Genomic DNA, 230686 nt, shown 5'->3' on the forward strand with positions numbered 1-230686 from the left:
GGTCTCCGACGGATAGTGGCCATTGCCCAGCCGGCCAACCTGCCGTCCGTGCAACTGCTGGAAAAGCTCGGCATGCAGCAGGAGCGCAAGCTCAGGCTGCCCAACGACGACGAGGAGCTGTTACTGATGGCCTGGGATTCCGATAGATCCACCAGTAGCTGAGCGGATGCAAAGCAGCCCCGCAACTGCAGGGCCACAACGATTACTGATCAGGACTGGCGATCAATCCAGACTTTGCCAGTCAATGTGCGCTGGCCTCGCCCGCCCCTTTCGGGAAGCGGATATTGGCTACCATCTCCTGCACATGCTTCGGGGCATCGCCGGTCACCTTTGCCACGCCGATGGCAACGGCAAAGTTGAGTAGCATCCCCAGTGTGCCGATCCCCTCAGGGGAGATACCGAACCACCAGCTTTCCGGCACATTCGCCGCCGGATTAATGAACTTGAAGTAGATGATGTAGGCAGCCGTAAAGGTGATACCGGCAATCATCCCTGCGATGGCCCCTTCCTTGTTCATTCGCTTGCTGAAGATCCCCAGGATAATCGCCGGGAAGAACGATGAAGCCGCAAGCCCGAAGGCGAATGCCACCACTTGCGCCACGAAACCCGGCGGATTGATACCGAGGTAACCGGCGATACAGATGGCCACTGCTGAGGCAATCCGCGCATAGCGCAGCTCCTGCTTGTCACTGATGTGGGGCATCAGGTTGCGCTTCAGCAGATCGTGGGAGATCGATGTAGAGATCACCAGCAGCAGGCCCGCGGACGTGGATAGTGCGGCTGCGATGCCGCCAGCTGCCACCAGCGCGATCACCCATGCCGGCAGGCCGGCAATTTCCGGGTTCGCCAGTACCATGATATCCCGGTCGATGGTCATCTCATTGCGCTCGTCCCCGGAGTAGAACATCCGGCCGTCATCATTCTTGTCCTCCCAGGAAATCAGGCCGGTATTTTCCCAGTTGCTGATCCAGCCCGGTGCTTCTTCGTAGGCAATACCCTCCGCATCCGGGCCGTTGATGGTGTCGATCATGTTCACGCGCGCAAAGCTGGCGATCGCCGGTGCCGTGGTATAGAGCAGCGCGATGAACAGCAGCGCCCAGCCAGCCGATTTGCGCGCATCACGTACCTTCGGCACTGTGAAAAAGCGCACGATCACGTGCGGCAGGCCTGCGGTCCCCACCATCAGTGCGGCGGTGATGAAGAACACATCAATGGTGCTCTTGGTCCCCGAGGTATATTCCGCAAAGCCCAGTTCCGTCGACAGACCATCAAGCTTGTCCAGCAGGTAAGTACCGGAGCCATCCGCTGATAGAGAGCCATCAGCCGATAGAAAGCCATCATTCAACTCGCTACCAAAACCGATCTGCGGGATCACGTGACCGGTCATCATGATGGAGATAAAAATGGCCGGCACCAGGTAGGCACAGATCAGGACGCAATACTGGGCTACCTGGGTATAGGTAATGCCCTTCATGCCACCCAGCACTGCGTAGAAAAACACGATGGCCATGCCGATGACAACGCCCGCGGTGATATCCACTTCCAGGAAGCGCGAGAAGACCACACCGACACCACGCATCTGGCCCGCCACATAGGTAAAGCAGACAAAGACTGCACAGATCACTGCAACGGTACGGGCGGTATTGGAGTAGTAGCGGTCACCGATGAACGCCGGCACGGTGAACTTGCCAAACTTGCGCAGATAGGGTGCCAGGCAAAGGGCAAGCAGCACGTAGCCGCCGGTCCAGCCCATCAGATACACAGCGCCATCGTAGCCCATGAAACTGATCAGCCCAGCCATGGAGATGAAGGACGCTGCCGACATCCAGTCCGCTGCAGTCGCCATCCCATTCGCCACCGGATTGACGCCACCACTGGCGACATAGAAGTCGTGAGTGGAGCCCGCACGGGACCAGATGGCGATACCGATGTACAGCGCGAAGGTGAGCAGGACGATGATGATGGTAAGGGTTTGAATATCCATGAGCGGCTCCTACTGCGTGAACTCTTCTTCGAGGGCTTCCTCGAATTCTTCCGGCTCTTCGTGATCCTCGTGCACGTTGTACTTGCGGTCGAGCTTGTTCATCTTGACCACGTACACGACGATCAAAGCCAGGAACACATAAATGGAGCCTTGCTGGGCGAACCAGAAGCCAAGTTTGAAGCCACCCAGGCGGATGGTATTCAGCTCCTCTACAAACAGGATGCCAGCCCCGAATGAGACCGCGAACCAGATGCTGAGCAGGGTCAGCATCATGCGCAGGTTTTCTTTCCAGTATTGATCCGCGTGTTTCTCACTTTCGAAACTCATCAATTGTCTCCCATACCAATCCGTTATTGTTATTGCTGGAGACAAATTTGACGAAAAGCCGCAGGCACTGCAAGCGACTTTTCCATATTGGGGAGGTAGGACAGGACGCAGGGTGAGATGCCCCCCAACAATGCATGCCTAAAGTTTCGACAGGGGGACAATTTTCAGCCCTGGCAGTACGAATACCGGGATTCACACGCCATGACATGACTTTCTCTTGTGGCCCCAAACATGCCGTTGACACGGTGCATCCCTGAACTATTTTCTGGTTAGCCCAGATAATCCGTTGTCACCTGCTGAACGAGACCATGCCATGATCATCGCCACCGATATGCCCGAGGTCGCCAAGTGCGTCATCAGTCACTGTGCCTATAACGCTGACGAGTCCTGTCACGCGCGGGCCATCACCATTGGGGATGGCCCTGACCCCGATTGCGACACCTATTTTGACAGCTCCAAGCATACCGAGAGCGACCGCACCGCGGGCGTCGGCGCCTGCAAGATGGAAGACTGCGCCCACAACGACGACTTCGAGTGCACTGCAGATGCCATCCAGGTAGGCCAGAACGGCAACGCCGTCAATTGCCTCACCTATTCCACTGCCCACTGAATCCGCCTCCCTCCGAGCAAAAAAAAGCGCCCGTCATGGGCGCTGATTGCTTCTCCTTACTGTTATTGTTTTCTCCCTTACTCTCCTCCCTGAGACTCGTTGCAGATGCTCTCCCTGTTATTTTGTGAACTGCCGGTGAGCCGACATCAATGAGTGACCCTGCTCACGGGTTTGCGCCGTATTTCTGGCGACAGGGTCAGAACACGATCGGCCCGGATCTCATTTTCCTCGAAGAAACCAAGGTCCAGCTCCCCGGAAACGCTGACAAAGTCACCAGCATCGATCTGCTGGTAGCCCTCATCATCGAGGGGGTTATAACCGAGACCGATGGTATCGATCCGCATCTCACGCACCCCGGTATCCAGGGTGAACTCTCGACCTTCGATCGCCTTCACCCGGCCTGTCAGGCTGACCTCCTGGCCTTCGGTACGGGGGAAGGCGAAATAGCTGCCAACATAGATGTTGTTGATGTCTTCCTCATCCAGGGCACTGGCAAAGAAAGTGCTGTTGAGGCTGTCCACATGCACACTGGCGGCCTCGATCGAGCGGATCTCGTAGAGGTCATCGTCAATGCGTCCGTATACGATCACCTCCTGCCCGTCCAGTAGGGCCTGCCCCTCCTGGTACCAGTCCCAGTCGTCCATCTCTACTGTGATGACCCCCTCGCCAAAGTCGAGCGCAAAACGATCTGCCTGCGCGCTAACCACCGTACCAGTGACACTGATCCAGCTGTCATCGGCCTTGTCGTAGGGATCCTCCGCCACCGCTGCCGAGGACAACACCAGCCCGGCAGCGCCCACAGCCATACCTCCAAGGGCAGTGCGGATGCTCTTTGCCAGATTGTGTGTCTCGTGCGGAATCATAAAACCTCCTTTTCTGATGTTTCCGGTGCGTTCATCAATAGAACTGCGACCGAAAAAATGGTTTTAAAGGGCGTATTGATTCGATCTCGGCATAGATCTGCGCTGCTCATAACCTTGAGCAATGTGGAAACTTGCGCCGAATGCCGGCGCAGCGACGTGATTTTCAACTGGCTCCGATTCCCTGCTGGCGGGCTGGACTAGGCTTGAAGGAGCGAGAAAAAGACAGCGAGGCCCCAGATGATCATCGCCACCGATATGCCGGAAGTCGCCAAATGCGCCATTTCCCAATGCGCCTATAACACCGACAGTAACTGCCATGCCCGTGCCATTACCATCGGCCATGGGGACGTTCCCGGTTGTGACACCTATTTCCAGAACAGCAAACACACCCGCAGCAATCGCTCCGCCGGGGTCGGCGCCTGCAAGGTCTCTGCCTGCAATCACAATGAGGATTTCGAGTGCTGTGCGGACAGCATTGATGTGGGTGAACAGGGTGGCGAGGTCAAGTGCATGACCTGCACCTGTCACTGATCCTGCTACAGTAAAAACGAAACAGGGCCGGGGGATTTCCACCGGCCCTGTGCTTTTGGTGTTGTGCGTCCTGCCACCAAGGGTCGCAGTTCTGCGTCAGGCTTTCACTGACATCACTGGCCTCCTCTACGCATTCCCACCGATATCAGGCTGGGAGGGTTTGAAAGTTCCTCCCGTTCCGGCAGGCGCAGCCCTGTCGGACTCCGGCGCCTCCCACACCACCGGCCCCGCCGCCGCGTGGCTCTCGATCCACGGACGGTAGCGCAGCTCCAGTAGCTTGCGCTTGATTTTCATCGTGGGTGTCAGCATCTCGTTCTGCGGCGTCCACTCCTCCGCGGTAATGTAAATGGCTTCAATCCGTTCATGGGCCTGCAGTTGGGCGTTGGCCCGCTCGAGGGTTTTCCCCAGTTGCCCGGTCACCGCCGACCTGTCCATGCTCTGAGCCAGCTCGGACAGCGCAGCCAGCATTACCGGCTGGCTCATACCGTGTCCCAGTACACAAACCTGGCCCAGCAGAGCCTCGCTGCCAAACAGGCCCTCCAGCTTGGGCGGCTGCACGAAACGGCCCTTGCTTGTCTTGAAGGTGTCGGCGATGCGCCCGGTGACATGCAGCAGCCCTTCGTCGTCGATGAAGCCGGCATCACCCGTGTGGTAGTAGCCGTCCCGCAGCACTTCGGCGGTTTTTTCCGGCTCCCGGTAATAGCCCTTCATCAGCGCGCGGCTTTTGAACAGGATCTCGCCCTCATCGGAGATCTTCACCTCACACTCCCAGAACGGCTTGCCCACGGTGCCGGGCACAGGCTTATCCCCCATATGGGTAATACAGCCATAGATAAAGTTCTCGGTCATGCCATAACCATCGGTCACCATCATGCCCAGCTGGTGATACCAGCGCAGCAGATCAGTGGAAATGGGGGAGGCTCCGGTGACCAGCATGCGCGCCTGGTCGAGGCCGAGCCCGCGCTGGATCTTGCGCTGTAGCCAGCGCCGCAGACCGGGCACCTTCAGCAGGAATTGCTGCACGGATGGTGGCAGTTTCGCATCGATCCCTTCCTTGAACTTGCCCCACAGGCGCGGCACTGAGAAAAACATGGTGGGGCGAGCCCGCTTGAGGTCTTCAAGGAAGGTATCCAGTGATTCGGGAAAATGCACCGGCGTGCCCGAATAGAGGCTGTGAAACTCAATCACGATGCGCTCGGCCGCATGCGCCAGCGGAAGGTAGGAAAAGAAGCGGTCGCGCTCATCATAACCAAACCCGCGCACCATGTTCGGCACCGCGAAACTGATGGCGGACCAGGTGTGCATCACGCCCTTGGGGTGACCGGTCGTGCCGGAGGTGTACATGATGGTGAACACCTCGTCCTCGCCAAACAGAGGGCTCTCGGCGTATGGGCGATGGGTCTCCAGCAGCTCATCCATGGTGATGTCGCAGTCGATCTCACAGCGCTGGATGGCTACCGTCGGCAATTGCCGGGCGACCTCGGTGAGTGCGCTGTTGTCATCACTGGCGCCACAGAACAGCAGCTTGCTGTCCGAGTGCTCGAGGACGTAACGCATGGAACTGGCAGACTGCCCGGGATAGAGGGGCACGCTCACCATTCCGGCGAGCATGATGCCGATGTCGACGATGATCCAGTCAGCGCAGTTCTTGGCGTGCATCGCAATGCGGTCGCCGGGCTCGAATCGCTCGCGCAGGAAACTGGCAATACGCCGCGCGCGATCCATGACCTCACTCCAGGTGTATTCCCGCCATTCGCGGTTCCACATCTGCCGCAGGTAAACCTCCCCGCCCTGTTCCCGCTCCCGCTGGTAAAGGAGTTCCAGCGGCTGCTTGCCAGCCACAAGCTGGTATTTCTGCTCTGGAGTCATGGTGGTGTGCCTCGCGTTCGCCCTGGTGATCGGTTTCCATTCGCCGCGGAACTGCTGTGAGCGCATAAACAGAGTACTCGTTCCATGAATGTGTGGACCAGCTACAGTGCGTCTTTTGGCGCAAAACCCCACTCCTGCGCGCAGTTCAGAATGACCAGTTACATCACCAGGGTCAGATCGAGAAGCACCGTTTACGCTAGCCCAGGAAGCTCTCACTATCACCGCACGCAAGATCTGCTTGCTGCACGCTCTTTCTGAAGAGACAGCGCTTCAAAACAGGCTTGAAAGCGCAAAAACGCGGTTCCGAAATATGCCTTCATTCTTTTTGGTTGTGAGGCTCAGGCGGTGGCGTTAAATTCATTCTTGACCTACCGGATCCAAACAACGGCTTCCCAATCAGCCTAATTCCGAACCACTCCGCCGCATTCAGCCACCGATCACAAACCAGCCATAGCCGGGCTTGGTAATTTCATTGCGCGTGCCCGAGGAACGGGGCATGCAAACTCAATTTGAGGAAACACAACATGTATAAGAATAAGTATTACCGGGGACTCACCCTCCCCGCAGCGATGTTGATGGCTTCGACAGCCTTTGGCCAGCAGTGCCAGAGCCCGAGCCCGGTCTGGGAAGACAATTTCGATGGCACCGCACTGGATACCAGTAAATGGGAACCCATGATCGGCGATGGCTGTAGCTACGGTATCTGTGGCTGGGGCAACAGCGAGCTTCAGTACTATCAGGCTGAAAATGCCACTGTCGCCAATGGCTTACTGACGATTACCGCGAGGAAAGAGCGTGTGCGGGGCTCGGCCTACACCTCCGCGCGCCTGCGTACCGCCAATATGCCCAATGGCGGAGAATGGACAAACGGCCGCTTTGAGGCGCGTATCAAGATCCCTGATGGCACGGGCATGTGGCCAGCATTCTGGATGCTGCCCACCGATCCGGCGGAAGGTTGGCCGATCAGTGGTGAGATCGACATTATGGAGTCCACCGGCCAGGCGGATGAGTATGTCTCTGGCACCATTCACTACGGCGAGCCCTACCCCAATAACTCCTTTACCGGTAATCGCCTGTTGAGCCAGCCAGAGCCCTGGTCCGCGGACTTTCACGTTTACGCGGTGGAGTGGGAACCCAACGAGATGCGTTGGTACGTGGACGACCAGCTGTACGCCACACTGACGCCCGACGACATCACCGATGCGTCTTACTGGACGTTTGAAAATTACCAGTACCACTTCCTGCTGAATGTGGCGGTGGGCGGCACTCTCGGCGGGGTCGTGGACGACTCCATGCTACCGCAGACCATGCAGGTGGATTACGTGCGCGTCTACGACCATGGCCAGCCGAGCCTTGTCGGTGACCGCATCGTGGATAACGGGGAAACCACCAGCTATTCCGTCACTGGCGCCATCGGTGCCAGCGCCACCTTCAACTGGAACGTGCCCGCAGACGCGACGCTGGTCTCCGGCACAGGCAGCGATACTATCAGCGTGCAGTGGGGCAACTCCGGTGGAGAGTTGACCGTCAGTGTTACCGATAGCTGTGGTAACCGTAACCTGGCCCTGCCGGTCCATGTGGGACCCAAACTGGTGCAGGAAAGTGTTCTGGACGACTTCGATGGCAACCGCAACCTGGGCTACACCGTCTTCGATGGCACCTTTGTACAGGATGCAGTCAACCCAGCTCCGGACGCCACCAACAGCTCTGCCACAGTGGCCATGTACACGCGCAACGCCACGGCCCAATATGACGTGATCATCGCTGATACGACTGCCATTCCGGACGCAGCACCGTTCCTGACCGGCGACAAGGCGTTCTACATGGATGTATTCACCAACGCGGTCCCGGGCACACAGATCCTGGTGCAACTGGAAGACAGCTCCAGTACCACTGCTACCAACTATCCCACTGGCCGGCACTCCAAGTATGCGGCTTATGTCGGCGAGGGAAGTGGCTGGCAACGGCTGAAGTTCGAGCTCGACGACCGTATCGATGGCGGCACGCCCGACAACGCGGTAGATAGCCTCGTGGTCCTGTTTGACCCCAACACCCTCAATGGTGACACCTATTACTGGGATAACTTCGATATCTACGGTCTCGAGGGCGGAACTGGCAATCAGGCCCCGACCGCCAGCACCAGCCACAGCTGTACAGACCTGAGCTGTAACTTCGACGGCAGCGCCAGTTCCGACAGTGATGGCTCCATCAGCAGCTACGCCTGGGATTTTGGTGACGGCAGCAACGGCTCCGGCGCTACTGCCAGCCATACTTATGCTGCGTCGGGCACTTACACCGTGACACTGACCGTGACGGACAATGAGGGGGCTACTGGAGAGAGTTCCTTCGATGTGACCGTCAATGACAGCGCCGCTGCCACCACCATGTACGTATCCAGTGTGGTCACCGGCACCCAGTCGGCAGGTCGCGGCCAGAAGTACGCCACCGCAACTGTGACGGTCCTGGACAACCTGGGCCGCGGCATGAGTGGCGTGACTGTGACCGGCAACTTCAGTGGCAGCATCACCGAGAGCGGCGCCAGCGCAGTCACCGATGCCAACGGCATGGCGACCGTGAGCAGCTCGGCGACTGCGGGCGGTAACCTGTCTGTTGGCTTCTGTGTCTCCGACCTGAGCGGCGGTGGCCTGAGCCATGACACCGGCGCCAGCACCGGGTTGTGCCAATAAAGGGGTATTGCGCGGAATGTTTCCGTTAATACCCGCAGCGACAATCCAGCTCTGATTTATCCAGCGGGCCCTGCTCGGTACTTGGCCGGACAGGGCCTGTTATCACCTGCTCTTAAGAAGAGCTGGTTATCGACCTTTTCATGCTGAAGCACCGGTTGTTATTGCGGGAACCAAGCTACTGTAAAAAAGCGCGGGTGGGGCAATTGAGGCAACAGCGCTCCGCGTCATGCCCGGCTGACTATATTTTTGAGCGGAAGTGTCTGTTCAGGTGGTTAATCTGGCGGGCAGGTAATTCAAGCCAGGGAGTGAAATGCAAGTCGGCGTATTGCCAGCTACATTCGTTGCGAAACCAGTAACTTTCTCCGGGGCTGGTAATTCTTCAACAACGCTATGGCAAACCGGAGAGGATTTCCAGGCTTCGGGACATCCAACCGGCTAGTAGCCTGGCTTGAGGGCCACTGTTTTCAGCTCATCCTGCACCCGCTTCCGAAACCAAGCGGGCCCGACCCAGGTGTAGATCACCAGACCCAGCCAGGCATAGCTGACCAGTGACGCCAAGTCACCATGTCCGGTGTCTTCCAGCACTTGCGAGCTTAACTGAAACAGCAGGTAACCAATTACCAGCAGCAACATGGTGCGGCTTCCACTACCGGACACAAGCCAGGAGTTGAGCCGAAACCATAGTCCAAAAAAAGGATTCTGCCGCGCCTTGATCGATGACAATAAGTAAAGGGCCCGCTCATCATTGGCGTCCTGCTGCAGGGCCCAGATGGCATGGTCATAAGCCTCATCGACCGCGCCCTGCTGGAGGAGGATCTGCCCCATCAAAACGAGTGATTCCTGATGCTGCGGCTCGGCCTCCAGGGCCAACTGCACAAAATGCCCGGCTTCCTTTCTCTTTCCACCACTGAGGTGCCAACACGCCATTTCGGCGAGGGTGTCCGCATCCTCCGGGTCCAGCTCCAGAGCGCGCTCCAGGCTTTGAAGCGCTTCTGCTCGTCGATTCAGCTGGGACAGGCTCTGCCCCAGGGCCAGGTGAGCCGCAGCAAACTCCGGGTCCAGTTCCAGCGCCCGACCGTAACTATCCACGGCTTCTCGCCATTGCATTTTCGCCGCCAAGACCAGGCCCAGAGCGTAATGTGCGAAAGGCTCTTCTGGCTCCAATGCCAGGCCGGCCTGGGCCTCATGCAGGGCTGCTACCAGCCGCCTTGCCCCAATCAAGCCGATCCCGAGATAACTGTGAACGTATCCATTGTTCGGGTCGAGAGTCAGCGCCTCCCGCAGGGATTCAATTGCCGCTCCCACATCACCGTACGAAAACTGGCGCCGCGCCTTTTCAACCAGGCGGTCAATTTCATTGCTCAGTGGATCCATTGTGCGACCCCATTCATCACGGTATTAATCACAGCCACCTGAAGCTTACCGCCTGCTAAATAGCCTAAGCCGAGGATGAGTAAAGGGAGAGCATTGATTGTCTTGCCACCAAAATACTCATACAGCTCAAATGCTGTACTCTGCCGCTGAAAGAGGTAGTAGCTGGGCAACAGCGCCACCGCAACCAACAGGATCCGCGTGTAATGATGGGACAGCCCTTCCACCAATCCGCTATTAACCAGAATGAGCATCAGGAAGAAAAGTGCAAAATAACCAACTGCACCGAGTATGACCACGACGGACTCACGCACACGGGTCGGGCTACCCAGGGCAAAACTGTTGAATACCGCCCAAATCCAGCTAAAGAAGACCCCGCCGAGAATGAAACCAAGCAGCGGCCACAGGGGGTTTACAGCCAGTCGTGACAGCAATCCCGGACGCGGCTCATCGATAATCTGATATGAGGTCAAGGCACCTCTTCCCATGCCGGTCATCGCTTACTTACCATGCTTTTTCAGGAATTCGAGCACATCATTGTACTGGCCTGACTCATTCGCGTAGCGCGCATAATTTCTCGCTGTTGTCAGCCATTCGACGGTCGTGGGCTTGACCTGCTTGAGTGCTTCCAGCAGATATTCATTACCAAGCGCCTGTTCATTTCCCGACTCGATCGAGGCATCAATAACTTCATCGATTGCGGTTTCAACCAGATTGGCCAGATCCGCACCTGAAAAGCCCGGAGTCAACCGTGCCACCCTGCTGACGTCGACAGTTTCGCCGCCGGGCCTGCCGTCCAGCAGGCCGCGCAAAATCTCAATTCGCGCTTCGGAATCCGGCGGCGGCACGAACTGAACGCGATCGAACCGACCCGGCCGCCGAAACGCCGGATCCAACGCCCAAGGCACGTTGGTTGCCGCCAGTACCAGTACGCCATGATTATCCTGGGCAAAGCCATCCAGCTCAGCGAGAAACTGGCTGACCAGCTTCGATGAGGTCGCTTCCCGTGTGTGTTCACGCTTAGTCGCGAGTGCTTCTACCTCATCAAAAAAGATCACTGCGGGGCTGTTGCGACGGGCCTGTTCGAACACTGCGTGCAACTTGCTCTCGGACTCTCCAATGTACATGTCGAGGATGTCAGAAATCACTACATTGAAAAAGGTCGCTTTGCATTCCCCAGCGGTTGCCCGTGCGAGCATGGTCTTGCCACAGCCCGGCGGCCCATACAGCAATATGCCGCCACCAACTTTTTTACGAAAACGGGAAAACAATGATGGCTTCTGGTAGGGCAAGATGATTTTTTTGTGAATCTGCTTCTTTACATCCTTAAGACCACCGATATCCAAAAACTTGATAGCCTCTTGCTCGGGCTGCAATATGCGATTCAGCTCGCTCGTATTGGTATCATCATTTGAGATAACCCGAAGCTTTGGTCCTTTTCCGGTATCGATGCTTCGGGCATTCAATTGCTTCGCCAGCTCTGCGTCCTCCAGGGTTGCATTTTCCCGGATGACATCGGCATAGAGCGACTTGGCCTCATCCAGCTTTCCCAGCGTCAAAAGCACGCGCGATCGCTCCAACGTGACCCTGGCGTCAGTGGAAATGAGGAAATCCAGTGCACGCGTTGCAGAATTATTTCTTTGCAGAACCCCTGCAGCCAGTAGCTGCTCTTGCGCAGACAACTGTTCCCCGGACAATGGTTCCAGGTAGCGCGCCGCCGCTTCGATTTCGCCTGCACTGGCCAGGGCACGCACTAATGACAGTCGCAAGGGAATGTTGTCCGGTGAAGACAACAGTGCGGCTTCCAAACCGTGGATCAGGGTTTCATCCATCTTTTGGCTCCAGCATGTCATTGGATTTATTGAGCTTATTGGCTGATTCCCGGGTGCGCAGGAATCTCCATACGGCACAGCCCAACATATAAGAGACAAATATGGCCAGGAAAATGACAAGGGCCGTGAGGGAAGACGGTGAAGTGGGGTGGCCGGTCACATAGACAAGAAATCCGGCGATGAAGATGGCATGCAGGCAATCCATGCCAGACAAATAGTTACGCATTTATTCTTCTACTGTGTGAGACAGGAGTGCAATCCACCCCCTTTTGATAAGCACACGTTGCACGAAGAATACTGCGTTTCGCGCCAGACATTCACAGAAGCCAACAATCTAGCACAGTTTATTTGAGCTGTCCTGCGGCGAAAAGTTGCTCACAAAACAGCCCGATTTTCGCGCCCCCCCCCGCTATTGAGGGTTACGCAGGGAACAATGCTTATTTACAGATAGCGAACGCAGAGCTTACCCCCCCCGATGACACCAAAAGATAAGCATACACCCCTGAAATACAGGGAGCGCAGGGGGATTAGATTGCCCAGGCAAAGGGACGGGGCCCGTCCCCGGGCCACCAAGTCAAGCTCAAATTTTTTCGAAGCTGAGGCCGAAGTCGTAGGGAAACAAGGGGTCATACTGCTCGTCGCCCACATTGATGGGGATCTGCTTGAGATCTTTCGGCCAGGTGACCGGTAGCTTGCCAGTGGGTGCGTAATCGCCGAACAAGACATCCGCCACGCCGTTGCCTTCGGTGCCCGGCAGCCATGCGGCAACAAAAGCTTCCCACTGCGGCAGTTGGTCAGCGATCAGCAGCGGGCGCCCGGAAACCAGAACTACCACGGTCGGAACACCGCTCGCCTCCACTTTATCCAGCACCGCCAGTTGCTCATCGCTGAGGGTCAGCGGCTTGCACAATTCGCACGGAGCTTCGCGATAGTCACCCATACCCTCAGCGTAGGGCTGTTCGCCCACGACAACGATGGCCACATCGTGGCCTGCGGCACCCTCGCCGTCGGCACTGTAGGTTACTGAGCCGCCGGCGACTTCCTTGATGCCCTGCAGAATCGTGGTGCCCTCGGTGATCTCACCGGCCTTGCCCTGCCACTCGATGGTCCAGCCCCCGGACTGCAGGCCGATGTCATCGGCATGGGCCCCCGCCACAAAGACTTTCGCATCCTTCGCGATCGGCAGCAGCTCGCCATCATTTTTCAGTACCACCTGGGATTCACGCACGGCCTGACGAGCCAGCGCGCGATGGTCCTGGTGACCGAGCAATTCACCCGCGCCGGGCTCGCTCGCCAGTGGCGGCATCGGGTTCTCGAACAAGCCGGCTGCAAGCTTGGTTTTCAGGATACGGCTGACGGCATCATCGATGCGCTCCATGGAGACCTCCCCCGCCTCCACCGCCGCGGTGAGGTCGGTAATGAACTGTTGCCATTTTTCCGGCTCCATCACCATATCCACACCCGCATTGATGGCACGAGCGACCCGTTCGCGATTGGTCTCTGCGGGAATTTCCTTAAGCGCTTCCCAGTCCGAGATGGTGAAACCGTCGAAACCGAACTCCCCCTTCAGGACGTCGTTGATCAACTCACCGTGCTCGTGCATCTTGGTGCCGTTGACGGTGCTGTAGGAAATCATCACGGTCCCCACACCCGCTTCCAGTGCCGGCTTATAGGGCGCGATATGGAGCTCACGCAGCTCCTCCATGGAGATCTGGGTATCACCGCGGTCCATGGCATAGTTGGCGTCTCCGGTGCCGTAGGCGGTACCACCGTCACCCACCCAGTGCTTGGCGGTGGCGACGATCTTGTTCTCTGCGATGGTGTCGCCATTCATGTGGCCGCCCTGCAGGCCATCCACCAGCGGTGCGGCGAATTCGGCTACCAGCGCCGGATCTTCACTGAAGCACTCGTAAGAACGGCCCCAGCGTTCATCGCGGGTCACACAGAGCGTGGGAGCGAATGTCCAGGACACCCCGGTCGCCGCCACTTCACGGGCAGTGGCTTCGCCAATTTTCTGTGCCAGTTGCGGATTGCGGGTAGCACCGAGGCCGATGTTGTGGGGAAAAATAGTCGCACCGACCACATTGCTGTGGCCATGTACCGCGTCACTGCCATAGATAATGGGAATTCCCATACGGGTCGACGTGGCCGCCTCCTGGTAGGCACCGATCATCTGCACCCAGTCCTCGCGGGTATTTTTGCCGGGGAAGGAGCCACCACCATTCAGGATCGATCCGAGGTGATGTTTTTTCACATCCCCGGGCGTCGCGTGACGACGCTCGGCCTGGGTCATCTGGCCAATCTTTTCGGCGAGGGTCATTTCACTCAGCAGTTGCTCTACGCGGCTATCAATATTGGGGGCGATATCCTGCGACGCCAGTTGCTCCTCACCACTGGCCACAGGCTTGCTGCCTGCCTGTTGGGACTGCTGGCCGGACTGGTCGCCGGAACAGCCAGCCAGTGCCACCAGCAGCGCCAGGGTACTGGCGCGGGCGATGGAAGTATCGTTGTTTTTCATTTTCTCTCCTCGGCTGTGCGGGCCAGGCGTGCCCTGCCCGTCCTTATTTTCAGCTTCTTAAACCACAATGCCCGGGCTGGTGCCCGGGCATTGGAAAAGGTCAGTCGATGATCACCGCTACAGGGCTCACCCCTCGCAGCGAATCGCGGCCTCGTCTGCGGCCTTCGGCACGTACTTGACGTTGGCGACTGCCAGCGATAGCTGACCTTCGGTGCTCAGTGCCAGCGCGTTGGAAACGCGGCTGAAGTCAGCACCCTTGTAGACGAAACACTGCAGGTCGATGGAAAGCTTCGACCACTTGCCGGTCTCCAGGGCTTGCAGGGCATTCTGCAACGGCAGCTCAGCAGAGCAGTCGTCGCCGCAGGCGATGCTGGCACTGACCGGCTGCTGCGGCTTGCTATCCACGCGGATATCAAAAGACAGCGCGGCGCCCTCTTTCAGGTAGCGGCTCAGGTCCTGCGGTTTTTCGGCTGCCAGCAGCACGCTGCCAGCACGGAGGCCCTTCCAGTCGATCTTGCGGGCGTCTTCCTGGGACTCCATGTCGATGGATGCCACGGTGATATTGGCATCTTCACCACTGGTGGCACGGTTACCGGTCACGGCCACCGGAGCCTGGCCGCTCTCTTCGATCTGCAACTGCCAGGGCGCGCGCGGCCGCGATACCAGCATCCACGCGTCTTCCAGGGCGCCGTCCGTGTAAGTCTCACCATCCTCTGTCAGCTGGTTGCTCACCAGGGACTCCTGCCCGGACTGCAGACCGTAGCCGAGCTGGAACAGCGGCTCATAGTCGTCGTGGTAGGGGTTGAGAACCGTCTGGTGCACGTAATGCGGCCAGCTGAATGGCAGGGTACCGGTAAAGTCGTAGCGCACCTCACCATCGGCGTCGGTGAACAGCACATCTGCAACACCAGCACCCTCGGAGCCGGGCAACCAGGCAGCAACAAACGCATCAGACGCGTTCATTTCCTTGTTCACCCACAGCGGACGGCCTGACAGGAAAACACTGACGACCGGCACTCCGGCGGCATGCAGCTTTTTCAGCAGTGCCAGGTCTGTTTTGGTGGTCTGCTGGTATTCCAGGCTTGATAGGTCACCATGCCACTCGGCATAGGGCTCCTCGCCAAATACCACGATGGCGACATCGGGCTTCTGGCCGTTGGCAAAGCTGTCTGCGCCGAATTCGCCCTGCTCATTCAGTACGGCCTCACCGCCGGAGGATTTCACCACTTCGGCGATCCCCTCGTAGATAGAGGTCGCACCGGGGAAATCTGCCCGGGTGTTACCAGTACCCTGCCAGGAAATCGTCCAGCCACCGGTCTGCTTCGACAGGTTGTCGGCACCATCACCGGCAACCAGTACATTCTGCTGAGGCTTCAGGGGCAGCAGGTTGCCATTGTTTTTCAGCAAGACGAGGGACTTGCGCACCGCCTCCCGTGCCAGCGCACGGTGGTCGTCATTGCCAAGGATGCCGTCCTTACCCGCCAGCGGACGCTCGTGCTCGAACAGCCCGGCACGGATTTTGACGCGGAGGATACGGCGCACGGCATCATCGATGCGGGCCATGGGAATTTCACCATTCTGCGCCTGCGCCAGAGTGTTTTTGTACAGTTCTTTCCAGTCCGACGGCACCATGAACATATCGAGGCCGGCATTAATGGCCGCGGCACAACTGTCCACGGTGCACCCGGGCACGAACTGGTGGCCGTTCCAGTCTCCCACCACGAAGCCGTCAAAGCCCAGGCGCTCTTTCAGCACATCAGTCAGCAGGTATTTGTGGCCGTGCAGGCGATCACCGTTCCAGCTGTTAAAGGAAGCCATTACGGTCTGCACACCTGCGGGCAGCGCACCAAAGTAGCCAGCCGCGTGCACTTCGGCGAGCTCTTTTTCCGGCACCAGGTTATCGCCGCGGTCGATACCGCGCGTGGTACCGCCGTCACCGACGAAGTGCTTGGCAGTAGCTACGAGGTTTTCACCGCGCAGAAAGTCCTCGTCTGCCTTTTCACCCTGCAGGCCTTTCACCATGGCCTCGGCATAGGCTTCCACAACAGCGGGATCTTCTGAGTAGCTCTCATAGGTGCGGCCCCAGCGATCATCGCGTACCACCGCCACGGTCGGGGCAAAGGTCCAGTCGACACCGGTCACCGCCACTTCCCGCGCGGTTGCCTCGCCGATACGACGGATCAGCTCCGGGTCGCGGGCAGCGCCCAGGCCGATGTTGTGCGGATACAGCGTGGCCCCGACGATGTTGTTGTGCCCGTGTACCGCATCACTGCCCCAGATAATGGGTATCGCAACACCGCCGTCGGAGGTGTCCATGGAAGCGGCAAAAAATGCCTCCGAGAGCGCCAGCCAGTCCTGGGGCGTGGCCAGCTTATTGTTGTCCGGGTAGCTGCCACCACCGTTCAGCACGGAGCCCAGGTGGTAATTCTTCACATCCTCCGGAGTAACGTATTTGATTTCGGCCTGGATCATCTGGCCGACTTTTTCCTCCAGGGACATCTGTGCCATCAGCTCAGTGATGCGCGCCTCGAGTCCGGGATCCTCTGCCAGTGCCGGCTTCAGTTCCGGCCAGACGGAGAGATCTCCAGTTGCCGATGTCACTTCCCCGGCATCACCACCGGTCTGCGTTGATACGGCAACGCTGGGAGCTTGCTGTTCGCCCTCGCAACCGGCGATGAGCGCACCGCACAGCAACGCAGCGAGGGTATATTTCTTGCTTAGTGGCATAGAGGTTCTCCTTATATTTATCCGTCGAGGCGCAGGAAGGCAGCTGCACCACTGAGAGCGGGGAAGGGGTGGCTGACAAGAAACACCGGCAGGTGCTCCAGGTAACCGGACATTACGCCCTTCGACCGCAGTCGCTGTTCAAAATCACTGTCGCGCAGCAGGGCTTCTATACGGGGCAGGATACCGCCACCGAGATAGACTCCGCCACGTGCGCCAATGGTAAGAGCCACGTCTCCGCAAAAACTGCCAAGCAGAGCGCAGAACACCAGGACCGCATCGCGAGCCAGAGTGCACTCGCCTGCAAGCGCCGCAGCAGAGATGGCCGCCGGGTTTTCCATTACGGCCTCAACACCGCACAGGGTGGCAAGCCCCCGATAGATATTCTGGAGTCCGCGGCCACTGAGCAGGTCCTCGGCCGAGAGGTGACTGCGCTCGCGACGCAGGACCCGGAACAAGCCAAACTCCTCTTCCGTGGCCGGCGCGATCGCCGCATGCCCGCCCTCGCCGGGGAGAGCACGCCAGCCATCACCGCTTCTCAACAACCCGCAGACACCGAGACCGGTACCGGGGCCAATCACCACTCTGGGCGCACTCCTGTCCCAGGCGCCGCTCGCGGCACCGAGGCGGTCTACACGGGTGAGATGCTGGGAATCCAGCTGCGCACAACTCAGGGCAAGAGCGGCAAAATCATTGATCACTTCGAACCGGCGATAGCCGAGCTGCTCACCTACGTGACTCTTGGAGAAGCGCCAGGACAGGTTGGTCACCGCCACCACGTCATCTTCGGTGGGGCCGGCGATGGCCACGCAGGCTTCCCGTACAGACCTCCGACGATCTCCGGGGACAGAATCCAGATAAGCGGTCAGAGCCGCTTCGATGGTCGGGTAATCGGCACACTCAAAGGTACGAATTTCATCGACCTCAATTTTTGCATTCGCGCCTCCGGATGCCAGGCCAAAGCGGGCATTCGTGCCACCGATGTCGGCAACCAGCTGCCACTCTCCCTCTTGCGGGCGCATCATTACCTGCTTATGCATGGGTTACCCAATTCCGCTGTAGATCACGTTTCCCACCGATGCTGAAGCAGGCAGGCGATACAGATAGGCGCGGGAAACGCGCTCGGGAATGTTTCCGGACACCATTATTGTTGTTGCACCTCACGCAAAACAGAGGGCCATATAAGGTGCACCGATTGCCGTGGAGCGACAAGGTCAAGTCGCCGGGATGGACTTTATTCTGGTTGAAGCGGCACCAATAGAGGGCGGGTATCAGAGCTTACTGCGCATTAATGGTGAAAAAGCACCGTAGTAGACGATATAGCAGTAACACAACAGCGGCACGAGGAATGACAGCTGAATACCTGCGTAGTCCGCCAGCATCCCCTGGAGCAGCGGCACCACAGCACCGCCAACGATCGCCATGCACAGCACACCCGAACCCTGGCTGGTATCACGCCCCAGGCCACCGAGCGCGAGGCTGAAAATGGTCGGGAACATGATCGAGTTGCACAGCCCGACAGCGAGAATCGCCCAGACAGCCTGCATGCCCGAACTCGCCATGGCCACCGCGATCAGGATCGTGGCAAAGAAACCACAGACGGCCAGCATGAGGCCCGCGCGCACGTAACGCAGTAACAACGCTCCGGCAAAGCGCCCGACCATCGCGCCAGCCCAGTAATAGGAAACGTAACGGGCGGCCACCGCCGCCTCCATCCCCGCCACCGAGCTTTCACCGAAAAAGTTGACCAGGAAGCTGCCTATGGCCACCTCGGCACCGACGTAGACAAAGATACCCACGGCACCCAGGGTCAGCCGGGGGTAGCGTAACACTGAAAAAGCGCCGCCTTTCTCCTCTACCGCCTTGTCGGCCACCTGCTGCTCATGAATGACTGGCAACCGGACCCAGGAAAAGAAAGCCACCATCACTAGTAGCACGACTGCCAGCCAGAAATATGGCACCTCGACCAAAGCGGCCTCCTGTGCACGGAATGCGGCCATGCCGGATTCCGTGGAAAGGTCCAGTCCCGAGGAAGCAGCAGAGAAGATAATCAGGCCTCCGAAGGCCGGCGCGAGGGTTGTACCCAGGGAGTTGAATGCCTGGGTCATGTTCAGGCGGCTGGGCCCGCTATCGCTGCGCCCGAGCGCAATGACAAAAGGGTTGGCAGAAACCTGCAGAATGGTGATACCGGCAGCGAGGACAAACAGGCCAAGCAGGAAAATTTCGTAGACCTGCATCCTGGCAGCTGGGATAAACACCAGACATCCAGCGCAGGCGATCAGCAAACCCAGAACCAGCCCCAGCTGATAGCCGACGCGCTTCAGTAGAGCACCCGCCGGGACCGACACAATCAGGTAGGCCGCAAAAAAACTGAACTGAACAAAGATCGCCTTGGTATAACTGAGCTCAAAGACGTTCTTGAGATGAGGGACCAGGATATCGTTGAGGCTTGTAATGAAGCCCCAGATAAAGAACAGGGAAGACAGAAGGATCAGACTGGTACGCGTACTGACGGCGGGCGCAGCACTTGCGTCGACAGCTGAATATGCCGCTTCGGTGGCCATTGGCCGCTCTGCCCCGGATACTAACTCTTTCATCAAAAATCCGCCGATCCAACCGCAGGCCCACCCACGAAAGGGGAACTCCTGTTGTCTATCCGGCCTGACCGTTGGCCATGCATGAATGATTAAACCTGCTTGGTAGGGAAACAACCTGCGCTTCGCTCGCCGCACGAGCTCCACGCAGGGTCCTGTGAGACGCCTTGTTTCACCATAACGCTACCGGAAGGTCTTATTCCGGAAAGGGCAATGTACCATAGAGCGCAACAATCCCGGGAACCCTTCTTCCCCTCGCCCGCGACGACCGGGACTGATGGCACGGCAGGGCGGATGACCGGCGGTATCTGATGGGCCTTGACCAGATCTGGCGACAGCGGCACGCCCCCCGACCAACTTGCCCGAGACAGACCGGACCAAAGGCGAGACAAGGCGGACCAGTAGTCGCCAACGGTACTGGCCGGGGATACCCCCAGCGGTTAGTATCTGCTCAGCACCGCAGCACGGAATGGCTGCGCATAAAGCGTTGATGCACTCGTACAATAACGACTTTCCATGGTACTGATTCCCCAGCAACAGCCCGGCCAGGTTGCGGCATTGAATTCGCAACGCTGGTTCTGGAAGTTACAGCTTGTCAGTTGGCTGGGTATCCTTGTGACCACCTTCCTGTCGCTGACTTTTTGGCACTCGTCGGTCGAGTGGCCTCAGTTCGAGCCAGGCAACACCCTATTTCAGTGCAGCATTGGCTTCCTCCTCTCCTTGCTGCTCAAGCCGATCTTCGACGTGGCCTGGGAAACCCCAATCGCGTTGCGCACCTTCATCTATCTAATAGCTGTCGGGGTGATCTCGGGAATCTGGACCCTGGTGCGAATGGAAACCTACATTCGCCTTACCGGAGAACACTCTCTCTGGGCAGAGTTCGGCGGCTGGTACTATGCCTCCCTGTTTGTGTTTCTGTTCTGGAGCGCTCTCTATTGCGGGGTAAAATATTTCCTTTTACTGCAAAATGAGCACGAAAAAGTACTAGAAGTGGCAGCCTTCCACGAGCGAGAGCAGATTCGCCGCCTGCATGCGGAAGCCGTCGCCAAGGAGGCGCAGCTAAAGATGCTGCGCTACCAGCTCAACCCTCACTTCCTGTTCAACACCCTCAATTCCATCAACGCCCTGATACGCTTCGAGCAGGCCGCAGAGGCCCGTGACATGGTGGTACGCCTCAGTCAGTTTCTTCGCCACTCACTGACCGAGGACCCGGTCAACAAGGTCAGCCTCGACCAGGAGATCGGGGCGGTTTTACTGTATCTGGATATCGAAAAGACTCGTTTTGCTGATCGCCTGAAGGTGAAGCTGGACATCGAGGAGCAGACGCGCAGGGCACTGGTGCCAAGCATGCTGTTACAACCCCTGGCTGAGAATGCGGTGAAATATGCCATCGCCCTCAGTGAATCTGGTGGCACAATCAGAATCCGTGCCAGGCGGGAGGGCGAGCAATTATCATTACAGATCTGTGACTCCGGTAACCCCGAGGGTCGGGCAGATCCAGATGCTAACGAACCCGTATCGACTGGTGTCGGGCTCTCCAACGTCCGCGACCGCCTCAGTACCCTCTACGCCGACGAATACAGCCTTACCCAGTCCCGCAAGGAAAGCGGCGGGATGATGATACACATCCGCTTCCCGTTCGAATCGCGTGAGACCAAAAAAAATAACACTACGACGGAGGTAATCGCATGAGCCATTTGAGAGCTGTTCTGGTGGACGATGAACCGCTGGCACTGCGACTGCTACAGTCGATGCTGGAGGAAACCTCCGGAATTGATGTCGTAGCCACCTGCCGCAACGGTCGCGAGGCCCTCAGCGCGGTCGCCCGACACACACCAGATATACTCTTTCTGGACATCCAGATGCCGGGGATGAACGGTTTTGAGGTCGTTCGTCGACTCCAGGGAGACACGATCCCGCTGGTAATCTTTGCCACTGCCTATGACCATTACGCTATCGAAGCCTTCGAGGTCCATGCGGTCGACTATGTGCTAAAGCCCCTGGAGACAGACCGCCTGGAAGTGGCAATCCAGCGCGCGCGGGAACGGCTGCTCCAACGAAATGCCGGAAGCAGCGATGAACCCAACGCTGAAAAAGGTCGATTAATGGCCTCGTTGGACTCACTGGATAGCCCGGCGGAGCGCATCGGTAATGAGGGCCCGGGGAAGCTGGCGATCAAGGATCGCGGCCGCATCATCATGCTCAACCAGGCTGATGTGGAATGGATCGATGCCGCGGGTGACTACATGTGCGTCCACGCCGGTGGCGATACCCATATCATGCGCAGCACCATGAAGGAGCTGCAGCAACAGCTGTGCAACAGCACCTTCAAGCGTGTCCACCGGTCTACTCTGGTCAATCTGGACTACATCGATCAGATCAAGGTGCTCACCAAAGGCGAATACCTTCTGACTCTGGCAAGTGGCGCCGAGGTCAAGGTCAGCCGAAACTATCGCCAGCCAATCAAGGATTACCTGGATGCCAGCCGCGGCACCGCCGCGTCCTGACCCCTTGCCGGGGCGATCCCCCGCCCCTTCCCCCCTTCGCAGTTTCTCCAGACAAAAAAACCCGGCAGTAAACTGCCGGGTCAAAACAAGGGAGAAAAGCCAACTCAGCTTTCTTTTACCCGGTGTCCGCGAACACCGTAGAAGAGAATATATAGGTAGCACAGGATCGGCAGTGCGAAAGCCAACTGGATACCGACCTGGTCGGCCAGCAGCCCCTGCAGTACCGGCACCACCGCGCCCCCGACAATCGCCAGACAGAGGATTCCGGAGCCCTGGCTGGTCAAGCCTCCGAGGCGGGCCAGCGCCAGGCTGAAAATCGTCGGGAACATGACCGAGTTACACAGGCCCACAGACAGAACTGCCCACATCGCGACACTGCCAGTGCCGAAGATGGTCAGGGCCAGCAGAGCACAGGCGCCCAACGAGCAGGCCGCCAACACCTTTCCGGCCGGCACATACTGCATCACCACCGCTCCGATAAAGCGTCCGACCATTGCCCCACCCCAGTATAAGGAGACGTAGAAGGCCGCCTGCTTTTCAGTAATACCGGCGATGCTGCCCTCGGAGAGGAAGTTCACCAGGAAGCTACCAATGGAAACTTCCGCACCGACGTAGACAAAGATCGCAATCGCACCCAACAGCAGGTGAGAGTGCTGCAAGGCGCTGCCCTTCTGGTCTGCAGTGAGATCAGAGGCGGAGTCGAGATGACTATCGATCGTCGGCAACTTCAACTTGGCAAAGATAATTGCGAGTACAGCCAGGGCCGAAGCCAGAATCAGGTAGGGCAATTCAACAGCCGAGGCATGCTCTGCCGCAGTCATCTGCTCACCGGCCACACTCGCGACCGACAGAATGAGGAAAGCACCAAAGAAAGGCGCTACCGTGGTGCCCAGCGAGTTGAATGCCTGAGTCATGGTGAGGCGGCTTGCAGCCGTGCTCTCCGAGCCCAGCGCGGTGACATAGGGGTTGGCAGACACCTGCAGCACGGTAATACCTGCCGCCAGTACGAACAGCGCGAACAGGAAAACACCGTAGACCTGCAGTCGCGCCGCCGGGATAAACAGCAGGCAGCCGACAACGGCAATCGCCAGACCAACGACGATGCCTCGCTGGTAGCCGATTCTGCCAACCAGCTTGCCCGCAGGGAGTGAAACAAGGAAGTACGCACCGAAGAAGCAGAACTGCACCAGCATGGCCTGGGCATAATTCAGGTCAAAGACCGCCTTCAGGTGTGGAATCAGGATGTCATTCAGGCAGGTAATAAACCCCCACATGAAGAACAGAGATGTCAGCGCCACCAGCGCAAACCGCTGGCCGGCCTGGTGCCCGGGCGTAGCGTCAATCGCTCCCGCCGGGATATTGGTTCCCATCGTCGCCATATTCTTGTCCTAAAACATCATCTTTATTATCGGTGTCCCCGCCGGCTGGATCTCTCACTCCAACCCCGAACCCGCAAGGTCTCAGCGTGGAGTTTTAACACAGCCCAAGCACCACATCAGGGCATTTTCGATAAGGGGGTTCAAAATGGGGGCAACCGGGACCAAGTAAAAAAGAGAGGAGAAAACACCGGGCGCGACCTGCTGGTCCGCCCGGTGTCAGGGATCGAAATCACATCATTCCTGACGCCTGACGTGACAGCAGAAGGTCCAGATATTCATTGTGGTCCTTCAGGCGAGCCAAGTCATTGTCGACCCCACCCTTGATATGACTGATGAAGTCCCGCAATTCCTGCTCAGGCATGGTATCGACGAGGGGGTGATATCGTTCAGGGAGCAGACCCTGGCCAATCATCACCTGCTGCCATGAGTCGACGAACAGCTCACCCCCCTCGCGGAAGACGTGACCAGTCTCGCGAAACATGTCGATCTTCGCGGCCAGAGTATCGGGGATACTCATGCGGCGGCAGTGGCGCCAGAACTCGGTATCGGTCCGATCAGTTACCTTATAGTGCAGGATGATAAAGTCCCGAATGCGCTCCATATCGAACTCAGCCTGACGGTTGAATTCGTCCACCTCTACCTCGCGGATTTCCGACTGGGGGAAGAATCGCAGGAACCGCACGATGTTCTGCTGGATCAGGTGGATACTGGTGGACTCCAGCGGCTCGAGGAACCCACTGGACAGGCCAACTGCCAGACAGTTCTTGTGCCACTGCTTGCGACGCCGCCCCGTCTGGAACTTGATCTGCAAAGGATCCGTCAGACACTGCCCCTCAACGTTATCCAAAAGCTGCTGACGGGCCGAATCGTCACTCTGGTAGCGACTGGCATAGACAAGCCCGTTGCCAACCCGGTGCTGCAGGGGAATGCGCCACTGCCATGCACTTTCCCGCGCGATGGACCGCGTGTAGGGGACCGGCGGTTCCACGGCTTCTGTTTGCACCGCAACCGCGCTGTCACAGGGGAGCCAATGGGACCAGGATTCGAAACCGGTGTGCAATGCCTTCTCGATCAACAGCGCGCGCATGCCTGTACAGTCGATAAAGAAGTCACCGTCCAGCTCTTGGCCGGAGTCGAGCCGCAGAGACTGGATATAGCCACTGTCCGGGTGCTGCTGCACCTGCTCGATCTTGCCTTCCACCCTCTTCACACCAAAGCCTTCACTGAACTTGCGCAGGTAGGCAGCGTAACGGGTAGCATCGATATGGAAGGCGTAATTCAGACCATTTTTGGGCAGATGGGTGAACTTGTGTGCCTCTGCGGCACGACGCTCCAGGCAGTATTCACCGAAATCCCCGGCAAAGCCCAGCTCCTTTGCACGCAACCAGAAATGCTGGAATCCACAGGCCCAGCAATCCTTACCGGTAACGCCGAAGGCATGCATATAATCCTTGCCGACATCACGCCAGTTTTCGAACTGAATGCCAAGCTTATAAGTGCCCTGGGTAGCCGCGAGAAATTCTGCCTCATCGATGCCCAGCAACCGGTGGAAGAATACCAGGGTGGGAATGGTCGCCTCACCGACACCGATAGTGCCGATGGACTCTGACTCCACCAGAGTGATATCCAGGTTTTTACCCATCAGTTTGGAAATAGCCGCTGCGGTCATCCAGCCAGCGGTGCCGCCCCCGGCGATCACGATCTTCTTGATTGGTTGACTCATAACTACCTCGTTATTGTTTTACGCCAGCAAAGTGCCAAGCCACGGACACCAATTTTCCAGGCCGCTCAGGGCATGCGCTGTAATTTCTCAATCAGTAATTTCTTCAGTCGCCCCACCATACCGCGATCAAGGCTGCTCAGGGGGCCGCGACGCTCAGCGGGGATATGGGCGGCCGCCTCTTCACGATTGACTACAAAGTGATTGAACACTTCACCCCACGCCTTGCGCTGTGCCGGTGGCAACCCCCCGATACTCATCAACGCGTGCAGCATGGCGTCGTGCGGCAGCCCGGTCCAGCCCGGGGTGCTGCGCCACCAGTAATTCACCAGCACATTGAGGTCATCCAGGCCTTCAACCTGGTGCCACCACATGCTGGGGATGTACAGTAAATCCCCGGGCACCATCTCGGCAACGGAAGCTGCTGCCAGGGCCTCGCGAAACCGTGGATAACGCTCGTAGTCCGGCGCATAGAAATCCACCATGCTGATGGCCTGTCCCCCCGGGTTGAAATCCAGTGGCCCCGGGTACAGGTTGCCAACCTGCTCCGGAGGGAACAAGGTAAAGCGCCGGCGTCCCGCCACTACGCATGCGAGGTTTTCGGGCAAGTCGAAATGGGCCGCGATTCGGGTGCGGTTCCCAAACCATATACAGACCAGGGGCTGGATGCCGGGCAGTGGAAAATCGTTTTCAGCCCGAATCCCCGGTAAGTGCTGCTCTACCGCAGTAGAGCCCACATAGCAGGTTTTATCTTGCGACCCGCCGGACTCCAGCATTCGTAGGGTCTCCAGCAGCTGGCCGGTAGTACGCGTGAAGTTGAAGCCATCCATCGCCTCGTTGTAAAAGATGCGGCCTCCGGCACTGGCCCCAGCACGAAAAACCACAAGTTGCCGCTTTTGGTCGTAGGGGGCCAGATAATCTCCCAGGCCACCCCTCTGCCCCGCTTGCACCATAGGCCAGCTCGCGGCCGCACCTTTCATCAGCAGTGGAGTGGTACGGCCGGTGACCAAATCAGCCACCTCTTCCGGTGCTACCGATTCCAGTGTCTCGACTGCGGGAATGAAGTCGGGGTAATTCATTGAACCCTCCCCGCGGACTGCCCTCTGGCTATCAGTTGCTCGATAAGCTGACGGTTGCCAGGCAGGCCCTGGCGGAACTTTTCCAGCTGCTGCTGGACTTCCATTTGCAGGGTTCGTATACGTCCTGATTGCCGATCAGCGCGAGGAGCGCGGACAAAATCGCAGGGGTGGCCCATACCGTTCAACACATAACGGTAACTGGCCGGCGGGAAAAGGGGCTGCGCCTGCGGAAAGTCCTGGCGCGCGGGCGATCGATGCTGCCAGAGAAGCAGGTTTTCCTGCAGGGATTCCGGTATCGAAACCGCTTCGCGGTGTGCCAGCCAATACTCTGAATCATTGCGTTCAGAAAGCACGTAGTGCAGCTTCAGGAATTCAACAATATTCTCCCAGTGGGAAAGCATTTGCCGGTTAAAGCGCTTCGCGGACAGATCCATATGCTGGTTCCCGGCAGGCAGTAAATCACGAATCAGGCCGGCAGACTGTTCGATCAGCGCCAGTGCAGAGGCTTCCAGGGGCTCAATAAAACCTGCTGCCATGCCAACGGCGACGCAATTACCCTTCCAGAAAACTGACCGGTGCCCGGGAACGAAACGTAGCTGCCTGATAGAAAGATCCTGTGCGTTCCGCACACCCTCCATCTCTGCGAGATAGTGGCGGAAATCCGCTTCCGCAGCCTCATCGTCGATAAAGTCACTCGCATAAACGTACCCCATGCCACGGCGAGTGGGGAGACCGATGTCCCAGATCCACCCACTCGATCGTGCAGTTGAGCGGGTGACCGATGCGACCGGCGCATCAGGCGTTTCGTAGGGCAACTGGACAGCCAGCGCCCGGTCATTGAACAGAACATGCGACTGGTCTACCCAGCTCACACCCAGGTGCTTGCCGATAATCAGACCGGCACTGCCGGAGCAGTCGACAAAAATGTCAGCCTGCAGGCGCTGGCCGTCACGAGTGAGCAGAGCAGAGATATGACCGTCGACACCATCCTCCACCTGTTCGACATCTGCCCGCAGATGGCGAACTCCGAGCTGGGACACACTGTGATCCCGCAGGCACTCACCGAACTTAGCAGCATCGAAGTGATAGCCGTAGTTAAGCACCCCGGCATAATCCGGCGTTGCAAGCTGCTTGGGAGCGAGACTGGCATCGCAAATAGCCGCCTGCGGAGTCACCGCATAGGCGTACTCCAATGATGAGGTTGAGGAGGCGAGATCGCACTCGAAGTAGCCGTGTGGCAGAGAGAAGGGATGGTAATACCGGCTTTCCTGATCGGCAGTATGCCAGCAGGAAAACAGGGACCCCTGCTTGAAGGAGGCGTCACACTCAGTGAAGAGGCGCTTTTCTGGTAAACCGATACGCCGGAGCGTCTCCCGCATTGATGGCCAGGTACCCTCGCCAACACCTACTGTTGGTACGTTCGGGGATTCCACCAGCGTGATTTCACAGCCGCCACCCTGGGCTCGGCCATGTTCTGCCGCCAGTATTGCCGCAGTCAGCCAGCCGGCAGCACCTCCGCCCAATATGAGAATGGATAATGGAGCTTGTTGCATTGCTGAGCCTCACCGCTTTAAGAACCTCCAAAAATACAATGGCGCGATTAATCGCGCCATTGTATTTGTGCCATCGGTGCCCCCAACATCAGAACACCGATGTCACTGCTTCAGTCAGGCTAACGCCTTAGAAGCTATAACGCACACCCAGGTTATACCGGGCCCCGTTCTGGAAGGCGGCAATCAACATATTCTCGTGACGACCGTGTGCACGGGTAGTCTCGTTAGTCACGTTGATACCTTCCATGAATACCGAGAAATTGTCCTGGATATCGTAGCTCGCGCTGATATCCCACTGACCGTATGCCTCGGTATAAATCGGGTTACGCTCACCGGCACCATCAAAAGAGCTGGTGAGGAACTTGTCACGCCAGTTATAGGCAACCCGCGCCTGGATGCCGTTCTTATCGTAGAAGCCCACGAGGTTGAACGAGTCACTCAGACCGAACAGTACAAACTGGTTTTCAACACCTTCGCCTTTGTTGGTATTGGTGTTGTCGTAGTTCACATCACCGTCAACAGTGGTGTAGTTCACTTGGCCACCGAAACCGGAGTCACCGAAGACATGCTGAAGGGCCACTTCAAAGCCGTGGATCTCAGCCGTCTTTTCGTTCACCGGAGTAATCAGGGTGAATACTGCCGACGGATCGCCCTCTGCGGCGTCACCAACCACCGGTGCACCATACAGTGACTCCATGTAGGCCCTCACCTGCGCCGGATCGTCAGTACCCAGAGCCGCTACAGCAGCATCATAACGAGGTCCCTGCGCAGGGTGAGCCAGATCGAACAGGGTCTGCTCTACAGACGTGGTACCGATGAAGTTCTCCACATCTTTGTTGTAGAAACCTACAGACAGGTAGCTGCTCTCCCCGTAGTACCACTCACCCGACAGGTCGAAGTTGGTGGACTCGTAGGGCAGCAGTCCCGGGTTACCCAGGTTACCGGTACCGCCGTTGAAACGCAGCAACTGGTTAATGGTGGCACCGCCCTGCAGATTGTCGTAGGTCGGGCGGGTCATGGTCTTGCTGAAGGACGCACGCGCAACCACATCTTCCGTCAGCGAAATATCGAAGTCGATATTGGGCAGCAGGTTATCGTAGGCGCCCTTGAAGTTAATCGGCTGTGAGCCATTGGCCACTGCCACAAACTCGTTGTCACCCGCCCACTCGATGCGATCGTAGATCGGCAGAGTACCGGGGTTGGTCACCTCGGTATCTTCGTAGCGCAGACCAACAGCCAGGTGCATCGGCATGGCCGCGTCTTCCCAGGCAAAGTTCACCTGCGAGTAGGCCGCCATCTGCTCTTCGTACAGCGTGCGGTCAACCTGCCAGTCACTGCTGGCACACAGTACCGTGCCACAGGGGCTGATGGTCTCGCCGTTGGCTGCCGCGATGGCAGAGATGGCATCGATCATGCCCTGGAAGTCGGCAGCGTAGTAGTACGGTGTCATGTCCGAGCTGCTGGCACTGCCAAACTCGTCCAGCGCACTGGCCATGCTCTCACGTACGAACAGGCTGTCATCATAGTCAGCCGGGCTACCGTAACCGCCCCAGGTGTCGCGCTGGGCATTAGCGAAGGCTGAGCGGTTGGCAGAATCGGTGTAACCGACACCAAAGTCGATACTCTTGACCGGTCCAGCCTCAACCTCAAAGGTACCGTCGAAGCGGGTCTGCTCGATCTCGTGTTTCATGTAGCTGTTGCGGAAGCTGGTACCGGAAGTCAGCATCTGAGCCGGGTCAAAACCCTGCCCATTGATAAAGTCGAAGCTGACGGTAGGAACGTCGGTGCTGTAGTCCACAGTGGTGGCAGCGCGGTTGTACTGCACACCGGCAATGGTGTTATTGGTGCCGCGGCCATCCTTCGCGCCGTTTTCGGCGGTGGAATTATGGTAATCAAATTCCAGGCTCAGCTTGTCGGTCGGATTCCAGGCCAGGTTCAGACCTACAGATTTGTTCTCGTTGACGGAGCCCCATGCACCGGCATTGAAGGTTACGTCAGCACCAGTGGCATCGGTGTATACGATCGGAGCAACCACGCCGCCATTCCCGGAGCCCTGTGTAAAGGAGCCAGAAACAGGAACACCGTTAAACCATGCACCCATGGCATTGGACTGCTGCTCTACGTCCTGCTCGGCGTAAGTGTAATCGAGGGTAGCCTCGAAATCGTCACGGGGAGCCCACTGCAGGGTCAACTGCGCGTTGGTGCGCTCGCGCTGCACTTCGTTGAATGCAAAGCCGACACCACGCGGTACGGAGTAAATATCCCCTTCCTGCGGAGCGTTTTCGAAGTTGGGGTTATCGGGCATGATTGAACCCCAATCGCCCTGGCCACCCGGGATGGTGTACCAACCAGACGGGGTCTCAGCACCAGCGGAGCCACTGTGGCGCTCGGAGAAAGAAGTGGCAACGGACACACCGATCGTGTCATCAGCAAACTTGGTGCTGAAGATACCGGAAAATTCCGGAGTCAGGCTGTCGCCCTCAGTGGTGGATGTATCGTGAATGGTCTTGGCACTCAGGTTGAGCACCATGTCATCCTGCTCGAGCGGGCGGGCGGTACGGATGTTGATGACGGAGCCGATACCACCACTGGTCAGCTTGGCCTGGCCAGTTTTGTAAATTTCGACACCGCTCACACCCTCTGCAGCCAGGTTGGCGAAGTCATAGGAGCGGGAAGCGGACGCTGAGGTAGCCTCGATGTTCGCTGCGGGCATCTGGCGCCCATTCAAAGTCACGACGTTGTAGTCGGGACCGAAGCCACGGACGGTTACCCGGCTGCCTTCACCGTTGCGCCGATCAATGGAGACACCGGTAATACGCTGCAGAGATTCCGCCAGGTTCGTATCCGGCATCTTGCCGATATCTTCAGCAGAGATGGCATCAACCACGCCCTGCGCATCGCGCTTGATATCCATCGCGCGATCCAAGCTAGCGCGGATACCAGTTACAGTGATCTCTTCAAGAGCAGCATCTTCCTGCGCCTGCAGAACAGCAGGAGACATCATGCTGGCACCCATCGCCAACGAGATCGTGACTGCCAGTCGATCCTTGCGGAATGTTTTGTTCTTCATCAACACTTCCCCGAGTCTTTAAGATTATTGTGTCGTGTTTATGGTTCTCTCTTAGCTGCGAAGCTCGGTTGCTCATGCGGACAAGAAACCACCTCACCCGCTGTAGCCCGGTCTCGGCACTCCTACCCGGCTACCCGGTCAACCGCCGCCGCACCATCAGGGTGCACTTCAGCGACTCTTCGCACTGTTATGGCATATTGCCGGGTTGGCCAGCTACTGCAATTGACTCTGAGGGCAAACAGGATATGGCGGATTAAAAGTGCGGCGACAGGGATTTCGGCGATTCAGGACCCCACCACCCCCGCTCCCCAGCAAACAAAAAAGGCCTGCATTCATGCAGGCCTTTGCATCGAGATCCCCTGGCTACCCGGCTTCCCTAGAGCTCCGGAACCATTCTTAACTGACTTTCTCCCCATGCGCCTGCTTGTCGGCGTGGTAGGAAGAGCGCACCAGCGGGCCGCAGGCGGCGTGCTTGAAGCCGATCTGTTCGGCGTAGCGGCGGTACTCCTCGAACTCGTCGGGGTGCACGTAGCGCTGTACCGGCAGGTGTTCCTTACTCGGCTGCAGGTACTGGCCGATGGTGAGCATGTCGATGTCGTGCTCGCGCATGTCATCCAGCACGGCGAAGATCTCTTCTTTCTCCTCACCGAGACCCACCATCAGGCCGGACTTGGTCAGCACGTCCGGGCGGCGCTTCTTGTATTCCTGCAGCAGTTTCAGGGACCACTTGTAGTTGGCGCCGGGACGGGACTCCCGGTACAGGCGCGGCACGGTTTCCAGGTTGTGGTTGAACACGTCCGGGGCCTCTGCCTCGAGGATGTCCAGTGCCACGTCCATGCGGCCGCGGAAGTCCGGTGTCAGGATTTCCACCTGCAGGTTGGGAGAGTGCTCGCGGGCGATGCGAATACAGTCGGCAAAGTGCTGGGCACCGCCATCGCGCAGGTCATCGCGGTCAACGGAGGTGATCACCACATAGCGCAGCCCCATGGCGGCGATGGCTTCGGCCAGGTGCTGCGGCTCCTGCGGATCCAGCGGGTTCGGCTTGCCGTGGCCCACATCGCAGAAGGGGCAGCGACGGGTACAGATCTCACCCATGATCATGAAGGTGGCCGTGCCGCCACTGAAGCACTCGCCCAGGTTCGGGCAGCTGGCTTCCTCGCACACGGTGGCGAGCTTCTGGGAACGCAGGATGCTCTTGATGCGGTCCACTTCTTTGGAAGCCGGCACCTTGACGCGAATCCAGTCCGGCTTGCGCAGGACCTGGTCGCTGGCGATCACCTTGACCGGGATACGCTCCACCTTGTCAGCATCGCGGAGCTTTTCGCCCTGCTGCAGGCGACGGGTGCGTTTTACCGGTACCAGATCGGGCTGGTCAGGTGTGGAATTGTCAGCCATTGGTCGTTTCCTGTTCCTGCTCGGCGCGCGCACGCGCAAAAATTGTTTCATCGACGGGATGCCATTCGGCGGCATCCAGTGACAGCGCCTTCACCAGCTCGATGACAAAAACCTCGGCCACTTCACTCCAGGAAGGCACCGGGGCGACCAGTTCCGCCATCTGCACCATCTGCATACCTGCGTAGCCGCAGGGGTTGATGCGCAGGAAAGGCCCCAGGTCCATGTCGATGTTGATGGCAATACCGTGGAAGCTGCAGCCACGGCGGACGCGAAGGCCGATGGAGGCAATCTTGTTGCCCGCCCGCGGGCCCTCGGTCAGGTAGACGCCCGGCGCGTCGGCGCGGGGGGCGGCGGCGACACCGTAACTGGCCAGCATGGCCACGGTCGCGTTCTCCAGCGCCGTGACCAGGTCTCGGACGCCGGTTTTCGCGCGACGCAGGTCCAGCAGCGGGTAGACCACCAACTGGCCGGGGCCGTGGTAGGTCACCTGGCCACCGCGGTCCACCTGCACTACCGGGATATCGCCGGTATTCAGCAGGTGTTCGGCCTTGCCGGCCTGCCCCTGGGTAAATACCGGTTCGTGCTCCACGCACCAGATCTCATCGGGGCTGTTATCGTCGCGATGGTCGGTATAGCCGGACATGGCCCGCCACACCGTCTCGTAATCGCGCCGCCCCAGGTTTCGGATGATTGCCACTCAGAGCACCATATGGATGGATGGATGGGCCTTCAGCTCTTCGAACAGGGCCTTCAGCTGGTCTTCACCGGTGGCGACGATAAAGAAGGTCACCGAGGTGAAGTTGCCGTTGCGGCTGTCCCGCAGGGTGATGCGCTCCTCGTCGAGGCCGGGCGCATGACGGCGCATAACCTCCAGCACGAATTCATGTGTGGCGTCATCAGCGTCGCGAACCACCTTGACCGGGTAGTCTTCACAGGGAAATTCGATTTTTGGGGGTTCTTGCTTGGGGTCTTGGCTCATACCGCTCTCCAGGGCCGCGCAAGTGACAGTAGCCCGGAACGGGCGGCGCAACCGGGCGGGGATTATACCGTGGTGAGCGAATAGTGGACAGTGACCACCGGGGAGAGCGGCCCGCGATACCGGCAGGCTGGCCAAAGGGATCCGGTATGAGAGGAAGGCCCCGCCGACCTGTTCGGCGGAGCCAGTGACTCTAGAGTAGAGCCGGAATCAACTAAAGAAGCCCATCACGAAGCGCTTGATGGCATCCCACAGGCGCTTGAAGAAGCCCGCTTCCTCGACCGACTCCGCGGTGACGGCCTTGACCTCGGCGACGGTCTTACCATCCAGGGTCACCACCACCTTGCCGACCGGCTGGCCTTTCTCCAGCGGGGCCTCCAGCTCGCCGTCGATGATCAGGTCGGCCTTGATATTGTCCTCACCGCCGCGGGGGATGGTGACGAACACATCTTCCTGCACCGCGATACCCACTTCAGGCTGCTTGCCGCCCCAAACGCGCTCAGTCTGCAGCACGTCATCGGAGCCGTAGACTTTATGGGTCTGGTAGTAGCGGAAGCCGTAAGCCAGCAGCTTCTGGCTCTCGGCTGCACGCTTTTCATCGCTGTCGGTGCCGAGCACAACCGAAATCAGGCGCATGCCGCGCTTCTGTGCTGAAGCCACCAGGCAGTAGCCCGCCTCTTCGGTATGGCCGGTCTTGATGCCGTCCACGGCGTTATCCCGCCACAGCAACCGGTTGCGGTTGGGCTGGTTGATACCGGCGAAACTGAAATACTTCTCGGAATAGAGGTTATAGTGCTCCGGGTGGTCCATGATGACGGCGCGCGCCAATGTGGCCAGGTCCCGGGCTGTGGTCATATGCCCCTCGGCGGGCCAGCCGGTGGCGTTCTTGAACGTGGTGTCGCGCATGCCCAGCAGCTCCGCCTGCTGGTTCATGACTTCGGCAAATACATCCTCGCTGCCAGAGACAAACTCGGCCAGGGCAATACTGGCATCGTTACCAGACTGGATGATGACCCCGCGCAGCAGGTCGATCACCGGCACTTTCTCGCCCACCTTCACGAACATCTTGGAGCCGCCCTTGCGCCAAGCCTTCTCCGAGATCAGCACCTCGTCAGTTTCCTTGATAGTGCCTTTCTCAATTTCTTCGGAGACGATATAGGCGGTCATCATTTTGGTGAGACTGGCCGGCGGTACCTGCTGGTCGGCATTCTCCTCCACCAGGACCTGCCCGGTATGGGCGTCCATCAGCAGGTAGGCAGTCGCGGCCAACTGCGGCGGGGCCGGAATCAGGGATTGATCGGTTTGGGCAGTAGCGACGCTGGACAGCAGCAACAGGCAAGCTAGTAGGCGTTTGATCATGGGTTGTTGTCTCTTTATTCCTCGTGTTCGTCGATTCCTGAGCGCAAAGTTTGGGGGCCGGCTTTGCCAACCGGCGGCTTGCCCGTCAGTCGTACACGACCATCGGGGTACCGAGACGATTCTGCTCTACTGTCTCACGCGCGGCCACAAGCGCCCGTTGCTGCGCCAGGGGCCCGATTCTCACGCGATACAGCGTTTTTGTTCCGTTGAACACCGGACTGACCGATACAGGATAGTCGACCACTGAAGCGATCTGCCCCCGCACCAGATCCGCCTGTGAAGGGTCGCTGAATGCACCGACCTGGAGAAAGGTGTTCGAAGGCAGTTTGAAACTGGCATCCTCGGCCAGGGCCTCCCTGGCGGAGACATCTTTTTGCGCCACCAGGGTCTGGGTGGCCGGCGGCAGGGATTCCGGGTCCAGCGCCACCACTTCCACCCGGGCTACGCCTTTATCGATATAGCCCAGCTTCTGGGCGGCGGTGTAGCTCAGATCGATGATACGCCCCGACACAAAGGGCCCGCGGTCATTGACCCGTACGACCACGCTGCGGCCGTTGTCCAGGTTGGTGACTTTGGCATAGCTGGGCAGTGGCAGCGTCTTGTGGGCAGCTGACATGGCGTACATATTGTAGATCTCGCCATTGGCGGTGCGCCGACCGTGAAATTTGGTGCCGTACCAGGAAGCATGCCCCTCCTCCCGGTAGCCCTTGACGCCTTTCCGCACTGTGTATTTGACACCATTGACCGTGTAGGGGGACTTGTTGCCCGCCTTGCCGATGGGCTCCCGCACCGGCGTGGGGTCCGGCGTAGCCTGCATATCCACCGGCACCGCCGGACCGCTGTCCTTCACTTCGTCCCGGATGACAGGCTTGCTGGGTTGTCCGCTACAGGCGGCCAGAAACAGAGCGGCTGCAGCGGCAGCCAGTCGCTTATTGTTTTTCAGCATGAGATCCCCCGATGGGTGGCGAAACCGCCCGCGCACCCCAACCGTTCTTATCTGGTAATTGCTTTTAAATTCGGATTTTTGATGGATGGCAGCCCGGATGGTTCCCGGGGCTGCCGACCCTGAATTATATTTTTCCCGCCAGGCGGGGCGTTCAGGAGCGCCCGCCGCGCGCCTTGACGATCTCCTGCGCGAGGTCATACACCGCCATCGCGTACAGGCGGCTGCGATTGTAACTCGTTATCACGGAGAAATTCTTGAGGCCTATCCAGAATTGCTTGCCCTGCTCCGTCTGCAGTGAAAAAACATTGGCAGTCATTTCAGGATCCACCTGGGCGGTGGTGGAAAACCCCTTCTCCTCCAGCTGTCCCACAGTCCACTGGGGCTTGAGGGAATCGTTGACGATGGTCATATCGGCATTGGGGCGCGGGGTAGCCAGCACCACCACCGGGTCCAGCGGCAACCAGCCGTGCTTGGCCAGGTAATTGGCCACGCTGCCGATGGCATCCTCGGTGTCCTCCCAGATATCCACCTTGCCATCCGCGTTGAAATCCACCGCGTAAGCGCGATAACTGGAGGGCATGAACTGGCCGAAACCCATGGCGCCGGCGTAGGAGCCCTTCAGTTCGGTCGGTTTAAAGCCCTGGTCGCGGGCCAGCAGCAGGAAGTTTTCCAGCTCCTTGGTGAAGAACTCAGAGCGACGGGGGTAGTTGAAGGCCAGGGTCGCCAGCGCATCCAGCACCCGGTAGCCACCCATGTTGCCGCCGTAACGGGTTTCGACCCCGATAATGGCGACGATCAGCTCGGCGGGCACGCCATACTTCTGCTCCGCCTCGGTCAGCGCCTTTTTGTTCTTGTCCCAGAAATCGACGCCACCGGCGATACCCTGCGGGGTCACGAACAGTTTGCGGTACTCGTACCAGGGTTTGGCTTTTTCAGCAGGACGCTGGATGGCCTTGAGAATGGAGTCCTTGCGCTTGGCCTCTCGCATCAGGGCCACCATCTCATCACGATCAAAGCCGTGCTTGGTGACCATATACTCGACGAAGGCCTGGGCCTCCGCGTTATCACCGTGGCCCGGTTCCTGCGCACAGGCGGAGAGTATGATCCCCAGCCCCATCAAAATTCCCGCGGTCCACTTCAAAACTGCCACTCCTGTTCTCATAAAGCGTCTCTACGTCCAAGTACTTCAAAGTTTTGTGCGCCACGCGGGGTCTAGTGGCTCTATTATGGGCTCTAGAAAGTCACACGGCGCTGCTCTGTGCCAATGGCCATAAGGATACCGAAACCCGCCATCAGGGTAATGGCGGAGGTCCCACCATGGCTTACCAACGGCAGGGGCACCCCCACCACCGGCAGGAGCCCGGTGACCATTCCGATATTCACAAACACATAGACAAAGAAAGTCAGCGTAATACTCCCCGCCAATAGCCGCCCGAACACATGCTGGGCCATGAAACTAATATAGATGCCTCGTGCAATGATCAGCACGTAGAGCAGGAGCAGCAGCAGCGCACCGCGCATACCCCACTCCTCCGAGAGTACTGCAATGATGAAGTCGGTGTGGCTCTCGGGCAGGAAGTCCAGCTGCGACTGGGTCCCCTGCATATACCCCTTGCCATAAACGCCGCCGGAACCGATCGCCGCCTTGGACTGGAAGATATTCCAGCCTGCACCTAGCCGGTCGGCGTCGGGATCGAACAGGGTCATGATGCGCTGCTTCTGGTAATCCCGCAGCCCCCACTGCCAGATAGGCCAGGCCGAAGCCACCAGTGCCACCGCTGCGCCGCCGATCATCTTCCAGCTGAGCCCCGCCAGGTAGAGCGCGAAGAGGCCCGAGGCGGCAATCAGGATGGAGGTACCCAGGTCCGGCTGGCGCACAATCAGCGCCGCCGGTATCGCCACGATCACCAGCGCGCCAAGAACAGTAATAAAGGACGGGGGCAGAGTGCGGCGATGGAGGAAAGCCGCCACCGACATGGGCACTGCCAGTTTCAGGGCTTCCGAGGGCTGGAAGCGGAAGCCGCCGATCTCCAGCCAGCGCTGGGCCCCCTTGGCCCCGACGCCCACAAACAGCACCGCCACCAGCATGCCGCAGCCGGCCACATACAACCACGGCGACCAGCGCCGGTACATGTCCAGCGGCACGTTGGCAGCCACGAACATGGCAACAAAAGCGATACAGAGAAATACCGCCTGACGGCGCACGTAGTGGGTCTCCCCACCTGAGGCGCTGTAGAGCACAGTCAGGCCCACACCGCAGAGGAGGATCAGCAGCGTCAGCAGCGGCACATCGATATGCCAGCGACGGGAGAAGCTGGCCGGACGGCTGAGGCTGCCACCGGTATCCGGCAGGCGATGCATGTAATCACGGCTAGCCACGGATACCTCCATTTTCTGGCTGGACTGGCCCGGGCAGGACACTGGCAGTGTCCTCGAACGGCCGCGAAAGCCAGTCGAAGAATACCTCGCGGGCCACCGGCGCGGCGACACCGCCGCCGGTTTCGCCGTTCTCCACCAGCACCGCCACAGCGATCTGCGGGTCGTCGACCGGCGCAAAGGCCACGAACAGGGCGTGGTCCCGGTGGCGCTCTTTCAACGCTTCGGAGTCGTACTCCTCGCCCTGGGCGATGCCCACCACCTGGGCAGTACCGGTCTTGCCGGCGACACGGAAGTCGAGGTCAGCACCCGCTTTTTTGCCGGTGCCGTGGGTGTCGTAAACCACCGACTCCATACCTTCGAAAATCAGGTCCCAGTGCTCCGGCCTGGCTTCGATGTGGTGCAGCACTTCCGGCGGCTGCTCCACACCGTCGATGGCCATGACCACCTGGGGCTTGTAATGGGTGCCGCGGTTGGCAATGGTGGCGGTCATGACCGCCAGCTGCAGCGGTGTGGCCAGCACGAAACCCTGGCCCAGTACGGCATTGAGGTTATCCCCGGGGAACCAGGGCATGCCCCGGGCGCCGCGCTTCCATGCCCGCGAGGGGAACAGGCCCGGCCGCTCTACCGGCAGGTCGATGCCGGTTCTGGCACCGAGCCCGAAGCGGGTGGCCATATCGTGCATGCCGTCGATGTTCCAGCGGTGTGCCATGTCATAGAAGTAGACATCACAGCTCTCGGTCAACGCCTGGATCAGATCCACTTTCTTGCCGTGACCCCAGCGCTTCCAGTCCCGGTAGAGGCGGGTATCGTTTGGCAGCTTGTACCAACCGGGATCCCTGACCTTGGTCTGGCGGTCGATCACCCCGGCCGCCAGACCCCCGAGGCCCATCAGCGGTTTGAGAGTCGAACCGGGCGGATACTGTCCCTGAATGGCGCGGTTGAACAGCGGCACGTCGATGGAGTCCCGCAGCGCCTTGTAGTCCTTGACGCTGATGCCGGTCACGAACAGGTTGGGATCGAAAGACGGCTTGCTGACGAACGCCAGCACCCCGCCGGTCTTCACGTCGATGGCCACCACCGAGCCGCGATTTTCCCCCAGAGCCTCGCTAGCCACCTGCTGCAGGCGGGCATCCAGGTGCAGGGTCAACTCGGAACCGGGCTGGGGGTCTTGCCGTTCCAGCACCCGCAGGACGCGGCCGCGAGCGTTGGTCTCCACATTCTCGAAACCGACCTCGCCCAGCAGCACATCCTCGTAGGACTTCTCCAGTCCTACCTTGCCGATACTCTGGGTACCGCGGTAGCGCCGCACGTCTTCTTCGGAGAAATCCTCCAGTTCCCGCTCACTGATCCGGCCTACATAGCCAACGCTATGGGCGAACAGGTCGGTCTGCGGGTAGTAGCGCACCAGTTCCGCCTCTACCGAGACCCCCGGCAGGCGGAATTCGTTGACGCTGATGCGGGCAATCTCTTCTTCCGTGAGCCGGTAGCGCAGAGGAACCGGCTCGAAGGGCCGGCGGCGCTGCAGGCGCTGGTGGAATTTCTTTACATCGGCGTCATCCAGCTGCACCAGCCTGCCGATGAGCTCCAGCGTGCCGTCCATGTCGCGGATCCGCTCATGGACGATGGAGAGGGTGTAACTGGGGCGGTTGTCGGCCAGCAGGGCGCCATTGCGGTCATAGATCAGGCCGCGAGTGGGCGGGACCGGGCGCACCTGAATGCGGTTTTCGTCGGACTGGGTGCGGTAGTCATCGTAATTGACCACCTGCAGGTTATAGAAACGCGCCACCAGCACGCCCAGCAGCACCACCACTGCGGCAAGCGCCACCAGCATGCGGTTGCGAAACAGCCGCTGCTCGATGAGAGGGTCTTTAAGGTGCAGGTCGTGGGCCATCAGTCACTTGGGGTGGCGCGAAAATTGACCACGAAGTGTACACTTCGGCGGCGATTTGATGAATGCAAACAGTGAAAATTAATGAGGATTCGCGAATCACGCCGCATTTACTGACCTGGTCGCGGCTCTCGGGTCATCAGACCGCACAGACACCCCGGTGTTCCATTCCCAACTGCCCCTTCCTGCTCCGGCGCGCAGGATGGGGACCAGAAGCCGATGCTCGGTCACTTATGGTAGGGATGACCCGCGAGCAGGGTCCAGGCCCGGTAGAGTTGCTCCGCCAACACCACCCGCACCAGCGGATGGGGCAGGGTCAGCGGCGACAGGGACCAGCGCTGGCGGGCCCTGGCCAGACAGTCCGGCGCCAGCCCGTCGGGTCCGCCGATCAACAGGGCGACGTTGTCCCCCTGCATCTGCCAGCCTTCGAGCTGCTGAGACAACTGCTCTGTACTCCAGGGTTTGCCCTTTACATCCAGCGCGACCACGTGATCGCGGGGAGACAGGGCCGCGAGCATCGCCTCCCCCTCCTTCTGGCGCGCCTTTTCTACCAGCGCCGGGGCATTCTTCTGGCCCCGCTGGCCGAGGGGAATCTCCACCATTTCCAGGCTGATTTCCCGGGGCAGGCGCTTGGCGTACTCGTTGTAGCCCTCCTGAACCCAGCCGGGCATGCGCCCGCCGGCGGCGAGGATTCGGATTTTCATGGGATTCTCATGGGATATTCACACGGCCGGAGCACGACCCGATCATCAACCGGCGGGGCTGCGCCCTACTCTTCCCGGTCCTCGCGGCTCGCCGGGGTCATGGACCAGAGCTTCTCGAGATCATAGAAGCTGCGTACATCGGCCTGCATCACGTGCACCACGACATCGCCGTAGTCCACCAGCACCCACTCGCCCTGCTCCATGCCCTCGACCCCGATCGGGCGGACACCGGCCTGTTTGACCTCGTCGACCACATTGTTGGCCAGGGACTTCACCTGCCGGTTGGAGGTACCGGTGCAGATGATGAGCGTGTCCATCACATCACTCAGCTCAGACACGTCCATGCAGACGATGTCCTTTCCCTTCAGGTCCTCCAGTGCCTCTGTGGCGATTTTCTTGATATCTGTCATAACACCTTGTTTAGCAGCCTTCAGCGGCTGTCCGATAGAGTTGTTTGTCTTCAATATATTGCAGGACCGCGTCCGGCAGCAGGAAACGCGGGGACTGTCCCCGCCCGATCAGCTGGCGAATACGGGTCGCGGAGATAGGGAGCAGGGTCTGCTCGCGCACCACGATCCGCCCCGCGGGGGAATCCCGCAGGCACTGCGGCTCCCCCCTGTGTTGGTTCAGCAGGTCTGCCACGTCGCCTTCCGCGGGCAAATGCCAGCCGGGCCGGGCCACCACCACCAGGTGTGCCAGCTCCAGCAATCGCTGCCAGCGGTGCCAGGTCGGCAGGGTGAGCAGGGAGTCCAGTCCCATGCAGAAACAGAGGGAGACCGATTCCCCCAGCTCCGCCCTCAGTTCTTCCAGTGTATCCACCGTAAAGGTGTCGCCGCCCCTCCGCAGCTCGCGGTCATCCAGCGCCAGCTCCGGGCAATCCCGGATTGCCAGTGCCAGCATCTCCCGGCGGTGCCGGGACGAGACCCCCGGCGTCTGCCGGTGGCGGGGCTGGTGACTGGGCAGCAGCCGCATCTCACTGAAACCCAGCGTCTCTTTCAGCTCCAGCGCCATGCGCAGGTGGCCGAAGTGCACCGGATCGAAGGTGCCGCCGAACAGGGCGATGGTTTCTCTCTCGCTATTCATCTGCTTCAAGACACTGTCTCAGCCGCCTGAGGACAGCACCAGGCTGTCAGGTGGGCTTCCAGCCGGGACCGTATGAGGCATGGATGCCGATTACGAGCGTACAGGAAAGTATTCACCGCGTGTCCCGGCTGGAAGCCCACCTGGCAGCGCCAGAATCCCGCTTAGATCCGGTATTCCGCTGCAGATCCAATGCCAGCGGCCTGAGTAGACCACCCGGCCCCTCTTCAAAGCTCAAAGCAACTATTGGCGGATATGCCCATTCCCCAGCACGATCCACTTCTGCGAGGTCAGTCCCTCCAGGCCCACCGGTCCGCGGGCGTGGATCTTGTCCGTGCTGATACCGATTTCCGCTCCCAGCCCGTATTCGAAGCCGTCTGCAAAACGCGTGGAGGCGTTCACCATCACCGAGCTGGAATCCACCTCGGCGAGGAAGCGCCGCGCGCGGCTGTAATCCTCAGTGACGATGGACTCCGTATGGCCCGAACCGTAGCGGGCGATGTGGTCCATGGCGGCATCCATATTCGCCACCACCCGGATCGCCAGCACCGGCGCCAAGTATTCCTCACTCCAGTCCGCCTCGGTGGCCTGCTCGCAGTTGGAGAGGATGCGCAGTGTACGCGCACAGCCGCGAAGCTCAACCTCTCTTTCCCGATAGGCCGCCGCCAGGCGCGGCAGGATCTCATCGGCGATGCCTTCGGCCACCAGCAGGGTCTCCATGGCGTTACAGACACCATAGCGGTGGGTCTTGGCATTGAGGGCGATATTGAAGGCCTTTTCCCGGTCGGCCCGGTCGTCCAGGTACACATGACAGACGCCATGCAGATGCTTGATCACCGGCACCCGCGCATCGCGGCTGACCCGCTCGATCAGGCCGGTGCCGCCCCGGGGCACGATTACATCCACATATTCCGGCATCGCAATCAGCGCACCGACGGCGGCGCGGTCGGTGGTGTCCACCACCTGAACCACGGTTTGCGGCAGGCCCGCCTCTTCCAGCCCCGCGGCGATGCAGGCGGCAATGGCCCCATTGGAGTGCAGTGCTTCGCTGCCGCCGCGCAGGATGGTGGCATTGCCGGATTTCAGGCACAGGCTGGCGGCATCGATGGTCACATTGGGGCGGGACTCGTAAATGATGCCCACAACGCCCAGAGGCACGCGCATCTTGCCGACCTGGATGCCGCTTGGGCGGAAATTGAGGTCGTCGATCTCGCCGACGGGATCCGGCAGCTCCGCCACCTGATTCAGGCCCTGAATCATGCTGTCGATACGCTCATCGTTGAGCTCCAGGCGATCGAGCAGCGCCGCATCCAGGCCGTTTGCCCTGCCGGCCTCCAGATCTTTCTGGTTGGCCTCCAACACCGCCTCGCGGCGCCGGTCCAGTTCGCGACCGATGGCCTTCAGTGCCCCATTCTTGGTGGCAGTATCCGCTCGCGCGATCGTGCGAGCCGCCTCACGGGCGCGACGCCCCATGGTCTCGATTTTTTCCCGGGTGGACTGGTGATCGGCGGTATCCGCGGCGCTGGTACTAGTCACGAATGCTCTCCATGCTGGGCAATTGGCCGCGCAGTATAACGCAGAGCCCCGGGCGCGTCGGGCATGGCGGGGAAATCCGGCAAGTCTGCAGCTCGCGCCCTCCCCGCATTCTCAGCAACTACTGTTTTGCCCATCGGTCGAGGCTGGCTGCGATAGTGGCCAGCCGCTCGAGCGGGTCCTCGGTAGAGAGCAGCTCGATACGAATCTTGTCGTCCAGCGGCAGCAGCTGCGCCAGCTGCCAGGAGAGTGCATCGGCGCTTTCCACCGGCTCGAAGCGCAGTGAAAGCATGGCCGCATGCTCTTTCAGTTCATCGAGTACCGCCAACAGGCCGTCACACTCCGCGGGCACCGGTCGCGACGATTCCTCCGGCAACCATTGCACCTCGGCCATCATCAGCCCATCTTCACTGCGACTGGTGCTTTCAATACGGAATCGACGCTGGCCCTGCACCATGATGTGCAGTAGGCCCTCCTCGCCCTGGCTCCAGTCGACGATCTTGACAAAGACTCCGACCGGCCAGACATCCGAACGCCCCACCTCAGCGCCGGTGCGGATCAATACGACTCCGAAGCCGCCGTCCGCCTTCAGGCTGTCCGCGACGAGCCGCAGGTAACGCTGCTCAAAAATGCGCAGCGGCAGGGAGACACCGGGAAACAGCGCAACCCGCAGCGGGAAAATGGGGATCTGGGACACAGGGCTTCTCGCATCCGGACATTACCCACAAAGATAACATCTATGACCCACCACCCCCGGCAAATCCACAGAAAAAAGGATTTTGTGCCAGCTAGTCTATGCTCAATGGAGACGATTTCCGGGAGAGTCCCATGCGCTGGCAAAAGGGTCGCAGAAGTGAAAATGTCGAGGACCGCCGTGGTCAATCCGGCGGCGGTGGGTTTGGCGGGCTGGGGAACCTGCTCGCGCTCGCACCATTCCTGCTGCGCAGTAAGAAAGGCTGGCTGATCCTCGCCGCCATTGCTGCCTTCTATTTCTTTTTCGGCAACGGCAACCTGTTCCAGAGCGCCCCACCACAAACGCAGGTTCCCGATACTGCCAGCGGCCAGCCTGCGCAGCCGAGTGATGTGGTGGCAGACTTTGTCTCCGTGGTACTCGCGGACACCGAGGACACCTGGAAAAAGGTCTTTGCCACCGCCGGCGCTCAGTATACGCCGCCAAAGCTGGTGCTCTACGACGACATGATCCGTTCCGCCTGTGGCCTGAACAGTGCGGCCGTCGGCCCGTTTTACTGCCCCGGCGACAGCAAGGTCTACCTGGATCTTGGCTTCCTCAATGAACTCAAACGTCTCGGCGCTCCCGGCGACTTCGCCTTTGCCTACGTGATTGCCCACGAAGTCGGGCACCACGTGCAGAACCTGCTCGGCACTTCACAGAAGGTGCAGCAGGCGCGTATGCAGTCGGATAAAGTCACCGCCAACCGGCTGTCCGTCATGCTGGAGCTACAGGCAGATTGCTTCGCTGGCGTCTGGGCTTTCTATGCCCATCGGGACCGGCAACTGCTGGAGCCTGGAGATATCGAGGAGGGCATCAACGCCGCGGCATCCGTCGGTGACGACCGCCTGCAGCGGCAGTCCGGCCGCGCGGTATCTCCCGATGCCTTTACCCACGGCAGCGCCGAGCAACGCGCCTACTGGTTTCGCCGCGGTTTCGAGAGCGGTGACGTCAACCAGTGCAATACCTTTGCCGCCCTCTCTGGCCAGTAAAGCGACAGCCGGCAAAGGGCAGTTGAATTTCGGGAAACCAAACCCCAGCTTTTAAATTCGCCGACCAATTCGACGGAGACAAACCATGCCAAGAGCGACAGCACGCCATATCCTGGTGGAGAGCGAAGACAAGTGTCAGGAACTGAAAAAGAAAATCGAGGATGGTGCCGACTTCGGCATCATTGCCCAGGAACACTCCAAGTGCCCGTCGGGGCGCAATGGCGGTGACCTCGGCGAGTTCAGCCAGGGTCAAATGGTGCCGGAATTCGACAAGGTGGTGTTCTCCGGGGAACTCAACAAGGTACACGGACCGATCAAGACCCAGTTCGGTTATCACCTGCTGGAGATCACCAGCCGCAGCGACTGAAACCAGCTCCCTTTTGTTCACCGACTCGCAGACGACCTGATCTGGGGTCCGGCAATACCGCACTTCGGAACAATTCCGGGTGATTCGACGGGCGCGGCAACTCTGACACAGCCGGTGGTGTTGCGCCCAGGCCCGTTACCCCGCTTACTACCCCGCCTTCGATCAGTGCGCCGACCCCATTCCGCCAAGCCCTGTAAACCAGCCGTAGGATTGCGAGTGGCGCCGAGTATTACCCCGTATTCCACCCCGGCCCGGCGTCTGGATTTTTTCGACGGCACGAATTTCATCGACTGGAGCGGAAGCGGCGCATTTTTCGACCCCACAGCCCGCAATTTTTTATCAAATTCCGACAAATGGAGACAAAATCATTCTGCGAGTACTAGCCCTGTGGGAATTTATCACTTAGACTCGAAGAGTCCTCCGTTTGGGTATCTGGAGGCTTGACCGATGTATCAAGTCTTGGATTAAAAAATGACAGCGATGTCAATTTGAGGCATCCAGGGCACAAGGAGAGAGCCTTGGCATTAGTGTCAGCTTTGACACTTGGGGTGCGCCGGGGCGTCAGGAAATCGCATAACGATAAGACCGGGAAAAACCTATGTCATCAAACGTCTTTCAGAAAAAACTTCTGGCAAGCGGAATCGCCCTGGCCCTGGCCGGAGCGGCCGCCCCTCTGGCATTCGCTCAGGAAGAAGAGAAAAAAGAAAAGCAGTCCACCCAGATCGAAGAGGTCGAGGTAGTGGGCTTCAAGGCATCCCTGGAAAGAGCCATCGACGCCAAGCGCTACGCCACCATGGTGATGGACAGCATCACCTCCGAGGATATCGGCAAGTTCCCCGACAAGAACATCGGTGATGCACTGATGCGTATTCCGGGTGTCGGCATTGAACGTCGCTTCGGCGAAGCGGACGGCGTCAGCATCCGCGGCCTGGACCCGGCCCTCAGCCTGACCTACCTCAACGGCCAGGCCATCTCCACCGCCCAGTGGTTCGAGGGCTACCGCCCGACCCGCGGCTTCCGTTCCGACATGCTGGCCGCCGAGCTGGTCTCCGCACTGGAAGTCTACAAGTCGCCGCGCGCCGACCTTCCGGAAGGCTCTGTGGGCGGTATCGTCAATATCAAGACCGCCCGCCCACTGGATCTGGCCAGCGGCACCGCCCGCGGCTCGCTGGAATACCAGTACTCCGAGAACGCCGAGCGCTGGGACCCGGCCTACTCCGGTCTCTACAGCTGGAAGTCCGACGACGAAAAGTTCGGTGTACTGGTCAGCGCCTCTCACCAGGAGCGCTTTACCACCTATGACGCCATGGAAAACTATTACGGTGCTGGCGTAGCAGGCAAGAATGTCGACCCTGCGGGCGACTTTACCAACGCCACCTGGGGTGCCGGCCACGCCATCTTCCAGCAGGAGCGTGAACGCACCGCTTACAACTTTACTGCGCAGTACCAGCCCACCGAGCAGCTGGATATCGTTGCCAACTACCTGAACTTCGAGCTGTCAGCGGACAACGTCAACTCCAACTACCTGGTGGTTCCCGGCCGTACCGACGACATCAGCAATGTCACTGCTTCCAAGGAATTCCCGGCCGGTAACGGTATCCTGAAGCACGATTCCATCCTCGGTAATGTTTCCGGCGAAGCTGGCGATGACTACTGGTTTGGCCCGGACTCCTTCTTCCGTAACACCAATCCGGAAGCGCAGGCGTTCGACCTGGACGTGACCTATACCCACGACTTGTTTGAAGCCCACGCCCAGGTTGGCCACACCGAAGCGGCTGGCGACATCATCGTCATCGGTTACTTCGGTAAGATCAACGCAGCCAATGCCGATGTTGCCGGCCTGACCGGTGATGAAGTGCTCACCCTCGACCTGACCGGCAACAAACTGGGTGTCGACTTCCAGGGCTTTGATCCGAGCAACCCGGCCAACTACCCGCTGGAAATCCGCGAGAACAACCCACACATCGAGGATTCCGACGAGGAGACCTATGCTCAGTTTGACCTGACGGTGCCCATCGACAACGGTGGTTACATCACTTCCGTGAAGACCGGCCTGAAGTACCAGGATCACACCAACGAGCGTCACCTGTACAACTTCACTGCACAGATCCCGGCCAGCCTGGCCCTGGGTAATGCCACCTATGCCGACCTCCCGGTGAACACCGGCTGCGGACAGTATGAGGAAACTGCCAAGGGCAATACGCTGACCTGCCTGCCAACCCTGGACCTGGAAGGCATTCGCAGCCTGTCCGCCAGCCTCACCCCGGGCAATACCCGTGAACGCGAGAGCCTGTCTGACTTCTATGAGATCAACGAAGACAAGCTGGCTCTCTACGCCATGGCGGAGTTCGAGTACGACAAGCTGAGCGGTAACTTCGGTGTCCGCTATGTGGACTACGAACTGGAGTCCGTTGCCAACCAGGAGGCCAATGGCGAGTGGCTGCTCGGCGTTCCGACATCCAACGATTACAGCGAGATCCTGCCGAGCCTGAACGTGGTTTATCAGCTCCAGGATGACCTGCTCCTCCGTGGCGCTGTAGCTCGCGTGATGTCTCTGCCGAACTACCAGGACCTGCGCAACACCTTCAGCTATAACAGCACCACCCTGACCGGCTCTGCTGGTAACCCGAACCTGGACCCGTGGCTGGCCAACCAGTTTGACCTGGGCGTGGAGTGGTATTTTGCTGACGGCGCCCTGGCCAGCGCTACTTACTTCCGCAAGGATATCGAGTCCTTCCTGTTCTCCATCTCTGAGCTCGAGACCCTCGACATCATTGATGAGAACACCGGCGATACCGTTACCCGCCAGCTGGAAGTATCCCGTACCCGTAACGGTGGTGAGGCCAGCGTCCAGGGTCTGGAACTGCAGCTGCAGACGGAAATTGCCTATGGCTTCGGTGTCAGCACCAACTACACCTTCACCGATGCTGAGGTTGTCGACAATAACGGCGTTTCCGGCCTGAACCTGCCGGGTAATTCCGAGGACATGTGGAACGTCACCGGTTACTGGGAAAATGACCGTTACAGCGCCCGCCTGATGGCCAACCACCGCGGCGAGTTCTTCAACGGTATCCGTATCGGCACCGCCTCCGAGACAGAAGCGTTCACATCCATCGATGTGGCCTTCTCCGCAGACGTGACCGACAACGTGACCCTGAGCCTGCAGGGCGTCAACCTGACTGGTGAGCTGTACCGTACCAAGAACTCCCAGGACAACTGGGACGGTATCTTCCAGCTGATCAACGATGGTGGTACCCGCTGGTTCATGAACGCTTCTGTGAAGTTCTAAGAAGCGCTCACCGGCCTCCTCCCGGAGGCCGGACTCCAGCCATAAAAAAAACCGGCCTCGGCCGGTTTTTTTTATGGCTGGGGGTTGTCCTCAGATACTCTGAAAACGGAAATCCTTCAGCTGATCCAGCAGGCGGCGGTTGGTTACCAGCTGTGACGGCACTTCCCTGCGCATACGCCCGATGCGGGCAAAGTTTTCCTTCGCATACTCGAGATGCGGCAGGCGCGCAGAATTGTCATATTGATAATTTCCATAGCCCATGCCATAGAGAATGAATTCATAACTCTCGCGCACGAAAGGCTCCAGGTTGCTTGGCAGGTCAAAGCGACTCGGCGGGTAGTATTGCCAGAAATCCAGATACTCTTTCAGTGACTCCGGTGCCGTCTCCGGACGGGTGTTCTCGATCCAGAAATCCGAATCCGTGCGACCGGTCAGGTAATAGTGCAACTTGATAAAGTCGACCACGCTGTTCCAGCGACCAATAAAGGAGTCGTTGTATTTCTTCTCCAGTCGCTCGAGCATCTCCCGGTTGCGCGGGAACAGTTCCCCGAGCATATTGCAGGCGGCTTCCACCAGGAAAATCGCACTCGCCTCCAGTGGCTCGAGAAACGCCGCCGCCAGCCCAACGGCAACAGAGTTCTTGTGAAAGACCTTTTCCCGGTATCCGAGTCGCATCTTGATGTACTTGGCATCGAGCTTTTCCGAGGCCGGCCCCAGATAGCACCGCAGCTGCTTCTCCGCCTCTTCATCGGAAATAAAATCGTCGCTGTAAACATGGCCGGTTCCGCGTCGTGTCTGCAGGCCGATATCCCAGATCCATCCTGCCTGCTGCGCTGTGGACAGGGTCGGGCTGGCGATGGGAGCATCAGGTCGTTCGTACGGCATCTGGATGGCGATGGCACTGTTCACGAACAGTTTGTCCTTCACCGAACGGAACGGAATACCATAGGTACGATCAATCAGCAGGCCGGTAAACCCGCTGCAGTCGACAAAGAAATCTCCTTCGATATCACCGGCCTCACGAGTGGAGAGAGAGGCAATATGTCCATCCTCATACAAATTGGCCTGCTCGATGTGAGCCGAGACATGCCGGACACCAAGCTCTTCTGTGGCGACTCTCGCCAGCATCTTCGCAAACTTGCCCGCATCCAGGTGATAAGCGTAATTCAGCAGCCCTTCGTAGGCCGGTGTCGCCATGGTCTTGGGGGCGAAATGTCCGCGGCAGGCTTCAGGTTGGACGGAAATCGCATCGGCGTATGGCAGGCCCAGTTCTGATTTCAGATGATGCCAGTAGGGGCCTGGCGAGGTCCGCCACTGCGTATGCGGCAACTCGAACGAGTGGTAGTAGGAGGCATCGGAACCATCCGCATTCAGTCGGTGCCAGTTGACGAACTGTGTCCCCTGCTTGAAAGAGACATCACATTCGCGAATGAAATCAGTCTCATCGATACCGATGCGCTTCAGGGTATTACGCATGGTGGGCCAGGTACCCTCACCGACGCCGATGGTAGGCGTATCCGGCGACTCTACCAGCGTGATGCTGATCTGAGGATCCTCCAGGATATTGAGCTGCCTGGCCAGGGAGGCCGCCACCAACCAGCCGGCCGTACCGCCGCCAACGATGACTACCTTTTTAATTGTGTCCAAAACTGCCCCCAGAGCGGCGTTGTACCAGCATCGAACTGGTGGTGTAATTTATTCTTATACGCGGGCAATACCACAATAAAGCCCAATTGAGTCGTTTAGTTTGCCACCGTTCGCCAGTAGTGGGAACCGCAGTTCCGGGGGAAGTCGAGTTGAAAAAGCCATATTCTGTATTGATTGTCGGCGGCGGCACCGCCGGCTGGATGGCCGCAAACCTGATGGCCCACCGTTGGCGCGACAGTGAGGTTGCCATCACCCTGCTGGAATCGGACACGATTGGCACCATCGGTGTCGGCGAGGGCAGTACGCCCTACCTGAAGGGCTTCTTCAAATCGCTGGGGATTGCCGAATCCGAATGGATGCCGGCCTGCAACGCCACCTACAAATGCGGCATCCGTTTTCCCCGCTGGTCCACGGTGCCCGGCTATGAGTCCTACTACCACCCGTTTTTCTCACCGCTGGACCGTGAAATTGGCCAGGTCTTTTTCCGCAATACCGGGCAGCGGCGCGGCGGGCTGGATGTACCTGCGAACCCCACTGACTTTTTCCACGCGCCTTATCTTTCATCGAACGCCCGCGCCCCGCACCCCGAAAAACCACTCCCGTTCGAACTGGATTACGGCTACCACTTCGATGCCGGACTGCTGGGACGATTCCTGCGTGACACGGCCAAAGCTGCCGGAGTGCAACATGTCATCGATACCGTTTCCGCCGTCGAGCGAAACGCCGAGCGTATCGACGCGGTAGTCACGGAAAAACACGGGCGTGTCGCAGCGGACTTGTTTGTCGACTGCTCCGGCTTCCGCGCGTTACTTCTAAGCGGTGCGCCCGGCTACCGGTTCCGCGACTTCAGCAGCACCCTGTTCAATAACGCGGCGGTCACGGTGCAAATGGAGCGCGACCAGTCCCAGCCACTGTTGTCCGAAACCATCTCGGAGGGTCTTTCCAGCGGCTGGATGTGGCGCATCCCACTGCAGAACCGGACCGGTTGCGGCTATGTGTACAGCGACCACTTTGTTGCGGCGAATGACGCGGAAGCAGAACTCCGCAAGACGCTGCGCCTGCCGGAGTCGGCGCGGGTCAATCACCTGAAGATGAAGGTGGGCCGGGTGGAACAGCACTGGCACGGCAACTGTCTTGGCGTCGGTCTGTCACAGGGATTTATTGAGCCGCTTGAGGCCACCGCACTAATGCTGGTCCAGTTCACCATCGAGCACTTTCTGGACGCGTTCCGGTTCAGCGAGCCGGAAGCCGCTGGCGAGCAGAAGAGAACCGGTTTCAACGAGCGCATCAACCAGCTCTTCGACGGCGTGCTGGACTACGTGGCCGGACACTACCGGCTCAATACCCGCGAGGATACCGCCTACTGGCGCACGGCACGGGAGGACGCGATCATCTCCGATCGGCTGCAGGCATTGCTGGATTGTTGGGACAACAACGGCGACGTGGATGGCCTGCTGGAGCAGGCCGGTGCGGAACTGGTGTATTCCAGAGCCAGCTGGTACTCGCTGCTGGCGGGTATGGGACGTTTTCCTGTCAGCCTGCGTCCGGCAGACGCGGCAGTGCAGCAGGAATGGGAGGATGTGCGGCGTTTCTGCACCGGCAACCAGGCCCGCTTCCGGCAGCATCAGGCGCAACTGGACATGCTGACCCGTACGGACCACGAGCCGGCGTAACCTTTACCCGGTCCGCCGGTCTCCTGTCTCGGCCGCGGTTTCTGGCCCCGGACCAGCCAACCCGGGTCAGGCCCCTGCGAGGCCCTCCCCTGCCAGTTCAGGCTTTCCCGGCGCCTCCGGAGTACGCAGCGGCTTGAAGATCAGCAGCAACAGCGGCAGCAGGGTCAGGGAACCCAGCAGCGCCGCTGACATCGCCAGCGCCGTCAGCAGGCCGAAGTAAATCGACGGCACGAACTTTGACAGCGCCAGGATCGAAAAGCCGGCGATGATGGTGATGGCGGTATAAAACATGGCCCGGCCGATGGTGGCATGGCTGCGGTGCATGGTCGCCAGGTAGTCGCCGTCCTTCGCAAACTCACTGCGGAAGCGGTAGAGGTAGTGGATCGCGTGGTCCACACCAATACCCACGGTAATGGCGGCGATGGTGATCGTCATCATGTCCAGCGGAATGCCAGCCAGCCCCATGCCGCCCAGTACTACAGCCGCAGCGAGCATGTTCGGGATCAGGGCAATGATCGCGATGGACAGCGAGCGGAACAGAACCAGGAACATCAGCAGGATGCCGACAAACACTGCACCCAGGGTCAGGATCTGTGACTTGAACAGGCTCTGCAACATGTTGTTGTAAAGCACCAGCAGGCCAGTCTGGCGGATGTTCTCCGGCGCTATCCCCATCTCGTCGTGGGCATAATCGTATATGCGCTGGATCAACTCGTCCCGACGCAGGTTCGGGTCCGTCTCCATGGCACGCAGGGTAATGCGGGCCTGGCTGTGCTCAAGAGAGAGGTAGGGCTCGACCAGTACATCCTCGATTTCCGGTGGCAGGCTCGTACGGGCCACGGCCAGCTCGAAATCATTCAGCGGGCCGCCATTCAGGTCTCGCGCCACCTTGTACAGGGTTGCCAGCGACTGCACTTTGCCAATTTCCGGCTGCCGCTCGAGAAAGTCGTGCAGCTGCTCGATCTTGGACAGGCCGGCCACGCTGAACCAGTAACTGGGCTCTACCGACTCGGATTCGGCAGCAAAGGGATCGTCCACGGCAAAGGGATCTTCCGCGGCAAATGCATCCTCCTCCCCGGCCGATTCCTCCGCATCCATGGCAAACGGGTCTTCCTCACCTTCGAATGCCGGGGTTTCCACCTCAGGCTTGTCGAGGATGATGTCCAGCGTCACGGTGCCACCAAGGCGACGATCAATCACCAGCATGCCCTGGTAGATCTCGGTGGAGCTGTCGAAGTAATCGATAAAGCGGTTCTCGACCTTGAGCTGAGTCGCACCGACCCCGCCCAGCACAGCAGCGACAGCGGCCACCGCCAGCACGATGGCACGACGGTGCTCGGCAAAGCGGGAAAACAGCAGCGTGAACGCGTGGGAGTTGTCTTGGCTGATGCCCTCGGTGCGCTTGGGCAGCAGCATCAGGACCGCCGGGATGATCAGGAACGACAGCACCAGCGCCAGACTCACGCCCATGGTCATCATCCAGCCGAAATCGATCACCGGGCGAATGCCACTGACCACCAGTGACGCAAATGCCACGATGGTGGTGAGCGCCGTGTACAGGCACGGCTTGGCCATAAAGCGCACGGCCTCCAGGGCGAGCTGACGCCGATCCCAGCCCGGATTCTGCGCTGCCAGTTCCCGGTATCGCACCGACAGGTGGATGGTGATGGCCAGGGTGATGATCAGCAGCAGGGCGACAAAATTGGCCGAGATCACGGTCAGGCGCCAGTCGAGCCAGCTGAGAAGCCCGAGCATGATCACAGCGGTCACGATACAGGTACTCAGCGGTAGCAGCACCCAGCGCACCTGACGGAAGATGATCAGCAGGGTGACGATGATAAACAGCAGGATGCCCGCACCGAAGACCACCAGGTCGCTCTTGATGAAGGCGATCATGTCGGCAGTGATCATGGAGACACCACCAAGGAACAGTTCCGCCTCGCTTTCATAGGACGCGAGGATGCCGCGCACTACCTCCACCCGCTCACGGGACGCCAGGTCCTGCTCGGTGCGATGCTGCAGGTATTCCGCGCTCACCTCTTCGAGACGGGCCGCTTCGGCCTCGCTCAGGCCCTCACTGTCGCGCTGGCGGCGCAGGGCATCCCGCTCCCGCACCAGCTCCAGACCGCGACGATCCAGCTCCAGGTTCATGAGCAGCGCCGTGGTCTGCCCGTCCGGGCTCAGGATCAGGTCGCGATAAATGGGGCTGGCCAGGAATTCCTGCCGGGCCTGGCTCTTGTCTGTGCCGGGTGTGGAAAGGGTACGGATGCCATCCGCCAGCTCGGAAATCTCCGGCTTGGGGCTATAGAGTAACGGCACATCGAGAATTGTCTGCACGCTCTCGACGCCCTGCACCTGGGCCAGCTCGTTGCGCAGCTGGCGCAGGGTACTCAGGGAGGCATCATCGAACAGGTCACCCTGCTTCGAGCGGTAAGTCACCACCAGGAAGTCACCGCTGGCATAGCGCTCGGAAATCTCGCGGTAGTAGTCCAGCGCCTCGTCCGCTTCCAGGGTCAGGGAGTCGGCAGAGGCATCGATCTTGAACCGCGGCAGGCCGAACGCGGCGGCGATGGTGAGCAGCGCCACGAATACCAGCACACCTTTCGGGTGACGGGTGATCAGGTTCTCGTAGGTGGTCTTGAAAGCAGACAGCATAGTGGTTCGCTAAAGTTAGGAATTCTTGTTACCGGCCCGCTGTTCCCGCGGGTGGCGGAGGTGCGGCGCCCAGGCCGCATTGGTCTCAATTCAGTTGCCAGGTCAGGGCCTGTCCAGATGCCCCAGCTCGCGGTCCGGGAACAACAGATCCCGCAGGCGGCGTTTTAGTTCCTTTGCGGATGGAAATCCACCATCGCGTTTTCGTTCCCAGAGCAAAGTGCCGTCGGCGACAATCTCGAACGCCCCGCCGGTCACCGGCTCCAGGGTGACGCCCTGCAGGTCTTCGGCGAAGGTGTGCAGCAGCTCCTGAGCCATCCAGGTCGCCCGCAACATCCAGTTGCACTGGCTGCAGTAGCGGATTGTGACCGAGGGCTTCATGGTCGCGGCATCTCACCAACCGAACCCGCCTCTCCCCAGCGGGGCAGCAGGGCCTGCTGGAGGCCCAGTTGATCCAGCAACCGTGCCACCACGAAATCCACCAGGTCTTCCACGGTGCGGGGGCGCTGGTAAAACCCGGGGCTGGCGGGCAGCACCACCGCACCCATACGGGTCAGTTTGAGCATGTTCTCCAGGTGGATCTCCGAGTAAGGCGCCTCGCGGGGCACCAGAATCAGCTGGCGCCGCTCCTTCAGGGCCACATCTGCGGCACGCTCGATCAGGTTGTTGGAGGCACCGCAGGCGATGGCAGACAGGGTGCCGCCACTCGCCGGGCAGATCACCATGCTGGCCGGGCTGCCGGTGCCGGAGGCCACCGGAGAAAACCAGTCTCGCTTTCCGAACAGCTTCAACTGCCCCGGCCTGGCGCCGAAGCGATCCGCCAGGAAGGCCTCAATCGCCTCGTCGCCGTCATTTTCCGGCAACTGGCAATCGGTCTCCGTATTGATGACCACCTGGGCCGCGTCAGAGAGCAGCAGCCACACCCGCACATCGGCCGCCAGCAGGCTCTGCAATAGCCGCAGGCCGTACTGGGCTCCCGAGGCGCCAGTCATGGCAAGGGTCACGGTGTTGGAAAATCCGGCTTCGGCCAATGTTGTCTCTACCCGGGCTTGCCCAGCCCTCAACTGAACGCCCCGACGCACTGCGGGACGTCAAAAAACTGGCGACGGCCGCGCTCAAGCGCCAGACGGGTCGCGTTTCTGTTCCAGCACCGCCAGCAGCCGCTGGTGAATGCCGCCGAAGCCGCCGTTACTCATCACCACGATATGGGTGCCCGGCCCGGCCAGATTGACCGCGGATTCTACCCCAGCCTCGATATTGTCGAAAATCTTTGCCGGCACCGTGGAGTGGTGCACCACATCACCGAGGGACCAGTTCATGCCCTCCGGCTGGTACCAGAGCACCAGGTCAGCCCCGGCACAGGCCCGGGCCAGGTGGTTCTGGTGGATACCCATACGCATGGTGTTGGAGCGCGGTTCAATCAGGGCGATGATCTTGTCCTGCCCCACCCGGGCGCGCAGGCCGTTGAGGGTGGACTCGATGGCGGTAGGATGATGGGCGAAGTCGTCATAGACGCGCACGCCCCCGACTTCGCCCAGGCACTCCATGCGCCGCTTGACGCCCTCGAAGCAGGCCAGGGCCTCGGCTGCCACTGCCGGCTCCACCCCCACATGGCGTGCCGCGGCCATGGCTGCGAGGCCGTTTCTGACGTTGTGCAGCCCGGTGTGCTGCCACTGCACGCGGGCGATCTCAGCGCCGCGGAACTGCACCGCAAACGCACCGCCATCGGCAGCCACATCCACCGCACACCAGTCACCCAGGCGCACATCGTCTTCCGCCTCGGTGGAGAATCGCTGTACCTCGGTCCAGCAGCCCTGTTCCAGCACCTGCTCAACGTTGTCCTCGGCCGCCGAAACGATCAGGCCGTTGCCGGGCACGGTGCGCACCAGGTGGTGGAACTGCCGCTGGATCGCCGCCAGATCGGGAAAGATATCCGCGTGGTCGAACTCGAGATTGTTGATGATCAGGGTCCGCGGGCGGTAGTGGACAAACTTGGATCGCTTGTCGAAGAAGGCAGTATCGTACTCGTCCGCCTCCACCACGAAGAACGGCGTCTCCCCCAGGCGGGCCGAGACGTCAAAATTGCGCGGCACGCCACCGATCAGGAAGCCGGGCTTCATCCCGGCATGCTCGAGAATCCAGGCCAGCATGCTGGCGGTGGTGGTCTTGCCGTGGGTCCCCGAAACCGCCAGCACCCAGCGGCCCCCGAGGAAGTGGTCACACAGCCACTGGGCACCGGAGGTATAGGGCAGCCCACGATCCAGTACCGCCTCGACGGCCGGATTACCCCGCGACAGGGCGTTGCCGATGATCACCAGGTCCGGGGCCGGCTCCAGCTGAGCCGGGTCGTAACCCTCGGTGAGCGCAATACCCGCCAGCTCCAACTGGGTGCTCATGGGCGGGTAGACGTTGGCGTCGCTGCCCGTGACCTTGTGGCCCTCGGCCACCGCCAGTTGCGCCAGGCTGCCCATAAAGGTGCCGCAGATACCTAAAATATGAATATGCATAGGGATTCGAATGCTCCTCTCGATAGGCGCAAGCTTATCACGGGGTGACATCCCGGGCCCGATGGAAGACTGGACTAAAAGGCAGCAGCGGGGCCGGCACGCCCACAATCTGTGCATTTACGCCCCGATTCCTATAGACTCCGCCCCCGAAATTGCCGGCCTCAGCCCCCGGGTGGTAGTAGGATCCGCCGCCAATCGCCAGCAACCAATTTGCGCGCCCCAACTGTCAGCGAGCCCCAGGGTTCGCGCCAGCGGTTGGGGCGCGACGGTTTACGGGGGCGGGACACTGCCGCGAACCGCTCTCTGATTTACAGGATGCCCATGTCGAAGAAGAACGCCTTTTACGCTCAATCCGGTGGCGTTACCGCCGTTATCAATGCCTCCGCCTGCGGTGTAATCGAAGCCGCACGTGAACACAGCGATAAGATCGGTCATGTTTACGCTGGGTTGAATGGCATTCTCGGCGCCCTGCACGAAGAGCTGATCGACGTCAGCGAGGAGAGCGTCGAGACCATCGCCGCCCTGCGCCACACCCCGTCCGGCGCCTTCGGCTCCTGCCGCTACAAGCTGAAGAGCCTGGAAGAGAACCGCGCGGAATACGAGCGCCTCATCGAGGTATTCAAGGCCCACGACATCGGTTACTTCTTTTATAACGGCGGCGGCGATTCCGCCGATACCTGCCTGAAGGTGTCCCAGCTGTCCGAGACCATGGGCTACCCGATCCAGGCGATCCACATTCCCAAGACCGTGGATAACGACCTGCCCCACACTGACAACTGCCCGGGCTTCGGTTCCGTGGCCAAGTACGTGGCGGTCTCCACCATGGAAGCGGCTCTGGATGTGGCCTCCATGTGCGCCACCTCCACCAAAGTGTTCATCCTTGAGGTGATGGGCCGTCACGCCGGCTGGATTGCCGCTGCGGGTGCCCTCGCCCAACAGCAGGAAGGCGACGCCCCCCACATCATCCTGTTCCCGGAAGTGGCCTTCGACAGGGAGAAGTTCCTGAAGAAAGTGCAGGACACCGTGGACGAGAAGGGCTACTGCGTGATCGTGGCCTCCGAGGGCGCCCAGTACGCTGACGGTACCTTCCTGGCCGACGCCGGCACCACTGACGCCTTTGGCCACAAGCAGCTGGGTGGCGTGGCGCCGACCCTGGCCAACATGATCAAGTCCGAACTGGGCCTGAAATACCACTGGGCACTGGCGGACTACCTGCAGCGCGCTGCCCGCCACATCGCTTCCGCCACCGACGTCTCCCAGGCCTATGCCGTCGGACGCGCAGCGGTGGAGATGGCCCTCGAGGGCAAGAACGCCATCATGCCCTGCATCGTCCGCGACCAGGGTCCGGAATACGGCTGGTCCGTCGGTGAGGCGCCGCTGTCAGAAGTGGCCAACGTGGAAAAGATGATGCCGAAGGAGTACATCAGCGAAGACGGCTTCGGCATCACCCAAGCCGGCCGCGACTATCTGCTGCCGCTGATTCAGGGCGAGGATTACCCACCGTTCAAGAACGGTGTGCCGCAGTATGCGAAGCTGAAGAAAGTACTGGTGGAGAAGAAGCTGGAGGAGACTTTCAAGTCCTAGCCTGCCCTCCTCTCCTGTTTCAGCCCCTCGGGAATTGTCGTTCACCGGACTGCACTTTCCGGGAAGGGGCCGATATCGGGTATCGCTTTGTGAGACCTTCACCGCCATGGATGGCGGTGCAGAGCCCCCAGGGATGGGTTCACGGCGTGTCTCACAAAGCGAGACCCGTTAGCGGCACCGCCAACCGAAATATTCAAGCGCACGGCCCCAACACCCCACCACTTTCTGTGGGTTACTGTTGCTGCCTCAACCCTCCTGCCCCACTCGCTCCGCCAGAATCTCCCCGGCGATACGAAACGATTTCAGCCGCGCGGCGTGATCGTACATGGCCCCGGTTACGATCAGCTCATCCACCCGGGTGCGCGCCAGGAAACCGTCGATCCAGGCCGCCACGCTGTCCCGACCGCCCACCGCAGTCTCTGCCAGGGCCTGGGCTATCTGCATCCGCTCCGACGGAGATCCAACTGCTTCCGGGTCGTCTACTGGCGGTTTCAGCTGCCCCGGCGTACCACGCCGCAGCGCCACAAACTGCTGTTCGATCGACGTCATCAGCCGCCGCCCCTCCGCGTCCATATCGGCCGCAAACACATTGATCGCAGCCGCTGCATAGGGCCTGTCCAGGTAGGCCGATGGCTCGAAACGCTCGCGGTAAATATGTAGCGCCTGGTCCAGCATGGCCGGGGCGAAATGGGAGGCGAAGGCAAACGGCAGCCCCAGCGCCGCCGCCAGCTGCGCACTGTAGAGACTCGATCCCAGTAGCCACACCGGTACCCGCAGACCGGCACCGGGCACCGCCCGCACCTTCTGCCCGGGCTGTTCCGGTTCCAGTAAGTGCAGCAGCTCCTGCACATCTTCGGGAAAATGATCGGCCGCGGTGGTGGGATCGCGCCGCAGCGCCATCATGGTGGCGCCGTCGGTGCCGGGCGCCCGCCCCAGGCCCAGGTCCACCCGCTCGGGATACACGGCGGCCAGTGTTCCAAACTGCTCCGCGATCACCAGCGGCGAGTGATTGGGCAACATCACGCCGCCGGCTGCCACGCGGATTTTCTCGGTGCCTGCGGCGATGTAGCCCAGCGCCACGGCCGTCGCCGCGCTGGCTACGCCGGGCATATTGTGATGCTCGGCCATCCAGAAACGTCGATAACCGAGCTTTTCCGCGTGCCGGGCCAGATCGAGGGAATTGCGCAGGGCGAGCCCCGCATCACCACCCTCGGTGATTGGGGACAGGTCGAGCAGGGAATAGGCTTGCAAGGTACCTCCACTGAACACTGCTGGAGTCAACGCGACGCGTTAGGTTACTGCTTTGGGTATTCCCGACTCAAACTGCGCGATCCGGGCAAAGCGGGAGTATCTCAAGAGGCTCCCCATACTTCCTCGAGCCGCTGGTCCCGTCCACACCGATACCGATAGTATTTGTACCGCACCGGATTGCGCTGGTAGTAATCCTGGTGATAATCCTCGGCCGGATAGAAAGTGGCCTCTGGTACTACCTGCGTCGCCACCGGTTTTCCCAGCTGCTGAGCTACCTGCTGCTTGCTCGCTTCCGCCAGCTGTTTCTCTTCTGCATTGCCGTAAAAAATGGCACTGCGATACTGGTCGCCGCGGTCACAGAACTGTCCACCCCCATCCAGGGGATCCACATTTTTCCAGAATACGTCCAGCAACTGGGCGTAACTGATCTTGTCGGCATCGTAGGTGACCTGCACTACTTCGGCATGGCCGGTGCCACCGCCGGATACCTGTTCATAGGTAGGGTTGGCCACTTTGCCACCACTGTAGCCGGAGGTGGTTTTGAGCACGCCGTCGAGCTTGTCGTAGGGTGGTTCCATACACCAGAAACAACCGCCGGCAAACACGGCGGTCTGGATATTTCCCCGGGCCTCCTGGGCATTCACCAGCACGGCCATGGATAACAGCCCCGCTATGGTGAGCAACCCCACTGCGATTAACCTGCGCATATCGACTCCTGTCCACACTTTCTCTGTCTGTCGTTATACGACGGAAAATCTTACAGGTTCAGTGCACCACTACAGGCGCGGGAAAAGAGTTCCCGATAGGCGGCGGCATCAAACGAAATCGGGTTACTGCCGGCGGAGGGATCTACCGCCGCCATCTCTCCCACCCGCTCAGCCTGGGCATCGTCGATACCGATCTCCTCGAGGGTGTGCGGAATACCGATGGTGTCCCGCAGCGCCAGCACCCAGTCCAGAACAGCATCCAGCCCGCTCCCGGGCAGATCCAGATAGCGGGCCAGCCGCACCATCGGCTCGGCAATGACTTCGCGGTTGGCCTGCAGCACGTACGGCATCAGGACCGCATTGATGGTGCCGTGGTGGGTGTCGTAGAGGGCGCCGATCGGATGGGCCAGCGCGTGCATGGCACCGAGGCCGCGCTGGAAAGCCGTGGCGCCCATGCTCGATGCCACCAGCATCTGCTGGCGCGCCTCGAGATCAGCGCCATCGGCCACTGCACGCGGCAGGTATTCCTTGACCAGGCGGATACCCTCCAGCGCGATGCCCTCGGCCATGGGATGAAAGGCGGGCGCACAGAAGGCCTCGAGATTGTGGGAAAGCGCATCCATGCCGGTGGCAGCGGTGAGGGCCGGGGGCAGACCCACCGTCAACTCCGGATCCAGGATCACGGTAGCGGGCAGCATTTTCGGGTGGAAAATGATGCGCTTGAGCTGCGCGTCCTCGTCAGTAATGACGGACGAGCGCCCCACTTCCGAACCGGTACCGGCGGTCGTCGGCACCGCTATCACGGGTACCATGCCGGACTCATCCACGCGGGTAAAATTGTCCCCCACATCTTCGAAATCCCAGATCGGTCGGCGCTGACCGACCATCAGCGCCATCGCCTTGCCGGCATCCAGTGCCGAACCGCCACCCATGGCAATGACACCGTCGTGCCAGCCAGAGCGCAGTGCCTCCACCCCGGCCGCGACGTTCTTGCCGTTGGGGTTGCCCTTGATGCTGCTGAACAGCCCCGCTTTCAGGCCATTGGCCTCGCAGAGTGTCAGCACCTTTTCCACCATCGGCAAGCCCGCCAGCCCCGGATCGGTAACCACCAGCGGGGCGTGGATACCGAGTTCCCCGCAGACCTGCGCCAACTCCCCAATGCGCCCCGGGCCGACGCGAATCGCGGTGGGATAATTCCAGTTGTTGTGAAAGCGCTGCGTATCCATAGGCTTGACCGGACGGCTCAGGGCCGCTTTTTCAGGTGAAAGGATTTTGGGCGGGTCAGGTGTTCGTACCCCACCGAAGAGAGCGTGCAACCGCGACCGGACTTTTTGACCCCGGTCCACGCGAGGGCCGGGTCGAGATAGTCGCAGCGGTTCAGGAACACCGTGCCGGTTTGCAGGCGATCGCCGATCGCTTTTGCGGCCTCAAGATCTGTGCTGTAGATGGCAGCAGTCAGGCCGAAGTCGCTGTCGTTCATCAGAGCAATCGCCTCATCGTCATCCCGTACCGGCTGCACCCCCAGTACCGGGCCAAAAGACTCTTCCCGCATGACCCGCATCTCGTGGTTCACTTCTGTCAGCAGCTGTGGCGCCAGGTAGGGGGTGCCGGGCCGGTCGGCGGGGAAAGTGACGGGATCGATATGGGCGCGGGCACCGGCGGACAGCGCCTCGTCTACCTGCCCGCGCACAAAATCCGCGGCGGCCGTGCGCACCAGCGGGCCCAGCGTCGTGTCCGGGTCGTCCGGGCGACCCAGCCGGTACTCGCCGATCAGCGCCGCCGCCCGCTCGACCACCGCATCGAACAAACGCTCGTGCACGTACAGGCGTTCGATACCACAGCAGGACTGCCCGGAATTGAAAAAGGCTCCATCCACCGCACTGGCAACGGACGCTCCCAGCTCCGCATCCTCGCGGATGTAGGCCGGATCCTTGCCGCCCAGCTCCAGCCCCACATGAATAAACCGCCCGGCAGCCACCCGTTCCACCATGGCGCCACCGGGCACCGAGCCGGTGAAAGCCACATGGTCCACTTCCGGCGCACTGATCAGACGCTCGGTATTACCGTGACTCAGGTGCAGGTACTGGAGAACCCCGGTGGGCAGCCCCGCTTCAGCAAATACTTCCACCATCCGCTCGGCGCACAGCGGTGTCTGCGCCGAGTGCTTGAGCAGCACCACATTGCCGGCCAGAAGCGAGGGCACCACGGCATTGACCGCCGTCAGGTAGGGGTAATTCCACGGGGCAATGACGAAGGAAATACCCAGCGGTTCACGGCGGATAAAGCGCTCGAACCCCTCTTTTTCCGGCAGGCGGATATCGGCCAGGGCCGCTTCGGCGATGTCCGCCATGGTATTGGCACGCTCGGCAAAGCCGAGGATCTCACCGCTGGCAAAGCGGATTGGCCGCCCCATCATCCAGGTGAGTTCAGGACCCAGCTGCTCCTTGCGCTCGGTGAATATCTCCACGGCCTTGCGCACCAGCGCGATCCGGTCCGCCACCGGCGTGTTTCGCCAGAATGGCTGCGCACGGGCGGCAGCATCCAGAACGGCTCGTATTTCCGACTCGCTGGCCAGCGGGCGCTCCACGTACAGGGAGCCATCCACCGGCGACAGGCATTGCAATGTGCTCATAGGCTGGCGCCCCGACGCCGGTCAGATAATCTCGAAGTAGCGATCCAGCTCCCAGTCGCTCACATGACGGCGATACTCCCGCTCCTCCCATTCGCGGCTCGCAGCAAAGTGATCGACGAAGGCACCACCAAAAAGTTCTCGCGCCGCATCCGAAGCCCGCAGCTTCTGGGCCGACTCCCACAGCGTTCGCGGCAGCGCCGCTTCGGGCGGCTGTTCCAGCGCATAGGCATTGCCCTCTACCGGATCCGCCGGCTCCCATTGCTGCAGTACACCGTAGAGACCGGAGCCGAGAGCTGCCGCCAGCGCCAAGTAGGGATTGGCATCGGCCGCACCGAGGCGATATTCCACCCGCTGGGACTTGTCACTGCCGGGGATGACCCGCAGCGCCGCCGTGCGGTTTTCGATACCCCAGGTGGCGTCGGTTGGTGCCCAGAATCCAGGGATCAAGCGACGGTAGCTGTTGACCGTGGGCGCCATCATGGCGAGAAACTCCGGCATGAGCCGCTGCTGACCGGCAACAAAGTGACGCTGCACCGCGCTCATATTCTGCGGGTGCTCCGGATCGAAAAAGGCCGAATGGCCGCTGTCCCGGTCGCGCAGGGACAGGTGAATATGCCCGCTCTGGCCCGGGTAATCGCCGGACCACTTGGCCATAAAGGTGGCCATCAGGCCATTGCGCTGCGCCAACACCTTGATGAACGTCTTGAACAGGGCCGCCTTGTCCGCTGCCGCCGCCGCGCCATCGACACTGATCGCCGCCTCGAGGACGCCGGGCCCGGTCTCCGTGTGCAGCCCCTCGATGGGGAAGTCCATGCGCTCCCCCAGGCTGAGGATCTGCCGATACAGTTCCGCGTGCACGGAGTTGCGGATCATGGAGTAGCCGAACCAGTCAGGCGTGAACGGCTTCAGGTCGCGGAAGCCCTTCTCGCGGGCGGTGTCCGGGGTTTCATCGAACAGGAAGAATTCGTATTCCAGCGCACCGTAGGGTTCGAAGCCGGCGGCCTGGCAGCGCTCGATCACCCGCCGCAGCGTCGCCCGCGGGCAGACCGCCTCCGCGTGCAGGTCGAACTCGGCCAGGAACAGCAGCATGCCGTCCTCGAACGGAACCTCGCGGCAGGTCTCCGGCAGGATGCGCACTGGTGCGTCCGGGTAGCCGGTATGCCAGCCGGTGTACTGGGCGTTGTCGTAGAGCTGGTCTTTCACATCCCAGCCCAGCACCACATCGCAGAAGGAGAAGCCGTGTTCCAGGGCGGAGAAGAACTTGTCACGGCTCATGTATTTGCCGCGCATGACGCCGTCGTTGTCGAACAGCCCCACTTTCACATGTGTGAGTTTGCGTTCCTCGACGATGGCACGGGCGTCGCTGGCGGTGTGGATGGATCGCGGATCGAGCATGGCCGTCGCAGCCTCTTTTGTTGTTATCGACCCGATACAGGATAGACGCGCCTCCCCGCTGCCATGCGCGCATGGGCACCAAAAGCCAACAACGAGCCGCCAAAACCCCCGTTTCTCCGGCGAAATGGCACCGGGAATGCGACTTTCCGGGGCCGGGCACAGGGTTTATAATCCGCGCTCCCAAATTTTCGATCACATCCAGTCAGGACCAGCAATGAGCTTCGACAAGATCCCCGCAGGTAAGGACCTGCCGAACGACATCAACGTCATCATCGAGATTCCGGCCAACCACGACCCGATCAAGTACGAGGTAGACAAGGACTCCGACGCGGTATTTGTAGACCGTTTCGTCGCCACCCCCATGTTCTACCCGGCCAACTACGGCTACGTGCCGCAGACCCTGTCCGAAGACGGTGACCCCCTGGACGTACTGGTTGTAGCCCCCTACCCGGTGATGGTCGGTTCCGTGATCCGCTCCCGCGTGATCGGCGTGCTGAACATGACTGACGAATCCGGCGTCGACGCCAAGCTGCTGGCCGTGCCGCACACCAAGCTGACCAAGCTGTATGACCACGTGCAGGAAATCGGCGACCTGCCGGAGCTGCTGATCAAGCAGATCGAGCACTACTTCGAGAACTACAAGGCTCTGGAAGCAGGCAAGTGGGTGAAGGTAGACGGCTGGGCGGATGCCGAGGCGGCACGCAAGGAAGTCATGGCTTCCCGCGAGCGCTACCTGAAAGAGGAAGGCTGATCTAATAACCCTCAGCCAACTCATAAAAAAACCGGCCAGTGGCCGGTTTTTTTATAGGTGCCGGTTTCGTCGTCAATACGCCGGGACCGCAGTCAGTCCAGCTGCCAGTCCGGGACCGTGACTGCCGCTGCGGGGGCACGATCACGCTCGGCGTCTTCCACCAGGTTGCCCTCGGCAGGCTTCAGACTGAGGTGGTTCACTTCTACTGCCACGGCTTCTTTTTTCTGCCGCTCGTGGTCCTTCACCAGGTTGCCCTCCATGGGCGCCAAGGACCAGGCAGGAGCCGGAACCGATGGCTCCTGATCGACCGCTGCGGGCTCTGACTGCGGCGCCGGTGCCGCTGCCTGAGAGACGTCCTGCCGGGGAATTGAGGGCCGGGCAGGCTGTTCGCCCTCCGCGCGCACTGTCGCCTGGGCACCAATTTTCGCCAGCGTTGCCTGCAATTGAAGGGCCTGGGCCTCTGCCAGGTTCTTCTTGATCGCCAGCGGACGGCCGCTGAAGAGCTTTTCGATGGTATCCGGCCCGGCCTTGAACAGGCGGGCCATATTGGCCTGCACATCGGCGACGGTGAATCCCGGCTCCAGGTCACCGCGAAAGATCACACTATAACGAAGCTCCGACATGGGCTCTCCTCTCCTTACCCCGGGGGCAGCTTTTTTATTCGGTTGTTCTGTTGCTTGCGGCTGCTTTTCACGCTGGATCGAACTGGCGCTCACCCGCGCTCATCACCTTCGCCTTCGCGTTCGGGGGCATCCAGCGTCTGGTCCATGGTGTAAGCCGGTGCGGCGGCGGTGAGGCCGCCAACCTGCCGGGCCGGCACACCCGCGACCGTGCTGTGCTCCGGTACATCCGACAGCACCAGACTGCCCGCGGCCACCTTCACGCCGGTGCCGACCCGCACCGGACCGAGAATCTTGGCCCCGGCCCCGATCATCACGCCACGGCCGATCTTCGGGTGTCGGTCGCCGCCGCCACTACCGCTACCCCCCAGGGTAACCGAGTGCAGGATCGAGACATCATCATCCACCACACAGGTCTCACCGACAACCAGGCCGGTGGCGTGGTCGATCATGATACCGCAACCAAAGCGCGCGGCCGGGTGAATATCCACCGCAAACTGCTCCGACACGCGGCTCTGGAAATAGAGCGCCAGTGTGTGCCGGCCCTGCCGCCAGAGCCAGTGGGCGATACGGTGCGACTGCAGCGCATGGAAGCCCTTGAAGTAGAGGAACGGTGTGATGTACTGGTCGCAGGCCGGGTCGCGGTCGTACCAGGCACAGATATCCGCGCGCATGCAGAGCCCGATCGCCGGGTCCTCCGCCAGTGCTGCAGCGATCACCTCCTGCAACGCAGTGGCAGTCAGGGCGTTGTGATCCAGCACCGAAGCCAGCTGGTAGGCCAGGGCATCGTTGAGGGATTTGTGCCGCAGGATCGTATTGTGGAAATAACTCGCCAGCACCGGCTCGCCCGCGGCCGCCTCGCTGGCCTCGTTCCGCATGGCATTCCAGATATCCCGTTGCTCGATATCGCCGTTGATAAGCGTTCCTCGCTCTAAGTGTTCTCTTGTGGATAGCATCGCTCAGGCACCCGGACAAAGCGTTCGAAGATCGCGTCCATGTCCTCGCAGACGGTTTCCCCGAGTGCCAGGTCACTTTTGTGCACCAGATCCCGGAGCCGCGCCGCCGTCAGAAAATCCTGCAATTCCCTGGCTGCCGGCGCATAACTCAGGTGCCAGCGTTCCGGTGCGATGCCACCGCGATCTTCCGCATAGGGCCGAAACAGCCCGTAACTCTCGCCGGCGGCAATGCGCTTGTCCAGCCAGCAGTGAAAGGGTCCGAAGATGCCCTCATCGCAGACCTCCTGCGGGGTCAGCTGCGGCTGGTAATTATCCGACATGGCTGCGCGATCAACGACATCGAAATCCGTTCCCCAGTGATGGCGGGAGCCACCGGGGAGGGCCGACCAGCGGAGAATGGCATAGACAATCTCGCGGTCAGAGAGCGCCCCGGTATCGAGCGGTTCCCCGCTGCTGTCCAGCAGCGGTCGTTCACCGCGGGCCTTGCGATTCCAGATGGTGCGCTGGCGGTCAAAATTGCGGAAGCCGGATACCACCTGCGGATCGAAACCCGCATCGCGTGCGTCGGCACTGAGACGCTGAAAGGCCACCAGGGCCTCCGGATGCATCAGCTGACCGGAGTGCGGCTCCACGATTACGTGATCATCGCTGAGGCCAAACAGCATACGTTCTATGGGTGCGGTCAACATCAGCGGGCTCCGGACTTGCCAGGGACTCGGTAATCTCTATGCTTCATTACACGGTTCAACGGCAATTACTGTAACAAATCGAGCGTGCGGGCGCCGCGCAAACCTGCCTTTTCCGGGAGCGCAAATCGATTTGAGAATGGTTTTTAATTGCGGAACCGATGCAGTTTCAGCCTTTCCTACAAGTGTGCTATGTTGGCCCGCCGGACACAGGAAGTTGCCGGGCAGAACCGGGCCACCGGTTGCCAGCTGGAAACAGGATAGGGATATCACGCATGCACCCAAGTCAGTCAGAACTGCTGCAACTCAAGAATCTCGGCCTCGCCTCAGTCAATATCCTCCATTCCGTGGGCATCCGCTCCCGCGACGACCTGCGCCGCATTGGCCCGGTCGAGGCGTTCATCAGCATCCGCAGCCGTGGAATCAATGCCTCAAGAGTCCTTCTGTACGCCCTTCAGGGGGCCCTGATGGACGTACACTGGAACGAGCTGGACCCGGACCTGAAAGCCCGCCTGGCAGACGAGGCGGACCAGCACCTGTCCGCCATGGGGCGACGCTGACCGGTACAGAAAATCCGTGCGCGCCATCTTGAAACCGCGCCGGGCGGCCCTATCTAGACTTTCTCTGATAGAACACTGCATGGAGAGTGCCGATGTTGCGCATTGGTCTGTTTCTGTTGACCAACCTGGCCGTACTGGTCCTGGTTGGAATCGTCTTCAACCTGCTGGGCGTACCGGGCATTCTGGCCGCCAACGGCGTCGACCTGAACATGTCCGCGCTGCTGCTGATGTGCGCCATTTTCGGCTTTGGTGGTGCGCTCATCTCGCTGTTCCTGTCCAAGACCATCGCCCGCATGAGCACCCGTACCCAGGTGATCACTCAGCCGCAAAACGCAGACGAGAAATGGCTGGTGGATACCGTGCGCGACCTGGCCGACAAGGCGGGTATCGGCATGCCGGACGTGGGCATCTTCCCCATGCCCCAGGCCAATGCCTTCGCCACCGGCTGGAACCGCAACAGTGCCCTGGTCGCCGTCAGTGCCGGCCTGCTGGAACGCTTCCCCCGCGAGGAGGCCCGGGCGGTCATCGGCCACGAGATCGGCCACGTGGCGAACGGCGACATGGTCACCCTGGCGCTGATTCAGGGCGTGCTGAATACTTTCGTCATGTTCTTCGCGCGCCTGGTCGGATTCTTTGTCGACCGGGTACTGCTGAAGAATGAGCAGGGACTCGGCATCGGCTACTTCATCACTTCCATCATCATGGACATGATCTTCGGCGTGCTGGCGATGATGGTGGTGGCCTGGTTCAGTCGCCGCCGCGAATACCGCGCTGACGCCGCCGGTGCGCACCTGGCGAGCCGCGACGGCATGGCCGCCGCCCTGGCACGGATCAAGGCAGAGTCCGAGGTAGGTCGCGAGGAACCGTTGCCGAGCAACATGAAGGCCTTTGGCATCTATGGCAACATGGGCGCACTGCTCGCCAGCCATCCGCCGCTGGAGGATCGCATCCTCGCCCTGCAGAATCCCCGCGGCTGATTCCGGCCCCAATCCTGGCGCCAGTGCGATTCCCCTCGCACTGGCGCTGGCCACACAGGCTGGCACCGGGTGCTTTGCACTCGCTCAGTTAACGAAGCTGACCTGTCCGAACATGAAGAAACTATCACTCCTCCTCTCCCTGCCCTTGCTCTTCATGGCCCTGCTTGTGCCCGGATTTGCTGCGGCCCAGGCGGCGCTGCTGCCGGAGTTTTCCACCGACGACGAACGCAACACCATGGAGGTGTTCAACTTCGCCAGTCCGTCGGTGGTCTACGTCACCAATGAGACTCTGGTGCGGGATCGCTGGAGCCTGCGCCTGCAGAGCGTGCCCCGCGGCGCCGGCAGCGGCTTTATCTGGGACGACCTGGGCCATGTGGTCACCAACTTCCATGTCATCGAGGGAGCCCGCAAAGTCACCATCACCCTGCAGGACCGCAGCGAATGGCCGGCAGTACTGGTGGGTACGGCACCGGAAAAAGACCTGGCGGTACTGCGCATCGAGGCGCCGCGGGAGCTATTGAAACCGCTGGTGGCGGGCAGCTCCCGCAACCTGGCAGTGGGCCGCAAAGTACTGGCCATCGGCAATCCCTTCGGCCTGGACACCACACTGACTACCGGGGTTGTGAGCGCAGTCGGCCGGGAGATTCAGGCGGCCAATAATCGCACCATCCGCAATGTCATCCAGACCGATGCGGCCATCAATCCGGGTAACTCCGGCGGGCCGCTGCTGGACAGCCGCGGCCGGCTGATCGGGGTCAATACCGCCATCTACAGCCCCAGCGGCGCGAGTGTCGGTATCGGCTTCGCCATCCCGGTGGACACGGTGAAAAAGATCGTTCCCGAACTGATCGCCCACGGGCGCCTGGTGCGACCGGTGCTGGGGATCGAATCGGCTCCGGACCAGTGGGCCAGCCGCTACGGTTTCGAGGGCGTGGCGGTGCTGCGCACGGCACCGGGCATGCCCGCAGAGCAGGCCGGGCTGCGCGGTATCTACCGTTCCCCCAACGGTGGCTGGCAGCTGGGTGACGTGATCGTGGGTATCGGGCGCCAGCCGGTGCGCAATTACGACGACCTGATGAATGCGCTGGAAAACCACCGCGCCGGGGACCGGGTCGACCTCAGCTTCCTGCGTGACGGGCAAATGCTGGAGACATCCATTACACTCGCCGCTCCGGAATAAATGCGCGCCGCCAGGCCGGCGCTGACAGACACCGATTCCCGAGCAGACGCAGTTATGAAGAGATATTTCCTTTGCCGCTATGACGAGATGACAGAGGGCCAGTCCAGGGGCTTTTCACTGGGCGATACCGCCGCCGGCACGGACAATGTGTTCGCGGTGATGAAGGACGGCGAAGTCTATGCCTACCGGAACACCTGCCCGCACCGGGGTATTAACCTCGACTGGCAGGAGAACCAGTTCCTGGATCCGGACGGCGAACTGATCCAGTGCGCCTCCCATGGCGCGCTGTTCCTGATCGAGTCCGGCGAGTGCATTGCCGGCCCCTGTGCCGGCGATGCACTGACACCAGTGCCCATCGAGCACAGCCCCGAGGGTCTGTACGTCCTGCTCGCCGAGTAAGGCTCCGCGCGACTCAGGTGCCGCCGATAAACGGCAGCGCCTTCTCCAGGCGGATTTCACCGGCACTGATGGCTGCCCGGTAGGCGACCACCTCGACACCCGCGGCAACTGCCTCATCCAGGGCCGCGGCGTAGCCGGGATCAATCTCCCGCGCCGCTTCGACGGTCTCGATGGCGGAGTGCTGGACACAGTAGAACAGCACTGCCCGCACCCCGACCTCCGCCAGTTTCTGCAGTTCCCGCAGGTGCTTGGCGCCCCGCGCACTAACCGCATCCGGGAACAGGCCGCGCACCCCCTCGGCGAGGGTTACGTTCTTGACCTCCACGTAGCAGTCACCCTGTTCCCCGCTCAGCAGCAGGTCGATGCGGCTGCTTTCCTCTCCGTAGCGGACCTCCCGGCGCAACGACTCGTAGCCCTGAAGTTCACGGACAACACCTTCGGCAATCGCCTCCTCCACCAGCGCGTTGGCGCGCCCGGTATTGACGCCGGCGAGGGCAGCTTCCGGCGTCGTCGTCACCTCCAGGGTGTGGCGGTATTTTCTTTTCGGGTTTGCGGAGTCCGAGTACCAGCAGGGCGTGGATTCCGCCCAGCAATTTTTCATGGAACCGGTATTCGGGCAGTGAATGGTCAATAATTCACCGGAGACGGTCTCGATATCGGCGAGAAAACGCTTGTAGCGGCGCAACAGGGTCCCCTGTTGCAGCGGAGGATTAAACTTCACAGATCGGCCTTAGTGGATAATTTAAGCGCCAAAACATACCAGACAACATTTTGTGGCGCGAACCGCGGAGATTTGGTAGCTTCCACGCTCTCGGTGACCAGGGGGTTTGGCGCCGAGGGAGGGAATAGCCTTCTGCGCTTCAGGCCAAAAATGGTCAGAACTTGCGCACTCCGGTTGAAACCGGTCTAGGCTAGTGTGCTGATTCACATGCTTTGAATCACATACATTGATTTTGGTGGTAGCGGCCCCATATCCGGGGGCCCGATTAGTAAAGAGAGGCAACGACTATGCCCAAAACTGCTGCGAGCACCGAATCTCTGCACGGCTTGGAGCCCTATAAAGAGAAGAAGGGCGAAGAGTACATGAATGAGAAGCAGCAGGAGCATTTCCGCAACTTGCTGTTGGCCTGGAAGGCCGAGCTGATGGCGGAAGTGGACCGCACCGTTTCCCACATGAAAGATGAGGCAGCCAACTTCCCCGACCCGGCAGACCGGGCCAGCCAGGAAGAAGAGTTCAGCCTCGAGCTGCGCACCCGCGATCGCGAGCGCAAGCTGATCAAGAAAATCGATGCGACTCTCGAGCTGATCGACAACGACGATTACGGTTACTGCGAGGCCTGCGGCGTCGAAATCGGCATCCGTCGACTGGAAGCCCGCCCCACCGCCACCCTGTGTGTCGACTGCAAGACCCTGGCGGAAATCAAAGAAAAGCAGATCTCTGGCTAACCCCAGGCAGGGAGTCACCAGCATCGGGCGATACCAGCATCGCCCGGCGCGACTCCCCGGTGCGACTCTCCGCATCGCCCATGACCTCAAAGTACACCAATCGCTATATCGGCCGCTTCGCGCCCTCCCCCACCGGGCCACTGCATTTCGGTTCTCTGGTGTGCGCCCTCGGCAGCTACCTGGACGCTGTTTCCCATGGCGGCCACTGGCTGGTGCGAATGGAAGACCTGGATCCGCCGCGGGAAGAACCCGGTGCCGCGGGTCGCATTCTCCAATCCCTCGAAGCCCATGGCCTTCACTGGCACGGACCACTGGAGTGGCAGAGCCGCCGCCATGGACTTTACGACCGGATCCTCGACGAGCTCGCCGAGCGCGGCCTTCTGTACCCGTGCCAGTGTTCGCGGGCACAGATCCGCAAACAGGGCGGCCATGCCAATGACAGCTGCCGCCACACCCCCAGAGAAGAACTGCAGGCCGACCTGCCGAGCGCCCTGCGCCTGCACTGTGCCGGTGGCGAAGAAACGTTCGACGATATCTGGCAGGGACACCAGCAACAGCAGGTCCTCGAAGACACCATCCTCAAGCGCCGCGACGGTCTTTTTGCCTACCAGCTGGCGGTGGTGGTAGACGATATCGACCAGGGGGTGACACACGTCGTGCGAGGCGCTGACCTGCTGGAAACCACCGGTGCGCAGCAGCGCCTGTTTCGGCTGCTGGGTGCTGAGCCGCCCATGTTTGGCCACCTGCCCCTGGTGATGGGGCCGGCCGGCCAGAAACTCAGCAAGCAGAATCACGCCGCGGCCATCGACGACCAGTGCCCGGCGGAGAACCTTTGCGCAGCGCTGGGCTTCCTCGGTTTCCACGTTCCACCGGAACTCGGGGGGGAGTCCCCTGCCGCCATCCTGCACTGGGCTGCCTCCCGCTGGCAGCGCCGGCAGGTAGATCGCCGGAACCGGCAATTGCAGTGATCAGGCGCTGCCGTTACCATCCCGGCGCCGCAACAACTGTTGACTGGCGCGACCTTCACCTGGAACTGTTTCACTATCGCGCTGGTGCACCGTGGAACCCGACCGGGCCCCGAGCGACCCTATGAGCAACCGCACCCTACTGATTCTGCTGTTACTGGTGGGCTATGTGTTCTCCCCCACCGTCTTCACCTGGATGATCAATCCCGATGGCGCCTGGTACCGGCCTTTTATTCTCTGGTTCGCCCTGATCCTGCTGGCGATCCTGGTGCAGATGCGGCGGAAGAACGATGAGCTTTGACATCGTCCACATTGCCCTCATCGGCGTCGCCTATATCGCCGCGCTGTTCTTTGTTGCTTTCGCCACGTCCAAGGGCTGGTTGCCGTCGCGCTGGGTGCGGCACCCGCTGGTCTTTGTGCTCTCCCTCGGCGTGTCCCTGTCCGCCTGGACTTTCTATGGCATCGTCGACCTCGCCTGGCAATACGGCTACGGGGTTCTCGCCTATTACCTGGGCACCGGCGCCATGTTCCTGTTCGCACCCGTTGCACTGGAACCCCTGGCACGACTGGCGCAGCGCTACCAGCTGACCTCTCCGGCGGACCTGCTGGTATTCCGCTATCACAGCCGCCAGGCGGGCACCCTGGCCACCCTGTTCATGCTGCTCGGCCTGCTACCGCTGATTGCACTGCAGATCCAGGCGGTGGCGGAGACCCTGGCGCTGCTGTCCCGTGACAGCGTCGCCGCGCTGGGTCTGCCCGAGGCCGGTATCAACAGCAAGAACCTGATCGCCTTCTTTTACTGTGTACTGCTGGCGGTCTTTACCAGCATGTACGGAGCCACCCGCAAACGTCGCGCCGGGCTGGCCAGCGCCATGGCGCTGGAATCCGTGGTCAAACTGGCGGCGCTGCTGGGTGTCGGCGGCTATGCGATATACGGGGTGTTCGGTGGCCTTGGCGGGCTCGACCAGTGGCTGCGGGAAAATGCCGACATGCAGCAGCTGCTTTATGCCCCCATCCAGCAGGGATCGTCCCACACCCTGCTGCTGGTGTTTATCGCCACAGCCGTGGCGATGCCGCATATTTTTTACCTGAGCATCGCCGAGCAGCCCGCCTCCCGGAACCTGCGGGTGGCGAGCTGGGGCTTCCCGCTGTTCCTGCTGCTGATGGCACTGCCGATATTCCCCATCATGTGGGCCGGCTTTGCGCTGGATGTGGCAGAGCCGGTGCAGTACTTTGCCTTGGCCGTCCCCCGCGCCAGTGGCTCGGCGCTACTGACCACCCTCGCCTTCATTGGCGGCCTCTCGGCCGCCACCGGCGCGCTGGTCATGATGACACTGGCACTGTCCACCATGGTGATGAACCACTGGCTGCTGCCGGGTACCCGCTGGCACTCGGAAGACAACATGTACCGGCAGCTGGTGTGGCTGCGCCGCGCCCTGGTGGCGGCGCTATTCCTGGCTGGATTCGCCTTCTACCTGCTGCTCAACAACCGCCTGTCACTCTCCGACCTGGCCCTGCTGGCGTTTATTGCCTCCCTGCAGTTCCTGCCTGGCATCTTCGCGGTGATCCACTGGCCACCGGGCAACCGGCGCGGTTTCATCACCGGCCTGGTGGCGGGGATGCTGGTGTGGGCCGTCGGCCTGCTGCTGCCTTCCGTCCTCGGCGCCAGCGGCTTCACCCTGCCCGGCACGGACATCAATATCCCGCTCGGCATGACCATCTGGACCCAGGTCACCACGGTATCGCTGGCCATCAACGTGCTCCTGTTCATCGGCATCTCGCTGACCACCGAAACCAGCAGCCTGGAGCAGTACGCCGCCGACCTGTGCAGTGACGACAGCCTGAGCCAGGCCCTGCGCCTGCAACTGGATGTAACCTCGGCAGCGGACTTCCGCCTGCGCCTGTCCGAGAGCCTCGGCGCAACCACCGCCAGCCAGGAGGTAAACCGCGCCCTGCGCCAGCTGAACCTGCCCGCGGACGAACGGCGCCCGCTGGCCCTGCGCCAGCTGCGCGACAAACTGGAAGCCAACCTGTCCGGACTGCTGGGGCGGGTGCTGGCGGGCCAGATCATCGACCGCCATTTCCCGTTCAAGGACAGCGGCCAGCCAGCGCACAAGGATATCCACCTGATCGAATCGCGCCTCAGCCGCTACAAGAACCAGCTGACCGGTTTGGCCGCCGAATTGAACAATCTGCGCCTGTACCACCGACAGATGCTGGAGGAACTGCCCATGGCTGCCTGTTCCCTCGGCCGTGATGGCGAGATCCTGCTGTGGAATTACGCCATGCAGGATGTCACCGGCATCGCCGCCAGCGAGGTCATCGGCTCCAAGCTGGACTATCTCGCAGAGCCCTGGCGCGGGCTGCTGACGGAATTTGCCGGATCAACGGAAGACAGCCTGTTCAAGCGTCAGGTGAGCATCGGCGGCAACAGCCACTGGCTCAACCTGCACAAGACCCGCATGAAGAGCACCCGCGGCAGCAAGGCCCGCAACGAGCGCGGCGACGCCCAGATGCTGTTGATCGAAGACATTACCGAGACACAAATCCTCGAGCAGGAGCTCATCCACAGTGAGCGCCTCGCCTCGGTGGGCCGCCTCGCAGCCGGTGTGGCCCACGAAGTGGGCAACCCGGTGACCGGCATCGCCTGCCTGGCGCAGAACCTCCACTTCGAGTCCGAATCGTCAGAGGTGCACGATACCGCTGACCAGATCCTCAGCCAGACCCAGCGCATCAGCCGTATCGTGCACTCGCTGGTGAACTTCTCCCACTCTGGCAGCCAGGAGAGTGAGCGGGCACCGGTGGACCTTTACTCCTGCGTCGAAGAAGCGGTACAGCTGCTCTCCCTGCAGCGGGACAAGACCCAGGTGACATTCACCAACGCAGTACCCGAAGACCTGATTGCCCCCGGGGACAACCAGCGCCTGATCCAGGTCTTTATCAACCTGCTCAGCAACGCCCGAGACGCCAGCCCGGATGGCGGCAACATCCAGATCGATGGCTACGTGCGGGCCGGCTGCGCCTGTGTTGCGGTCACTGACGACGGCCCCGGCATCTCGCCGCAGCACCGGGAGCGGATCCTGGAGCCATTCTTTACCACCAAGGAACCCGGCGAGGGCACCGGGCTGGGGCTGGCCATGGTCTACAGCATCGTGGAGGAACATGGCGGCCAGCTGGAGCTGGTCAGCCCAGCGAATCCGGCCACCGGTCGCGGCGCCCGCTTTATCGTGCAACTGCCAGTGTGACCCGCGGGTCTACGAGACACCATGCGAGGTTGAGGGCCGTCAGGTGACCCGGACCAGGCGTTCATCACCGCCATATGGGTTGCATCGAAACGCGTAGCAGGTAAAACTAGGCGTTCATTGAGCATTTTGTAACCAGGCGTAACACATGAGCCACATCCTGATCGTTGAAGATGAAGCCATTATCCGCACGGCGTTGCGCAAGCTGCTTGAGCGGCACCGCTACCGTGTGAGTGAGGCCGGCTCTGTGCGCGAGGCGACCAACAAGTATCGCCTCAATGATATGGACCTGATCATCTCCGACCTGCGCCTGCCCGGCGCGCCGGGCACCGACCTGCTGAAACTCGCAGGGGATGTGCCGGTTCTGATCATGACCAGTTATGCCAGCCTGCGCTCCGCTGTGGACTCCATGCGCATGGGCGCGGCGGACTACATCGCCAAGCCTTTCGATCACGACGAGATGATCGCCACCGTGCGGCGCGTGATCGGCAAGGCCGAACAGAGCCGCGCCCAGGCGCCAGCAGCTCGCGACAACGGGCGCGCTATTGCCGGTATGATCGGTGACAGCCCTGTCATGCGTGATCTGTACGCCCGCATCAACAAAGTGGCGCCCACCGATGCCACGGTGCTGGTACACGGTGAAACCGGCACCGGTAAGGAGCTGGTCGCCAGGGCCATTCACGAGCAGAGCCGGCGCGCCGGCAAGCCGCTGATCTCGGTCAACTGTGCCGCCATTCCGGAGACGCTGATCGAGGCAGAGCTGTTCGGCCACGAGAAAGGTGCCTTTACCGGTGCCCAGACTGCCCGGGAAGGCCTGGTGGCCGCCGCCGACGGTGGCACCCTGTTTCTTGACGAAATCGGCGAATTACCACTGGAAGCCCAGGCCCGCCTCCTGCGGGTGCTGCAGGAGGGGGAAGTGCGCCCGATTGGTGCAGTGGAGTCCCGCAAGGTGGATGTGCGCCTGGTGGCAGCGACCCACCGCAACCTGCGCCAGCTGGCCAGTGAACACAAGTTCCGTGAAGACCTGTATTACCGCATCAATGTGGTGCAGATGACATTGCCCCCGCTCCGTGAGCGCGGCAAGGATGTCCTGGCGATTGCAGAGCACCTGCTGCAGAAGTTCTGCGCCCGGGTCGAGCGCCCGACTCTCAAGCTGTCGCCGGAGGCTATCCAGGCGGTGACCACCTACACCTGGCCCGGCAACGTGCGTGAACTGGAAAACGCCATCCAGCGTGCCGTCATCCTCACCGACGACGACAGCAACGAGATTGACCACCGCACCCTGGATATTGACCTGGACCTGGTACCGGTCGACGAAGCAGACCCGGAGCGCCGCCCGCGCAGCCTGCACACGGATCCGCGCGAGGATCTCTCCCTGGAGGACTACTTCGCCCGCTTCGTACTGGAGCACCAGGACACCATGAGCGAGACCGAGCTGGCCAAGAAGCTCGGGGTCAGCCGCAAATGCCTGTGGGAACGCCGCCAGAAACTGGGCATACCGCGCAAGAAGAAGAGTCGCTCCACTGAGGAGGCCTGAGGCCTCCGCGCACTTCCGGCACCGCACCTCGCAGCCCAGTCATGGCGCCGGCAGCCCCTGCCGGTGCTTGCTCCCCACGCCACCAGAACCGGGCTTGAGCCCCACCAGGGTTTTCAGCCCCTCATCCCATGCAGGCTGCGAACGTAACCGCCCCACCTGTCATACCTTGCAAGAAACAACACTGTTACCTCGACAGAGGGGGAACCCAAAGTGTTACCCGGGTCTCATACCGAGTAACAACTAGCGCGCTATCCGTAACGTACGCAACTTGCTATTTGGCGCCTTACAATTCTTTAAAATTCTAACTTATTGATTTTAAAGGCTTTTTAAAAGTTGGCACGCTAAGTGCTTTATCTCTAGTGCAAACAAGAAAAACAGCCAAGAATAAAAATAAATGGCAACTTAAGCCCTAATAACATTCAACAATAAGCGGGCGCACCACAATAAGAATAAAAATGACGGCACGGTCGAAAATAAAAGCAAACAGAGACCAAGCCGAGAAGAAGAATAACAATAAAAAATAACAATAAGAGCAAGAAGACAACAAGAATAACAAGCGCGTTACAAACTGACTGATTTGTACCTGGGAGAGGGTGTTTGCTAGAAGCAAATTGAGAGCGCAAGGAAGCCGCTGCCTTCATCCAAATAAGAATAATTCCCTCCCTTCCTTCTTTCCTGCTGGCATTGCCAGGCACCACAAACTGTCAAAACCTGACTCCCGCCGAAGCTGTGGTAGAATCCGCCCTCATTGGGATCCCCACGCCACATCGCGCTGGCAGCAGTCAAGACAGACAGCCGTATGCTCAACTCCCTGATCAGTACCATCAAACGCTGGCGCAAGCCATCTGAACCGCATGGCCCCCAGATCGTGCCGCGCGGTGACCACAATATTTCCCGCAAAGAAATCAGCCGTGCCGCGCTCACCGTGATGAAGCGGCTGCAGGATGCCGGCTTCGAGGCCTATATCGTCGGTGGCGGTGTTCGCGACCTGATGCTGGGCGGGCACCCGAAAGATTTTGATGTGGCGACCAACGCCACCCCCGAAGAGGCCAAAGAGCTCTTCCGTGGTGCACGTATCGTCGGTCGCCGCTTTCGCATCCTCCATGCCAGGATCGGGCGGGAGATCATTGAAGTCACCACATTCCGCGGCCACCACAGCGAGGGCGAGGAGCACGAAGCCCAGCAGTCGGAGCACGGCATGCTGCTGCGCGACAATGTCTATGGCGACCTAGCCAGTGACGCTGCGCGCCGGGACTTCACGGTCAATGCGCTCTACTACACCACCAAGGGCTTCGAGGTCCACGACTATACCGGCGGGGTACCGGACATCCGGCAGCGCCTGATCCGCATGATCGGCGACCCGGCCACACGCTACAAGGAAGACCCGGTGCGGATGCTGCGGGCAGTCCGCTTCGCCGCCAAGCTGGATTTCGAGATCGAGAAGCACACCGCTGCGCCCCTCAAGGAACTTGCGCCGCTACTGCGTAACATTGCCCCGGCACGACTGTTCGACGAAGTCCTGAAACTGCTGATGGCCGGCCACGGAGAGCGCACCTTTGAACTGCTGCGCGAGTATCACCTGTGGGAGCACCTGTTCCCCGGCAATTCCGCCGCCCTGCAGGACCCCACAGCACTGGAGCTGACCCGCCTTGCACTGCGCAATACGGACCAGCGGATTCGGGAAGATAAACGCGTCACGCCCGCTTTCCTCTATGGCGCCCTGCTTTGGCCGGCGGTACGTGCCGAACAGCAGCACCTGCAGGATCACGGCACGCCACCGGTACCGGCCCTGGCCCAGTCGGCACAAAAGGTCGTCAGTGCCCAACTGACCCACACAGCCATCCCCAAGCGTTTCTCCATCCCCATGCGGGAAATCTGGGACATGCAGCTGCGCCTGCCACAGCGCAATGGCAATCGGGCCCAACGCCTCAGCGAACATCCCCGCTTCCGCGCCGCCTATGACTTCCTGCTGCTGCGAGAGCAGTGCGGTGAGATCGAGCCCGGCCTGGGCCAGTGGTGGACGGACTTCCAGGCAGCAGACGAGCAGGGCCGTGCGGAATTGGTGCGCAAGGTGCAGCGCAGTGGCGGCGGGGGCCGGCGCGGTCGCGGTTCCCGCGGCGGCAGACGCCGGCGCCCACGGCAGAGCCCGGAGTAAGCATCGTGACTGACGGCGTCTTCATCGGCCTCGGCAGCAACCTCGACACCCCCGAGCAACAGCTGCGCACTGCCATCGGGGCAATGGGCGAATTGCCGCATACGCGGGTCCTGCGCAGCTCCAGCTTCTATCTGAGTGCACCGGTCGGCCCCGGCGACCAACCCGACTATATCAATGCGGTCGCAGAGCTGGAGACAACCCTGGAGCCGGAGGCGCTGCTCGATGCGCTACAGACCATCGAAGCGGCGCACGGCCGAGAGCGCTCGGTGCGCTGGGGCGCCCGCACCCTCGACCTGGACATCCTACTGTTTGGGCGAGAGGTCACCGACTCTGAACGCCTTCAGGTACCGCACCCGCGTATCGGTGAGCGCAATTTCGTACTGGTGCCCCTGGCCGAGCTGGCCCCGGCGCTCACACTGCCTACCGGTGAATCCCTGCAGGAACTGCTGAAACACTGCCCACGGAACCGCCTGCAAAAACTGGGATGACTCACCGGCAGCAGGCGTGGACAATGGAAACCTTAACGCCTCCGCCGACAAACGGACGGGGCGAGCGGTAACAATAAGAGCAAGGAGTAACCGCCAGTGTCACCAGAGCACAGCGATACGCTGCTACAGGAACTGAATCTCGCAGAGCACGAGCTGCCCCGGTTTATCGCCGTCGAGGGCAACATCGGCGTGGGCAAGACCACACTGGCGAAGAAACTCGCCGCCACCTTCAATTACGACACGCTGCTGGAATTGCCGGAGGAAAACCCCTTCCTCGAGCGCTTCTACCGCGATGGCAAGAGTTCCGCGCTGCCCACACAGCTGCATTTCCTGCTGCAGCGCTCCCAGCAGATTCAGGCGTTACGGCAGGACGACCTGTTCAAGCCCGTGCGCGTTTCCGACTTTCTGATCGAGAAAGACCAGCTTTTTGCCGAGGTCACCCTCGATGCCGATGAGCTCGCCCTGTACCGTCAGGTATATCACCACCTGACGCTACGCGCGCCGAAGCCCGATCTGGTGATCTATTTGCAGGCGCCACTCAATGTGCTTCAGGAACGAATACGCAACCGCGGTATTGCCGCCGAAAAGTCGATCAGCAATGACTATCTCGCCCTGCTGAACGAGGCCTATACCAACTTCTTTCACTACTATGACGAGGCGCCGCTTCTGATCGTCAACAGCGAGGATATCGACATCGTCGACCGCCCCGAAGATTACCGGCAACTGGTGGAATACATGCTCACCATCACCAGCGGCCGCCACTACTACAACCCCGGAATCTGATCGCCATGCCGTATAAACCGAGCGAACTCAGCAAACCCGTCACCGTACAGACCCTGCGCAAGATGAAAACGGACGGTGAGAAGTTCATCACCGTCGCCCTCTACGACGCCCCTATGGCGGCGATGGCGCAGCGCACCGGTGTGGAAGCAGTTCTGGTCGGCGATTCCCTGGGTATGACGGTGCTTGGCTATGACAGCACCATCCCGGTCACCATGGAACAGATGATCTACCACGTAGAGGCGGTGGCACGGGGTAACAAAAAATCCCTGATCATGGGCGATATGCCTTTCATGACCTACGCTACGCCGGAGCAGGCGCTCACCAACGCGACCCGCATCATGCAGGCCGGCGCCCATATGGTGAAGATCGAGGGCGGCGCCTGGTTGGCGGAGACCGTAAAGATTCTTACCGACCGCGGTATCCCCGTCTGTGCCCACCTGGGGCTGACACCGCAGTCGGTACACAAACTGGGCGGCTTCCGCGTCCAGGGTCGCGATGAGGACAGTGCGGGCCAGATTCTCAGCGATGCCGCGGAGCTTGATGAGGCCGGCGCCGACCTGCTGGTACTCGAATGTGTCCCGGCACCACTGGCCAAGCGAATTACCGACAGTGTTTCCATGCCGACCATCGGCATCGGTGCGGGCCGCGACACCGACGCACAGGTGCTGGTGATCAACGATATCCTCGGCCTCACCGAGAAGCCGCCGAAGTTCTCGAAAAACTTTCTTGTCGAGGCCGGTGATATTCCCGGCGCGCTGCACAAGTACGCCGCCGATGTGAAAAATGGCCTCTTCCCCGAAGACAGCCATACGTTTTCCTGAGCCCGAGACCTGTCGAATACGAGGTACGAAATGGAATTCGACCGACTCTTCCCAGGCTGGCGTGTAGACGGCCGGGTCCACATCCCCGAGGGCTGGGCCCAGGGCCGTGCCACCTTCGGCGGCCTGATCGCTGCCATGCTGCATGAACCCATGTCTGCGCGGGTCACCGGCGAGGCCAGCCTGCGCACCATCACCTTTTCTTTCATCGCACCGGCGGAGCCGGGAGACCTCGAGATCAGCACCGCCGTGCTGCGGGCGGGCAAGTCGGTGACCCAGGTAGAGGGAAAAGCACTGCAGGCTGGTCAGCCCGTGCTGGCAGCGCTGGCCAGCTTTGGTTGCAGCCGGGAATCTTCGGCACACGCCGAACTGGCGCCGGCGCCACAGTTCCCGCCACCGGGTCAGTGCCCCGCCCTGCCGGATATCCCCGGCCTGGTGCCTGAATTTACCGGTCATTTCGACTATCGCATCGCCCGCGGCGCCATGCCTTTTTCCGGCAGCCAGATGCGTGAACTGGGGGGCTGGGTCCGCTTTCGACATGAAGAGAGCGGCGACAGTCCGGCAGACATTGGTCACCTGCTGGCGCTGATCGACGCCTGGCCACCGGCAGTGCTGCCAATGCTGTCCCGACCCGCACCTGCCAGTTCGCTGACCTGGACCATCGAGTTCATGGAGCCACTGCCGGAAAAGCCAGCCACGGAATGGTGGCAATACCTGGCGGAAGTGGAACAGGCGGCTGACGGCTACGGGGTAATCGGAGCCAGGCTCTGGGATAGCGAAGGCCGGCTCTGTGCGTTTACCCGACAAACGGTGACGGTATTTGGTTGATGGGGCTGACAACCGCACTTCCCCTGACCGGTGGTCGCTGGGCGGACTGGCGGACTACAGCCACTTGCGCCAGCGGAACACCAGAATCTGCAGCACCACGGCAACCACCAGGATGCCAGTGAACAGCAAAAAGGCATTGGGGTTGTCAGACCCCGGGATACCGCCCACGTTGATCCCCAGCAGCCCGGTCAGAAAACCCAGCGGCAGGAAGATCGCGGCCACCACCGAGAGCACGTACATGCGGCTGTTGAGCTGTTCCGAGTTGCGGCTCAGTAGCTCTTCCTGGGTAACGGCCGCCCGCTCCCGCACCGCATCGATATCCTCGATATGCCGCTGCAGGCGATCACTGACTTCGCGCAGGCGGATACGACAGCCCTCATCAAACCAGTCCACCTTCTCCACCAGCAGCCGCGACAGAGCCTCCCGCTGCGGAGCCAGGTAGCGGCGCAGGGTGATGGTCTGTTTGCGCAGTTGCGCCAGCTCTGTGCGCAGGCCCCGCGTATCCGTGCCTAGTAGCCGGTCTTCCAGTTCGTCGATCGTATTCTCGAACCCTTCCACGGTATCGCTCATACGCCAGACCAGGAGATCGGTCAGGGACACAAGCAAGTCGTCGGTCCCGTGGGGGCCCCGCCCTGCCTCCAGCGACTGCAGCAGGTCGCCCACTGACAGCAGGCGGCGCTTGCGGGTACTGATGATGCGATGTTCATCCACCCACAGGCGGATGGACACCATATCCTCCGGTTGCGACTGCGGATTCAGGTTGACCCCGCGCAGGGCAATCAACAACCCCTCGCCGAGCGGCAGCGTGCGCGGGCGGGTCTCCTCTGTCAGCAACGCCTCCGCCACCAGCGGATCCAGATCGCCCTGCTGCTCCAGCCAGTGTCTGACCGGTGCCTGGCTGTAGTCGAAATGCAGCCACAAGGCGCCCTGGGAGGGCTCCCATTGTTCGACCCCGGACCAGTCCATATAGCGCCCGCCGCCTTGACCGTCGAGGAGATAGGCATGAATCAAACCGGATTCCGCCGGTGTCTGTGCCTGATGGTTATCCTGCATCCCCGTTCCCCTCGTCACTGGTGCAATCAGTGGTTTGCGACCCAAACAGAATCAAGATCTGCTCAGCTGCAATCTGGCCGTGCGACGCTCACCGGGCGACAGATGCCAACGATTGGCAAAGGCGTTGCCGTGTTCGACACAGACAAATTCCCGGTAGTGATCGCCCACATCGGCCAGGGTGGCGGCCAGCGCCTGCCCCGGGTTCCAGGTAATGACCGTATCGCAGTTTTCACTGCTCGTTTCGATCGGGTCGGCTGTTTCTATAAGCTGACGGGAGGGCGCATTTTCGAATACCCGATCCACCTCGGCGGGAAAAGTCTGCCGGCCATCCAGTCTGGCCCGGGCCAGACCGCGGGTATTGTCCAGATACTCCCCACCCTCGAGCCCCGACACTTCGATAGCCCTCACATCGTCGACGGTGAAATAGGTATGCCATGCCCAGCCATAGTCGGCGGCAGCCGCTCCAAGGTGGTGCAGCTCCAGCTCAAGCCGCAAATCCTTGCCAAGGATCATGGTGTAGCGGCACTCGAAATCAGACGCGAACAGAGCGTCGGCGCTGTGCCGATAAGTAAATACAAGCTTCACCTCACCACCCGGCAATACCCCGGCATGTTCAAGCTGCCACGGCCGGCTGCGCACCAGACCGTGCTTGGGCCTGTTCCCGTCCGGGTGAATCCCAAACCATGGCAGGCACAATGGAATCCCGCCTCGAACGGCTTTCCCGGGCTGGAAGTCCGCCAGAGGGCTCAGCCAGAGCATCGCTTGCCCACCATGCCCCTGGAATTCCAGCAGCTGCGCGCCCTGCTCTGCAATGACAGCGCGGCAGAGCGATGTCTCGACGACGATCAGTGAAAGACCGGGCTTGCCATACAGGGCACCACTGTCGATGTGCTGGATCGCATCCGCATACACGCTTTCAGTCATTCCTTTTCTCCACCTTACTTAAATGGGCCAGTGATGCCGCATTGGCCTCCCACTGCTGGCCATCGAATGGCTCGATACGGATCCCTGCCGGCACCTTATCGAGGCAGCGCAAGTTGATACTGTAACCATCCGGGTTTGAACGGGGCACGTAGAAAGACTTCACACCACAGTGGCGACAGAAGGAATGTCTGGCCACACCGGTATTAAACGTATAACTGCTCAGGTCATCTTCTCCCTGAAGCAGGTCGAAGTTCTCCTGCGCAACGATCAGATGCTGAAAGCCGAGCATCCGGCAAATAGAACAGTTGCACTCATAGGCCACAGGCGCTGCGCCCGCGTCAGTTTCAATGGTTGCGAGGAAGCGCACGGCTCCGCAGTGGCAGCCGCCCCGGAGAGGCCATTCAGTTCGATTCATCACGCGCTTTCCCATCAGCCAGACCGAACAGGGGCCGCCCCCAGAGCAAGGTCATGACAGCCAGCGCCAACAGCAGATGGAACCAGTTCATGCGTGCCAGTCCCAGTAGTTTGGAAGGCCCGGTGCCAACCACCGTGGAGGCGATGATCACCAGTACCGGGCCCAGGGCCAGTAACAGCGCCTCCCCCCGGCCGAGACGGTGTCCGCGTAAACGCGCCAGTAATGCCACCGCCAGCCAGCCGGCAAGGCCGATGCTGGACCAGAGGGAGGTGACCGCTGCGGCCGGCATCAAACCCGACTCCATCGCGCCCAGTGCCGAGCCAACCAGCAGCACCAGCGCCACGTACGCAGGAGCACGGCTCTGCCGGCCAAAACCCGGGGCGAAATAGGTCCACAACAGCGATATCCCGATACTGGGAAAAGTGAGCAAGCCGGACAGGCGCGACAGCGCCCGGTGCAGTTCTGTCACCTGCGGATCGACGCCGTAACGGTAGGCACCGACAAATGCCGCCAGTGCGAGGCAGAGGCAACCGGCAACGACCAGCAACGCAGGTGACTGGGAGCGCTCCCGGGCCAGATACCAGTATTGATTCGCAACCAGTAGCGCTGCGAGCGCCAGCAGGACTTCCGCCAGCCAGTAACTGCTGCCCAAGGAGGCCTCCCTGTCGTCAGGATCAGTTTCTTATTGGATTGAGCACGATGATAACTGAAGTGAACAGGAGGTCACAGCCGGGGCTTTTTACGGGTTTGAGGAGACCAAAAAAAGAAATGCCCCGGAGGTCCGGGGCATTCTGTTGGGAGGCAGATTTAGCATCCGCCAATCAAGAGTCGCCCCCCTGATAGAGGGGCGAGGGCCATCAGAAGTCCATACCGACAGACAGCTGAACACGGCGCGGTGCGTAGTAGCTGCGCGGCTCACCGTAGTCAGCGGCAACCGCGTACGGCTGGATGTTGAAACCAGTCTGGTTGTCAAACAGGTTGAACAGATCCGCACGGAACTTCAGCGTGTAGTCCTGGTAAACATTCCAGTTCTGGGTGTAGCTCAGGTCCATCTGCCAGTGGCTCGGGCTGCGACGGCTGCCCGCTTTCTCGGCGTAACGGTTGGTTCCGGAGGAATAACCGTAGATGGATCCATCCCAGGTTTCCCAGGGCTGACCAGACTGATACACCAGGTAGGCACCAACGTTGGCATTCCAGTCCAGGGTGTAACGGCCGAACATCTTCAGCAGGTGCGGCTTGTCACCGGCCAGTGTACCTTCCTTGTTATCCCAGATCTGACGACCTTTACCATCCGCCACGTAAGAGGAACCAATAAAGGTGTTGGCGTCATTGGTGTAAGTGGTGTTGTCCTGGTCGAAGTTACCGGAGTAACGGCTGCGCGTGTAGGACGCGTTCAGGTAGGTGCGCTCACCTTCCCAGGAAGCCTCCATGCTGAACTCCCAGTACTTGGTGTAGGCATCATCCAGCTCGGCGATCACGTAAGTGGAACCGCTACCGATCTGATCCAGCATTTCGGACAGGTTATCGATATAGGGACCCTTGGCCGCGATATCATCCGGTACACACTGATCCAGGTCCGGGCCGTAACAACCGTATTCGCGCGACCAGTTCCAGGTGTCCTCCCAGAAGTGGGAGCCCTCGCGGTAGCGGACGTGAGAGCGCAGGCTGATGCCATTGTCGAACTCTTTAGTCGTACCCAGGGTGAGTTCGTCTACACGACGCGGATCCAGGTCATCGGCAAACAGCTTACCGGAGGAGCCTTCACGGGGCTCAGAGCTGATGAAGTTGCCATTCTGGTCCCAGTAGACGTCCAGTGTCGCACGGCTGTTGCGATCCCAGGACGCTGCACGGGCCAGGGAGCTGGCGGCCGGGTTGTACTGGGCAAAGTTGGCAAACACAGTGTCCTGGCCGTTGTATGCCCAGCTAACGCCGAGACGCGGCTGGATCATATCCTTCCAGTCCACCTTGTACATTTCGTACTTGTTGCCCGGCGCCTCTACGTAGCCCGACAGGGTATCGGCTTCACGCAGACCCTGACCATACAGGGTGTCCTGGCTGATCAGGAAGCCCACATCAAAGACGAAGTCGCCCCAGCTGATGGAGTCATTGATCTCGAAGTTCTGCGTCTCGGTGTAGGAACGAATCGAAGGTACACGGGTACCGTCTTCGGAAATCAGGCTCATCTGTTCGGTGCGGCCGATAAACCAGGCATTGTCCGGGGCGTTGGCATCTTCAGCGCCGTTGATCACGCTGATGGAGCCCCAGCCATTGGACAGGCGCGCCAGATCTTCTTCACCCTCGGACCACTGGTAACCGATGTGGAACTCGTGGGTGGTTGAGCCCCACTCCAGGGTGTGGTCCAGTGCCATCTCGAAGCTGGTGCGGTAGAAGTTCTGGACGTTGACCAGAGAGTAGGCACCAACACCACCACTGCCGATACGCTCGCCCGCGTCATTCACGTAGCCATACTGATCGATGAACGGCTGTACGAAATCGTTCCAGGCCTGATCATCGGTGCGGGTATTGGGCACATTGAAGTAGCCCATCTGGTCCAGGTTGGCCAGGTCCAGAGACTGTCCGTAAGCGGGGGTTACACCCAGCATGTTGTCCGGCAGGCTCGCAGTTTCCAGGGCGTAATCGCTGAGCTGGAAGGTGAACGTGGTGTCGTCGTTGATCAGCCAGGAGCCATCCACGGTCAGGATATCCTGCCCGGATTCAGAGCCTACGGAGACGGAATCTGCCTCGTTATAAGAAACAGAAGCACCCTCGCCCACTCGCTCGGATGTGCGGTAGCCAACGTTGAGCAGCACTTCGTCGATCGGAGCCCAGGTCAGCTTGCCGTAGTACTCGTCGCGCTCGCTCACATAGTCCTTGGCCGGACCGTAAGCGGTTTCCTTGCTCTGCTGCTCAGCACGGGGACCGTAATACGAGCCATAGAAGAACAGCTGGTCCTCGATGATCGGACCACCCATGTTGGCAGTCATCCAGCTCTGGTCCAGCTGGGAACGAGTGCCCGCCTCGGTCTCGCCACGCATTCCCTTGTTCTGGAACTTGTACTCGACACTACCGGTATATTCGTTGGTGCCGGCCTTACTCTTGGAGTTGACGGTGATACCACCAGAACGGTTGAAGCCAACCGCACGGGAACCGCCACGCTCTACGGAGAACTGCTCAACGTCCTGGCTGGACGGTTCGGCGGAGAGAGTACCGAACATCGGCAGGGTTACGTTTACACCGTCAAACTTGTAGACGTTGTCCTGACCACTACCACCGGCACTGGGGCCACGCACGGAGTTCTGGGTGTACTGGACACCGGGGGCCAGCTTGATCAGGTCACGGTAGTCCTGACCGATCGGCAGTCCTTTGATGACGTCTGCGCCGATGGCATCGGACAGAGAGGAGTTACCACCCACGGTAATCACCTGACCAGTTACCACCACCTGCTCGAGCTCACCCTGCACCTCTGGTGACAGGTTCACATCCACCACAGTCATCTGATCCAGCAGTACCTCTGCCTGTACAGTGCGGGTAGTGCCATCATCAGCAGTGAATGTCAGGTTGTAGAGACCCGGAATGAGAGCCGGCAGTTTGAATTCACCGTCAGCATCAGTGGTTGCGGTACGGGACCGCGGCATCACCTTACTGGTAGCCTTTACGGTTACGCCGGCGCCTTCGACACCTTTATCGAGGAATACCTGGCCCTCAATAGTGCCGACCTGCTGTGCCATTACGGTGGCGGAGAAGAGTGTACCTGCGGCAACGACAGCAGCACGGGTGAGCGAGCCCACGCCGGCGACTGATTTGCTCAGTTTCTTTTGTTGGAACATGAGAAAGTCTCCCAGACAGTTTTTGTATTTATCCTGCTGGAGCGAATACCTCTCGCCCCCAATACTTGGCCCAGCTAGCGTCGATGGCTGTAGTCGCCTGTACTGACATGGGTTCCCGACCCCATTGTCGAGCCTGTACCCCTCTCTCAGGCTCTGTCACCACAAGCAAAATACTTTATGTGCTGGATTATTTTTATAAGGAATATCTTATTCCTCGCCAGCATTGTGCGAAAAAAATTCCCGCGCGGCGAGAGCTAGATCATAAAAATTTCAAAAAAATATCACCGAAATACATAAATGTCAGGAGCAGCTGAACAGAAAACAACCAAAAGGTTATTTCCGGACAAGCTTTGTAACGATTTGTCGCCTTATCCCGAGGATTTTTGCGCGAGATATTCGCGCCATTCAGGCCTCTCAGGAATAATTCCGCGGTTGAAATGCATGCATGTTGATCACATACCAACCAATACGCCCATTTTCCATCCGCATTAAGCCGGTGCATTGCGCGTTAGACGACAGGAATTACGCGCCATCTCAGTGCACACGGAATAAATCCCTGATCACCGCCTGGCTACATGAGGCCAACCCGGACGATGGTATCCCCGCCACCCTCACAGTAACCATCCCCGGATATAAAAAAACCCGGCAATGCCGGGTTTTTTCGAAGCGCGGCGAATTTCGTCGCACTCCTGGATCGGGTCGGGGAAGTTACTCCTCGCCGGAGGACTTCTCTTCCGCCTGCTCGGCCTGATCCGCTTTCGCTTCCTTGATGGACAGCTTGATGCGGCCACGCTGGTCGACGTCCAGTACCTTCACGAACACCTTCTGGCCTTCGCTCAGGTAATCGGTCACCGCGTTGACCCGCTCTTCAGCGATCTGGGAGATATGCACCAGACCGTCTTTGCCCGGCAGGAAGTTCACGAATGCACCGAAGTCGACGATACGCACGACGGTACCCTCGTAGATGGCACCGATCTCGGCTTCCGCAGTGATCTCCTCGATGCGGGTTACCGCCGCTTCCAGGCTCTCACCGTCCTCACCGAAGACCTTCACAGTGCCGTCGTCCTCGATATCGATGGACGCACCGGTTTCTTCAGTAATGGAACGGATGGTCGCACCGCCCTTGCCGATCACGTCGCGGATCTTGTCCGGGTGGATCTTCAGGGTAGCGTAGCGCGGGGCGTTCTCGTTCACGGTTGCGCGGGACTCACCGATGACCTTGTTCATCTCTGCGAGGATATGCAAGCGCGCGTGCAGAGCCTGCTCCAGCGCAGTTTCCATGATCTCTTCGGTAATACCCTCGATCTTGATATCCATCTGCAGCGCGGTCACACCGGAGGCGGTACCCGCTACTTTGAAGTCCATGTCGCCGAGGTGATCTTCGTCACCCAGGATATCGGTCAGGACCGCGTATCCGTCCTCTTCCTTCACCAGGCCCATGGCGATACCGGCAACCGGCGCCTTCAGCGGCACACCGGCATCCATCAGCGCCAGGCTGGAACCACAGACGGAAGCCATGGAGCTGGAACCGTTGGATTCAGTGATCTCGGAAACCACACGCAGGGTGTACGGGAAGCTCTCCGGATCCGGCAGTACAGCGGCAATACCGCGACGCGCCAGACGGCCGTGGCCGATCTCACGACGACCGGTAGCGCCGACACGACCCGCCTCACCCACAGAGTAGGGAGGGAAGTTGTAGTGCAGCATGAAGTAGTCTTTGCGCTCACCTTCCAGGGCGTCAATGATCTGCGCATCGCGGGTCGCACCGAGGGTGGAAACGACCAGCGCCTGGGTTTCACCACGGGTAAACAGTGCGGAACCGTGGCCTTTCGGCAGCACGCCAACTTCTACGCTGATCGGGCGCACGGTCTTGGTGTCGCGACCATCAATACGGGGCTCACCACGAACCACAGCGCCACGAACGGTTTTCTTTTCCAGCTTGCCGAAGTAGCTCTTGACGGTACCTTCGTCCACTTCTTCGGTAGCCAGCGCTTCAGCGGCTTCGTTGCGCAGCTCGCTCAGGCGAGTGGTACGCTTCTGCTTGTCGGTGATCTTGTAGGCTTCAGCCACTTTGGCGCCGAACTGGCTTTCCAGGGCGGACTTCAGCTCTTCGTTGACCGCTTCCGGCTGCCAGTCCCAGGTGGGCTTGCCCGCTTCGGCTTTCAGCTCTTCACAGACTTTAACGACCGCCTGCATTTCCTGGTGGGCGAACAGTACCGCGCCCAGCATGATGTCTTCCGGCAGCTCCTTGGCCTCGGATTCCACCATCAGAACCGCGTCCTTGGTGCCGGCTACGACCATGTCCAGCTCGGAGTTCTTCAGCGCGCTGTAAGTCGGGTTCAGCAGGTAGCCGTCTTCCTGGGTGTAGCCCACGCGCGCAGCGCCGATCGGGCCACCGAACGGGATACCGGACACGGACAGTGCCGCAGAAGTGCCGATCATGCCGGCGATATCCGGATCCACATCCTTCTCGGCGGACAGCACAGTGATCATCACCTGAACTTCGTTCATGAAGCCATTGGGGAACAGCGGGCGGATCGGGCGATCGATCAGACGGGAAGTCAGGGTTTCTTTTTCGGAAGGACGGCCTTCACGCTTGAAGAAGCCGCCGGGAATTTTGCCGGCCGCATAGGCCTTTTCCTGATAATGCACGGACAGCGGGAAGAAGCCCTGATCCGGCTTGGCTTCCTTGGCACCGACAACGGTACACAGCACCACGGTTTCACCCATGGTCACCAGCGCCGCACCAGTGGCCTGGCGTGCGATACGGCCAGTCTCGATGGTGACTTGCTGATTTCCGTACTGGAAAGTTTTGCTTACTGGATTCACTAGTATTTTCCTATTTCCTCACGGTTACTGGCCCATTCCAGCAACCCCTACAGTATTCCCGCAGGCACGTTTGTACTTCTCTTGATCAACGAACCTGAGGGTGACGCCGAAGCGCCTTTACCGGCCGAAGCCGGTGATGCGGCTGGAAAGGTTTGATGACTGCGGTCGCTGCCCGACCTCTGTTCCCATCATCCGTGGCAGCGAGCCCATCACTTTCCAGGCTGCAATTAGAAGAATGCCCGCCAGAGGCGGGCATTCAGGAGTCTTAGCGACGCAGGCCGAGCTTGGCGATCAGCTGTGCGTAACGGTTCAGATCCTTTTTCTTCAGGTAGTCCAGCAGCTTGCGACGCTGGTTTACCATGCGGATCAGGCCACGACGGGAGTGGTGATCCTGCTTGTGCGCAGAGAAGTGGCTCTGCAGCTTGTTGATGTTGGCAGTCAGCAGGGCTACCTGGACTTCCGGAGAACCGGTATCGCCTTCAGACTGGCCGTGCTCTTTCAGGATGGCTGCTTTCTCATTTGCAGACAGTGCCATAACGAATTACCTCGTCGTAATATGCTTTGAAGATTCGGCTGGCCCGTGCATATTTACAGACCAGCTAACGCTTTATTTCCCGGCCGAGGACGGCCGGGACGTACCTTGCATCACACCAGTGGTGCAAGGTACGCGGAGCAATTTCGGACATGTGCCGAAATTGCGTATTGAAAAAAGGCAGGGAATGCCTTTTTCAATAATCCATGACAGCAGCCGTCCCGGCTAATTTAAATCGTCGCCCTGCCCGGAGCGGCGCAGATGCGCGGATCTGCTTGCCCCGGGCGGGCTCGCGCCGGCAGTTGCCGGCGGGCGGCAAATCCATGTGCCACCTCCCTTCGATCAACATCAGTTGACCGCATGGTCAGCTTAGCTGCCGCTTACCAGACGCCGGGGGGCGACCCGCCCGTCGTCAGTAATCTCTCCTACGCCCAGAAATTCACCACTTTCCAGGAAGAGGCGCACCATATCACCTTCTTGGCCGATACGGTAGACCTGCAAATCCATCACCGGTTGGCCCTGACGCACATAGTAACCGGAGTCCTCCGGCAGGGTCAGCTTGGGCAGCCCGGAGGCCGGGGCGTCCATCGGCAGCAGGTGATGGTCCAGCACTTCCGCCCGGTCCTCTCCGCGCTCAGCGGTCAGCTCATCCAGTGTCAGCGCGTCTGCCTCGACGAAGGGGCCTGCGGCGCTGCGGTGCAGCTTCTCCACATACGCACCGACGCCAAGGGCGGCGCCCAGGTCTTCTGCCAGGCTGCGCACGTAGGTGCCCTTGGTGCAGTGAATCTCCACTTCCGCCCGCGGTTGGCGGCCGGGAGTAAAGCTCAGCAACTCGTATTCGTAGATCTCGACCTCACGGGCCTCACGCTCCACCTCGACGCCCTGGCGCGCCAGCTTATAGAGGGGCTGGCCCTTGTGCTTGAGGGCGGAGTACATGGACGGCACCTGGCTGATCCGGCCGCGGAACTGCGCCATGGCCTCGAGCACGGCGTCCTCGGTCAGGTCAGAGGCATCGCTGGTCGCGATCACATTGCCATCGGCGTCGCCGCTGTCCGTAGCCATGCCAAAGCAGAAGGTGCTGCGGTAGCGCTTGTCCGCGTCCAGCAGGTACTGGGAGAACTTGGTCGCCTCGCCAAAACAGATCGGCAGCACGCCGGTGGCAAGGGGATCCAGTGCCCCGGTATGGCCGGCGCGGTTGGCGAAAAACAGTCGTTTGGCTTTCTGCAGGGCGTCGTTGGCAGTGATGCCGGAGGGCTTGTTGAGCAACAGCACCCCGTTCACCGGCCGGCCCCATTTCGGTCTGCGGCCCATGCTTACTCTTTGTCGTCGCCGTCGTCGCTGGACTGGTGGGAACGATCCGCCTTGACCGCCTTGTCGATCAGGGCTGACAGTTTCTGGCCGCGTACGGATGTCTCGTCATAGCGGAATTGCAGACGGGGCACGCTGCGCATCTGGATGGCACGGGCCAGCTGGCTGCGCAGGAAGCCCGCGGCACGGTTGAGCACTTCCATGGAAGTGTTGATCTTGGCCGGATCGTCTTCACCGACCAGGGTGACAAACACCTTGGCCGAAGTCAGGTCCCGGCTGACTTCCACGTCGTTGACATTGACCATGCCGACGCGGGGGTCGCGCACTTCCATCTGGATAAGCTGAGCCAGCTCACGGCGCATGGCGTCGGCTACACGGTCGGCGCGGTGGAATTCTCTTGCCATCTGTTACCTGTATCGAATGGCGGTTGGCAATCGCGCCGCGGCCGGGGGCCGCAGCGCGACGATGATTGACCCGAGTTTAGAGTTCGCGGGCAACCTTGACGATATCGTAGACCTCAATCTGGTCTCCGGGCTTGACGTCGTTGTAGTCCTTCACGCCAATACCACATTCCATGCCGTTGCGGACTTCCTGCACGTCATCCTTGAAGCGACGCAGGGACTCCAGTTCGCCCTGGTAGATCACCACGTTGTCGCGCAGAACACGGATCGGCTTGTTGCGGTACACGGTGCCCTCGGTGACCATACAGCCAGCAATGGCGCCGAACTTCGGCGAGCGGAACACGTCGCGCACTTCGGCGATACCGACGATCTCCTCGCGCACTTCCGGTTCCAGCATGCCAGACAGTGCCTGCTTCACTTCGTCCAGCAGGTTGTAGATCACGCTGTAGTAGCGGATTTCCACACTCTCAGTCTCAGCCAGCTTGCGTGCAGCGACATCAGCACGGGTGTTGAAGCCCATGACAATGGCACCGGAAGTCAGGGCCAGGTTGATGTCGTTCTCGGCAATACCGCCGACACCACTGGACACCACATTGACCGATACCTCTTCGTTGCCGATATCGGCCAGCGCGGACAGGATCGCTTCCAGGGAACCGCGCACGTCGGCCTTGATGACCACCGGCAGTACCTTGCGCTCACCGGCTTCCATATCGGCAAACATGTTCTCGAGCTTGGCCGCCTGCTGGCGCTGCATACGCTCGCGGCGCTCTTTCTCGGCGCGCTGCTCGGCCACTTCACGGGCCTTGCGCTCGTCGGCGACAACCATGAACTCGTCACCGGCATTCGGGGTGCTGTCCAGACCCAGCAACTCCACCGGAGTGGAGGGGCCAGCTTCCTTGACGCTTTTGCCCAGCTCGTTGGTCATGGCCCGCACGCGGCCGTAGCTCTGACCGGCCAGGACGATATCGCCACGCTTCAGCTCACCGCTCTGGACCAGCAGGGTTGCAACCACGCCGCGGCCTTTTTCCAGGCGCGCTTCGATCACCACGCCGCGAGCCGGCACACCGACTTCGGCCTTGAGCTCGAGCATTTCCGCCTGCAGGGAGACGGCCTCCAGCAGTTCATCGATGCCCTGGCCGGTATGGGCAGACACTTCGATGAACTGAGTGTCACCGCCCCAGTCCTCGGGGATCACTTCTTTGGCGGCCAGTTCGTTCTTCACACGATCCGGGTCAGCCGCTTCCTTATCGCACTTGTTGATCGCCACGACCAGCGGTACACCGGCGGCCTTGGCGTGCTGGATGGCTTCCTCGGTCTGCGGCATCACGCCATCGTCTGCTGCAACAACCAGGATCACCACGTCGGTGGCCTGGGCACCGCGGGCGCGCATGGCGGTAAACGCGGCGTGACCCGGGGTATCCAGGAAGGCGACCTCGCCCTGGCTGGTTTTCACACGGTAGGCCCCGATGTGCTGGGTAATACCACCAGCCTCACCTGAGGCCACCTTGGTCTCGCGGATGTAATCCAGCAGGGAGGTCTTACCGTGGTCGACGTGGCCCATCACGGTCACCACCGGCGCACGGGATACTTCCTCACCCTTCACCTGCTGCACCTGAGCTACCAGGCTCTCTTCCAGCTCGTTCTCGGAGCGCAGCACGACTTTGTGCCCCAGCTCCTCGACGATCAGGCTGGCGGTGTCGCGGTCGATACTCTGGTTGATGGTGACCATCTCGCCCATTTTCATCAGGCGCTTGATCAGCTCACCAGCCTTCATGTTCAGCTGCTTGGCCAGTTCGCCTACGGTGATGGTTTCGCCTATCTGTACTTCGTACACCTGCTTTCCTGTCGGCTTCTTGAAGCCGTGTGTGTTCTTGATTTTCAGCGTAGGACGAGACAGGGAGCGCGTACTGCGTTTTTCGGCTTCATCATCCTCAAACGCCTCCAGCGCCTGCTCATAGAGCGCGGTCTTGCTGGACTTCTTGGGGCCACCCTTGGGTGCCTTGCGCCCACGGCGCTTGCGTGGCTCTTCGTCATCTTCCTTCTCGACGGAAATCGTTTCCATCTTGCGACGCAGGGAGGGCTTCTCTGCCGCAGCCTTCTTGGCCTTCTCTTCGCGCTCCTCTTCGGCGCGCTTGCGCTCCTCTTCGAGGCGGGCCTTCTTCTCCTGAAGCTCCTTCTCGTCTTCCTCATCCTGCTTCTTGCGACGCTCCATGGCGGCAATGCGCATGGCTTCGATGTCGTCGACGTAGGTGGAGCGCGCGGGGGCAGCTGGCTGCTCTGGGGCAGCTGCTTCGTCGGCCTTTTCTTCGGCGGGCGCCTCGGCAGCAGTTGCCTCAGGTTCTTCCGCCTGCTGCGCAGCCTCGGCTGCGGCCTTGGCTTCGGCTTCCTCACGAGCGGCCCTGGCTTCGGCTTCGGCGCGAGCACGCTCGGCCTCGGCCTGCTCGGCACGGGCCTTCTCCAGCTCGGCCTGCTCGGCGAGCGCACGGTCCAGTTCAGCCTGGGTGGGCTCCGGGGCCGCGGTCTCCGAATCGGGGCGCTTCACGTAAGTCCGCTTCTTGCGCACTTCCACGTTCACGGTTTTACGGCCGGTGCCAGAGCCGGTTTTCAGCGTGGTCGTGGTCTTGCGCTTGAGGGTGATCTTGCGCGGAGCAGCACTCTTCTCCCCGTGACTGCTTTTCAGGAAGTTGAGCAGGACCTGTTTCTCTTCATCCGACACCACCGCATCTGCAGAGGTATGGGGCAAACCCGCTTCCTTCATCTGCTTGAGCAGACGCTCCTCGGTGGCACCAACCGATTTGGCGAGTTCGCTAACTGTTACTTCGGCCATTCTCTCTCCTAAAAGTCACTTGGTCGGAGGTAATTATCTATTTCATTGGCGCATCTCTGCGCTTATGCCTGTTCGCCGGCATCGTCTGCAAACCAGGGCTCGCGCGCTTTCATGATCAGCGCAGCGGCACGCTCCTGGTCGACACCGTCGATTTCCAGCAGGTCATCGACCGCCTGTTCGGCGAGGTCTTCCATGGAGGCGATTCCACGGCTGGCCAGCTGGTAGGCCAGCTGCCGATCCATGCCTTCCATGTTCAGCAGGTCTTCCTGCGGTTCTGAGGCATCCAGCTGCTCCTCGGAGGCCAGCGCCTGGGTCAGCAGGGCATCCTTGGCGCGGGCGCGGAGTTCTTCGGCGATTTCTTCGTCGAAGCCTTCGATGCCCAGCATTTCTTCCAGCGGTACGTAGGCCACTTCCTCAAGCGTGGTAAAGCCTTCGTCCACCAGCACGCCAGCGACATCTTCATCGATATCCAGGCGCTCCATAAAGGTTTCCATGATGGTGCTGGACTCGGCTTCCTGCTTGCTCTGCCACTCGTCGATACTCATCACGTTGATCTGCCACTGAGTCAGCTCGGACGCGAGGCGCACGTTCTGGCCGCTGCGGCCGATGGCCATGGCGAGGTTCTCTTCCGCCACGGCGACGTCCATGGAGCCGGCATCCTCGTCGACAACGATGGACTCAATCTCCGCCGGGGCCATGGCGTTGATGACAAACTGGGCCGGGTTATCGTCCCACAGCACGATATCGACACGCTCACCGGACAGCTCGTTGGAAACCGCCTGCACGCGCGCACCGCGCATACCCACACAGGCACCCACCGGATCGATACGACCGTCGTTGGTGGTCACGGCAATCTTGGCGCGCAGGCCCGGATCGCGGGCAGCGCCCTTGATCTCGATGACTTCTTCGGCGATTTCCGGCACTTCAATGCGGAACAGCTCGATCAGCATCTCCGGACAGGAGCGGCTAAGCATCAATTGCGGACCGCGGGCCTCCGGCTGGATCTCCAGCAGAATGGCGCGCACACGGTCACCCATGCGGAAAATTTCACGGCCGACCAGCTGGTCGCGAGGCAGCCGCGCCTCGGCATTGTTGCCCAGGTCTACGGCGATAAAGTCACGTGTCACCTTCTTGACGGTGCCGCTCACCAGATCGCCAACGCGATCGCGATACTCGTCGACCACCTTGGCGCGCTCGGCTTCACGCACCTTCTGCACGATGACCTGCTTGGCGGTCTGGGCAGCAATGCGGCCGAACTCGACGTTCTCCACCTGCTCGCGATAGACGTCGCCGGCCTTCAGGTCGGCATCCTTCTCGTGCGCCTCTTCGAGGGTGAACTGGGTACCCAGCTCTGCCAGGGTGTCGTCGTCCACGACTTCCCAGCTGCGGAAGGTCTCGTAGTCACCGGTGCGGCGATCGATGATCACCTCGATGGTGGAATCCTCGTCGTAGCGCTTCTTGGTGGCTGTTGCCAAAGCCGCCTCGATCGCCTGGAAAATAATTTCCCGGTCAACGCCCTTCTCGTTGGAAACCGCCTCGGCTACCAGCAAGATCTCTTTGTTCATGCAGCTGCCTCTTTCAAAAACGCTACTAAAGCTGTTTCAACCGCGCCTAAGCCGGCTGTCACTTGAACTGTGGAATGATGTTCGCCCGCTCGATACTGTCGATGGGCAAAAGATATTCATTTTCGTCGTCGATGCGCAGGACCACTTCCTCACCTTCCACACCGGCGAGCAGGCCGCGCCACTTGCGCTGCCCCTCCAGCGGCATGCGCAGGCGCACTTCGATCTGGTGACCGACAAAGCGCTGGTACTGGTCGAGGCGGTACAGGGGGCGGTCCATTCCCGGCGAGGACACCTCCAGGGTGTACTTGCCGGTGATCGGATCTTCCACGTCCATCACCGCACTCACCTGACGGCTGACCTTCTCGCAGTCCTCCACCGTCACGCCGTCCTCGCCGTCGATGTAGATCCGCAGCAACGCGTTGCGACCGTGGGTCTGGTATTCGATCCCCCACAGCTCACAACCCAGCGAGGCCACTACGGGCGCCAGGAGTTCTTCCAGCTGTTCGCGCTTGCTCGTCATTTCCGTCACCACAAACAAAAAATGGGCTGGGAAGCCCGCACCACGGTCCGAATGACAAACCGCGGCGCCTACTTCCGGCCCATTCGGAAACCGTATCCTGCAGATACGAAAAAGCCCCTGACAGGGGCTTCTAACGCGCACCTGCGCCTGTACGCAGATGCAGAATTTGGTAGCGGGGGCAGGATTTGAACCTACGACCTTCGGGTTATGAGCCCGACGAGCTACCAGGCTGCTCCACCCCGCATCAACTCTCTGGGTAGCGAAATCTGGTTGCCTTCGCTCCCCTGCAGTGGGTTGCCCCAACTGCTCAAGAGGCTGCGCATTCTAGGGGGCTGGTCCGATTCAGTCAAGCCATGCCTGGCATTTAATTTAACACCAGCCCCGCGACCCAGCCTTAATTATAGAAACAAACCCGCGCATCGCACGCAGTATTCGCCGGCGCCTCCCGCTCGCCAGGGCTGGATATGAGGGAGCGAAACCCGGCTAGTGTTAACAGTCATCATTTTCAGCAGGCACTCTAGCCCCTGACACCCGATTACAAGGCATGTCGCGCCACCAACTCGCTGAACTGACCGAGGAGCCGCAGGAACTGAATCGGGTAAAGGAGGCCGGACCTGAATATGGTAGCCGCGGCCGGATTGGAACTGCCGACCTTCGCCCGGCTATGCCGACCAGAGGTAAAAAGGGAGACCGACTCGTCGGGCATCTAGCTTTGAACCACTGGCGGAAGAATTTGGTAGCGGGGGCCGGATATACACCGACGACCTTCGAGCGGCTGCGCCCAACTCAGGTGGAGAGCGAGCCCGACTTGTCGGGCCCTGCCTACGGAGTCGCAGGTCTTGAATTTGGTAGCGGGGGCCGGATTTGAACCGACGACCTTCGGGTTATGAGCCCGACGAGCTACCAGGCTGCTCCACCCCGCATCAACTCTGCCAACGAGCCCTGGTAAAGCATCGCTGACTGGCGCCGGATAACCGTGCACCGAAGAGGCTGCGCATTCTAGGGATGCCGCAGTCCGAAGTCCAGAGCGCATCGCAATTTTTTCTCCCCCACTAATTCCCGATCAGTGGAAGCCCCTTAGACATTCTCACATTAGGTGAGAGGCATAAAAAAACCGCTGGAATACCAGCGGTTTTTCCCTACCGAAACCCGGAAGTTTCAGGCCGCGCAAATGCGCTGCAGCTGATAAGCGACCGGCCCGAGGGCTTCCTGCATGGCGAGCTTCAGCCCTTCCAGGTACTCCCGCTGGGTCCCCCACCAGTTCACACCTACTGAACGGCCCCGGTAGACCGTGCTCTCGGCAGACACCCGGTTGGTCACAGAGAGTACCACCACGGCAGATTTTGAGGACGCAAGCTTGTGCACGTACGCACGCTTGACCACAACCTGCAGCTCACTTTCACTCTGGGCTTCGGTAATTTCCGGGCCCACACCCTGGAGCACCTCCAATGCCAAAGAGCGAACGACCTGGTTACCGATATCGGTGAGTGGCGCCGACTTGACGCTCTCATCAGTGACCGAGATCGTGGCCGGGCACTCACGGCTCTTCGCACTGATCCCATCGTCCGCAGACAGCAGCGGCAGGGGTCCCTCTCCAATCACCGTGTTGCTCACTTTCGTGGCACAGCCGGCAGTCGCCGACAGCGCCACGAACAACAAAGCCAGCGCTCCATTTCTGCTCATCAGAACACATTGCCAAAGGTGGTATAGACAGGCGCATCACGATGCTTGGACAACAACATGCCATTTGGCTGGCGGGTTATGACCATGCCATCGTCGAGCTCTTCAAGCACTTGCGGAACCTTAGCGTGCTTGCGCTTTTCACCCTCAGCCAGTTCTGGCAGTGGGTATTCGCCAATCAGGTCCTTGATCACCATGCTGGCCAGCAGTGACGGCGCAGCCTGGACTTCCTGGCGTAACAGAGCGCCGTCATTTGCGAGCCAGACACTGCCATTGGGATTATAGCCGGGCACAGAGAGAGTCTTCTTATCGAGCTTGGACAGGGCCTTGTTCTTGTACTTCTGGTTGCGAGCCCTGGTATTTTTGCCCACATCTTCACCCGTCGGGTAACGCTCCTCGAGGGCCAGACGCTCTGCCTCTTTTTCACTCTCGGTCAGGCGACGGATGCTGCCGTTGTGTGGGTATGACTGCACGGTAGCCGTATTACTGTAGATCGGCTTGGACTTGGACTTGCCACTATTGCGGACTGCGTCCCGGTCATACAGCGCGTAAGCCGCAACGAATTCAACCACCTCGGTGCCAGGCTTGAGGCTATAGTGAGTGTCGACCATCAGGACGAGGTCTTCATCGGCACCCAGGACATATTCTTCCGGCTTTTTCCCCGACTCCAGCTGCTCCATGACCGGGTTGATCTCGGCAACCCAATCGATGCGCGCAGAGTTTTCGGCCAGCTGGTTATAAACCAAGGAACGCACGTCCAGATCCAGCAGCGCGTTGCGGAAAGGTTCCACCATCTGCTCGGCCTCCTGGGCGCGGGAATTATTCACTGAGGCGTCGACGGCAGAGCCTACCAGTGCCCCCACAAGGCCAAACTGTGCCCCGGCAGAGCTGCCACTATTGGAGGGGACAAACTCCTTGACCATTTCCTCCTGCGAGACCTGGGAAACCAATCGCATGGACTGCTTTCCCTGCACCACCTTCGAATCAAAATTTTCATAAGGTGCTAGAGAGCAAGCGGTAGTCAGCAGAGCTGCCGCCACAATTAGAATTTTTTTGAACATGAAAAGTCCCCAAATGAAGCTTATTGCTATTAATTTCGGGGAATCTTACCAGAGTGAATTTTAAAGGAAGCCGATAAAAATACAGTTAAGTCACGTAGCCCCAAACACCCAGCGCACAAACAGCGCATTACGCCTGATTGTCGGATGGCGGGCCCGGGAGCAGAAAGTATGGCTGTGAAATAGAAATGATCACAGAATCGCCAGAACGGCATCAGCCAACAGTGCCCCGCCATGTTGTGGAGGCACCGTTTAACTACTATCAATTTGCTTTCCGAATGTTCAACCCGATCGCACCATCCCTGGTGCGATCGGACCGGATTCAAAGCTTGCCGATCACGTTCAGGAAAACACCCTGGCTATCGTAGTCGAGCTGGGTCAGGTCATCAGAGAAGTCAGTGAAGTTGTAGCCGACGCCCACTTTCAGGTGACGCCCCATCTGACGGTAGAGGCCCAGCAGTGCGCCACTGCGCTGGTCCTGTGCATCGGGCAGGTCGAGCAGGCGGCCTTCGATCAGCAGATCCCACTTGTTGACGAAGTGCCAGTCGGCACGCAGTACATACAGGTTGGCGCGACTGTCAAAGAACTCAGGATCCTGGCGATCCTGACTCAGCTGGCCGAGGCGGTAGGCGTACTTGGCGCCCAGTGTCCATTGGCGGCTGATATCGTAACTGGTGTCCACCGAGAAGATATGACTCTTCTGGATGAACTCCGCCGCGGTGTTCTCGACCGTGACCTGCCCCTGAGTGGGAACGTTGTAGAAGTAGGTGTACTTCAACAGCGTATTCCAGCGATCGTTGTCCACAGGCCGGTAGGCATAGCCCATCACCGCCTCGGTGAACTTGCCGTCGTAGAACTGCCCCTGAGAGCTCTGGCTGTCGGAGTAATTGAGCTTACCCACAAGGCGCCAGTCCGGGCTGATCTGGTAGCTGGCGGTATTTTTCAGCAGCCAGGTCTTGCGCTCATTCTCCAGTACCGTGTCCTGGCCTTCCACCGGATTTTCCATGGTGTCGGTACGGTACTCGACTGCCGATGCAAGGCGGATATCACCGTCGCTGAAGCCCATATTCAGGCCAATGGCGCGGCGATCCGTCTGCGCACCGGTGCGCGGGTCTTCCAGGGTGCCGGCCTCAACGGAGGTGCCATAGTTCCAGCGCTCACTCGGCGCCAGATCCATACCCAGGGCGTGGGTCAGGCCAGTGGAGACATCACCATGGCTGTAGCGCTCCTCTCCGTAAATGCTGAGGCTGTCCGAGTAGCGGCTGCGGAAACCGCTGGCCATATTGCCCTTGCGCGCACGGACGCCAGTATCGGTGCGTTCGTTGTCGAGGGTGTAATTCAGGTAGATATTGGTGCGATCGGAAATCAGGTAGTCAGTACCCACTCGCGCCGCAGTCCCGGTATCACCACCGGACAGTTCGCTGTCCAGGGTCAGCCGTTCGCTCACACGATAGGCACCGCCGAAACCAACCCGGTTGTTTTCATCCCGGTTGCCGTCCACTTCCAGGGTGCGTTGCACGAAGCCGAAGGCACGCCAGTCCGCGCCGGAATCGTAGGCCGCCTCGACCGCCATATCGGTGCGATCCCCCTGGGTCTGGGTGACCGGCACCACCGGTGACAGGTCCTCGCGGGTATCCGCCCGTGCACCAGTGGTCACTCGCCAGCGATCATTGACCTGGTAACCCACTGCCAGATCGAGGGCGGAGGTCTGCAGGCCCTGATCCTGTTCCTTACTGTCCGCTTTCAGGCTCACGTTCACACGGCTGCCAATGGGCACACTGACACTGGCGCCAGTCTGGGTCGTATCGCCATTGACCAGTTGCCCGGGCGCGGAGAAGCCTGCCTCGCGCTCCTGGCGATAGAAAGTACCGGAACCCCGGCCACCCTCGAAGAAATCGCTCAGCTGCAGGCTGCCCTCCACCTTGGAAGCATTCGCCTTTGCCTGCGGGTCGATCGGGTCATCGGCGTTGAAACTGAATCCACCATCGAGAGAGGAAAGGCTGTCGAGATTGTTGCCCTCGCTTGTAGCGGATTCCAGCTTCAGCCAGCTGCCCGCACTTTTACGGAAGGTCAGGTCGACCCCGTTCAGTGAGCTTTCATTGCCTTCTTCATCCTGCTGCGTTCCGCTCACACCGAGTTTGACGTAGTCGCCGATCCAGTAGTGCGCCCGGCCGCCGAGCGCCAGGGTGTCCATTTCGTCAAAGCCGGGGGTATATTCGTAGCGCGTCACCAGATACTGTGGGTGGCCGCTGTAAGCACCGTCCTGGATCAGCAGGTTGTCGTTGGCGATGGCGGAGAGCGGCCGGTTCAACAGGATCCGGCCCTGAATGTAGTCCACGTCGTAGTCGATTACCGGGGTGAGGTTCTTCACTCCCAGTACCAGGCCGGAATCCTTGTCCCGTACCTCGATGCGCACGCGCTCGGAGCCCGCGAGGATATCCTGGTGGCGCATAAAGTAGAGGGAACCACCGGTACCACGGAATTCGTCGCGACCGGCAACAGTGCCCGGCTCGGCACTGAAGCCGTCGATGGCAAAGCGCTTCTCGCCGAAGCTGGTCACATCATCGGTTTCATAATGGGCCGTCGCACCGTAGAGCGCGCGGTCGATGTGGGCCAGTTCGTTGTCGGTATAGCTGGCCTTGAAGTTACCCCACAGGCCGTAATCGTCGTACTTGGACAGCTTGACGTAAAACTTACCGGACGTCGGCGCGTCTTCCACCACGGTCGAGTCGTCACCGAACGTCGGATAGTAAAGATCACTGTCCAGGCGGCGGAACAGCGCATCCGGGGTTTTCTCGAGGAAGTTGGAGAAGAGCTCATCTACCGGCCCCTCTTCCGTATCGGCGCTGGCGGAGAGTCGCCAGCCATCACCGAAACCGCCGCTGGTGTAGAAGGCCAGGCGGCCATCGTAGCTCACCGAATTGTCGTAGTGGGTCTCATCCCCGGTCACCAGTGCCGCAGGGCCATTGGTATCGTCGACACCGATGGTGAAATCCGCCATGCCAACAGTAAACCATTCATCGTTGGCAAAGCGCAGGTCGCGCAGGAACAGCTCGCCGTTGCCCTCCGGATCGAGCACGGCCACCTCGACGGTATGCAGGCCACGGGTGAAGATCTGCTCGGCTACGAAATCACCATTCTCGCTGACCGGCACCGGCTGGCCGGCGAGCCAGACGGTGTGGTCTTCGGGAATCTGCGCACCATTGACACGCACGGTGTTGCCGTCGAGGGGAATGTTCTGGCTGGCGAGGCGGTTCTCACCATAGCCGACCAGCAGTTCGCGCTCGGTGACCTCTTCGTTGGCAGGGGAGTCGAGGCGATCTACCAGCCACAGCGCCTGCGGCCGCGTCTCATCGTAGCGACCGTCTTCGTCGTAGACGCGCAGTACGTACTGCAGTTTTTTCAGCGGTGCCTCAAACTCTTCAAACTCGGCATTCCAGCTGCCATCGCCGTTTTCATCCAGTGGTACCACCGCCAGCGGTGTATCGCGCAGGGATTGCTCTTCTTCGAACAGGCGCACTTCAGCCCGCTGGATAAAATTCGGGTAATTGGAGTAGCTGCGGAACTGCACGCGGCTGTCGTCGACAACCGTTCCCGGATCATCCTGATAGCGCACGGTAGTGGGCCAGGCGCTCACGTTCAGGCGCGGCGTCATAGTCTTGTTGTCGAAGCGGAACTGGATGTTTGCCTGCTCCAGCGCCACATCCGTACAGCGCTGCAGGTCAGCGGAGTTCTTGTAGGGATCGTATTCCGGGCTGCCATCCACGGTGATACGCATCAGGTTGAGCGCGTAGGGGTTGTTGGCCAGTGCCTCGCGGTCGATCCGCTCGATCTCGAGCCGGTCCTGCTCCGACAGGATCGCCAGCTCATCGTAGACCACCTGCACTTCCACCCGCGCACCGTCCAGCTCGACAAACCCGGTGGACACCACATCGTCAGACTGTACGAAACCGCGCCCTTCGAACTCCACCTGTTCCCCGGTGAGGTTCAGGGTCTGTTGCACCTGCTCCATCGCCCGGCGTGCGCGGGCGCGCGACAGCCCGACGTCGTCACCGTAAACCATGGCTTCGCGGCGCTCCATGCGCTCGTTGTCGCTGTAGCCGACAAAGCTCAGGCGGACATTGGCCTTGTCTGCCACCTCCGCCATGATGCTGCGCATGCGAGTGAGTTCGGATGGCGGAATCACCGGATCGCCATTCTCAAAACGAATCGGGGCCAGTGGCCCGGTGGGGGACTCGTGGACGACGGTGATGGTTTCCGCTGCCGCCGTTTCAGGGCAGGCCTGCACACCATCTTGCGCGGTTTCCAGCGGATCGTCGTACCAGAACTCCACTTCCACCCGCCGGTTCAGGCTGCGCCCCTTGGCGGTATCGTTGGCGACCATGGGCATGGTGCTGCCCTTGCCGCTGTAGGTCACCATTGTCTCCGGCAGGCCGAGGCTGTCGCGCACAGCCAGCGCCACACGACGCGCCTCGGCAAGCGACAGGGACATGTGGTCGCTATACAGCCCCGCCGGCCCTTCCGGCAGTGGCAAGCTGTCGGTATGGCCGACAAAGTGCACCACCAGGTTGTTCTTGTCTGCCAGCTGTGCGCGCACCTCACGGATACGCCGGATAAACGCCTCCGGCAGGTCCACCTGGCCCGGCTGCCAGCGCAGCGGGGTCACCAGGTTTTTCAGTCGCGCCCGCTGTTCACTGCCTGCGGTGTAGGTCAGGCGGCACACGGTTTCCTGGCGACAGACCTTGACCCGGTTCAGCTGCAGGGCCTGGGCACGGGCCATCTCCGCCCGGGCATCCTGATCCAGCTCGTCATAGGTGATCTGCACCTGGACGCGGCGATTCATGGCGCGGCCCTGGCTGGTGATATTTTCCACCAGCGGCTCCTCGTCACCGCGCCCCTCGAAAGACACGGCCTCTTCCGGCAGATCCAGCGCCAGCTGGAAAAATTCCGCCACATGCCGGGCGCGGGCGCGGGTGAACTCTTGCTTGTCGAGATATTGAGCCAGTTGCTGCGGCGTCATCGCCGCGCTGTCAGTGTGGCCGATGAACTTCAGGCGCAGGTTGTGCTTGCCGGAGAGCTCCGCCAGTTTTTCCCGCAACAGCTCGACCCGGGCTTCCTCAACCCCATCATCCACCGCCTCGAACGGCATCGGATCGATGATGTTGTCCTCCACCACCGGCTCCATTGCCTCGGTGAACAAGCTCGCATCCTGCACCCACTGATTGCGGGGCTGGCCGAGCAGCATGGTTTCGGTGTTGCTGCCAACCGGCTGCTCATCGTAGTCCACCGGTGGTTCTTCCACCTCCGGTGAGAGCCCCGGTATCTGCCGCCACACTTCCCACCAGCCGGCGTCCCCTGCCTGCAGGTTCACCTCCTGGGCGATACTGGCCGAGGTCACCGACAGTGTCAGCAGGCTGATGGCAGCGCAGAGGGCCTTTGGCCGTGCGCGCAGTTTTGCTGTGGCGGCGGGCCGCGCTTTCTGAGGAATCAACATCACTTCCATCCCCCCCGGCTCGGCGGCGCTCCGCGCCGCCAGAACACCTCGGTCTCAATCGTCAGTTCATAGTCGCCGTAATCGCGCGCCCACTCATCGGCTATGCGGGCCTTCATGACCTGCAGGCGACGCTCCACCAGGTCCGGATCTTCGTTCTCGGCCAGATAGGAGAGACGCAGCACCGACGGGGCCTCCTGCAGTTTTTCCAGCAACAGCTCCGTGCGGGAATGCCACTGGGGCCGCATTTCTGTGCGCTCCGGCTCGAACACGCCCTCGGCCATGTCCAGACGTACCACCCGGTGCAGACTGGAGCCGAAGTTGACCTTGATCATCTTGCCTCGTGTGGCACGGACCACCCGCGGGTTTTCGCTGGTAAGGCGATAACCACTGGGCAGGCTGCGGTCATCCAGCTTCAGCACAAAGTTGGAACCGCGATTCTGATCCGGCACCACCGCACAGGTGATGTGGAAGCGACCGTGGGCATCGGTGGTGGCATTCAGGCCGGTGGCGGTAACCACTCGCGCCCCGGGCACCCCGCCCTCGCCGGCATCCTGGTAGCCATTCATGTTTTTATCGTCGTAGACCTTGCCGATCACATCGGTACAGTCGAACGTTGGATCCGGGATGACACGCACGGTGGCAAAGGCCTCACCGGAAACCACCTGGCCCGAAAGTCCATTGAACAGCTGTGCCCGGTTGACATACTCACCCTCGCCGACACCCGAACTGACTACCAGCAACAGCTTGGCAGTGCGGGTCTGCTGGGGATCGATGCGCAGGCCGGACCAGCGCAGTTGCAGTCCCTCTACCTCGGGCTCGATCGCAACACCGTCCACACGGGCAGATCCGGGAACGTATTTGAATCCAGCCGGGAAGAAATCCACCAACTCCAGGTCCGTCAGCGGCACACCGAGGGTATTGCTGAAGGTGATGGTGTACGGCACCAGCTGGCTGCGGGTGACGTTCAGCATCGACGACGTCTTGGTAATCGACAGCGCACCATCCAGCTGCGGGTCCACCGCGATATGGTTGTTGAACAGCTGACTCTCGCCCGGTACCCGGTTGTCATCCAGTCGCAGGCGCAGGTAGTAGTTGGTGGCCGGGCTCTGCGCATCGATATCGATCGGCGGAGCGCCAGGTGCCGGCTGGGCCTCGCAGTGCTCGGTGGTCGCCGGTACAGCGTCGCCGGCACTACCCAGGCAGGCGGCGACATCGAAGCCCGCCGTCTCGGCATTGGTCTGCGGCGGGATGATCGCAGATTCACCGGCGACATAGTTACCTCCGGGAAGCTCTACCTGGATCAGGTAGTCACTGCCCGCCGGACAACCGGCGCCGGAGAAGTTGATGTCAAACTTGTAGAAACCACCGGTCTGGGTGACCTGGCCCTGCTGTCTCGGGTCATCGAAGCAGCTGTCCGGTAGTGCCACTCCACTGGAAGCGCGCAGCATGGTCAGCGTAGCGCCGGCCACCGGACCGCGGACGACGGAGTCGTACACAACACCGTTGGGGGTCAGTGGCAGGTTCAGGTCCTGCAGGTTCGCACCGGAGCCAACATAGATTTCCGTAATCTGCTGTGGACCATTGGTGAAGTCGGAATCCGTATTACCCAGTGACGCAGTATTCACGCCCGCGCCCGGTGCAACGTATCTCAGCTCATAGCTGGCACCGCCGGTCATGTTTGTCAGCAAGCCATCGAACTGGAAGTAACCGTTCTCGTCACTCTGAGCCGTCTCGACCAGGTTGCCGTTGAAGTAGAGTTCAACCGTCCAGTTCTGCAGCAGTTGCTCGTTCGTGTCAGGCTGGGTATTCAAGTTCACATCCCGCCACAGGTAACCGGCCAGGTTGGCAATCCCCGGCGTACCGCCCACATCGATGGAAACACTGGCCTGCGTACTCGAGGGCGGATCATTCCATTCCACCATGGCGGTGTTCACTACCGTGGTGCCGATCGCGAGATCCGCTCCCAGCCGGGCCTGGAATCGCAGCGTGGCCGTATCTTCCGGCTGCAGCTCCCCGAACACTGCTGAATAGTCGGCGGAAATGACCGAGCCATTCACGGTAATGCCGTCAGACTGGCCGTTAAGCCTGGCCGAGTCGGCCACGTAAGTGAGCGCTCCATCACCAGCAACCAGCAGGTCGTCAGTGATGACTACATTGCTTGCCGGCACCGCACTGATATTGGTTACGGTGACCAGGTATTCCAGCGTTGCTCCGGCCTCTGCAGCCCCATTCACCACCGACACTTCCTTGACGATGGCCAGCTGCTGGGCATCGCCGACAACCACCTCGGTGGGCTGCGCGCCGTTGGCCGGGTTGCCATCGGCATCGGTCAGTACCAGCGGCAATTCCGCGCTATCGACGCTGCCCTGGTTGCTGATCACCGTACCGGTCGCCGTGCCGGCATCCACAGTCACGTCGAAGACGATGGTTGCAGTGCGGCCGGAACTGATGACGCCTTCGAGGGCACCTGGCAACGGCGGCGTCAGGTCTTCCGAGGAAATCGGCAGCCCGGTGGCAATGCGCGCGTCACCACCGCCATTGTCACTGACGGCGATGCCATTGAGGGTCGTCGAGCCAGCCACATAAGTGGTGTTGGCCGGGATCAGGTCTGTCAGCGACGCTTCGGTGGCATCCACACCGCCGAGGTTATCAACCACGATGGTGTAGCGCAGGGTATCACCCGGATCGACGATACCCGCACTGAGGTTGTCCACCTGAATTACAACGTCTTTCCTCGCCACCAGTAACGGGACCTCACCGACGATATCGATGGTGGGGTCATTCGCTGCGTCAGTGGCGGGATCATCCGAGGGTGCCTCTTCGAAGGCGCCACTACCGGCACCGTCCCCGCTGAGGAAACCCTGGTTGGAAATCAGCGTGCCCTCGCTGACATCATTCACTGTCACTTCGAAACTAATGACGGCCTGGTTGTCACCGCTCGTGGTGGGGTCGGCGAGCAGGACGCCCGCGTCGGCACCAGGCGAGCTAATGGTCAGCCCGGCTGATAGCGGGCTGCCGCCGTTGACATCAGTAACCGCCGCGCCATTCAGCGTGGTGGAATTGGCAACATAAGTCGTGTTGGCCGGCACCTGGTCGCGCAGCACGGCCGCGACCGCATCCTCACCACCGATATTCCGCACGGTCAGGGTGTAACGCAGGGTATCCCCCGGCAACAACATGGCAGCGTCGCCAGTCAGGTCTTCCGAGGTCTTGTCGATATCGAACAGGGGCCCGGAATCGATCAGCGTCTCGGTGGGGTCTTCGGCACCACCCAGGGCAGGGTCATCGCTGGATCCGAACACGACGCCACCGACACTCAGCTGTGCCTGATTAAGCACCACGGTGCCACTGGTAATTACCGGGACCAGGGTCCCCTCGAACTCGATTGTGAGCGTGTCGCCGGGCTGGCCCGCCGCAGCAATGGCCAGGTCGTTGACTTCGAGCAAGCCGCTGCCTCGGGTACCGCCATTGCCGAGCACACTTTCAGTTGCGCCGCTGGGCAGCGTCACGATCGCTAGCGAATCGGCCTCGAACATCGCCGTGGCGTTCAGGCGATCGAGCTCGTCAATCAGTGTGAAACCATTCAGCGGCACATCGCTGGTGTTCTGGATTTCGATGGTATAGCGCAGGCGATCACCGGGGCTGGCGGTTGCTCCAGACTCTCCGGTGGTCACATTGAACACGGTCTTGCGTGTCTCCAGCGTTGCCGCCTCGACGATAAACTCATGGTTGTCCTCGTGGTCGACAACCCCTGGCGTACCATCGGTGAGCTGACGCTGGTAAGCGAATCGCTCGGTGGAAGCAGAATCCGCGCTGAACCACTCGGTTGCACCGGCGATGTTGATCAGCGTGCTGCCGTGAATATTGTCCTCGTCCAGAGCCACCTGGTAGGTAACGCTGAGGCTCTCACCTGGCGCCAGTTCGTCGTCAGTCTGCAGTGTCATCACAAACTGACAGGTGGGGTCCCCATCGGTGAAGCTCACCGCAAAGTCTGCCGGAGCCAGGGTGACCGTGGAGCTGTCGGCCTTCTGGATGACTGCCGACTGAACCGTCGGGGCCATATCACACATGCCACCCGGAGCGGCGTTGGGCAGCCAGTCCGTAAGGGTCACATTCCAGGCACTGGCCTCACCGGTGTTAGCCACCGTCAGGACGAAGTTGTCCGGGGTGCCGACTTTCAGCGAGGCGGGGCCGGTCTTTTCTACTACCAGTTCAGGATGGACGATGGTGACAGGATTGGCATCAGCCCCGGTGGTTGTATCGTCACCAACCAGTCCGAAACCATTGTCAAAGCCATACCAGGCCCGGTTGACGAACGGCTCGGTGCGATTGCGGTTGTTGTCGGTATTCAGCACCGCGACCGTGACCAGCACTTCCGCCTGACTGCCGGCGGCAATGTCGATGCCATTGCTGCTATCGATCAACACCAGGTTGTCCGCGGTGCCGGTATTGGTCAGGGGACTACCGTTGAAGGTGGCCGAGACAAAGGCCAGGTCGACACCGGTGGCGGCCAGGTTATCGGTGATACGCACATCCTGCAGCGCCACATCTGCCGGCGTTTCCGGCACGGTAATGGTGTACGTCAGTTGTCCGCCAATGGCGACGGTGTCCTGCGAGGTCGCCTTGCTGAGCACTCCGGGCATTGCTGCCGTCAGATCAAACGTGGCGACCTCAGAGGGCCCGTACTCTTCGCGCCAGTCTGCCGGGCTGTTGACGGGTGGCTGGTCGTTGTCGAACGAGTAGTAGCGCGAAACCTGTGCGCTGTTGGTCAGCGTGACACCAGCCGGCAGGTCATTATCGCCCGTCACTTCGTAAACGATGCGCAGTGTCTCGCCCGGCTCGATCACAGCGTTATTCGCAGTGTCGAAGTCCCAGGTCACCGTGCCGGAATTCACGGCATCATCCACCGGGGTTACAGAGACGGTGGAACCGGCATTCACCAGCGTTGCGCTGACGGGGGTGACACCATTCTGGCGCAGGCCTACCGGCAGGGTATCCACCAACACCGTGTCGTAAGCCGGTGCATTGCCGTTGTTGGTGATATCCACCGTATAAGTGGCCGTCTCGCCAGCGGCGATCTCGGCATCACCTCCGACCGCAGTCACACCTGACTTGGACACAGCCAGCAAGGGCTGCAGTGCGGTGACTGTCGCGCTGGCAGTGAGCGGTGCCGCGGCGACACCGCCAACCTCGTAATTCAGGCTGACGGCGTTGGTCAGGGACTGTGAGGTCGGCTGCTGGCTGAGACTATCCCCGTTCTGCACCCGTGCCCGGTAGACGATGGTGAGGAAGTCATTGCTCGTGTCGCCATCCACCGGGTTGGTCACCTGGTCAATGGTCCAGGTCACCGTCCGCAGGTCGGCACTGACATCCGGCACAGGCATGGTTGCCGGCGGCGCACCGAAGTAGTCAGCGCTCACCATCTCCACGAAGGCCAGGCCCTGCGGCAGGCTGTCGGTGAGCACCAGGTTATTGTGGGTACCCTCGACCAGTGCCAGCTGCACTTCGTACTCGACCGTATCGCCCACGCGCAGACTGCCGTTACCGTTCCAGCTGTCACCCACAACTGCTTTGGTCAGGTCGATGTTGTAATCGACACTCAGACCACTGGTTGCACCGCTGCAGTAGCTATTCGGTGCCGTAATATTCGGGCAGCCGGCACCGGTACGCTCGCGATTGCCGCTGGTGAAGTCACCGCTCAGGGAGGTCCAGTCGGCGAGCGCGCTGTTGACGATATCCTCGGAGGTGACGATATCGACATTCACGCGGTAAGTGATCACCAACACACTGCCGGCGGGAATCACCAGCGAGCCATCACCATTATCCCGCCCCCAGGTCAGGGTATTCCCGCTCTCGGAAGGCGCACTGTTGAAGCTCGCTACAGCCGAACCATCGATGGTGGCACTGGCGGAACCATCGATATAACTCAGCTCCGCCGGCAATGTATCGGCGACATTGGTATCAAAAGCGGTGGAGGTGCCGTTGTTGGTAATGGTCAGGGTGTATTCGAGCTCATCACCACTTGCCGCCGGCTGACCAGGATCAGTGAGATTGACAACATCTTTCACCATCGCAAGGTCCGGCTCGACAATGGTGATATCCGCCGGGCTGCTGGTGCCGCCGTCGGCAGCAACACCACCTTCCAGATACGAGTAAGACGCCGTATTGCCGACCGGTGTTCCACTGGCATTGACATTCTGCGTATTGGCTACCCAGGTCGTCAGGGTAATCACCGCCTGCTGGCCGGCGGGGATAGTACCGACATCCCAGCTCAGTTCCTGGCCGTTCTGGCTGGGGGAAATACCCAGCGCCGAACCATTGAGATCAACAGAGGCGTCAACATACTGCAGGGCCGGATCGAGTATGTCAGTAACGGTAACGCCGTTCAGTTCCGCATTGACCGGTGTACCGGGCACGGTGATGGTATAGACCACTTCCTCGCCGATGGTGGCCTCTGATTTGGAAGCAGCTTTTGTGGGCAGAGAAGCCTGGAAATCATTGATCAGCCACACCGAGTCGGTTGCGGTACTCGTGTAATGCTGACCTGCGTTGGCTGGTAACGACCAATAGTCAGTCAGTCCCGCCTCATTGCTCCAGCTAGTATTGGCACTGACATCACTGCGCAGACCGATGCTGTAAGTGACGGTGACACACTGGCCTGGAGCCACCACTGCTTGCGCAGTGTCCAGAAGGGCAATACTCAAGCTGCCGCCATTACCTGCCGGCGGGGTGTAGGCGTAGTCGGTGCCCGCTGACAGAGTGATCGAGTCAATCTGCACCACCGGGTCAGAGAGCGTGGTTTCATCAAACTGCGAGGCCAGCGTATCGCTGATGACCACTCCATAGGCCGGAGCAGCCGGATCAACTGCGTTACAGCTTTGCAGAGTGAAATCCATGACAGTGCCGGCCAGACTCACCTGATAAGGATCTGCCTGTTCACCACTACCACCACTGATATCGGTGCCTGTGCCGCTTTTCAGAAGATCAGACATCAGCGGCTGGTTGACAGTGACATCCACTTGGCCAGCAATAGGATTAGCGGCCCCGACGACGTAACTCAGCTCAGCGGTATTGGTAACCACAGTGGTGTTAGTGTGTGCCAGTGTGTCCGGATCATTGGCAACAACCACGGACACCACTTCAATGACCAGCTCATCGTTGTCAGAAACTGTATCCGGCGTATTGGTAATGTCACCCAGATTCCAGACCAAAGCACCACGGTCACCCGCAGCTGGTTCCGACACTGGTGTAAAGTTTATATTGCTTCCGAACTCGTAATTGGAGCTGACCAGCTCGAGTCCAGTCGGCAAGGTATCTGTCACCGTGACGCCGGCAGTCTGACCTTCGTTCAGGCTCAGGGTCAGTGCATAGGTGACGGTGTCACCAATACGCAACTCACCGTCCACCCCAGTGCTCAGCATGCCGCCATCGTCCCAGGAGTCGGCCTGAACAGATTTGGTGAAACCGGAGTTATCGACAACGTCCAGTGGCGAGCTGCTCAACTCGACAAAGTAATCATTGAGCGCAGCAGTATCTGGCGCACCGCTGCCGGTACGCTCACCGACCATAACGTTATCAAGTGAAGTCCAGTCCGCCAGCACGCTGTTGACCAGCTGGGGAACAGCGCTATCGAGAGTGTCTACCTGCACTCGATACACAAGCGTCAGAGTCTCACCAACCGGTATATCCAGAATGTCGTCGCTATTGATCCGCCCCCAGCTCAGCTGATTCCCGTTTACGCCAGGCTCGACATTAGTTGTACTACCACTCAGGGTGATTTCTGCTGTGTTGGCCACATAGCTCACGCCACTGGGCAACGTATCGACTATGGCAACATCGTAAGCGGGTGAGGTTCCCGTGTTGGGCAGAGTGACGGTGTACTCCAGAATATCGCCGCCCTGCGCTGTCGTCCCGCCGCGAGTGATATTTTCTACAGTTTTGGTGGCCGTGCCTGCCGTAATCGACGGCTCAACCACCCGCATTTCGGCAGCGGTATCTGCGGTGCCGCCACCATCGCTCTGGGCCCCTCCCTGGGTACGGCTGTAGGTGTAGCTGGCAGTATTATTGAAAGTAACACCGTCTTGGTTGGCGAGATCATTTCTGACCTGCACTTTCAGTGTTACGACGGCCTGCTGCCCGGCTGGAATATCCAATCCAGTACCCGCTTCCTGCAGATCCAGGCTGTTGTCTGCACCGTTATCGCTGTCCAGCAACGTATAGGTGGTTCCATTGACGTCGGCCGTAGCGCTGACAAAGCTCAGGTTATCCGGGAGATTGTCGAGGATATGAACATCATAAAGGTCGGCCGATACAGCGGTAGCAGGCACGGTCAGCGTGTAGTCAAACTCCTCGCCAATCGCCACTTCCGTGTCCGCGGGACTGGCTTTATCCAATGCCGGCGGGATGACCACTGTGACCGAAGTCGGATCCTGATCGTTAATATCGGTAGGGTCTGAAACACCATTGGTAAAGGGGTCATCACTGGGATAGCGGCCAGAGCTATCGGCATCGTAGGAAATGCCACTAGCAGTCAAAAATGCCTGGTTATCGATCACCTGGCCGTTGACCAGCCCTGCACTGGCCACATCGACCTCAAACACTATCTCGAGCGTATTACCCTGATTCAGGACCGGAGCAGAGAGGCTCAAAGTATTGCCAGTAAAACCACAAGGGGATACTGGGGAACCAGCGATTTGACAGCTCACCAGACTCGGCGAAGTCAGACCGAACTGAAGGGCATCGGTGATATCAATGTTGGTGATATCTTCTTCGACGTTGAAGAGTCGCAGGGTGTAACGGAGCCTGTCGCCCGGGGCCACGGTAGCTGCGGGAAACTCCGAGGTCGTGAGATTTTCAACAGTCTTTTCAAAGTAATAACCGGTGAGAGCCACCGATACCGTAGCCACATCTTCATGTGACCCAAGGTAGTCAAAAGGAGGACCCGCTGTGATATCCGACAAATTCCTTAAGATTTCGACACTACCTGGTTCCGTATTAGGCGCGTTCCACCACTCGGTTATACCAGCAATGTTATAAAGCTCACCGCTAGCGCCGCCCGAAATATCGAAGCTGGGGTCCAGACGGGTTTCGAATGTAACGATCAAGTGCTCGCCTGGAGCAATTGGGCCGGCAGCTTCGGTTAATCTGACTTCAAAACTGCAACGATCGGCCGGATTACCAGTATTGGGGATCAAGACGGGTGGGTCGTAATCCACACCTTCCGACAGGGTCCGCAACAATCCATACCCGGAATCCCGCACTTCGACATTTACCGTACCGGTTGGGTCAAGCTCGCAGAGCCCCACTCCGGAGTTATCACTGGTATCCTCTGGCAGCTTGTCCTTGACTACAACATTCCAGGCGTCCCAGCCGCCCACGTTCTCCACATCCAGCACATAGGGAATATTTTCCAGACTCACCGCTGTAGCCGTGGTGGTCTTGGTCATGACCAGGTCCGGGGCGGCGATAGTCATGGGCTGAGACTGGCCACGCTCCCCCGGCAGCGGATTAAAGAACTGGTCCGCCACTCCATCGCCATCGGTATCAACGTTGCGGGCGAACTCCCATTCGGCGGTATTCTGGAACACTGTGCCCGGCACATTGCCAGCCACATCGTCCAGCACCACGGTAATCTCGACGATTACTTGCTCACCGGCACTGATATCCGGCAAGGTGAAATCGAGATACTTATCAGTACCGTTATTGATGACCGTGATCGGGGTATTGGAACCCTTCCAGTATGCATTGATGTCCACCAGCGTCATCTCCGCATTGGTGGCTGCAGCACTCAGGTCATCCCACACATGGATACTACCGAGAGGATTGGGGGAACCGAGCTCCGGATTCACTACCGCTTCACAGACCGGCTGGGTCGGATTGATTTCACAATAATCACTGAATACCGGCGCATACATGACCGGAATGGTGAGGGTATAAGTAAAGGGAATGCCTACCGTGGCCGTGGCTGAAGGTGAGGTTTTGTTGATTTTCTCAACCGGGACAAAGAATTCCTGACAGCTCTCGCCGACCCGGGGAAAGTCGGTACCGTTTACTGCCCAGATGGCCACGCCGTCCATGTTGCCGCAGGACATCTGGCCGGTGGAGTACACATTATCGAAGATAACGAGACTGCCTTCAGGCAGCCCCGGATAACTGATATTCCAGGTGAAAGGATTGGACGGCGTAAAGTTCCGGATCGTACAGGGGACATCGATGGCCATCTGGCCAAAGCTCGGCAGATCACTGGGGAGATTCTCACCATCGATCAGGTGCGCACCATCGGCACGCTCAGGATCCAGCGGCCATTTCGAGCAGGCATCGTAGTCAGCAGCCCATGCGGCTTGCCCCAGTACCAGTAACAACATGGCTGCAACCAGACGAAGGCATTTCACGCCCAGCGTCGAGCCAGAGCTGCGGATAAGGCTTGCGTGCCCTTCCTGTACAGATTTCAGTCCAATTACTTCCGACATCATCGTCACTTATCAGCCGCCATTCCGGTTTGGGATTCCTGCCTGCAAGTGGGCATGGATACTGAGTGCGGGCAGACACTGCCGCTGGCGGCACTTTAACGGGATGGCGGGAAATGGGCCGTGAAGCAGGTCATAAATACTCTGCTCAGGAGGGATTTTTTTGAGGGCTGCCAAGCAGTTCTCGGGGAAACTTGAGGAAGTTTCTTAAGAAAGGTCGCCCAGGGCCAAAAAAACAGCAGTTTCAGCCTGGCAGGTCGACAATCGACCCCGACCGGGGCGCCCCCCCGGTCGGTTCTGCCACACCACTCAGGCGGCGGGCAGGAAGTCGATCGGGTACAGGATCGTGATGGTCGGCACGCCGGCCTTCGGCCCGAAATTGAACCGCTTTACCCGGGCGACAATATTGCTGTTGAGTGCCGGCGAATCCATATCGGTGGACTCAACCTTTGCCATGGAGACCGCACCGTCTGGCTCGATGGTGATCTTCAGCACCATGCGCCCCTGCAGGGCCGGGTTGTTGCGCAGCTCGCGGTTGTAGATTCGGTAGAGCGCGGCCTTGTAGCGGTCGAAAACGATCTGGATCTCCTCGTCGGTCCGGGAAGGACCGACACCATCGCTGAGCGGCCGCTCCTCGCCGGCGAAATCACCCTCACTGCCGATACCGCTGGAAACCCGGGTGAATGCGACACCATCCAGCGCTGTGCCGGTGCCACCGACATTGCGGCTCAGTTCAGCAGTATTGATACCGCCACTGCCGGCCTTGGCCTGCGCCGTGATCAGGGAACGCTGGCTGCGATTTTCCCTCTTGCCCGCAGTACTGAGCTGGGTGCGCTCACCGAGGCGGTTGTCGAGATCATCCTGGATCAGGTCCTGGAAGTTGTCCTTGAATGCCAGCACCCCGGCCCGCTGCGCCCTTGTCCGCTCAGGCTTGTTCTCAGCCTTGGTCGGTTTCGGCTCCTCCTTGGCCACTTCCTGCTTCGGCTCGGGCGTTTTCTCGTCCTTCTGCTTCGGCTTCTCCGGCTCGGGGGGTGGCTTGGGCTTGGCCTTCTTCTCGATCACCAGCTTGGCCAGGCGCTCCGGAATTTCCACCACCTCGTCTTCCGGCTCCGGAACCTGCCAGAGCGGCACCAGGTAGCCAAGCATCAGGGCAAACAACAGTGAGGCAAAGAGACAGAGCCGGTAGCGACGCTCATCTTCGCCATTCTTGTGCCAGGGCATGACCGAGATACGACCATCGCTCAACTCGAGGTCACGGGTGACCTCAAACTCGTACTGGGCCTCCTCCGCTTCACGGCGGAGCATATCTGCGCGCTCATCGAGTCCGAAAAGGTCCTCTTCGCAGTCTTCGATCTGCTCATGAACGCGCCGGCGCTGCTCCTGCAGCAATTCGACGCGCGCATTGTGCTTGCCCACCGAACGATGTATGCGCTCGATCACACGTTCGGAATTATCTTCCCGGTAGCTCTCTGCCCAGAAAAGCTCTCCGGCCTTCATGTCTTCCAGCTGGCCCAGGCGCTCGGAGATCTCACTCAGCAGGTCATACTTGACCTGCTCCTCTTCCAGGGCCGCGAGTTGCGCATCGATCTGCGACTGCTCCTCCTCGAGCAGTCCGATGCGGCGGCGAACGATCTCCAGCTCGTCCTGTACGGCGCGCTGTTGTAGCTGAAAATTAGTCACAGACTTCTACTAACCCTGAGATGCTTTCTGAATGACAGCCAGCGAGACCTTGGTGTAACCGGCATCGGTACAGCTCGACATCACCTTTTTCAGCAAGCTGAATGGAATGGTGCGGTCGGCAAGAATGTTGACCTCAGGCGGTACGATTGGGGCCTCGCCGTCGGCGACCTGCCCTTCGACGCCCTCAACGCCTTCAACGCCTTCGACACTCTCGACTTCCCCGGCCCGGCTTCCCGCCTCAAGCTTCCTGTTGGCCTCCGCCAGCAGAATGGCCCTGTCCATCTCCGCCAGCATGGCCTGCTTGATGGCCTCGACCACCGTCTCTTCACTGCCCAGCACTTCGCTGGTGGCAATGATCGGCTTGGCCTCAATCAGGATCTCCTCGTCGGTCACCATGAGCGTCACTGTTTCACGCGGCCTGGATTCCACTACGGAGTCAGGGAGGGTGATGACCTTGGGTGGATCGAGGGCCTCATTACTGGACGTGTTGGTGAGCAGGAAGAACACCAGGATCGTAAACACGTCCATCAGAGAGGTCAGGTTCATCCCCGGTGTCTTGCGGCGGCGACTACGCGCCATGCGCTTCATGCGTCGGCTTTCATGTCTCACGGCGCATCTCCTAGTGATATATCCGGGAATAGCTCAACCCGCTCCACTGCCTCTGGGTCTTCGGGGTCGGCATCCTCGGGTCGCACCTCGGCACCGCGCACAGCATCCATGACACCCACCAGATGCTCGTAAGCCACCTCCGGCTCCATCAGGATGATCGAATCGGTTTTGTCCGGATAGCTGGCCTTAACCTCAAGCAAAAACTGGCGCAGCTTGTCCAGATCGTAGACCTCTTCGGTAGAACGGAGCTCAAGGGTTTCCTCTACTTCCTCCGAAACGCCGGCCTCGGCCAGTGTCTCACCATCCTCTTGCGGCTCGCCGCCATCCAGGTTGGGGAACCGGGCGATGACCTTCTCACCGTCACTGATTTCCAGCGTGTCTTTGCGCACCACGACCTCAACGGTCACGGTGGGATCGTCGGGCGCTCCGCCGCCGGCGCCGGAGGGCATGTCCAGCTCCAGAATCGTGACGCGGGAGAACACTGCAGAAACCAGCAGGAACGGCACCAGTACCACCATCAGGTTGAGGAAGGCGGTAATGTCGAGCTCCGGGGCCTCTTTACTTCTTCCGTGGCGACGCCTTCTCATCACGCGTTTTCCAGTGCTTGCTCGCCCTTTTTCGCTTCAGCAGTGGCGCCACTGGCCTCCACCTGCAACGCTTCTGCACCCTCGTCGGCTTTTGTACCGTCGACGGATTTACCGGCTTTTTGGTCAGCTTCCACGTCACGACGACGGCGAGTGGAGATCGAGATGATATTCAACGCCTTCACTGACACCATCTCCAGGCTGTCGACAATCTCACCGGTCAGGGAGTTGAGCAGTGCGTGGATGATCAGCAGGGCAATACCCACCATCAGGCCGAATGCGGTGGTATTCATCGCCACGGAAATACTGGCCGACAACAGGTCCGCCTTCTCGGCCGGGTTGGCGCTGGCAACTGCAGTAAAAGCCTCGATCAGGCCCATGATGGTCCCCAGCAGGCCGAGCAGTGTGGCGATATTGGAGAACAGGGCGACGTACGGCGTGCGCTTCTCGAGCTGCGGAATGATTTCCATCATGCTCTCTTCCATCGCAATCTCGATATCCTCACGGCGACGCACAGCACCCTGGCGGGCGAGGCCCATGGCCAGCAGCTTGCTCACACCAGAGTTGTCTTGTTTGACCAGGTTGCGGGCGCGGTCGAAATCACCGGAATTGAGTACCGGCTGCAGCTTGTCCCACATGGCGCGGTTGGTGTGGCGCTCGTACACCAGGCGGATATAACGCTCGATGGCAACCGCCGCTCCCAGTGCGAACACCACGAGAATGGGGTACATGAAGGCACCACCAGTCTGGAAAAAAGCGATCACGCTGTTGAAGAAATCCATTACTAACCCTCTTAGAAAAACTGCAGTTGCTGCGCGTCAATTAAAAATCTTTGTCCACCCGGCGTCCCGGGAGGTTGTACGTAAACGTCTCAATCCTCGGAGAGGCTCATGCGATAAAACTCCAGCTCACGGGTAAACACCTCTTTATCCAGCGGCTGCAAATCATCGTTCATCAGGCTCGAAACCAGTTCACTCTCCACACCCACTTCGGAGCTCTTCCAGGGAACGATGTACAGGGACTTGGGCGCTTCCTTGTTGCCGATGATCGAGATACCGGACAGCTCCTTGACACCGCCATCGACTTTCTTGCCAGCCTTGTCAGTAGCCCCCTCATCCTGCGCCATTGCGACTGCCGGAGGGAGGACAACAAGACCAAGAGACACAATGAAGATGCCCGACACCAACCCCATGAACGAACTGCCGATCGAAATGCTCATTGAATCCTCCGCTTCAGGCCTGCGACCCAGATCGGGACTTCCTCATCGCCCGGCTGCAACTGCAGATAACGCTCGAATTGTGCCAGAGCGCATTGCGGATCTTGCAGATAGAGATCACACAATATGCCAAAGTTTTTCATCAGCGGTGCGTATTGGGGGTTCTGCCGCTGCGCACTGATAAACAGTTCACGGGCCTCATCGAAACGCCCCTGCCGACGATAGAGCACCGCCAGCTCGTTGGCTGCAACGGGGTGATTGGGGAACACCTCGAGCGCCCGCAACAGGTTTTCCTCCGCATGCTTTTCATCGCCAGACTTGTAATACGCCATGCCGAGGTTGATATAGGGTGCAGGCAGGCGCTGCTCGCGCTGTACCACCTCCTGAAGCAGCCCGATGGCCTCCGGGTACCGCTCACCGCGCAGAAGCTCCAGCGCCCGGTCGAAGTCCCGCTCGACCGAACCCGACACCCTGACGCTGGACGGATCCACGATGCGCCCGCCCGTCTTTTGTGGTGCCCCGGAGCAGGCCGCCAGAACGGTGGCGAGCAGCACCAGCGATACCAGCCTATTCAGGATTGAGGGAACTGACTCCATGATCGACCTTTATTCTTGTCTCTATTCTGCCCCTGCCAGACGGACAGGGGCTGAAATGCCTGCTCAGCCTTTTTCCGCCGGTGCCTCGACGGCTTCCGGCTCAGGCTCCTGCCGCGGGACAATGGACGGCATATATTCGCCCACATCCTCGACCCGCGCATAGCGCGCCGGTACCAGACCCGCCAGTTTGGTGATGCTGTCTTCGACCCAGCGGTTATAAATCCCCATGCCCAACAGCTCGATATTCTTTTCGTGGACGGAGATGGCCCGCTCTTCAAACGGGAAAATCTGTTCCTCAAGCGCCAGCTCGTACTCTTCCAGCTCCAGCGGGGAGAGGTTGGTAGGCCGTTCGGAATCCCTCAAGGCTCGGCTGAAGTGGAGATAGATCTCGGCCAGGTAGAAAGTCGCCGCGGCCGTCACATCGGCCACCTGGTAATCGATCAGGCCGGTATAGGCATCGATCGCGGCCTTCATGCGGGTCCGCTTCAAGTCCAGATTCTGCTTGATCGGGGCCACCAGAGGAATCGCCGTGAAGGCGTCGAACCTGGGCTCGGCCAACAGCAGCGCCGCATTACCGGCCAGGTAGCGGGTGCGGTCCGTCCGCTGAGCTCCGCCCTCCCGTTCGATACGAACCATCCGTTCCAGCTGCGCAAGGTACTGCGACTGTGATCCGGTATCGCTGTGAAGATCAGCAATACGCTGATGAGTTTCCATGGCTGGCTCGAGCGGGCTGGGGAAGAGCTGCACATACCGCTGTAGTACCGCAAGGGCCTTGTCGCTGCGCTCGGCAGCTTTATAGAGATCCGCCGCCTGCGTCAGCGCCTCACGGCGCACATCATCGTCCTCGGATTCCCGTTCGATCCGCTCGAATTCCCCGGCAGCCAGCAACAGTTCGCCGCTTTCCTGGTAGACGACAGCAAGCTTCTTGGTGACTTCTTTGATCAGCTTGTGTTCCGGAAAATGCTGACGGAAGCCATTCAGCACGGCAGCCGCCTGCGTCCAGTTCTCCAGGATAATGAGAGCCGCTGCCGCGTCGTACTCAGCCGTGGCCAGCAACTTGGCTCCGGGTGCCGCTTTACGGATGCGCAGGAAGTGCTCCGCTGCCAGCTGATAGTTCTCTTGCTGACGAGCCAGGTCACCCTGCTGGTAGATGGATGCTGCCAGGTTGTCCACCAGGTCCCCTTTGTCCCCGGCATCCGGGGCCGTCAGGGCGAGGGCTTGGCCGTAGGCTTTTTCCGCTTCGGGATAAGTGCCAGTGTCGAAGGAGCCATGGGCTACCAGGATCCATGCCGAACGGCGGATGCCCTGCTCCGCTTGGGGGAAACGCTGCAGCAGAAGCTGCCCGCTGGCAATGGTCTGCTCATAGTCACGCAGCCCGTAGAGGTCTTCCACGGCACCGACCATGACCTGCGGCGCCTTTTCGTGTTGCTGGAAGCTTTCGGCAAACTGTAGTGAAGAGCGGATGATTTCCCGCTGAACCGGAGTACGCCTGGCTGCAGAAGCATCCGTCAGGTTTTTGCTGAGGTGCTCTCGGTAAGCGTAGACAGCAGCGTAGCCGGCCTCACCAGAGTTCTTGTGCTCCGGATAATCATACGCCGTACGCTCATACTCCTTCCCCGCACCGAGGAAGTCCTGGTTTTCCAGCAGGAGCCCGGCAAACTGGTAATTGATTTCCGGGGCGCGGGGCTGGCCAGAGAAAGACTCGAGGTAGGCGCGATACCAGTGAACCGCCTCGCCGTAGTGCTCCGCTTTTTTGTCTTTGAGGCGTTTGTCCTGGTAGGCCGCATGGTAGTGGCTGGCCAGGTCGATCAGGTTCGCCTGCAGGAAATCCACCACCTCACCATACTCATTGATATCGAACACATTCCAGTATTCGGCATCCAGGGCATAGGTATTGGCGAACGCCTTTTTGGATTCCAGAACCAGTCGGGGGAAGCCACCCTTCTGGTAGATTTCGATCACCCGGATGGAGAAATCCGGGGATACGCGGTGCAACGGATTGCGATCGACAAACGTGTCATACGCCTCTGCAGCATCCTGGTAGCGCCGCTTATCCAGGTAATATTCGCCCAGATGACTGTAAACGTGCGACTCGTATCCGCGCCCACCTTTGCGGTTGAAGTAATCGACGATAGCCTCAGCCCCTCCCAGGTAGGAGAAGCTCAGGCTGATGACCCGGAAAGTATCCTCTACATGCTTTTTCTCGACCTTGTTGGTCTGCTGGTCCAGGTCATAACCCTCGGACAGTTTGTAGTCGAGCATGGCGACATAGTCATCGAGAGCCAGCTCGTACATATCCTGTTTGAAAAGGGCCCAGCCGCGCTTGTACAGCGCGAGCTCATGGAAACTGGAGGCCGCACCGATCTCAATGACCTTACCGTAGGCCTCCTCCGCATCCAGGTATTTCTTACGGGTAAAGTAATACTCCCCGAGGCGGAAATAGGCTTCATCCAAATGGCGTGAGCCGGGATATTTGGCCACCAGCTGCCGCAAGACATTCACGGCCTCCTCCACCTGCCCCGTCTCCTCGTAGGCACGGGACAACTGGTACATGACCTGGTCGTTGCGATCATAGAGCGGGTATTTGGCCAGCAGCTCGCGGTAGAGCTGTATCGCCTCGCGGGCGTTGGCTGCCAGCACGGCCTCGGAATCCCCCGGGGTCTGCACCGGGGTCGCGTCGGCTTCGATCTCCACGGTACCACTGGCTCGCTGCTCGAAATCGCGGTCTGACTCCCGTAAACCAGCCTCCACGACTGCCGTATCCCGCCCGGTGCCGGCCGAGGTCAACGGGACGCTGTTCTGCGGTGCGGACAGCCGAGTCGAACCGGCCTGCCCGCTGCGAGAGATTGCCACATCCGCACCATCAGAGTGCTCGCCGAGCTCATCAGCTGCGACTCTCCCACGGACATTGCCATCCAGTGATGCAGCTTCCGCCTGGTGGGCCTGTTTAATTTTAAGGTCAGCAATGCGCCGCATGGCCTCGGGCGTCAGGGCACTCTCTGGTGTTTCCTGCAGGTATTGCTGGTAGCTGGCGAGGGCCTTCTCCAGGCTACCGTCGATATGCTCTTCCCTGATGTCGAGCTCGACCTTCTGCAGGCTGCCGATGATATTTGTATCACTGACTGCACAGCCCTGTAGCAGCAGGCCAAGTGCAGCGGCAGTCAAAAGTGAGTTGCCGCGACTCCCACGCGCACGGATCGCAGTGGCCAGCGGAGAAATCTGAGCGGGCTTCACTGTGCGGCCTCCTGTGATGGTGCGCTTTCGGCTGAAGAGTCCAACTCAGGTGGGCTATCCTGCGGCAGGGGCTCACCATCAACAGGCTCGGCGTCTTCCGGCCCCGACTGCCCCCCGTCGTCGATAATGACCTCTGCAGCCTTTTGCAGCGCCTCGATCTTGCGCTGATCTTCCCGCTGCTCCTGCAGCTCGTTGGCACGGTCATAACTGTCTGCAAGCGCGAAGCGCGCCTTGATCTGGTAATTCTCGAGCTGCGCACGGCGCCGGTCCAGCTCGTCGATCGCGAGGGTCTCCAGCATGTTCCCCTGCCGCGCCATGAGCATATCCAGGCGGTCCTGGCTCTGACGCAGGCGTGCGCGGAGGTTGCGAATGGTGTCGTTATAGCCGGTGTAGCTGTGGGTCGCGGCCTGGCGGCTGCGAACATAGGAATGATAGGCCTTCTGCAGCTTCTCAATTTCCACATTCAGCTGTTCCAGGTGCTTGTAAGCCTCGGTCAGGCGCGCGTCATACTCTGTAGCCAGGCGGAACTCCAGCACCCCCTCGAGGCGCTCGAGCCGCCGCAGGGATTCCTCACCCACCACCTGGTTTCTGGCCCGCAAGCGCAACTGCTTCAGTTCTGCCAGCACCTCCTGCTCTTCGGCCGTAGCCAGGTAGTCGGGGCGCCGGGTCACGAGCATCTGCTCGATCCGTGCGGCAAATTTGTCGCGCTCCTCGGTACGCATCTGAATGCGCGCATCCAGCTGGCGAAACTTCTGGTCCAGGCCGGGCAACAGCGGTTCATAGTAATCGCGGCGCTGGCCAATGATGTCCTCATAAGCCACCAGACTCTCGAGCCAGCTTTCATTACGCTCGTGTAAATCGTTCAGGTCGCGGTAATTACGCAGGAATTCCTGATAGTCATTGGAGGCCATGAGATCGAGCAGGTAATGGGTCTCCGGCGCACCCGGGATGTCCCTCAGGGTTACTACCCAGTTCTTTACCTGATCAGCCTCCTTGCGACGCAGGGCCTCCAGGAACTTGCCCTCGCGAATACTCACAATAGAGTCGGTCAGCTTGTCGATTTCGGCACCAAACTTGTCCAGGGCAAAACCGTAGTTCACGGCCGCAGTGCTGTGGACATCGAGCTTGCCATAGGCAAATGGCACAGCCAGCATCGACTCCTGCACCGCTTCATTGGTGCTCTGGCGGGACTGCAGCAGCTTCCAGGGCACCAGCGCCCTATCGTACCGACCGGCCCGGGCTTCGACCCACCCGGCACCCAGAAGCGCGCGGTTGGAGAATGGCCCTTCGAGCTGTACACGATCGAAGTAGGGGCGTGCCAGCTCCAGCTCGCCCGCATCCATCAGGTAAGTACCCAGCAGCAGGTTGGTCTTGTCGTACAAGCCCTGCTGCGCGGGATCAGCACTGCGGCGCTTGCCCAGTGCAGTGAGCTCTGCCACCCCGCGCTCGGCATCACCTGACTTCAACAGGGCAATACCGAGGTTAAACTCTACAAAGCCCTCGAGGCGGGGTTCGCCTTTGAGGTCTCGCAGCAGCGCCACCGCTTCTGCAAATCGCCCCAGCTCCATATAAACCCGCGCACGCAGGAACTGCTCTTCCGGACGCACCCGCTCCGGCACCCGCCCCTCGATCATCTCCAGGGCATGCAGGGCATTGCGGGGCTGCTGCTTATGGTAGTGAATCTTTGCCAGGCGGTAGGCGGCTTCATTCTTGACCGGCTGGGGCACGTTACCCTTGAGTACGGCCTCGATTGCACGCCCGGCCTCGAGATGCATGCGATAGGAAAGCTCCAGGTCACCCACTGAGAACTGGGCCTGGCCGAGATGCGCGGAGAAAGGATCCAGCTCCGGCTGGTCCAGCCGGCGATACTGATTTAACTCGGTATCCAGCTGCACAATGGCATCGAAGAACTGGTCCTGGTGCGCCTCGTACATGGCCGCACCGAAAAACAGGTCTTTAACCCCCTCATCCTTGCGATCCAGCGCCGCGGCGCAGGGGGCAGCCAGGGCTCCGGAAACCGCCAGGGGAAGAAGCGAGCGCAACAAAACACGAGCGGATCGACCTACCACCGCGGGCGCCACAACCAGCCTCTCAAACATGGTTACCAGTCCTTGAAGCTGATTGCGGACTCTTCTCCGGCGATTTTTATCTCGACGAACGCGGGGCCTACCCGCTTTTCAACAGTGTGGGTTGCTGTTGCCCGCAGCTCCCGGCCTGATTGCGATTTACCGAGGAAGCTCACCTGCAGAGGATGCTCTCCAGACTGCACATTAGCGGTATACAGCTTCTGCACGCCTCCTTTGCGCAGGGCCTCAAGCTCACGGAAGGTGTAGAGATGATGGGCAACCACCTCGTTGTTGAGCCTCAACTCAACGGCCTCAAGATCAAAGCGGCTGTTTTCAGGCAGGGAAACAAAGAAGGCTGCCTGCGTATTGGAGGGATAGAGCAGCTTTTCCTCGAGCTGGGTGAGCTCCGCGGTGAGCTCGATGACATCCTTCTTGGCATCCTGGATCTGCTCATCCAGGCCACGGATCTCATCTCGGCTGACTGACTGCGCAAACACAAGCGACGCCGACAGCATCAGAAAAGTTAACTGCAGAATTCGGAACATTGTTTCTACCTCTTGCCCTACTTCTAGCGGTGGACGTCGGGGAACTGCGGCAGCGTCGGCCGCTGAAAACTTGCAAAGGGGACTGTGTGAGGGTGGATTGTATTTCAATCCAGTCGGCGCCAGATGTGAGGCAGGTCATATCTCCAGAATCCCGTGCGAGGGCAGCCGGGAAGTTCACAGAGAGTTATCCGGACCGATTCGCTGGCAGTGACAGCGGAGTCACGCAAAAGCAAAATGCGGCCGCAAATCGGCCGAACGTAAGAATTTGTGCTGGCACTTAAATTTCAGGCAAAAAAAAGGCACTCTGATCAGAGTGCCTCGTGTTTGGTGCCCAGGGCGGGACTTGAACCCGCACGCACTAGGTGCACTACCCCCTCAAGATAGCGTGTCTACCAATTCCACCACCTGGGCTGAAAACTGTATTTACTGCTGCTCACCCTCTTTGGGCTCAGCATCTTCCATCTGCGGAATTTCATCCGCTGCCGGCTCGTCAGCAGCCGGCATTTCATCCAGTTCCGGCACGTCACTTTCCAGTGCCGGAAGGTCCTCTGCAGGGCCCGACTGCTCAACAGCCGCCGGAGCCTGCGGCAGATCCGCATCGACATCGCTACCAGCGCCCTGCTTGGCCAGCACGGCAAGACCAAGGCTGGTCACGAAGAATACGGTTGCCATGATAGCAGTCAGACGGGAAAAGAAATTACCACTGCCCTGGCTGCCAAATACGGTCTGGGAAGCACCTGCGCCAAAAGAGGCACCGGCTTCTGCGCCCTTGCCCTGCTGAAGCAGGATCAACCCGATGATACTCAGGGCTGTCAGGACGTGAAAAATTAAAACCAATTTTTCCATTTTCAGGAAACTCACTGTCTGGGCCAGAGCCCGTTTTCTGTATTCTCTCAGCACGCCACCTTGGTGGCAATGCATTTTGCGCCAACGCCGATCAGGCGGCGCGGCAGATTCCGGCAAACTCCCCGGCATCCAGGGAGGCTCCACCTACAAGCGCACCATCGATATCCGGTTGCGCAAACAGGGAGGCCGCATTGGCAGACTTCACACTGCCCCCGTAAAGGATCTGCGCCTGCTCACCGGCTGCGCCAAGGCGCTTGCGGATGAACTCGTGCACTTCCTGCGCCTGCTCGGGCGTGGCGGTTTTGCCGGTGCCAATCGCCCACACGGGCTCATAGGCCACTACGGCTCCATGCCAGCAGTCCTCGCCGGCCAGCTCACTCACGGCATTCAGCTGGCTGCCGATCACTTCCAGCGCCCGCGATGCCTCGCGCTCCTCGAGCGTCTCACCAACACAGAGTATTGGCATCAGCCCTGCCTGCCTGACGGCGACATACTTGCGGGCCACCAGCTCGCTGCTCTCGCCATAAAGGCTGCGACGCTCGGAGTGCCCGACAATCACGTAGCGGGCATCGAAGTCCTTCAGCATTGCGGCACTTACCTCACCGGTAAATGCACCCGCATCACGCTCGCTGACATTCTGCGCCCCCAGGGCCACCCCCTGATGTCCCACCTGTTTCAGCAGGTCTGCCACCACCGACAGATAGGGAAACGGCGGACAGAAGGCCACATCGGCACTGACCCCACTGAGGTCAAGGGCCTTGAAAAACTCTCCGGCGAACTCGCGGCTGCCGTTCATTTTCCAGTTGGCTGCTACCAGCGTTTTACGCATGTGTGCTCCTTCGAGGGGCGCAAATCTTAGCGATATTGCCGCCAACATACAACACAAAATCGAAAAGTTTCTGCCGTCCTGGCCGCGGGTATCGGGCGCCCGGCAAAGCCCGCCCCGCCAGGCGCCGCGGGCCGGTTTCAGCTGTTGCCAACACGCTCCACGACCCGGGCGATATCCCCGGCCAGCTGCTCCACCTCGCCGCGCTCAACCCCTTCCACCATCACCCGGATGAGGGGTTCTGTGCCGGAGGGACGCAGCAATACACGTCCCCGATCGCCCAGCTGGGATTCAGCCTGGGTTACCGCACCGCGCACGTCATCGTGATCGAGCACACCATCGCGGTGCGCCAGCCGCACGTTGATCATGTGCTGCGGCAGCATCTTCATCCGCCCGCGCAGCGCCTCCAGCGGTTCACCGAACTCCTCCAGCGCCCGCAGGACCTGCAGGGCCGAGATGATTCCGTCACCGGTGGTAGTCGCATCTGCACAGATGATGTGCCCGGAAGACTCACCTCCGAGACTCCAGCCATTGGCCTGCATTTTCTCCAGCACGTAGCGATCACCCACTTTGGCCCGCTCGAAGGGGATGGAGAGGTCCTTGAGAGCCAGCTCGAAACCGTAGTTACTCATCTGGGTGCCGACCACGCCACTGCAGCCACCCAGGAACTGCTGCCGGTGCAGGGCGATGAGGAACAGCAGTTCATCCCCATCCACCAGCTCACCATTGCGATCCACAAACAGGACCCGATCGCCATCGCCGTCAAAGGCGATGCCCAGGTCTGCGCCCTGCTCCACGACTGCCTGCTGCAGTTTGGCCGGCTTGGTGGAGCCGCAGTCCAGGTTGATGTTCTGCCCGTCCGGACTGGTGCCGATCGCGATCACTTCGGCTCCCAGCTCCCGGAACACCTTCGGCGCGATGTGGTAGGTGGCGCCATTGGAGCAATCGAGCACGATCTTGAGGTCGTCGAGCTCGAATCCCCAGGGAGTCGAAGCCTTGCAGAACTCGATGTAACGGGCGGCGGCATCGTCGATGCGCCAGGCCTTGCCCAGGTTTTCCGCAGTGGTCATCGGCAGCTCCAGCGCCGCCTCGATATCCAGCTCCACCTGGTCTGGCAGCTTGCTGCCGGCAGCGCTGAAGAACTTGATACCGTTATCCTGGAAGGGGTTATGGGAGGCACTGATCACAATCCCCGCCTGGGCGTGGAAGGTTCTGGTCAAGTAGGCGATCGCCGGGGTGGGCATGGGACCCAGCAGGCCGACATCGACACCGGCATTGATCAGGCCGGCCTGCAGCGCAGCCTCGAACATATAGCCGGATATCCGGGTGTCCTTACCGATCAGGATACTGGGCCGATGCCCGCCCTTGCTGGCCGCCTGCTCCGCCAGAACCTTGCCGGCGGCATAGCCCAGACGCAACATGAAGTCCGGGGTGATTACGCCCTTACCAACATGGCCGCGGATACCGTCGGTGCCGAAATACTTTCTCGCCATGACTCAATTGTTCCCTATACAACTTGTTATTTGTGTCCTGCCCACGGGCAGCTAATCCCTGTTACCGCAAACTCGCGCAGGCGGGTTCAGGCGCGATCCACCAGCTGCCAGAGCGCCAATACATCGGCCGTCGCCGCCACATCGTGTACCCGGAGGATGCGCGCTCCTCGCTGGGCCGCCAGCAGGGCCAGCGCCAGGCTCCCCGGCAGGCGCTCGTCCACTTCACGCCCCAGCAGGCGCCCGATCATTGACTTCCTCGACAACCCCGCGAGCAGCGGGATATCCGCCGGTGCCAGCTCATCCTGGCGGCGCAGGAGTTCCAGATTGTGCTCGTCCGTCTTGCCGAAGCCATAGCCGGGGTCAAAGATCACTCGCTGTCGCGGGATTCCGGCCTCTTCACAGCACTGCAACCTGTCCAGCAGGAAGGCCGACACTTCGGCAACCACATCCTCATAGCGGGGATTGGCCTGCATGGTGCCCGGCTGCCCCTGCATGTGCATCAGGCACACCGGCAGGCCACTGGCCGCCGCCGCTTCCAGCGCACCGGGGCGCTGCAGCGCGCGGACGTCATTGATCAGGCCCGCGCCGGCCTCGGCGGCCGCACGCATGACCTCCGGAGTGCTGGTATCGACAGAGATGATGACATCCAGCTCCCGGGCAATCGCCTCCACCACCGGCACCACCCGCCGGTACTCCTGCTCCCCGGTCACGGCGGCTGCGCCGGGCCGGGTGGATTCTCCGCCGATGTCGATGATGGCAGCACCCTCAGCGACCATCTGCCGAGCGCGCTCGACTGCCACATCCAGGTCCAGCTCACCCTCGCGGTAGTAACGGCCGCCATCGGAGAAAGAGTCGGGCGTCGTATTCAGCACACCCATGATCCGCGGGCGCGACAGATCCAGGACGCGGTTGCCACAGGTCAGTTTCATAGTCCCTCAAAACAAAAAACGGAAGGCCGGAAAGCCCGCTTTTGCGCCGACTTTCCAGCCTCCCGCAGTCATCCGAAAACGCTCAGTGGCCTTTCAGGGGCCCGCCAACCGGATTACCCTCATCAGACCCGGCGGACTCATCACCCTTTTCCGCCTCTTCGGAGTCGCCATTGCCGCCGGCACCCACATCCGGGTCATGCCAGTCCCGGGGAGGGCGAACCTTGCGACGCGCCATCAGGTCATCGACCTGTTCGGCGTCCAGCGTCTCGTATTCCATCAGTGCATCTTTCATCGCCTCGAGGATATCGCGGTTCTCCTCGAGTAATTTGTGTGCACGGTCGTAGCAGTCATCGATGATACGGCGCACCTCCGCGTCGATCTCGTTGGAGGTTTTGCCGGAAATCGGGTTACCCGCCCCGGGCTGACCGCTCTCGTCCTCACCGTAATGCAGCGGGCCCAGCTTCTCGGACAGGCCCCACTTGGTCACCATGTTGCGAGCGAGCTCCGTCGCCCGCTCGATGTCATTGGAGGCACCGGTGGTCACACCATCGATGCCCAGGGTCATCTCCTCAGCGATACGCCCGCCAAACAGTGAGCACAGCTGGGATTCGATGGCCCGCTTGGAAATGCTGTACTTGTCCTCTTCTGGCAGGAACTGGGTGACACCCAGTGCACGGCCGCGGGGGATGATGGTGACCTTGTGTACCGGATCGTGCTCCGGTACCAAACGACCAATGATCGCGTGGCCCGCCTCGTGATAGGCGGTGTTCACCTTCTCTTTCTCGCTCATGACCATGGATTTGCGCTCGGCGCCCATCATGATCTTGTCGCGGGCGCGCTCGAATTCGTCCATGCCGACCACACGGCGGTTGGCGCGGGCGGCAAACAGCGCGGCCTCATTGACCAGATTGGCCAGGTCGGCACCGGAGAAACCGGGGGTGCCGCGGGCGATAGTCTGCGCGGAAACCTTGTCGTCCAGCGGCACCTTGCGCATGTGCACCTTGAGGATCTGTTCACGACCGCGAATATCCGGCAGGCCGACAAAGACCTGGCGGTCGAAACGCCCCGGACGCAGTAGCGCGTGGTCGAGCACGTCCGGGCGGTTGGTGGCCGCGATTACGATGACACCCTCGTTGCCCTCGAAACCGTCCATTTCCACCAGCAGCTGGTTCAGTGTCTGCTCACGCTCGTCGTGGCCACCGCCCACACCGGCGCCACGGTGACGACCGACGGCGTCGATCTCGTCAATAAAGATGATGCACGGCGCCTGCTTCTTGGCCTGGTCGAACATGTCCCGCACCCGGGACGCGCCCACGCCGACAAACATCTCAACAAAGTCGGAACCGGAGATCGAGAAGAACGGCACCTTGGCCTCGCCAGCAATGGCCTTGGCGAGCAGTGTCTTACCGGTGCCGGGAGGACCCGCCATCAGTACACCGCGGGGAATGTTGCCGCCCAGGCGCTGGAACTTGGTCGGGTCGCGCAGGAACTCAACCAGCTCCTGCACATCCTCTTTGGCCTCATCCACGCCGGCCACATCGGCAAAGGTGGTCTTGATCTGGTCTTCACCCAGCAGGCGCGCCTTGCTCTTGCCGAATGCCATTGGGCCCGAGCGCCCGCCGGCACCACCCTGCATCTGTCGCATGAAGAACATGAAGACAGCGATGATGATCAGAATCGGGAAGCTGGCCACCAGCAGCTGCTGCCAGAGACTGGCCTCTTCCGGCTCGCGACCCACGAACTGCACATTGCTGCGCACCAGCTCGTTGGTGAGCTCGTCGTCAATGATCTGCGGCTGAATGGTCTTGAAGCGGCTGCCGTCGGCCTTCTCACCGGTAATGGTGAGGCCGTCCACGACCACGCTCTTCACCTGCCCGGACTGCACATCCTGGACAAACTGGGAATAACTGAGGGCCTCATCCCGGGTCTGCGGTTTGAAGTTCTGAAAGACCATCAGCAGCACCGCCGCGATGACCAACCACAGCACCAGATTCTTCGCCATATCGTTCAAAGGGATCACCCTCTCTGCCTTGCCAATCCTGCCGCCTGCCCCTTTGGAGACATGGCGCACGGTTTGTCCCGAACCGGGGTCCGAGACTGCAACCTTTACGGCTGCCTACTTTACTTGGATGCCGCCCGAGGACACTCAGTTCCTGCGGCTTCTGCACTTACTACCGCAGCCCACGGCCAACCCGACCATTATAGGTAGGGCCCGCCGCTCGCGCGGCTCGCTTTACGGGAGCAGCTTAAACCATCGTCGGCCACCCGGTCACCAATGACCGGGGCGGCACAAACCTGAACCGGGGTGGAAAGCGGGCTTATTCGCCCCTGAAGCCCCGCGCCACCACATAGACCTCGCGGGAACGGGGCCTGGATGCACCAGGCTTACGGGTGACGACACTGCTGTAGGAACCGCGCAAGTCGCGGATCAAGTCGTCGAATCCCTCGCCCTGGAAAACCTTGGCCACAAAAGCGCCACCGGGTTTCAGCACCTGGCGCGCCATATCCACGGCCAGCTCCACCAGGTACATGGAGGCGGGCTGGTCCACATCTCGCACCCCACTCATATTGGGGGCCATATCGGAAATCACAAGGTCCGCCCGCTCGTCACCGAGCCGTGCCAGCAACTCATTCAGCACGGATTCCTCGGTGAAGTCCCCCTGAACGAAGTCCACCCCGGCGATGGGATCCATGGGCAGGATGTCGGAAGCCAGAACGTGACCTTTGTGACCAACCAGTTCAGCAGCCACCTGGGACCACCCCCCCGGTGCAGCACCCAGGTCCACCACGGTCATACCGGGTTTGAACAGGCGATCCTTCTTCTGCAGCTCCTGAAGCTTGTAGCTGGCACGGGAGCGGTATCCCTCTTTCTGGGACTGCTTGACGTAGTGATCGTTGAAATGCTCGCGCAGCCAGCGATGGCTGCTTTTGGATCGGCCCATCAGTTACAATGCGTCCTAATAACACAACAGCTTTCGCGTGAGCGGCCCAGGGCCGCGGCCGGGCCATTGATCTGGGGGCCGGTCGCGGCCCTGGGCCGCTTACGCTATGAATATCCACAACGTGGGAACGGAGTATTGTATGCCTTTAACAGCTGACCGCAAAAAAGCACTGCGCACCGTCGGTCACGGCCTCAAGCCGGTGGTCACCGTCGCCGGCAAGGGGCTCAGTGAAGGGGTGCTCGAGGAGCTGAACCGCGCCCTCGAAGATCACGAACTGATCAAGGTCAAGTTGATGGTGGCTGACCGGGAGCTTCGCCACCAGATCATCGGGGAATTGTGCGAGAAAAGTGGCGCCGAACTGGTCCAGGAGATCGGCAAGATCGCCCTGATCTATCGCGCGGCAGAGAAGCCCAACGCCCGCCTGTCCAACCTGCTGCGCTGACGGCAAGGCTCAGCTGTCGCTGCCAGCCTCCGTAGACCTTGCTTCACGCACACAACGTGCCCGCGTCAGGGGCCAGAACGGCCCCTCTGGCAGGCGCTTGAGCCAGCACCCCTGATCCCCAACCAGCAACTGGAAACGCACCGGCACCGCCAGGCTCCGTCCGGCCAATGGGCGCTGCTGCAGATCCCGCGGCACATTCTGCTCCACCACCAGGATGCTGGTGTCGGTAAGCACTTCCTCACCTAACGTGACCGGAACACCGCCCAGCGCCTCACTCACCACCTGAGTCAGCTCAGTACGAACCGCCCCCGTGACCTCCTCCAGCACCGCCGGCTCCAATGGCCCCGGCAGCGCTTGAGCGCTACAACCTGCCAGCAGGAGCACAGACAGGTAGCGGACTTTTCCCAACAGCTGGCGGCCCGGCGCAATCATCAGCGCCAGCCCTCATATTCCAGTATCCGGTTCTCCTGCCAGGCGGGCTTGAGCACGCGTGCATCCCGTTCCTGCCCACCCGCGCGCAACCCGCCGGCATCGCTGCGGTAACTGCTGGCACTGGCCAGAGTCCCCCCACAACTGCCGGTATTGATGAAATTCAGTGCCGCCGACAGCCGCCACTCGGCCGGATCACCGAGATCGCGACTGAAGTCGTCGGCCACCCCACAGCCGACCACGCCCGTAGGACCAGTGCCGCCCGGCGTAAAACCGGCGGGATAGTCACCGAAGCCCTTGTCATTCAGGCCCTGGAACTGGATGGAGAAATACGTAGTGCCGCAGTTATCGGTGGGATAGAAACCGTAGGGTTTGCCGCAGGTGGTACCGCCCACCTGTACCACTTCCAGGTCGACCCCCCGCAGGCTGTTGATGATCGACTCACTGGCGGAGCAGGTGCTGGCTCCGGTCAGCACGAATACCCGCGGCAGGTTGAGTGCCGGCAGGGGCTGTTCACTGGGCAGGTCGCTGAAACCGAGGGTGGTATCGAAAAAAGGCATCGGCTGCAGCGGCTGGCCGGTGACCGGATTGGTTTCCGGGTACTTGTCATTGAACACCAGGGTTTCGAAGATCCGGCCCGCGGTGGGCACATCCCCGGCGATCATGTAGGCCAACTGGCTGGCGATGGCGAGCAGGCCGCCACCGTTGTAGCGCAGGTCCAGCACCAGCTCATCGATCCCCTCGGCAGCGAGCGTCTCCACCGCACTCTTCAGCTCGCTTTCCGCCGTGGCAATATGGTCGGTAAACAGCAGGTAACCCACCCGGCGGCCCATAGCCGCATCGATTACCCGCACATACTGGACGGGATCCGTGGCCAGGGCGCGGGCGGTATAGGTGACAGTCTCGCGGGAACCATTGGCATATTCGAAGGTGAAGGTGTGTTGTTCACCCACACTGTCCGGGAAAAACGCAGCGTTCAGTGTATCGACGCTGGCCTGATCGTTGGCCCAGATCACGTCGACACCATCCACCGATACCACGCGGGTGCCACGTGCCGGCAGGCCGACACTGTTCTCCCGATCCCAGTAAGCCACCGCCACATCACGGGGCGGGCGCCCATCGATGATAGCCCACTGCAGGCCATAGCCTACTGCGACCCCGGACTGGGTCTGGGACAGCCACTGGTCCGTGGGCAGGGAAAAATGGAAATTGTCTTTGGGTGCGCCGGTCTCGGTCAGCTCCTCAGTCACCAGCAGGTCGAAATATTCCAGCACCCCGTATCCGGCCGGATCCCGGTCCTCCACCTCGTCGTACCAGAGGTAGAGCTCATTGGTCCACGAGCGCAGCCAGTTTTTCTCATCCAGCGCAGTTCCGAGCACGTCATCATAGGGAAGCCCTGTGCGCGGGTTGGTACCACTGCGGGGCGCTTCACAGCTGGCGGCAAAGGTTTCCGAGGACAGGAACACGCCTTCTTGCCAGCCAGTGGAACCGCCACCGACAGGATCTGTGGCAGGCTGATTCCTGGCCGAGGAGCCCCCGCCTCCCCCACCACAAGCGCCGAGCAGGAGGGAAAGTGTAAGAACACAAAACGGACGGGAAACCGGAAGTAAACCCCTCATAGACAGGCCCTGATTTTTATTGCTTTGGGATTGCAGGAGGAGAGAGTAACAAAGGCGTCGCCGCTGCGCACCGGCGACGCCAGGGGTGAACCTGAAGATGAGAATCAGGTCCGGGTCAGGCCACGGCCTCCCGTGGGGAGCGGGTCTTGGCGCTGTCACCGAGCTTTGCCAGCACACTCTGCAGGCTCTCTTTGGCATCGCCAAACAGCATGCGGGCATTCTCCTTGTAGAACAGCGGATTGGCCACACCAGCGTAACCCGAGGCCATGGAGCGCTTCAGTATCACCACCTTGTCCGCCTTCCAAACTTCGAGCACCGGCATGCCGGCAATGGGAGACCCGGGCTTCTCCACCGCGTCAGGGTTGACCGTATCGTTGGCGCCGATCACCAGCACCATATCGGTTTCCGGGAAATCGCCATTGATTTCCTCCATCTCGAGCACAATGTCGTAGGGCACGTTGGCCTCGGCCAGCAGCACATTCATATGGCCGGGCAGGCGCCCCGCCACCGGGTGAATACCGAAGCGCACCGTCTTGCCCATTTTGCGCAGGCGGTCGGTGAGGTCACTGACCGCCTGCTGGGCGTGAGCCACCGCCATACCGAAACCCGGCACGATGATAATGCTTTTGGCCTGTTCCAGGTCTGCTGCGAGTTCGTCGAAGTTTGTTGCCAGTGCCTCGCCCTCCATCTCGCCCTCAGCCACCTCACCGCCATCAGAACCGAAACCGCCTAGAATCACACTGATGAAAGAACGGTTCATGCCCCGACACATGATGTAACTGAGGATCGCACCGGAGGAGCCCACCAGCGCACCGACGACGATGAGCAGGTCGTTGCTCAGCATGAAGCCCGTCGCTGCTGCCGCCCAGCCTGAGTAGCTGTTGAGCATGGAGATCACCACCGGCATATCCGCCCCGCCAATGGCAGCGATCAGGTGGATACCCAGCAACAGTGCAATCGAGGTCATCACCAGCAGGTTGATGACGGTACCCGCACTCAGGTCGGCGGGGATAAACAGGGCACCGAGCACGATACATCCAATCACCGCCGCCAGGTTGAGCCAGTGGCGGGCGGGCAGCATCAGCGGTTTACCCGAAATCAGCCCCTGCAACTTGCCGAAGGCCACCAGCGAACCGGTGAGGGTAATGGCACCAATAAAGATTCCCAGGTAGATCTCCGTGTTGTGCACAATGTGCTCAGCCCCGGTCAGCGACAGGCGCGGATCCAGGAAACCGCCCCAGCCGATCAGCACTGCAGCGAGGCCGACAAAACTGTGCAACAGGGCCACCATCTGCGGCATCTGCGTCATGGCTACCCGCCGCGCCAGCGCCAGGCCGATGACCGCGCCTGTCACCATCGCAATCCCGACCATCCAGTAGGCGCCGGCAGCGATGCCGGCAATGGTGGCAGTAATGGCAACCGCCATCCCCACCATGCCGTAGACATTGCCGCGCCGGGCCGTCTCATGGCTGGACAGACCACCGAGGCTCAGGATGAACATCACCGCCGAGAACAGGTAGGCCATTGCAATCATTCCGTTCATCACTTCTCTCCTGTTACCGGCGGAACATTTTCAGCATGCGGTAGGTCACGAAGAACCCACCGAAGATATTGATACTGGCGACCAGCACCGCGACGAATGCCAGCACCGTGACCAGTGCCGAGCCGGTGGAACCGACCTGCAGAAGTGCCCCGACGATGACGATGCCCGAAATCGCGTTGGTCACACTCATCAGTGGGGTATGCAGGGCATGAGTGACATTCCAGATCACCTGCCAGCCGACAAAGATGGCCAGTACGAAAACGGTAAAGTGGGCGACAAAATCCGGCGGCGCCACCCGGCCCAGCCACAACGTCAGGCCGCCAGCAATCAGCCAGAAGGCAACGATGGAGAGTGCCGATTTTTTCTTTGGTGGAGCCTCTTCCTTGACCTGCGGCTGCTCTGCTTTGGAAGCAGGCGGTTTCGGCTGGGCAGAAATTTTCGGCGCGGGGGGAGGCCAGGTGATCTCACCATTGCGCACCACGGTTGCCCCGCGGACCGCCTCATCGTCAAAGTCGATGGCAATGTTGCCGTCCTTCTCCGGGGTCAGGTCCGTCAGCAAATGCGTCAGGTTGGTGGCATACAGGCTCGACGACTGGGTGGCAGCACGGCTCGGCAGGTTGGTGTAACCGATAACGGTTACCCCGCTCTCGATCACCTTTTCATCAGCCACGGTATAGTCACAGTTGCCCCCCATCTCCGCCGCCAGGTCGACGACCACCGAGCCCTCTTTCATGCTGTCGACCATATCCGCCAGCCACAGCTTGGGCGCGGGCTTGCCGGGAATCAGCGCCGTAGTAATGACGATATCCACCTCTTTGGCCTGCTCGCGGAACAGGGCCATTTCAGCCTCGATAAACTCCTTGGACATCTCCTTGGCGTAACCACCGCTGCCCGAGCCTTCCTCCTCCATTTCCACCGTGAGGAATTCCGCTCCCATGGATTCGACCTGCTCACGCACTTCCGCCCGGGTATCAAAGGCGCGAACAATAGCCCCCATGCTTTTGGCGGTGCCGATGGCGGACAGGCCGGCGACGCCGGCGCCGATCACGAGCACCTTGGCCGGCGGAATCTTGCCGGCAGCAGTAATCTGGCCGGTAAAAAAACGACCGAAGTTATGGGCCGCCTCGATGACCGCGCGATAGCCGGCGATATTGGCCATGGAGCTGAGCGCATCCATCTTCTGTGCACGGGAGATACGGGGAATCGACTCGACTGCCAGCGCATTGATTTTCTTTTCGGCCAGTTTTTTCAACAGCGTTTCGTTCTGTGCGGGCTTGAGGAAGGCAATCAGGGTCGCGCCTTGCGGAATCAGATCGAGTTCCTCATCGGTGGGAGACTGGACTTTCAGCACCACCCCGGCGTCTTTCAGACATTGCGCCGCATCCTTGCAGATTTCGGCACCGCTATTGATATAGGCATCATCGGTAAAACTGGCCCCCTCGCCGGCACCTTTCTGCACCCGCACAGAAAAACCCAGATCCCGCAAACGACGGACGCTATCCGGCGTGGCGGCCACCCGGTTTTCCCCGACAGCCGTTTCTTTTGGAATGGCTATGATCACCGCAACACTCCTTCCTGACTCGCTATTGTTATGCTGCACCCTGCACTGAATACAGCTGGGGCTCCCTGCGGTAAGCAAAATCAGTGCGCCTACGCACGTGGATCGACTTGAGTCTATCCGCAGCGCTTATTGATTAAAAGTAAATAACCGCATAGCTGGCATAAAGAAACCTTATGAAGAATTTTGCGCCATAAAACCCGCAAAGTCGGAAAGCCGCGACGCATGGCAAAGTCCTTAGCCTCAATTCCCCAAAATGATCACGGTTGATAATCTCCCTGCCTGCACAAGCAACTGCCTTCCCTGCCCGCCCTTCCTCATTGCAGTCCACTCCCGATGTGATAGCTTTTCCCTCCACAGCTAAATTCGCCATCATCACCGAGGACTTATTATTGAACCCGATTATCTCGGTCTCCAATCTCTCCAAAACCTACAGCGGCGGATTCACTGCACTGCGGGAAGTCAATCTCGACATCCATCAGGGAGAAATCTTTGCCCTGCTCGGCCCCAACGGCGCGGGCAAGACCACATTGATCAGCATTGTCTGCGGCATCGTCAATGCCACCGCGGGCACAGTCAAAGCAGACGGTCACGATGTGGTGCAGGACTATCGCGCCGCGCGGGAAAAGATCGGACTGGTACCACAGGAGCTCTGCACAGACTCCTTCGAAAGTGTCCTGGCCACGGTCAAATTCAGTCGAGGATTGTTTGGCAAGGCCCCGGACCCCGCATATATCGAGCGGCTCCTGCGCCAGCTGTCCCTCTGGGAAAAAAGAGACAGTCGCATCATGACACTGTCCGGCGGCATGAAACGCCGACTGATGATTGCCAAGGCACTGTCTCACGAGCCGAAAATCCTGTTCCTGGACGAACCCACTGCAGGCGTCGACGTGGAGCTGCGCAAGGATATGTGGTCTATGGTCAGGCAGTTACGGGAGTCAGGGGTCACCGTCATTCTTACCACCCATTACATCGAAGAAGCCGAAGAGATGGCCGACCGGGTAGGCGTGATCAACCATGGCCGCATCATCCTGGTGGAGGAAAAGAACACCCTGATCAAGAAGATGGGCAGCAAGGAGCTGCTGTTGCAGCTATCGGAACCAATCAAAGAGATACCCGGGCCTCTCGCCGACCTGCCCCTTGAACTGACTGGTGACGGATATCAGCTGCTCTATCGGTTTGACATACAGGAGGGTGACACCGGCATCACCAACCTGTTGCGAAGACTCGACCAGGCGGCAATCGACTTCCGCGATCTGCAGACCCGAGAGAGCTCCCTGGAGGACATCTTCGTCGGGCTGGTACGCGGCGCCCGGCAAGGAATCGATGGCGACACTGGTGATGGAGAAAGGCGATGAACTGGTATGGCATCCGCGCCATCTACAAATTCGAGATGGCCCGCACCTGGCGCACCCTGATGCAGAGCATCGCCTCACCGGTGCTTTCCACATCACTGTATTTTGTCGTCTTTGGGGCTGCCATCGGCTCCCGGATGGGAGAGATCGAGGGGGTTTCCTACGGCGCTTTCATCATACCCGGCCTGATCATGTTGTCGCTTCTCAGCGAGAGCATTTCCAACGCCTCTTTCGGGATTTTCTTCCCGAAATTTTCCGGCACCATTTATGAAGTGTTGTCGGCACCGGTATCGGCCTTCGAGATTGTGACGGGATATGTGGGTGCAGCAGCTACCAAGTCACTGGTTCTCGGATTACTGATCCTGCTGACCGCACGCTTTTTTGTCGACTACCAGATACTGCATCCGTTCTGGATGCTGGGCTTCCTGGTGTTGACTGCGGTGACCTTCAGCATGTTCGGCTTCATCATCGGTATCTGGGCCGATGATTTCCAGAAACTGCAGGTCATCCCCCTGATGGTGGTCACCCCACTCACCTTCCTCGGCGGAGCCTTCTATTCCATCAATATGCTGCCGGAATTCTGGCAGAAGGTGACCCTGTTCAACCCGGTGGTATACCTGATCAGTGGCTTCCGCTGGTCTTTCTTTGGTATTGCCGACGTCAATGTCGGCGTCAGCCTGGCGATGATTTTCCTGTTCTTGCTGCTGTGCCTGGCGGGAATCTGGTGGATATTCCGCACCGGCTACCGCATCAAGACCTGAGATCCGAGAGCTACCCGGGAGGCTTACGCCTCCACAGAGTGACGATAAAACCATCAAATATTCTAATCAGGCCCAGTGGCGACAGAGCACCAGGACCGACATTTCGAAAATGCATGAATACATCCATGCAGCTCCGTCGGGCACGTCCTGTACCCGACGGTTTCGAAATCTCAACCCTGGCGCTATGTCTTACATTCGGCCTGTGAAGCTTTGTCAGCAGCCTGCGGGGAGCTAACTCCGCCTACTTCATTTACTGTCCCGCCGTCAGCGAGTCATACACGATCCCGGTCCACAGGTCCGGCTTCATGAAACCCTGACCATAGTTGTCATCGTACTCCCGGGTCGGCCTGGCAGCGATGGCCTGCTCTTTGCTCAAACCCTCATCGATCAGTAGCTGAATCTTATCCCGCAGGTGCACCAGCAGGTCCCGCTGCTCCTGCAGTTCTGCCTTGTTGCTCAGTGGCCCGTGGCCGGGAATGATCGCAGTCTTGTCATCGGCCAGTTCCAGTACGCGGTCCATGACCGCCACCAGCCCGTCGACACTGCCACCGGAGGACAGATCGATGAAGGGGTAGCTACCGTTGAAGAAGGTATCTCCCATGTGAATCACGTTGGCGTCTTTGAAGAGCACAATCGAGTCACCATCGGTGTGGGCTGGACCGGTGTACTGAACGCGCACGGTGTCGCCATTCCAGTGGAAAGTGGTGGCATCGGTAAAGGTGATCACTGGCAGTGCAGCCTCCGGCGAAGGGGGTACGGTACGGCCGAAGATCTCCATGAACTGTTCGCTGCTCATCCGCTCCCGCACATTTTCATGGGCGACCACCAACGCACCGGCCCTGCCGAAGTTTTCGTTACCACCGGTGTGATCCCCATGCCAGTGGGTGTTGATGACGAACCGCAGCGGACGATCAGTGACTTCGGTTACTGCTGCGCGGATCTTTTCCGTCAGCGGTGCATACTGGTCGTCCACCATGAAGACGCCGTCTTCACCGCTGAAGAGCGCAATGTTGCCGCCGGCACCCTGCAACATGAACAGGTTGTCACGTACGGCTTGGGTCTTGATCTCTACTTTGGCAAACCGATCCTCGGCCACAGCAGGCAGGGCCAGCAGGCAGCATAGCCAGGCGACTGATCGAAAAGGCTTTTTCATCGTTCACTCCTGTCGATGGTTCTGGTTGTTATCAGGTGCTCGTATCGGTGGACGCACTGTCGGCTGGCAACGCGCGATCACGGACTGATTTCAGCCGGTCGGTGCGATTGGTCACGATGCCATCCACACCAAGACGCAGGTAGTATTCCATGTCCTCAGTAGCGTCCACGGTCCAGACCGACACATGCAGGCCTATACGATGGGCGGCCCGGATCAGACGAGTGGAAAAGACCGGAATACCGTAATAGCGGGTGGGGAGTTGCATGGTCTGGTAGGCGGGCCGCAACCAGCGTTCCAGCCGGAGTAGCTGCGCCAGGAAGAACAGCAGCGCCTCCGGCAGTGTGGCCCCTGTCGCCACGTCCGGGCAGAGCCTGCGGAATTCCCGGATCACCCCCAGGTGGAAAGACGATACCACCAGGCTCGACACCTTGCCGACCCGGCGCACACTTTGCGCCAGGGCGACCGCGGCTGCCGGGTCCCGGTCCTTGAGTTCCAGGATCATGGGCATGTCCGGGAAGGCTGCGAAGACTTCATCGATGGTGGCAACAGGGACCGTCGTGTCGCGATACGGAAAGGTGCTGCCGTCATGTGTCCAGCGGCTGGCCATATTCAGCGACCGCAAAGATTCCAGGGTGTGCTGCCGGATCAGGCCACTGCCGTCACTGACACGATCCAGCAGCGGATCGTGATTCAGCACCAAATGGCCGTCTGCGGTCAGGTTGAGGTCGATCTCCAGTGCATCTGCACCCAGCGCGGTCATCTCCCGGAGGTAGAGCATTGTGTTACCGGGATAGAGACCCTGCCCGCGCTCATCGCCATGGGCAATGACCAGCGGCGGCGCCGGCAGCCTCAGCGCCGAGGATGGCGCCGGCCGGGCCACCGCGAAACGCCACAGTGCGAGCACCAGTACCAGGAAGAATGCCCACCAGATCATGATTTGCCGACCACCATCGCGGGCACACCCGAACGGCTGTGGCTCAACGCCCCGACTCCGCTCCCCCGGCCGCACTCTCAGCCACCTGCCGACGCCGGAAAATCACTTTGTGCTCCATCCACAGCGGCAGGAAAATCACGATGTCGTACAGGTGCACGAGCACAGCACCGCTACGCAAAACCACCGCGCCCATTACCCGCAAGGTTAGGGACACAACGCGCAGCAGCAGGACACCACAGAGGCCGAGCACTGCGCGCAGCGCGTTGAGGAAACTCTCCAGTGGAACAGCGCTGAATACCAGCGCCATCGGCAACACCAGCGCCAGACCCGCGCGTATAGTGACGGCGACCCAGCTCGCCACTGCCGTACCTTCGGGAATGGCCGGGCCCGCAGACAGCCCGGAACCACTGGCCGCCAGGATTGCCCCGAGAATACCGAGGGTGCACAACAAGCCAAACAGCAGCCAGAACAACCGCGCCCGCAGGTTGTCTGCCAGCGCACCGATGGCGGGAAACATCCTGGTGATGCGCACTGCCTCAAGGATAAAGACACCCAGGGCCAGCTGCAGTGCGACCAGTACCACTGCAGCGGATGACGCCAGCGGGAAGCCCGTCGGTTCGGCGCCGAGCAGCGCCTGCAGCGGTGTCGACAGGAGATGGGTATTCAACATCGCCGCGCCGGCGGCGATCCCCAGCATCAGTGAAGACACCAGGAACTGCCCCAGGGCGGAAAAGGCCAGCCGGCGGCTCTCCTGCTCGCCGCCGCGGAGCAACTCCTCATAGCGCTGCATATGGCCGTCCACCGCCTGCGCCCGCTGGATAACCGATTCCACATTGCGATTGACCCGGCCGAGGGCGGTGAGAATGCTGCGCCAGCCGGGCATCATGCGCTTGAGCAACTGGTGGCGCTCCCGGGCCGACTCACGGTAGGCCTCCAGCGCCTTGGACTCCGCCTTGCGCATGGAGCTGTGGATGATCTCCAGCACATCGCGCACCACCGGGTCCTCCTTGGCGGGGATTTCCGCGACGGCGCGAATGGCCTTGGGCCAGTTGGTGGGTTCCGGCGGCACCTCGGCGCTGCGGACATAATCCTCGTCGACGGCAGTGAGCTGCTCACACAGTTTCCGGTGCAATGCCGGGTAGCGGGAAAGCTCGCGCTTGACGGTAGACTCGACCCGGGTGAACTCACGGTCAATCTGCCACTCCAGGGCCTCCCGGGCACGGGCGAGCAGGACCTCGCGGTTGCGCCGCTGCAGGCGCTGCTCCGCCGCAGACACCGAACTGGCCGCCAGGCGCAGGACCTGGTGAACCACCCGCGACAACGCCAGCAGCCCCTGATGCACCGGTCCGCGGGCGGCGAAAAGGGCGAGCAGCGCGAGAAGAAACCACAGCCAGAGCGGCAGGCTTTCGAAAAGTCCGTTCACCGGCATGCCTCCTGATCGATTGAAAGACTCCCATCCTAACAGCACTGGCGGTGACATTCGCCCCCGTTACCCGCGACACCGCGGCCATTCAGCATATTGGCGGCTCTCAGTTTCGGGGCCCTTGCGGTGCCAGACAGCGATTCCGGCATGCTGACGCCCAAAGGGAAAGCTGGAGCTACGACGAGCCACCAGACGAACCACTACAGGGACGGCCGGTCTGCTCGGGTCCCGGGGGGTACACCGGGAGTCAGCCGGGAGGGCCCCTGAAAGCAAACGCGGGCTAGTCGAGACGTTTACTGAACCGCAGGATTGCCAGAGTCATCATCACCCCGATAAACACGATCAGGGCCAGAACATCGGGCCACAGCTCCGTCAGTTCCGCTCCCCGCAACATCACACCCCGTATCAGGCGGACAAAATGTGTGAGCGGCAATAGCTCCGCAATCCACTGCGCCGGTTCCGGCATACCCTCGAACGGGAACACGAAGCCGGACAGGAGGATTGAGGGAACAAAGACAAAGAATGTCATCTGCATGGCCTGGAACTGTGATTTCGCCCGGGTAGAGATCAGCAACCCGAGGGTCAGGTTGGCCAGGATGAGCAGAATCGCAGCCAGGTACACATCCAGCAGGCTGCCCCGGATCGGCACGCCGAAGAGCCACATGCCACACAGCAACACCAGACTGGTCTGGATCAGGCCAATAAAGCCATAGGGCAACACTTTCCCGGTCATCAGCTCAGCACCACTGACCGGTGTCGCAATAAGTAATTCCATATTCCCGCGCTCGTGCTCCCGCACGATGGCAATGGCGGTGAACATGACCATGGTCATGGTGAGGATGATGCCAATCAGCCCCGGTACAATATTGATCGCCGACACCCGCTGCGGATTGTAAAAGCTGACCACGGAAAAAGGGCTCTCGGGCAGCGGAACAGAATTCAACTGCCGCTCCCGGTCAACCCGCACAACCGGCATCTGGGCGAGCTGTCTGGCCGCACTCTGCACCACCGTATCACTACCATCTACCAGCACCTGTACCGCGGATTCCCCTGTCGCCAGGCGTCGCTCAAAGTCCTGCGGAATGACCACGCCAACCTGGATTTCCCCGCGACGCAACAAGTCCATTACCTGCTCTGGGGTTCGCGCATCACTGACCGGGTGGATGATATCCGTCGCCAGCATGTCCATCAGCAGCTGTCGCGAGCCGCTGGTGCCGGCCTGGTCGACAATTGCGGCTGGGAGATGGCGCAGGTTCATGTTGATGGCGTAGCCAAACAGCACCAGCTGCAGAATGGGAATCACCACTATCATTGCCAGCGTGACCCGGTCGCGGCGCACCTGGCGCAGCTCCTTGATCAGGACTGCCCACATGCGATGCCAGTTCACGACACGGCCTCGGGCTTTTGCGCCGGCTTGCTGGTCACCGCAACAAAGACATCCTCGAGGCTTGGCGCCGTCGGCTCTATTTGCGCTTCCAGCCCCGCCCCCTCGAGCGACTGTTGCCACTGCTGCAGATCCACACCTGAATCGTCACAGAGCACCCGCAGGTTCATGCCAATTTGCGCGGCACTGATGACCCCCGCGATCTGTAAAAGCTTTTGACGTACTCGGCGGGGTTCTTGCGCGTGCACCTCAAAGGTACGCCCCTCCAGACCACCGGTAAGTTCTGCCGGGCTGCCGTCGGCCACCAGGCGGCCGTGATCGAGCACAGCCAGACGGTGGCACCGCTCCGCCTCGTCCATGTAGTGCGAGGAAACCAGGATGGTCGTGCCCTCATCCGCCAGTTCGAACAACTTTTCCCAGAAATCCCGCCTCGATTCCGGATCCACCGCACTGGTAGGCTCATCGAGAAAAAGCAGCTCAGGCTGGTGAAGCACACTACCGGCGAGCGCCAACCGCTGACGCTGGCCACCACTCAAAGTACCGGCCAGCTGTCGCTGCCGCTCCTCAAGCTGATACTCCTGGAGTAACTGCTCCACCCGTTTACGGCTATTGCGACTTTCAAGCCCATGGATGGCCGCGAGAAATTCGAGGTTTTCCCGCACAGTGAGGTCGCTGAACAGGGAAAATTGCTGGGTCATATAACCGATATGGTAACGGAGCTGCTCCGCCTGCTCGGGAATGCGCAGTCCGAGCACCTCGATGTCCCCGGCAGTGGGGGTCAGCAGTCCACATAACATACGGATTGCCGTGGATTTGCCGGAGCCATTCGGACCGAGAAAGCCATAGACCTGTCGCCGCTTCACGGTAAGGTCGAGGCTGTCGACAGCACGAAGGCTGCCAAAACACTTGGTGAGCCCGCTGGCCTGGATCGCTACCTCATCACCGGGCATCGTCGCCCCCGGCTGTGGGCGCTGTGGACGGGACGACATTAGCGCTGGCGTCGGGGAACCTCGCCTGCAGTGGCAGTCCCGAGGGCAGGTCTACAGCAGCCTTATCCAGCTGGATTTCGGCCAGGAAGCTGAGCCGGGAGACGTCCTCGCCAGTCAATGCGTAGTAGGGCGTGAAGCTCGGTTCACTGCGAATCATTCTTACCCGCCCCGGGTAATCTCTATCATCCCCCTCGATTGTGACGGATGCGGCATCGCCAACCTGTATGCCAGCTCGCATGGGCTGTGGAATATAGACCCGGGCGTAGGGAGCTTCGCCGACCAGCATAGTGATCAAGGGCCCGCCAATCGGTGCCTCATCACCGAGCTTGAACGGGATGCTGTCGACAAGCCCGGGCCGTGGTGCATGCAACACCAGTTTATCCAGTAACGCTTGCTGGACTTGTTGTTCCGACCTGGCCCTTTCCAGCGCCGCCTGAGCCTGGTCGATGCGTTCCGAACGGGTGCCTCGCTCGAGCTCGAGGAGCAAAGCCTCTGCGGCAGCTACCTGGGCGCGGGCACTTTCGGCGGCGGCCCTGGCACTGTCTAGATCATCTCTGGAAACGAAGTGCTGCCTGGCCAACTCGGCAAGGCGCCGATAACGGGCTTCCGCATCCCTGAGCTGGCTGCGGACCCGCTGCAAGTCCGCCCTGGCCCGATCAATTTCCTCCGAGCGAGGCCCCTCACGCAATTCGAGCAACAGCGCTTGCTGCCGCTCCGCTTCTGCGCCCGCGGCGTCCCTACGCGCCCTGACCGAACTGTCATCGAGCACCATCAATATCTGGCCAGCGCTGACACGATCCCCTTCCCGGACTTTGATCTCGACAATTTTCTCTGCCACCGGGGCCGGTAGCGCTATCCGATCCCACTCGAGCGTTCCCAGTACGCGCGGCGGCTCTGGTTCACAGCCGGACAGGAACACCACGGTGATGACTGTCAGCGCAAGCTGCACAGGAGCGGGTAGCCTGGAGATCAGGGCCTTGACAGGCAGCGCACGCATCAAGGGCTGGCACCCTGAACAAGGAAAGGATGAGGGAGAAATCGACTGGTCGCTGCTATCCCCGCAGCATCGCTGTCACCGCCCCGTTCAGGCGGATTGAGACCGGCACATTCCCTGGCCATTGACGGGCTCGACTTTTGGGATGAATGCTCCAAATTAATGAAGATAACGGCCGGGTTCAAGTTTTGGCGTGGCGAGTATCCCCGGGCCCGAGGCAGAAATAAAAAAGGTGGCCCAATGGCCACCTTCTTATTTCCAGGAACCTGCCCGCTCAGAGGTGCTCCACGGAATCAATTTCATACTCCACCGCACCGGAAGGCGTATGCACTTCCACAACATCGCCCACTTCCTTGCCGATCAGTGCCCGGGCAATGGGTGAATTCACCGAAATCTTTTTCTGTTTCACGTCGGATTCATCGTCACCAACGATCTTGTAGGTGACTTCCTCATCCGTTTCCATATGAATGATGGTGACGGTGGTACCGAAGATCACCTTGTCACTGGGCTCGATGGCCTTTACATCGATGACCTGAGCGTGCGACAGCTTGGCCTCGATCTCCTGAATGCGGCCCTCGATAAAGCCCTGCTTTTCACGGGCGGCATGGTACTCGGCGTTCTCCTTCAGGTCCCCGTGCTCACGGGCCTCAGCGATCGCCTGCACGACAGCGGGGCGTTCGACTTTCTTCAGTTTTTCCAGTTCGGCGCGCAGTGCCTCGGCGCCTTCAACAGTCATTGGTACCCGGTTCAAGGTGGGCCTCCAGTTTTTATAACGACAGAACCAGAACCCCCGAAAGTTCGGGGGTCCGGCTGCGATTGTTGTGTTCAGAGTTGCCGACCGTGCCTGCAAAGGGGCAGCACGGTCCGGGCCAGTGCCGTTACTCCGGCAGCTTGACCACGCGCTGGTGCAAATCCTGCAGGCGGCGCACCTTCAGCGGCTCGCCCAGCTGCATGGCCAGCGCCATCGCCTTGGCTGCCGCCAGTGTGGTGGTGTAGCAAACCTGATGATTTTCTGCACTGCGACGGATATCAGCGGAATCGCGAATGGCCTGACGCCCTTCCGTCGTGTTGACCACCAGCGCGATCTCGTCGTTCTTGATCATGTCGACGATATGCGGGCGACCCTCGCTCATCTTGTTGACGGTTGTAACGGCAATGCCGTTATCTTGCAACACCTGGGCCGTGCCGCGGGTCGCCACCAGCTCGAAACCGAGGGTCGACAGGTCGCGTGCGACGGAAACCACCGCATCCTTATCGAAGTCGCGCACGGAGATGAACACCTTGCCCGACTCCGGCAGTGTATCACCGGCGGCCAGCAGGCCCTTGTCGAATGCCTCGGCAAAGGTAGCGCCAACGCCCATCACCTCACCGGTGGATTTCATTTCGGGGCCGAGGATCGGATCCACTTTCGGGAACTTGTTGAACGGGAATACTGACTCCTTGACGGAGAAGTAATCCGGCACGATCTCATCGGTGAACCCCTGCTCCGCCAGGCTGATACCGGCCTGGCAGCGGGCCGCCACCTTGGCCAGCGAAGTGCCGATGCACTTGGATACGAACGGCACGGTACGGGAGGCACGGGGGTTGACCTCGATCACGTAAATCTCGCCGTCCTGGTACGCCAGCTGGGTGTTCATCAGGCCTACCACACCCAGTTCGCGGGCCATCGCCTTCACCTGCTCGCGCATCTGGTCCTGCACGTCCGCCGGCAGGCTGTAGGGCGGCAGCGAACAGGCGGAGTCACCGGAGTGCACGCCGGCCTGTTCGATATGCTGCATGATGGCACCGATCACCACGTCCTGGCCGTCGGAAACCGCATCGATATCCACTTCGATGGCCGCGTTGAGGAAGTTGTCCAGCAGCACCGGCGCCTCTTCAGACACCTGCACCGCCTCCTTCATGTAGTTCAGCAGTTCGTCTTCCTTGTAGACGATTTCCATTGCACGGCCGCCCAGTACGTAGGAAGGGCGCACCACCAGCGGGTAACCCACTTCCTTGGCTGCCTGCACCGCTTCAGTAATGGAGCGCACAATGGCGTTCTTGGGCTGCTTGAGGCCAAGGCGCATGATCATCTGCTGGAAGCGCTCGCGGTCTTCCGCACGATCGATCTGCTCCGGCGTGGTGCCGATAATCGGCACGCCCTCGGCGGCCAGGTAACGCGCCAGGTTCAGCGGTGTCTGGCCACCGAACTGGACGATCACCCCGGTGGGCTTTTCCTTGCGCACGATTTCCAGCACATCCTCGAGAGTTACCGGCTCGAAATACAGCCGGTCGGAGGTGTCATAGTCGGTGGAAACCGTCTCCGGGTTACAGTTGACCATGATGGTCTCGTAACCGTCATCGCGCATGGCGAGTGCCGCGTGCACACAGCAGTAGTCGAATTCGATGCCCTGGCCGATGCGATTGGGACCGCCACCGAGCACCATGATCTTTTTCTTGTCGGAAGGATTGGCCTCGCACTCCTCGTCATAAGTGGAGTACATGTAAGCCGTGCTGGTGGCAAATTCTGCCGCACAGGTGTCCACCCGTTTGTAGGACGGGTACACGCCCAGCTTCTGGCGGAATTCGCGCACGGTTTTCTGGCTCACACCCAGCAGGTCCGCCAGGCGCTTGTCGGAGAAACCCTTGCGCTTCAGGTAACGCATATGCTCGGCGGTCAGCGCCGAGGTCGGCAGGGATTTGAGGGGCTCCTCGATCTTGATCAGCTCTTCGATCTGCACCAGGAACCAGGGATCGATGGCGGACAGCTCATACACTTCCTCGACGCTCATTCCCATACGGAAGGCATCGCCCACATACCAGATGCGCTCGGCACCGGCCACGGACAGCTCGCGGCGCAGGCGCTCCTTGGCCCCGTCCTCCTCCGGGTCGATCTTGCTCTCCAGGCCAAAGCTGCCCACTTCCAGGCCGCGCAGGGCCTTTTGCAGGGACTCCTGGAAAGTACGGCCGATGGCCATCACTTCACCCACGGATTTCATCTGGGTGGTCAGGCGGGCGTCTGCCTCACCGAACTTCTCGAAGGTGAAACGCGGAATCTTGGTGACCACGTAATCGATGGAGGGCTCGAAAGAGGCCGGCGTCGCACCGCCAGTGATCTCGTTCTGCAGCTCATCGAGGGTGTAACCCACTGCCAGCTTCGCAGCCACCTTGGCGATCGGGAAGCCGGTGGCCTTGGAGGCCAGCGCCGACGAGCGGGATACCCGCGGGTTCATCTCGATGACGACCATGCGGCCGGTCTTCGGGCACACACCGAACTGCACGTTGGAGCCGCCGGTCTCGACGCCAATCTCGCGCAGCACCGCGATCGAGGCGTTACGCATCAGCTGGTATTCCTTGTCGGTCAGCGTCTGCGCCGGGGCCACGGTGATGGAGTCACCGGTGTGCACCCCCATCGGGTCGAAGTTCTCGATCGAGCATACGATGATGCAGTTGTCGTTCTTATCGCGAACCACCTCCATCTCGTACTCTTTCCAGCCGAGCAGGGATTCGTCGATCAGCAGTTCATTGGTGGGCGAGAGATCGAGTCCGCGCTTGCAGATCTCCTCGAATTCCGGCCAGTTGTAGGCCACACCGCCGCCAGAGCCACCCATGGTGAAGGACGGGCGGATGATCACCGGGAAGCCGAACTCTTCCGGGACTTTCTTCGCTTCTTCCATGGAGTGCACGATCTTGGCACGCGGGGTCTCGAGACCGATGGACTTCATCGCCTTGTCGAACAGGTCGCGGTCCTCGGCCTTCTCGATGGCTTGCTTGTCGGCACCGATCAGCTCCACGCCGTATTTTTCCAGCACGCCGTGCTTGTCCAGTGCCAGGGCGCAATTCAGCGCGGTCTGGCCACCCATGGTGGGCAGGATGGCGTCCGGGCGTTCCTGCTCGATGATCTTGGCTACGGTCTTCCACTCCACCGGCTCGATGTAAGTGGCATCGGCCATGGCCGGGTCGGTCATGATGGTGGCCGGGTTGGAGTTCACCAGGATGACCCGGTACCCCTCTTCCCGCAGCGCCTTACAGGCCTGGGCACCGGAGTAATCGAACTCACAAGCCTGGCCGATCACGATGGGACCGGCGCCGATAATCAGAATGCTTTGGATGTCTGTGCGTTTTGGCATCTTTCTTCCGCTTCACGCCGGCCTGGAACCGGTCGTTTTAAAGTTGTCTCTCGGGCGTCTTGCTGTGGTGTCGCTCAGCGGCGTTCCGCCATCAGGTCGATGAACTGATCGAACAGCGGCGCCATGTCGTGCGGGCCCGGGCTCGCTTCCGGGTGCCCCTGGAAGCTGAACGCCGGCTTGTCCTTCACGCGGATGCCCTGGTTGGTCTTGTCGAACAGGGACACGTGAGTCACTTCCACATTGTCCGGCAGGGAGCCCTCGTCGATGGCAAAGCCATGGTTCTGCGCGGTAATCATCACGCGACCACTCTGCAGGCACTGCACCGGGTGATTGCCACCGTGGTGACCGAATTTCATCTTCGCAGTGCGGGCGCCCACAGCCAGGCCCAGCAGCTGGTGCCCCAGGCAGATACCGTAGATCGGCATTTCAGCGTCCAGCAGCTCACGGATAGCCGCGATGGCGTAATCGCAGGGCTCGGGATCACCCGGGCCGTTGGACAGGAAGACTCCGTCCGGCTTCATGGCCAGCACTTCAGAGGCGGGAGTTTCCGCCGCTACCACGGTGATCTCACAGCCACGGTCCACCAGCATGCGCAGGATGTTGCGCTTTACCCCGAAATCGTAGGCCACAACCTTGTAGGGCTGGGCTGCCGGCGCCGGCTTGTGGCCCTCACCCAGCGCCCAGGAGCCCTCGTTCCACGGGTACGATTTCTTGGTCGAGACCACTTTTGCCAGATCCATACCCTTGAGGCCGGCGAATTCCCGCGCCTTGGCCAGCGCCGCGTCGCGATCGATATCCTCACCGGCAACGATGCAGCCACTCTGGGCACCGCCGTCGCGCAGCAACCGGGTCAGGCGGCGGGTGTCGATATCGGCAATGCCGACAATGTTGCGCGCCTTGAGGTATTCCTCCAGTGACTGCTCGTTGCGGAAGCTGCTGGCCACCAGCGGCAGATCCCGGATTACCAGGCCCGCCGCCCAGATTTCCCCGCACTCCTCGTCCTCGGCATTGGTGCCGGTATTACCAATATGCGGATAAGTCAGGGTGACGATCTGACGGGCATAGGAGGGATCGGTCAGGATCTCCTGATAACCGGTCATCGATGTGTTGAACACCACTTCACCGGTGGAGCTGCCGTGGGCGCCAATGGCGCGCCCGTGGAATTCACTGCCGTCGGCGAGGACCAGCAGGGCCGGGGTGGTGCGGGGTATCAGGGACTCCGGCGTGGGGTCAGTTTTAATCAACGTGATCTCCAATCTTCAGGACTGCTTCCGGGCGGGACGGTTCGGGGACGCCACAGGGCTGCGCTGGCGCAGGGACTGCTCGTATCGCCCCTATAAAAAAGCGAGATGAAACTTCCGCTTCATCTCGCTTTTTGGAATTCTTCACACGCGGCTCTCACACTGTGGCCGGCACGTGCCGCCGGCGATGACGGGGCCGCCACTACACAGACAGACCTCGCTGTGGGACATGCCCAAACCGGGCGCAGATTCTACGGCAAACAGACCGCTAGCGCCAGTGCAAAAAAACGCCAATTCCGGCTCGCGCATTGCGGAAACTGCGGCCACACGGTCAGGGCCAACTCCCTTACGGCTCAGGGCGCGAGCCGGGTGAGCCGAAAAAGGCTGCTGCCGGTTTTCAGCTCAGCCCGCTCCAGCATGGTCTTGTTGAGGCGCAGGGCCACATTGGAGCCGCTGCCGGAAAACTCCACCATGCCCCCCGTCGCTGCAAATCGCGGACTGTCGCTCATGGTCAGCACCGGGAAGAATTGCAAGGCGCCAATGATCTCCAGCTGGTCCGCCCTCGGCAGGGCGAGCATCAGCAATAACTGGCAATCCCGCGCCCGCCTCAATTCCCCGTGCGCGAGCGTCTCCACAGAGGCCCGCCTCCCATCGATACTCTGGTGCTTGAGCCGGGCCCAAAGGGGCTCGCGGATCTGGTCGTCGCCGACAATGCATACCCGAAAGGGGGCTCCGGTGCCGTTGAAGGCCTCGATGGGCCACTGGATATGGTGGGCGAAATGGATGATGTAATTGACCATGACCAGGCGGCCGGCCTCTGTCTCGGACAGTCGCGGCGAGGCGCTGGCATTTCCCGCAAACAGTATCACCACCACGCAAGCGCCCACCAATGCGGCCCTGCGTAAAGAGTGAATCCCGGAATACAGCCTGCTACTTTTCATGCCAGCGAATCCGTGCGTTTCGCGATCAACGAAGTGAATCAGAGGGAAACCCTGATCCCCATTGCCGCCCATCCATGGCGGCCAGAGTCCGAATAGGCGGCGGTGGCGGGTGGGGGAGTGCTGCCACCACCGCACCCGTCACGCCCTGGAGACACGCGCAGTCGAATGCGCAGTCTCCCAACTTGAGGGTAGTCTCGGCCCCGACCCTTTGCCAAAGCCGGGCTGCCCGGCAAAGCTGCGGGCTGTCAGTCTTCCGGCGACGAACCGCCAGTATCAGTGGCCTGCAGGCTACTGCTGTTGGCGGAAATGGGCGGGCGCCACTTCAAACCTTTCTCGATGGAGACAATCATGGCGCCGGCGATATCCTTGCGGGTGGCGCTTTCGATGCCCTCCAGGCCGGGGGACGAATTCACCTCGAGCAGCAGCGGCCCTTTCTTCGAGCGGATGATATCCACACCGGCCACCTTGAGGCCCAGCACCTTGGCCGCCTTTACCGCCAGGCGCTTCTCCTCAGCGGTAACCTTGACCACCGATGCCGTGCCGCCCTGGTGGATATTGGCGCGGAACTCGCCCGGGGCCGCCTCACGCTGGATCGCTGCCACCACCTTGCCGTCGATCACGAACAGGCGCAGATCCCGCCCCTGGGCCTCGCGGATAAACTCCTGTACCAGCAGGTTGGCCTTGAGGGACTTGAAGGCATTGATCACCGACTCGGCCGCCTTGCGGGTCTCGGCCAGCACCACCCCGCGCCCCTGGGTACCTTCCAGCAGCTTCACAATCAGAGGGGCGCCACCCACCATGTCGATCAGCTCGTTGGTATCCACCGGCGAGTTGGCAAAGCCGGAGGTAGGAATATTCAGGCCGCTCTGCTGCAACAGCTGCAGGGAGAACAGTTTGTCCCGTGACTGGCTGATAGCCGCGGAGCCATTGAGAGCGAAGACTCCCAGGCTCTCGAAGTGCCGTGTGAGCGCGCAGCCGTAGAACGTCTGGCTGGGGCGGATGCGGGGAATGACCGCATCCAGGTTATTGAGGATGCGCCCATCGCGGTAATGGACTTCCGGATCCGAGGGATCCAGTTTCATATAGCACTGGCGGATATCCAGGAAGCTCATGCGATGGCCGCGTTCGGCGCCCGCCTCCATGATGCGCTGGTTGCTGTACAAATCCGGGTTGGAGGCCAGCAGGCCGATGCGCAGGCCGGTGCCGGCGATATGGTGCTCGTCCCGGTAGTACTCCTCCAGCTCACTGGGGCGAACGTCACCGAGACAGAAACTCTCGGAAGGGTCCACCAACATGCGCCCGAGCATCGCTTCGCGCCCCAGCAGCATCCGGTAGCCCATGCTGTCACGGTTGGTGAGGGTCAGCTCAATATCCCAGACGCTGCCGCCAATGGAGAGGGATGTGCGGATCACCGGACGCTTTTCCGCTTCGCCGGAAGAACTGCGCACCATGCGCTTGTCCAGCAGCTTCGCCTCACAGCGCACCGAGGGCCGCCGCAAGTGCTGCAGCGGGTGCGCCTCGAAGCTCACCCAGGGCTCGCCATCCCGTTTGAATGTCTGGATGTTGTAGGCGTGCAGGCTGGAGGTCTTGGCTCCGGAATCCACCCGCGCTTTGATGGCAGGAATTCCCAGAGCGGGGAAGCTGCACCACTCCTCACTGCCGACAATCAATTTTTTTTCCAAACTCACTGACTCCTTGAACTGGAAAACGCTGCGCACTGTGCAGCAGAAAGCATACTGTTGAGATTACAGACCCAGCACATCGCGCATATCGTAGTGGCCGGGAGCGCGCTGGTCGGCACCCTCGCCTGCCAGCCACAGTGCCGCACGCACGGCGCCGCGGGCAAAAGAAAGGCGGCTGCTGGCGCGGTGGCTGATTTCCACCCGCTCACCGTCAGCGAGGAACATCACCGTGTGATCGCCCACCACATCGCCGCCGCGCACAGTGGCAAAACCGATGGTGTCCCGGTCCCGGGCACCGGTCTGCCCTTCACGACCGTACACGGCCACCTGCGACAGATCGCGCCCCAGGGTATCGGCAACCACTTCACCCATGCTCAGTGCAGTACCGGAAGGGGCGTCCACTTTATGGCGATGGTGGGCCTCGACGATTTCGATATCCGCATCCTGCCCCATGACCCGCGCAGCGGTTTCCAACAGATTGAAACAGAGATTCACACCGGTGGAAAAATTGCTGGCCAGGCAGAGGGGGATCTGTTCTGCCGCCTGCAGCAGCTGCGCTTTTTCTCCGCTGCTGAAACCGGTGGTGCCGATGACGATCGGCTTGCCATGTCCGGCACAGAAAGTGGCGTTGGCCAGTGTGGCCACAGGGGCAGAAAAATCGATCAGCACATCGAAGTCCGCGCCCTCCAACCCGCCGACGATCGGCAGCCCGCAATTGCCAAGGCCGGCCACCTCGCCGGCATCGGCACCGACCAGGCTGGATTCCGGCCGTACCACGGCAGCGGAGAGTTGCGCCCGATCCGACTGCGCCAGCGCCTCAGCCAATGCTCTTCCCATCCGGCCACCAAACCCGGTGACTGCAACCTTCACTGCCATGGGACCTCCCCTCCTTGCATAAAGCGGCGGATTCTACCGCGCAGCACCGGTACCTGTCCCTGCGCTAGCGAAAAGATAACAGAGCCGCACCGTCCAACCACGGGATCGGGCAATAGATGGCGGCTATTTTCTCCAACGGCTCGGCGATCACGTTTCCCGCCCTAACCACAGGCCTGGCTTCGGAACCTCCTGGAGATTGGATAATGCCGCCTCACACAGTCTCACAGGTAATAAGCGCACGGGCGATCCTGCCGCCCAGTTGGGCGCTGCTCACGTCATCCGGCTTTCCTTTACCGGCTGTGTACGCGACGAAGGGCCGGGGCCGGACTTCTGAAAAAAATATGACGATATCACCGACGGGGTGAGCCTGCGCCTGGAACTGACGCCGGGGCAGGAAGAGAACGCACTGCCGATCCTGGAGCGGAATTTCCAGCGCCAGAAAGAAATGCTGAAGCCCTGTGGTTGCCTTACTGGACGCTTGCCACACCTTTGTCAGCAGTAAGTGGAGGAGATCAATGCCAGGATGCTCGCCATCTGCGCCGGGACCGGGTTGCGTTGGTACCGTTACTGACACCGGGCCAGCTCGAGCCCCTGAAGGAAATCCAGCGGGAGCATCATCGGGAGTTTCGCCGACGACTGGAGAAAAAGGGCGGGGCCGCTCTGGAGGAGCATACAGATGGCGAAGTAAGGGAGAGGGTTGACGGCGCTGCCGGGGCTGCGCCGCAAACGAATCACAGCTTCATATCACCGAAGAAGTTTTTCACCCCTTCAAACCAGCCGGTCTGGCGGGGAGAATTTTTCTTTTCACTCAGGGTACCGGCAAATTCCTGCAGCAGCTCCTTCTGCTTGCCCGTCAGGTTGACCGGGGTCTCGACCACGACCCGGCAAAGCAGGTCACCGGGCGCACCACCGCGCACCGGAGTCACGCCCTTGCCGCGCAGGCGGAACAGCTTGCCGGTCTGGGACTCGGCCGGGATCTTCAATTTTACCTTGCCATCCAGGGTCGGCACTTCCAGCTCGCCGCCGAGGGCCGCAGTGACAAAGCTGATCGGCACCTCGCAGTAAAGGTTGCGCCCGTCGCGCTGGAACAGCTCGTGCTCCTTCACCACCACCTGGACATACAGATCTCCGGGCGGTCCGCCATCCGGCCCCGCCTCGCCCTCGCCAGACAGGCGAATGCGGTCACCGGTATCCACACCCGGCGGCACTTTCACGGACAGGGTCTTGGTCTCCTCCACACGCCCGGCGCCGTGACAGCTACTGCAGGGATCGCTGATGATAGTGCCGCGCCCGCGACAGTTGGGACAGGTCTGCTGGACGGAGAAAAAGCCCTGCTGTATGCGCACCTGGCCGACACCGCCACAGGTGCCACAGGTTTGCGGCTTGGAACCGGGCTTGGCCCCAGAACCGTCACAGGTGCCACAGCCAACCAGAGTGGGCACACGGATCTTGACGGTGGTGCCGCGCACTGCGTCCTCCAGGTCCAGTTCCAGGTCGTAACGCAGGTCAGAACCCCGTGCCGGGCCGCCCCGACGGCCACCACCGCCGCCAAAGATGTCGCCGAACACGTCGCCGAAAATATCGGAGAAACCGCCGAAGCCACCGGCTCCGCCGCCCATCTGTCCCTCGACGCCCTCGTGGCCGAACTGGTCGTAAGCGGCTTTCTTCTGCGGATCGGACAGCACCTCGTAGGCCTCGTTGGCCTCCTTGAACTTGGCCTCCGCCTCTTTGTCATCGGGATTGCGGTCCGGGTGATATTTCATCGCCACCCGGCGGTAGGCTTTTTTCAGCTCTTTCTCGTCCGCACTTTTGCTGACACCGAGAATTTCGTAGTAATCGCGCTTCGACATAAATCTGTTTCTCTGGACCGGCCAGCTTGCCGGTCAGGCTGTCTTTGTTCTCTTTCTCCCGAACCCAAACACGCCGCTCTCCCGTCGGCGATATCGCCCACTACCGGTTCACCGGCCGCAAACGACAGGGGCGCGGCGGCCCCTTTCGGTAAACCGCCGCGCCCCGCGAAGGACTTTCAGCCCGCTGGTTCGCGGCTTACTTGTCCTCTTTCTTGTCGTCCTTCACTTCTTCGAACTCAGCATCCACGGCGTCGTCGCCACCGGACTGCTGGCCCTGCTCGCCGCCGGCTGCGCCCTCGGCACCCTGCGCCGCCTGCGCCTGCTCGGCGTACATCTTCTGGGCCACCGGGCCGGAGGCCTCGGTCAGCTTGGTGGTGGCCGCTTCCATGGCCGCCTTGTCGTTGCCCTTCACGGCTTCTTCCGCCTCAGACAGCGCCGCCTCGATCGCAGACTTCTCATCGGCGGTGACTTTGTCACCGGCCTCCTCGAGGGTCTTCTTGGTAGCAGAAATCAGGCTGTCGAGGGTGTTGCGCGCTGTGACCAGCTCCTCGAACTGCTTGTCTGCCTCGGCATTGGCCTCGGCATCCTGCACCATCTTTTCGATCTCTTCATCGGACAGGCCGGAGGAGGCCTTGATCACGATGGACTGCTCCTTGCCGGTGGCTTTGTCCTTGGCGTGTACATGCAGGATGCCGTTGGCATCGATATCGAAGGTCACTTCGATCTGCGGCATGCCGCGCGGTGCCGGCGGGATATCCGCCAGGTCGAAGCGGCCCAGGGACTTGTTCTGTGCCGCCTGCTTGCGCTCACCCTGCACCACATGGATGGTCACGGCCCCCTGGTTGTCCTCGGCGGTGGAGAATACCTGCGACTTCTTGGTCGGAATAGTGGTGTTCTTGTCGATCAGCGGCGTGGCCACACCACCCATGGTCTCGATACCCAGGGTCAGGGGGGTCACATCCAGCAGCAGCACGTCCTTCACGTCGCCAGACAGCACTGCACCCTGAATCGCAGCGCCCATGGCTACGGCTTCGTCCGGGTTCACGTCCTTGCGCGGCTCCTTGCCGAAGAACTCGGTCACTTTCTGCTGCACCAGCGGCATGCGGGTCTGGCCGCCGACCAGGATCACCTCGTCCACACCGGAAGCGGACAGGTCCGCGTCGGCGAGGGCGGTCTTGACCGGCTCCAGGGAGCGGGTCACCAGGTCTTCCACCAGGCTCTCCAGCTTGGCGCGGGTCAGCTTCACCACCAGGTGCTTGGGACCGGTGGCGTCTGCTGTGATGTACGGCAGGTTCACCTCGGTCTGCTGGCTGGAGGACAGCTCGATCTTGGCCTTCTCGGCCTCATCCTTCAGGCGCTGCATGGCCAGGGGATCGCCCTTGAGGTCGATGCCCTGCTCTTTCTTGAACTGCTCGGCCAGGTAGTCGATCAGGCGCAGGTCGAAATCCTCACCACCGAGGAAGGTGTCACCGTTGGTGGACAGCACCTCAAACTGCTTCTCACCGTCGACGTCGGCAATCTCGATGATGGAGATATCAAAGGTACCGCCACCCAGGTCGTAGACTGCGATGGTGCGGTCACCGCCCTTCTTGTCCATGCCGTAAGCCAGCGCAGCCGCAGTCGGCTCGTTGATGATGCGCTTTACGTCCAGGCCGGCGATACGGCCGGCATCCTTGGTGGCCTGGCGCTGGGAGTCGTTGAAGTAGGCCGGCACGGTGATGACCGCGGCATCGACCTTATCACCGAGGAAGTCCTCAGCGGTCTTTTTCATCTTCTTCAGCACTTCGGCGGAGATCTGCGGCGGCGCCTTCTTGTCGCCCCTCACTTCCACCCAGGCATCGCCGTTGTCGGCTTCGATGATCTGGTAGGGCACCATCTTGATGTCCTTCTGCACCACGTCATCCTTGAACTTGCGGCCGATCAGGCGCTTGACCGCGTACAGGGTGTTCTGCGGGTTGGTCACCGCCTGGCGCTTTGCAGACTGGCCCACCAGGATCTCGTTGTCATCGGTGAAGGCAACGATGGACGGCGTGGTGCGGTTACCCTCGGCGTTCTCGATCACGCGCGCCTTATCGCCTTCCAGAACCGCCACACAGCTGTTGGTGGTACCCAGGTCGATGCCGATAATTTTTCCCATCAGTAAGTCCTCTAGTCTCTGCGCGCGGCCCTGTGCCGGGGCCTGTGCGCGTTTGTATTCGGTGTTGCCAGCTATATTGGTGCCGGCCTTACGATTTCAAGGGGCTTTCTTCAGCTCCGCCCCAAATTCCCTTATGGGGCTTTGCTGACAACGACCATCGCCGGGCGCACCAGCCGGCCGTGCAGGCGGTAACCTTTCTGGAACACTTCCAGCACGGTGTTGGGCTCCACGTCGCCGTTCGGCACCTGGGTCATGGCCTGATGCAGCTCCGGGTCAAAGGGCTCGCCGGTCGGGTCCACCGCCTCGACACCGTTCTTGGCCAGGCTGTCCAGGAAAGATTTGCGGGTAAGTTCGATGCCCTCGATGACGGCCTTGTTGGCCTCGTCACCACTGTCGATGCTGGCCAGTGCGCGCTCCAGGTTATCCACTACCGGCAGCAGGTCCTGCAGCAGCTTTTCGGTCGCATACTTGCGTGCACGGTCGATATCCTGCTCCGCCCGCCGCCGGGCATTCTGGGCCTCGGCCTGGGCGCGCAATACCGTATCCCTCTGGATGCCGATCTGCTCCTGCAGGCTGATGACTTGTGCTTTCAATGCCTCGGCACTGTGGGCCTCTTCGTGCAGGGCCTCCTCGGCCTCGTGCTGCTCCTCGGAGGAGGGGACTTCCATCTCCACCTCGGGCCTGTGCTCTTCAGGCTCGCTGTGCTGGTCGCTCAGGGCTTCGTGGTGCTCGGCCCCGCTGTCCATATTCTGCTTTTCTTCGCTGCGCTCTCTGGCCACTGCTGTACTCCGTCGCGTCGGGTGTCAAATAAATCGCGTGGTGTTCGGTCCGTTCCTCGCCGCCGGACGCCTGTCCCACGGCAAATCTCGGCAAGTGCAGGGCTATATGGGGCCTAAGCCCTATTCTTCAAGTGGATTTTCACGTGAGAGTAATGTCCCGCTGCCCCTCTGGCGAACAGGCATCCATTACTGTATAAATAACCACTGATTCACCCAGTGCCGGACCCGCCCCGGCGACCCAATAAGAACGGCCAAAGAAGCGATTCCTATGTTGCTGCACCTGTCGATCAGTCAGTTCACCCTGGTGGACCAGCTGGAGCTGGAATTCGGCCCGGGCACCAGCGCCCTGACCGGTGAGACCGGCGCCGGCAAGTCCATCACGCTCGACGCCCTGGGCCTGGCCCTCGGCGACCGCGGCAGTGCCGACCTGGTCCGGGCCGGCGCCAACCGCGCCGACATCCACGCCACCTTTGATATCGCTGACCACCCGGAAGCGTCCGCCTGGCTGGAAGAGCAGGAGATGGACGCCGGCCGCGAAGTGATCCTGCGCCGCACCATCAGCGCCGACGGGCGCTCCCGCGCCTATATCAATGGGCAGCCGGTGACCCTGCTGCAGCTGCGCGCCCTGGGCGAGCAGCTGATCGATATCCACAGCCAGCACGAACACCAGTCGCTGCTGAAAAAGGAAACCCATCGCCGCCTTCTCGATGAGTACGCCGAAGCGCAGGCGCTGGCGGCGGAAACCCGCATCCATTTCAAGACCTGGCAGGACCGCTACCGCCGCTACCGCGCCCTGGCAGAGAGTGTCGAGGAGACCGAAGCCCGCCGGGAACTGCTGCAGTACCAGCTGGAAGAGCTGGAACAACTGGACCTGAAACCGGATGAAATAGAGTCCCTCGAGAGCGAGCAGCGCCAGCTGGCCAACGCCGGCGAGATCCTCAGTGGCAGCTATCAGCTGGCCGCAATGCTGTCCGGTGGCGAGGGCGATATCGCCGAACAACTGCACCGGGCACTGCAACTGCTCACAGCCATGCCGGAACAGTCCCCCGCACTGGCCGAGGTGGGTCAGATGCTCGACAGTGCGCGCATCCAGGTCGACGAGGCTGCCGGCACCCTGTCCCGCCATATCGACGGTTTCGAAATGGACCCCGAGCGGCTCGCCGAGGTGGAGGAGCGCCTCAGCGCCATCTACCAGACTGCACGCAAGCACCGGGTCCAGCCCGAACAACTGCCGGAACTGCAGGCACAGCTGCAGGCGGAACTGGACGAGATCGGCGCACCGGATGCCCTCGACAAGATGGCGGCTGAGTGCGAGACCCTGGAATCCAGCTATCGGGAGGTGGCCGCGCGCCTCAGCCAGTTACGGGCGAAGGCGGCCCTGCAGCTCGCGGAAGCCGTCAACAGGCAGCTGGCCGCGCTGGCCATGCCCCACGCGCGCATCGAGCTGGCCCTGCAGCCACTGGAGAAACCCGCTGCCAGTGGCCTGGAGGAAGTGGAGATCCTGATCGCCACCAACCCCGGCCAACCGCCGCGGGCTCTGGGCAAGATTGCCTCGGGTGGCGAACTGTCACGAGTCAGCCTGGCCATTCAGGTAGTGACCGCGCAGACCTCCCGCACCCCCACCCTGGTGTTCGATGAGGTGGACGTGGGTATCGGCGGCGCCACCGGCGATGTGGTCGGACGCCTGCTGCGGCAGCTCGGAGAGTCCCGCGACGGCCGCACTGGCCAGGTCATCTGTGTGACCCACCTGGCACAGGTGGCGGCACGGGCGCACCGCCAGTACCTGGTGGAGAAGCATGCCGACGGCGACAGCGCATTTGTGTCCCTGCGGGAACTGGAAGACGCTGAACGCCGTGTGGAAATTGCCCGCATGCTGGGGGGCGAACCCACCGAGCAGTCCCTCGCCCATGCCGGTGAGATGCTGGAGCGGGCCTGAAAATCTGACCAGAGGGCCACGCAAAGCATGGGTCGACGGCCTAAAATGACCGATATCGGCGCAGCAAGTCACCTTATACTGCGCCGCCTGAGGTTATTCGGGCCCGACTCATGCAAAGAACCATATTCAACACCCCACTGATCACCCCCCTGTTGCGCCAGGGCGCCCGCCTGCTGCTCAAGCTGCACGGCTGGCGCGTCGTCAACGACGAAAATGCGCAACAACTGAAGAAATATGTCCTGCTGGGTGCACCGCACACCACCAACTGGGACGGCTACTACTTCATCCTCGTTGCGCTGAAGCTGAAACTGGTGCCGCAGTGGATGGGAAAGGACAACCTGTTCAAATTCCCCCTCGGCGGCATCATGCGCTGGTTCGGCGGCATTGCCGTTGACCGCAGCAAGGCCAACAACCTGGTGGAGGGCACCATCAACGCTTTCAATCGCAATGAATCGCTGATTGTGGCGGTGCCACCGGAGGGCACCCGCGGCCATGCCGAGCGCTGGAAAACCGGCTTCTACCACATTGCCCGGGGCGCCGGGGTACCGGTGGTGTGCGGCTTCATCAACTTCCCCAAGAAGGAAGTAGGGCTCGGCCCGGTATTCCAGATGGGGGAAGACCTGGAGGCCGAACTGAAACGCTTCCGGGATTTCTATGCCGACAAGATCGGCAAGTACCCGGAGCTTTACACGCCGCCGATCTGACCCACCCGGCATACCGGATTGACATCAAAAAGCGCGCATAAAAAAAAGACGGGCCCCGGCCCGTCTTTTTTGTTTTTACCTGCGGTGAAATCGATCAGCCCAGTTCGGCCATCACTTCATCAGGGATATCCGCATTGGTGTAGACGTTCTGGACGTCGTCCAGGTCCTCGAGCATGTCCACCAACGCCAGTACTTTTTCCGCGCCGTCCCTGTCCATGGGCACAGTGGTGGCGGGAATCATGGCGATTTCGGCATTGTCCGGCTTGAATCCCGCCGCGGTCAGCGCGTCCTTGACCGCCATATACTCCTGGAATTCGGTGGTGACTTCGATACTGCCGTCATCGTTGGTCTCGATATCCTCGGCACCAGCCTCCAGGGCCGCCTCCATCAGGGTGTCTTCATCCACGCCCGGCTCGTAATACATCTGCCCCTTGCGCGAGAACAGATAGGCCACGGAGCCGTCGGTACCCAGGTTGCCGCCGCGCTTGGTAAAAGCGTGCCGGACCTCGGCCACGGTACGGTTGCGGTTGTCAGTCAGGCACTCCACCAGCACGGCCACACCACCCGCGCCATAACCTTCGTAGGTCACCGCCTCGTAGTTATCACCCTCAGCGTTACCGGCACCGCGGGCAATAGCCTTCTCGATGGTGTCCTTTTTCATATTGGCCGCAAGCGCCTTGTCGATGGTGGCGCGCAGCGTCGGGTTGTCTTCCGGGTTGGGACCCGATTTCGCGGCCACGGTCAGCTCGCGGATGATCTTGGTAAATACCTTGCCGCGCTTGGCATCCTGGGCCGCCTTGCGGTGTTTGATATTGGCCCATTTACTGTGTCCGGCCATCAGAACTCTCCGGTTGAATCAGTTATGGCTTGAGTGACTGGCGCCTCCAGAAGGCTGGCGGCGCAGTGACATTCAGCTGACCTGCTCTTCTTTGAGGCGCAGGCGAATATTCAGCTCGCGCAGCTGGCGGGAGTCCACGGTGCCGGGGGCATCGGTCATCACGCAGGCGGCGCTCTGGGTTTTCGGGAAGGCGATGACATCGCGAATCGAATCGCTGCCGGTCATCAACATCACCAGGCGGTCGAGGCCAAATGCCAGGCCGCCATGGGGCGGCGCACCATACTTGAGCGCATCGAGCAGGAAGCCGAATTTTTCCCGCTGCTCGTCGGCATCGATGCCGAGAATGCGGAACACGACCTGCTGCATGGCCTGGTCGTGGATGCGCACGGAACCGCCGCCGAGCTCGGTGCCGTTCAGCACCATATCGTAGGCGCGTGACAGGGCGCCCAACGGATTCTGTTCCAGCTCTTCAGGCGAGCAGGAAGGGGCCGTGAACGGATGGTGCAGCGCGGTGAGGCTGCCATCGTCGTCTTCCTCGAACATCGGGAAAGCCACAACCCACAGCGGCGCCCATTCGCTGGTATACAGGTTCAGGTCCTCACCCAGCTTGCAGCGCAGCGCGCCCAGGGACTCGGAAACCACCTTGTGGGAATCCGCCCCGAAGAAGATCAGGTCGCCGGTCTCGGCTTCCAGGCGCTCGAGAATCGCCGCGCGCACTTCCAGCGGCAGGAACTTCACGATCGGTGACTGCAGCCCGTTTTCCAGGTCGGAACGGTCGTTGACCTTGATATAGGCCAGGCCCTTGGCACCGTAGATGCCGACAAACTTGCCGTAGTCATCGATCTGCTTGCGGGTGAGCTTGTCGTTGCCGCCGGTTACCTTGATGGCGGCCACGCGCCCTTTCGGGTCATTGGCCGGACCGGAGAACACCTTGAAGTCCACCTCGGTCATCAGGTCCTTGATCTCCACCAGCTCCAGCGGGATTCGCAGGTCAGGCTTGTCAGAACCGTAGCGCAGCATCGCCTGGTAATGGGACATGCGCGGGAACTCGCCCAGGTCCACGTCCAGTAGCTCCTGGAACAGGCTGCGCACCATGCCCTCGGTAATGGACATGATGTCCTCTTCATCGAGGAAGGAGGTCTCGATATCGATCTGGGTGAATTCCGGCTGGCGATCCGCCCGCAGGTCTTCATCACGGAAACACTTGGCAATCTGGTAGTAGCGGTCGAAGCCGGACACCATCAACAGCTGCTTGAACAGCTGCGGCGACTGCGGGAGCGCGAAGAACTTGCCGTCGTGGGTGCGGCTCGGCACCAGGTAATCGCGGGCGCCCTCGGGTGTGGCGCGGGTCAGGATCGGGGTTTCGATATCCAGGAACCCCATGCCGTCCAGGTAGTTGCGGATGGCGGTGGTCAGCTTCGAGCGGAAACGCAGGTTGCGCTGCATCTCATCGCGACGCAGGTCCAGGTAGCGGTACTTGAGCCGCACGTCCTCGCCCACGTTGGTATGTTCATCCAGCTGGAAAGGCGGCGTCTCGGCGACATTGAGAATCTCCAGCTCATTGCCGTAAACCTCCACCTCACCGGTATCCATGTTCGGGTTGACGGTGGCCTCGGAGCGGGCGCGCACCCGGCCCTTGACCTTCAGCACATACTCGGTGCGCACGCGGTCGGCCTGTTCGAAATGCTCAGCGGCGTCGGGGTCAAAGACCACCTGCACGATACCGTCGCGGTCGCGCAGGTCGATGAAGATGACTCCGCCGTGGTCGCGGCGGCGGTCCACCCAGCCGCACAGGGTTACTTCGCGGCCGATGTCCGCAGAACGAAGGGCGCCACAGTAGTCGCTGCGCATGGATAACATTCCCGTTGTCTTGTGTTGTCTCTGGGCCGGTGAACGCCGGCCCGGTTTGAATGCCGCCGGGACTCAGCCCGCTGCGGCGGTGCCCCCGGACGGCTTGTCCGAGCTGGACTGGGCCTTGGCCCCGTCACCGGCCAGGTTTTTCTTGCTGCCGGTTTTGAAATCGGTCTCGTACCAGCCGCCGCCCTTGAGGCGGAAACCGGCAGCCGAGATCTTCTTCTGCAGGTCGGCCTTCTGGCAGGCCGGACAATCGGTCAGTGGTGCATCACTGATGCGCTGCAGAGCCTCCAGTTGGTGACCACAGGCTCTGCACTGGTATTCATAGATCGGCATGGATCGGTACCTGGTGCTTTGAGGGGCGCAGATTATACATGAGCGCTCTGGCGGGAAGAAGCTGGCCCGCGCGCTGCGGAGGAGTCATTGCCTGAACCCCGGAAAAGAGCACGAAGATTCTCCCCGGCCTGTCATATCGTGAAAAAAAGCACTATTTTTCCCGGTTTTTCTCGTGCGAGAGAAAAAAAACTGGATATACTCACCCCATACCCACACGGCTTTTGACCCCTGCCGGGGCGGAACCGGTGAGGTAAAGAACACATTTTCACCGGATAGACACCACCAATAGAGAAGGAAGCTACCATGGCCGCACGCAAGAAAGCCGCAGCTAAGAAAGCCCCCGCCAAGAAGACGGCAGCCAAAAAGGCTCCCGCCAAGAAGACCGCAGCCAAGGCTGCAGCGAAGCCGCGCAAGGTCACTGCGATCAAGGAGAAGTACACCAAGACGCAGATCCTGAACGAGATCGCCGAGAACACCGAGCTGAGCCGCAAACAGGTCCAGTCCGTCCTCGACGAGCTGTCCAACGTGATCGAGGGTCACATCAAGAAGCGCGCAGTCGGTGAGTTCGCCCTGCCCGGCCTGATGAAGATCACCACCGTGAAGAAGCCGGCCAAGAAGGCCCGCAAGGGGATCAACCCCTTCACCGGCGAAGAGACCGTGTTCAAGGCCAAGCCCGCCAGCATCCAGGTAAAGGTACGGCCGCTGAAGAAGCTGAAGGAAATGGCCGAAAACTGATTCCGGCAATCTCCCCAGCACGAAAACCCCGCCCCGGCGGGGTTTTCTGTTTCTGGCCGGGCACTTCCGGCTCCCCGGCCCTACCATCTCGCAGCCCCACCAGCGTAAAATGTGCGGCCCCATCAACAAGACAAACCGAAGAGTCCTATGCGCGCATCCCGCTACCTGATTGCCACCCAGAAAGAAACACCGAACGATGCCGTGGTCATCAGCCACCAGCTGATGCTGCGCGCCGGCATGATCCGGCGGCTGGCCTCCGGCCTCTATACCTGGCTCCCCACCGGGCTGCGGGTGCTGCGCAAGGTGGAGCGCATCGTGCGCGAGGAAATGGACCGGGCTGGCGCCCTGGAAGTACTGATGCCGGTAGTGCAGCCGGCCGAGCTGTGGGAGGAATCCGGCCGCTGGCAGCAGTATGGTCCGGAACTGCTGCGGATCGAGGATCGCCACCAGAACCCCTTCTGCCTGGGCCCCACCCATGAAGAGGTCATCACCGACCTGATCCGCAACGAGATCAACAGCTACAAGCAACTGCCGGCCAATTTCTATCAGATCCAGACCAAGTTCCGCGACGAGATTCGCCCCCGCTTCGGCGTGATGCGCGCGCGGGAGTTCACCATGAAGGATGCCTACTCCTTCCATCTGGATGGGGACTCGCTGCAGGAGACCTACGATGTGATGCACGATGCCTACTGCCGCATCTTCGATCGCATCGGCCTGGACTACCGCCCGGTACTGGCGGACACCGGCTCCATCGGTGGATCCAGCTCCCACGAGTTCCACGTACTGGCCGCCAGCGGTGAGGACGACATCGCCTTCTCTACCGAGAGCCGCTACGCCGCCAACGTGGAGCTGGCAGAAGCCGTGGCTCCCGCCGGTGAGCGCGCAACTCCCGCAAAGGCGATGGAGGAAGTACACACACCGGGCCAGAAAACCATTGCCGACGTCAGCGCCTTCCTGAAGTCTGACCCGGCCCACTCCGTAAAAACCCTGATCGTGCTCGGCGAGGCCGAAGAGGGAGAGCAGGCTCCGCTGGTGGCACTAGTGCTGCGCGGCGACCACGAGCTGAACGAGCTCAAGGCGGAAAAACTCGAGGGCGTGGCCAGCCCGCTGGCATTCGCTCCGGAAGCCCGTATCGCCCAAGAACTGGGCTGCGGTATCGGCTCTCTTGGACCGGTCAACCTGAAGATCGAAACCATTGTCGACCGCGCGGCCGCCCAACTGGCGGACTTTACCTGCGGAGCCAACAAGGACGACTACCACCTGACCGGGGTCAACTGGGGCCGCGATGCGGAGCCCGGACGCGTGGAGGATATCCGCAACGTGGTCGCCGGTGATCCGAGCCCGGACGGCCAGGGCACCCTGGAGATCAAGCGCGGCATCGAGGTCGGCCATATCTTCCAGCTGGGCGACAAGTACAGCCGGGCCATGAATGCCACGGTGCTGGACGAGAACGGCAAGGAACAGGTGATGGCCATGGGCTGTTACGGGATCGGGGTCTCCCGCATCGTTGCCGCCGCCATCGAACAGAACCACGATGATGCCGGCATCATCTGGCCGGAGGCGATCGCCCCGTTCCAGCTGGCAATCGTGCCGATCAACATGCACAAGAGCGACCTGGTCCGCGAGAAATGCGAGCACCTCTACGACGCCCTGCGTACCGAGGGTATCGATGTGCTGCTGATGGACGAGCCGAAGGCCCGCCTTGGCGCCATGCTGGCGGATGTTGAGCTGATGGGTGTTCCGCACCGGATCGTGGTCGGTGACCGCGGTCTGGAACGCGGCGTGGTGGAGTACAAGGGCCGCCGCGATGCCGAGAGCCAGGATTTCGCCGAGTCCCAGCTGCTGGAAATCCTGCTGGAGAAACTCGCCGGCTGAGCCCGCTGGCGCTGTGCGGGCGATGGGGTAAGATAACCCGGAGCCCGCTTTGCCACAGACCGTGAAGAAAATGATAAGAATCTGCTTAACCCTGCTGCTCGCGCTCGCCTGGGCCCCGGCACAAGCGCAGATGCAGATCCCCCAGATTGATCCGGAGCAGCGCCGCGCCCTGCGTGCGGCCATCCACCAGGCCCACAGCTTTTCCGACCGCTTCGATGCGGAAGTCTGGCTGATGGCCAAGTCCCAGCCCCTTGCCCGCTATATCAAGGATCCCGACGAGCGTATGCGCGTGCTGAAGGCCGTGCACCGGGAGGCCACATTGGCAGGGCTGCAGCCGGAGATCGTGCTCGCCGTCATCCAGATCGAGAGCGCCTTCGACCCCTATGCCGTCAGCCGCGTCGGCGCCCAGGGCATGATGCAGGTAATGCCGTTCTGGAAAAACGAGATCGGCAGCCCGGACGACAACCTGATCGACATGGACACCAACCTGCGCTACGGCTGCACCATCCTCAAGCACTATATCGGCAAGGCCAAGGGCAACCTGGCCAACGCCCTGGCTTATTACAACGGCAGTTACGGCCGCCATACCTACAGCAGCAAGGTGCTGGACGCCTGGGCGGACCGGTGGAGGTAAGCGGTGCATAGCAGCTATGTGTTTTTCACCGGCAGTGCCTGCGGCCTCCTGCTACTCGCGGCCGCGAGGCTGCTGATCAGCTATCGCCACCAGCCGGCCGGGCGCTGGCTGATCCTGATGCTGGCAGGGGTGCTCTGTTATCTGCTGTGGCCGCTGCTGTCGCTGGAGCACCCACTGGCCCGACTGCTGTTCGACCTGCCCACCATCCTGGTGCCGGCCGCGTTCTGGCTGTTCGCCCACCAGCTCTGCAGCGAGGGAGACGCCTTCCCGCGCTGGGGATGGCCCCTGATCGCACTGTCGGTTGCAGTGCCAGTAGCGGCCAACCACCTGGAATTTGCCACCGCGCCGGCGCTGCACGAGTCCCTCTACGTGCTGGCGCAACCGCTCAAGCTCGGGCTGATCGCAGCGGGCATGCTGGAGTTGTTCCGCCACTTCCAGTCCGACCTGGTGGAAGCCCGGCGCCGCCTGCGTGCGGCTCTGCTGATCACCGTGGGTGGTTACATGCTGGTCGTGGTGAGCGCAGAGTTCCTGTTCACCTACTGGCCGATACCTACCGGTATTCCCACCCTGCACGCCCTGCTTGCCACCCTGCTGTCCTTTGCCGCCTGCCTGTGGTTGCTGGCGCTCTCACCGGAAGCCCTCGGGGAATCCCTGCCGCCGGCGCCAGAGGCGCGCGAACCCGAAGCGGAGGAAGCCCCGGCACAACCGCCCCCCAGCCTCGACGGACCGCAGCGTCAGCTGCTGCAACAATTACAGTCCCACATGGAGAATGGTGGCTACCGCCATACCGGCCTCACCATCCGTGAACTGGCCGAACAGCTGGGTGCCCGCGAGCATGTACTGCGCAGCCTGATCAACCGCCACTTGGGTTACCGCAATTTCAACGAGTACCTGAACGAGTTCCGTATCGACGAGGCCAGTGCCCGCCTGGCGGACCCGCAGCAGGCGCACCTGCCGATACTGACCATCGCTCTGGATATTGGCTACCGTTCGCTGAGCCCCTTCAATGCCGCCTTCAAGCGGCGCCACCAGTGCACCCCCACGGAATTCCGACGCGGGCAGCTGCCGGCCTGATCCCACCAGTTTTCAGAATCCGTCAGCTGTTTTGCGGATTCCGGAAGCACTTTCCTTGCGTTTGATCCAGACTGGACCCACGGATTTGAAGCTAGCGTCGGGCACCTGCCGGCGGACAGCAGCCAATAACAAGAACACGAGGGACAAACCATGGAATTCCTGCTGGAGATGGGCCAGGACTGGGTGCGGCACTTTCAGAGCGACCTGTTCCGCTACCTGCTGGCCACCACCACCGTCAGCCTGCTGGTGGGTGTTGTGTTCCGACGCTGGATGGACCGCCGGCGCATCCAGAAACGCCGTGCCGGCTGGCGCGATATCCGCCGTGAGGTCAGTTTCTCCATGCTCACCTTGGGGGTCTTCTCCACCATCGGCCTGATCACCGGAGTCCTGTATGACTGGGGCTGGCTACAGCTGTACCGGGACTGGGGCGACTATCCCCTGTGGTGGAATATCGCCAGCCTGCCGGTGGTGATTCTGGTCCACGATGCCTACTTCTACTGGACCCACCGCACCATGCACCACCCGAAGCTATTCCGGCACTTCCACCGCCTGCATCACCTGTCCCGGACCCCCACCCCCTGGGCTGCTTACAGTTTCTCCGTGGGCGAAGCCGCCCTGATGGCCATCTTCTCCCCGCTGATCACCATCCTGCTGCCGCTGCATGTGCTGGTGTGGCTGTCCTTTATCTTCGTGATGATCTTCCGCAATGCCATGCTCCACGCCGGCTGTGAATTCCATCCCCGCGGCTGGGTGGACGGGCCTCTCGACGTCCTGACAACCACCACCCACCACGACCTGCACCACCAGAAATTCCAGGGCAACTACGGCTTCTATTTCACCTTCTGGGATCGATTGATGGGGACCGAATTCAAGAACTACAAAGAGGAGTTTCGCAGGGCGGCATCTGGAGGCACCGGGACAAATAGCGAAGAACAGGGCCTACAATCGATGACCTGAATACAGCAAAAGACTGACAGACGGTACCGCGGGAACCTGGGAAATCCAGAAAGGAAGACAAACAGCAGAAGGAATCCCGCGCCAACTGGGTCTGAAAGTGAGAATTCCCCAGCAGCCTCTAATCGAAATGTATCTATTATGGTGACTCGCCCGCTGCCGAAGCCGAAAGAATCCTCACCCCGGCAGTGAAGCCGGCATGCTCTGTGCTCCTGGCGAATCCTCCCATGGAATTTCAAAGGAATGGCAAGGAGTCACTATGGAGTGGGAATTTCTGTCTGAGCTGGCCCAGCCATGGCTGACACAGTACGAAAGGATGCTCTTTCGCTATGTTCTGGCGGCCACCCTGGTGAGTCTGTTTGTCTCCCTCTTGTTTCGCGGCTGGATGAACAAGCGCCGGCTGCAAAAACGACGCGCCACCTGGCGAGACATCCGTCGGGAAGTGAGTTTCTCGCTACTCACCATGGGAATTGGCGCCACCATCGGCCTCGGCACGATAGCCCTCAACCGCGCCGGTTACCTGCATCTCTATTGGGAGTGGACTGACTATCCACTCTGGTGGAACATCATCAGTCTGCCCGTCCTCATTCTCCTGCATGACACTTACTTCTACTGGGTGCACCGGGCCATACACCATCCCAGACTATTCCGGCACTTCCATCGGGTACACCACCTGTCTCTCAGCCCCACTCCCTGGGCGGCCTACAGTTTCTCCGTCGGTGAGGGTTTGCTGATGGTGCTATTCACCCCCCTGTCGCTGGTCTTGTTGCCGATCCATATCTGGATCGGGATCGCTTTCAGTTTCATCCAGATCTTCCGCAACACCATGCTGCACGCCAGCTGTGAATTCCACCCTCGAGGCTGGGTCGACGGCCCGCTGGATTTCCTGACCACCACAACCCACCACAACCTGCACCACCAGAAATTCCAGGGTAACTACGGTTTCTACTTCACCTTCTGGGATCGGCTGATGGGCACAGAGTTTAAGAATTACAAAGACGAATTCCGCCGGGTCACGGCTGGCGCAGTGGAGAACGATGAAGGAGCAAAAGGCGCTGAGGTGACACCCTGAAACCGTATTGCGGCTGATCGGCAAAAAACCGCAACCTTTGCGCGGCCCGTGTCACGGTGCCGCGCTTTTTTATTTAGGCCGGAGCATGGCCCTGTTTCCGTTCCTGAAGGTAACAGGCCGTGCCCCAGAGGATAAGCAGGACCTCGGTAGCGAAGAAGAGCCCGTTGCGCCAGTCAAACCCGCTGTGCGCCAGCATGCCCACCAGCCGCCCGCCGCCAAAGCCGGCATAGGCCATCACGATGAGCAGGAAGGCAACCCGGCGATGGCGCCGGAACACCACGGCAAGGCCGATCGCCACACCGATCATCACCATCAACCCCCCGAAAGTCGCGAGGAACTCCGGCATGGCTGCCGGTGCGTCCAGGGAGAAATCGATCGTGTTGGTAAATGCGACGGGATTGGCAAACGCTGACACACCGATGATGGCGAAGATCAGCGCATTCAGAACCAGATAAACTGTCCCACTGTGTCTCACTGCCAGCTCTCCCAATCCATTGATTTGACGGCTTTTCCCAAGCCCACTCTTCCTTCGCAGTGTAGAGCAGCCACAACCATAGGCCTGGAGGTTGAGAATTACGCTTCCTCCGGCACTTTGGATGCCAACCTCGCACACTCCCGCTTCTGCACAACTAACATTCAAGCAGCTTAAACCGTGATCAGGCCAGGGGCATTGGCCATTGCATTCATTATTTGCTCTTCGCGGTCTTTCGAAGCGCCCTTACCTGGCAGAATCATTTCTGGAGAACCCAATGGAATCGCGCATGCGCAACTTCACACCCGTCCTGCTAGCCCTGATGGCTGCACTTACTGCCTGTGGCGGTGACCGGGAGCCGGCAGAAGGGGCACAGTCGGGCAGCTCAGGAGAACAGATCATCGGGGAAGAGTTCGGTTCCCGGGACGCCCCGGTGGATGATACGGACAACGAATCCAATCCCTATGCGGCTTCAGAGTCGGGTAATGAAGGCAACAGAGATACCGCTGGGGCCTCTGGCACTGGCGCCAGGGGTGACTATCCGACGACTGCCTATTTTGGCGACACACACGTGCATACCGGCTGGTCCGCCGACGCCGGCATGGACGGCGCCACCCTCACACCCGACGATGCTTACCGCTTCGCCCTGGGGCAGGAAGTGGAGTCCAACAGCGGACTCAAGGCAAAGCTGCACCGCCCCTATGACTGGTTCATGGTCACCGATCATTCCGACGGCATGGGGGTCATCAATGAAATCGTCGCCGGCAATCCGGAGATGCTGAAAAACGACACCATCAAGAAATGGAGTGAAGCACTCAACTCTGGTGACCCAAAGCAAGCCAGCGCCGCCAAGAGTGAGCTGATCACCATGCAGTCCGAGGAGCGACTACCCAAGGAAGTCATGGACCCCAAGTGGATGAAGTCCGCCTGGGAAAAGACCATCGAAGCGGCGGAAAAGTATTACAAGCCCGGCGAGTTCTCTACCTTTATTGCCTTCGAGTGGACCGTCAATGCCGACGGAGGCAATAACCTGCACCGCAATGTGATCTTTCGCGATGGCGCCGACCGCATTGGTGACCTGCTACCCCTGACCACCTTTGAGACCCAGGACCCGATGAAACTGTGGCAGTGGATGCAGGCCTACGAGCAGAAAACTGGCGGACAGGTGCTGGCGATTCCCCACAATGGCAATCTGTCCAATGGGCGCATGTTCGAGGAACAGCAGTTCGACGGCTCGCCCATGACCAGCGAATGGGCGCAAATGCGGGCGAAGTATGAGCCCCTGCTTGAGGTGACCCAGATCAAGGGCCAGAGTGAGTCTCACCCGAGCCTGTCGCCTGAGGACGAATTCGCCAACTGGGACCTGTGGGATCGCGGCAATCTGATCCTGGTGCCCAAGCCGGAGGGTGCCATCAAGACTGAGTACTGGCGCGAGGCACTGAAGTCCGGGATGCGGCTGCAGGACAAACTGGGCACCAACCCGTTCCAGTATGGCGCCAACGCTGCCACCGATACCCATACCGGTCTTTCCACCGCTGAAGAGGACAACTTCTTTGGCAAGTTCAAGACCCTGGAGCCTTCCAACAAGACCCGCTGGAACTACCCGCTGATCGAGGGCAAGAGTGGTGACTTCACCGGCTGGGAGCAGGCAGCTTCGGGCATCATGGGCGTGTGGGCGAAGGAAAACACCCGCGAAGCTATCTGGGATGCGATGAAGCGCAAGGAGACCTTTGCCACCACCGGTCCGCGGATGACCCTGCGCTTCTTCGGGGGCTTTGATTTTAGCGAGCTGGACGCCAGGGGTGACATTGCGGCTGTCGGCTACAAAAAAGGTGTACCGATGGGTAGCTCGCTGAGCGCAGCCAAGGAAGGGCAGCCGATAACCTTCCTGGTAGCCGCCATGAAGGATCCCGAGGGTGCCAACCTGGACCGGGTGCAGATCATCAAGGGTTGGGTAGACGGCAATGGCAAGGCGCACGAGAAAATCTACAACGTGACCTGGTCTGGCGATCGAACTAAAGATGGTGAGGGGGAAATCCAGAAAGTCGGCAATTCCGTCAACCTGGAAACCGCTGAATACAGCAACGATATCGGCGCTGCGCAGCTGGTGGGCCACTTCGTGGATGAGGAATTCAACCCCGACCATAAAGCTGTCTATTACGTGCGGGTACTGGAAATACCAACGCCTCGCTGGACCCTTTACGACAAAGTGCGTTTCGACGTGGAAATGGACAAGGACGTTCCGCTGACCCACCAGGAGCGCGGTTTTTCCTCGCCAATCTGGTATACACCCTGAAAGCAAACGGTTGGACAGCAAACCCTGGAGCGGAGGCTTTAACCAATGAGGGGATCAAAACTTTTTTCGCGGATCGTCCTCTCCCGCAAACACGAAAATGTTTGCCCTGGCGTTCTGGGACTGACACTGCTGACCCTATCCTCAGCGGCTTTGAGTACAGAGGGTGGCATCGGTTATTACGTGCCCGGCACGGTAGCAACGCTGATCGATCGCGCACCGCTACAGGCCGGGGTGGTGGTGGAGCCCATCTATCTTAACTACAGCGGTGATTTCAGTATCAGCGCCGATATCCCCATTGCCGGGCTCGTCGCAACCGGCGTTGATGTCGACCTGGATGCGGTGGTTGTCGGCGGGATTTATACCTTTGAGACACCAGTGCTCGGGGGAAAATACAGTGCAGGATTATTTACATCCTGGGCAGATGTCACCGTAACCGGCACCATAGAAAGCGACCTTGGCAATTTCCGTCGTCGCGATTCCACCTCGGGCCTGAGCGATACTAGCCTGGTTCCAGCCATGCTTGCCTGGCAGTGCGAAAACTGGCAATACAATGCCCTGCTGACTGTCTATGCCCCGACCGGGGACTATGACGTAGGGCGGCTCGCCAACCCCGGACTCAACTACTGGGCGGTGGACCCCACCTTTTCCGTTGCCTATAGCAACCAGGAATCCGGTTTCAATGCCTCCCTGTTTGCCGGGCTGACCTATAACTGGGAAAATCCGGATACCGATTACAAGAGTGGCTCGCTCTTTCACCTGGATGGCAGCCTGCAGCAGATGCTTCCTGCGGGCGAAGGCTTCGTCACCCTTGGACTCAACGCTTTCTGGCTGAATCAGATCAGTGATGATGACAATCCTGGACCAGGCCTTTTTATTCAGGAATTCAGGCAGCGGTCCTCGGGCATCGGCCCTGTAGTCGGTTATGTGCTGCCCATGGGAAAGGAAAACCTGCTGGTGGAATTCAGGTGGCTTCCTGAGCTGGACACCAAGAACACGCCAGAAGGTGATTACTTCTGGCTCAAACTGGTCTATCAGTTTGATATCTAACCTCGCAGACACGATATGACAGCGGGAGGCTGTTTGCAGGCATTGCGAAGGCCGCAAGCACTTATCCCTCTGCTAGATTGATAGCCAGTATCGCTCCCTAATCGAGTGAGATTCGGTCTCTCTCGGTGCGGAATACAAAATCACAGGGCAGTCACATTGGCATTTGATTTCGGGAATCAATAAAAAAGCCGCTCCCTCCGCTCGCCTACAGGTATACCCTGAGGCGACTCCACGGATAGGATAAGAGATAACACAGGGAACAGGATTTTAACCATGAGCCACTCGGTTTTGCGCGAACCTTTGCTGCACTTTACCCTGATCGGTGCGCTGCTGTTCGGTATCAGCACCTTCTTCACCGACGACGATACCAGGCGAGACGAAATTGTCGTGACGCAGAGCCGCATCGACCACCTGGCCGCAGTGTTCGAACGGCGCTGGCAACGGCCGCCCACCGAACAGGAACTGAGCGGGCTGGTGGACAACTTCGTACGCGAGGAAGTCCTCTACCGGGAGGCCATCAATCTGGGACTGGATCGGGACGATACAGTGATCCGCCGGCGCCTGCGCATGAAAATGGAATTCCTGGCCAGGGACCTGATCGATGCCATCGAGCCCGGAGAGCAAGTCCTGCGTGACTATTTTTCCGCAAATGCCGAGCGCTACCGGCAACCGGCGCAGATCAACCTCCGCCAGATCTATTTCAACCGCGGTGCGCACGATAACCCCGAGGCAGCCATCGAGACCGCAAGAGCACTGTTGTCGGAAGGGGTGTCCGCGAGTGAGCTCGGTGACAGCAGCCTGCTGCAGAGGCACCTTGAGGGGCAAACCACAGATCAGCTGGACCGCCTGTTCGGCGAGGGGTTTGCCAGCCAGCTCGAAACACTGCCCCGCGGCGAGTGGGCCGGACCGGTCGAGTCGGCCTATGGCCTGCACCTGGTGCTGCTGGAGTCGGTGAGAAGCGAGCAGCCGGCGGACTTCGAAGACGTGGCCTCTATCGTGCTGCGCGACTGGCAGAGCGAGGAACAGAAAAAAATCCTGGAAGCGCAGTACGACAGCTATCGCAGCGCCTATGAACTGCGGGTTGAGGGCAAACTGGAGCGGGCCAGTGAGGAGGTGGCCCTGCAATGAACCGCCTGTCGCCACTCCATATCACCCTTATTTTTGCAGTACTCAGCCTGCTGCTGGCCTTTCAGGCCAAGTCCCATGAGTTGCGGCCGGCCTACCTGCAGATCCAGCAGACTGCGGAAGAGGTTTTCTCGGTGTCCTGGCGGGTACCGGCCCGGGGCGACCTGCGCCTGTCCATGAATGTGCGGTTCGGCGACAGCGTGTCTGCCGTGACACCGCCCCGGGGCACGTTTGCCAATGGGTTTTACACCGAAACCTGGCAGGTGAGCCACAGTGCCGCGCTGGCCGACGTCCCTGTGGCGATCGACGGCCTCGAGCAAACGATGACGGACGCACTGGTACATATCCGCTGGCAGGATGGCCGCGAGCAGGTGACGAGACTGCTTCCGGACAGGACAAAACTGGTCATCGATGCGAAAGGGAGCAGCGGACAGATAGCCGGCACCTACTTCGTGCTCGGCGTCGAACATATCCTGCTCGGCATCGACCACCTACTGTTCGTGCTGGCACTGGTTCTGCTGGTCAGTGGCGTGCAGCAACTGGTGTGGACCATCACCGCCTTTACAGTGGCCCACAGCCTGACGCTGGCCGCTGCAGTGCTCGGGTGGGTATCGGTACCCCAGGCACCGGTGGAGGCTGTCATCGCGCTGAGCATCGTATTCGTGGCCAGCGAGATCCTGCAAAAACATCGCGGGCGCTCGACCCTGGCCATCCGCAAGCCGTGGCTAGTGGCATTCGGCTTCGGCTTACTGCACGGGCTGGGTTTTGCCGGTGCCCTGTCGGAGATCGGTGTACCGCAGCATGCCATCCCCCTCTCTCTGGCGCTGTTCAATATCGGTGTGGAGGCGGGCCAGCTGGCCTTTATCGGCGCCCTCGCCCTCCTCTGGTGGCTGCTGCAGCAAGTGCCCCCATCGCCATGGTGGGGCGCCCGCCACAACGGTGCTGATACCGCCGTGGTCGCCTGGCCGATTGCTTACCTGGTCGGTGGGCTGGCAGCCTGGTGGTTGATCGACCGCAGCCTTTCGATGGTACTGACCTGAGAAAACAGGCGGGAGAGCGGTCCGGGCGGGCCATCATCCGCCCGGGAGGAAGACAGTGTTCAATCCTGGAACAGCAGTTCCAGTGGGTAGCCGCCAAAAGGCTTGGTTTTCTCGATCACCAGGTGGGAAGTCATGCGCGAGATCGCGGCTTCTTCGTTGGCCAGCAGCTGCTCGGAAACCTGGTTGAAGTCTGCCGCGTCCGGGCAGACGAAGCGCAACATGTAATCGAACTCGCCGGACATTTTCACGCACGAGACGATCTGTGGAATCTCATTGATGGCACGGCGAAAGCTTTCACTGGTGCGGGCGTCCTGACGCTTCAGGGCGACGTTCACGTAAAACTCGGCATGGCGCACCTTGTCCAGGTTCACCTCCGCGTGGAACTCGCGAATGTAACGCTCGCTGGTCAGACGCTTTACCCGCGCCAGACAGGCGCTCTCCGAGAGACCGATCTGCTCGCTCAGATTGAGGTTGCTGATGCGAGCGTTGGTCTGCAGGGCCTGCAGTATCTTCAGGTTATGCCGGTCGATTTTCACGGTGCTGTTTCTTCTACTACAGAAAAAGGCAAGGATAACGGCAATCGACGGATGTCGAAACAGGGGCCCGCGGCTCTTTGACGGCGGGCCCCTCTGCTGCCAACCCGAAAAGGGGTAACCCCGATCAGCCAGCCTGGCGATTGTCGCTGGTGACGAAGTGTTCGATGCGGTCCAGTGCTCGACGCAGGTCTGCCTCGTCGGCGGCCAGGGTGAGCCGCACATGGTTCACTGCACTCGGGCCGAAGGGGGCACCCGGCAGTACGGACACACGTTCGGCATCCAGCAGAGCGGAGGCGAAGGCTTCACCGGATTCCGCCACCCGGGATACATCCACCATCACGAACATGCCTGCGTCCGGAGCGTAGCAGCTCAGGCCGGGCATATTGCCGATGCGTTCTACGATCAGCTCGCGGCGCTTTTCATAGGCGGAGCGCATCTGCTCCACGAAGTAACCGTCGAACTCCAGCGCGAACGCCGCCGCTTCCTGGATGAACTGTGGGCAGCCGAACATGGTTGCCCCGGCCCACTGGGCCAGGCGTTCCACCAGTGCCCCCTGGGCGACGGCCCAGCCGAGGCGCCAGCCGCTCATGGCGTGGGACTTGCTCAGGCCATCGATCACCACCACGTTGTCCAGGTGCTCCGCCGCCGTGCGCAGGGAAGTGTGACGGCGGGCGAAAGTGATCATGGAGTACATTTCGTCGCTGACCAGCCACACATTGCGCTCGCGGCAATAGGCCGCCAGTTCCCGCAGCTGCTCCGGAGTGGCCATGGCGCCGGTAGGATTCACCGGAGTGTTGATCATCACCACGCGGGTGTCTTTGCCGATCGCGGACTTGATGGACTCCACATCAAAGGCGAAGTTGTTGTCCGCCGGGCAGGCCACCCGCTTCACCTCCAGGCGCAGCGCATCACAGATGGGCACGTAGCCGATGTACATCGGCTCCGGGATGACGATTTCCTCACCCGGATTCAGCAGGCAGGCCAGTACCGAGTAGATGGCATTGGTGCCGCCGGGGAAGACCACCACGTCATCGGGGCTGCAGGGATGGGGGGATACCTTGCTCTCGATGGTGGCGATGGCGCGGCGCAAAACCGGCTCGCCGGCGTCGGGGGAATAATGGGTACGGCCAACGCCCAGGCGCGCACGGGTGTAGTCGAGGATGGGCTCGGGAGTATCGAAGTTGGGGTCGCCCACACACAGGAAGATCACGTCCTCACCCTTGTCGGCCAGCTCGTGGGCACGCGTGCTGACCGCCCAGACATCGGCGTCGGCTCGGTTGAGGGCATCACTCGGCAGGCTGAACTTTGGCTTGAACATCTTCACTATCCAGTTGTTATCGATACTGCGTAACTTAACAACCGCGCGGGTAATTAATGCCCGATCTCAGCGTGAATTTCGCATTCCCGTGGCATTTTCTTTAGCCATACCGCAGAAAATTCTGCGCCACCGGCAAGCCGACCAGCCCCGCCGGCACGGTCGCGCCGGTGGGCCACTCGCCCGGCGAAATCAGAACCGGTAACTGAAATTCAGTCCCCCCAGGGTATCCTCCGGGCGCATCAACAAGGTGCCGCTCACCTGCAACTGATCGGTGAGATTGAGCCCCACCATGGCACCGCCACCATTCTGGAAGTAGCCGGAGTTACGACTGTCGTAGGCCGCCAGGTTGGCATTGTTGCCGCGTATGGACTTGATACCGATATTCACATCCTGCACGTCATCACCGTCATTGGCTTCCACCCAGACTTCACCGAACCAGCGCCATTCCGCCTCTTCCGGGGCGTTATAGAAGAAACCCGCGCGATAGCGCCAGTATTCCCGGTTGATGCCGCCTACCCGCAATCCGAAAGGATCGACGGTCTCGCCATTGATGGCGCTGATATAGGTCAGGTCGTGGTTGGCCCGCTCGGTAAAGCGGTCGGAATCCACGTCGGTCCAGGCCAGGGACACGAACGGGCCGATCTGGCAGGGCAGCGCCGGCGCGGTGTCGAAACCGCCGCGCACAAACACACTGCTGGCGTCGCCCTCGGTGCTGGCCTGGATCTGGGTCGTATAGGGTCCGATATGAATGTGGCGGTTCACATCGTCGTAATCGATGTCGCTGTAGGTAAGACCACCGTCCACAAACCAGCGCTCATCATGCCAGCGGGCCAGCCAGCTGAAGTTGAGGTTATCCGCTTCCAGTGACCAGTCCCGTGGCCGGTAATCAGAGCTGCTGTAGGACATCGCCAGCGCCCACTCAAAGTTATCGGTGGCGTTGAAGCTGAGACCGAAGAACGCATCCCAGGCACTGTCGTTGTAATTGGGCGCCGGACCGCCGCCCAGCTCGGTGGTGTTCCAGGCCGCACTGAAAAAGACCGTGGTAGTGGGCTCGCGGAAGCGCTGGGACAACAGGTGCTGGTCGATATTGGACTGGTGCGCGCGGGTGTTCTGATAGCCCAGGTCCGGTAGCAGGGCAAAGCCCACCGGTGCGCTCAGTACCGAGTAGTAGTAATCCCCCAGCGCTTCCTGTGTTGCCAGGGTCGGGTGGACACCGTCATTGAAATACAAGCGGTCTGCGTTCGGGGCACTGCCCACCTCGCTGAACACCGGATCCGGGTTGGCGCAGGTGCCCGCGGCATAGCAGGTCGCCGCCTGGTCGATATCGGCAAAACCGAACAAAGCTGGTCTCTCCAGCGCCAGCGTCCCGAAGCCCTCGGTGTCCAGAATCAATACATTGCCGACAAACAGCATCTGGCCGCGCAATTCCTCATTGAACAGGGCTGTGCCGCTGTTGGCCGCTGAAACCGCCGCTGGCCCCAGGTCGTTCATCAACGGTGTATTACCCACGCGTGGCGCGTTCGAAACCACCACATATTTTGCCCCGGCAGCACGCAGTTCCTCGGCAGCGGTCACGAGGAAAGTGGCGGCGCGCTCCATGGACGCGGGACTGATGGTACCGGCGATGGTGTTGGCAATGATGTCGTTGCCACCGCCCTGGAGAAAATACAGGGTGTCGCTGGTCACGCTGTTGCGCTGCAGGAACCCCTGCCCCAGTGCGTTGGGCACTCCGGTGAGGCCGATACCGTTATTGGGGTCGTCCACCAGCGCTTGAAGCGCCGCGGGGTCGCCGAAGCTGGAGACCGCGGCGATCAGTTCCGCCGGCGGCAGGAAGGGACTCTCCCCCGCCGCCGGATCACAGATACCATCTTCACCGCAGCGGCTGGAGTCCGGCAGGATGGTGGTGAGCCTGTTGTGATCGGCCAATGTCGTATCGGGAAAGAGACTGCGGAAGCGCTGCGGGCCCACCACGTCCAGTAGAACATCCGCCGTCCGATTACCCCCCACTGCCCAGTTGCTGCCATTGGTCAGCACTGAACCGGTAATCTGCGCCACCAGCTCTTCCACGCTGCCCGCCGCGGGATAGCAGGGCACCGCGCCACCAAAATCGGGACCGAGCCCGAAGCAGGACGGCGTCAGCGGTTCGAGCCCAAAGCGCTGGGCGGTAAAGCTGATGGCCGGCTGGCGAGGGGTTTCACCGTCGGGATCGTCACTGGTAAAAATACCCGCATTGCCGCTGTCGGAGAGAGAGTCCCCGAAGACGACGACATTGCGGTAAAGCCCGGTGGTGACACTCTCGTCAGCGAAACTCGCCGACGCGCCAGCCAGCGCCACCGCCAGGCTGATGGCTCTTGCCGTGAACGCCATAATGCACTCCTTTGCACAGGTCGCGATGGGGCAAGTATAGACACCGACCGAAACGCAATTTTCGCTGTCACTAGCGGCGGCAACAGCATCCTGCAAGGAATAACAAACACGCCGACGGCACACCCGTCACTTCAGGTCGGCAAAGACCTCAATGGCTTTCTTGCGGGTTTCCTTGACGTCACAAATGGGCGGCGGATACCCCTCCATTGGCGGTGGGCTGTGCACTTCTTTGTCGCTGAGCTTTTTTAGCTGCGGCAGAAAATGACGAATAAATTCGCCATGGCGATCAAATTTCTCGGACTGGCTGTAGGGATTGAAAACACGAAAATACGGCACGGCGTCGGTGCCGGTGGACGCAGCCCATTGCCAACCGCCGTTGTTGGAGGCGAAATCGCCATCGATCAGCTGGTTCATGAAATAGCGTTCGCCCCAGCGCCAGTCGATCAGCAGGTTCTTGGTCAGGAAGGAGGCCACCACCATGCGCAGGCGGTTGTGCATCCATCCGGTCTGCTCCAGCTGCAGCATCGCGGCATCGACGATGGGCACTCCGGTCTTGCCCTTGCACCAGCGACGAAACGCCAGCTCGTCACCGGACCAGGGCACGCCCTCGGTTTCCGACTTGAACGGCTTGTGTTTGCACAGGCGGGGATAAGCCACGATCAGATGGGTGTAGAACTCCCGCCAGATCAGTTCGCCGAGCCAGCAGTCGACCCCCTCACTGCCGCCCTTCCAGCGCCCGCGGTTGCACTCGAGCGCCATGTGGGCACACTGGCGCACCGAAAGGGCGCCGGCATTCAGGTAGGGCGACAGGCGCGATGTACCATCGATCCCCGGGTAATCCCGCTCTTCTTCGTAGGCGTCGATCTGCTCCTCAAAGGCGTCGAGCCTTTTCAGAGCGGCCTTCTCGCCCGGCTCCCAGCCGAGCAGTTTGCCATCCTGATCAGCGACCGCGCTGTATCCCGCCACGGTTTTCGGAATCGTCTGGCGGAGGTTCTCCTCACCCTTGATCTGCAACCAGCTGGGCCAGTCCACGGTGTCGCGCTTGCGTGGTGCGGGCAACGGCGAGAAGTCACCGCCGCCACACTGCTCGATAAATGCACGCTTGAAGGGCGTGAAGACCTTGTAGGCATCGCCGCTATTGGTCTTGATCGCGCCCGGGGAGACCAGCGTGCGGTCGGTGCTGTACTCGATGGGAATCCCGATCTCTTTCAGGGCCTTGCGCACCCCCTCGTCCCGGTGCTGCTCGTTGACCGGATACTCCGCATTGGCGAATACCGCCGCCACCTCGAGTTTGCCGGCGATCTGTGCCATGGCCTCGGGCACCTGCTCGAAGCGTTTCAGTTCGAGGAAATAAAGCGGGATATTGCGCTCGGCAAGCGCCGCCTGCAATTCGCGCAGGCAGGCGAGGCGGAAGGCTACCAGGTTGTCACCCTCGTCATGGCTCTGCCAGGTCTCCGGACAGGCGATGAAAACACCCGCGACCGAATGGCAGGCCTGCACAGCCCGATGCAACGCCGTGTTGTCATGGACGCGGAGGTCCGTGCGGAACCAGACCAGTCCGCGCTCGTGCTCGAACCTGTCACTCATGAGAATTGCTCCCGCAGTTGTGCCAGTACCTCACCCGTGCTGCCATTCAGCAACCCGGTCTGGCCATGCTGTGCAAGCCTGCGCAGGTCCCGTTGCTGCAGTTCGACAAAGCCGCCGGCGAACCAGAGCGGCACCCGCAGCCCCTTGCGCGCCCGTTCCAGCCCGCTGCCAAGGATGGCCATCGGCAGTGCATGATGGCTGTAACAGACCACGCCATCGAGGTGCAGATTCTTCTCGGCAAAGGCCAGCTCGCCGAGCTCCGCCTCGGGTGCAAGCCCGAAAACCTCGAACCCCATATCCGTCAGCGCCGCTTCGAACAGCTGGGCAAACACCCCCTGCTCGCTCCCGGGGAAAGTGAGCAGCAACAGCCGCCCCAGGGACGGGCCACGCTTGCGACCGCGCCGCCCGGCGCGCAGGTTCACTGCCAGCAGTTCGCCCAGCTGGCGCCAGAACAGGGCCTGGCCGATGCTGTTACCGTAGCGATGCTGGCGGCTCAATTTGCGGTGCAGTGGCGCCAGCCAGCGATCCAGCAGCAGTGGCAGGGGGTAGGCGGAAAGCAGCTGCTCCAGATGGCGCTCCAGTTCAGCCGTTTTCAGGTGTTCCACCAGCGACTGGGTATCCGCCACCAGCTGTGTCCAGCTGTCCTCCGCCGGTGCGGGCTCATCCGGTTTTTCCAGTAGCGGCCTGACCTTGCCAATGGCGACACCGCGGGCCAGCCAGGACTGGATATCCCGGATCCTGACCACATCGCACTCGCTGTAGAGCCGGTGGCCCTTGCCGGTGCGCCCCGGAATCAACAGGCCGTAACGGCGCTCCCAGGCGCGCAGGGTCACCGGGTTCACCCCGGTGCGCTGGGCCACCTCTCCGATGGTCAGGCTGGGCGCGGCCGCCGGGGCTTCGGCGCGGTTGTCTGTGGGCTTCTCTGTCACTGCCGGTGTCGGTGTTTCTGTATCAGACACGGTATCTCTTCTCCGGGGAACATCTGCTGCGGACTAGTGAAAGTCGCACAGCCCCATCTCGGCTGGCTCCGCGGCCAGCAGCATCTGGTTGTGAATGAAACTGTGGGGGGTACGGGGCAGGTAATGACGCAGCAGCGTCAATACTGCCGAGGCCGGCTTCAGTCCCCGCCGGTACTCGTCAATCAGCTGGGTGAGCTCCGCCTTTTCCTCTTTACTCAGATAGCCCTTCAGGTGCCCCTGACTGTGCATCAGGGCATTGGTCTTGTCCTTGCGGCTGGCCATGTGGGACAGGATCTCCATCATCCGCCCGCGCACCTCCAGCGCCAGCTCCCCCTGTTCGCGCCCTTTCGAGTTGGCCAGCACCTGGCCCAGGTCGCGGGTCTTCTGCTGGTGATGGGCCAGCAGCAGGTACTTGTAGGCGGTGAAGAACTCGATCAGGCGGGCCGGTTGCGGATCTTCCTCGACGTAACGGAACCAGGCATCGTAGGCAAACACCCGGGTCAGAAAATTCTCGCGAATATCGTTGTTGTTGAGCCGCCCCACTTCCTCCATGGGCATGTCCGGGAAGCGATCCCGCAGGCGCTCGGCGTAGACACCCATACCGTCGCTGTCGTGGCCGTGCCCGTTGGGCAGGTAGCGGCGGATCCCCTTGAGGCCACAGCTGGGGGAGTTCTGCATAAAGATGTACCCACGCACCCCCTGCAGCTCCGGCACGACACTGTCGGCGTAATTCCGCAGGGGCTCGGTGACATCGAGTGTCGGGTCATCCACCCCCAGCACCCGTATCTCCGCCTCCGGGGACGGATCGCTCTTCACCAGCCGGATGGGCTGCCGCGGCACGCCCATGCCGATGGCGACCTCCGGGCAAAGCGGCACATACTCGAACACCCGCCCGAGCAATTCAGTACAGACCTTGCTGTGTTTGTGGCCGCCGTTATAGCGCACGGCGTCACCCATGGCGCACTGACTGATGCCCACGGGGATCTTGCCGGTCAGCAACTCGATTTTCATCGCACTTGTACACCCTGAAAAACCTGTACAAGTTTTATAACCCCGAATCCCGAGTTGTACAAGAATAAATTTTGTATAGGTAAGAGCCCCCTCCCTCTTGCCAGCGTTGCCAATGGTCTTCTGTAGCACCGGTGCGCCACTGGAATGTCCCCGAGGAGACAGTGACCCGGGCCGCGCTTGCGCCACGATGCCCCACCGCTACAATGCCAGACCTCCTGAGAGTCACGGACAAATCCATGATCCCAGCACTACGTGAAGTCGATCCGGTTCAGGCCTTGTACCTGCAGTTCCTGCAGGCCCTGCGTGACGCGGGTTTTCGCGGCGACCTGAGCCCCACCTATGCAAACCGCACGGTGCTGGCCACAGATAACTCCATTTACCAGGTGCTGCCGCAGGCGGTGGTCTACCCCCGCGACAACCATGACCTGCAGCTGCTGGCGCAACTCGCGGATAGGGAAGAGTTCCACCAGGTAGTGCTGTCGCCCCGCGGTGGCGGCACCGGCACCAATGGTCAGTCCCTGACCGACGGCCTGGTGGTGGACATTTCCCGGCATATGAACCGGATTCTCGAGATCAATGCAGAGGAGCGCTGGGTGCGGGTGCAGGCTGGCGTGGTGAAAGACCAGCTCAACGCCGCGCTCAAGCCGCACGGGCTCTTCTTTGCCCCGGAACTTTCCACCAGCAATCGCGCCACCATCGGCGGCATGATCAACACCGACGCCTCCGGCCAGGGATCCTGCGTCTACGGCAAGACCCGCGACCACGTGCTGGAACTGTCCACCGTGCTGCTCGGCGGAGAGCTGTGGCACTCCGCGCCGGTCAGCGACGACAAACTGGCCCAAATCGCTGAGCGAGATGGTCGCGCCGGCCGTGTGCACCGGGTCTGTGACGAGATTGCCCGGGACAAGGCCGAGCTGATCGAACAACGCTTCCCCAAGCTCAACCGCTGCCTGACCGGCTATGACCTGGCCCATCTGCGTGAAGGTGACGGAAGGAACGCAGGGAACGCCGCGCAATTCAACCTGAACAGTGTGCTCTGCGGCTCCGAAGGCACCCTCGGCTTTATCGCCGAGGCCAGGCTCAATGTGTTGCCAATCCCCAAATGCGTCGCACTAGTGAACCTCAAATACGACAACTTCCAGGATGCCCTGCGGGACGCCAAGGACCTGATGGCCGCCGGCCCCACGTCTATCGAGACGGTGGACAGCAAGGTACTGCAGCTGGCCATGGCGGATATCGTCTGGCACAGCGTCAGTGAGTTTTTCCCCGCCGATGAGCGCCCGGTGCGCGGCATCAACCTGGTGGAGTACACGGCAGATTCCGAGCAGGTTCTGGAAGAGGCCCTGCGTGGCTTTACCGACCTGATCGACAGCGCCGTCGGCCAGCCGGGCAAGAGCTTCGGCTACTCCATTGCCCGCGGGCACGACGAGGTCAACCGCATCTGGGCCATGCGCAAGCGGGCGGTTGGCCTGCTGGGCAATGCCGAGGGGGAAAAGCGTCCCATCCCGTTCGTGGAAGACACCTGCGTACCGCCGGAGCATCTGGCGGACTTCATCGCCGAGTTCCGCGCGGTGCTCGATGAGGCAGGTCTGGAATACGGCATGTTCGGCCATGTCGACGCCGGCGTTCTGCACGTGCGCCCGGCCATCGATATGAAGGATCCGGCGCAGGCGGCCATGATCCGGCCCATTACCGACAAGGTGGTGGCGCTGACGCAGAAGTACAAAGGCCTGCTGTGGGGCGAACACGGCAAGGGGGTACGCTCGGAATACGCGCCGGAATTCTTCGGCGAGCTGTACGCTGAACTGCAAAAGGTCAAGGCGGCCTTCGACCCCCGCAACCAGCTGAACCCCGGCAAGATCGCCACCCCCAGTCGCGCCTCCGGGCTACTCAAGGTGGATGCTGTGCCCACCCGTGGCGAGCGGGACCGGCAGATCCCGGTGCAGGTCTGGGACGGTTACAGCGAGGGGGTGCACTGCAATGGTAACGGTGCCTGTTTCAACTGGGACCCGGATTCCGCCATGTGCCCCTCCTACAAGGCCACCCGGGAGCGGATCCATTCCCCGAAGGGGCGCGCCTCGCTGATGCGGGAGTGGCTGCGACTGCTCAGCGCCCAGGGCGTGGACGCGGTGGAAGCCAGCCGCAAATTCCGCGAGCGTTCCTTCTTTGTGGGCCTGCCCGGCCGGATCAAGAATTCTCTCGCCCGGGCGCGGGGCGAATACGACTTCAACCACGAAGTGAACGAGGCCATGCAGGGCTGCCTCGGCTGCAAGTCCTGCGTCGGCCAGTGTCCCATCAAGGTGGACGTGCCGGAGTTTCGCGCCAAGTTCCTGGAGCTTTACTACAGCCGCTACCTGCGGCCACTGAAGGATTACTTTGTTGGCGCCCTTGAGTTCATCGTGCCACACCTGTCGCGGGCGCCGCAGCTGTACAACTGGCCGCTGAAGTTTGCGCCGACACGCTGGCTCCTCGAGCGGGGGCTCGGGCTGGCGGACAGCCCGGCACTGTCGCGCAAAAGCCTGCGCGAAGAGATGGAGGAGATGGGGGTTCCCCTGGCCCGCCCCGCCACCATCGCGGCCCTGGGTCCGGGACAGCGCAATCGCGCGGTCATCATCGTGCAGGATGCATTCACCAGCTACTTCGATGCCCAGGTGGTGGCGGACGCACTGCGACTGCTGAAACAGCTGGATTTCTATCCGCTGGTGGCGCCCTTCCGCGCCAACGGCAAGCCCCTGCACGTGCACGGCTTCCTCGGGCCGTTCCGCCGTGTGGCCCAGGCCAACAGCGAGCTGCTGCAGGAACTGGCCGCCAGCGGGATCCCCCTGGTGGGCATCGACCCCTCAATGACCCTCACCTACCGCTCCGAATACCGCAAGGTGCTCGGTGACGGCGCCCCGGCGGTGCAACTGCTGCAGGAGTGGCTCGTGAGCCAGCGCGATCACCTGGAACGACAGCGGCCGCGGGTCAGCGCCGGCAGCTTCCGCCTGCTGCCCCACTGCAGCGAGCAGACTAACGCCACTGCCTCGCTGAAAGACTGGCAGGCCGTGTTTGCGGCCCTGGGGCTGGAATTGCACACCGAGAGCCTCGGCTGCTGCGGCATGGCCGGTACTTATGGGCACGAGACCGCCAACAAGGAGACGTCCCGCACCATCTTCCAGCAGTCCTGGGCCCCGCGGCTGAATGGCGACAACCAGTCACTACTCGCCAGCGGCTACTCCTGCCGCTGCCAGAGCAAACGCTTTGCGGGTGTAACCCTGCGCCATCCGCTGCAGGGATTGCTGGCACAAATGGCCGATTCGCGGTTTACTGAGTGATGTGTGCCGGGGTGCGGGACAACTGCCCCCCGCCGCATCACCGGCCAGGCCCGGGCGAGCCCCGGGCCAAACCGCTCTGGAAATAATGAGTACCGCGTTGACTGCCATGCCGAACCTCCTCAAGCCCCTGCTTCTCTGTGCCGCCATGCTCGCGCCCGCTGCACTTGCGGCGGAGTCTGCCCCCGATCTGGTGGCAGAGGCAGAGGCCCTTGCTATGGAGGGTGATTACGATGCCGCCCTGCCCCTCTACGAGCAGGCCATCGCCGCCCTCTCGGAAGAGCCAGGTGAGCAGAACAACCTCCGCTACCGCTACGGCATTGTGCTCAGCGCCCTCGGCGGCGAGCTGCGGCCAGACCTCTACCCACTGGCCCGGGCACAATTTGAATCCGTCCTCGATTTCCTCGACAGCGGGGAAACCCTGGCCCACTCACCAGCGCGGGTGCGGTCGGCGCTGGCCCACACCTACCACCAGCAGGCCGCGACGGTGGAAGGCAGCAAGCAGAACGACCTGCTGCGCAACGCCTATTTCCTCTACCGGGATGCTGTTGCCGATCTGGCCGAACTGGAGGAGTGGCACAACCTCGCCATCACCTACTTCAACCTGGGGCAGGTCTGCGAGTGGCAGGGCAACCTGACGGAGGCCGTCGACTGGCTGGAAAAAGCCGTGGCCCTGGATCAGCAGCACGGCTTTGCAGACCTGGAAGAGGACCGGGCCTATCTGCTGGCCCTGCGCGAGCAGCTCAACCCGCCGGCCCGGGCCACCACCACCGCGCTCTGAACCGTCCCGATCTCCCCGAAGACATCGCTGACAAGCGGCGATGACACCGCTGACATCCTCTGATCTCCCAGAAATCTCGGATTTTTCATCCGCGCCGCCCGCACTCACATGCATTTGACCTGGCAGTCGCAAATAATCGGGGGAGAATTTTTTACTTTTGGGACAATGCTTAGAAACCGGATTTCCAGCACAACATCGGCTTTATTAGGAAGACATCGCTGTCATTATCCCCCGATGGTACCGGACTCCATTTCTCCAGTGACCGGACCCGGCTGATCATTTATTAACCAAAACCGTGTTTGAAAGAATCATATTCCCCATCGGCACGGTTATGCGAGATGGCTTGCCATTCTGTGGCTGAAAAACGTGTTCCTGATCGAACCTGAGTCTAAGGGACAGAAAAATTTGATAAGCCGGACATGGCCCGTAATATAGCGACCACTGTTCAAAGAGTGATCAGTTATAGCCAAAAGGACTTGGAACTTCGCAAGCACTTTTTGGCTTGTGACCGTTTGAATCTCGGAGGTATCGGGACATGTTGAAACAGACTCTGCGCAACTGGGTATTTTTTGTAACGGCCGTTCTTGCAGGCTCCCTGAGCCTCAGCGCGTCTGCTGCAGTAGAAAAGACCATGACTGTGGACGCGACTGCCTATAACTCCGTACCCGGCCAGACCGACGACGACCCCTGGGTAGCGGCCTGGAACAACCGCCTGCGCCCCGGTGACAAGGTCATCGCCGTGTCCCGCGACCTGGAAAAGCATGGCCTGACCAACGGCGCCAAGGTAAAGATTGAAGGTCTGCCCGGCACTTACACCGTGCGCGACCGCATGAACAAGCGATTCAAGAACCGCATTGATGTGTGGATGGAAAAAGACATCAAGAAAGCCCGTCAGTGGGGCAAGAAAAAGCTGAAGATCGTCTACAAGCCGGTCAAGTAATCGTCGAAATCAAGGGAACAACCCTAAAAACCGCGGCTGACCGCGGTCTGAATGCCCCGCCTCCGAGCGGGGCTTTTTTTGTCCTGCACCCGTGCGCTACCCTCTAGGGCTCGATCTCGGCGTCGATGCCGGGCAGTTCCACACACTCTTCATGCCCCAGGTGAAAGAGCTCCGGCCGGTACTGTGTACTGTAGTGGTGCTCGAGTCCCTTTTCGCCAAAAAGGATCACATAGGTATCGTGGTTCCATCCCGCGGGCCCGCGATACTCACTGAGCCACAGCAGTGCCGTCTGGCCCTCATAACAGCGGCCGTAAAAAAAGCGTGTCTTCTCCACCACTGCCTTGCTCTGGTAGTCGCGGTACTGGCCTGGATAGGTGTAGCGGGCCGCGGGCTCGGTTATCCGCTCCACAAAGCCACTGCGCGGGGAAATCTTGCGCACATAGAGCGCCGTGTTTTCATCGCAGGCAATGCAGTGGCGACCAGCAATGAGGGCAAAGCCCCGCATTTCCGCCAGCAGGCGGGCCTCTGCCAGTCCTGTCTCCAGCTTTCGCTGGTCCAGCAGGGTGACCGGCACCGACTGTGCCGTTGATAGTGGCAATGACAACACAAGGACAGCCGAAACCTGAACGGCAACACGGGGAAGCAAACAGGGAAGATGGGAGAGTGGGATCATGGATCGCGGAACCGCTCGCTGACGCCAGGTGGTGCCGCCGAAAACACAACTCCTGGTGTTCCCGGACGGCACCGCGATTGGGTCGTGTGCTGTCACACTGTCGCGATTCCCTTCACTTTTTAACCATAGCAGGAATTCGCAGGAGCGCCCGGCCGTTCAGCGCAAACCTGAGGCGACCGCGGGAAGTGGAGGAAGCCAATAAGGCAGATAGAACCGGGGATGAAAGGAAATGGGAGACCAGCCCCGGGGCCACCCGGGGCAATCAGGGAATGCCGGTGAAATGGAGTCTGGAGAGAGCCACAAGACCTGGGAAACGGGGCTTTGCCCCTGCTACCAGCTCTCGTCCTCTTCCTCCTCGACCGGGCCGACGAAGGTCATGATGCCCTCATCACGCAATGCCTCGAGGGCCTCTTCCAAGGCCTCCTCCTCCGTGTCGAAGGGATCCTCCCATACGGTGGAGTTCTCGTCCTCGTCGACAATCTCCAGCAGCCAACCGCCTTCACCGTCCTCATAGATATCGATATGGACGGTGGTATCCCCCTCCTGATAGGTCCGGCTCAGGGGAGACTCTTTGGGAACAAACTCTTCTTCCATGGGAACAGCCTCGCTGTGGGCAGGGGATAAAATTGACGCAACTTTGACAACTTGCGGCCCACTGGTCAATAACAAGTCACTGTCCAATAAATGTACGACAAATCCTCTCCGCTAGGATAAAATGCGCGGCGATTTTCGCCCCCGGCCTCCCGGCCGGGAGACTGTTTGCCCCGGATTTACGCTCCGGCCCGCAAGAGGTAGAACCATGAAACCGATCGTAGTCTGTGCGCTGTACAAGTTTGTCTCCCTGGACGACTTCGAATCCCTGCGCGACCCACTCCTGAACGTGATGCTCGAACACCAGGTCCGCGGCACCCTGCTGCTGGCCAGAGAGGGCATCAACGGTACCGTTGCCGGCTCCCGGGAGGGCATCGATACGCTGCTCACCCACCTGAAATCTGACCGGCGCCTGGCGGAGCTGGATTACAAGGAATCCCACACCGATGAGATGCCCTTCCTGCGCAGCAAGGTAAAACTGAAGCGCGAAATCGTCACCATGGGCGTGGAGGGCATCGACCCCCGTCGCACCGTGGGGACCTACATCAAGCCACAGGACTGGAATGCGCTAATCAGCGACCCGGAAGTGCTGGTGATCGATACCCGCAACGACTACGAATACCAGGTCGGCACCTTCGAGAATGCCGTCAACCCGAAGACCGATTCCTTCCGCGAGTTCCCCGACTACGTAAAGGAGCACCTGGACCCGCAGAAGCACAAAAAAGTGGCCATGTTCTGCACCGGCGGTATCCGCTGCGAGAAGTCCACTGCATTCCTGAAAGAACAGGGCTTCAACGAGGTCTACCACCTGCAGGGCGGCATCCTCAAATACCTCGAGGAAGTGCCGAAGGAAGAAACCCTGTGGAAAGGCGAATGTTTCGTATTCGACGATCGGGTGACCGTGAACCACGATCTCGAGCGCGGCAACTACCAGCAGTGCAACGCCTGTCGCATGCCGGTCACCGAGGAGGAAATGCAGTCGCCGCAATTCGAGCAGGGCGTCAGCTGCCCGCACTGTTACGACAAGGTGTCAGAGGCCGACCGCGCCCGTTACCGCGAGCGGGAGAAGCAGATCCAGCTGGCCAGGCAGCGTGGAGAACAACACATCGGCCAGGACGCCCGGGAAATCACTGCTGCCCGCCGCCGTGAGAAGTACGAACAGCGGCGCCAGCAGGCCGAACTGGATCGGGCACGGGCCTAGGGCTGATCCCGACGGGAATGGGTCGAATCCCGGCCCACTCCCAGCCCAGCTGACAGAAAGCGCCCTCCGGGGCGCTTTCTGTCGTTTATGTCCACATGTATTGCTCCGCATTCCTGCCACAAACGCCCCTCCTGCCCGTCGCAAGCTGTTGCGCCCAGCTGCACAGTGTTAACGTGCCCTCCAGATCGGATACTCAAATAACTTCAATTAACCGATCGCAGTCCCAGCCTGCCCTTCTGCCTTCGCGCAGAACATTCACTAGTACACGCTAGATGCAACCGGTTTCACCCTGGCACGCAGCCAGTGAAATCCTCTTGAAGCCACCCCTCCAGTCTAATGGAGGCACCCGTGGCCCGGCTGAATGGAGATGACTATGCACATGATAAGAAGCACTTTCTCTGCCCTGTGTTTAACCCTGCTGCTGGCACCGGCACACAATGCGCTGGCCGAGCCGAAAAAAAGTGAGCCACAGACCATCGATATCACCACCCGTGAATACACCATCGAAGGGCCGGAAAAGCTCGACCTGGGTTGGCACCGCTTCCGCTTCCGCAACCTCGGCGGCCAGGCCCACTTCGTCGCCTTTTACAAACTGGTCGAAGGCAAAACGATCGAGGACCAGCTCAGGGAGGTCGTGCCGGTATTCGATCCGCTGATGGAGGGCCTGCGCAGCGGTGAACTGACCAAGGCGGACATTGGCCCTTTCATACAGGAGCACATGCCCGCGTGGGGAATGCAGATGACCTGGGCGGGCGGTCCTGGCCTGATGGCACCGGGCAAGACGTCCTATGCCACCATCGAACTGAAGGAGCCGGGCATCTACCTGATGGAGTGTTACGTCAAGGCACCGGACGGCCAGTGGCATACGGCCATGGGCATGCTGCAACAAGTGGAAGTAACCGATAACCAGGGCGGCATTGCCGAGCCCACAGCAGGCAGCCAGGTTTCCGTGCGCAACACGGGCATCGAGGCCCCGGCCAAGATCCCGGCCGGCCGCCAGACGATCCGCGTCAATTTCCTCGAGAATCCCCCCGGCCCCTTCCCCTATGACCTGCACCTGGCCAGGCTGCAAAGCGACACGGATATCGACAAGGTTGCCTACTGGATGGACTGGAGCAATGTGGGCGGACTGAGGGCACCGGCTCCGGTTGAATTCGTCGGGGGCATGGAGCAATTGCCGGCCGGCAACCATGGCTACGTCACTGTCGACCTGGAGCCTGGGCGTTACCTGTGGATCTCCAAAAGTAACGCCAGCGAGATGAACGCTACCTTCCTGGTCGAATGACCATGCGTGGGAGCACGGGCTCCAGAGCGAAGCTCAATGAGGTCGGCGCCGGCCATCGCACACGGCTTGGACGGTGCCCCTTTGCTGCCCCCGGGGATAAATCCACAATCAATTACCTGTCCCTCTACGAGGGGCAGGTAAGTGGGCGCTCACGCATTCGCTGGCTGTGCGTGACTGGGTGTCGATTTCCCCACCAACATCGGCACTCCCCCGGACTCAACCGATCTCGATTTCAGGCCCACCGCCCTCTTCGGCCTTGAGCCAGATTTCTGCCGCTGCCCGGCGGGCGATCTCCCGGTAGCTGTATGCCACCTCGCCGTCCGGCTCGGCAACCACACTGGGCAGGCCGCGGTCGGTGCCCTCGCGGATCGCCATGTCCAGCGGCAGCTGCCCGAGCAGGCCGGTGTCGTAGTCGGCGGCAATCTTCTCGCCACCACCGCTGCCGAAGACCGGCTCGGTGTGGCCGCACTGGCTGCAGGTGTGCAGTGACATATTTTCGACGATACCCAGTACCGGCACCGACACCTTGCGGAACATCTCCACGCCCTTGACGGCATCCAGCAACGCCAGGTCCTGGGGTGTGGTCACGATCACCGCGCCGGCCAGATGGGTCTTCTGCGCCAGGGTCAGCTGGATATCCCCGGTGCCCGGGGGCATATCCACGATCAGGTAGTCCAGCTCCTCGCCTTCGCCACACCACAGGGTCTGGGTGAGGATCTGATTTAAGGCGCCGCTGGCCATGGGTCCGCGCCAGACCGCTGGAGTGTCCTCGGTCAGCAGATAGCCGAGGGACATGGTCTTGAGGCCGTGGGCCTCCACCGGCACGAAGAACTTGTGCTCTTTCACTTCGGGCCGCACACCCTCGGTACCCAGCATGGAAGGCAGGCTGGGACCGTAAATATCTGCGTCCAGCATCCCCACCCGGGCGCCCTCGGCCGCCAGTGCCAGCGCCAGGTTCACGGCGGTAGTGGACTTGCCCACCCCGCCCTTGCCGGACGCCACGGCGACGATATTCTTCACACCGCGCAGGTGCTCCGGCACCTCGCCACCCTCGGTGGCGGGAATCTCGCTGAACAGCTCAAGCTGCAGGTGCGCCCCGCCCAGGGGGCCGCCGCGCAGGGTGGGCATGCAGGCCTCCTGTACCCGCTCGCGCCAGTCCTCCTCCTGGCTCGCGCAGGGGTAGCCCAGGGTGATGCCGACGAACACCGTGTCGTCCTCGTAGCCCACCTCGATATCGGCATCCAGTTCGTCCAGTATCCGCCCCGTGGCCGGGTCGTGCAGGCTGCCCAGGCACTCTGCCAACCGCTCCAGCTCCGCCTGCGCACCCTCCGGCAGGTCGCCGTGGTCATGCTCGTGTTCGCTCACGTCACCATCCCCTGTTCCGCTGTCAGTCAAAATTTGCCCGCATTGTGCGGGATGCCCCGCGCCAGTGCCAGCACCGCCCCGGCGGGTGCCGTGCAGGCCGCATATCTGCTATATTCGCCGGTCTTTTCAGGGGCCGCCCGCGGCGGCCGCAAACCGTCTGTCATGGAAAAATCGATGTCCGAATCGCGCTCCCAAGCCCGCAAAATCCTCGTGACCAGCGCCCTGCCGTACGCCAATGGCTCACTGCACCTGGGTCACATCCTGGAATATATCCAGACCGACATCTGGGCCCGCTTCCAGCGGGCCCGCGGCCACCATTGCCTGTACATGTGTGCCGACGATGCCCACGGCACTGCCATCATGCTGAAGGCCGAGCAACTGGGCCTAACGCCGGAGCAGCACATCGCCAACATGCAGGCGGAGCACGAGCGCGACTTTGCCGACTTCCTCATCGGTGTGGACAACTATCATTCGACACACTCCGATGAAAACCGCGAGCTGTCGGCGATGATCTACAAGCGGCTGCGGGATAACGGCCATATCGCCTCGCGCACCATCACCCAGGCCTTCGACCCCGAAAAGGAGCTGTTCCTCGCCGACCGGTACATCAAGGGTACCTGCCCGCGCTGTAAAACGCCGGACCAGTATGGCGACAACTGCGAGGCCTGCGGCGCCACCTACAGTCCTACCGAACTGATCGACCCGGTGTCCGCCATCTCCGGCGCCACGCCAATCGAGAAGGAATCCGAGCACTTCTTCTTCACCCTGCCGGAGTTCACCGACTTCCTGAAGCAGTGGACCCGCTCCGGCACCCTGCAGGGTGAAGTGGCCAACAAGCTGTCCGAGTGGCTGGATGAGGGACTACAGGAGTGGGATATCTCCCGCGATGCGCCCTACTTCGGTTTCGAGATTCCCGATGCCCCGGGCAAGTACTTCTATGTCTGGCTGGACGCGCCGATCGGCTACATGGCCAGCCTGAAGAATTACTGCGACAAGAACGGTCTGGACTGGCAGGACTACTGGAACAAAGACAGCGACGCCGAGGTTTACCACTTTATCGGTAAGGACATCGTCAACTTCCACGCCCTGTTCTGGCCGGCGATGCTCGACTCCGCTGACTTCCGCACCCCGACCAAGGTATGCGTGCATGGTTTCCTGACCGTCAACGGCAAGAAGATGTCCAAGTCCCGCGGCACTTTCATCAATGCGCGCAACTACCTGGACCACCTGCACCCGGAATACCTGCGCTACTACTTCGCTGCCAAGCTGACCGGTGGCGTGGATGACCTGGATCTGAACCTGGAAGACTTCATCGCCAAGGTGAATTCAGACCTGGTGGGCAAGGTGGTCAACATCGCCTCCCGCACCGCCAAGTTCGTCAGCAAGTCCGGCGGGGTGCTCGCCAGCGAGCTGGCCGACGAAGCCCTGTGGAATCAGTTTGTCGAGGCCGCTCCGCGCATCAGTGAATTCTATGAGAGCCGCGAATACGCCCGCGCCATGCGCGAAATCATGGCCCTGGCCGACGCCGCCAATGCCTGGATCGCCGACAAGGCGCCCTGGTCCCTGGCCAAGGAGGAAGGTAAGGAGGCGGAAGTGCTGGCGATCTGCTCCCAGGGGGTGAACATGTTCCGCGCCCTGATCACCTGGCTGGCGCCGGTGCTGCCGGAAACTGCCGTGAAGGCAGAGGAGTTCCTGGGCACCCAGCTGGACTGGCACGCAGCCACCACGCCCCTGTCCGGCCACACCATCAACAAGTTCAAGCCGCTGATGCAGCGGGTCGAGCAAACCCAGGTGGATGCGATCCTGGAAGCGGCCAAGGAGTCCCTGGCCCAGCTGCAGGCGGAAGCGGCCAAGCCCGCGACCGGCCCGCTCGCTGACGACCCGATTGCTGACGAGATCCAGTTCGATGATTTTGCCAGGGTCGACCTGCGCATCGCCCTGATCGCCAATGCCGAACATGTCGAGGGGGCCGGCAAGCTGCTGAAGCTGACCCTGGATCTCGGCGGCGAGACCCGCCAGGTATTCGCGGGCATCAAGAGCGCCTACAACCCGGAAGACCTGATCGGCAAACACACCGTCATGGTCGCCAACCTGGCCCCGCGCAAGATGCGCTTCGGTGTCTCCGAGGGCATGGTGCTGGCGGCGGGGCCGGGCGGCAAGGACCTGTGGATTCTGGAACCCCATGCCGGCGCCCAGCCGGGTATGCGGGTGATGTAGTTTCTCTGCAGATTTTTTTAGCCGACCACCTATCGCTGGGCAGCACCCTCGGACCAGCGCCAGGCCGAAACGGAAGGCAAAGTGCAGGGACGGGGATTTCGAACCATCGGCGACAGGACGTCGCCGATGGAGCGTACAGGGACGTATTCACAGCGTTTCGAAATCCCCGTCCCTGTACTTTGCCGCCACTACACTGTCTAGACACAAATCTGTCGCTTTCCTGCAGGCTGGTTCGGAACATCAAGTTCGCCTCCTAACCTTTCGCTTGCCGATCGACCAAGAGCGAACCGAAAAGTACGAATAAGAATGAGGCACACACGATGCGCGGTGTTTTTCTCGATGCCCTGACCATGAAACTGGAAGAGCTGGACACGACTGCACTGAAAAGCTGCCTAGAGCAGTGGGAATTTTTCCAAACCACCGCACCGGAGCAGGTGGCCGAGCGCATCGCGGGTGCGGATGTGGTGATTACCAACAAGGTGGTGTTGGAACGTGCGCTGATCGAGAGTGCCGATAATCTCAAACTGATCTGTGTCTGCGCCACCGGCACCAACAATATCGACCTGGAAGCCGCCGCCGAGCGCAATATTCCCGTGCGCAATGTACAGGGTTATGCCGGCGCTTCGGTGCCCCAGCATGCGCTGGCGTTGATCCTTGCCCTGGCCACCCGCCTGCACCAGTACGACCGCGATGTGAAAGAGGGCCGCTGGAGCGCATCGCCGGTATTCTGCATGCTGGATTACCCGGTGATGGAACTGGCCGGCAAGAATCTGGGCATCATCGGCTATGGCGACCTGGGCCGCAGGACCGCCGAGCTGGGCAGGGCGCTTGGCATGCATGTGCTGGTGGCAGAATCTTTCAGCGGCGAAAAGAAACCGGGCCGCATACCGATGAACCAGCTGCTGGCCGAGGCGGACGTGATCAGCCTGCACTGCCCGCTGTCACCGCAGACCGACAAACTGGTGAACCGGGAGTTTCTCGCGGCAATGAAGCCCGGTGCGCTGCTGGTCAACACCGCCCGCGGCGGTTTAGTGGACGAACCCGCCCTCGCCGACGCGCTTCGCAGCGGGCACCTGGGCGGTGCCGGGCTCGATGTCCTCAGTGTAGAGCCACCCCCGGCGGATCATCCCCTTCTGGATGCTGACATCCCCAACCTGATCATCACCCCACACAGTGCCTGGATCAGCCGTGAGAGTCGCCAGCGGCTGCTGAATGGCGTCGTCGCCAATATAAAGGACGTGATGGCCACTCACTGAAGATCCGTTTCCGGCAGCACCTCCCCGGCCGCCGGGTCGCGAGCCTGGGCTCGGTTGCATTGCCAGCCCCACCCCACCTGTTTTTCTGCGAATTCCCGTGCCCGGTCCTCACAGAACCCGGCTTGATACTGTGATCGCCACAAAGTCTGGGTGCCGGAAGGTTTGGTGTAGCGCACTTCGCAGGGCAACCCCGCCGGTGGGTTGACTTGAATTACCTCGATCGTGCGTTCAGTGTTACCCAGCGTGCAGACATAGCGTTCCTGGGCGACGGTTGATGCTGCCCAGAGCAAGATCAGGGAGCCGAGGGAGAGGAATATCTTCATGGCGCTCCTTCCTCAAACGTCAGGACAAGCTCGAGCGTCAGACTGCGGCAGTCGCATCGGGCTGACCTCCACACACAGAGCTTCTCTAAATTCATCTAGGCACTCTAGTGTGGCTTGAGGAAACCCACCCACTGCTGACGGCAATGGACCTTTCGGTCAGACTCGCATCCATTGTCCGATGGCTCTGACTGATCGGACAGCCGATCAACCGACAGCCCGGACCGTACAACATGGTTGTTCGTGGGATCAGCCCGGAGCGACTATAGGATTGCCCCACAGTCAAAAACTGTGGAGGTGATTTTATGGCAAGTGCAAAACCGTCATCCAACTCGTCCAGCCGGGAAAAGCTGCATCAGGCGTACAACCTCGCCGGCGAGGCAGCGGCAGACACGGCATCACACATCAAGGAGCGGGCCGCCAACACGGCCTCCAATGTCAAGGAACGCGCGCGCTCCTCTGTCGAGCGAGGCAAACACCGTGCAACTGACATGGAACACCGCCTGGAAGAATCCATTCAGCGGCACCCGCTGGTCAGCGTCGGCTGTGCCTTTGCCGCCGGTTGGCTGATCTCAAAGATTCTCAAGTAGAGAAGCCGGTAGCACATATAACTCGCATTTAGCCGGCAAGAGGTCTACCCAGACGCGACAGCAGCACATAGGTACCCGATGAAGGACGAGCAAAAGCCCGGAAGAGAGAAAGCGAATCCTGAACCGGCCGCGCAACGACGCGGCCGGCATTCGTATGCCGAGGCCGATCAACCATCGCCAGGAAAGTCTGATGGAGAATCTGCAGAGCAAGAGGCCTCAACTCTGGCCCGCGCAGAGGCTGCACTGACGCTGGTGACACACTGGACCGGCAATCTGCAGACACTGATGCGCCTCGAATTCGAACGCACACTGGCTGCCGGCAAGCGCATCGTTGCCCTGAGCCTGGTCCTACTGCCACTTGCCATCACTTTCCTGCTCAGCACCTGCGCCGGGCTCGGGCTTCTTGCCTATTACTTTTCCCAGTCCATCTATATCGGTTTTATGGCCTTTTTCCTCGCCCAGCTCGCCATTCTTGTTGTCATCCTGTTGTACCAGAACCGACTCCGCTCCCTGTTGGGTTTCACACAAACCCGGGAGCAGGTCATGGAGGCAATCGACGATGTCCGTCAGACATTTAAATAGGCAAATAGAGGACTGCGCCCGGGAAATGGCCCGCCAGCGCCGGGGGGCCCTGGCACTGGTCAGCCAGGAGCAGCAGGCCGTACGCGAACAGGTGGAGGGTATACCCATGCCCGTCCTGCTGGGCATTGCCTTCATCAGTGGCTTTCTTACCGAGCGATTATTTCACTACCCCAACACATCGCAACTGATTCGGCTGGCCATCGCCTACCGGGCACTGTAGGCACTGGTGTGATTCATTCGCTGTAAAGGTTCAGGCGCAGCCTCTCCATCGGAGCCCAAATGCAGGAAAGCCCGGTCATCGGACCGGGCTTTCCTGCAACTCACTGATGATGTGCGTCAGTTTTGCTCCATGGCCACCAGAGCTTTTTCCATCTCCTCCAGGCGACGGTCGACCGTGGTGTAATCACGGTCTTTGCCCCATTCCCGGGAAGCCGCTTTCGCGTAGGCTTTCTTCGCTCCTGCGATATCGCCGTTCAGGCGCTTGTGGAAACCGATACTGCGGTAGACACCTTTCATCGCCGACTTTTCCGCCTTTTCGGTAGGGAAGTCCAGTGCAGCCACCGTGCGAATGTATTGCTCCTCCGAGAGTTTACCGGAGTAGTACAGGACTTCACTCTCCAGGAAAGCGGCCCAGATAGACTGGTTTGCTGCCTGCCAGTCACTGTCAGCGATGATTTTACGAATTTCCTCCAGCCGCTTACCGGCCACATCCTCTTTACCTAGCTCCCGCAGTGCGCTGTATCGCCAGAGCATGACCTCCGCATACCGAAGCGATTTTGGATCGCCCATATCCGCATTTTCGATTTCGGCGAGAAACTTTTTATACTCACCATTATCATAAAGCTTTACGAGGTACTCTTTATCGGTCACCGCGACGGTCATCGGCACTTCGTGAATATCAACGGTGCCAATCTCTACTTTTCCTGGCCCCGCGAGACCGGCTCCCAGAGCGAGGAAACTGGCCTCTTCAGGCACCTGTAATACCATCTCTTTACTCTGCCAATCACTGGTGCCGCGAATGGGCTCCACCCAGGTGCTATCCCAGGCCAGCGTCTTACGCTCATTCTCAAGCTGTTTTTGGGCATTGAAAAAAACAATGACCGACTGTTTGACATCAGTCGGCTTGAAGTCGACTTTCAGCCTGACCCTCTTGCCGAGAAAAGGTGTCGCGTCTATGCGTTTTACAACCAACCCATGCTGATCCATTCCTGCTTTATCGGACCGAATGACCAAAGTTTTATCATCTATTGCGCCGGCACGGGTAAATACGCCCTTTGCATTGGCATCATAAATCCACTGGGAATACTCCTGCTTCCCGTCAAAAGGCACCATTCCTACTTCTTTGTTTTCAGCTGCAGCGGTAGCTGCACCGCAAAGCATCGCACTAACAATTACCGCAGATTTCAGAATATTCATATATTCCTCCCTGGTTTTGCCGCGCTGACTCCGTGTCAGGCAGTATCGGGAGACTACATAAGCAAAAATATTCCAACAAGCTTTAGGCGGCCATATGAAAGGCCGTGTAATAGTGCAGGGAACAGCACGCCAGAAAACCCGGTGCAGTCGTGATTCACCTGACCCAAGTACTCCGCCGCTGTTTTGCTGACAATCTCCCACTTCTCCACTTTTCGTATCATCGGGCGCCAACAGGGAATCCATTGAAGTTTTGGCATGGCTTGTCGCACCGCCTCTCTGTCACTCACTACACTCCGCTCTGCAGTGGTATGACGACCACCGGGGCAATACCGGACAGCCCACCATTTACCCGCCGCACGTTACCCTGAGGTTTTCAGATGGAAGCACCAATCGTCAGAGAGCTTACCGGCAATGCCGCGAGGCAGGATGCTGCGCTTTCCCGCGCACTTCCGCAGGTGGGCAGGGATACGGATTCAGCCCGCAGGATTCTGGAATCCTGGGCAGCGATGCGCAATCGAGATCTACCCACTTCCGTTGATGCCGATCCTGACTTCTACCTGCCATTCCTCAATGCCCGTGAGGGCGAAAACACACCCCATGCAGTGCTGTGGAGCCAGGGTGACCAGTCCATCGGCATCCTGCTAGGCCGCCGCAGTCTCGGCCGCCCGCGACTGTCCATCGGCCCGGTGAAGATCCCCATGCCCAGGCTCCGCAGCCTGGACGTTACCTACGGGGGCCTCGAAGCCGCAACGGAAGAAGTCGCGCGATTGCAGGCGGATTACCTGCTGGCGTTGTTGCAGAGCGGTGCGGTGGACTGTATTTCCGTGCACCACCTGCCGCTGGAGAGCCACATAGGAAAAGTCCTTATGGCCGGGCTGCGGGGAGCCGGGGACGGCAAACCCATTATCAGCGGACAGTGGTTCGCCGAACTGACCGACAGTGATAGACAGCCGCTGGTGACCAATTCGGCCAAGACCCGCAGCTCATTCCGGCGCAAGGATCGCAAACTGGAAAAGTCCTTCGACGGGACAGTGGATATTTGCGAGTACCGGCAGCTCGAGGAAGTGGGCGCCTTTATTGAGTCCGCTGCCAACATCGGTGAGCAGAGCTACCAGGGCAATATCGGGGTGGGAGTGCGGGATAGCCGCCACTGGCATGCGGTCCTCGGCATCCTCGCCGGCAACGGCTATCTGCGTGGATACCTGCTCAAAGTGGGCAATGCTCCGATCGCCTATGCGGTGGGTCCACGGGTCGGTAACACTTTCACCCTGATGGCCACCTCGTTCCTGCCAGAGCATCGCCAGCTGGCCCCGGGAGCCTACCTGATTCGCCGGATGATCGAGCGGCTCCAGGCCGAAGGGGTGCGCTGGCTGGATTTTGGCTTCGGCGATGCGCCCTACAAGGAACTGCACGGCACCTGGCGAAGGGAGACCGCAAACCTGCACCTGTACGGGCACACCCCTGCTGCCCGTGTTGCGCGGGCACTGGACACTGCGGTGAAGTGGAGTGATCGCTCCATTCGCCGGTTGCTGCACGACAGTGGACTTTACGACCGGGCGCGTAAACTCCTGCAACGGGGCGCCGAGCGTCTGCGCTGACCCGCTTGCAGCTGCGGGCCCGTCACTACCAGACCAAAAGCTCATGGCTTTCCGGTCACGGCGGGGTGGATTACAGTAGATGCACGAGGCACCCGCTGTTCCGGAAACCGCCATGACCCAATCAACCAACCCCACCGCGAGACACCCTCACTCGCCCCCCGCGCCATCGGCCAGTCCGCTGTCACCGGATGAGGCTGCGGCACGACTGGCGACGTTTGTCCGCCAGCACCCGCGACTGATGATCCTGACCGGTGCCGGCGTCAGCACCGACTCCGGCATCCCCGATTACCGTGACGAGGACGGTGCCTGGAAGCGAAAACAGCCGGTGCAGCATCAGGATTTCATGAACAACCTGGATACCCGTCGGCGCTACTGGGGTCGCAGCCTGGTGGGCTGGCCGGTGATCCGCAGGTCCAGACCCAACCCGGCCCACCACCATCTGGCGGAGCTCGAACGACGTGAGCTGGCCGAGCTGCTGGTGACCCAGAATGTGGACCGGCTGCACCAGCGCGCTGGCAGCCGGCGGGTCATCGACCTGCACGGCCGCGCCGACCAAATACGCTGTATGACCTGCGATTACCGCTGCGACCGCCAGCTGGTGCATGATCACTGTTTCGAGTTGAACCCCGCGTTCCGCAAGTTCCAGGCAAGTGTGGCCCCGGATGGGGATGCCGACCTGGAGGTAGACTTCAGCGGTTTCCGCGTCTTCGACTGCCCACAGTGCGGCGGCATCCTCAAACCGGACGTGGTGTTCTTTGGTGACAATGTGCCATCGGCAAGAGTACAGACGGCGCTGGAAGGGCTTCGTGCCAGTGAAGGACTCCTGGTAGTGGGGTCGTCCCTGATGGTCTATTCCGGGTTCCGCTTCTGCCGCTACGCTCGGGAATGGAACAAACCCATCGCAGCCCTCAACCTGGGCCGCACCCGGGCCGACGAACTCCTCGACCTCAAGCTTCACGCCCGCATCGGCGAGACCCTGGCCCAGACCCTGGCCCTACTGTAAAAACACGCGGGCTGGGTGTCCGTCACTTCAACTGGCCGGCAAGAAGCGTCCGAAACCGCACTCTCTGCCGAGCTGCGGCTGTAGTTCCCCACCCTGAACCGCCAGGCGACCGTTGATCAATACATGGCTGACGATGCCGGGATTGCGGTTGACCAGGCGCTGCAGGCCAAAGTTTTCCATCTCGGCCCAGTGCACCTGCTCCAGGTCCTGTGCCAGCCCGTTGGGATCGATGACGACCAAATCTGCACGATCACCCTCACGGATCCTGCCCGCGTCGATACCGAACCAGTCAGCCTGATCCCCGGTCAGACGCCAGACAGCCTGTTCCATGGACATGATCGGCTTTCCTTCATCAATCGACTCCTGCACCAGTTTCAGCAACCGCAGGGGCAGGTTGTAGAACGCCATATTGCGGATATGGGCACCGGCGTCGCTGAAGGTGATCAGTGCATGGCGGTCGCGCACCATTTTACGCAATACCTTTTTCCGGTGGTTGGCCACCGTGGTATACCAGCGCAGGCGCGTGCCGTACTTCACCACCAGGTCGAGGAACAGGTCCACCACGTGGATGCCGCGCTCCGCGGCAATCTCGGCGAAGTTCCTGCCCACCAGCGAATCATCCGGGCAGCCAATAATCTGCGCGTCGCCGAAGTCCCGCTGCCAGACCCGCGGACTGAGTTTTTCCCCGTAAAAGCGCCGAAATTCACGCCGATACTGCTCGTCCTGTAGCAGCTGGTTGCGCTCGACGGCATCCTTCAGGTCCAGCGCCATTTCCCCGGCACCGAACTCCTCGAAGAACACCACATCGATTCCATCGGCATAGACGGTGAATGGCGTCGGCAGCACCTGCCAGCGGAAACTGCCGCGCAACGCGTTGGTGACCCGGGAGGTCAGCCTGGTAAGCAGGTTCAGGTAGGCACTGCCTTTCAGGTCCATCTGACTGATCAGAGTGGTCTTCAGCGGGCGCCGCAGCCAGCCTATACATTCGCGCATGTACTGGGTGATCTGCAGTGGCCTGGCGGCATCTGGCGCCCCCTGGTGCACCCGGTTATAGCGACGCACCAGTCTGTTCAGGCGGGACACTTCGCTCCAGTGGGCGTAGGTGCTGGGCAGGCTTCGGGACCAGGCGCGCTCGCCATCCACCTTGTCCCATTTCAGGCACATGGTGGAAAGACCGAGGAAACCGCACTCCAGGGCCTCCTTTAGCAGTGCTTCCATGGCCTGCAGTTCCTGTTCGGAGGGCTGGTCACTGCGATCCGTGGCGCGCGCCAGCCCCATCACACCGGCGCGCAGATCACTGTGGCCGAGCAGGCTGATGACATTGGGGCCGAGAGGTAATGTGGCGAGATGATCGATCCACTGGCGCGGACTGTGCCAGGTCTTTTTCTCGCGCAGGATCGGCAGCACCTTTTCCCTTGGCACTGTCTCCACCCGGGTGAAAATATCCGAGGCATCCTCCGCCGCACTGCATACCATGCTGAGGGAGCAGCTCCCGACCAGCACCGTGGTCACGCCATGACGGACCGACTCGGAGAGGCTGGGGCTCACCAGCAACTCCGCATCGTAATGGGTGTGGGTATCGAGAAAGCCCGGCATGATCCACTGGCCGCGCGCGTCGATGACCTTTTCCGCTTCATGGTGATCGATCGCCTCTTCGGTCACCCGTGCGATGCGACCGTCGCTGATGGCGATATTCCTGACCGACGATGGCCCCCCGGTGCCATCAAAGTAGCGACCGCCCTCCAGCAGGATATCGTATTGCGCCATGGGCCTGTCCCCCTGTTATTTTCCTTTGGCGGAGCCGTTCGAGGCCGATAGTGTCACTGATTTGGTGGTAGCAGAACAGTACTTTACTGCCATCCTGCCTCGGTCAAACGGCGACACCATCGGAAACAGGATCACATGGAGACTATCGGCTGGCGTGCTTGCTGACTCTTAAACGGTCGCCGGCAGGCAAGACACCCCTGGCGTCAGATAGCAGCAAGTTCAGCGACAGCACTGCAGTCCACGCCACAACAAAAAAATATTGGCAGGTTTATCGGCCCGGCAGGAACACTTTCACCCAGAATCTATCAAAAGCGAAAATTGCGACCCAGCAGGAGCCCCTGTATTCGCGCTGGTTTCTGTCCCAGAAGTCGAATGAGCGCTGAACCAGCCCCAGCTGTATCGTTATCAGCTAAAGCCAAGCCTGAAATCCCCGATAGTTCCGGATCTGTCATGGAAAGTCTTTCAGCGACGAGTCCAAACGCCAGCGCAGAGCGCAGTCCCCTTCTGCCGGGGCTTACGCATGCCCCCCGCCTTGCAATGACAACCGAGGGTGCCCGATCCCTTCTCCATGCCTGGGAGAATACAGACCACGGTGGGACACCGCGAAAAGCCGCTGCAGCTGCAGACTTCTACCTGCCATTTCTCCCCGAAATCGACAGAAACAGCACACCGTATGTCGCGTTGTGGGAGAAAGGAGGCGTGCCAGACGGAATCCTGATTGGCCGCCTCGGCAACAGGCGCCCCCTGGTGCGCATTGGCAAGTGGCAGTTTCCCATGCCCAGGCTGCGGACATTGAACATCACCGAGGGAGGACTGGAAGCACGAAGCAGCGAGACCGCGGAACGGCAAGCCGAATACCTGCGCCGACTCCTTGCCGATGGAGATCTTGACTGTATTTCTGTTTTTCGCATCCCCGGGGATACTGAAATCGGCGGCATCCTGGCAAGCGGTCTCAGGAGCCCCGGTGATGGGAACCCCGAGACCATTGGACGCTGGTTTACAGAATTGAACGATCGCAACGGGAGACCGATAGTCTCCTACTCATCCAAGGCCCTCAGGAACTTCCGCCGCAAGGACCGCAAACTGGTCAGCGCCTTTGATGGCGCTGTTGATGTCATTGAGCTTCGCGGTCCAGGGCAGATCAACGGTTTCATCAGTACCGCTGCCAAAATTTGCGCGGCCAGCTATCAGCAATGTATCGGCGTCGGTATACAGGACAACGGTTGGTGGAACAGGATGCTGGGCATTCATGCCGAAAACGGCAACCTCCGCTGTTACCTGCTGGAGGCTGGGGGGGAGCCGATTGCGTATCTGGCCGGACCGGTCGTCGGCGGCACATTTACCATGATGGCCACCTCATTCCTGCCAAAATTCCGGACCCTGGCACCGGGTTGCTATCTACTCCGGCGCGTGATCGAGCGGCTGCAACTGGAAGGCGTGCGCTGGATTGACTATGGGGTAGGCGACTACCGCTACAAAAAACTGCACGGTACCTGGCGCCGGGATGTGGCGACCCTGAACCTCTATGCACCGTCGCCAATTGGCAAAGCGGCGCAGTTTCTGGATACCATCGTCAAGAGACTCAACCGCGCCCTCTACCGAACCCTCGAGCATCGCGGCTGGCTGGAGCGTATCAGGCACCAGCGCCGACAGCTTGGCCAACGCCGCAAAAGCTCTTGAAGCACACCCTCCCTCCTCTCTGACCTCTGAGGTTCATGGCTCGACTGAGACCTCGTGTGAGCGCGCATACAACTACCCCGGGTGCGGTTAATCGTTCATATATTGCTGCCATGAGGTGTAAATGTTGGCAGACAGAGCTACACGAGCTGAAGCACATTTACCAAAATCTGTCCGGCACCAGTCCCAGCCTGATGCAAGGGACACGCAACTGACATCGTGCCAGCCTCACATCCTTTACCGGACCTCTGATGGAAACAACTACGCCGACCCGATCGAGAACGACCACCGCAGTAAAACCTGCCGCCAAGAAAGCGGGACAGGGCCCACTTGTCGAGCTGACTATGAGCGGTGCACAGGCGCTTCTGGACGCCTGGGAACAGGTGGATCACGACGGTGCACCGCGATCTGCCGCAGCCGCTGCCAATTTCTACCTGGATTTTTTGCCGGAAATTCCCGGAGACAATACGCCGCATATTGCATTGTGGGAAAGGGACGGGACACCCGACGGTATCCTGGTGGGGCGTCTGGGAGTCAGGCGTCCCGTGGTACGCATCGGCAAGTGGCAATTTCCGATGCCGCGGCTGCGCACGCTGAATATCACCGAGGGAGGACTCGAGGCGCGGACCACTGCCACCGCTCAGCGCCAGGCTGAATATTTACGCCAGCTGCTCGAGGGCGGCACCATCGACTGTATTTCTGTTTTCCGCGTGCCACTTGACAGCGAACCGGGTCGCATTCTGGCGCAGGGCCTGAGGAAAGCCGGTGATGGCAACCCCGAGCTCATCGGTCACTGGTACACCGAGCTCACTGATCGACAGGGATGCCCGGTGCAGCCCAACTCCGCCAAGACCCGCAGTGCTTTCCGCCGCAAGGATCGCAAACTGTTGCAAACATTCAACGGCAGGGTTGAGGTGCGGGAACTGCGTAGCCGCGACCAGCTTGCCGATTTCATCAGGATCTCCGCCCGGATCGGCGAGGCGAGCTATCAGCAGGGTATCGGCGTCGGTGTGCAGGATAACGCCTGGTGGGCAAGGATTCTGGGCATTCATGCCGACAATGGCAGTCTTCGAGGCTACCTTCTGGAGGCTGATGGAGAAAACATCGCCTACCTGGTTGGCACCCTGATCAGTGGCACTTTCACACTCATAGCCACCTCTTTCCTGCCGCAGTATCGCGCGGTGGGCCCGGGCGCCTTTATGCTTCGCAGGGTGATCGAACGATTACAACAGGACGGGGTGCGCTGGCTCGACTACGGCGTTGGTGATTACAGCTACAAGGAGTTGCATGGCACCTGGAGACGGGAAAATGCCACATTGAACCTCTACGGGACATCACCCGCCGCCAGACTGGCCAGCATCCTGGATACCACGGGCAAGAAAATCAACCGCGCCCTGTACCGCGTGCTGAAGGCTGGCGGCATGCTGGAGCGCCTGAAGCGCCTTCGCCGGCACCTGGCTGAGCGCTCCGGCTCGTCGCAACCGGATCAGCCGCCGCAGCAATAGCGCCATTCAACGCTTCAGCCCTCTTCAGACCCGCCCAGCTTGTCCTGTGTGCGAGTCTGAAAATCACTCGCATTGTGGCGCTCGTGTAACTGCGAACTGGGCTCCCCCCAGGTTCGGTTGACCATGCGCCCACGCTGCACTGCCGGCCGCTCGGCAATCTCATCGGCCCAGCGGATCACATGTTTGTAGGTGTAGGCCTCAATGAACTCGGCGGCATCATAGACCTTGCCTTTCACCAGCGCCCCGTACCAGGGCCAGATAGCCATATCGGCAATGGTGTACTCACTTCCGGCAACAAACTGGTGCTCCGCCAGCTGGCGATCCAGCACATCCAGTTGCCGTTTGATCTCCATGGTGTAACGGTTGATGGGGTACTCATACTTTTCCGGTGCGTAGGCATAGAAATGCCCGAAGCCTCCGCCCAGGAGTGGCGCGGCCCCCATCTGCCAGAACAGCCAGTTCAGAGTTTCGGTACGCTGCTCCGGGGTATGGGGCAGGAAGGCACCGAATTTTTCCGCCAGATAGAGCAGGATGGAACCGGATTCGAATACCCGGATAGGCGGGTGGGTGCTGCGATCCACCATCGCCGGGATCTTGGAATTGGGATTGACCTTGACGAAGCCGCTGCCAAACTGCTCGCCCTCGGTGATGTCGATCAGGTAGGCGTCGTACTCGGCGCCCTCGTGGCCGAGTGCCAGCAGCTCCTCGAGCATCACCGTGACCTTGACCCCATTGGGCGTGGCGAGGGAGTAGAGCTGCAGCGGATGCTTGCCCACCGGCAGGTCCTTTTCATGAGTCGGACCGGCAACGGGCCGGTTGATATTGGCAAACTTGCCTCCGCTCTCTTTGTCCCACTTCCAGACTCTCGGCGGTGTGTAGGTGTCGTCTGACATGAAATAACTCCAAAGTCGGCAACTGTTGGACGTGCTACGTCGGGCACCAGGGAATGGGTCAGTGTAATTTGAAAGGCTGAGCCATGCACAGTCGAGCAGATCGGAATCGCGCGAAGCAGCCGCAACCCCCGACGTCAGCTGCCTGCGAGCGGCATTACAGCCAGGCTGCTGTTCCAGCTAATCCGCAGCAGCAGCATTTTCCAGCCCGATCCCTGCCGCCACACCATCAACAGCCTATGCCCCCCGCTACGCAACATCCTGCGAACGCCGCCCCCACCATCCCACCAGATACTCCCTGACGACATCCAACCATTCCAGCATTACAGTCCCGGTTGGCACCGGCCTGGCATCCCCGTGGATCTTTTTCTTATCCGCTTCCCTTAATCCCGACACCCACCCTCAATTGACATGCACAATCTGTTCGCGGACATCAGACCTCTCTTTTTTTCCTTCACTGCAGTCACCGGGCATCCATGCCTGACAATGGCAACACTTAATTGTCTGCCAGGTCGTCCGTCCGCGCATTGAAACTGTTAATCAAACTCTTTCTATTATCGAGCCATATCCCCCATGTGAAACTCAAAAATTCTGCCTGTAATGGCCTGTAATTTCGTGAAGTATTGAGCACCGACCCGGTATCGATTAAAAAGCTCCCTCACTCGTGCCACGACCAGAAAACTCAGGAATTATTCATGCACTATTTCGAGGGACTGAATCGTGTTCCGGGGCTGCCCAATGGGCGCGCGGCCTACAGTGACCGTATGGCTTATTTAGGCGCCGAGCTGTCCCGACTGGTGTACGAGCCCTTCACTCCCGATGCCAGCCTCACGGCTCTGCTCCATCGGCTCGGCAGAGCGGGCAGCGACAGTGAGCGCAAACAGCTGCTGGGGGAATGGAGTGCGAGACTGCAGAGTAACCACTGCGGCCTGGAGAGCGGCATTCGCCGGACGCTGCTCGAACAGCGTTTTGAGCCCATCAGTTTTTACGATGTAAGCGAGACGCAGGCGTTACTGGCGCAGATGGACCTGGCCGGCCAACCGGTACTGTTATTGTGTTTTCGCGGTACCGAGATGAACGCCTGGGATATCGTCACCGACCTGAAATTTTCCCTCGAGCCCTACAGCGCACAGGGCCGGGTGCACCGAGGTTTTCGCGAGGCTTTCGAGCGAGTGCGGGAGACCATTGAGGCCGACCTCCGCCAGCACAGTAATAAACCGCTGTTTATTTTCGGTCACAGTCTCGGTGGCGCGCTGGCCCTGATCGCGACCCGCGAATTCAATCATCGCGGCAACGGCGCCACCTATACCTACGGCGCCCCCCGCACCGGCGACCGGGACTATTTCAGTCCGGTGAAGACGCCGATCTACCGCCTGGAAATCGGCGGTGACCCGGTGCCACTGGTGCCGTTCGGGCACGGGCTGAGCCCCATCCTCACACTGCTGCGCTTGATCCCCCTCAATGGGACCCTGCAGCTGGCACGCTGGCTGCGTCGCCGCCTGCTGGGATACAGCCATACCGGCTTCCGGGTCTTCATCCGCCACGCGCCCAATGAGCCGGACGAACACGGCCTCGGCTTCCGGGCCATGCAGGTTTCCTTCTCAGGCAATATCTTCTGGCGTGTGCAGCATTGCTGGAGGGCCTGGCTGAGTACCTTCCCTACCCCGAGTGATATTGCCGCCTTTCATTCGATCCGGCTCTACAGCGAAATGCTGCGCGCACATATGTTGCGGCGCAATCTCCGCGACCTGCTGCCGGAGCCCGGGACGCCGCCAACGCAGTATCCGGCCGCACGCAGGGCCGGCGCCGCGGCTCAGGAGTCCGAGCCCGCCTGAAAGCTGTCGCGACCAGCCCATCACAAGGGCCCGTGTTGAACCGCCCCGGTCAGTCGCCGATAATAGCGCCCCGCCCGGACAGGCCCTGTCGGGCCGGGGTGCTAGGCTGTTTCAGGCACCCGTTCCAGGCGCTATTTTTCAGGCAGTGGGGGCCCGCGCGGTGGCGCCGCCAAGCCGCAGGGCCCAAACCGGATCACCTATGACCGAATTCGCCGTCATCCTGCTCAGCACCATCCTCGTCAACAACTATGTGTTGGTGCAGTTCCTCGGCCTGTGCCCGTTCATGGGAGTCTCCAACAAGCTGGAGACAGCGGTCGGCATGGCTGGCGCAACCACCTTCGTGCTGACCCTCGCCTCCATCTGCTCCTACCTGGTCAACACCTACCTGCTGGAGCCCAACGGCATCGAGTACCTGCGCACCATCTCCTTCATCATGGTGATTGCCGTGGTGGTGCAGTTCGCGCGTATGTTCATCGAGAAGACCAGTCCGCTGATGCACCGGGTGCTGGGCGTCTTCCTGCCCCTGATCACCACCAACTGCGCGGTGCTCGGCGTGGCCCTGCAGAACACCATCAAAGCCCACAACTTTGTGCAGTCAACGCTCTATGGTTTCGGCGCCGCCGTGGGCTTTTCCCTCGTGTTGATCCTGTTTTCCGCCATCCGCGAGCGGCTGTTCGCGGCCGATGTGCCCACCCCGTTCCGCGGCGCTGCCATCGGCATGATCACCGCGGGCCTGATGTCCCTGGCCTTTATGGGCTTCAGCGGGCTGGTATAGGGAGGCCGCAATGCTGGAATGGTTCTCTGCAATTTCGACCCCACTGCTGGTCCTCGGCGGCATGGCGCTGGCGTTTGGCGCGCTGCTGGGCTTTGCCGCGGTGCGTTTTCGCGTCGAGGGCGACCCGCTGGTGGAACAGGTGGACGCACTGCTGCCCCAGACCCAGTGCGGCCAGTGCGGCTACCCCGGCTGCCGCCCGTATGCCGAGGCCATCGTCAACGGTGACCAGATCAACAAATGCCCGCCGGGCGGGCAGGCCACCATCAACGAACTGGCCAACCTGCTGGATATGGAGCCCATGCCACTGGATGCCGAGCACGGCGTCGAGGACGTGAAGAAAGTGGCGTTTATCCGCGAGGCGGAGTGCATCGGCTGCACCAAGTGCATCCAGGCCTGCCCGGTGGATGCCATCGTCGGTGCGGCCAAATATATGCACACCGTGATCGTGGACGAGTGCACCGGCTGTGACCTCTGCGTCGAGCCCTGTCCGGTGGACTGCATCGATATGGTGCCGCTGGAAACCTCCCTGCAGGACTGGCACCCGGAAATTCCCGAGGACGGTGTCAAGCTGATCGCCAGCGACCGGCCACAGCGCGGCACTCTGTCCAGTGACGGCTCCCGTGGCGACAAGAATAAGAGGGACGCAGCTTGAGCCCTGAACAGGAAACCAGAACACGGCAGGATCGGCGCCACAGCGCCGAAGAGCGCCGCGCCGCCCGCGAGGCGCAGCTGATCGCCAGCGAGCAACAGCGCGCACTCAAGCCGAACGACTTCCCCGGCGGCATTCACCCGCCGGAGAACAAACACCAGTCCACCGGCGAACCGATCGGCAGCATTCCGCTGGCCGACGATCTGTTCGTGCCACTGGTACAGCATGTAGGCACCACCGCGCTGCCGCTGGTAAAGCTGGGCGAGCGGGTGCTCAAAGGCCAGAAGATCGGTGAGGCAGACGGTCTGATCAGCTGCGCCGTACACGCGCCCAGCTCGGGCACCGTGGTCGCCCTGGAACCCGTCCCCGTCCCCCACCCCTCCGGCATGCCGGTGGACGGGGTCGTCATCCGCACCGATGGCAAGGAGGAGTGGTGCGATCTGCAGCCCTGTGAGGACTTCCGCAAGGTGGCTCCGGTGGACCTGCTCGAGAAGATCCGCGAATGCGGTATCGCCGGCCTCGGCGGCGCCGGCTTCCCCGCTGCAGTCAAGCTCGATCCCCACGGCGGCACCGAGATCGATACTCTGATCATCAACGGTACCGAGTGCGAGCCGTACATCACCGCCGACGATATGACCATGCGCGAGCGCGCGTCGGAAATTATTGCCGGTGTGGAAATCCTCGCCTATATCCTCGACGAACCGGAGCGCGTATTGATCGGCATCGAGGACAACAAGCCGGAAGCCATCGAGGCCATGCGCAAGGCCGCCGAGGGCACCCGCTTCGATATCGTCGTCTACCCGACCAAATATCCGTCCGGTGGTGAAAAGCAGCTGATCCAGATCCTCACCGGCCGCGAAGTGCCCAACAAAGGCCTGCCCGCCAATGTCGGCATTATCTGCCACAACACCGGTACTGCCCGCGCCGTCTACCGTGCAGTGCGCTATGGCGAGCCGCTGATCAGCCGTGTGACCACGGTGGTGGGGGAGGCCCTCGAGCGCCAACGCAATATCGATGTACCCCTCGGCACCCCCATCCGTCATATCCTGAAACACCACGGCGCGCACCGCGGGCTGATGCAACGCATCATCCACGGCGGGCCGATGATGGGCTTCACCCTCGAGGATGACAGCGCACCGGTGATCAAGACCACCACCTGCATCCTGGTGCCCACCAAAGAGGAACTGCCCCCGCCACCACCGGCACAGCCCTGCATTCGCTGTGGTTTCTGCGCCGAGGTCTGCCCGGCCTCCCTGCTGCCGCAACAACTGTACTGGTATGCCCGCGCCGAGGACCGGGAGAAGCTGCAGGCCTACAACCTGTTCGACTGTATCGAGTGTGGCGCCTGCTCCTATGTCTGCCCCAGCAGCATTCCGCTGGTGCAGTACTACCGGGCCGCCAAGGGCGATATCCGCATCGCCGAAGAGGAAAAGGAAAAGTCGGATCGCGCCCGCGAGCGCTTCGAGTTCCGCAAGCTGCGTCTGGAAAAAGCCGAGAAAGAAAAGGAAGAAAAGCGCAAGGCCCGCCGCGAAGCCGCCGAGCAGGCCCGCAGGCAGCGGGAGCAGGAGTCAGACAGCCCGGAGGCCCAGGCCGCCAAGCAGGAAGCCGATGTGGTCGCCGCCGCGCTGGCACGGGTCAAGGCCAAGCAGGCGTCCCCGGAGCAGCAGCTGGCCCGCGCCCAGCGTTCCCTGACCAGCGCCGAACACCGCGTCGAGCGGATGGAGAAAAAGCTCGCGGACGCTCCAGCCGAGCAGCGCGACCAGTTGGCGGCTCAACTGAAGGCGGCGCAGCTCAAGGTAGAGGAAGCGCGGCAGAAACTGGCCAAAGCCGAGGCGGCCGCCAACACCAGCGGCTCACCACCATCGGCGGTGGAAGATGCCGCCGACGTGCAGAGCGGTACCGCAGCGCCGGTGCCGGGGCCGGTGTCAGAAGAGAGAAAGGACAAGGCAAAGCAGGCCATCGAACGGGCCAGGGCTGCTGCGGCCGCCCGCGCCAGTATGAGTGACGCCGACAAGCTCGCGGCGGAGATTGAAGCGATGAAGGCTCGGGTCGCCAAGTCCGAGGCGCGGTTGCAGAAAGCGCGCGACGAGAATGATCCGAATGTGGATGCGTTCGCCACCGCGCTGGAAAAGATGCGGAACAAGCTGGAAGAAAAGATGCGCGAGCAGAACAACGGCGGTGGGGCAGACTGATGAGCCTGATGCGCATGTCCTCCCCCCACGCCCGCGCCGGTGACCGCACCGCCCGGGTGATGCTGCAGGTGGCACTGGCCGCCATTCCCGGCGTGCTGGCGCTGGTGGTGTATTTCGGTATCGGCGTGCTGATCAATATCGCGCTCTGCACCGTCACCGCCCTGCTGTGTGAAGCCGGCGTCATGAAGCTGCGCGGGCGCCCCGTGGCCTTCTACCTGAAAGACTACAGCGCCTTCATTACTGCCCTGCTGCTGGGCATCGCCCTGCCCCCATACTGTGCCTGGTGGCTGCCGGTGGTGGGCAGCGCCGCCGCGATCATCCTCTCCAAGCAGCTCTATGGCGGCATCGGCTACAACCCGTTCAATCCCGCCATGGTGGGCTACGTGGTGCTGCTGATCAGCTTCCCAGTGGAAATGACTCGCTGGGTAGGGCCCGGAGAACTGATCATGGGCTCGCCCAGCATCAGCGAGGCCTTTGCGCTGGTATTCGGCAATTACAGCATCGATGGTTTTACCCGTGCCACGCCACTGGAAATCGTGCGCCTGAACCAGTCGGTGCTGCTTTCACAGCTCTACGAGACGGAGCCGATGCTCGCCCGCGGCAATCTCGCCGGTTTCGGCTGGGAGGCGGTCAACGCCGGCTTCCTGTTGGGCGGCCTCTACCTGCTGTACCGGGGCATCATCACCTGGCATGCGCCGGTGGGCATGCTGGCAACCATACTGCTCTTGTCACTGATGTTTTACGACAGCGGCAGCAGCCTGAGTGAGGGCTCACCCATTCTGCACCTGTTCTCCGGCGCTACGATGCTCGGGGCCTTCTTCATCATTACCGACCCGGTCAGTGGTGCCACCAGCAACAGGGGGCGACTGATCTTCGGTATCGGCGTGGGCCTGATCACCTACGTCATCCGCGCCTGGGGCAGCTACCCCGATGCAGTGGCGTTTGCCGTGCTGCTGATGAACTTCGCTGCGCCGACGATCGACAATTACACCCTGCCGCGCACCTACGGCCACAAGGCACCGCGCAAGGCCACCGACGTGGAGGAGCAGTGATGCTGAAACGCTCCGTCGCCACCAACGCCGTGGTACTGGCCCTGTTTGCCCTGGTCACCGCCGGTACCCTGGCCGTAACGCAGATCACCACCAAGGAACCCATCGAGCGGGCCATCCGCAAAGCGCAGGCCCGCGCCCTGCTGGAAATCATTCCCCTGGATCGCCACAGCAACGACCTGCTGGTGGACACCTACCCGATCCCGAAGAGCTACTGGAACCAGCTGGGGCTGAAGGTGGGCGGTGATATCAATCTGGCCCGCGAGGAAGACGGCACCATCGCCGCAGTCATCATCCCGAGCGTGACCTACGAAGGTTACGGCGGGCCCATCTCCCTGCTGGTCGGTGTCAACCGGGACGGCACCATCGCCGGTGTGCGGGTCACCGAGCACACGGAGACCCCCGGCCTGGGTGACAAGATCGAGATCAAGAAGAGTGACTGGATCACCACCTTCAACGGCAAATCCCTGCAGGACCCGCAGCCGGCGCAGTGGAAAGTGCAGAAAGACGGTGGTGTCTTCGACCAGTTCTCCGGCGCCACCATCACGCCGCGGGCCATCGTCAACCAGGTAAAGACCGTACTCGAGTTTGTCGCCTCCCACAGAGAGCCGCTGTTCTCCGCCCCGGTATCGAAGCGTGCGGTGGAAGTGGAGCAACCTGAGACCGACAACCAGACACAGGAGCAGCAGTAATGGCCACCCCCAGTTACGGTGAGATCACCCGCAACGGACTGTGGGGCAACAACCCGGCCCTGGTGCAGCTGCTGGGCCTCTGCCCGCTGCTGGCGGTAACCGGGACGGTGGTCAACGCCATCGGACTGGGCCTCGCCACCATCGCCGTGCTCACCTGTTCCAATCTCGCGGTGTCACTGGTGCGGCACCAGATGCCGGATACGGTCCGGCTGCCGGCCTCGGTGATGATCATCGCCACTTTCGTCACCTGCACCGAGCTGCTGATGAAAGCGTTCACCTATGAGCTGTACCTGGTGCTGGGTATCTTTATCCCCCTGATCGTCACCAACTGCGCAATCCTGGGCCGCGCCGATGCCTTTGCCAGCAAAAACCCTGTGCTGCCGTCGCTGGTGGACGGCTTCACCATGGGGCTCGGCTTTACCGCGGTGCTGATTACCATCGGCGCGGTGCGGGAGATACTCGGCCAGGGCACCCTGTTTGCGGATATGGACCTGCTGCTGGGCCCGATGGCAGCCGACTGGGGCATCAACGTGCTGGGCGCTGACTACCCGGGCTTCCTGGTTGCAGTGCTGCCCCCGGGGGCATTCCTGGTGACGGGTATGCTGATAGCGGCCAAGAATGCCATCGACGCGAGCATCGAGCGCCGCCGCAGCCAGCAGGTCAAGGTGGTCGCAGGCGCCAAGCGGGTACGCACCACCGGCAAGATCACCTGACCCAAAGCGGCCGCGCCACTGTCAGGGCTTTTGCGCTTGTAGCTGGGCATCGCTGTAATGGCGTGTAATGGATTTGGCGCGTTTCTCTGCCGGGCTCACCTAGCCATACGGTCCCATTCCGCTAGAATAAATCCCCCCTCGTGCAAGGCACAGGAGTGCCATCTGCCGGTGCCGCAATGGCTCAACCAATCCTTACCAACAATAAAAAAACAGGGACCCCCTCATGACTATCGAGACTGCAATGCCAGACCTCGTCTACCAGGGCCGCCCCGCCCAGCGCGCTGACAGCAGGCAGCGGCGCAAGGCCATCCTGGAGGCCACCCTGCGCCTGATCGTGCGGGAGGGCATTCGCGGTATCCGCCACCGGGCCGTGGCCCGCGAGGCCTCGGTGCCCCTGGCCGCGACCACCTACTATTTCAAGGACCTCAACGACCTCATCAGCGACGCCTTCACCTACTTCGTGGAACAGGGCCTGGAGCACACCCGGCGGCTGCGGGAAGACAGCTTTGCCGCCGCCCGGGGCCTGACCGAGGAGGAGCGCAACTCCGATGCCGGCCGCAAGCTGCTGACCCAGCAGCTGACCCGGTTCATTCTCTCCCACGTGCGCTCCCAGGCCGGCAACCGGGACTTCCGCCTGATCGAGCTGGCCTTCCGCAATGAGGCACTGCGCAACGAGCAGCTGACCCGCGCGATCCGCATGGCTCAGCAGGCCGCCGAGAGCATGATCCGGGAGTTCTTCGAATTGCTCGGGCTCGCAGACTCCCAGGCCGCGGCACAGATCACCCACGGCACCATACTGCACCTCGAATACCAGATCCTGTGCGGCGCGGTGGCCATCGACTCGCCACTGCTGGAGCGCACCGTTACCATGATGATCCGGGGCCTGATCCCCTCCACGACGGGCGCGCACCAGCCGCTCATCGAGGCCTGAAGACCACAGTCCGGACCCGTCAGTGCTGGCGGGTTCATCACTCCCCTCAGCTACTCGCCCGCTCCCTGTCAGCCAACGCTCCCGCCATCCGGCTGCGGGGCTAGGCTGAAAAGGTAATTTTGCGCGAAAGCCGCTTCATGCCGTGAACGTCACAGACAAGTACCATTCTCAGCTATTGCCCCTCGTTCTGGTGTCGCTACTGGTGCTGGCGCTGGGCGCCTGTGAGCGGTCTGGTGCCCCTCCCGGGCCTGAGTCCGGAGCGCGGGCCAGTGAGGAAGCATCTGCAGGTAGGCCAACTGGGCCCGCGATCGGTACCGCCGGCGGACGGGAAGTCACGCCGCTGGAACTGTTTGATAATTACACCGAGACCGGCGACCTGCCGGCGATCAGGCAGCGTGGCAAGCTGCGCCTGCTGGTGGACCCGAGCCGCACCGCCGTCCTGCCACGCCAGACCACCCAGCAGGATGTGGAGATCGAACAGGTCCGGCGCATGGCCCGGGAGCTGGGGCTGGAACTGGTGATTCTGCAGGTCGACAGCTTCGACAAGCTGATCGAGCGGCTCGAGGCCGGCGCAGGCGACCTGATTGCAAACAACCTGCTGGTGACCGAGGAGTGGCAGCAACAGGTCGACTTCTCCGAGCCCACCGCGGAGACGAAAGTCGTGCTGGTTTCCGCCGCCGGCACTCCGGACGTCCGTGACGGACAGAAACTGGACGGCCGCACACTGGTGGTGACCCGGGGCACTGCCTTCGAGACGATGGCCGGCGAGTTTGCCCGGCAGCACCCGGGACTCGCGGTGGAAGTCCGCGACACCAACTACATCGACCTGTTAATAGACGTGGCCGACGGCAAGGCCGACTTCACCATCGTCGACCAGCCGGCTCTGGAGCTGGTACAGCAGTTCCGCGACGACCTCAAAGCCAATGTCGCATTTCCGGGAGAGCACCAGCTGGCGTGGGCAATCCGCAAGGGCTCGCCGGAGCTGCTGCAGGCCATCAACGAACAGGTACGACTGCTGCGCCCAATCCGCCCCGGAGGCCGCTCCACGGGTGACCTGGACACCATCCGCAAGCGCGGGGTGCTGCGCGCTGTGACCCGCAACCACCCGGGCACCTACTTCATGTGGCGAGGCCAGATCCTCGGCTTTGAATTCAACCTGCTGGAAAACTTCGCCACTACCCTCGGCGTGCGCCTCGACATCATCGTGGCCGACAGCCGGGAGGATTTCGTGCGATTGTTACGGGACGGCGATGCCGATATTTCTGCCAGCCTGCTGGCGATCAGAATAGACCGCCAGGAGGACGACATGGCCTTCTCTATCCCCTATCTGGAGAGCCCGTCGGGCATCGTCGCCAGGCCCGAAGACAAGCTTTCCAACCTCCAGGAGCTAGCCGGACGCACCATCTGCGTGCGGCCCGGCAGCAGCCAGTTCGAGGCAGCCCAGGAACTCAGGCGGCAGGTGCCCAACCTGAAACTGCAGGAGATCCCCGGCACCCTGGACATCCAGCAGGTCATTGAACAGGTGGCGAACCGGAATTGTGATCTCACCATCGCTGACGAGATTTCCGTCAGGCTGGAACAGGCCTGGCAGGGAGACATCGAATTTGCCCTGCCACTACCCGGGGATACCAACCGTTACGCCTGGATGCTACGCAAATCGAATCCGGAATTACTGGCCGCCATCAATGATTTCTTTGCCGAGCCCAGTACCGATGACAAGCTGCCGGAGCTCATTGAACGCTACTTCAACTCTCCGCAGCAGACCCCACCGGACACAAGGGAGCTCAACCGAAATGGGGAGAGCATCCGTGATGACCCTACGGTGCGCCGCTACGTGGAGAAATAGGCACCCGACTGGTTACCGATCGTCGCGCAGAGGTGCCGGGAGAGTCACTTCCGCCCCGGGCCATGACTACGGTGCGCTGGAGCACGAACAGTCCGCCAGTCGCCAGCGCGCTTCTCAGGTGGCGGTCGCGAACTACCGGCCTGCGACTAGACTTGAATGTATTCGTCAGTCCTAGCAGTTCCGGGAGCCCCAATGCCGCAATGCCTGCGAATCGTCACCAGCCTCCTCTTCCTCTGCCTGCTGACAGCCAGTGGCTGCGGGCGCGAGGGCAATGACGCACCCGCTGCCGACGAGCCCATCAAGCAGCATGCGGATGGAACGGACTCCGGCGCCGAGCGCCAGCGTACCGACCGCAAAGACACCCCCCGCAAGGAAGCCCCCGAAGATCCGAAATCAAGCAAGGCCCCTGGCGAGAAGGAACAACCGGCCGTCGCAGAACCCGTCCCTGATGATGCCAATCGCGAAACCACAGCAGACAGCGAAGAGGCGGGCGTCAAAGAGGAAGATGCAGACACCGAAGAGGCTGAAGACGAGCAAACTGCGGAGGAAGACGAAGCCCGTGACAAGTTTGCCGGCCACGTTGCGGGCCTGGAGGACCCCCGCCCCGAAGCCGCCTGGGCTCCGGATACCACCGGCGAATACCCCATCGGCGCCTTCAACAATTACATCGAGAAAGGCGATCTCGACGCGATCAAAAAACGCGGCAAGTTACGCATCCTGGTAGACATTGCCAATACGGACTCCCTTCACAGGGCCGCCACCCTGCAGGATATCCAGATCGAGCGCGCCAAGCGCAAGGCCAAGTATCTCGGTCTGGAGCCGGTAGTGCTGTATGTGGACAAGTATGAGCAGTTGATCCCGTTGCTCATCGAAGGCAAGGGAGACATCATCGCCAACCATATGGTAATCACGGAAAGTCGGCTGAAACAGATCGATTTCTCCATCCCAGTGGGCAAGACGCGCTACCTGCTTCTGTCCCGCAAGGAGACCCCGGATGTGAAGGAAGGGGAATCCATGAAGGGCAAGACCGTATATGTGACCAAAGGCACACATATGGAAGAGATTGCCAAGCAGAGGGCACCAGACTTCCCCGGTGTGAAGATCAAGGCCGTCGACACTAACTACATCACGCTCGCTGAAGAAGTCTCACGTGGCAAGATCGATTTCACCATAATCCCGGACACCGCCTTCGACCTGATCTCCCAGTACCGGGACAACCTGAAAGACAACTTCACGGGGGATGTGGAGCGGCCGACGGCCTGGGGGATCCGCAGGAACTCACCCCAGCTCAAAGAGGAGCTGGACAGGGCCGTACGCCATTTCGAGCTCACCAAACTCGACGACAGATTCCTCGGCGATCTCGACGGCATCAAGGAGCGCGGCGTACTCCGCGCCGTCTCCCGCAACCATCCCGGCACCTACTTCATGTGGAAGGGACGCGTGATGGGGTACGAGTACGAGATGCTGCAGAAATTCGCCAAGAAACTGGATGTCCGCCTGGAGGTTATCGTCGCGCCTACCCACAAGGAGCTGTTTTCCATGGTGCGGGATGGCAAGGCGGATGTCGCCGCCAAGCTACTATCTGCCACAAGAGCCCGTGATGAGGCCGGCTTGGATTTCGGTCCCACCTATATGAAAGAGTCCGTCTCCATTGTCGGGCGTCCCGACGACAAAATCGAATCACTGAAAGATCTGCGCGGCCGGACACTGCATTTGTTGCGCTCCAGCAGTCAGTTTGAATTGGTCATGGAGCTACTGAAAGAACACCCCGAATACGGGAACCTGGGTGTCGATATCGAACTGGTGCCCGAGGAGCTCACCATTCCGCAGATACTGGACCGTGTCGCCGACGGCGAATACGATCTGACCATCGCCGACGATGCCACAGTGCGCCTGGAGCACCACTGGCGTGACGATATCGTCAATCTCTACGACCTCCAGATCGAGGACAACAATTACGCCTGGATGGTGCGGGAGCAAAGCCCCCAGTTACTCGAAGCCATTACCGAATTTTTCAATGACCCGAAGATTGCCAAATTGCGGGATACGCTGTACCACAAATATTTCGACGAACCCAAGCGCACCCGGGATGAGATCAAGAGTCTGAGCGAAAAAGGGCAGATCTCCCCTTACGATCACCTGGTAAAAAAATATGCCGAACAGTACGACTTTGACTGGCGTCTGATCGTCGCGCAGATGTTTCAGGAGAGCACCTTCAACCCCAAGGCCAAGTCCTGGGTCGGCGCCCGCGGCCTGATGCAGGTGATGCCGGATACCGGCAAGCAGGTGGGCGAGCACAAAAACCTGTTTGACCCGGAAACCAGTGTTCGGGCAGGAATGAAATACCTGGAGTGGCTACACCGCAAGTTCGAGGACAAGGGCATCAGCCCGGAAAACATGATGTGGTTCACCCTCGCCTCTTACAACGCCGGCCTGGGCCACGTTTACGATGCCCAGGACTTGGCCGAGGAAAAGGGCTGGGACCGCAAAGTCTGGTTCGACAATGTGGAAAAGGCCATGCTGTTGCTGTCCGAGAAGAAATACTATTCCAAGGCCCGCTACGGCTATGCCCGTGGGCGCGAGCCCTATGACTATGTGCGCAAGATCTCCCAGCGCTTCCGCACTTATGCCGCGCTGCTGGAAGCCTACCAGCGGCAGCAGGAGGTCGGGCGGATCACCTGCTCCAGCCTGCCGCCCTGGCTCGCCGCCAATCTGGCCGGCTGCCAGCAACTCTCCGCCCAGGCCCTGGCCCGGCACTAACCACAAAAAAAGCCGGCGGGTTGCCCCGCCGGCTTTTTCATTCATCGGTCAACGCACCAAAGCACGTTGTTCAGCTGCAGCTGCCAGGCATGCTCGCCACCCACTCCCGCAGCAGCGCTGTCCCCTCTTCGTGCTCGAGACTGCGACCCAGCTCGGGCATCATCGCCCCCGGGTTGGTGGTCTCGACGCGGAAGTTGAGGATGGACTTCTCCGGCTCTCCGGGCACGATGGCAAATAGGCGGTTGCCACTGCCGGTACCCGCCGCCACCGGCGGCTTGCACAGACCCAGCTTGCGTCGATCCTGTTCCAGGTAATGCAGCATCAGACCGGAGGTATCCGCCGCGCCGGACGGGTTGTGGCAGTGGCCACAGTTGATGTCCAAGTAGCTGCGGGCGCGCTCCTCCAGGGACGCACTGGCATCCTTGAAGTGCACATTTCTCGGGATCGCCTCGAACTCGGGCAGGCCACTCAGGTAACCGATCTGCTGCCAGTGCAACAACTGGTTCTCGCTGCCGCCGGCATAGGCGTAGTCCTTGTTCAGGTGTCGTGCACGGGGACCCAGCGGCTGGATCGCCTTCGCCGTGTGGTTATCCGCATGGCAGCCGGCACACTGGTTGGCATCGGGCACAACGTAGGTAAAGCTGGTGGGCTCACCACTTTCACTGGCCAGCTGCAGACGGGTCGCGTCACCGGCAATTTCCAGCACGGCCTCGGTCTGCTCGGCATTCCAGACATACGGCAGGGCTTGCCAGCCGTCGGCACGTTTGACCAGCACGCGGGTTTCAATCAGGCGGACATTGTCCAGGTCCAGCGCCTCGCCGCGCTTGCCGGCAACGTAATCGCGGCTGTAGTCATCAGTGCGCAGCACCGCCGCCTGCATACCACCGTTTTCCTTCGGGTAGTAGAAAGTCTTGGTGATGACCGTACCCACGGGGTAGTCGAAGTTTTCATCTCCGTACTGGGCAGCAGTGCCCGCAGGCATCCAGACCGTGCGCAGTTTGTGCGCGTAGTCGGTAAACAGGGCCGTATTCAGGTCGTAGGGGATGACGCCGTCATTGAGTGACAGCTCCCCATCGATGGCCTCGACCACATGCCATTCGCTGAGTTTTTCCGGTACAGCATCACGCCCGAAGACAGTGACCTGCTCTCTCGGTGCATCGCAGCCGCCAAGGGCGGCCGCGAACAATGGGGCCAGCACCGCGCCCCATAGTTTCTTACGCATCTTCAGCCTCGAGCTTTGCCATCTTGCTGTCATCAGCGGCAGGCTTGTCAAAATCCAGCACGATCTGCGGCAGTTTTTCCAGCGTGCACTGGTGCGCGGCGATATCAGTGGAAATGTTCTTGAAATCGTTTGAGGCATCGATGTTGATGATGCCGGCATCGCCGTTGTCGATGCAGAGTTTCAGGGATTCCGGCAACTTGCCATCTACGAGCTTCTCCTCGTTGACGACACCATCCCACAGAATATCGGGCAGGCTGCCGCTGAGTCCGAACTTGGCCAGCTTGAGGGCCTTCAGCTCCAGGTGATCGGGAGATTCCCCGCCGCCGGAGAACTGGTTGCCGTAGATGTAGATACCTTCCGGATACGGGTCAAAGGCTTCCTGAGTGGACTTGTCCGAGTAATAGCCAGCGGTGTAGTAGCTGCTGACGATCACGTTGGCCGTGTCGTTATCGGAGATTTCGTTGTTGAAGATCTCTACATAGTCATTGGAGTTGATCACGATACCGGAGCCGGCGGGTACCGCTGCCACCGGCGTGCCTTCATGGCCGAAGTTCTCGGTATTGTTGGCAAACACCTTGTTGTCGTAGACACGGGTGCTGTGACCCGGCTGTGGCAGGTTCGGCATGTTGAAGACGAGAATACCGCCGGTGTTGTTGGTGGCCACGTTGTCGTAAACGTCCGCACCGATGGTGTTCTCGATCTCGATGCCGGCCACGTTGTACTCGGCGCGGTTGTTGCGCACGATCACATTGCGGGACTGTCCCACGTAGATGCCCGCATCGGAAGCGCCGATCGCTACCGTGCCCTCGACCAGGGTGTTCTTGGTCTGTACCGGGTAGATACCGTAGGCACCATTCTCGGTGGCCGGGCCGTTGGTCCACTCCACACGAATATTGCGGATGATGATGTTTTCACCCTCGTTCACCTTCAGCGCATCACCGATGGTGTCCTCGATGGCCAGGTCCTCGATGGTGAAGTCGCTGGCGTTGACCAGCAGGCCTTCGGCGCCCTGGATCTGGTCCTTGAAGGAGAGGATGGTCTTGTCCATGCCCGCGCCGCGAATGGTCACACCGTCCACGTTCAGGGACAGGCTGCGGTTGATCGGGAAGGTGCCCTCGGGCAGCTCGATCACATCGCCGGGCTTGGCGGAAATCAGTTGTTTCAGCAGGTTCTTCTGGAAGTCGGCGGCCTCTGCCTGTTCAGCAACACCGGCCTGCTTGTCAGCTTCCTGAGAACAGCCCGTGGCCAACAGGGCTGCCAGTACCACACCCAGGTACGCAGAGTTTTTCATGAGGTTGTCCTTTATTCGAGTTATCTATCGCGTA

Annotated in this window: 178 protein-coding genes, 3 tRNA genes and 1 pseudogene (1 of these 182 cut by a window edge); 65 read left to right on the forward strand and 117 right to left on the reverse strand. The window is 60.6% G+C overall.

The features are described from left to right. A protein-coding gene (locus LVD12_RS05730; RefSeq protein WP_237066354.1) for a GNAT family N-acetyltransferase crosses the window boundary here: on the forward strand, positions 1-162 show its final stretch. 405 nt of this gene lie to the left of the window's left edge; only the last 162 of its 567 coding nucleotides appear in the window; its start codon lies off the left edge, out of view; it ends in the stop codon at positions 160-162. 79 nt (positions 163-241) lie between these two features. On the opposite strand, the gene LVD12_RS05735 is transcribed toward LVD12_RS05730, so the two are convergent. Beyond that, a complete protein-coding gene (locus LVD12_RS05735) occupies positions 242-1984 on the reverse strand; it encodes a sodium:solute symporter family protein (protein WP_237066356.1) in 1743 nt (580 codons plus the stop codon). Between the two features lie 9 nt (positions 1985-1993). Continuing rightward, positions 1994-2311 (reverse strand): DUF4212 domain-containing protein, encoded by a 318-nt coding sequence (locus tag LVD12_RS05740; protein ID WP_237066358.1) that lies wholly within the window; start codon positions 2309-2311, stop codon positions 1994-1996. Between the two features lie 313 nt (positions 2312-2624). Here LVD12_RS05740 and LVD12_RS05745 point away from each other — a divergent pair, with 313 nt between their 5' ends. Continuing rightward, positions 2625-2921, forward strand: coding sequence for a DUF1540 domain-containing protein (locus tag LVD12_RS05745; RefSeq protein ID WP_237066359.1), 297 nt, complete (start codon positions 2625-2627; stop codon positions 2919-2921). Between the two features lie 146 nt (positions 2922-3067). Here the strand turns inward: LVD12_RS05745 and LVD12_RS05750 are convergent, their stop codons facing one another. Further along, entirely contained in the window at positions 3068-3784 is a 717-nt protein-coding gene (locus tag LVD12_RS05750) for a single stranded DNA-binding domain-containing protein (protein ID WP_237066361.1), read from the reverse strand. 237 nt (positions 3785-4021) lie between these two features. Between LVD12_RS05750 and LVD12_RS05755 the strand changes: the two genes are divergently transcribed. Next, a complete protein-coding gene (locus LVD12_RS05755) occupies positions 4022-4315 on the forward strand; it encodes a DUF1540 domain-containing protein (RefSeq protein WP_237066363.1) in 294 nt (97 codons plus the stop codon). Between the two features lie 126 nt (positions 4316-4441). Here the strand turns inward: LVD12_RS05755 and LVD12_RS05760 are convergent, their stop codons facing one another. After that, on the reverse strand, positions 4442-6250 hold the full coding sequence (locus tag LVD12_RS05760; protein ID WP_237066366.1) for an AMP-binding protein: 1809 nt from the start codon (positions 6248-6250) through the stop codon (positions 4442-4444). Between the two features lie 458 nt (positions 6251-6708). On the opposite strand from LVD12_RS05760, the gene LVD12_RS05765 reads away from it, so the two are divergent. Continuing rightward, positions 6709-8871: a PKD domain-containing protein gene (locus LVD12_RS05765; protein WP_237066368.1), complete on the forward strand. Its 2163-nt coding sequence runs from the start codon at positions 6709-6711 to the stop codon at positions 8869-8871. Between the two features lie 435 nt (positions 8872-9306). Here LVD12_RS05765 and LVD12_RS05770 read toward each other — a convergent pair whose 3' ends face one another. The 8 genes from LVD12_RS05770 to LVD12_RS05805 all read right to left on the reverse strand — a co-directional run bounded on the left by LVD12_RS05770 (position 9307) and on the right by LVD12_RS05805 (position 19913). Beyond that, entirely contained in the window at positions 9307-10245 is a 939-nt protein-coding gene (locus tag LVD12_RS05770) for a tetratricopeptide repeat protein (protein ID WP_237066370.1), read from the reverse strand. Continuing rightward, entirely contained in the window at positions 10233-10715 is a 483-nt protein-coding gene (locus LVD12_RS05775) for a hypothetical protein (RefSeq protein WP_237066372.1), read from the reverse strand. Before LVD12_RS05775 ends, LVD12_RS05770 begins: the two co-directional genes overlap by 13 nt. Before the next feature lie 27 nt (positions 10716-10742). Beyond that, entirely contained in the window at positions 10743-12074 is a 1332-nt protein-coding gene (locus LVD12_RS05780) for an ATP-binding protein (protein ID WP_237066373.1), read from the reverse strand. Continuing rightward, positions 12067-12300 carry a hypothetical protein gene (locus LVD12_RS05785; RefSeq protein WP_237066375.1) on the reverse strand — a complete coding sequence of 78 codons (234 nt, stop codon included), beginning with the start codon at positions 12298-12300 and terminating at the stop codon, positions 12067-12069. Before LVD12_RS05785 ends, LVD12_RS05780 begins: the two co-directional genes overlap by 8 nt. A gap of 354 nt (positions 12301-12654) precedes the next feature. After that, a complete protein-coding gene (locus LVD12_RS05790; RefSeq protein WP_237066377.1) occupies positions 12655-14592 on the reverse strand; it encodes a glycoside hydrolase family 3 protein in 1938 nt (645 codons plus the stop codon). Between the two features lie 126 nt (positions 14593-14718). Continuing rightward, entirely contained in the window at positions 14719-17319 is a 2601-nt protein-coding gene (locus LVD12_RS05795; protein WP_237066380.1) for a glycoside hydrolase family 3 protein, read from the reverse strand. A gap of 17 nt (positions 17320-17336) precedes the next feature. After that, a complete protein-coding gene (gene glk / locus LVD12_RS05800) occupies positions 17337-18356 on the reverse strand; it encodes a glucokinase (RefSeq protein ID WP_237066382.1) in 1020 nt (339 codons plus the stop codon). A 231-nt stretch (positions 18357-18587) separates the two neighbouring features. Further along, positions 18588-19913 carry a sugar MFS transporter gene (locus LVD12_RS05805; RefSeq protein WP_237066385.1) on the reverse strand — a complete coding sequence of 442 codons (1326 nt, stop codon included), beginning with the start codon at positions 19911-19913 and terminating at the stop codon, positions 18588-18590. Positions 19914-20426: 513 nt separating this feature from the next. Here LVD12_RS05805 and LVD12_RS05810 point away from each other — a divergent pair. After that, complete coding sequence (locus tag LVD12_RS05810; protein WP_237066388.1) at positions 20427-21602, forward strand: sensor histidine kinase; 1176 nt, start codon at positions 20427-20429, stop codon at positions 21600-21602. Further along, positions 21599-22417 carry a LytR/AlgR family response regulator transcription factor gene (locus LVD12_RS05815; protein WP_237066390.1) on the forward strand — a complete coding sequence of 273 codons (819 nt, stop codon included), beginning with the start codon at positions 21599-21601 and terminating at the stop codon, positions 22415-22417. The genes LVD12_RS05810 and LVD12_RS05815 overlap by 4 nt, the downstream gene beginning before the upstream one ends. Positions 22418-22521: 104 nt before the next feature. Here the strand turns inward: LVD12_RS05815 and LVD12_RS05820 are convergent, their stop codons facing one another. From LVD12_RS05820 to LVD12_RS05910, 18 genes are all read right to left on the reverse strand, one after another. Further along, positions 22522-23796 carry a sugar MFS transporter gene (locus LVD12_RS05820; protein ID WP_237066392.1) on the reverse strand — a complete coding sequence of 425 codons (1275 nt, stop codon included), beginning with the start codon at positions 23794-23796 and terminating at the stop codon, positions 22522-22524. 229 nt (positions 23797-24025) lie between these two features. Then, positions 24026-25519 (reverse strand): tryptophan halogenase family protein, encoded by a 1494-nt coding sequence (locus tag LVD12_RS05825; protein ID WP_237066393.1) that lies wholly within the window; start codon positions 25517-25519, stop codon positions 24026-24028. A gap of 65 nt (positions 25520-25584) precedes the next feature. Next, a complete protein-coding gene (locus LVD12_RS05830; RefSeq protein ID WP_237066396.1) occupies positions 25585-26595 on the reverse strand; it encodes a cupin-like domain-containing protein in 1011 nt (336 codons plus the stop codon). Then, on the reverse strand, positions 26592-28148 hold the full coding sequence (locus LVD12_RS05835) for a tryptophan halogenase family protein (RefSeq protein ID WP_237066398.1): 1557 nt from the start codon (positions 28146-28148) through the stop codon (positions 26592-26594). The genes LVD12_RS05830 and LVD12_RS05835 overlap by 4 nt, the downstream gene beginning before the upstream one ends. 127 nt (positions 28149-28275) lie before the next feature. After that, on the reverse strand, positions 28276-31218 hold the full coding sequence (locus tag LVD12_RS05840) for a TonB-dependent receptor (protein ID WP_237066400.1): 2943 nt from the start codon (positions 31216-31218) through the stop codon (positions 28276-28278). 396 nt (positions 31219-31614) lie between these two features. Next, positions 31615-32613, reverse strand: coding sequence for a lipoyl synthase (gene lipA / locus LVD12_RS05845; protein WP_237066402.1), 999 nt, complete (start codon positions 32611-32613; stop codon positions 31615-31617). Continuing rightward, complete coding sequence (gene lipB / locus LVD12_RS05850) at positions 32606-33256, reverse strand: lipoyl(octanoyl) transferase LipB (protein ID WP_237066833.1); 651 nt, start codon at positions 33254-33256, stop codon at positions 32606-32608. The genes lipA and lipB overlap by 8 nt, the downstream gene beginning before the upstream one ends. A gap of 54 nt (positions 33257-33310) precedes the next feature. Continuing rightward, entirely contained in the window at positions 33311-33592 is a 282-nt protein-coding gene (locus LVD12_RS05855; RefSeq protein WP_237066404.1) for an HP0495 family protein, read from the reverse strand. Between the two features lie 207 nt (positions 33593-33799). Next, on the reverse strand, positions 33800-34948 hold the full coding sequence (locus LVD12_RS05860; RefSeq protein ID WP_237066406.1) for a D-alanyl-D-alanine carboxypeptidase family protein: 1149 nt from the start codon (positions 34946-34948) through the stop codon (positions 33800-33802). 85 nt (positions 34949-35033) lie between these two features. Beyond that, positions 35034-35894 carry a septal ring lytic transglycosylase RlpA family protein gene (locus LVD12_RS16165; protein WP_305080508.1) on the reverse strand — a complete coding sequence of 287 codons (861 nt, stop codon included), beginning with the start codon at positions 35892-35894 and terminating at the stop codon, positions 35034-35036. A gap of 151 nt (positions 35895-36045) precedes the next feature. Next, a complete protein-coding gene (mltB, locus tag LVD12_RS05875; protein ID WP_237066408.1) occupies positions 36046-37044 on the reverse strand; it encodes a lytic murein transglycosylase B in 999 nt (332 codons plus the stop codon). 83 nt (positions 37045-37127) lie between these two features. Continuing rightward, the gene (gene rodA, locus LVD12_RS05880) at positions 37128-38273 is read right to left on the reverse strand and encodes a rod shape-determining protein RodA (protein ID WP_237066410.1); all 1146 of its coding nucleotides are present in this window, start codon (positions 38271-38273) and stop codon (positions 37128-37130) included. Next, entirely contained in the window at positions 38266-40164 is a 1899-nt protein-coding gene (gene mrdA, locus LVD12_RS05885) for a penicillin-binding protein 2 (protein WP_237066412.1), read from the reverse strand. Before mrdA ends, rodA begins: the two co-directional genes overlap by 8 nt. A gap of 224 nt (positions 40165-40388) precedes the next feature. Further along, complete coding sequence (gene rlmH, locus LVD12_RS05890) at positions 40389-40865, reverse strand: 23S rRNA (pseudouridine(1915)-N(3))-methyltransferase RlmH (protein ID WP_237066414.1); 477 nt, start codon at positions 40863-40865, stop codon at positions 40389-40391. Between the two features lie 65 nt (positions 40866-40930). Further along, entirely contained in the window at positions 40931-41275 is a 345-nt protein-coding gene (gene rsfS, locus LVD12_RS05895) for a ribosome silencing factor (protein ID WP_237066416.1), read from the reverse strand. Positions 41276-41285: 10 nt separating this feature from the next. Next, a complete protein-coding gene (nadD, locus tag LVD12_RS05900) occupies positions 41286-41948 on the reverse strand; it encodes a nicotinate-nucleotide adenylyltransferase (protein WP_237066418.1) in 663 nt (220 codons plus the stop codon). A gap of 240 nt (positions 41949-42188) precedes the next feature. Next, positions 42189-43481: a glutamate-5-semialdehyde dehydrogenase gene (locus LVD12_RS05905; RefSeq protein WP_369413366.1), complete on the reverse strand. Its 1293-nt coding sequence runs from the start codon at positions 43479-43481 to the stop codon at positions 42189-42191. 118 nt (positions 43482-43599) lie between these two features. Next, positions 43600-44175 carry an LON peptidase substrate-binding domain-containing protein gene (locus tag LVD12_RS05910; protein ID WP_237066420.1) on the reverse strand — a complete coding sequence of 192 codons (576 nt, stop codon included), beginning with the start codon at positions 44173-44175 and terminating at the stop codon, positions 43600-43602. A 131-nt stretch (positions 44176-44306) separates the two neighbouring features. Here LVD12_RS05910 and ypfJ point away from each other — a divergent pair, with 131 nt between their 5' ends. From ypfJ to LVD12_RS05925, 3 genes are all read left to right on the forward strand, one after another. After that, positions 44307-45200, forward strand: a complete 894-nt coding sequence (gene ypfJ / locus LVD12_RS05915; RefSeq protein WP_237066422.1) for a KPN_02809 family neutral zinc metallopeptidase — start codon at positions 44307-44309, stop codon at positions 45198-45200. Positions 45201-45285: 85 nt separating this feature from the next. Further along, complete coding sequence (locus LVD12_RS05920; RefSeq protein WP_237066424.1) at positions 45286-45567, forward strand: peptidylprolyl isomerase; 282 nt, start codon at positions 45286-45288, stop codon at positions 45565-45567. 598 nt (positions 45568-46165) lie between these two features. Then, positions 46166-48856: a TonB-dependent receptor gene (locus tag LVD12_RS05925; protein WP_237066426.1), complete on the forward strand. Its 2691-nt coding sequence runs from the start codon at positions 46166-46168 to the stop codon at positions 48854-48856. 90 nt (positions 48857-48946) lie between these two features. Here the strand turns inward: LVD12_RS05925 and LVD12_RS05930 are convergent, their stop codons facing one another. After that, complete coding sequence (locus LVD12_RS05930) at positions 48947-50503, reverse strand: tryptophan halogenase family protein (protein ID WP_237066428.1); 1557 nt, start codon at positions 50501-50503, stop codon at positions 48947-48949. A 149-nt stretch (positions 50504-50652) separates the two neighbouring features. On the opposite strand from LVD12_RS05930, the gene LVD12_RS05935 reads away from it, so the two are divergent. Beyond that, the gene (locus LVD12_RS05935) at positions 50653-52176 is read left to right on the forward strand and encodes a tryptophan halogenase family protein (protein WP_237066430.1); all 1524 of its coding nucleotides are present in this window, start codon (positions 50653-50655) and stop codon (positions 52174-52176) included. Positions 52177-52242: 66 nt separating this feature from the next. Here LVD12_RS05935 and LVD12_RS05940 read toward each other — a convergent pair whose 3' ends face one another. The 4 genes from LVD12_RS05940 to mpl all read right to left on the reverse strand — a co-directional run bounded on the left by LVD12_RS05940 (position 52243) and on the right by mpl (position 57335). Next, the gene (locus tag LVD12_RS05940; RefSeq protein WP_237066432.1) at positions 52243-54831 is read right to left on the reverse strand and encodes an efflux RND transporter permease subunit; all 2589 of its coding nucleotides are present in this window, start codon (positions 54829-54831) and stop codon (positions 52243-52245) included. Between the two features lie 102 nt (positions 54832-54933). Beyond that, positions 54934-55209, reverse strand: a complete 276-nt coding sequence (locus tag LVD12_RS05945; RefSeq protein WP_237066434.1) for an Rdx family protein — start codon at positions 55207-55209, stop codon at positions 54934-54936. Then, positions 55206-55820 (reverse strand): flavin prenyltransferase UbiX, encoded by a 615-nt coding sequence (locus LVD12_RS05950; protein ID WP_237066839.1) that lies wholly within the window; start codon positions 55818-55820, stop codon positions 55206-55208. Before LVD12_RS05950 ends, LVD12_RS05945 begins: the two co-directional genes overlap by 4 nt. A gap of 123 nt (positions 55821-55943) precedes the next feature. Continuing rightward, a complete protein-coding gene (mpl, locus tag LVD12_RS05955) occupies positions 55944-57335 on the reverse strand; it encodes a UDP-N-acetylmuramate:L-alanyl-gamma-D-glutamyl-meso-diaminopimelate ligase (protein ID WP_237066436.1) in 1392 nt (463 codons plus the stop codon). Positions 57336-57656: 321 nt separating this feature from the next. On the opposite strand from mpl, the gene LVD12_RS05960 reads away from it, so the two are divergent. Next, a complete protein-coding gene (locus LVD12_RS05960) occupies positions 57657-58919 on the forward strand; it encodes a 6-phosphofructokinase (RefSeq protein ID WP_237066438.1) in 1263 nt (420 codons plus the stop codon). Between the two features lie 246 nt (positions 58920-59165). On the opposite strand, the gene LVD12_RS05965 is transcribed toward LVD12_RS05960, so the two are convergent. The 5 genes from LVD12_RS05965 to LVD12_RS05985 all read right to left on the reverse strand — a co-directional run bounded on the left by LVD12_RS05965 (position 59166) and on the right by LVD12_RS05985 (position 64904). After that, positions 59166-60170 carry an LLM class flavin-dependent oxidoreductase gene (locus tag LVD12_RS05965; protein ID WP_369413367.1) on the reverse strand — a complete coding sequence of 335 codons (1005 nt, stop codon included), beginning with the start codon at positions 60168-60170 and terminating at the stop codon, positions 59166-59168. A 101-nt stretch (positions 60171-60271) separates the two neighbouring features. Further along, on the reverse strand, positions 60272-60877 hold the full coding sequence (gene msrA, locus LVD12_RS05970) for a peptide-methionine (S)-S-oxide reductase MsrA (protein WP_237066440.1): 606 nt from the start codon (positions 60875-60877) through the stop codon (positions 60272-60274). 50 nt (positions 60878-60927) lie between these two features. After that, positions 60928-62103 (reverse strand): iron-containing alcohol dehydrogenase, encoded by a 1176-nt coding sequence (locus LVD12_RS05975; RefSeq protein WP_237066442.1) that lies wholly within the window; start codon positions 62101-62103, stop codon positions 60928-60930. A gap of 17 nt (positions 62104-62120) precedes the next feature. Further along, positions 62121-63509 carry an aldehyde dehydrogenase family protein gene (locus tag LVD12_RS05980; protein WP_237066444.1) on the reverse strand — a complete coding sequence of 463 codons (1389 nt, stop codon included), beginning with the start codon at positions 63507-63509 and terminating at the stop codon, positions 62121-62123. 21 nt (positions 63510-63530) lie between these two features. Further along, the gene (locus tag LVD12_RS05985; protein ID WP_237066447.1) at positions 63531-64904 is read right to left on the reverse strand and encodes a glutamine synthetase family protein; all 1374 of its coding nucleotides are present in this window, start codon (positions 64902-64904) and stop codon (positions 63531-63533) included. Between the two features lie 214 nt (positions 64905-65118). Here LVD12_RS05985 and ppa point away from each other — a divergent pair, with 214 nt between their 5' ends. Continuing rightward, positions 65119-65655: an inorganic diphosphatase gene (gene ppa, locus LVD12_RS05990; protein WP_237066448.1), complete on the forward strand. Its 537-nt coding sequence runs from the start codon at positions 65119-65121 to the stop codon at positions 65653-65655. A 92-nt stretch (positions 65656-65747) separates the two neighbouring features. Here the strand turns inward: ppa and LVD12_RS05995 are convergent, their stop codons facing one another. The 3 genes from LVD12_RS05995 to LVD12_RS06005 form a co-directional block, all read right to left on the reverse strand. Further along, the gene (locus LVD12_RS05995) at positions 65748-66278 is read right to left on the reverse strand and encodes a hypothetical protein (protein WP_237066450.1); all 531 of its coding nucleotides are present in this window, start codon (positions 66276-66278) and stop codon (positions 65748-65750) included. An 89-nt stretch (positions 66279-66367) separates the two neighbouring features. Then, entirely contained in the window at positions 66368-67231 is an 864-nt protein-coding gene (cysE, locus tag LVD12_RS06000; RefSeq protein ID WP_439651327.1) for a serine O-acetyltransferase, read from the reverse strand. Continuing rightward, positions 67207-67920, reverse strand: coding sequence for a M15 family metallopeptidase (locus tag LVD12_RS06005; protein WP_237066452.1), 714 nt, complete (start codon positions 67918-67920; stop codon positions 67207-67209). Before LVD12_RS06005 ends, cysE begins: the two co-directional genes overlap by 25 nt. Before the next feature lie 272 nt (positions 67921-68192). Between LVD12_RS06005 and LVD12_RS06010 the strand changes: the two genes are divergently transcribed. The 4 genes from LVD12_RS06010 (at position 68193) to LVD12_RS06025 (ending at position 71033) form a co-directional block, all read left to right on the forward strand. Beyond that, positions 68193-68477 (forward strand): TfoX/Sxy family protein, encoded by a 285-nt coding sequence (locus tag LVD12_RS06010; protein ID WP_237066454.1) that lies wholly within the window; start codon positions 68193-68195, stop codon positions 68475-68477. A 92-nt stretch (positions 68478-68569) separates the two neighbouring features. After that, entirely contained in the window at positions 68570-69454 is an 885-nt protein-coding gene (gene htpX / locus LVD12_RS06015) for a protease HtpX (RefSeq protein ID WP_237066456.1), read from the forward strand. Between the two features lie 154 nt (positions 69455-69608). Further along, entirely contained in the window at positions 69609-70634 is a 1026-nt protein-coding gene (locus LVD12_RS06020; RefSeq protein WP_237066845.1) for a S1C family serine protease, read from the forward strand. 54 nt (positions 70635-70688) lie between these two features. Then, complete coding sequence (locus LVD12_RS06025) at positions 70689-71033, forward strand: Rieske (2Fe-2S) protein (protein ID WP_237066458.1); 345 nt, start codon at positions 70689-70691, stop codon at positions 71031-71033. A 13-nt stretch (positions 71034-71046) separates the two neighbouring features. On the opposite strand, the gene sfsA is transcribed toward LVD12_RS06025, so the two are convergent. After that, complete coding sequence (gene sfsA, locus LVD12_RS06030) at positions 71047-71754, reverse strand: DNA/RNA nuclease SfsA (RefSeq protein ID WP_237066461.1); 708 nt, start codon at positions 71752-71754, stop codon at positions 71047-71049. A gap of 287 nt (positions 71755-72041) precedes the next feature. Here sfsA and dksA point away from each other — a divergent pair, with 287 nt between their 5' ends. The 10 genes from dksA to LVD12_RS06080 all read left to right on the forward strand — a co-directional run bounded on the left by dksA (position 72042) and on the right by LVD12_RS06080 (position 83295). Then, on the forward strand, positions 72042-72479 hold the full coding sequence (dksA, locus tag LVD12_RS06035; protein ID WP_237066463.1) for an RNA polymerase-binding protein DksA: 438 nt from the start codon (positions 72042-72044) through the stop codon (positions 72477-72479). A gap of 80 nt (positions 72480-72559) precedes the next feature. Continuing rightward, positions 72560-73447, forward strand: coding sequence for a tRNA glutamyl-Q(34) synthetase GluQRS (gene gluQRS, locus LVD12_RS06040; protein WP_237066465.1), 888 nt, complete (start codon positions 72560-72562; stop codon positions 73445-73447). Between the two features lie 121 nt (positions 73448-73568). Further along, positions 73569-73745: a hypothetical protein gene (locus LVD12_RS06045; RefSeq protein ID WP_237066467.1), complete on the forward strand. Its 177-nt coding sequence runs from the start codon at positions 73569-73571 to the stop codon at positions 73743-73745. Beyond that, the gene (locus LVD12_RS06050) at positions 73735-76689 is read left to right on the forward strand and encodes an ATP-binding protein (protein WP_237066469.1); all 2955 of its coding nucleotides are present in this window, start codon (positions 73735-73737) and stop codon (positions 76687-76689) included. Before LVD12_RS06045 ends, LVD12_RS06050 begins: the two co-directional genes overlap by 11 nt. A gap of 145 nt (positions 76690-76834) precedes the next feature. Then, entirely contained in the window at positions 76835-78223 is a 1389-nt protein-coding gene (locus tag LVD12_RS06055; protein WP_237066471.1) for a sigma-54-dependent transcriptional regulator, read from the forward strand. 799 nt (positions 78224-79022) lie between these two features. Beyond that, positions 79023-80378 carry a polynucleotide adenylyltransferase PcnB gene (gene pcnB / locus LVD12_RS06060; RefSeq protein WP_237066473.1) on the forward strand — a complete coding sequence of 452 codons (1356 nt, stop codon included), beginning with the start codon at positions 79023-79025 and terminating at the stop codon, positions 80376-80378. A 5-nt stretch (positions 80379-80383) separates the two neighbouring features. Next, positions 80384-80866, forward strand: coding sequence for a 2-amino-4-hydroxy-6-hydroxymethyldihydropteridine diphosphokinase (gene folK, locus LVD12_RS06065; protein WP_237066475.1), 483 nt, complete (start codon positions 80384-80386; stop codon positions 80864-80866). A gap of 96 nt (positions 80867-80962) precedes the next feature. Further along, on the forward strand, positions 80963-81649 hold the full coding sequence (locus LVD12_RS06070) for a deoxynucleoside kinase (RefSeq protein WP_237066477.1): 687 nt from the start codon (positions 80963-80965) through the stop codon (positions 81647-81649). A gap of 5 nt (positions 81650-81654) precedes the next feature. After that, entirely contained in the window at positions 81655-82470 is an 816-nt protein-coding gene (gene panB, locus LVD12_RS06075; RefSeq protein WP_237066479.1) for a 3-methyl-2-oxobutanoate hydroxymethyltransferase, read from the forward strand. 30 nt (positions 82471-82500) lie between these two features. Next, positions 82501-83295, forward strand: coding sequence for an acyl-CoA thioesterase (locus tag LVD12_RS06080; RefSeq protein ID WP_237066481.1), 795 nt, complete (start codon positions 82501-82503; stop codon positions 83293-83295). A gap of 54 nt (positions 83296-83349) precedes the next feature. Here the strand turns inward: LVD12_RS06080 and zntB are convergent, their stop codons facing one another. The 34 genes from zntB to rlmE all read right to left on the reverse strand — a co-directional run bounded on the left by zntB (position 83350) and on the right by rlmE (position 135760). After that, on the reverse strand, positions 83350-84348 hold the full coding sequence (zntB, locus tag LVD12_RS06085; protein ID WP_237066483.1) for a zinc transporter ZntB: 999 nt from the start codon (positions 84346-84348) through the stop codon (positions 83350-83352). 51 nt (positions 84349-84399) lie between these two features. Beyond that, entirely contained in the window at positions 84400-85272 is an 873-nt protein-coding gene (locus LVD12_RS06090) for a D-hexose-6-phosphate mutarotase (protein WP_237066485.1), read from the reverse strand. Then, positions 85265-85687: a GFA family protein gene (locus tag LVD12_RS06095; protein ID WP_237066487.1), complete on the reverse strand. Its 423-nt coding sequence runs from the start codon at positions 85685-85687 to the stop codon at positions 85265-85267. Before LVD12_RS06095 ends, LVD12_RS06090 begins: the two co-directional genes overlap by 8 nt. After that, positions 85674-86339: a hypothetical protein gene (locus LVD12_RS06100; RefSeq protein WP_237066489.1), complete on the reverse strand. Its 666-nt coding sequence runs from the start codon at positions 86337-86339 to the stop codon at positions 85674-85676. The genes LVD12_RS06095 and LVD12_RS06100 overlap by 14 nt, the downstream gene beginning before the upstream one ends. Before the next feature lie 205 nt (positions 86340-86544). Beyond that, positions 86545-89514 carry a carboxypeptidase regulatory-like domain-containing protein gene (locus LVD12_RS06105; RefSeq protein ID WP_237066492.1) on the reverse strand — a complete coding sequence of 990 codons (2970 nt, stop codon included), beginning with the start codon at positions 89512-89514 and terminating at the stop codon, positions 86545-86547. A 708-nt stretch (positions 89515-90222) separates the two neighbouring features. Beyond that, on the reverse strand, positions 90223-92343 hold the full coding sequence (gene pnp / locus LVD12_RS06110; RefSeq protein WP_237066494.1) for a polyribonucleotide nucleotidyltransferase: 2121 nt from the start codon (positions 92341-92343) through the stop codon (positions 90223-90225). Positions 92344-92608: 265 nt separating this feature from the next. Next, positions 92609-92878 carry a 30S ribosomal protein S15 gene (rpsO, locus tag LVD12_RS06115; protein WP_237066496.1) on the reverse strand — a complete coding sequence of 90 codons (270 nt, stop codon included), beginning with the start codon at positions 92876-92878 and terminating at the stop codon, positions 92609-92611. A 366-nt stretch (positions 92879-93244) separates the two neighbouring features. Continuing rightward, a complete protein-coding gene (gene truB / locus LVD12_RS06120; RefSeq protein WP_237066498.1) occupies positions 93245-94186 on the reverse strand; it encodes a tRNA pseudouridine(55) synthase TruB in 942 nt (313 codons plus the stop codon). A 2-nt stretch (positions 94187-94188) separates the two neighbouring features. Further along, positions 94189-94587, reverse strand: a complete 399-nt coding sequence (gene rbfA / locus LVD12_RS06125; RefSeq protein ID WP_237066500.1) for a 30S ribosome-binding factor RbfA — start codon at positions 94585-94587, stop codon at positions 94189-94191. Between the two features lie 76 nt (positions 94588-94663). Then, a complete protein-coding gene (gene infB / locus LVD12_RS06130; protein WP_237066502.1) occupies positions 94664-97411 on the reverse strand; it encodes a translation initiation factor IF-2 in 2748 nt (915 codons plus the stop codon). A gap of 62 nt (positions 97412-97473) precedes the next feature. Beyond that, positions 97474-98976, reverse strand: a complete 1503-nt coding sequence (nusA, locus tag LVD12_RS06135) for a transcription termination factor NusA (protein ID WP_237066504.1) — start codon at positions 98974-98976, stop codon at positions 97474-97476. A gap of 58 nt (positions 98977-99034) precedes the next feature. Beyond that, complete coding sequence (rimP, locus tag LVD12_RS06140; protein ID WP_237066506.1) at positions 99035-99496, reverse strand: ribosome maturation factor RimP; 462 nt, start codon at positions 99494-99496, stop codon at positions 99035-99037. 167 nt (positions 99497-99663) lie between these two features. Beyond that, positions 99664-99740: transfer RNA gene (locus LVD12_RS06145), tRNA-Met, on the reverse strand. A 602-nt stretch (positions 99741-100342) separates the two neighbouring features. After that, a tRNA-Met gene (locus LVD12_RS06150) sits at positions 100343-100419 on the reverse strand. 235 nt (positions 100420-100654) lie between these two features. Continuing rightward, entirely contained in the window at positions 100655-101179 is a 525-nt protein-coding gene (locus LVD12_RS06155) for a hypothetical protein (RefSeq protein WP_237066508.1), read from the reverse strand. Beyond that, positions 101179-102132, reverse strand: coding sequence for a hypothetical protein (locus LVD12_RS06160; RefSeq protein ID WP_237066511.1), 954 nt, complete (start codon positions 102130-102132; stop codon positions 101179-101181). The genes LVD12_RS06155 and LVD12_RS06160 overlap by 1 nt, the downstream gene beginning before the upstream one ends. Before the next feature lie 424 nt (positions 102133-102556). Next, complete coding sequence (locus LVD12_RS06165) at positions 102557-107728, reverse strand: OmpA family protein (protein ID WP_237066847.1); 5172 nt, start codon at positions 107726-107728, stop codon at positions 102557-102559. Next, a complete protein-coding gene (locus LVD12_RS06170) occupies positions 107728-118197 on the reverse strand; it encodes an isopeptide-forming domain-containing fimbrial protein (RefSeq protein ID WP_237066513.1) in 10470 nt (3489 codons plus the stop codon). Before LVD12_RS06170 ends, LVD12_RS06165 begins: the two co-directional genes overlap by 1 nt. A 306-nt stretch (positions 118198-118503) precedes the next feature. Beyond that, the gene (locus tag LVD12_RS06175; RefSeq protein WP_237066515.1) at positions 118504-119874 is read right to left on the reverse strand and encodes an AgmX/PglI C-terminal domain-containing protein; all 1371 of its coding nucleotides are present in this window, start codon (positions 119872-119874) and stop codon (positions 118504-118506) included. Positions 119875-119883: 9 nt separating this feature from the next. Beyond that, on the reverse strand, positions 119884-120483 hold the full coding sequence (locus LVD12_RS06180; RefSeq protein ID WP_237066517.1) for an ExbD/TolR family protein: 600 nt from the start codon (positions 120481-120483) through the stop codon (positions 119884-119886). Next, positions 120480-121070 carry an ExbD/TolR family protein gene (locus tag LVD12_RS06185; RefSeq protein WP_237066849.1) on the reverse strand — a complete coding sequence of 197 codons (591 nt, stop codon included), beginning with the start codon at positions 121068-121070 and terminating at the stop codon, positions 120480-120482. Before LVD12_RS06185 ends, LVD12_RS06180 begins: the two co-directional genes overlap by 4 nt. Beyond that, positions 121070-121849, reverse strand: a complete 780-nt coding sequence (locus LVD12_RS06190) for a MotA/TolQ/ExbB proton channel family protein (RefSeq protein ID WP_237066518.1) — start codon at positions 121847-121849, stop codon at positions 121070-121072. The genes LVD12_RS06185 and LVD12_RS06190 overlap by 1 nt, the downstream gene beginning before the upstream one ends. An 89-nt stretch (positions 121850-121938) precedes the next feature. Continuing rightward, positions 121939-122286: a hypothetical protein gene (locus LVD12_RS06195; protein WP_237066520.1), complete on the reverse strand. Its 348-nt coding sequence runs from the start codon at positions 122284-122286 to the stop codon at positions 121939-121941. After that, complete coding sequence (locus LVD12_RS06200; RefSeq protein WP_237066521.1) at positions 122283-122879, reverse strand: tetratricopeptide repeat protein; 597 nt, start codon at positions 122877-122879, stop codon at positions 122283-122285. The genes LVD12_RS06195 and LVD12_RS06200 overlap by 4 nt, the downstream gene beginning before the upstream one ends. A gap of 63 nt (positions 122880-122942) precedes the next feature. Then, a complete protein-coding gene (locus tag LVD12_RS06205) occupies positions 122943-126113 on the reverse strand; it encodes a tetratricopeptide repeat protein (RefSeq protein WP_237066522.1) in 3171 nt (1056 codons plus the stop codon). Next, positions 126110-128212, reverse strand: coding sequence for a tetratricopeptide repeat protein (locus LVD12_RS06210; RefSeq protein ID WP_237066523.1), 2103 nt, complete (start codon positions 128210-128212; stop codon positions 126110-126112). Before LVD12_RS06210 ends, LVD12_RS06205 begins: the two co-directional genes overlap by 4 nt. A gap of 2 nt (positions 128213-128214) precedes the next feature. Then, positions 128215-128724, reverse strand: coding sequence for a hypothetical protein (locus tag LVD12_RS06215; RefSeq protein ID WP_237066524.1), 510 nt, complete (start codon positions 128722-128724; stop codon positions 128215-128217). Positions 128725-129049: 325 nt separating this feature from the next. Beyond that, positions 129050-129135: transfer RNA gene (locus LVD12_RS06220), tRNA-Leu, on the reverse strand. A 12-nt stretch (positions 129136-129147) separates the two neighbouring features. Further along, entirely contained in the window at positions 129148-129570 is a 423-nt protein-coding gene (secG, locus tag LVD12_RS06225; RefSeq protein WP_237066851.1) for a preprotein translocase subunit SecG, read from the reverse strand. A gap of 91 nt (positions 129571-129661) precedes the next feature. Then, the gene (gene tpiA, locus LVD12_RS06230; RefSeq protein WP_237066526.1) at positions 129662-130399 is read right to left on the reverse strand and encodes a triose-phosphate isomerase; all 738 of its coding nucleotides are present in this window, start codon (positions 130397-130399) and stop codon (positions 129662-129664) included. A gap of 137 nt (positions 130400-130536) precedes the next feature. Next, positions 130537-131889, reverse strand: coding sequence for a phosphoglucosamine mutase (gene glmM, locus LVD12_RS06235; RefSeq protein ID WP_237066527.1), 1353 nt, complete (start codon positions 131887-131889; stop codon positions 130537-130539). Positions 131890-131975: 86 nt separating this feature from the next. Further along, a complete protein-coding gene (gene folP / locus LVD12_RS06240; RefSeq protein ID WP_237066528.1) occupies positions 131976-132818 on the reverse strand; it encodes a dihydropteroate synthase in 843 nt (280 codons plus the stop codon). Between the two features lie 82 nt (positions 132819-132900). Further along, positions 132901-134820 (reverse strand): ATP-dependent zinc metalloprotease FtsH, encoded by a 1920-nt coding sequence (gene ftsH / locus LVD12_RS06245; RefSeq protein ID WP_237066529.1) that lies wholly within the window; start codon positions 134818-134820, stop codon positions 132901-132903. Positions 134821-135136: 316 nt separating this feature from the next. Further along, complete coding sequence (gene rlmE / locus LVD12_RS06250) at positions 135137-135760, reverse strand: 23S rRNA (uridine(2552)-2'-O)-methyltransferase RlmE (protein WP_237066530.1); 624 nt, start codon at positions 135758-135760, stop codon at positions 135137-135139. Between the two features lie 139 nt (positions 135761-135899). On the opposite strand from rlmE, the gene LVD12_RS06255 reads away from it, so the two are divergent. After that, entirely contained in the window at positions 135900-136202 is a 303-nt protein-coding gene (locus LVD12_RS06255) for a YhbY family RNA-binding protein (RefSeq protein WP_237066531.1), read from the forward strand. Positions 136203-136211: 9 nt separating this feature from the next. Here the strand turns inward: LVD12_RS06255 and LVD12_RS06260 are convergent, their stop codons facing one another. The 4 genes from LVD12_RS06260 to LVD12_RS06275 form a co-directional block, all read right to left on the reverse strand. After that, positions 136212-136634, reverse strand: a complete 423-nt coding sequence (locus tag LVD12_RS06260) for a hypothetical protein (protein ID WP_237066533.1) — start codon at positions 136632-136634, stop codon at positions 136212-136214. Continuing rightward, positions 136634-138097, reverse strand: coding sequence for a S41 family peptidase (locus LVD12_RS06265; protein WP_237066535.1), 1464 nt, complete (start codon positions 138095-138097; stop codon positions 136634-136636). The genes LVD12_RS06260 and LVD12_RS06265 overlap by 1 nt, the downstream gene beginning before the upstream one ends. Before the next feature lie 268 nt (positions 138098-138365). Next, positions 138366-139793, reverse strand: a complete 1428-nt coding sequence (pntB, locus tag LVD12_RS06270) for a Re/Si-specific NAD(P)(+) transhydrogenase subunit beta (protein WP_237066537.1) — start codon at positions 139791-139793, stop codon at positions 138366-138368. A gap of 13 nt (positions 139794-139806) precedes the next feature. Continuing rightward, positions 139807-141354, reverse strand: a complete 1548-nt coding sequence (locus tag LVD12_RS06275; protein ID WP_439651329.1) for a Re/Si-specific NAD(P)(+) transhydrogenase subunit alpha — start codon at positions 141352-141354, stop codon at positions 139807-139809. Between the two features lie 389 nt (positions 141355-141743). Here LVD12_RS06275 and LVD12_RS06280 point away from each other — a divergent pair, with 389 nt between their 5' ends. Continuing rightward, entirely contained in the window at positions 141744-142709 is a 966-nt protein-coding gene (locus LVD12_RS06280; protein ID WP_237066539.1) for an ABC transporter ATP-binding protein, read from the forward strand. Next, positions 142706-143467: an ABC transporter permease gene (locus LVD12_RS06285; protein ID WP_237066540.1), complete on the forward strand. Its 762-nt coding sequence runs from the start codon at positions 142706-142708 to the stop codon at positions 143465-143467. Before LVD12_RS06280 ends, LVD12_RS06285 begins: the two co-directional genes overlap by 4 nt. Positions 143468-143717: 250 nt before the next feature. Here LVD12_RS06285 and LVD12_RS06290 read toward each other — a convergent pair whose 3' ends face one another. From LVD12_RS06290 to grpE, 16 genes and pseudogenes are all read right to left on the reverse strand, one after another. Beyond that, entirely contained in the window at positions 143718-144620 is a 903-nt protein-coding gene (locus LVD12_RS06290; protein ID WP_237066542.1) for an MBL fold metallo-hydrolase, read from the reverse strand. A 31-nt stretch (positions 144621-144651) separates the two neighbouring features. After that, a complete protein-coding gene (locus tag LVD12_RS06295) occupies positions 144652-145554 on the reverse strand; it encodes a glycerophosphodiester phosphodiesterase family protein (RefSeq protein ID WP_237066545.1) in 903 nt (300 codons plus the stop codon). Positions 145555-145597: 43 nt separating this feature from the next. Next, the gene (locus LVD12_RS06300) at positions 145598-146977 is read right to left on the reverse strand and encodes a hypothetical protein (protein WP_237066547.1); all 1380 of its coding nucleotides are present in this window, start codon (positions 146975-146977) and stop codon (positions 145598-145600) included. Between the two features lie 280 nt (positions 146978-147257). Next, positions 147258-148364, reverse strand: coding sequence for an ABC transporter permease (locus LVD12_RS06305; RefSeq protein WP_237066549.1), 1107 nt, complete (start codon positions 148362-148364; stop codon positions 147258-147260). Next, positions 148361-149311 (reverse strand): ABC transporter ATP-binding protein, encoded by a 951-nt coding sequence (locus tag LVD12_RS06310; protein WP_237066551.1) that lies wholly within the window; start codon positions 149309-149311, stop codon positions 148361-148363. Before LVD12_RS06310 ends, LVD12_RS06305 begins: the two co-directional genes overlap by 4 nt. Further along, a complete protein-coding gene (locus tag LVD12_RS06315; RefSeq protein ID WP_237066553.1) occupies positions 149301-150347 on the reverse strand; it encodes an HlyD family secretion protein in 1047 nt (348 codons plus the stop codon). The genes LVD12_RS06310 and LVD12_RS06315 overlap by 11 nt, the downstream gene beginning before the upstream one ends. Before the next feature lie 271 nt (positions 150348-150618). Then, positions 150619-151095, reverse strand: coding sequence for a transcription elongation factor GreA (gene greA / locus LVD12_RS06320; RefSeq protein WP_237066555.1), 477 nt, complete (start codon positions 151093-151095; stop codon positions 150619-150621). A gap of 127 nt (positions 151096-151222) precedes the next feature. Then, the gene (gene carB / locus LVD12_RS06325; protein ID WP_237066557.1) at positions 151223-154453 is read right to left on the reverse strand and encodes a carbamoyl-phosphate synthase large subunit; all 3231 of its coding nucleotides are present in this window, start codon (positions 154451-154453) and stop codon (positions 151223-151225) included. A gap of 74 nt (positions 154454-154527) precedes the next feature. Continuing rightward, positions 154528-155697, reverse strand: coding sequence for a glutamine-hydrolyzing carbamoyl-phosphate synthase small subunit (gene carA / locus LVD12_RS06330; protein ID WP_237066559.1), 1170 nt, complete (start codon positions 155695-155697; stop codon positions 154528-154530). A gap of 350 nt (positions 155698-156047) precedes the next feature. Next, positions 156048-156635 carry a YfiR family protein gene (locus LVD12_RS06335; protein WP_237066561.1) on the reverse strand — a complete coding sequence of 196 codons (588 nt, stop codon included), beginning with the start codon at positions 156633-156635 and terminating at the stop codon, positions 156048-156050. A 245-nt stretch (positions 156636-156880) separates the two neighbouring features. Next, the gene (gene rimK / locus LVD12_RS06340) at positions 156881-157831 is read right to left on the reverse strand and encodes a 30S ribosomal protein S6--L-glutamate ligase (RefSeq protein ID WP_237066855.1); all 951 of its coding nucleotides are present in this window, start codon (positions 157829-157831) and stop codon (positions 156881-156883) included. 84 nt (positions 157832-157915) lie between these two features. Next, positions 157916-158353, reverse strand: a pseudogene (locus LVD12_RS06345) (ATP-dependent zinc protease family protein); the annotation flags it as partial. A 27-nt stretch (positions 158354-158380) separates the two neighbouring features. Beyond that, positions 158381-159193, reverse strand: coding sequence for a 4-hydroxy-tetrahydrodipicolinate reductase (gene dapB / locus LVD12_RS06350; protein WP_237066563.1), 813 nt, complete (start codon positions 159191-159193; stop codon positions 158381-158383). A 731-nt stretch (positions 159194-159924) separates the two neighbouring features. Further along, positions 159925-161043 carry a molecular chaperone DnaJ gene (dnaJ, locus tag LVD12_RS06355; RefSeq protein ID WP_237066565.1) on the reverse strand — a complete coding sequence of 373 codons (1119 nt, stop codon included), beginning with the start codon at positions 161041-161043 and terminating at the stop codon, positions 159925-159927. A 196-nt stretch (positions 161044-161239) separates the two neighbouring features. Further along, complete coding sequence (gene dnaK, locus LVD12_RS06360; RefSeq protein ID WP_237066567.1) at positions 161240-163180, reverse strand: molecular chaperone DnaK; 1941 nt, start codon at positions 163178-163180, stop codon at positions 161240-161242. A gap of 131 nt (positions 163181-163311) precedes the next feature. Beyond that, on the reverse strand, positions 163312-163959 hold the full coding sequence (gene grpE / locus LVD12_RS06365) for a nucleotide exchange factor GrpE (protein WP_237066569.1): 648 nt from the start codon (positions 163957-163959) through the stop codon (positions 163312-163314). A 268-nt stretch (positions 163960-164227) separates the two neighbouring features. Here grpE and recN point away from each other — a divergent pair, with 268 nt between their 5' ends. Continuing rightward, on the forward strand, positions 164228-165895 hold the full coding sequence (gene recN / locus LVD12_RS06370) for a DNA repair protein RecN (RefSeq protein WP_237066571.1): 1668 nt from the start codon (positions 164228-164230) through the stop codon (positions 165893-165895). A gap of 110 nt (positions 165896-166005) precedes the next feature. After that, on the forward strand, positions 166006-166599 hold the full coding sequence (locus LVD12_RS06375) for a lysophospholipid acyltransferase family protein (protein WP_237066573.1): 594 nt from the start codon (positions 166006-166008) through the stop codon (positions 166597-166599). Between the two features lie 94 nt (positions 166600-166693). On the opposite strand, the gene LVD12_RS06380 is transcribed toward LVD12_RS06375, so the two are convergent. The 3 genes from LVD12_RS06380 to LVD12_RS06390 form a co-directional block, all read right to left on the reverse strand. Further along, a complete protein-coding gene (locus LVD12_RS06380; RefSeq protein WP_237066575.1) occupies positions 166694-167437 on the reverse strand; it encodes a YebC/PmpR family DNA-binding transcriptional regulator in 744 nt (247 codons plus the stop codon). 72 nt (positions 167438-167509) lie between these two features. Further along, on the reverse strand, positions 167510-169288 hold the full coding sequence (gene aspS / locus LVD12_RS06385) for an aspartate--tRNA ligase (protein WP_237066577.1): 1779 nt from the start codon (positions 169286-169288) through the stop codon (positions 167510-167512). 72 nt (positions 169289-169360) lie between these two features. Then, complete coding sequence (locus tag LVD12_RS06390; RefSeq protein ID WP_237066579.1) at positions 169361-169627, reverse strand: FmdB family zinc ribbon protein; 267 nt, start codon at positions 169625-169627, stop codon at positions 169361-169363. Between the two features lie 303 nt (positions 169628-169930). Here LVD12_RS06390 and LVD12_RS06395 point away from each other — a divergent pair, with 303 nt between their 5' ends. The 6 genes from LVD12_RS06395 (at position 169931) to LVD12_RS06420 (ending at position 175971) form a co-directional block, all read left to right on the forward strand. Further along, positions 169931-170362: an HU family DNA-binding protein gene (locus LVD12_RS06395; protein ID WP_237066581.1), complete on the forward strand. Its 432-nt coding sequence runs from the start codon at positions 169931-169933 to the stop codon at positions 170360-170362. A 147-nt stretch (positions 170363-170509) separates the two neighbouring features. Next, positions 170510-172237: a proline--tRNA ligase gene (locus tag LVD12_RS06400; RefSeq protein ID WP_237066583.1), complete on the forward strand. Its 1728-nt coding sequence runs from the start codon at positions 170510-170512 to the stop codon at positions 172235-172237. Positions 172238-172307: 70 nt separating this feature from the next. Further along, a complete protein-coding gene (locus LVD12_RS06405; protein ID WP_439651330.1) occupies positions 172308-172871 on the forward strand; it encodes a lytic transglycosylase domain-containing protein in 564 nt (187 codons plus the stop codon). 3 nt (positions 172872-172874) lie between these two features. Then, positions 172875-173945 (forward strand): helix-turn-helix transcriptional regulator, encoded by a 1071-nt coding sequence (locus tag LVD12_RS06410; RefSeq protein WP_237066585.1) that lies wholly within the window; start codon positions 172875-172877, stop codon positions 173943-173945. Between the two features lie 150 nt (positions 173946-174095). After that, positions 174096-174902, forward strand: a complete 807-nt coding sequence (locus LVD12_RS06415; protein WP_237066587.1) for a sterol desaturase family protein — start codon at positions 174096-174098, stop codon at positions 174900-174902. 256 nt (positions 174903-175158) lie between these two features. After that, positions 175159-175971 carry a sterol desaturase family protein gene (locus LVD12_RS06420; protein ID WP_237066589.1) on the forward strand — a complete coding sequence of 271 codons (813 nt, stop codon included), beginning with the start codon at positions 175159-175161 and terminating at the stop codon, positions 175969-175971. Between the two features lie 73 nt (positions 175972-176044). Here the strand turns inward: LVD12_RS06420 and LVD12_RS06425 are convergent, their stop codons facing one another. Next, positions 176045-176446: a DUF4345 family protein gene (locus LVD12_RS06425; RefSeq protein ID WP_237066591.1), complete on the reverse strand. Its 402-nt coding sequence runs from the start codon at positions 176444-176446 to the stop codon at positions 176045-176047. Between the two features lie 274 nt (positions 176447-176720). Between LVD12_RS06425 and LVD12_RS06430 the strand changes: the two genes are divergently transcribed. The 4 genes from LVD12_RS06430 to LVD12_RS06445 all read left to right on the forward strand — a co-directional run bounded on the left by LVD12_RS06430 (position 176721) and on the right by LVD12_RS06445 (position 181951). Further along, the gene (locus LVD12_RS06430) at positions 176721-178739 is read left to right on the forward strand and encodes a DUF3604 domain-containing protein (RefSeq protein WP_237066593.1); all 2019 of its coding nucleotides are present in this window, start codon (positions 176721-176723) and stop codon (positions 178737-178739) included. Positions 178740-178889: 150 nt separating this feature from the next. Continuing rightward, positions 178890-179786 (forward strand): SphA family protein, encoded by an 897-nt coding sequence (locus LVD12_RS06435; RefSeq protein WP_237066594.1) that lies wholly within the window; start codon positions 178890-178892, stop codon positions 179784-179786. 273 nt (positions 179787-180059) lie between these two features. Further along, complete coding sequence (locus tag LVD12_RS06440; RefSeq protein ID WP_237066596.1) at positions 180060-180914, forward strand: peptidylprolyl isomerase; 855 nt, start codon at positions 180060-180062, stop codon at positions 180912-180914. Next, complete coding sequence (locus tag LVD12_RS06445; protein WP_237066598.1) at positions 180911-181951, forward strand: HupE/UreJ family protein; 1041 nt, start codon at positions 180911-180913, stop codon at positions 181949-181951. The genes LVD12_RS06440 and LVD12_RS06445 overlap by 4 nt, the downstream gene beginning before the upstream one ends. A 59-nt stretch (positions 181952-182010) precedes the next feature. Here the strand turns inward: LVD12_RS06445 and LVD12_RS06450 are convergent, their stop codons facing one another. The 6 genes from LVD12_RS06450 to LVD12_RS06475 all read right to left on the reverse strand — a co-directional run bounded on the left by LVD12_RS06450 (position 182011) and on the right by LVD12_RS06475 (position 189729). Beyond that, complete coding sequence (locus LVD12_RS06450) at positions 182011-182487, reverse strand: Lrp/AsnC family transcriptional regulator (RefSeq protein WP_237066600.1); 477 nt, start codon at positions 182485-182487, stop codon at positions 182011-182013. A gap of 124 nt (positions 182488-182611) precedes the next feature. Next, a complete protein-coding gene (locus tag LVD12_RS06455; protein ID WP_237066602.1) occupies positions 182612-183805 on the reverse strand; it encodes a pyridoxal phosphate-dependent aminotransferase in 1194 nt (397 codons plus the stop codon). 189 nt (positions 183806-183994) lie between these two features. Further along, entirely contained in the window at positions 183995-186172 is a 2178-nt protein-coding gene (locus LVD12_RS06460) for an autotransporter outer membrane beta-barrel domain-containing protein (RefSeq protein WP_237066604.1), read from the reverse strand. A 126-nt stretch (positions 186173-186298) separates the two neighbouring features. Next, positions 186299-187759: a deoxyribodipyrimidine photo-lyase gene (gene phrB / locus LVD12_RS06465; protein ID WP_237066607.1), complete on the reverse strand. Its 1461-nt coding sequence runs from the start codon at positions 187757-187759 to the stop codon at positions 186299-186301. After that, positions 187756-188718 carry a MerR family transcriptional regulator gene (locus LVD12_RS06470; protein ID WP_237066609.1) on the reverse strand — a complete coding sequence of 321 codons (963 nt, stop codon included), beginning with the start codon at positions 188716-188718 and terminating at the stop codon, positions 187756-187758. The genes phrB and LVD12_RS06470 overlap by 4 nt, the downstream gene beginning before the upstream one ends. Positions 188719-188751: 33 nt before the next feature. Beyond that, entirely contained in the window at positions 188752-189729 is a 978-nt protein-coding gene (locus LVD12_RS06475; RefSeq protein WP_237066611.1) for a YbgA family protein, read from the reverse strand. Between the two features lie 236 nt (positions 189730-189965). Between LVD12_RS06475 and ydiJ the strand changes: the two genes are divergently transcribed. From ydiJ to LVD12_RS06490, 3 genes are all read left to right on the forward strand, one after another. Further along, positions 189966-193043 carry a D-2-hydroxyglutarate dehydrogenase YdiJ gene (gene ydiJ / locus LVD12_RS06480; RefSeq protein WP_237066613.1) on the forward strand — a complete coding sequence of 1026 codons (3078 nt, stop codon included), beginning with the start codon at positions 189966-189968 and terminating at the stop codon, positions 193041-193043. A gap of 85 nt (positions 193044-193128) precedes the next feature. Then, the gene (locus LVD12_RS06485; RefSeq protein ID WP_237066616.1) at positions 193129-193821 is read left to right on the forward strand and encodes a tetratricopeptide repeat protein; all 693 of its coding nucleotides are present in this window, start codon (positions 193129-193131) and stop codon (positions 193819-193821) included. 535 nt (positions 193822-194356) lie between these two features. Continuing rightward, positions 194357-194761, forward strand: a complete 405-nt coding sequence (locus LVD12_RS06490) for a 3D domain-containing protein (RefSeq protein ID WP_237066618.1) — start codon at positions 194357-194359, stop codon at positions 194759-194761. A gap of 103 nt (positions 194762-194864) precedes the next feature. Here LVD12_RS06490 and LVD12_RS06495 read toward each other — a convergent pair whose 3' ends face one another. Continuing rightward, positions 194865-195359 carry a hypothetical protein gene (locus LVD12_RS06495; RefSeq protein ID WP_237066621.1) on the reverse strand — a complete coding sequence of 165 codons (495 nt, stop codon included), beginning with the start codon at positions 195357-195359 and terminating at the stop codon, positions 194865-194867. A gap of 405 nt (positions 195360-195764) precedes the next feature. Further along, positions 195765-196028 (reverse strand): baseplate wedge protein 53, encoded by a 264-nt coding sequence (locus LVD12_RS06500; protein WP_237066623.1) that lies wholly within the window; start codon positions 196026-196028, stop codon positions 195765-195767. A 205-nt stretch (positions 196029-196233) separates the two neighbouring features. Between LVD12_RS06500 and trhO the strand changes: the two genes are divergently transcribed. After that, entirely contained in the window at positions 196234-197226 is a 993-nt protein-coding gene (trhO, locus tag LVD12_RS06505) for an oxygen-dependent tRNA uridine(34) hydroxylase TrhO (protein ID WP_237066625.1), read from the forward strand. Between the two features lie 373 nt (positions 197227-197599). Next, positions 197600-198511 (forward strand): DUF1579 domain-containing protein, encoded by a 912-nt coding sequence (locus LVD12_RS06510; protein ID WP_237066628.1) that lies wholly within the window; start codon positions 197600-197602, stop codon positions 198509-198511. 216 nt (positions 198512-198727) lie between these two features. On the opposite strand, the gene apbC is transcribed toward LVD12_RS06510, so the two are convergent. Continuing rightward, positions 198728-199876 carry an iron-sulfur cluster carrier protein ApbC gene (gene apbC, locus LVD12_RS06515; protein ID WP_237066630.1) on the reverse strand — a complete coding sequence of 383 codons (1149 nt, stop codon included), beginning with the start codon at positions 199874-199876 and terminating at the stop codon, positions 198728-198730. 174 nt (positions 199877-200050) lie between these two features. Between apbC and metG the strand changes: the two genes are divergently transcribed. Continuing rightward, positions 200051-202093: a methionine--tRNA ligase gene (gene metG, locus LVD12_RS06520; protein ID WP_237066631.1), complete on the forward strand. Its 2043-nt coding sequence runs from the start codon at positions 200051-200053 to the stop codon at positions 202091-202093. A gap of 320 nt (positions 202094-202413) precedes the next feature. Next, a complete protein-coding gene (locus LVD12_RS06525) occupies positions 202414-203349 on the forward strand; it encodes a D-2-hydroxyacid dehydrogenase (RefSeq protein WP_237066633.1) in 936 nt (311 codons plus the stop codon). On the opposite strand, the gene LVD12_RS06530 is transcribed toward LVD12_RS06525, so the two are convergent. Further along, complete coding sequence (locus LVD12_RS06530) at positions 203343-203672, reverse strand: hypothetical protein (protein ID WP_237066635.1); 330 nt, start codon at positions 203670-203672, stop codon at positions 203343-203345. The two genes, LVD12_RS06525 and LVD12_RS06530, sit on opposite strands and share 7 nt — an antisense overlap. A 302-nt stretch (positions 203673-203974) precedes the next feature. Between LVD12_RS06530 and LVD12_RS06535 the strand changes: the two genes are divergently transcribed. From LVD12_RS06535 to LVD12_RS06545, 3 genes are all read left to right on the forward strand, one after another. Beyond that, complete coding sequence (locus LVD12_RS06535; RefSeq protein WP_237066637.1) at positions 203975-204259, forward strand: hypothetical protein; 285 nt, start codon at positions 203975-203977, stop codon at positions 204257-204259. A 78-nt stretch (positions 204260-204337) separates the two neighbouring features. Then, positions 204338-204841: a DUF502 domain-containing protein gene (locus LVD12_RS06540; protein ID WP_237066640.1), complete on the forward strand. Its 504-nt coding sequence runs from the start codon at positions 204338-204340 to the stop codon at positions 204839-204841. 25 nt (positions 204842-204866) lie between these two features. After that, a complete protein-coding gene (locus tag LVD12_RS06545) occupies positions 204867-205061 on the forward strand; it encodes a hypothetical protein (RefSeq protein ID WP_237066642.1) in 195 nt (64 codons plus the stop codon). Positions 205062-205177: 116 nt separating this feature from the next. Here LVD12_RS06545 and LVD12_RS06550 read toward each other — a convergent pair whose 3' ends face one another. Continuing rightward, a complete protein-coding gene (locus LVD12_RS06550; protein ID WP_237066644.1) occupies positions 205178-206257 on the reverse strand; it encodes a hypothetical protein in 1080 nt (359 codons plus the stop codon). 377 nt (positions 206258-206634) lie between these two features. On the opposite strand from LVD12_RS06550, the gene LVD12_RS06555 reads away from it, so the two are divergent. Together LVD12_RS06555 and LVD12_RS06560 are read left to right on the forward strand one after the other, a co-directional pair. Continuing rightward, complete coding sequence (locus tag LVD12_RS06555) at positions 206635-207855, forward strand: GNAT family N-acetyltransferase (protein WP_237066646.1); 1221 nt, start codon at positions 206635-206637, stop codon at positions 207853-207855. 112 nt (positions 207856-207967) lie between these two features. Next, positions 207968-208858 (forward strand): NAD-dependent protein deacetylase, encoded by an 891-nt coding sequence (locus LVD12_RS06560; RefSeq protein ID WP_237066648.1) that lies wholly within the window; start codon positions 207968-207970, stop codon positions 208856-208858. Between the two features lie 27 nt (positions 208859-208885). Here the strand turns inward: LVD12_RS06560 and LVD12_RS06565 are convergent, their stop codons facing one another. Further along, positions 208886-210625, reverse strand: coding sequence for an N-acyl-D-amino-acid deacylase family protein (locus tag LVD12_RS06565; RefSeq protein ID WP_237066650.1), 1740 nt, complete (start codon positions 210623-210625; stop codon positions 208886-208888). Positions 210626-210997: 372 nt separating this feature from the next. Here LVD12_RS06565 and LVD12_RS06570 point away from each other — a divergent pair, with 372 nt between their 5' ends. Then, positions 210998-212305 (forward strand): GNAT family N-acetyltransferase, encoded by a 1308-nt coding sequence (locus LVD12_RS06570; RefSeq protein WP_237066651.1) that lies wholly within the window; start codon positions 210998-211000, stop codon positions 212303-212305. Positions 212306-212646: 341 nt separating this feature from the next. Then, a complete protein-coding gene (locus tag LVD12_RS06575; protein ID WP_237066653.1) occupies positions 212647-213807 on the forward strand; it encodes a GNAT family N-acetyltransferase in 1161 nt (386 codons plus the stop codon). A gap of 14 nt (positions 213808-213821) precedes the next feature. On the opposite strand, the gene yghU is transcribed toward LVD12_RS06575, so the two are convergent. Beyond that, a complete protein-coding gene (gene yghU / locus LVD12_RS06580; protein ID WP_237066656.1) occupies positions 213822-214700 on the reverse strand; it encodes a glutathione-dependent disulfide-bond oxidoreductase in 879 nt (292 codons plus the stop codon). Between the two features lie 692 nt (positions 214701-215392). Between yghU and LVD12_RS06585 the strand changes: the two genes are divergently transcribed. The 10 genes from LVD12_RS06585 (at position 215393) to LVD12_RS06630 (ending at position 228139) form a co-directional block, all read left to right on the forward strand. Continuing rightward, the gene (locus LVD12_RS06585; protein ID WP_237066658.1) at positions 215393-216532 is read left to right on the forward strand and encodes a lipase family protein; all 1140 of its coding nucleotides are present in this window, start codon (positions 215393-215395) and stop codon (positions 216530-216532) included. A 199-nt stretch (positions 216533-216731) separates the two neighbouring features. Beyond that, on the forward strand, positions 216732-217307 hold the full coding sequence (gene rsxA, locus LVD12_RS06590) for an electron transport complex subunit RsxA (protein ID WP_067085429.1): 576 nt from the start codon (positions 216732-216734) through the stop codon (positions 217305-217307). Between the two features lie 10 nt (positions 217308-217317). Continuing rightward, positions 217318-217959, forward strand: a complete 642-nt coding sequence (rsxB, locus tag LVD12_RS06595) for an electron transport complex subunit RsxB (RefSeq protein ID WP_237066660.1) — start codon at positions 217318-217320, stop codon at positions 217957-217959. 77 nt (positions 217960-218036) lie between these two features. Beyond that, positions 218037-220148 carry an electron transport complex subunit RsxC gene (rsxC, locus tag LVD12_RS06600; RefSeq protein ID WP_439651332.1) on the forward strand — a complete coding sequence of 704 codons (2112 nt, stop codon included), beginning with the start codon at positions 218037-218039 and terminating at the stop codon, positions 220146-220148. After that, on the forward strand, positions 220148-221200 hold the full coding sequence (rsxD, locus tag LVD12_RS06605) for an electron transport complex subunit RsxD (protein ID WP_237066664.1): 1053 nt from the start codon (positions 220148-220150) through the stop codon (positions 221198-221200). Before rsxC ends, rsxD begins: the two co-directional genes overlap by 1 nt. After that, positions 221200-221889, forward strand: coding sequence for an electron transport complex subunit RsxG (rsxG, locus tag LVD12_RS06610; RefSeq protein ID WP_237066666.1), 690 nt, complete (start codon positions 221200-221202; stop codon positions 221887-221889). The genes rsxD and rsxG overlap by 1 nt, the downstream gene beginning before the upstream one ends. After that, complete coding sequence (locus LVD12_RS06615) at positions 221889-222602, forward strand: electron transport complex subunit E (protein WP_237066668.1); 714 nt, start codon at positions 221889-221891, stop codon at positions 222600-222602. Before rsxG ends, LVD12_RS06615 begins: the two co-directional genes overlap by 1 nt. Before the next feature lie 223 nt (positions 222603-222825). Next, positions 222826-223533: a TetR/AcrR family transcriptional regulator gene (locus LVD12_RS06620; protein ID WP_237066670.1), complete on the forward strand. Its 708-nt coding sequence runs from the start codon at positions 222826-222828 to the stop codon at positions 223531-223533. Positions 223534-223675: 142 nt separating this feature from the next. Further along, positions 223676-225379 (forward strand): transporter substrate-binding domain-containing protein, encoded by a 1704-nt coding sequence (locus LVD12_RS06625; protein ID WP_237066672.1) that lies wholly within the window; start codon positions 223676-223678, stop codon positions 225377-225379. Positions 225380-225571: 192 nt separating this feature from the next. Beyond that, on the forward strand, positions 225572-228139 hold the full coding sequence (locus LVD12_RS06630) for a transporter substrate-binding domain-containing protein (RefSeq protein WP_237066674.1): 2568 nt from the start codon (positions 225572-225574) through the stop codon (positions 228137-228139). Between the two features lie 70 nt (positions 228140-228209). On the opposite strand, the gene LVD12_RS06635 is transcribed toward LVD12_RS06630, so the two are convergent. After that, positions 228210-229361: an SO2930 family diheme c-type cytochrome gene (locus LVD12_RS06635; RefSeq protein ID WP_237066676.1), complete on the reverse strand. Its 1152-nt coding sequence runs from the start codon at positions 229359-229361 to the stop codon at positions 228210-228212. Beyond that, a complete protein-coding gene (locus LVD12_RS06640; RefSeq protein WP_237066678.1) occupies positions 229354-230652 on the reverse strand; it encodes a parallel beta-helix domain-containing protein in 1299 nt (432 codons plus the stop codon). Before LVD12_RS06640 ends, LVD12_RS06635 begins: the two co-directional genes overlap by 8 nt. Positions 230653-230686: the final 34 nt, after the last annotated feature.

The sequence above is a fragment of the Microbulbifer guangxiensis genome, assembly GCF_021729075.1.
GTDB lineage: Bacteria > Pseudomonadota > Gammaproteobacteria > Pseudomonadales > Cellvibrionaceae > Microbulbifer > Microbulbifer guangxiensis.

What these genes read in the sequence shown, in the direction of transcription:
- LVD12_RS06170 (WP_237066513.1), bottom strand. Translation starts at nt 118,197, where the DNA reads ATGTCGGAAGTAATTGGACTGAAATCTGTACAGGAAGGGCACGCAAGC.
- LVD12_RS05810 (WP_237066388.1), top strand. Translation starts at nt 20,427, where the DNA reads ATGGTACTGATTCCCCAGCAACAGCCCGGCCAGGTTGCGGCATTGAAT.
- LVD12_RS05735 (WP_237066356.1), bottom strand. Translation starts at nt 1,984, where the DNA reads ATGGATATTCAAACCCTTACCATCATCATCGTCCTGCTCACCTTCGCG.
- pntB (WP_237066537.1), bottom strand. Translation starts at nt 139,793, where the DNA reads ATGAACGGAATGATTGCAATGGCCTACCTGTTCTCGGCGGTGATGTTC.
- lipA (WP_237066402.1), bottom strand. Translation starts at nt 32,613, where the DNA reads ATGGCTGACAATTCCACACCTGACCAGCCCGATCTGGTACCGGTAAAA.
- recN (WP_237066571.1), top strand. Translation starts at nt 164,228, where the DNA reads ATGTTGCTGCACCTGTCGATCAGTCAGTTCACCCTGGTGGACCAGCTG.
- LVD12_RS06155 (WP_237066508.1), bottom strand. Translation starts at nt 101,179, where the DNA reads ATGAGCAGAAATGGAGCGCTGGCTTTGTTGTTCGTGGCGCTGTCGGCG.
- rpsO (WP_237066496.1), bottom strand. Translation starts at nt 92,878, where the DNA reads ATGGCACTGTCTGCAAATGAGAAAGCAGCCATCCTGAAAGAGCACGGC.
- LVD12_RS06545 (WP_237066642.1), top strand. Translation starts at nt 204,867, where the DNA reads ATGGCCCGCCAGCGCCGGGGGGCCCTGGCACTGGTCAGCCAGGAGCAG.
- truB (WP_237066498.1), bottom strand. Translation starts at nt 94,186, where the DNA reads ATGGGCCGCAGACCGAAATGGGGCCGGCCGGTGAACGGGGTGCTGTTG.
- LVD12_RS06285 (WP_237066540.1), top strand. Translation starts at nt 142,706, where the DNA reads ATGAACTGGTATGGCATCCGCGCCATCTACAAATTCGAGATGGCCCGC.
- LVD12_RS06630 (WP_237066674.1), top strand. Translation starts at nt 225,572, where the DNA reads ATGCCGCAATGCCTGCGAATCGTCACCAGCCTCCTCTTCCTCTGCCTG.
- LVD12_RS05985 (WP_237066447.1), bottom strand. Translation starts at nt 64,904, where the DNA reads ATGCTCGATCCGCGATCCATCCACACCGCCAGCGACGCCCGTGCCATC.
- LVD12_RS05820 (WP_237066392.1), bottom strand. Translation starts at nt 23,796, where the DNA reads ATGGCGACGATGGGAACCAATATCCCGGCGGGAGCGATTGACGCTACG.
- LVD12_RS06090 (WP_237066485.1), bottom strand. Translation starts at nt 85,272, where the DNA reads ATGACTGAAAGCGTGTATGCGGATGCGATCCAGCACATCGACAGTGGT.
- LVD12_RS06485 (WP_237066616.1), top strand. Translation starts at nt 193,129, where the DNA reads ATGAGTACCGCGTTGACTGCCATGCCGAACCTCCTCAAGCCCCTGCTT.
- LVD12_RS05960 (WP_237066438.1), top strand. Translation starts at nt 57,657, where the DNA reads ATGTCGAAGAAGAACGCCTTTTACGCTCAATCCGGTGGCGTTACCGCC.
- rsfS (WP_237066416.1), bottom strand. Translation starts at nt 41,275, where the DNA reads ATGACAGATATCAAGAAAATCGCCACAGAGGCACTGGAGGACCTGAAG.
- tpiA (WP_237066526.1), bottom strand. Translation starts at nt 130,399, where the DNA reads ATGCGTAAAACGCTGGTAGCAGCCAACTGGAAAATGAACGGCAGCCGC.
- LVD12_RS05755 (WP_237066363.1), top strand. Translation starts at nt 4,022, where the DNA reads ATGATCATCGCCACCGATATGCCGGAAGTCGCCAAATGCGCCATTTCC.
- LVD12_RS06010 (WP_237066454.1), top strand. Translation starts at nt 68,193, where the DNA reads ATGCACCCAAGTCAGTCAGAACTGCTGCAACTCAAGAATCTCGGCCTC.
- LVD12_RS06460 (WP_237066604.1), bottom strand. Translation starts at nt 186,172, where the DNA reads ATGGCGTTCACGGCAAGAGCCATCAGCCTGGCGGTGGCGCTGGCTGGC.
- LVD12_RS05765 (WP_237066368.1), top strand. Translation starts at nt 6,709, where the DNA reads ATGTATAAGAATAAGTATTACCGGGGACTCACCCTCCCCGCAGCGATG.
- LVD12_RS06390 (WP_237066579.1), bottom strand. Translation starts at nt 169,627, where the DNA reads ATGCCGATCTATGAATACCAGTGCAGAGCCTGTGGTCACCAACTGGAG.
- cysE (WP_439651327.1), bottom strand. Translation starts at nt 67,231, where the DNA reads ATGCTATCCACAAGAGAACACTTAGAGCGAGGAACGCTTATCAACGGC.
- LVD12_RS06440 (WP_237066596.1), top strand. Translation starts at nt 180,060, where the DNA reads ATGAGCCACTCGGTTTTGCGCGAACCTTTGCTGCACTTTACCCTGATC.
- LVD12_RS05950 (WP_237066839.1), bottom strand. Translation starts at nt 55,820, where the DNA reads ATGACTGGCGCCTCGGGAGCCCAGTACGGCCTGCGGCTATTGCAGAGC.
- LVD12_RS06445 (WP_237066598.1), top strand. Translation starts at nt 180,911, where the DNA reads ATGAACCGCCTGTCGCCACTCCATATCACCCTTATTTTTGCAGTACTC.
- LVD12_RS16165 (WP_305080508.1), bottom strand. Translation starts at nt 35,894, where the DNA reads ATGCTGAAAAACAATAAGCGACTGGCTGCCGCTGCAGCCGCTCTGTTT.
- LVD12_RS06535 (WP_237066637.1), top strand. Translation starts at nt 203,975, where the DNA reads ATGGCAAGTGCAAAACCGTCATCCAACTCGTCCAGCCGGGAAAAGCTG.
- rlmH (WP_237066414.1), bottom strand. Translation starts at nt 40,865, where the DNA reads ATGAAAATCCGAATCCTCGCCGCCGGCGGGCGCATGCCCGGCTGGGTT.
- LVD12_RS06335 (WP_237066561.1), bottom strand. Translation starts at nt 156,635, where the DNA reads ATGAAAAGTAGCAGGCTGTATTCCGGGATTCACTCTTTACGCAGGGCC.
- msrA (WP_237066440.1), bottom strand. Translation starts at nt 60,877, where the DNA reads ATGCGCAGGTTAATCGCAGTGGGGTTGCTCACCATAGCGGGGCTGTTA.
- LVD12_RS06105 (WP_237066492.1), bottom strand. Translation starts at nt 89,514, where the DNA reads ATGTTCCAACAAAAGAAACTGAGCAAATCAGTCGCCGGCGTGGGCTCG.
- rimP (WP_237066506.1), bottom strand. Translation starts at nt 99,496, where the DNA reads ATGACGAGCAAGCGCGAACAGCTGGAAGAACTCCTGGCGCCCGTAGTG.
- zntB (WP_237066483.1), bottom strand. Translation starts at nt 84,348, where the DNA reads ATGCAGGATAACCATCAGGCACAGACACCGGCGGAATCCGGTTTGATT.
- dnaJ (WP_237066565.1), bottom strand. Translation starts at nt 161,043, where the DNA reads ATGTCGAAGCGCGATTACTACGAAATTCTCGGTGTCAGCAAAAGTGCG.
- LVD12_RS06260 (WP_237066533.1), bottom strand. Translation starts at nt 136,634, where the DNA reads ATGATTGCGCCGGGCCGCCAGCTGTTGGGAAAAGTCCGCTACCTGTCT.
- LVD12_RS06575 (WP_237066653.1), top strand. Translation starts at nt 212,647, where the DNA reads ATGAGCGGTGCACAGGCGCTTCTGGACGCCTGGGAACAGGTGGATCAC.
- LVD12_RS05855 (WP_237066404.1), bottom strand. Translation starts at nt 33,592, where the DNA reads ATGAGCCAAGACCCCAAGCAAGAACCCCCAAAAATCGAATTTCCCTGT.
- LVD12_RS06195 (WP_237066520.1), bottom strand. Translation starts at nt 122,286, where the DNA reads ATGAGCATTTCGATCGGCAGTTCGTTCATGGGGTTGGTGTCGGGCATC.
- LVD12_RS06560 (WP_237066648.1), top strand. Translation starts at nt 207,968, where the DNA reads ATGACCCAATCAACCAACCCCACCGCGAGACACCCTCACTCGCCCCCC.
- LVD12_RS06430 (WP_237066593.1), top strand. Translation starts at nt 176,721, where the DNA reads ATGGAATCGCGCATGCGCAACTTCACACCCGTCCTGCTAGCCCTGATG.
- LVD12_RS06395 (WP_237066581.1), top strand. Translation starts at nt 169,931, where the DNA reads ATGGCCGCACGCAAGAAAGCCGCAGCTAAGAAAGCCCCCGCCAAGAAG.
- LVD12_RS06255 (WP_237066531.1), top strand. Translation starts at nt 135,900, where the DNA reads ATGCCTTTAACAGCTGACCGCAAAAAAGCACTGCGCACCGTCGGTCAC.
- LVD12_RS05830 (WP_237066396.1), bottom strand. Translation starts at nt 26,595, where the DNA reads ATGAATTACCCCGACTTCATTCCCGCAGTCGAGACACTGGAATCGGTA.
- LVD12_RS05785 (WP_237066375.1), bottom strand. Translation starts at nt 12,300, where the DNA reads ATGCGTAACTATTTGTCTGGCATGGATTGCCTGCATGCCATCTTCATC.
- carB (WP_237066557.1), bottom strand. Translation starts at nt 154,453, where the DNA reads ATGCCAAAACGCACAGACATCCAAAGCATTCTGATTATCGGCGCCGGT.
- LVD12_RS05925 (WP_237066426.1), top strand. Translation starts at nt 46,166, where the DNA reads ATGTCATCAAACGTCTTTCAGAAAAAACTTCTGGCAAGCGGAATCGCC.
- rsxG (WP_237066666.1), top strand. Translation starts at nt 221,200, where the DNA reads ATGCTGAAACGCTCCGTCGCCACCAACGCCGTGGTACTGGCCCTGTTT.
- metG (WP_237066631.1), top strand. Translation starts at nt 200,051, where the DNA reads ATGTCCGAATCGCGCTCCCAAGCCCGCAAAATCCTCGTGACCAGCGCC.
- LVD12_RS06415 (WP_237066587.1), top strand. Translation starts at nt 174,096, where the DNA reads ATGGAATTCCTGCTGGAGATGGGCCAGGACTGGGTGCGGCACTTTCAG.
- LVD12_RS06080 (WP_237066481.1), top strand. Translation starts at nt 82,501, where the DNA reads ATGGAATTCGACCGACTCTTCCCAGGCTGGCGTGTAGACGGCCGGGTC.
- mpl (WP_237066436.1), bottom strand. Translation starts at nt 57,335, where the DNA reads ATGCATATTCATATTTTAGGTATCTGCGGCACCTTTATGGGCAGCCTG.
- rsxD (WP_237066664.1), top strand. Translation starts at nt 220,148, where the DNA reads ATGAGCCTGATGCGCATGTCCTCCCCCCACGCCCGCGCCGGTGACCGC.
- trhO (WP_237066625.1), top strand. Translation starts at nt 196,234, where the DNA reads ATGAAACCGATCGTAGTCTGTGCGCTGTACAAGTTTGTCTCCCTGGAC.
- LVD12_RS06295 (WP_237066545.1), bottom strand. Translation starts at nt 145,554, where the DNA reads ATGATCTGGTGGGCATTCTTCCTGGTACTGGTGCTCGCACTGTGGCGT.
- LVD12_RS06490 (WP_237066618.1), top strand. Translation starts at nt 194,357, where the DNA reads ATGTTGAAACAGACTCTGCGCAACTGGGTATTTTTTGTAACGGCCGTT.
- LVD12_RS05740 (WP_237066358.1), bottom strand. Translation starts at nt 2,311, where the DNA reads ATGAGTTTCGAAAGTGAGAAACACGCGGATCAATACTGGAAAGAAAAC.
- dapB (WP_237066563.1), bottom strand. Translation starts at nt 159,193, where the DNA reads ATGGCAGTGAAGGTTGCAGTCACCGGGTTTGGTGGCCGGATGGGAAGA.
- LVD12_RS05825 (WP_237066393.1), bottom strand. Translation starts at nt 25,519, where the DNA reads ATGAGTCAACCAATCAAGAAGATCGTGATCGCCGGGGGCGGCACCGCT.
- LVD12_RS06210 (WP_237066523.1), bottom strand. Translation starts at nt 128,212, where the DNA reads ATGTTTGAGAGGCTGGTTGTGGCGCCCGCGGTGGTAGGTCGATCCGCT.
- LVD12_RS06550 (WP_237066644.1), bottom strand. Translation starts at nt 206,257, where the DNA reads ATGAATATTCTGAAATCTGCGGTAATTGTTAGTGCGATGCTTTGCGGT.
- gluQRS (WP_237066465.1), top strand. Translation starts at nt 72,560, where the DNA reads ATGACCTCAAAGTACACCAATCGCTATATCGGCCGCTTCGCGCCCTCC.
- LVD12_RS06530 (WP_237066635.1), bottom strand. Translation starts at nt 203,672, where the DNA reads ATGAAGATATTCCTCTCCCTCGGCTCCCTGATCTTGCTCTGGGCAGCA.
- LVD12_RS06510 (WP_237066628.1), top strand. Translation starts at nt 197,600, where the DNA reads ATGCACATGATAAGAAGCACTTTCTCTGCCCTGTGTTTAACCCTGCTG.
- LVD12_RS05920 (WP_237066424.1), top strand. Translation starts at nt 45,286, where the DNA reads ATGCCAAGAGCGACAGCACGCCATATCCTGGTGGAGAGCGAAGACAAG.
- LVD12_RS06540 (WP_237066640.1), top strand. Translation starts at nt 204,338, where the DNA reads ATGAAGGACGAGCAAAAGCCCGGAAGAGAGAAAGCGAATCCTGAACCG.
- LVD12_RS05975 (WP_237066442.1), bottom strand. Translation starts at nt 62,103, where the DNA reads ATGGATACGCAGCGCTTTCACAACAACTGGAATTATCCCACCGCGATT.
- LVD12_RS05760 (WP_237066366.1), bottom strand. Translation starts at nt 6,250, where the DNA reads ATGCGCTCACAGCAGTTCCGCGGCGAATGGAAACCGATCACCAGGGCG.
- infB (WP_237066502.1), bottom strand. Translation starts at nt 97,411, where the DNA reads ATGGCCGAAGTAACAGTTAGCGAACTCGCCAAATCGGTTGGTGCCACC.
- ppa (WP_237066448.1), top strand. Translation starts at nt 65,119, where the DNA reads ATGAGCTTCGACAAGATCCCCGCAGGTAAGGACCTGCCGAACGACATC.
- LVD12_RS05770 (WP_237066370.1), bottom strand. Translation starts at nt 10,245, where the DNA reads ATGGATCCACTGAGCAATGAAATTGACCGCCTGGTTGAAAAGGCGCGG.
- LVD12_RS05940 (WP_237066432.1), bottom strand. Translation starts at nt 54,831, where the DNA reads ATGCTGTCTGCTTTCAAGACCACCTACGAGAACCTGATCACCCGTCAC.
- folP (WP_237066528.1), bottom strand. Translation starts at nt 132,818, where the DNA reads ATGAAACTGACCTGTGGCAACCGCGTCCTGGATCTGTCGCGCCCGCGG.
- aspS (WP_237066577.1), bottom strand. Translation starts at nt 169,288, where the DNA reads ATGCGCAGCGACTACTGTGGCGCCCTTCGTTCTGCGGACATCGGCCGC.
- LVD12_RS05780 (WP_237066373.1), bottom strand. Translation starts at nt 12,074, where the DNA reads ATGGATGAAACCCTGATCCACGGTTTGGAAGCCGCACTGTTGTCTTCA.
- LVD12_RS06525 (WP_237066633.1), top strand. Translation starts at nt 202,414, where the DNA reads ATGCGCGGTGTTTTTCTCGATGCCCTGACCATGAAACTGGAAGAGCTG.
- LVD12_RS06160 (WP_237066511.1), bottom strand. Translation starts at nt 102,132, where the DNA reads ATGCGATTGGTTTCCCAGGTCTCGCAGGAGGAAATGGTCAAGGAGTTT.
- htpX (WP_237066456.1), top strand. Translation starts at nt 68,570, where the DNA reads ATGTTGCGCATTGGTCTGTTTCTGTTGACCAACCTGGCCGTACTGGTC.
- LVD12_RS06215 (WP_237066524.1), bottom strand. Translation starts at nt 128,724, where the DNA reads ATGTTCCGAATTCTGCAGTTAACTTTTCTGATGCTGTCGGCGTCGCTT.
- LVD12_RS06640 (WP_237066678.1), bottom strand. Translation starts at nt 230,652, where the DNA reads ATGAAAAACTCTGCGTACCTGGGTGTGGTACTGGCAGCCCTGTTGGCC.
- glk (WP_237066382.1), bottom strand. Translation starts at nt 18,356, where the DNA reads ATGCATAAGCAGGTAATGATGCGCCCGCAAGAGGGAGAGTGGCAGCTG.
- LVD12_RS05840 (WP_237066400.1), bottom strand. Translation starts at nt 31,218, where the DNA reads ATGAAGAACAAAACATTCCGCAAGGATCGACTGGCAGTCACGATCTCG.
- yghU (WP_237066656.1), bottom strand. Translation starts at nt 214,700, where the DNA reads ATGTCAGACGACACCTACACACCGCCGAGAGTCTGGAAGTGGGACAAA.
- LVD12_RS06165 (WP_237066847.1), bottom strand. Translation starts at nt 107,728, where the DNA reads ATGTTGATTCCTCAGAAAGCGCGGCCCGCCGCCACAGCAAAACTGCGC.
- LVD12_RS05745 (WP_237066359.1), top strand. Translation starts at nt 2,625, where the DNA reads ATGATCATCGCCACCGATATGCCCGAGGTCGCCAAGTGCGTCATCAGT.
- LVD12_RS05995 (WP_237066450.1), bottom strand. Translation starts at nt 66,278, where the DNA reads ATGTCGGAGCTTCGTTATAGTGTGATCTTTCGCGGTGACCTGGAGCCG.
- LVD12_RS06020 (WP_237066845.1), top strand. Translation starts at nt 69,609, where the DNA reads ATGGCCCTGCTTGTGCCCGGATTTGCTGCGGCCCAGGCGGCGCTGCTG.
- dnaK (WP_237066567.1), bottom strand. Translation starts at nt 163,180, where the DNA reads ATGGGAAAAATTATCGGCATCGACCTGGGTACCACCAACAGCTGTGTG.
- phrB (WP_237066607.1), bottom strand. Translation starts at nt 187,759, where the DNA reads ATGAGTGACAGGTTCGAGCACGAGCGCGGACTGGTCTGGTTCCGCACG.
- LVD12_RS05815 (WP_237066390.1), top strand. Translation starts at nt 21,599, where the DNA reads ATGAGCCATTTGAGAGCTGTTCTGGTGGACGATGAACCGCTGGCACTG.
- LVD12_RS05945 (WP_237066434.1), bottom strand. Translation starts at nt 55,209, where the DNA reads ATGAAGCCCTCGGTCACAATCCGCTACTGCAGCCAGTGCAACTGGATG.
- LVD12_RS06050 (WP_237066469.1), top strand. Translation starts at nt 73,735, where the DNA reads ATGAGCTTTGACATCGTCCACATTGCCCTCATCGGCGTCGCCTATATC.
- ftsH (WP_237066529.1), bottom strand. Translation starts at nt 134,820, where the DNA reads ATGGCGAAGAATCTGGTGCTGTGGTTGGTCATCGCGGCGGTGCTGCTG.
- LVD12_RS05980 (WP_237066444.1), bottom strand. Translation starts at nt 63,509, where the DNA reads ATGAGCACATTGCAATGCCTGTCGCCGGTGGATGGCTCCCTGTACGTG.
- LVD12_RS06570 (WP_237066651.1), top strand. Translation starts at nt 210,998, where the DNA reads ATGAGCGCTGAACCAGCCCCAGCTGTATCGTTATCAGCTAAAGCCAAG.
- LVD12_RS05805 (WP_237066385.1), bottom strand. Translation starts at nt 19,913, where the DNA reads ATGAAAGAGTTAGTATCCGGGGCAGAGCGGCCAATGGCCACCGAAGCG.
- LVD12_RS06420 (WP_237066589.1), top strand. Translation starts at nt 175,159, where the DNA reads ATGGAGTGGGAATTTCTGTCTGAGCTGGCCCAGCCATGGCTGACACAG.
- rbfA (WP_237066500.1), bottom strand. Translation starts at nt 94,587, where the DNA reads ATGGCAAGAGAATTCCACCGCGCCGACCGTGTAGCCGACGCCATGCGC.
- LVD12_RS06555 (WP_237066646.1), top strand. Translation starts at nt 206,635, where the DNA reads ATGGAAGCACCAATCGTCAGAGAGCTTACCGGCAATGCCGCGAGGCAG.
- LVD12_RS06565 (WP_237066650.1), bottom strand. Translation starts at nt 210,625, where the DNA reads ATGGCGCAATACGATATCCTGCTGGAGGGCGGTCGCTACTTTGATGGC.
- LVD12_RS06185 (WP_237066849.1), bottom strand. Translation starts at nt 121,070, where the DNA reads ATGAGAAGGCGTCGCCACGGAAGAAGTAAAGAGGCCCCGGAGCTCGAC.
- panB (WP_237066479.1), top strand. Translation starts at nt 81,655, where the DNA reads ATGCCGTATAAACCGAGCGAACTCAGCAAACCCGTCACCGTACAGACC.
- LVD12_RS06400 (WP_237066583.1), top strand. Translation starts at nt 170,510, where the DNA reads ATGCGCGCATCCCGCTACCTGATTGCCACCCAGAAAGAAACACCGAAC.
- LVD12_RS06455 (WP_237066602.1), bottom strand. Translation starts at nt 183,805, where the DNA reads ATGTTCAAGCCAAAGTTCAGCCTGCCGAGTGATGCCCTCAACCGAGCC.
- LVD12_RS06500 (WP_237066623.1), bottom strand. Translation starts at nt 196,028, where the DNA reads ATGGAAGAAGAGTTTGTTCCCAAAGAGTCTCCCCTGAGCCGGACCTAT.
- ydiJ (WP_237066613.1), top strand. Translation starts at nt 189,966, where the DNA reads ATGATCCCAGCACTACGTGAAGTCGATCCGGTTCAGGCCTTGTACCTG.
- LVD12_RS06375 (WP_237066573.1), top strand. Translation starts at nt 166,006, where the DNA reads ATGCAAAGAACCATATTCAACACCCCACTGATCACCCCCCTGTTGCGC.
- pcnB (WP_237066473.1), top strand. Translation starts at nt 79,023, where the DNA reads ATGCTCAACTCCCTGATCAGTACCATCAAACGCTGGCGCAAGCCATCT.
- LVD12_RS06405 (WP_439651330.1), top strand. Translation starts at nt 172,308, where the DNA reads ATGATAAGAATCTGCTTAACCCTGCTGCTCGCGCTCGCCTGGGCCCCG.
- LVD12_RS05795 (WP_237066380.1), bottom strand. Translation starts at nt 17,319, where the DNA reads ATGCCACTAAGCAAGAAATATACCCTCGCTGCGTTGCTGTGCGGTGCG.
- LVD12_RS05860 (WP_237066406.1), bottom strand. Translation starts at nt 34,948, where the DNA reads ATGATCAAACGCCTACTAGCTTGCCTGTTGCTGCTGTCCAGCGTCGCT.
- LVD12_RS06045 (WP_237066467.1), top strand. Translation starts at nt 73,569, where the DNA reads ATGAGCAACCGCACCCTACTGATTCTGCTGTTACTGGTGGGCTATGTG.
- LVD12_RS06635 (WP_237066676.1), bottom strand. Translation starts at nt 229,361, where the DNA reads ATGCGTAAGAAACTATGGGGCGCGGTGCTGGCCCCATTGTTCGCGGCC.
- rsxA (WP_067085429.1), top strand. Translation starts at nt 216,732, where the DNA reads ATGACCGAATTCGCCGTCATCCTGCTCAGCACCATCCTCGTCAACAAC.
- LVD12_RS06055 (WP_237066471.1), top strand. Translation starts at nt 76,835, where the DNA reads ATGAGCCACATCCTGATCGTTGAAGATGAAGCCATTATCCGCACGGCG.
- LVD12_RS05790 (WP_237066377.1), bottom strand. Translation starts at nt 14,592, where the DNA reads ATGAAAAACAACGATACTTCCATCGCCCGCGCCAGTACCCTGGCGCTG.
- LVD12_RS06615 (WP_237066668.1), top strand. Translation starts at nt 221,889, where the DNA reads ATGGCCACCCCCAGTTACGGTGAGATCACCCGCAACGGACTGTGGGGC.
- LVD12_RS06200 (WP_237066521.1), bottom strand. Translation starts at nt 122,879, where the DNA reads ATGGAGTCAGTTCCCTCAATCCTGAATAGGCTGGTATCGCTGGTGCTG.
- nusA (WP_237066504.1), bottom strand. Translation starts at nt 98,976, where the DNA reads ATGAACAAAGAGATCTTGCTGGTAGCCGAGGCGGTTTCCAACGAGAAG.
- dksA (WP_237066463.1), top strand. Translation starts at nt 72,042, where the DNA reads ATGCCCAAAACTGCTGCGAGCACCGAATCTCTGCACGGCTTGGAGCCC.
- secG (WP_237066851.1), bottom strand. Translation starts at nt 129,570, where the DNA reads ATGGAAAAATTGGTTTTAATTTTTCACGTCCTGACAGCCCTGAGTATC.
- LVD12_RS06315 (WP_237066553.1), bottom strand. Translation starts at nt 150,347, where the DNA reads ATGCGTGCGCTGCCTGTCAAGGCCCTGATCTCCAGGCTACCCGCTCCT.
- nadD (WP_237066418.1), bottom strand. Translation starts at nt 41,948, where the DNA reads ATGAATAGCGAGAGAGAAACCATCGCCCTGTTCGGCGGCACCTTCGAT.
- mrdA (WP_237066412.1), bottom strand. Translation starts at nt 40,164, where the DNA reads ATGGCCCACGACCTGCACCTTAAAGACCCTCTCATCGAGCAGCGGCTG.
- rlmE (WP_237066530.1), bottom strand. Translation starts at nt 135,760, where the DNA reads ATGGGCCGATCCAAAAGCAGCCATCGCTGGCTGCGCGAGCATTTCAAC.
- LVD12_RS06190 (WP_237066518.1), bottom strand. Translation starts at nt 121,849, where the DNA reads ATGGATTTCTTCAACAGCGTGATCGCTTTTTTCCAGACTGGTGGTGCC.
- rsxB (WP_237066660.1), top strand. Translation starts at nt 217,318, where the DNA reads ATGCTGGAATGGTTCTCTGCAATTTCGACCCCACTGCTGGTCCTCGGC.
- LVD12_RS06620 (WP_237066670.1), top strand. Translation starts at nt 222,826, where the DNA reads ATGACTATCGAGACTGCAATGCCAGACCTCGTCTACCAGGGCCGCCCC.
- LVD12_RS06095 (WP_237066487.1), bottom strand. Translation starts at nt 85,687, where the DNA reads ATGAATCGAACTGAATGGCCTCTCCGGGGCGGCTGCCACTGCGGAGCC.
- LVD12_RS05750 (WP_237066361.1), bottom strand. Translation starts at nt 3,784, where the DNA reads ATGATTCCGCACGAGACACACAATCTGGCAAAGAGCATCCGCACTGCC.
- LVD12_RS06475 (WP_237066611.1), bottom strand. Translation starts at nt 189,729, where the DNA reads ATGAAAATCGAGTTGCTGACCGGCAAGATCCCCGTGGGCATCAGTCAG.
- lipB (WP_237066833.1), bottom strand. Translation starts at nt 33,256, where the DNA reads ATGTCCGGCTATACCGACCATCGCGACGATAACAGCCCCGATGAGATC.
- glmM (WP_237066527.1), bottom strand. Translation starts at nt 131,889, where the DNA reads ATGGCGAGAAAGTATTTCGGCACCGACGGTATCCGCGGCCATGTTGGT.
- LVD12_RS06585 (WP_237066658.1), top strand. Translation starts at nt 215,393, where the DNA reads ATGCACTATTTCGAGGGACTGAATCGTGTTCCGGGGCTGCCCAATGGG.
- LVD12_RS06380 (WP_237066575.1), bottom strand. Translation starts at nt 167,437, where the DNA reads ATGGCCGGACACAGTAAATGGGCCAATATCAAACACCGCAAGGCGGCC.
- LVD12_RS06310 (WP_237066551.1), bottom strand. Translation starts at nt 149,311, where the DNA reads ATGCCCGGTGATGAGGTAGCGATCCAGGCCAGCGGGCTCACCAAGTGT.
- LVD12_RS06005 (WP_237066452.1), bottom strand. Translation starts at nt 67,920, where the DNA reads ATGTTGACCGCACCCATAGAACGTATGCTGTTTGGCCTCAGCGATGAT.
- LVD12_RS06290 (WP_237066542.1), bottom strand. Translation starts at nt 144,620, where the DNA reads ATGAAAAAGCCTTTTCGATCAGTCGCCTGGCTATGCTGCCTGCTGGCC.
- LVD12_RS06025 (WP_237066458.1), top strand. Translation starts at nt 70,689, where the DNA reads ATGAAGAGATATTTCCTTTGCCGCTATGACGAGATGACAGAGGGCCAG.
- ypfJ (WP_237066422.1), top strand. Translation starts at nt 44,307, where the DNA reads ATGCGCTGGCAAAAGGGTCGCAGAAGTGAAAATGTCGAGGACCGCCGT.
- LVD12_RS05835 (WP_237066398.1), bottom strand. Translation starts at nt 28,148, where the DNA reads ATGCAACAAGCTCCATTATCCATTCTCATATTGGGCGGAGGTGCTGCC.